The sequence below is a fragment of the Acidocella aquatica genome (assembly GCF_030160635.1).
GTDB lineage: Bacteria > Pseudomonadota > Alphaproteobacteria > Acetobacterales > Acetobacteraceae > Acidocella > Acidocella aquatica.
Genome location: NZ_BSOS01000090.1, coordinates 1 through 204,395, shown reverse-complemented (window position 1 = coordinate 204,395; position 204,395 = coordinate 1). Strand labels below are relative to the sequence as shown.

Below are 204,395 nucleotides of genomic sequence, written 5' to 3'. Positions count from 1 at the left end.
TCTTACATCAAATCAACGGTTTACGCTATGCTCGCCAGCAGTCCTGCATAATCCGGGCTAGCTTGATCCAGGTGGATGTGATGAGGCCACCGGCAATTTCCAGCCCCGATAGAGCGCCATCAAACGCAGGAACACACATAATGCAATTCCTACTAACGCGCAAAATATCGGCTGTAACCCAGCCGAACTCCCAACAACCACCACTAATGCACCTGCAAGTGCAGCCACGGCATAAATATCTGCGCGCAATACTGTGGGAACCTGTGCTGTTAATATGTCACGTACCATACCCCCGCCAATCCCACTGATCATCCCGAGGACGGCTGCCATTGGCCAGTTGATGCCATAATCTAAAGCTTTTTGGGTTCCAGCTACAGCAAAGACGCCAAGCCCGGCGGCATCGAAAAACTGAACGGGGTGCTGAAGGCGATAGAATAGCCGAGAGAAACGAAAAACCAGCAGTCCGGCGGCAACGGCTAGTGCCAGATTATGCCAACTCGCTATTGATTCAGGCGGAATGGCCCCGATGAGTTCGTCTCGAGCGAGACCACCGGCGACAGCCGTCACAAAAGCCAGGACAAGAACTCCGAATAAATCCATGTCACGCTCGACACCTAGCGCAGCACCGCTGATCGCGAAGACAAACGTGCCGATGAGATCAAGAATCTTGACTAATAGAACAGCCGACCCCATCCCACTTATGCCTTTAATGCATCTGGTGCCAGCCAAGCGCTTGCGGCGGCAAGCATCGCTTCAATACCGGTACGCAGCGTTGGATGTATCACGGGCGCGAAATCCGGCGCATGGTTCGCAGGAAGCGCGTCTACTTTACCAGTTACTTCAGCGGCTGCGAAGGTAGCAGGATCGATGCCACCGACGACCCAGAATACGACCGGCACACCCCATGCCGATCCGAACAGACCAAAATCTTCGCTGGCTGTCGCGGGCTGTACCTCATGCACGCGCTCGGTGCCGAAATGCCGTTCTAACGCTGCGACCACGGTCTGCGTTGCTGCCTCGTCGTTACGTGTCACAGGATACTCACTAAGAACGGAAAACGCGGGTCCTTTCGGCGCTCCAGATGCTGCTGCTTCTGCCTCCAATATCCGTTTAACCGCTGCAAGCACGCGACCGCGCACCTGTTCCTTGAAGGTTCGGATATTAAGCCTCAGCATGGCATGGTCCGGTATGACGTTATCGCTTGATCCCGCTCTTAGGGTGCCCACCGTGACCACGGCGCTGTCCGTCATCGCCACTTCCCGCGACACCACCCCCTGAAGCCGCATGACGGCTGCAGCCGCCATGACAACAGGATCAATACTTTTCTGCGGCATTGAACCGTGCGCACCGCGCCCATACATCGTTACCTCCCAACTGTCTCCGGCAGAGAGGATGGTCCCGGCACGCCAGCCTATCTCCCCCGCGCTAAGCGGCATTACATGCTGCGCGAGCATTATGTCAGGCTTAGGAAATCGCTTAACCATACCATCTGCGATCATAGCGCGTGCCCCCTGGGCGGTTTCTTCTCCAGGTTGGAATATTGCCATTACAGCGCCACGCCAGGCACTACGATTTTCGGCTAGAATCCGAGTCACTCCCATCAGCCATGCCACGTGCATGTCGTGGCCACAGGAATGTGCAATAGCAGTCGGTTGACCAAAGCGATCAGTGCCGGTCGCTTGGCTGGCATAAGGCAGGCCGGTGATTTCCTGAATTGGTAGCGCATCCATGTCAGCACGCAGCATCACCGTCGGGCCATCCCCGTTGTGGAGCAGCCCGACTACGCCAGTTCCCCCCACCTTCTCAGTAACCTCAAAGCCATGCCGTTTCAGCCAAGAAGCGGCGATGCTGGCTGTTCGATGCTCCTGCATGGATAATTCAGGATTGGCATGTATGTCCTTATAGATTTCTTCCAGTTCGAATAACAGTTTATCGGAAAGGCTTGACAATAGAACTGACATAAGTGGGCTTTTTTTTGAGCTGATGACCATTATGGTTCTCCCTGAGCGAACTTATTCAGATGCTGGTCCGAAGGAACCGCAAGATCACAGACGAGCCCCGAACGCTTTGATTGAGTCAGCGTGAGAATTTCTTGGGAAAGGCGAAGCGCGGCCTCCATTGGAAGGGCGCCGGCGTCCTCTACCAAGGCCAAAAGCTGAAGTATGTAGGCACGTCGAAAACTATCTTGACCCACTGCTTCGACAGCACATAGCACGCACATTTCGGCCTCTATGAGATATGAGCGTGAAGTTTGAGATAAGCGTAAGTCGATAAATTTATTTTGTCCATGGTGGATTGTTATCCCCGCGGTGTAGGCTGAAAAGATTTATTTAACACTTATGGCATTGATCTTGAAATTGATCTTGAAATAGGAGAGCGCGACAATGCTGAATTAGGGGGGCGGGAGGTTGCAACCTGGAAAGAAAGGTTGAAATCGGCCAAATTCAAAAGTATATACTTTTGAAGCTTTCATGTTGGCGCGCACCTCATTGTTTCTTTCCAACTGCTCGCAAGCTGTGCGGTTGTCAAAGGCTGCCGCCTTCTCCGATGATGTCCACGAGGTGGCCATTGTTTCCGTTGGACCCCGCAAGTTGGACCCCGCAAGATCATGGCGCAGGCCGAGGCGGCTTGGGATGGTTTGTTTGCCGCTCCGGGAGTTGGTCTGGGAGAGCGTATGCAGCCGATGACCCAGAAGCGTGAGCGTTTTTAATGCTGCGCTATATGTTGGATACCAGTCTCTGCATTCGCGTATCCGCCGCCAAGTCGAGCATTTTTCGGCCAGATTGGCGGTGTTGCCATTCGACAGCGACGCTGCCGCACACACGGCTGAGGTGAGAGGGGATCTTGAGCGCCGGGGATGAGTGATTGGTCCTTATGATCTGATGATCGCCGGCCATGCCCGCAGTCGGGGATTGGTAGTGGTTGCGGGTACCCGCCGTGAAGCGTAGCGCGAAATCTTCCAGGTCTGGTTGCCGGCTCATTGGTTGTATTGGCGCCTCGGCCTTATGGCGCGCTGCGGAACACTCATAAACTTCTATCCGGCAACGCAATTTCCCGGGTGCGGGGCAAGCTGTGCGCCGGCTTACGTTATTTGTCCCCTTGACGGGCTGTCAGTCCCGCCGCCAGTATCGGGGATGAATTTTGTGCCCGCCCGGCAAGATGCGATCGCGGCGCCGCAACGTGCGCGCGGCCGTCTCGATCTCGGCTTCACGCATGACGGCACAGACACGCGCCTTGATCGCTTCTACCAGGAAGGCTGCCTGAAAGCCCGTCTGCCGCGTGGTCCCGGCGTCGAGGCCGTCGCCCTCAACATTTCCGGCGGCATAGCCGGTGGCGATGCGCTGGATATCGCCCTGGCGCTGACACCCCGCGCCGTGGTCACGTTCACCACCCAGGCGGCCGAGCGTGTCTACCGCGTGCTTGAGGCCCCCGCCCGCATTCGCACACGCCTGACTGCAGGCGCCGGGGCGAGGCTACACTATTTGCCGCAGGAAACCATATTATTCGACGGTTTCAGCCTCGACCGTGCCCTCGATATCGACCTTTGCGCGGGAGCGGAATTCCTCGGCGTTGAATCCCTCATCTTCGGCCGCCTCGCCATGGGCGAAATTTTGCGCGAGGGCTATTTGCGCGACCGCATCTCGCTCAGCCGTGATGGCGCCTTGCTGTGGCAGGATTCCACTCGCCTCGAAGGTGATATCGCAGCCGGCCTTGACCGCCCCGGCGTGGCAGCGGGGGCGCGCGCCGTCGCCAGTGTTTTTGCGGTGGGCCCAGGAATGGCGGAGCGGCTTGGCGCCGTGCGCGCGGCATTGACGAGTGCTCATGCCAGTGCCAGCTGGACCGGCGATGTGCTGCTCGCCCGTATTTTGGCACCGGATGCAGCAGCGTTGCGGCATGTGGTTGCGCGAGCGCTCGCGGTTTTGCGGCCCGGTCCGCTGCCGCGCGTATGGCAAGGCTAGCGAAGGAACCAACCGAATGAATTTGACGCCGCGCGAGAAAGATAAATTGCTCATCGCGATGGCCGCGATGGTGGCGCGCAAGCGGCTCGAGCGCGGCGTCAAGCTCAACCACCCTGAGGCGGTGGCACTGATCACCGATTTCGTGGTTGAGGGCGCGCGCGACGGCAAACGCGTGGCTGAGCTGATGGAGGCGGGAGCGCATGTGCTCACTCGCGCCCAGGTTATGGAAGGGGTGGCGGAAATGATTCATGACGTGCAGGTCGAAGCGACCTTTCCCGATGGCACGAAACTCGTCACCGTGCACGAGCCCATCCGATGATACCGGGCGAGATTTTTACGCCGGACGGCGAGTTGGAGCTGAACGCGGGCCTCGAGAAAACCGTTCTCAGTGTCGCCAATAAAGGCGACCGCCCGATCCAGGTCGGGAGCCATTATCATTTCGCCGAAACCAACGCGGCCCTCTCATTCGACCGCGCCGCCGCCCACGGAAAGCGCCTCGATATCGCCGCCGGCACCGCCATCCGCTTCGAGCCCGGACAAAGCCGCGAGATTACCCTGGTCCCCTATCGCGGCCGGCGCGAGATTTATGGCTTCAGAGGTTTGACGATGGGGAGAGCAGAATAATGGCCCGCATCACCCGCGCTGCCTATGCCGATATGTTCGGCCCCACAGTGGGCGACCGCGTCCGGCTGGCCGACACGGAACTCTTCGCCGAAGTCGAAAGGGACTTTTGCATCTACGGTGAAGAAGTGAAATTCGGCGGCGGCAAGGTTATCCGCGATGGCATGGGCCAGTCGCAGATCACCAACGCGCAAGGCGCGGCCGATACCGTCATCACCAACGCCCTCATTATCGACCATTGGGGCATCGTCAAAGCCGATGTCGCCATCAGGGCCGGCCGTATCGCGAAAATCGGCAAGGCCGGCAACCCGGATGTGCAACCCGGTGTGGACATCATCATTGGCCCCGGCACGGAGATCATCGCCGGCGAGGGCAAGATCCTCACCGCCGGCGGCATCGATTCCCATATCCATTTCATCTGCCCGCAGCAGATCGAAGAGGCGCTGGCATCGGGCATCACCACCATGGTCGGCGGCGGTACCGGCCCGGCCACAGGCACGGCCGCCACCACCTGCACGCCCGGTCCCTTCCACCTCGCCCGCATGCTGCAGGCCGCGGAAGCCTTCCCCATGAACCTCGCCTTTACGGCCAAGGGCAATGCCAGCCAACCCGCGGCGCTCGAGGAAATGATCCGTGCCGGCGCGTCATCTCTCAAATTGCACGAAGATTGGGGCACAACGCCCGCCGCCATCGACAACTGCCTGTCCGTTGCCGATGAATTCGACGTGCAGGTGATGATCCATAGCGATACGCTGAATGAATCCGGCTTCGTCGAAGATACGATCGCCGCCTTCAAGGGCCGCACCATCCATGCCTTCCACACGGAAGGTGCCGGCGGCGGCCACGCCCCGGACATCATCCGTGTCGCCGGCCTGCCCAACGTGCTACCCAGTTCGACCAACCCCACGCGCCCCTATACGGTTAATACGCTCGATGAGCATCTCGACATGCTCATGGTCTGCCATCATCTTGACGCCTCCATCCCCGAAGACATCGCCTTTGCCGAATCCCGTATCCGCAAGGAAACCATCGCCGCGGAAGACATTTTGCACGATCTCGGCGCCCTCTCGATGTTCTCCTCCGACAGCCAGGCCATGGGCCGCGTTGGCGAGGTCATAATCCGCACCTGGCAGACAGCGCACAAAATGAAATTACAACGCGGCGGCCTGCCTGGTGATGGCGCTGGCGATAACGCCCGGATAAAACGCTACATCGCCAAATACACCATCAACCCCGCCATCGCCCAGGGCATGTCCGCCCATGTCGGCTCCATCGCTGCCGGCAAGCTCGCCGACCTCGTGCTCTGGTCGCCGGCCTTCTTCGGCATTAAGCCGGACATGGTGCTCAAGGCCGGCTCGATTGCCATGGCGCAAATGGGCGACGCCAATGCGTCCATCCCCACGCCGCAGCCGGTGCATTACCGCCCCATGTTCGGCGCCTATGGCCGCGCCCTGATCGAATCCTCACTGCTGTTCGTCTCGCAAGCTGCACTCGATGCTGATATCGGCAAGCGTCTCGGCCTCTCCCGGCCTCTGGTGGCCGTGCAAAATACCCGTGGCGGCATCGGCAAGAGATCCATGATCCATAACGACGCCACACCCGACATCGAAGTGAATCCCGAGACCTACGAGGTCCGCGCCGACGGCGAATTGCTAATCTGCGAGCCTGCCGAAGTGCTCCCCATGGCCCAGCGGTACTTCCTCTTTTGATGCGCGCCGTTCGCATCCTGCCGGCGGATCAGTGGCATACCGCCATCCATAGCGTCACGCTCGATTACGACCGCCGCTACCGCCGCCGTCTGCGTTTCGTTACGGACCAGGGTACGGAAATCCTCCTCGATCTGCCCGAAGCCGTCCATATCCGCGGCGGCGATGCGCTGGCGCTCGAAGACGGCTCTTACGTCGAAGTGCGGGCCGCGGACGAGGCATTGCTGGAAATCACGGCCCCAACGGCAGACGCTCTTATCCGCCTCGCCTGGCATCTCGGCAACCGCCATCTCGCCGTACAATTTCTGCCTAGCTGCCTGCGCATTCTGGAGGATCATGTCATCGCGGATATGGTGCGAAAGCTTGGCGGCAGCGCGGCGCAGATGACCGCTCCGTTCGACCCCGAGGGAGGCGCCTATCACAGCCATGGCTAATGCTTTGCTCAACCTCCTCACCTGGTTCTCGCCCGCCTTCCCCACGGGCGGCTTCGCCTATTCCGCCGGGCTGGAATGGGTCGTGGAGCAAGGCGGGGTTAACAATGAAACCACCCTTGCCCTGTGGCTCGAAGATAGCCTCGCGCTCGGATCACTCTGGACGGACGCGGTATTATTCCGCCGTGCCTATGCCGGCGAGGATGTCGCGGATCTCGCCCTCGCTTTATGCCCCGGCGCCGAACGCCGTCTGGAAACCAGTGCCCAGGGTGAAGCGTTTTGCGCCGCTGCGCTACCCTGGGGCGGCGCGCCAGCGGCCCCATATCCGGTTGCGGGTGCAAAACTCGCCTCCGTCCACGGCATCCCCGTGGACGACGCCTTGCTGGCTTATCTCCACGCTGCGGTTGCGGGCCAGATATCCGCCGCCGTGCGCCTCATCCCCCTCGGCCAATCAGCCGGTCTGCGGGCACAAAAAGCACTGGAGCCTGCCATCCGGGCAACAGTACATCAAAGCCAATCCCTCGAACTCGGCAGTGCTTCCTGGGCCGCCGATATCGCAGGGCAGAAGCACGAAACCCAATATACAAGGCTATTTCGCACATGAACACGAACGGACCATTACGCGTCGGCATTGGCGGCCCGGTGGGCAGCGGCAAAACCGCGCTGATGGATGCGCTCTGCCGCGCCTTCCGCGACAAGATCGACATCGCCGCCATCACCAACGATATCTACACAAAGGAAGACGCCGAGTTTCTCACCCGCGCGGGGTCTCTCGTCCCGGAACGAATCCTCGGCATCGAGACCGGAGGCTGCCCCCACACCGCCATACGCGAGGATGCCTCCATAAACCTCGCTGGCGTGGCGCAAATGGTGGCCCGCTTCCCACGCCTCGAACTCCTGCTCATCGAAAGCGGGGGCGATAACCTCGCTGCCACCTTTTCGCCAGAGCTTGCCGACTTGACCATCTATGTCATCGACGTCTCGGCCGGCGACAAGATCCCCCGAAAAGGCGGCCCCGGCATTACGAAAAGCGATTTGCTCGTTATCAACAAAACCGACCTCGCACCCCTGGTCGGCGCCAGCCTCGACGTTATGGACCGCGACGCCAGGCGCATGCGCGGATCAAGGCCTTTCGTGTTCGCGCAGGTGAAGAGCGGGCTGGGTGTGCAAGAGATAGCGGATTTTATTTCTATATCTGGCGGTTTGAAGTCGATGCCGGGGACACAAACCGAGAGCAGTTGAGCATTTTGTGCTATCGCAATCTAGCGAAACCAGCTGTACTCGGCAGATTTTCGTTGAGCGCTTCTCTGAGGACGTCGCGTTGGCTTACTGTCGCCGAACTGGTCGGTTTGAGAAGGTCGTGCATCACCTTGGATTGGCATTGGGTGGCCGACCATCTGCCGGACTGGCTCGCCGTCGGCAGATGCCGGTCAGCCGGGATACATTGCTCAGGACGGTTCGCAGGTATGCGGTGAAAGTGCCGAGCACTCCGGCCATCATCGGAATTGACGACTGGGTTTGGAAGCGGGGGCAACGATACGGCACGGTGATTTGTGATCTTGAGCGCCGGCAGATCATAGATATGCTGCCAGACCGGGAGGCAGCCACTGTTGAAGTCTGGCTCATTGATCCGCATTCAAATAGCCTTGCTGCACCAAATATGAGTCAGAGCCACGGTTGGAAGCGATTTGAAACAAACCCCTTTTAATCAACCCGACGGACACATTTTTCGCCGCCGTCGACAGTTTGCATTGATCGGGTGGCAGATTTTCGTAAGCGGAGTTCGAGATTTTGGCCGTGGGTATTGCGCCTTGATGCGTCGCCTCTGGTATTCAAGAGAGCAATTTAAATCATCAGATACGAACCTGCCGGTTCAGTTCAGATGATTATTCTAGCCGGCTCGGATGTTCATAGGCATAGCGCGTATAGACAGCACCTGCAACGAGCATGTGTGCACGCATTAGCTTTGCTGCTGTGTCGCTGTCTTTTGCGAAAATGCTGTTGAGAATGGCTGCATGTTCTTCATAGGAAATGAGAAGCCGCTGGATGCCGCGAAACTGCGCTCGGCGGAACGGGGCAATTCTTTGCCGCAGATTGGAGGCCAGCTCGATTAGAAACGAACTGTGGGTTCCGTTGTATATAGTTGTATGAAACTGCTTGTTGGTTGCGTCATATTCATCGATATTTTCATCCAGAACATGTTTGTGCGAGATATTGTGAAGGTGGTGTAGCTGGTATCGTTCCAAAGTCGTCATCCGCTCGGTGGCGATGCGGACGCACATTGCTTCAATCTCTGCCATGACCTCGAACATTTCGCCAATCCGGTCAAGCGTCAATTCGACGACGCGTGCGCCCCGGCGGGGCTCGATGGTTACCAGACCCGAGGACGCGAGTTCCCGCAAAGCCTCACGGACCGGGGTGCGTGAAGCACCGAAGCGTTCGGCCACCTCCTGCTCGTCGATCTGGGTGCCGGGAGCGATGGCGCCGGATGTGATGTCATCGGCCAGGCAATTGCGGATCTGGCTTGCAAGGGTTTCATTCGCAACGCGGATAGGTTCCATTTTTTCGGTCACGGTCATGCGGGCAAGTCCAAAAAAAATATCGTGAATAACAATTTTAACCAATTCAGAGGGCGACTTTATTTTCGTTCGGTCCCCGGGGAAAGCCCTTCCTCGACTAAATCCGGGATGTAATCGAATAACATATTGAAATTACTAAGTATACAAATATTTCTTCATTAAAAAATACAAAAGACCTTTTACAATAGCATTTTGTATAATATAAAAACAGAAAGTCGGGGGTACGAAATGTCCAATCAGTCAAAATCTGCGCCTCTCAGGTCGATTCTGCATCCCAGGTCGGCGCGGGCATGGCTGGAGCGTCTTTGGCCGGCGATCGCTGAGCGAGGGCGGAAGTTCGCACCCATTCCCGCAACAGACATCAACCCTCTTGAGCGCGCGAGGCAGTTGGCAGTCTCTTTGCTTTCTGAACGTGGTGAGGCGGCTGGCGCGGCGATCGCGCGCGAATTGCTCGAGGTTCTGGGGGGGTTGGCGCACGAACAGCGCGGTGCATTTTATGCTTATCTCGCGGAAGCGTTTGAACCTGACCAGGAAGCGTTAAAAGCTGCGGCGAATTCATATTTAACGGCACCTTCAGCTGATACGGCGGCCGTTCTTGCGGAACGTGCTGAACCGCCACGCCAGGAGCTGATGCGGCGGATCAACATGGCGCAGGGCGGTACAGCGGCACTGGTGCGGATGCGCAAGGAGCTTCCCGAGCACATGGCAGGGCACCCTGAGTTAAAGCGGGTTGACGCTGATCTGAAGCATCTCTTTGCGTCCTGGTTTAATCGCGGGTTTTTGGAAATGCGGCAGATAGATTGGCAAACACCAGCCGCAATTCTGGAAAAACTCATTGCCTATGAGGCTGTGCATGAAATCCAAGGCTGGGACGATTTGCGGCGCAGGCTGGCGGCGGACCGGCGGTGTTTTGCGTTCTTTCATCCGGCACTTCCAGGAGATCCTCTGATATTTGTTGAAGTGGCGTTGGTTAAGGGGCTTGCGGAATCTGTGCGCGCGCTATTGGAGCGTGATACGGATGAAGCTGCGCAATTGCGCAGGGCAAACGAAGCCGATACGGCGATTTTCTATTCGATATCAAACTGTCAGGATGGTTTGCGCGGAATTTCATTCGGGAATTTCTTGATCAAACAGGTGGTCGAGGAATTGCGGATTGGTTTGCCATGGATACAGCAATTTTCAACACTTTCTCCGATTCCTGGATTTCGGCGTTGGCTGGGGGTGAGGCTGAAGGCAAATGATCTGAGCGGCTTCACACTATCTGAGGCCGAAGGAAGCGCGCTGTTTTCCGCCACTGGAATGCCATACGAGGCAGAGCGCCCGTTGGCTTGTGTTCGCGCGGCAATCAGCAATGAGTCCTGGGTAAATATGTCCGCTTTCGCGCAGGCTTTGCGCCCGGCCCTGGTTCGGCTTTGTGCGATGTATCTTACCGAGAGCGGGACAGGTGGGTGGCGGCCTGATTCGGTTGCAAAATTTCATCTAGGCAATGGCGCCAGGCTGGAGCGTATAAATTGGATGGGTAATCCTGGTAAGCGCGGTATAGATGAATCTTACGGTCTCATGGTCAACTACCTATACGATCCGGCAACAATAGAGGCTAATCACGAGGCTTTTACCAAGGAGGGGGTTGTAGCCTGCTCTGCCGCGGTGACGGCGTTGCTGACGCCGGCAGCGGCGGTGCTAGCGGTACCCAAGTTGGCGCTTACCACGCGCAGGGGTAAGAAAGGCTAAGGCGGGAGCTACTAAGTAAAACAAGAAGAATAAAATTTTTGCCGGCGTTAGTTATAATAATCAAACATAATCGAGGAATGTACAATGAATTCAGCAATGGATCGGACGGTATCAAGCGCTGGCTCGACTTCGGGCAGGCTTACACGAACAAAGCTTAACCGGCAGCAGATTACCGGATTTTGGGGAGCGTGGTTCGGCTGGATGCTTGATGGCATGGATAGTGTCATCTATGCTCTTGTGTTGGCGCCTGCACTAACGGAATTGCTGCCACGGTCGGGAATTGAAGCGAAGCCTGCATCGGTCGCTTTTATTGGATCGATCCTGTTTGGTATGTTTTTGATCGGCTGGGGATTCTCCTTCATTTGGGGGCCGATTGCAGATCGCTTTGGACGCAAGAATACTCTGGCAGCCACTATTATGATCTACGCAATTTTTACTGGTGCTGCGGCACTTTCGCAAAATGTGTGGGAACTTGGTTTGTTCCGTCTGCTGGCCGGTATAGGCATTGGTGGCGAGTGGGCGCTGGCGGGCACTTATGTCGCGGAGAGCTGGCCCGAGGACCGGCGCAAGATGGGGGCAGGATATTTACAGACAGGATATTATGCCGGATTTTTCGTTGCGGCGGCGCTTAACTATACGGTTGGTGTGCATTTCGGCTGGCGTGCGATGTTTCTCTGCGGGTTTGCTCCGGTTATCATTTCGATTTTTGTTCTTACCGGCGTGAAAGAGTCGGCGAAATGGGAGCGTAAACATACAACCGGTGCAAATCGTCCGTTAGCGAAAATATTCCAGCGTCCTTATCGGTCTCAGACCATGGTGATGACTGCGTTGCTGACAATTGCAGTTATCGGACTTTGGGCCGCTGCGGTGTATGAGCCGACGGCCTTGATACAGCTTTCGCTAAAAGCAGGCATGGCTAAACCTGCGGCGATTCACATGGCTTCCATCGGTACAGGGATTCTCTCCATAGGTACGATTCTTGGTTGTATCACGTTGCCAGCAATTGCCGAACGGATTGGCCGGCGCCGGACGCTTGCAATTTATTTCACGATCATGCTCGTTATGATTGTCGCATCTTTTGGGTGGGCATTTTATCTTCCAAGCGGCACCGCATTGCCGGTATTCCTCGTCACGTTGTTTTTTCTTGGCATTGGCGGCGCTAATTTTGCGATGTTCAGCCTGTGGTTGCCTGAGTTATTTCCAACTGAAATCCGCGCGACGGCCTTTGCTTTCTGCACGTCATTTGGCCGGTTTATCGGCGCTGGTGTTAACTTTGCGCTGGCTGCAGCGGTGGCGCATGCGGGAACTGTGGGGGTACCGGTGGCATGTACGGCGATTGCATTTGCCGTGGGACTTTTAATTATACCATTCGGCCGCGAGACCGTTGGACAGATTCTGCCGGAGTAGCTTGTAACATGACCAATACATCAACAAAAAATGGCATCGCCGACAGCACCGGCGATGCCAAGATAGAGAATACAGGACCGTTGGCGGGCCTTAAAGTTTTTGATCTGACGCGGGTTCTTGCCGGGCCGACTTGTGTACAAATGTTGGCCGATCTGGGAGCGGACGTGATTAAGATCGAAAAGCCTGGTGCGGGAGACGACACCCGTAGTTTTGCCCCACCTTTTATGCCAGGCACAAAGGAAAGCGCTTATTTTGTTGGCGTTAATCGTAACAAACGTTCCGTTACGCTTGACATAAGTAAGCCGGAAGGGCAGTCGCTAGCGCGGGAGTTGATCGGAAAGTGCGACATTCTCGTTGAAAATTTCAAAGTTGGCGCGCTGACGAAATATGGTCTTGGCTATGAGCAATTGCATGCACTATTTCCGGGACTGATTTATTGTTCAATCACAGGGTTTGGACAGACAGGCCCCTACGCGCCGCGGCCTGGATACGATAGTCTCATGCAAGCCATGGGCGGAATTATGAGTTTGACCGGTGAGCCGGATGGACTACCGCAAAAAGTCGGTGTGCCGGTCGCCGATATTTTTGCGGGGCTTTACGGTTGCATTGGCGTTCTTGCTGCGCTGCGCTACAAGGAGCGAACCGGCAGGGGGCAGCAGATTGATATCGGCATGCTTGATGCAAATGTCGCATGGCTTGCAAACCAGGGAATGAATTTTCTCGCAACTGGAGAGAATCCGCCACGTCTTGGTAATCAGCATCCTAATATTGTGCCATATCAGGTTTTTCCGACGGCGGATGGATATATGGTACTGTCTATCGGTAATGACCCGACTTTCGTAAGGTTTTGTAAAAATTTTGGTCTCGATGATATGCCCGAGGATGTGCGGTTCTCGACAAATGCCGCACGTGTCGCGAATCGTGATTTGGTAACAAAGACCCTTGCTCCGGTTCTTAAGTCTCAGACGACAGATTGGTGGGTTGAGAGGCTTGAGGTGTTGAAGATTGGCTGCGGCCCGATCAATACTTTGTCGCAAGTCTTTGCGGACCCACAAGTTATTGCTCGAAATATGGTCGTGGAAATGAAACATTCCTCCGGCCCTGAGGTTCAAGTTATTGCTAATCCGGTTCGGCTTTCGGATACGCCGGTTTCGTACCGAGCTGCACCGCCGGTTCTAGGGCAACATACCAGTGAAGTCATGGAATCGTGGCTGGGGCTTAGTGAAGTCGCTTGTGCAGAGCTTCATGCCAAGGGGGTTATTTAGAAATTCAACTTTTTGGGGGGTTGAATTGGCGGTTTCGCGTGTCAGTTCAAACGGGTGAAGGGTTTTTAGAACAATATATTGAAAGCCAGATGCTTGTGATGAATTAAATAATACAGAATGCAAAAAATTACCGCAAAAAGTATTATTCAAAGTTGACAAACGTCTAGTTTGTATTATTGTTTCGAAAAAAGCTTGGCTGCGCATAATAAGAAAGGCGAGACTAAAGGGGGGGGCCACCAAAGTGATTGGGTATTTCTCGGTATTTTCCTCAATGGGATGTAAGGCGAAAATTTCTCAAGTCGCTCTCTGGATATCATTCTAAATTTTACAGTTCTGCAAAAAAATAAATCAACATTGGGAGCTAATAATGAAACTAAGAAATCGGACGTTACTACTTTGTGGTGTTGGAGCCGCTTGCCTGGCTTTGATGCCTCACGAGGGTTACGCCCTGGGTGGCGGAGGTACTGGCTTTGGCACCATCGGCTCAACTAACTACAACGTCTCTGGGCTCGGGCCGCTGTCTGGCACTTATAACGTCTCGGGCGGCATTGATGGTTGGGCGAGCGCACTCAACAATCCTTCGCCCAACGCTGTCGGTCATGGCGTTTCCACTCTCGCCAGCGAAGGCGAAGTGTTCCTGCACATCACCAAATCCGCCGGCCCGCTGCAGTTGGTTTGGGCTGGTGGTCAGTACCAGACGCCGGCCATGGGGCTTACCAGCAATGCGGGCAACTTCAACAGCGTTGCGCCTTACGGCAGCGCCAGCAACCCGCGCTCGAATGAAACATTCTATTCCTGGGTGACGTATCAGCCCTCGCAGTATTACAGCGTTTCAGTTGGCCGTATGGCGTCGGTTGAAGGCGTTGAGTTCGGTATCGACTTCCTGAACCCATCGTTCTTCGTCTCTGAGCTGAACAATCTGGAAGCGACGCCTGGATATGCGTCCACAGCTTAACTTGTTCTATGGCAATTCGACCATCAACATCCAATACTCGGATACCTACCTGACCGGCCGCCACAACATGCTCTCCGCGGCCTGGACCTATAATCTAAACCCGTCTGGTTCGGACTATCTTATCGGTTTTGCTCACACCAATCTTGGCCATACCGGCAATCCGGGTCCCAATTTTGCTGTACGCAATTCAACGCTGGTCGGTCTTGGTGGTCAGTGGCTCGTGGGCAACTGGAGCTTCGTGCCAGAAATCGAGTATCAGTACCTCCCGCGCGGCTCGGTCACCCGCGCCAGCGGTGATCCGCGGCCGATGACGACGTATTATAACATTGCCGCGATGACGGACATCACCTATCAGTTTAACAAGAACTGGTCGGTTAACTTTCAGCCGCAATATGTCTACCAGAACAACGACAAGAAAGACCCCAACGCCAACATCTTTGGTAACTGGCTGCAGTTTGGTGTCGGCTCATCGCTGGGAGGCTACAACACCGGTGCGCCGGGAACATTCAGCGCTGGCACCAGCATGATGGGCCTGCAGATAACCCCCACCTGGCAGCAGAAGAACTTCTTCGTGCGCGGCACGGCGGCTTACACGCATGTTTCCGGATTTGCCAAAGGCACCGGTTACGGCCTGACCGGGAACGCTGCAGATCAGGTTGTGGGCGTGCTCGAGGTTGGATTCCTGATTGGCCAATACTAAGGCGTTATCAAAAACTACATATCGTAACAATAAATTTAGTGAGGATAAACATGCTTAACGTCAAGAAACTAGCGACCGCTGCCATGGTGACCGGACTTATGTCCGGCACCGCTCTGGCCGCGCCCTATCACTTCAATCTGGTCGACCAAATTCAATTGCCCGGTCACGGTGGGCACGGGGATTGGGTGGAGTATGATCCGGGTAACGGCTATGTTTATGTCTCGCTTGCTGACAAAGGTGTGGCAGTTGTTGATACGGCTACCGATAAGGTTGTGCAGTATCTTCCCACGCTGGATCATCCCGAAGGCGAAGCCGCTGACGCAAATTATGTCTACTGGGCTCTTGGAGCGGGTGCGGGGGCTGGAAAGGTTAACCAGCTTGCGGTTATTTCGAAGGCGACGTGGCAGGTTGTAAGCACGGTCAACACGGCGGGCACTTCACCGGATGGTGTGCAGATTGATGCCAAGGGGGGCAAGGTTTTCGTCGAATCCGACGATGCCAACACGGTTGAAGTTTATAATGAGGGGCCAAATCCCAAGTTGCAGGCTAACTGGTCGCTGATACCGGCGACCGGCAGCGGTCCGGATGTTGGGATGTTCGTGCCTTCTAAGAACGAGCTCTTTGTTCCCGATGACTCGTTGGAAGAAGTTCTCGATGCCAATACGGGTAAAATTCTGCGGTCGGTTGATACGCAGGTTGAGATCACCGCTTTTGGCGGTACCAAGGGGCAGATCTATGACCCGGTAACGAATGATATCTGGGTTGGCACGACCTCGGGCGGTGTGTTCATCTATAACGCGGATACCCTGAAGCCGGTTGGGCATCTGCCAGCCCATGGTTCGGTCGATCAGATGGATTATGATCCCAAGCTGCGCATCGCCTATGCTTTCCAGGGTGCGGCGAAGGGCTTCGATGCTTACAACATGAATACCATGAAGCCGATCGCCTTCACCACAACCGGCGTGCCGCTGACGCATACCGGAGCGGTCGATCTCGCGAACCATAAAATTTATGCTTTCGCAGGAAAAACCAACGTTCTCTATGTTTATCAGCCCATCGAAGGGGCAGCGCAGTAAGAACTGCAGTTGGTTCTAAAGCGCGGGGCGGTCCTCTCCAGTTGAGTGGGCCGCCCCATGCGGACCAGATTTTTACCTCAGTATATTTTTAAACCGTTGCGGTATTCGCGAGGGATTCTGCCGGCTGAATAATGGTTGCGAGCTGAACGTAACCATTTCGAGACCAGGCAATAAATACTTGAAATGGTTCCAACGGAAAAGATGAAGCGGCTATCCGCATTATCGGGAACGTCTGTGAAAGCGATGTCAGTGAAATATTTTTCCGCCATACAGCCGCGGTTCCAGCGGACGGCGCGCGTGCAGGACGGCGTTACATGCCGAAGCTGATGAAGCCTCGCGCTGTCTGGTTGTTGCCGTTGGCGCTCGCCGGCTGCACCATGTACCATGCGGCTCCGCTCAGCCTTAAACCGCCGCTGCAGACTTCGGTGGCGGGACTCAACCGAAACCTGCCCGATGGCACGGCCGTACAGCTTGGAATGCCGCTGAGCGCGCGCAACGTGGCGGCGCTGGCGGTATTGAACGACCCTGATCTGGTCGCGGCGCGGGCGGCGCACGGTGTTGCGCAGGCGGATTTGTTGAGTGCCGGTCTATTGCCTGACCCGGTTATCAGCGGCGGCTTTGCGGCACTTATCAGCGGGCCGGGCAGCGCACCATCAATCACCGGTAGCCTGATGCAAGATGTTTCAGCACTTATCACCTATTCGGCGAATGTGCGCGCCGCCAAGGCTGGTGTGGCGCAGGTGGATGCTGATATTCTGTGGCAGGAGTGGCAAGTCGCAAGCGCGGCGGAGCAGCTCTGCATTCTCATCCAAGGCGATAACGAGACGTTGGATAGCCTGCGTGCGGACCAGAACGCCCTGACCGCGGTCAATACAAGCACCAGCAATGCGACGGCAAGCGGCAATCTGACGATTGCCCAATCTTCATCCAGCCTGGCGGCGCTTGCAACGACGGCGACCGCCCTCAATAATGCGCGACAGACATTGGCGCAGGATCAGGACGCGTTGGACGCGTTGCTCGACCTGCAGCCGGGCGTTGTGATTGATATCAAAGCCGGTCCGGTCGATCAGATTGATCCGGCTCTTGCCAATGAGGCGATCGCCACGCTGGCGTCGCGCCGGCCGGACCTGATTGCGTTGCGTTACGGCTATCAGCAGGCGGATGCGCGGCTGCGAGCCGCTATTCTGACGCAGTTTCTGCCGGTGACGGTGGGGGCCGCTGGCGGTAGCGATACCAGCAAGGTGGTGAGCATCGGTCCACAGGTTTCGCTGACGCTTCCGTTGTTCAACCGTAACCGTGGTGGCATTGCCAGCGCCACCGCGACCAGGGCGCAGCTGGCGGCGCAGTTTAATGCCAGCCTCGCCAGTGCGCAAGGAAGCGCCGCGGCGTTACTCATGGAGATTGGCTTGCTGCAAAGCCAGAGTACCGCCGCCGCCCAGGCCGCGGATGTGGCCAGCGGTATCGCCGCGAATGCCCACACGGCATTTGTGAATGGAAATCTTGATGCGCTGAGTGCCGTGTCGCTGCAGACCGCTTCTGCGGATCGGCGGCGCGAGGCGATTGCGCTTCGCGTTCAACTGCTTACCGCCCGGTTGTCCCTGGCGACCCTGCTTGGCATCGGCTTGCCGCCGGTTGCCACAACTGATCTGGAGCCTGCCCAATGAAGAAGAGTCTGCTCTGGTTGAGCCTCGCGCTCCTAGCCGTGGGGGGAGGCGTTGTTTATGAAATGTCTGGGGGTAGCGGCAGCGATACCACGCCGACGCCCAGCGTGCTGGTAAACGTGATCCGGCTGGTGCCGGGTGCCTTGCCTGCCGTGGTGAGTGGCGATGGCAGTGTTATGGCGGGCCCGGGCGCCAGTGTGACGCTTAGTGCGCTGGCCAGCGGGGTGGTGAATACGCTCGATGTTGTGCCTGGACAGGCCGTTAGCGCGGGGCAGTTGTTGCTGAGCGTGGGGCCGGATGCGCAATCCATTGCGGATTATGCCAAGGCCAAAAGCGCGCTGGCTGCCGCGCAGGCAAACCAGGAGCACGTGAGTGCGTTGTTGGCCGGGCATCTGGCGACGACCACTGACCTAGCACTTGCCAATCAGGGTGTTCAGGATGCCGGCAGCACGCTGGCGGCGCTGAATGCGACCGGCTCTGGCCGTGTGCGGCGAATATTGGCTCCGGTAGGCGGCATTGTGGCGGCGGTGCAGGTTGCGCCTGGTACCGTGTTGACGCCTGGCGTGGCGTTGTTACAGATTGCCAAAGCGGATGGGCTGGTGGCGGGTGTAGGGATCGCGCCGGCGCAGGCGACGGATATAGCCGTTGGCGATCAGGTAAGTATGCAGCTTCTGGAAACGGGCGCCACTGTTACCGGCTCGGTTGTGCAAGTTGGCAGGATGATGGATGCCCAGACCGGGCTGGTTGATGTCACGGTGAGCTTTGCCGGAGGCACCACGCCGCAACTTGGCGATCCCGTGCAGGCCGCGATTACCACCGGTATGTTGAATGGCTATGTTGTGCCGCGCGATTGCGTGCAGTCCGACGAGCAGGGAACCTATGTCTTTCAGGTAGACAGCAAAAATGTTGCACACCGGGAGACTGTGAATGTGCTCGGAAATTTGGGCGATAAGACCATAATTGCCCCCAGCATCTCACCGGAAATGCCACTGGTTACCACGGGCGCGTATCAACTTGACGATGGCGTGCCGGTACGTTTGGCCAATAACGGAGCAGGCAATTGAATTTTCCGAGTTGGTTAAGCCGGCATCGCCGCTCTGTTCTCATGATGGCTGGCGCGCTGGCGCTGGCTGGTATTGCCGCCGCCGTGTCGTTGCCGATTGGTCTGTTTCCCAATATCTCGTTCCCTCGGGTGCGCGTCAACATCAGCACGGGTGACCAGCCGGCCGGGCAGATGATGCTGCAGGTGACGCAGCCGATGGAGCAGGCTGTGCGGGTGGTTCCCGGCGTTACAGATATCACATCCACAACCTCGCGCGGGGCGGCGCAGATTATTATCGATTTCGCCTGGGGTACGGATATGACGACCGCCACGCTGGCGGTTAACGCCGCGGTGACCCAGTTGTTGCCGAGCCTGCCCACGAATACGAATTACACTGTACTGCGAATGGATCCTACGGTGTTTCCATTCATGGCGTATTCACTTACGTCTAAAACCGTAAGCCAGGTGAAGCTGCAAAATCTGGCGCAATATCAGATTGTGCCGTTGCTCTCGGCGGTGGAGGGGATTTCGCAGGTACAGGTGCAGGGCGGCAATACGGCTGAGATCGAGGTGAATGTCGACCCGCAAAGGCTGGCTGCGTTTCATTTGACGCTGGCTAATGTGACACAAGCGATCACCGCGGCCAACGCTCTGCAATCGGTGGGCCGGGTCGAGGATCACGATCTGCTGTATTTGCTGTTGGAGAACAATGCGCCCAAGGGGTTGCAGGATATTAAGGACGTGGTGCTGCGGGGCGGGCCGCAGGGGGTTGTGCGCTTATCTGATGTTGCCGCGGTTTATGACGGTGTGCAGCCGAAATTCTATGATGTTCTGGCCGATGGCAAGAGTGCGGTGACGGTGCTGCTGTTCCAGCAGCGCGGCAGCAACTCCGTGGCGATCGCCAAGGCGGTGCAGGCAGCGCTGGATGGCTTTAAAGGGCAGATTCCGCCCGGTGTTAAGGTAAGCAAATGGTACGACCAGAGCACGCTGGTTGTGGCGGCGGCGAGCTCGGTACGCGATGCTATTTTGATTGGCGTCGTGCTGGCGGCCTTTGTATTGATGTTCTTTTTGCGTAGCTGGCGCATAACGTTGTTGGCGTTATTTATCGTGCCGGCTTCGATGGCCTCTGCCATTTTGGTGCTCAGTATGCTGGGCATGAGTTTCAATATCATGACGCTTGGCGGGTTGGCGGCTTCCGTCGGGCTGGTGATTGACGACGTCATTGTGATGATTGAGCATATTGCACGGCGCGCAAGCGGGGAGCTTTCCGCCGAGCATGTCAGCGATGGTGCGATCTGGACCCAGGATACACGTATTTTACATGCTGGCACGGAGTTTTTAACGCCACTTACCGGATCATCCGCGGCGACGCTGATTGTGTTCGCGCCGCTTGGGTTTTTAACAGGTGTTACCGGGGCGTTTTTTAAAGCGCTGTCGCTGACCATGGCTGCGACGTTGTTTGCGTCGTGGCTGCTGACGGCCTTTGCGGTGCCGCTGTTGGCGGGCAAGTTGATTGATTTTCAAAAATGGCACGATCCTGAGGCAGAACATCCAAGCTGGCTGACGCGTACGCATGGCAGCCTACTGGTGCGGGTGTTCAAGCAGCCGTTGGTTCTGGTTGTAGTGGTTGCGCTGCTGCTTGGCGTTGGCGCATTTTCCTTCACCCATGTGCAGACCGGCTTCATGCCTAATCTGGATGAAGGCGGGTTTGTTATGGATTATCAGTCGAACCCGGGCACGTCGCTGGCTGAAACGCGGCGCGAGATTGCGCAGGTTGAGGATATTCTGCGGGCCGACCCCGCGGTCGATAGTTTCTCGACACGTATCGGCGCGGGGTTTGGCGGAGATTTGAATGAGCCTAATCAGGGCGATATCGTGGTCCGTTTGACACCTGTTGGCACCCGGCCGGCAATCGATGAGGTGATGCAGCGCCTCGGTGACCAGATCACAGCCCAGGTTCCGGGGGTCGATACAGATTTGCATCAGCTCATGGGCGATGAAATTGGCGACCTTACCGGTGTGCCACAGCCGATTGAGATAAAGCTGGCTGGCTCGGACACCGGCCAGCTTGATGCCGCGGCGCAGCGCGTCTCCGATGCGATCACGAGTATTGCTGGAGTTAACTCGGTTGTTAACGGTATTGTGCCAGCAGGCGATGCCTATGATATTCATGTCGACCAAGTGCGTGCAGCGATGCTTGGCCTGGACCCAGCGACGGTTGCGGCAAGCTTGAATACGGAACTGGCAGGCAGCGTGGTGACGATGCTGCAACTTGCCAACCAGCAGATCGGCGTGCGCGTACAATTAAGTCCGCGGGCGCGCCATAATACCGATGATCTGGCTGGGGTTCTAATTGCGACACCGGCGGGTAGACTCGTACCGCTTGGCCAGATTGCAACATTTTCTATAGAGGCGGGGCAGCCGGAAATCACACGGGAAAATCTCCAGCAGATTGTCGCGGTGACCGCACGGATCGATGGCCGGGGGCTTGGCAGCACGATTGCCGATGTAAAAATCGCACTTGGCAAACCGGGCGTCCTGGGGGCGGGTGTGACATACACCCTGGGGGGGCTCTACCAACAGCAGCAGATTGCTTTTGCGGGGCTCGTGCGTGTCTTTATTGCCGCGTTGTTGGCTGAGTTTGTTCTCCTGCTGTTTTTGTATGAGCGTTTCGCGCTGGTGTTTTCGATTATGGGGACGGCGCTGCTCTCCACGACAGCGGTGTTCACGGGGCTCTTTCTCACGGGAATTGAGCTTAACATCACAGCGTTGATGGGTATGACGATGATTGTCGGCATCGCGACGGAAATGGCGATATTTTATATTTCTGAATATACTCTCCTGCTAAAGACCATGCCTGTCCGCGAAGCTCTGATTACCGCGAGTGCCAACCGGTTGCGGCCGATCGCCATGACGACGTTGGCTGCGATATTGACTCTGCTACCGCTGGCGCTTGATCTTGGTCAGGGGGCAGGAATGCAGCAACCTTTGGCGATTGCGATTATTTCCGGCTTGCTGGTGCAGTTTCCGCTGGTGCTACTGGCTCTGCCGGTATTGTTGTGGGTGACGCGGCCGGGTGACCAAGAGAATGACTTAAACGCATTATAATGAATGATATGGAATGACGAAAATGGATGCCAGTCCGCCGGTATTGAGAATTAAGGATAGAGTGGCGTACATTACACTGAACCGGCCGCATCATATAAATCGGTTGGAACATGGCGATCTGGTTGAATTAACAAAAATATTTTCGGGCATCTCGATGGACCGCGAAGTTAGGGTCGTTGTTCTGACAGGCACGGGGGATGTTTTCAGTGCGGGATTTGACTTGAATGCGATTGCCGCGGGAGATGTTGGCGACCCGGTAAGCGGGCCTGGAGGTTTTGGTCTCGTGGCCGATGCGCTTGAATGTTTGCCGCAGGCAACCATTGCGCGGCTTAACGGCGGTGTTTACGGGGGGGCGACAGATCTGGCACTCGCCTGCGATTTCAGGATCGGCGTGATGGAAATGGAGGCGGCGATGCCTGCCGCGCGGCTTGGGCTGCATTATTATAAAGGTGGGATAAAACGCTACGCAAGCCGCCTGGGGCTCGACAATGCCAAGCGGATGTTTCTTACAGCGGAACGTATTGGTGCACGCGCGTTGTTGGAGATGGGATATCTAACGCAACTTGTGACAGCTGATAGGCTGGATGAGGCAGTTGCACATCTGGCGCAGACTCTGGCGGCTAACGCGCCGCTTGCTGTTCAAGGCATGAAGTTATCGTTGAATGAATTCGCGCGCCAGGAGTGGGACGATGATGTATTTTTCTCGCGCGCCGAGATTGCTTTGAAGAGTGATGATTTGCGCAAGGGGGTTTCTGCGCTGCTGCAGAAACGAAAGCCGGGTTTTTGATTGTTGGTGCTACGGAATAAGCAGCAATGAACCGGATGTGCGGCGGGACTCAAGATCACGGTGTGCCTGGGGGGCATCTTTTAGAGCGTAGTTGGTTACGGGCCCGGACTTGATTATTCCGCCGGCAATCATACTGAATAGATCGGCGGCGCCTGCTTCTAATTGCGTGCGGCTGGCCATGTAGTGAGCAATTGTGCAGCGTGTGAAATAAAGAGACCCTTTGGCGCCGAGGATACTAAGATCAATAGGTGGAATTTTTCCCGAGGACATCCCGAAGCTTACCATCATGCCGCGGATGCGCAGACTGTCGAGTGAGGCGGTGAAGGTTGCCTTACCGACGGAATCATAAACGACATCGACGCCTTGCGGTACAATCTCTCGGACTTTTCCGGAAAAGTTACCTTCTTTATCGATAATGACATGGCTGGCGCCATAAGCACGAGCCAGCTCGGCTTTTTCCTCCGTGCTGACAATACCGATGACGTTTGCGCCGATGTGTTTAAGCCACTGCAGAGCAACAATGCCGACGCCGCCGGCGGCAGCGTGTAGCAGTACCCATTCCCCGGCCTTCACCTGATAGGCTGATTTTATGAGATACTGGGCGGTGAGGCCTTTAAAAAATAGTGCAGCGGCGGTTTGTGACGTGATTTCTTCCGGCAGGCGTACCGCGCGGTCAGCCTGTATGAGTCTTACATTGGCATAGGCGCCGGGCTGCCCGCCGGCATAGACGACGCGGTCGCCGATGCTGAGATGAGTAACATCGCTGCCCACAGCTTCAACGAAACCTGCGCCTTCAACGCCTATGCCGGTTGGCAAAGGTAATGGATAGAGGCCCATGCGATGGTAAATGTCAATGTAGTTAACACCGATTGCGTCATGTCGGAGACGTATCTGGCCAGGTCCTGGCTGACCGACGGCGGATGCGACCCACTCCAGGCGCTCTGCGCCACCAGGTTGCGTTACCACGTATCCGCCTTGTGCCATGAGCGATTCCTCGAAAATATCAATGCTTATAAGTATGGCAATAATTATTTAAAACTTCCAGCCCCGGATGAAACAATTATAAATTTTAAAGTATATTTTGCCGTGTAGTATAATCTTTAAAAGTGAGTGACCGAATATGGCTGTTCCTTCAATTTACTGTAATATCGGAAAGTTATGTTTTCCGCCATGGATATCACATCAGATGAGTGGCGCATGCTTCATTCAGGTGAGGGTTCAAGTTCTCAACGGACGGGGGTTTTTGAGCTGCTGCCGGTTTGGTGGACACGAGGATAAGATCGTAACGCAGGAACCGGAGAGAGGACATGACGAGACGGAAGTCTGGTGGTGAATTTAAAATTGAAGCTTTGAAGCTGGTTACGGAGCTGGGCGTATCGGTTGCCCAGGTGGCGCATGACCTGGATCTGGCGGAGAGCGTTTTGCGGGGAATATCGGCCTGACACAGGCACGGCCTGTCCTCCTGCTTTGACAATGCCCCCGGCAGCCATGCTATGGATATGCAAAGTGGGCGACATGAAATCACCAGAAACAGCTCATGCGGAGGCGGCGGACAGCGCCACATTGGTCAGGCCGGGAGAGGCCACGCAGTTCACGCGCCTGGCGTTGGTCCCGATGACATTTCTTCATCAACGGGGGCACGCGGCCATTCGCGCCGGCGGAGAATACCATCGTTTCGGGGAGGTTTCCTTGACCCATATGTGGTCGCGTGGCCAATATGAGGCGCGTGCGGCAGACCTGCCGCTTCGGAGTGATCAGTACCTGATAACATTGTGCCTGAGCGGCGGTTGCGAATTGCAAAAGCGAAGCCATTTCGCGCTTCATGCCAATCAGGCCATGATCATGCCGTGCGACGGTGTTCACGGGTTCTCGACAACAGGTGATCTTGAGACGCTTTCGCTGCGCACATCCGCTGCCTCGCTCCTGCGCGCCATCGGTGGTGGCACGCTCGCGCCGTTGCTTTACACGCCAATCGAAACCGCCCAGGGCCTTCCGCGCGTCCTTGCCGATACGATGAGTTCCTTCTGGAAAAGCCGCAATACGCTGATGGCGGGCGACGCCATGAACATACTGATGCCGATCGGCAGCTTCCTGCGCGGAATCTTTGAGGAGAAATTCAAATACACCGCAAGCGCCGCCGCTGCCAGCCAATCGCTGCACTGGCGCATCAGGGAAGACATTCTCTCCCATATGGGCCAGCCGGATATCTGCTCGGCGGCCTGCGCCGCCAAGCGCCTTGGTAGATCGCCGCGCGCCGTGCACGCGGCCCTGCGCGAGATGGGCACCAGTTTCAGCAATCTTGCCATGGACATACGCCTGTCCCAGGCGGCCCGCCTGCTGCGCTCGCCATTGTCCGGTCATCAGAGCATCACGGCGCTGGCATTGGCCGTGGGGTTTGAGGATATGTCACATTTCAGCCGGCGCTTCCGTCAGCGCTTCGGGCAAAGCCCTCGTGCGTATCGTGACGCGGGCCGGCCGGACTGAACGCCACAGACAAGTTTTCAGCACCCCCAGGCAAGTAGCGCGCCGAGCGGCGTGGTATTCCATAACTCTGAACAACATCTCAGAGGGATAAATGGACGATCGCATAACGCTAGCTCGGGAGTGGACGCTATCTGACGATCCGCGAGCCTCAATCTGCCCGTTCCGCGCCGCCGCCAGGCTGCATGATGGGCCGGACATCTTCTTTAAAACGGGTGAGGTCCATGTGCGAGACGCTGGCCTGGGCGGCAACTGGGTTGTCACGCGCCATGCCTTGCAGGAAGAAATCCTGCTCGATCCAGCACGTTTTTCGAGTCACCTGGCCATCGGTTTCTCAAAGCTGGCCGGCGATAGCTGGCCTCTGGTGCCGCTGGAGCTAGACCCGCCGGAGCACACATTATATCGCAAGGTAATCGCCCCCTGGTTCACACCCGCCAAGGCCCGGGAATTGAGCGGCGAAATCCGCGCACTCGCGGCGCGGCTGATTGAAGGGTTCCGCCGCCATGGCGCGGTGGAGTTTGTGACGGCGTTCGGCCAGCCCTACCCGATTACCGTCTTTCTGCTCATGATGGGCCTGGCGGTAGAGCAAATGCCCATCTTTCTGAACTGGGAGGAGGAACTACTGCGCGGCGAGACCATGGAAATACGCGGCGCGGCAGCAATTGGCATCAAATCCTACCTGCTGGATCTGATCGCTCAGCGCCGTCGCGCGCCGGGTGAGGATATTATCTCATATCTCTTGGCCTACAGGCTGGACGGCGCACCAATCCCCGACGACCGGCTCATGGGCCTGTGCTTCATGCTTTTCGCCGGCGGTCTGGATACGGTTGCCTCATCTCTGGGCTTCATCTTTCGCGAACTCGCGCTCCGGCCGGATCTCCAGGACGCTCTGCGCAATGACCTTGGAATCATTCCTGCCGCAACTGATGAATTTCTTCGCGCCTTCAGCGTCGTCAATACTTTCAGGTACGCCACATGCGATATGGTGTTTCATGGTGTGCAGCTCAATAAAGGCGACCTGATACAGCTGCCGCTGGGCCTGGCCTCGCGCGATGGGAAAATGCATGCCGCTCCTCACACAATTGACTTTTCCCGTGCGTCGAAGCGCTCCCTTGCATTCTCAACAGGCCCCCACACCTGCGCAGGAATGCACCTGGCGCGGACGGAGATCCGCATCGCGCTGGAAGAATGGATCAAACATGTCCCTTCCTGGCGGATCAGCGATCCAACGCAGATCACCACCGCAACGGAAAGTGTCTGGGCGCTGCACAGCCTACCCCTGGTCTGGCCGCCGGCGTCTTAAATCGCGGCCCGCGCCGGCCTCATACCATCTGACTTAGCCTTTGACACACGCCCAGGTTCTTGTTCCGATTGAAGCGATGCGGGCTGGATCGTTGACGAGGAACAACCAAGCCTGTTTGCAAGCTTCGAGCATGTGCTGCTCACAGGCTTCACGCTTGCCGCCGGCGTCGTCACCTGGGTGTTTGCGCCGATCAAGTTCCAGGCGGACATGGGACTCCTGCTGTCGTTCATGTTCATATGGAACATGCTCGGCGCGATGATCCTCGTGCCCTCGCTGGCATATTTCCTGCTGCCGCCATCGCTGTTCTCCAGGGCGGGATCATCAGCATGAGCCAGCGGGTCAGCCCCGGCGTCGGCACGACCCCCCACAGCTCGCCTGTTTCGCGGCAGCCAGCAAAGCGTGTGGGACGGTGTGATCGCACATGTGAGCACTGCCCTGGTATAGGGCAGCACGACGAACAGAGCCGAAGTCAGTCGTTGGGCGTTTGGGTTCCGAGGTGTCGGCCGGCGATGTAGCCGAAGGTCATGCCTGGGCCCAGTGTCCCGCCGGCGCCGCCATAGGCTTCGCCCAGCACCGCGGCCATGGCGTTACCCGCCGCGTAGAGACCGGGAATCGGGTTGCCGCTCCAATCCAACACCTGTGCGTCGCCGTTGGTCTTTGGCCCCCCGCAAGTGCCCAAAGCGCCGGACTCCATCTTGACGGCGTAATAGGGGGCCTGGTCGATCACGCCCAGGGTACGATACGGGGGTTCGAAGGCGGGATCGCCCCACATATAGAAATTGTCATAAGTGTTGTCGCCACGGTTGAAGTCGTCGTCATGGCCCTTGCGGACCAGGCCGTTGAACCGCGCCACGGTGGCCTTCAGGCCTTCGCCGTCGATCCCCGCCTTCGCGGCCAGCTCCTCCAGCGTATCGGCCTGCATCATGTAGGAGGGGATGGGAGACCCCGGCGGGGAAGTGAAGGCTGGATATTTGTTCTTGTAGCGCTGATCGATGATCAGCCAGTAGGGCAGGTTGGCGTAGGTATGACGCCCAGCGTCGAAGGCGTGCAGCGCCTTGCCCATGGCGTTGTAGTTGGCCGCCTCGTTCACGAACCGCTTGCCCGCGCGGTTGACCAGAATGGCACCGGGGCGGGCCCGTTCGTCCGAGCCCAGCATGTAGTTGGGTTTGGCATTGCGGTGCTGGGGTTTGAATTCGAGCACGCTCTGCTGCCAGAAGGCATTTTGCATATTGCCTAGTTGAGCGCCGGCCTCGATCGCCATCAGCAGGCCGTCGCCCTCGTTCTCCGGCACGCTCACCGGTCCGGTCAACGGGCCGCGCAGGAAGGCCTTGACCAGGGCTTCGTTCCACTCGAAGCCGCCGGTGGCGATGACGACGCCGCGGCGGGCACGCACGCGCAGATCGCGGCCGTTGGCATCTTCGGCGATGACGCCGATGACCCGCTCACCGTCCTTCACCAGCTTGCGCGCGCGTTTTTCGAATTCAACCGGGATGTTGCGATCCAGCACGGCCTTGAGCAGGGAGCCGATCAGCGCCTGTCCCAAACCTCGGTAATCGTGTTTTTCGCGCTCGGCGAGGGAGGCTTCATCCAGCGTGCCGTTGATCGCCTCCATCAGGCTGCCGCGCAGCGGGTAGGCCATTTTGGAGGGGTTCACCCGGGAGGCCCATTTTCCGAGCAGCTCGAAGGAGAAGGCTTCGTTGTCCAGCGAACGCCCGCCATCGGCCTTGGCGCCCGGCAGGTAGGGTTGATAGTCGGGAAAGTCGGCGTAGGCATGAAAGCGAACGGGGGTTTTGTCCGTGAAATAGCGGATCATCTCCGGGCCGCTCTCCATGAACGCGCCCAGGGTTTCGGGGTCCAGCCCGTCCGGCGCAAGGGCTTCGAGGTAGGCGACGATGTCGTCGTCGGACTCCTCAATTCCGGCTTCGCGCTGATAATGGTTGTTGGGGATCCAGAGCATGCCGCCGGACATCGCGGTTGTCCCGCCGACCATCCCGGATTTTTCAAGAATGACGACATCCTTGGCGCCGAAATCATGCGCGGAGATCGCCGCTGTCAGGGCTGCCCCGCCGGAGCCCAGAACGACGACGTCAGCCTCCAGGTCCCATTTGAACTCCTCAGTCATCGTCCATCTCCCTGGTAATCCGTTCTTGCTGGAGCACGCGCGGTCACCATCGCCGCGTGTCCATTTGGTTAGGGTCACTATAGTTTTCAGCCGCGATAGGCAGCTACTCGCACATCTCATAGGTGGAGCCGCCCGATCGGGCGCTTCTCAGCGGCGTGTTAATATTCAAGCTCCCGCTTTTTCCGTCACGTCCTGAGTATACAGAACCTTGAAGGTGCGCCGGTGGATGTACCAGCGCCCCTCCTGCTTCACGTATTCATCCTCATACCGGCCGGAAACCCGCTGGGTTGTGCCGTCCTTGGTCCGGGCCACCTCGCTCGTATAAAACCGGCCGGTCGCGTGGTTTCCCTCCACCTGGATCGCGCCAGGGGAGGAGCTCATGAGGACAAATTCATAACCTGCCATGGCCTGGACCCAGAGTTCGACGATGGCCTTGCGCCCTTCCACCTTCTCCAGCCCGGGGAGGTTGAGCGTCCACACCGCATCTTCCGTCCAGTTCTGCTCCCATGCCTGCTTGTCGGCGCGCGTCACGGCGTCGCCGTAGGCCTCGACCAGCTCACGAATGGCCAGCCGATCCTCAATTGGTCCCGTAAACATCACGTTTGCTCCATTCTTGAAATATTCTGCGCGGATAACGTTTTTTGTTCAGTCGTGAATGCCGCACACATCATTGAGCCGCTCATGGAAAATCTGGATACGCTTTTCCTGATTGGCGAGGATGCCGCCCCGGAAGCCGCGCGAATGCAGCCCGAGCTGCTGACCGATGGCGACCGAGAGATCCTGATCCGCGACCTCACCCAGAGTCTTCTCGCCAAAGACGATATGTTCGCGGTCCACCGCCTGTAACGAGGTGGGGCCGTTGGGGCCGATGACCACATCGCTGCCGCCGATCTGGTGGGCCATGAACCAATGGTCGAAGATGCAGCGTTCCGGGTCGCTTGGGTGTGGTTCCGAGCGCAGAATCTGCACGCCATCCGGCCACATGGTGAAGGTGGTGTTGGGCCAGAGGGTGAAGTGGAAATAATCCACGATCTCCTCATCGCCCATCGCCGCATAATGCGCATAGCCCATTTGCGCGCCCACCGCGCGCTTGCGGGCGATGATCGCCTCGCGGGTCGCCATGGCGTTGCCGGCGAAGGGCGCGGGGTCCAGCCCCCAGTATTCCAGCGCCTGCGCCAGAGGAACATCGAGCTGGTTGCAGGTCTCGTAACGCGCCGAGGGTTGCAGCCCCTTCATGCGCATCATGTTATGGCCGACATCCGCGTAGATGCGGAAAACGCAGTCTGTATGGTCATCGTTGATCACGGTCGAGATCTGCGGATGCAGCGTCGGCAGGTGGTAGCTTTCGTTGAAGTTGTCGCGGACGATCTTCCAGTTGCACGGCACGTTCGAGGACACCGCGTAGACCCGCGTCATTTTGTCCATTTGCCATTGTTCCATATGGCGCGCCACATTTTCGCCGAGCCATTCGCGCAGGCTCGGGCCGCCCCGGTCCATGTTGAACCAGACGAGCCCGCCCCAGACGTCACAGGCGATTTCCGTGAGCCGGTGCTTGCCGCAGGGCGAGCCGCCGGGGAAATCATCCGGGTCCTGCACATGGGCCAGCATGCCGTCAGGATTGTAGCGCCAGCCGTGATAGCCGCATACAAGCTGCGGCGCGCCGCCAACCTCGGTCCAGGCCAGCCGGTAGCCGCGATGCAGACAGGCATTATAAAACGCCCGCACCGAGCCATCCGCCTGGCGCAGCATGACAACCGATTCCCGCCCGATGTTGTGGGTCAGAAAATCACCGGTATCGAGCAGGTCGGCGGCCATGCCGCCAACATGCCACACGCGGGTCCAGAGCTTGTTCCATTCCGCTTCAGCCCAGCGCGCTGCATAATAGCGCTCACCCGTGATCGGATCGCCGCGTACCGGCGGATCAACCGGGATGCTATCGGAGTCTTTCACCGAAAGTGCCATCGTAACTCTCTCTTGGTTTACTTTGTTGTATTTTCTTGAACGACCGACTAAATAGTTGCGTGAGGTTGGTGGAATGTCAAGGTCTACCTGAAAACAAGGCGAGCTGATGAGTGGCAACCTATTAAAACTGGCAGGTTCGGAGACCGGGATGGCGCCGCGGGTCGACCGCCGCCGCGCGCCGGAAACTGCCGCGCGGATTCTTGATTCCGCCGAAACCCTGTTCGCCCGCCGCGGCTTTTATGGCGTCAGCCTGCGCGACATTGCGGCCGAGGCCGGCGTGCCGCTGGCCCTGTCGCATTATCATTTCGGGTCCAAGGAAAATTTGTTCAGCGCGATCATCGATCGGCGCGCGGGCGAACATGCGGATAGCATCGCGGCGGCGCTTGCCGGGGCGATGCTGGTGGAGGGCAGCCGCGGCATGCGGCGCGCGGCGATCATCCGGGCGCTGATCAGCCCGATTGCCGAGCGGTTTGTGCATGGCGGCCCGGGGTGGAAGAATTACATCCGCCTGCTGGCCTTTGTTGCCAACCATCCGCAGGAGGAGGATTACGTCTCCCCCTTCAAGCGTCATTATGACAGCCTTATCCAGTCATTCGTGAAGGCGCTGGCGGCCATTCACCCGGAAATCGCCCCGCTGGATGTGCAATGGGGGTTTTTCTTCTATCAGGCGGCGATCACGCATATTCTGGTGGAAAGCGGCATGCTGGAGCGCCAGTCAGGCGGGGCGCTCGGATCGGGCGATTTCGCCGCCATGGTCGAGCGCATCGTCCCTTTCTTCAGTGCGGGCTTCCTGGGGCTAGGCGCCGTGGACTGACCGCTCGGCGCCTACAAGCCGAGTACGGTCTTTGCGATGATCGTGCGCTGGATCTCATTTGTGCCGCCGAAAATGGTCCAGGCGAGGCTGTTGAGGTAACGCGGGGCGGCAAGCTGGGCGGCCTTGTGGTAAAGCGGGGCGGGGGCGCTCTCGCCATAAAGCGGGCGCTGGCGTTCCAGGGCCAACCCGGCATAGCCGTAAAGCCGCGCGGCCATCGCGTCGATCTGCTGGCGCAATCGCGAGGCGGTGAGTTTGGCGAGCGAGGTTTGCGGCCCAGGCGGGCGGCCCTGCGCCAGATCGGCCAGGACGCGCAGCTCCGTCATCTCCAGGGCTTGCGCGGTCAGCTCCAGCCGCGCCAGATCGGTCATGAAGGCGGCATCATCGGCCATGGTGGCGCCTTCGCCATTTGGTTCATGGGCGGCGCAGAGGCGCAGCTTCTGGATGCCCGAGAGCAGCTTTGGCGCGTAGCACGCGCCGCCGCGCTCATTCTCGAGGAGGAATTTAGCGATGGTCCATCCCATGCCTTCCGCGCCCACCAGGTTTTCAACCGGGGCCGCCACATCGTCGAGAAACACCTCGTTAACCTCATGGTCGCCAGCCAGACCCTTGATCGGACGGACCTCGACGCCCGGCTGGTTCATGTCAACCAGGAGAAAGCTGATTCCCTTCTGGGGCTTGGCTTTCGGGTCGGTGCGAACGAGGCAGAAAATTTTGTTCGCATGGTGAGCATGGGTGGTCCATAGCTTGCGGCCGTTGATGACATAAACATCGCCGCGCCGCTCAGCCCGCGTTTTCAGGCTGGCGAGATCCGACCCCGCGCCCGGCTCCGAGAAGCCCTGGCACCAGTAGTCGCTGCCATCGAGGATACGGGGGAGAATCTCCGCCTTCTGCCTGGGGGTGCCAAATTTGCAGATCACCGGCCCCAATAGCTTGAGGCTTAGCAGCGGCAGGCTTGGCGCGTCGGCGAGGGCGCACTCCTTCTCGAAGATATAACGCTGCACTGGCGTCCATCCCGTGCCGCCGCACTCGGCCGGCCAGCTGGAGGCCAGCCAGCCTTTTTCATGGAGGATACGCTGCCATTCGCGGCCGATGTCGGGTTCCACGAAAACGCCGGGTGTTGCCACCGCGCCCGCGCGCAGGTGCGGCGCCAGATGCGTTGCCAGAAACGCGCGCACGTTTTGCTGGAAGGCTTCCTCCTCATGCGTGAACTGCAGATCCATTTTTCCTCAAACCCCCGTCATAACAAAACAATTGCCCAACGCCGCGCGCTGTGGCCGATTATGGAAACCCTCCACCGCGCTGGCTTCTATGAATTTAGCTAGGTTGCCCGCAGATACGCGCTTATCAGCTGTGCGGCTGCGCCTGCGAGGCGGATATCGCCGCGACGCTGCCCAAATAGCCGAGCTGCGTTGCCTTGAAGACGGTCTGGCTGCGGTTCACGGCTTCCAGCTTGGTTGCGGCATTATGGATGTGAAACCGCACGGTGGCGCAGCTCCGGCCGAGAATCATCGCAATTTCGGCGTCGGTCTTGCCCAGCGCGGCCCAGCGCAGGCATTCCACTTCGCGTTTTGAAAGCCGGCAGTTGCGCGCGATCCATGGGCGCTGGCTGGTTACGCGCGAATAGCCATTGATGAAGCGCCGGCCGTGATATTCCAGTATGTCGGCGTAAAGCGCGAATTCCCGCGAGAGGTCTTCGCGCCCCGTCTCCATGGGCGAGTAGCTGATCGCGCCGATCTGGCCAAACGGCAGATGCACGGGCACCACGATGAAGGATTCGGCGTTCACCGACTCCCGGAAATGCGACAAATCGACCTGATCGAGCAGCGGATTGGGCGCGCGGGTATGGATGCCGCGCGCGTTGGCCCAGAAAGGCTCGCTTTCATAGCGGCAGACGAAGGTAAGGGGCGAAATGAGCGCCAGCAGCGGCTTCTTCCACCATTGATCTTTTGAGCATGGCCAGCCGAAGACGGTCTCGGCCAGCGCGTTGCCTTCGGCGTCGGTCATGGGGAGTTTCGAGGCGATGTTGGGGCACACGGCCACCCGGAAGTTGCTGAGTTCACGGGCCATATCCCGCAAGGCTTCGGCGGCGGGGCGAATGTCCTGGACTGAGGATATTACAATGCCACGCCGCCCGAAAGGCAGCGAATCGGCTGGGTCGATGTGATCCGTACTGGCGGACACAGGCTCGCGCGTTCCCTCCATGATGTTTACGCTATCCCTCCCAACTTCTTTAGACAAGCGTTCAAAACCTATGACTACTTACAGGTAGGAAAGCCTAACCTATCCGGTCAGATTTAGCATAACGTCGCAGACAATAGGGCCCTCACACGGCGGCTGCCGGATGAGGAAGCGTTAGGGGGGAACCAACGTGAACTTCGATCTGAACCAAGAACAGATGATGCTGAGAGATTTGGTGGAGCGGTTTGTTGCCGATCATTATGATCCGATCCGCCGCCTGGCCTACATTGATGAGCCGTGCGGTTTCTCGCGAGAGAATTGGCGCATTCTGGCTGAGACGGGTCTGCTGGCCTTGCCCTTCGCGGAGGCCAACGGCGGCATCGGCGGCGGTGCGGCCGAGCTGATCACGGTTGCCGAGGCGCTGGGCAAGGGGGTGGCCGTGGAGCCGTTTCTGCCTGTCGTCCTCATCGCCGCCTCGCTGATCGAGCGTGGCGGGTCCGCCGCCATGAAGGCGGAGCTGCTGCCCCTTATCAGTGCCGGCGATTGCCTGCCGGCGCTTGCGCATCTTGAACGTGCCGGCCGGTTTCTGCCGGCACAGCCGCAAACGCGGGCGGTGGGGCTACGCGGCGATGTCCGCCTCGACGGAGAGAAAATTTGCGTGATCGGCGGCGGCTTTGCGGATCTGTTGCTGGTCACAGCCTGCGATGAGACGGGTGCCACCGGCCTCTACCGGGTGGATGCGCAGGCCGAAGGGGTGACGCGCACCGACTACCGCCTGGTTGACGGCGCGGTTGCGAGCGACATCATCTTCCGCGGTACACCGGCGCAATATCTGCCCGATGGGGCTGCGTGTTTCGAGGAAGTGCTGGATCAGGCCCGTCTCGCGATTTGCGCCGAGCTGGTCGGGCTGATGACGCATATGTTTGACGCCACGCTGGACTATGTAAAGACACGTCAGCAATTCGGCCAGCCGATCGGCCGGTTTCAGGCGGTGCAACACCGCCTGGCCGATGGTTATGTGCTGCTTGAACTCAGCCGCTCCCAGCTCTACCGCGCCGCCGCCCAGACGCCCGGCACAGCCGAAGCCCACCGCGCGATCATCGGTGCAAAAGCCTTGATCAGCGGCTTTGCGCGCGATATCGCCGAGGAGGCCGTGCAGCTTCATGGCGGCATCGGCACGACCGAGGAGCTGATGGTCGGTCAGGCCTTCAAGCGCACGCTGCTGCTCGCCTCGCTGCTGGGCGATAGTGAGTGGGATCTGCGCCATTATGTACAGCTGACGAAGGCGGCCTGAGGCGGTGTTCACGCGCATCACCCTGCTCAAACGCAGGCCGGGAATGACGGTTGAAGCGTTCCGCGACTATTATGAGACCCACCACCGGCTGATCGGCGAGCGCGTGCTGGCCGGGTTCGCGCAGCGTTATCTGCGCCGCTATGTTGCGCCGGCTGGCCAGGGTTTGGAGTTGCCCGATTTCGATGTGATGACCGAAATCAGCTTCCCCGACCGCGCCACGCATGACCGCTGCATCGCCGCGCTCTCCGAACCTTCGGTGGCAGAGTGGGTCATGGCCGATGAGGACCGTCTTTTTGATCGTGCGGCGATGCGGGTCTTCACGGTCGAAGAAGCAGAGAGTGCGCTGGAGCCGTTATCCATTGCATGAAGGCAGCCCCCTTTTCTGAGGGCGAGCAGTTTTTATGCGATTGGCCTGGACCTTTGGGTTCAATCCAATCGCATACTGATTTAGAGACGTGATCTGTCCTGAATCTGTCACGCCGGAGTGTAACATCAGAATGTCTCATAGCTTTCACCGGGTCATCAAGGCCGCCGACATCGCCGAGCGGTCCTTGCAGGCTTTTATCGTCAACCGCTGGCCGGTGCTGGTGGTGCGCGATGAGGGCAGGCTCCATGCCCTCATCAACCGCTGTACGCATCAGGCCGCGAGTCTTGCGCCCGATGGGCGGGTGCGGCGTGGCGCGATCATGTGCCCGTTGCATGGGGCGCGTTTCAAGCTTGAGGATGGCAGCTGCATGGGGGCGGTGGACTACAAGCCGCTGATGCGCTTCGATCTGCGCGAGGACGCGGAAGGCTGGATCGAGGTCGCGGTGCCCGATGAGGCGCCGAGGCCTGAGCATCTGCCCGTCACCCCGCTGGGTTGACGGCGGCGGGGCCGGGGGTTTCCAGGCCCTTTTTTGTCATCCGGCACTAGTGTCCTGCCCCTGAAGTCCGCTGCATCTCGCAGCGGACGGAAGGGATAAGCAGGCCACTGAAAACAAAGCACTCGTGTCCCGCGAGGGAAGATATTTTGATGTTACGAATTTTAGAATAGGGACACTAGGAAAGTTTGAGATCGGCCAGGGTCGAGATGTCCTCTCGTAACCGCACGATGGTTTTGCCCTTGGTCTGGCCCGCCATCAGGCGGATGAAGGCCTCCGGCGCGCGCTCAAGCCCGGTGGCGACATTCTCGGTGGCCTTGAGCTGGCCCGATTTGATCCAGCCGGCCATCGTCGATTCTGCTTCGGCCAGCATGTCCAGATGCTCATAGGCCAGGAAGCCGCGCATGGTGACACGGTGGACCAGCACCTGCCACAAATTGCGGAAGGCGTAGACATCCTTGCCCTGGTTGTAATCAGCAACCATGCCGCACACCACGATGCGCCCGAACGCCGCCATCAGCGGCAGCATGGTATCGAGGATTTTGCCGCCGACATTGTCGAAGAAGACATCGGCACCTTTGCCGCCGCAGGCCTCGCGGATGGCGGCGGCGAGATCGGGGGCGGTTTTATAGTCAACGGCGGCGTGCATGCCGAGCAGGCCGGTGACATCAGCCACTTTATCGGTGCTGGTGATGCCCACGGCGCGGCAGCCGCTCAGCCGCGCGATCTGGCCGGCGACGCTGCCCACCGCACCAGCCGCGGCGCTGACGACAACGACATCGCCGGGCTTCATCTCGCCGATACGCTTGAGCCCGACATAGGCGGTGATGCCCGACCAGCCGAGCGCGCCCATATAGGCGGTCAGCGGCACCGAGGGGTCGACATGGACATTCTCGGTGGCGAAATTATCGGCGGGGATGATGCTGTGTTCCTCCCAGCCGATGAAGCCGCGGGCATAGTCGCCAACCTTGAAGCCGGGATTGCGGGACTCGATAACCCGGCCGAGCACCATGGTCGGGATCAGCCCATCCAGCGGCACGGATGGCAGATAGCTGTCCTCTTTTTCATCGAGCATGCCGCGCACGGCGGGGTCGATGGCGAACACGAGGTTTTCGGTCAGCACCTCGCCTTCCTTGAGCGGGGGGATTTCCTGCTCGGCCATTTTGAAATTGCGGGCAACCGGAACGCCTGATGGGCGCGAGGCAAGCACGATGCGGCGGGTTTTCATGGGGGTCCTCTCTACTCTGTTATTTTGGTCAGGGATTACTATATAAAATTGTGATTTTAATATATACAAAAAATCATTCATTATATATCATTCTGCGGCATATCATAAAGTTAAAAAATCCTGGGAGGAGGTGTCATGGAAACGCCCATCAAGCTGTTGCTTATCGCTGGCGGTAAATATCATGATTTTGATTTCGCCCGGCTCGAGCTGTTGAAGCTGCTGGCCGAGCATGAACGTTTGCGCGTGCAGGTGGCCGATGATTATGAAAATCACGAGGCGATCGAGAACGCGGATGTGCTGGTGAGTTATACATGCGATGTGCAGCCAAGCCCGCGCGGCGTCGCGGCGCTTAAAACCTTTCTGGGCAAGGGCCGCCGCTGGCTAGCACTGCATGGCACCAATTCCGTTCTGGTCCAGCGTGGTGATGGCCGGTTCGACGCGCCGGACACCCACCCGGACTTCATGGAAGTGCTGGGCAGCCAGTTCAAGGCGCATCCGCCGATTTGTAAATTCCAGGTTCGCGTTTGCGATGATGGCCACGAGCTGAGCCGCGGCATCGCTGATTTCTGGGTCGAGGATGAGCTTTATCTCGCTGATTGCCACCCCGGCAACCATGTGTTGATGACCACGCGTTTTGGCGGCAATGCCGATCCGTTCGTGCGCAACGAGTGGCCGGAGGGCGAGCATCCGGTGCTTTATCATCGCGTTCATTCGGGGGGCGAGATCGTCTACTGCACGCTCGGCCATTGCCGTGGCAAGTTCGATGTGCCGGAGCTGACGCCGGTTTATCCCTATATCGAGCGCGGTGCCTGGAACACCCCGACCTATTACGAAATTCTCCGTCGTGGCCTGCGTTGGGCTGCCAAGCTTTAAGGCGATAGACTATGGACCTTCTTCCGGCCGAAGAGCAACTCCTGCTGAAGGAAAGCGCACGGCGGTTTCTTGCCGAGCAATACCCGAAATTTCGTGAGGCGCCCGCGGCGCGGCCTGGCTTTTCGCCGGCCGCCTGGGCGGGATTCGCGGATATGGGGTGGCTGGCCCTGGCGCTCCCCGAATCGGTGGGCGGTTTTGGCGGCAAGATGGAAGATGTAGTGTTGATATCGGAACAGTTTGGCGCGGCTCTGGTCGTCGAGCCATATCTTCCGGTCATCATCAGCGCGCAGCTGATCGCCAAACTGGGCGATGATGAACAGCATGCGATCCTCGATGCGGTGCTGGCCGGCACGCATTTGCTGGCGTTGGCCGTTGGCGAGACGCCGCGCCGCGCGGCGCTGGAGGGAATTGCGACGCGCGCGGCCCACAGCCAGGGAACCTGGGTTCTCAATGGCGCCAAGACGGCCGTGCGCGGCGGGGGGTTGGCTGATACGCTGCTGGTACTCGCACGGCTCGACGGGATGGGCGGGTTTGGCCTTTTCATGATCGATCCCGATGCGCCCGGCGTGACGCGAAGGGCCTGGCAGGGGGCGGATGGGGCGGATTTCGCGGATATGGAGTTTCGCAATGTCACCATGCCGCCTTCGGCGCTGTTGGGCGCAAGGCGCGATATTCTGCCCCATGTGGAGGCGGCGCTCGACCGCACGGCCATTGCCCTTTGCGCCGATGCGGTGGGGGCGATGAAAGTTCTGCTGGCGGCAACCGTTGAATACGCCAAGACGCGCGTGCAGTTCGGCAAGCCCATCGGCAGTTTCCAGGCGCTGACACATCGCATGGCGGATATGGCGGTGAAACAGGCGGAGGCCGAAGCGATTTTGCTGCTGGGCGCGCTCAAGGCCGAGGCGCCGAGCCATGAGCGCGTGCGCGCGGTTTCAGCCGCGCGGGTCAAGATCGCTGAATGTGCCCGTTTCATCGGCCAGCAGGCCGTGCAGCTTCACGGCGGCATGGGGGTGACCGAAGAATTACCGGTCGGGGCCTATTTCAAGCGGCTGACCGTGTTCGAGCTTGTGCTGGGCGATATAAATTTTCATCTTCGCCGCTACGCCTGGGTGGGGCGGACTGGTGTTTTGCGTGAAGGGTTGCTCTCTGTTCCCGAGATGCGCCCGGAGTATGCATTATGAACAAAATGAATCTGACGCTCGATGAGGACGCGGCCGCGTTTCGCGAGGAGGTGCGGGCCTTCCTGGACGCGAAGCTGCCGCCTGCGATGGCACGCGCGCAGCGGCTGACGACGACGGTTTTCTCCGAATATGAGCTGTCGCACCCGTGGCACGAGATTCTGGCGCGCAAGGGCTGGGCGGCGCCGGACTGGCCGGTTGAACACGGCGGCACCGGCTGGGATGCGACCCGCCGGTATATATTCGCCTCCGAAATGGAACGCGCGGCGACACCTTATATTTCGCCGATCGGCCTGCATATGGTCGGCCCCGTGCTGATCAAATTTGGAACCGCCGAACAGAAGAAACAGTTTTTGCCGCGCATTCTTGAAGCCAAGGATTATTGGTGCCAGGGTTTCTCGGAGCCTGGCGCGGGGTCTGATCTGGCATCTCTCAAGCTGCGCGCGGTGCGGCAGGGTGACGACTATGTGCTGAACGGCTCGAAGATATGGACAACGCACGCCCATGTGGCCAATTGGATGATCGCGCTTGTGCGCACATCAGACGGGCCAAAGCCACAGGCGGGAATCTCATGCCTGCTGGTGCCCATGACGGCGGCGGGCGTGCAGGTTCGCCCAATCCGCACCATTGGCGGGGACCATGAGGTGAACGAGGTATTTTTCGAGGACACGCGCGTGCCCGTGGAGAATCTCGTGGCCGCCGAGGGCCAGGGATGGGCGATTGCGAAATATCTTCTGGAATTCGAGCGCGGCAGTGTCATGGCGGCGGCGTCGTTGCGGCGCTCGCTCAATGAATTGCTCGATCGGGCGCTCGCGATTGATATTGACGATCCGGATATTGAATATTCGCTCTCACGGCTTGGAATAGATATCGATACGCTTGAGATGATGGAATTGACGATGCTCTCCAGCCTGTCGCGGGGGGAAGCGCCAGGCGCGGAATCCTCCATTCTCAAATTGCGCGTGAGCCAGTTGCAGCAGCAGGTGACGGAAATGGCATTGCAGCTTGCCGGTGAATCCGCCCTGCGCTGGGAAACACACCGCGCCTTTCATGAAATTTGTTCAACGCCGGATGAGGACGCGAACAAGCCGGCGTTGTCGCGTTATTTGAACACCAGGGCCAATACGATTTTCGGCGGATCCTCCGAAATTCAGAGAACCATTATCGCGAAGCAATTGTTGAAACTTTAGAAAAAAACAGAAGGGAAGAAAAATGGGACGGGTATCAGGAAAAGTTGCCATTGTCACGGGCGCGGCGCGTGGTCTGGGCGAGGCCGACGCGCGTTTGCTCGCGAAGGAGGGGGCGCGCGTCATTCTCACCGACATCAGCCCGAAAGTCATGGAAACCGCCGCGCAAATTGAAGGGGCGATCGGGGTTGTGCAGGATGTCACTTCGCCGGAGGGCTGGGCAGAGGTGATCGCGCTGGCGGAGGCGAAATTTGGCCGGCTGGATGTGCTGGTCAATAATGCCGGTATTGTTGATTTCACGACCATCGAGGAATCGACACTGGAAAATTTCAGAAGGGTCTATGCCATCTCGGCCGAGGGGACGTTCCTGGGTTGCCAGGCGGCGATTCCTCTGATGAAAAAATCGGGCGGCGGATCGATTATCAACATGTCGTCCGTTGCCTCGCTGACAGCCTATCCAATCGTTTGTTCCTATGCGGCGGCGAAGGGGGCCGTGCGCTCGATGTCGCGCAATATAGCGGTATATTGCCAGGAGCAGGGCTACAACATCCGTGTGAATGCGATATTGCCCGGCATCATCGCCAGTGACATGACCGCAGCGGCCGCCGAGGAAGTGAAGCGCCGCGGGCTGGATGTGCCGGTGGCCGACCCCGCCAAGGCGCCTAAGGTCGGCCAGCCCGAGGACATTGCGAATCTGGTGCTTTACCTGGCCTCTGATGAAAGCCGCATGGTCAACGCCACAGAGATCATCATCGATGACGCCGTGACGGCAAAGTAGGTTTCTCCCAGCCAAACTGGAGCGCCGCTGGAAACTGGCCCGGCGGCGCCTTTTTGTTTTTTATCGTTCGAGTGTTCCAGCTGCATTATTGTATGGCGCGCCCGGCAATTGAAATATGCGAAATGACAATAAAAGCATAAATGGAAGTGGACGGATGCGCGGGAATTTAATGGCAGATACCGGCGGTGACATGCGGCTCGCCTTTGTCCCCGGTGATGCCGGCGGGAGGCGTTAGGCGTGGCGGCGATTTTGGTGCCGGTCAAAGGCCATCCTTATGACCGCAACGCATTTTCGCAGATGCTGGAGGCGCTGCCCGGCGGACATGAGTTCACGCTGGTTGAGCATCCGGCGGTTGAGGCAGCCTTGGCGCCGGATTTCGTGACCCGTTTCGATGCGGTGCTGTTTTATGATATGCCCGGAATTGGCTTCAGGGTTCCCGAGCCGCCGGTCTTTGAGCCGCCGAGTGAGGCCTATCAGGCGCATATCGAGGCGCTGCTCGCAGCGGGCAAACCGCTGCTCTTTCTTCATCATGCCATCGCCGGCTGGCCGGCCTGGCCGCGCTACGGTGAGATTATCGGCGGGCGGTTTCTCTACCAGCCGGGTGATGTCCGGGGGCGGTTACGCCCTGATTCCGGCTATCGGCATGAGGTGACGCACCGTGTGCGCCCGCTCACGCGCCACCCCGTGCTGGAGGGGGTGGAACAGGGGTTTGAGATTACCGACGAACTTTATTTGTTCGAGGTGTTTGATGACAGTATTGTCCCATTGCTGGCCAGCGGCCACGTGTTTGCCGAGGAGAATTTCTGGTCGGCCGCGGCGGCCATGCGCGGCGCGTTCCATAGCCGCGAGGGCTGGAGGCATCCGCCGGGGAGTAATCTGATCGCCTGGACGCGGCGGGAGCGCAACAGCCCGATCCTCTACATACAATGCGGCGATTCAGCCGAGGCCTACGCCAATGAGGGGCTGCGGCGTCTGATCGGCAACGGGCTGGCCTGGTTGCTGGGGGGTGAGGCTTTTGCTTGACAGGTTTTGCATCGCGCGGCAAAGTTTATACAAGTTTTGTTTATAAATATAAAAAAGGGACGTGAAATGTTTCGCCACCCCGGCTCACAGGATGCGCCATGACGGATCCGGTTCTGCTGACGCGTGAGGGCGCGGTGGCGAGGCTCACGCTGAACCGCCCCGAGGCTGGAAATGCCATAGACCCCGCCATGGCCAAGGCCCTGCGCGAGGCCGCCATTTCATGCGCTGAAGACCCTGGCATACGATGTGTGGTGCTGCGCGCCAGCGGGCGGGTTTTTTGCGCGGGCGGGGATATCGGCGCGTTCTCGTCGCGGCTTGAGAGCTTGGGCGCGCTCACGCGCACGCTGACCGCCGATCTGCACGCCGCGATGGCGATATTCGCGCGGATGGAGAAACCGCTGGTCACGGCGGTGAACGGCCCGGCGGCAGGGGCGGGATTCAGCCTGGCGCTGGCGGGCGATCTGGTGCTGGCGGGGCAAAGTGCCGTGTTCGCGCCGGCCTATGGCGGCATTGGCCTCTCGCCCGATGGCGGTGCGAGCTGGCTGTTGCCCAGGTTGGTGGGGCTGCGCCGCGCGCAGGAGATGTTGCTGCTGGGGCTGCGCCTGAGTGCTGAGCAGGCGCTTGCCGAGCGTATGATCACCCGGCTTTGCCCCGATGAGACATTGCAGGCCGAGGCGGACGCGATGGCCGCGCGCGTGGCGGGCGGGGCGGTGCGCGCCTGGGGGCGCACGCGCGCCCTGTTGCTTGAGAGTTTTGCGGCCACACTGCCCGCCCAGCTGGAGGCCGAGGCCCGCGCCATCGCGCAAAGCGGCAATGATGCCGAGGCGCGCGAGGGGATCGCCGCGTTTCTGGCCAAGCGCAAGCCTGATTTTCTGGCGTGTGGCTGAGCCGCGGCGCGGGGATTTGCATGTTTTTGAAAGGGTGTGATGTGACCTACGAGACTTTGCTTGCCGAGACGCATGGCGCGGTAACCCTGTTGCGGTTGAACCGCCCCAACGCGTTGAACGCATTGAACAGCCAGGTGCTGCGCGACCTGATCGCGGCCTTTGCCGCCTATGATGCCGATGAGAGCCAGCGCTGCCTTGTGCTCACCGGCTCCGAGAAGGCCTTTGCCGCCGGGGCGGATATTAAGGAGATGCAGCCCAAGGGTTTTTCGGCCATGTATGGCGAGAATTTTTTTGCCGGTTTCGAGCGGGTGAGCGCCGCGCGTAAACCCTGGATCGCGGCGGTGGCCGGGTTCGCGCTGGGCGGTGGCTGCGAGCTGGCGATGATGGCCGATTACATTATTGCCGCTGACACCGCGCAGTTCGGCCAGCCGGAGATCAAGCTCGGGATTGCGCCGGGCATGGGCGGCTCGCAACGTTTGACGCGGGCGGTGGGCAAGGCGAAGGCGATGCAGATGTGCCTCACCGGGCGCATGATGAAGGCCGAGGAGGCGGAGCGGGCCTCGCTGGTGGCGCAGGTCGTGCCGGCGGCGCGGCTGCTGGAGGAGGCGCTGGCGCAGGCGCAGGCGATTGCCGCGATGGCGCCGCTGGCCGCGATGGCCAACAAGGAAATGGTGAATGCCGCGTTTGAGACCGGGCTGGCGCACGGGCTGCTGTTTGAGCGCCGGTTGTTCAACGGGCTTTGCGCCACGCAGGACAAGGTTGAAGGCATGGCTGCCTTTGCGGAGAAGCGCGCCCCGCAATGGCACGGCGCGTGAGCGCGCGGCGGCGCCCGGCCCGGCGATGGGGCGCGCCCGCCAGGCGGCCAAGCTTATGATAGGCTACAATGAGGCGCCATGATGATCGAGGCTGGCCAACTCGTCTGTAATGATCTGGAGCTGGCGCGCGGGCGGCCAGAGTGCGGGGGAGAACAGTGCCTGCACGGCGACGCCGAGCAATGCCGAGAGAATCCGGCTGGCCAGGTGCTCGACCAGGGGTTCACCGGCGGTGCGCAGGCGGGGCCAGTCGCGGCGCAGCAGCGTGGCGATGAAGCCGATGGTGTTGGCCACGCGCGCGCGCTGGCGCATGCCGAGCTCCGGGTCGGCCACCGCCTCGCCCCAGAAGCAGAACCAGACGTTCCAGTCATCCGCGCGCGCCGCATCAAGCGGCAGCAACACGGCGAGGCAGCCCGCCAGATCGGCCTGGCTGTCACGCGCGGCGAAAAACCGCGATGCGGCGCGGTCGGCGCTCAGCTCGTAGGTCTGGATCAGGAGTTGGCGCTTGTTCTCGAAATAATGGCTGACCACGGCGGTCGAGCAGCCGACCTCATCGGCGACGGCGCGCACGGTGAGTGCCGCCAGGCCGCTTTTGGCCACCAGCCGGAAGGCGGCCTCGGTCACCTCACGGCGGCGCTCATCATGGTCGACAATGGCGGGCATCTATGTCTCCGGGCCTGATGGTTTCGGGCTGCTCACGCCGGGGCGGGGCTTTGCCTGATTTGTAATCGCGTAACAATCAACTGGAAAGGATAAGACGATCATGCGTGGTGTCATCGTGACGGGGGCAGGCGGCGGTATGGGCCGGGCCATTGCCGAGGCTTTTGCAAAAGCCGGGGATAAGGTTCTGGTAGCGGATTTGAACGAGGCCGGGCTGGCGCAGACCGTGGCCGCGATTGAGGCGGCGGGCGGGAGCGCCATCGCGCAGCGCGCCAATGTCTCGCAGGAGGCTGATGTGGCCGCGCTGGTGGAAACCGCGAAACAGCGTTTTGGCCGGCTGGATGTCATGGTCAACAATGCCGCCATCCTCGGGCCGTGGGTGCCGATCCATGAGCAGAGCGCCGAGGCGCTGGATGCCGTGCTGGGGGTGAATGTGAAAGGCGTGGTGTTTGGCATGAAGCACGCGCTGCTGGCGATGCGCGCGGCGGGCCGGGGGGCGATTGTCAACATCGCCTCGGTGCAGGGGGTGCGGGTCGTCTATCCGGGGGCGGCGTTTTATGCCGCCAGCAAATCGGCCGTGGTCGCGCTGACGCGCGCGGCCGCGCTGGAGAATGGTTCCAGCAATATCCGCGTGAACGCGATCGCGCCGGGGCCGATCGACACGCCGATGCTGCGCGCGGCGGCGGGGGATGCGTGGCCGCCGGCGATCGTGGGCGATGTGCCGCTGGGCCGGCTGGGCATGCCCGAGGATATCGCCAAGGCGGTGTTCTGGCTGGCGGGGGATGAGGCCGCCTATGTCAGCGGCGCGCTGCTGGCGGTCGATGGCGGGTTTCTGGCGCCGTGAGGCAGGCGGGGCAGGCGGCTCAGGCCGCCTGCGCCCAGGCCAGGGCCATGAGCTCGGGCAACACCTGCACCCGCTCCAGCGCCTGCGCTGAGGCCGCCGTGCCGCGCAGCACGCGCCCCTTCACCCCGTGGAAAATCGCCGCGATGCGAAAGAACGAGAACGCCGCGTAGAATTTGTAATCCGGGATGCCCGCGCGCCCGGTATTGGCGCAATAGGCAGCGATGTAGTCTTCCTCGGAGGGAATGTTGAGCGCGGCGAGATCAGCACCCTTCAGCCCCGCCACGATATGCGGCGGCATGCGGTACATCATGGCGTGATAAGCGAAATCAGCCAGCGGGTGGCCGAGGGTTGAGAGCTCCCAGTCCAGCACGGCGAGCACGCGAGGCTCGGTGGGGTGGAAGATCATGTTGTCGCACCGGAAATCGCCATGCACCAGGCTGGTGGTGTCGTCAGCGGGGATATGGGCGCGCAGCCAGCTGATCAGCCGGTCCATGTTGGCGTCGCGCCCGGCCTCATGGTCTGCCTCATACTGCCCGGCCCAGCGTTCAATCTGGCGGGAGAAATAATTCCCGGTGCGGCCGAAATCGCCCAGCCCGAGCGCCATGTAATCGGCCTTGTGGAGTGCTGCGATGGCGCCGTTCATCGCGGCGAAATAGGCGGGGCGGGATGCGCGCGAAACATCGGGGAAGGTCGCGTCCCAGAAGATACGCCCTTCCACCATCTCCATGATGAAAAACCAGGTGCCGATCACGCTCTCATCGGTGCAGAGGCCAAAGACGCGGGGCACCGGCAGGCCGGAGCCAGATAGCGCGCTCAGCACCCGCGCCTCGCGCTCCACCGCGTGGGCGCCCTTGAGCAACTGCCCCGGCGGCTTGCGGCGCAGCACATAGCGCCGCCCGGGGGTGACGAGCTGGTAGGTGGGGTTGGACTGCCCGCCCTTGAACTGGCGCACGCTGAGCGGCCCGGAAAATCCCTCGACATGCGCTTCCATCCACCCGGCCAGACGGGCTTCATCGAAGCCGAAGCCGGGGCGGACCGCGGTGGTGCCCTCGTTTTCGGTCCCGCTCATGGCCGCTTCGCGTGGTCGCGCCGGATTTTGCGCGCGAGAGACCATTTATGCACCTCGGTCGGGCCGTCATAAATCCGGAAGGCGCGGATTTCACGGAATACCTGCTCGACGATCGTATCCCCGGTGACGCCGGTGCCGCCCATCACCTGGACGCAGCGATCGGCGATGGCAAAGAGTAGTTCCGAGACCGCAACCTTGGTCATGGAACTTTCCACCGTGCCGGATTCGCCGGTATCGAGCACATCGGCGCACCAATCGATCATCAGCTCCGCCTGTTTCAGCGCGATGAGGTTCTCCGCCAGCATGAAGCCCACGCCCTCATGCTCGATGAGCTTCTTACCGAACGCCTCGCGCGTGCAGGCGTATTGGCTGGCGATCTCCTGCGCGCGCGCGGCGGCGCCCCACCAGCGCATGCAATGCGAAAGCCGCGCGGGCGAGAGGCGGACCTGGGCGTATTTGAAGCCCTCGTCCACCTCGCCCAGAACATTGGCGGCCGGGACGCGCAGATTCTCGATGTTGAGCACCGCATGGCCGCCGGGCATGGAGCTGTCGATGGTGTCCAGAATGCGCTCGATGCTGATGGCCGGGTGCGGGAGCCTGACGAGGAACATGGTCGCGGCCGGGCGCTCGCCATCGCGCGTGCGGGCCATGACGATGCCGGTATGCGCGCCATCAAACCCGGTGATGAAGGCCTTGCGGCCGTTGATGACCCATTCATCGCCCGCGCGCACCGCGTGGGTTTTGAGCATCGAGGGGTCGGAGCCGGCGCCGCCCTCGGCAGCGGGTTCGGTCATCAGGAAGGCTGAGCGCGCCCGCCCCTCAACGACGGGCTGCAGAAACTCCGCTTTTTGCGCGGCGCTGGCCACGCGGCCCATGAGGAACATGTTGCCTTCATCGGGGGCCGCGGTGTTGCAGGCCAGCGGGCCGAGCGGCGAGAGGCCGGATTTTTTGAGGATGGCGGCGGTTTCACGCTGGGTGAGATGCGCGCCGCCGGGGCGGATATGCGGGGTGAGCACCCCGGCCGCGCGGGCTTTCTCGCGCAGCTCCATCACCAGTGAATCGAGCGGGCCGTGCGGGCCGCGGCGCGGGTCTGTCTCATAGGGGATCACCACCTCGCGCACGAAGCGCTCGACATCGCGCGTCAGCCTTGCGGTCAGTTCGGGGTCTGGGTTGGACATCCGATTAACTCCTTACAACGTGTTGACGAGGTGTCCGCCATCGACGGCGAGCACCGCGCCGCTCATATAGGCCGACGCCTCGGAAGCCAGCAGCAGCAGCGGCCCGTCAAGCTCCGCGGGCTGGCCGAGGCGGCGGGCGGGAATGCGCCGGATCAGCGCCTGGCCGGTCTCGGTTTCCCAGAATTCGCGATTGAGCGCGGTGTCCAGATAGCCCGGCGCCAGGGCGTTCACGCGGATATTGTAGCGCGCCAGCTCCAGGGCGAGGGTTTTGGTCATCTGCACCACGCCCGCCTTCGAGATGGCATAGGGCGCCACACCGCCCGCCTGGCGCAGCCCCAGGATGGAGGCGATGTTGACGATGGCCCCGCCGCGCCCATGCGCCTTCATCGCCCGTGCCGCTGCCTGCGCGACGAGGAACATGCCTTTGAGGTTGGTGTCGATCACCGTGTCCCAGTCCTCTTCGGTCTGGGCCAGTGCGGGGGCGCTGCGCACGATGCCGGCGTTGTTGATCAGCACGTCCACCTGCGCGATGGCCGGGGCGAGTGCCGCCACCGAGGCTGAGGAGGTGACATCCACCGGTACGGCGGTGACCGTGGCGCCAAGGCGGCGCGCGGCTTCGGCGGTCTCCTCCAGCGCGCCCTGGCGCCGCGCCGCGAGGATGAGGTTGGCCCCCGCCTTGGCCAGAACGGTGGCGAAATGCGCGCCAAGCCCCGAGGAGGCGCCGGTTACCAGCACCGTTTTGCCGGAGAGGCCGAAGAGCGTGTTCACGCTATTGAGCCGAGTAGCCGCCGTCGGCGGTGTAATAGGCGCCGGTGACGAAGCTCGCCTTGTCGGAGGCGAGCCACAGCGCCACTTCGGCGATCTCTTGCGCGGTCCCCCAACGCCCGAGGGCGTGCTTGGCGGCGATAGCGTCAATGCTCGCCTGATCGAGCTTGGCGGCCATGGGGGTGGCGATGAAACCCGGCCCGACGGCATTCACCCGCACCTTCTGCCCGGCGGCTTCCAGCGCCGCGGCGCGGGTGAGCCCGACGCAGCCATGCTTGGAGGCGACATAAGGGGCGGAATTGGGGATGGCGACGCTGCCGAGGACGCTGGCGATATTGACGATGGCCCCGCCCCCGGCGGCCGCGATGGCGGGGATTTGCGCCCGCATGCCGAGGAACACGCCGGTGAGGTTGACCGCGATCACGCGGCCCCAGTCTTCATCGGTGGTCTCGGTAAGCGCGCGCCCGCCCCCGGCGATGCCGGCGTTGTTGCAGGCAATGTGCAGCGCGCCGAAATGCTGATGCGCCGCGGCAACCAGCGCCACATGCCCCGCTGCCTCGGCGACGTCGGCCTTCACGAAAACGGCCTGTCCGCCCAGCGCCTCAATCGTGGCCACGGTCTCGGCACCCAGCGCCGCATTCACATCCGAGATCACCAGCCGGGCGCCCTCGCGCGCGTAGCTCTCGGCGATGGCCCGGCCAATTCCCGCGCCAGCGCCGGTCACCAGCGCCACTTTTCCTGTCAGCATCATCATTTCACCCTCATCTGAATTTTATGTTGGGCCGTTCAGGCCATCGACATGCCGCCGTCGCAGACAAACTCCGAGCCGGTTGAATAGCTGCTGTCGTCCGAGGCGAGGAACAGCGCCATGGCGGCCACATCCTCGGCCGTGGCGAGGCGGCCGAGCGGGGTGCCGGCGGCAACGCCGGCCAGCGCCGCGCCCTGGAACTGGGCGGTGAGCATTGGCGTATCCACGCCGCCGGGATGGATGGAGTTGACCCGCACCTTGAAGGGCGCCAACTCGGTGGCGGCGCATTTGGTCATGCCGCGCACCGCCCATTTTGTGCCGGAATAGGCGATGTTGTTGGGTGAGCCGACCAGCCCGCCGACCGATGAGACATTGATGATGCTGCCAGCGCCTTGCGCCTTCATCACCGGCGCGGCCGCGCGCATGCCGAGAAACACGCCAAGCTGGTTGATGCGCACGGTCTGCTCGAACATGGCGACGCTGGTTTCCTCCAACGGCGCCATTTTAAAGATTCCGGCGTTGTTCATCAGCACATCCAGCCGTCCGAAACGCTTGACGGCTTGGTCTATCGCCGCGGTCCAGCCGGCTTCATCGGTGACGTCCAGATGGAGCGTCAACAGATCAGGCGCGGCGGGGAGCGGCGCCACATCGGCCAGGACGAGATGCGCGCCCTGGCTGGCGAACAATTTCGCTGTGGCGGCGCCGATGCCGCCCGCTGAGCCGGTAATGAGCACGACTTTGCCGTCGAGTTTCCCCATTATAAAAATTCCTGTTATTTGTATAATTTAATATGCTGGATGTCGCGCCTCCACGCAACCCCGTTCGCGCACCGGCGCGACCGCCTCCGGCCCTGCGCGCGCCGGAGGCGGGAGGCGCGGCGGCTTACGGGTTGGGCCGCGGGGCGGTGGGGTCGTTACGCAGGTAATAATCGACCCATTTATGAAACACCTGGTTGCCGCGCTCGTTGCGCCCGAACACGACATGGTCGAGCGCGCCGGAGGCCAGCCCCTCCTGCACCTTCAAGCCCAGCATGTAATCCTCCTCGTTCACCACATCGCGGATGAACTGGCTGAAACTCTGCAGCCGCGCCTCTTCTTCCTCGTTCACGGGCGCGACTTTGGCGAGATAATGCAGAACCGTGCGATTTTCGGCCGCGGTGGGGCCGGGCAGAAGCTGGGCGATTTGTGTCAGCTCCGGGGCCACGAAAATCGAGACATTGGGGAAGAGCGTGCGCACGAAATCATAACCGTCGTTTTCATGCTGCCCCCATTCCTCGCGCGGCAAATCCTTCAGCTTGCCGATACTGAAGGTTGGGTAGCCGACGCGCATATGCGGGCCGAAAATATCAAAATGCATGATGTTGGTGTAGGAGCGGGGGGCAATGGTCTTGGGGTGAGCGGCGGAGAAATGATATCCCTCAAGATAGCCGTCGTAGGCGATCTTCCAGTTGGCGCCCTCGATTTCCTTCGAGCCGACATAATACCAGTCCTTGAATTTCTGCCCCTCGAGATCTTCGAGCATGCCGCCCAGGAAGGCTGGCATATCCATCTCTACCCCAGGGGTGAGGGTCACGAAGATCAGCCCGGCCACTTCCTGGCAGGGCAGGGCGGTAAGATTGAGGGTGCTGGTATCGACCTCGCCGAATTTGGCGCGCTCGGCAATGCCGAGCAGCCGCCCGTCGTTTGAGTAGGTCCACGCATGATAGGCGCAGGAGAAACGGCTGCAGTTGCCGGTTTTCTCCATGGCCAGCTTGTTGCCGCGATGGGTGCAAACATTCAGGAACGCGCGCGCCACGCCATCCTTGCCACGGGTGAGGAGAACGGGCTTGCCGACCATCGAGAGCGTCTTGAAATCGCCGGGCTTGGGCATCTCAATGGTAAGCGCCGCGAGCAGTGGCAGGCGCTTGAAGATGAGGTCGAGCTCCCGCTCGAAAATCTCGGGATCGGTGTAGTTTTTCACCGGCACGGGCATCACGCTGCCGGCAAGGTCGGTGGTGTGGTTGTCAACGTAGGAGATCATCGCCTCCGCCGCGTTCCCATAAGCTTGGATAAGGCTCATCTTGGACGGTGTTCCTTCCTTTGTGCGCCAGTGGCTGGCGTATTTTTTGTATACAAAAGACTTTTAGTATTATATTTAACTGCGTGTAAATCGTCAAATAAAAATGCCGGGCGGCGCCGGCGCAAGAACGGAAGAAACATCTTGATTCATACTGATGAGAATTGCGAATCCCCGCCAGGCGGGGCGCGGTGTCCGGGCCTGTCTTATGTGGATTTGCTGGGCAGGGACACGCGCCCGGTGCCGGCGTTTTTGCGTGCGGACCGTTATCGCTATCTCGGCTCCGAGCCGCTGGATGTTGACCGCTACGTCAACCCTGATGTTTTCCGGGCCGAGTGTGAAAAGATGTGGCCGCGGGTGTGGCAGTTCGCGGCGCGCGAGGAGGAACTGCCTGATCCTGGTGATTATGTGGTGTATGAAAACGCAGGCCGCTCCTACCTGGTGACGCGCCAGCCAGATGGCAGCGTGCGGGCGTTTTATAATGTATGCCTGCACCGGGGCCGCAAGTTGCGCACCGAGGACGGGTGTGCGGTCGATTTCAAATGCCCCTTCCATGCCTTCACCTGGGAGATTGATGGCAGCCTCAAGGATATTCCCTGCCGCTGGGATTTTGGGCATCTGACGGCTGAAAAAATGCAGCTGCCCCAGGCTACGGTGGCGCGCTGGGGTGGGTATATCTTTTTGCGCGAGGCCGAGGAGGGGCCAGGCATTGAGGAATATCTCGACCCGCTGCCACGCGAGTTCGCGCGTTGGGACCATGCGGGTTGCGCGACGACGCTGTGGGTGGGCAAGGTGATTGCCGCCAACTGGAAGGCGGTGTTGGAGGCCTTTATCGAAGCCTGGCATTCGCTTGAGACGCACAAGCAGCTTCTGCCGTTCACCGGCGATGCCAACAGCGCCTACCATGTGTTGGGAGAGCACGTGAACCTCGCCATCACGCCTTTCGCCACGCCCTCGCCGCATCTTGATCAGGGCGTTGCCTCCGACCGCTGGCTGGCGGAGCGTCTGGCGGAATATAACGCGCGGCCGGGTGACCCGGTGGTGCCGATTGAACTGGCCGATGGGCAGAGCGCGCGCGAGGCGGTGGCCGAACTGAACCGCCGCATGTTCCAGCAGCAATGCGGCTACGATTATACGGAGGCCTCCGACGCGGAAATGTTGGATGCATTCGTCTACAACGTCTTTCCTAATTTCTCTCCCTGGGGCGGGCATATGCCCAACATCGTCTATCGTTTCCGGCCCTGGCCGGATCATCGCGCCACGCTCATGGAGGTGCGGTTTCTGCGCAAAATCCCCGCCGGCGAGGCGCATCCACGTTGCCCGCCCATGCGTCTGCTCGGGCCGGGCGAGGGCTTCGCGGCGGTTGAGGCGCTGGGGCAGCTTGGGGGCGTGTTTGACCAGGATATGTGGAATTTGCCGCAGGTGCAGGCCGGGTGCGAGGCCAGCAAGACCGGCAAGATAGAGTTGGGAAATTACCAGGAAGTCCGCATCCGGCATTTCGCCCAGACGATGGACCACTATCTCGCCGGATAATTTGAAAAATTATATACAAAACGTCCTTATATATGTAATATAAGGCCATATAAAAAATACCGAAAGGAACGCCCGTGCCTGATGATACCGCTTCTCCGCCGCCCGCCATGGCCCGTTGCCCGGGTACTTCCTGGGATGATTTGATGGCCAGCGACACGCGCGGCGCCCCTGAATTCCTGAAACGCGACGATTATGTCGATCTCGGCTCCGAACCGCTGGATGTTGACCGCTACATCAACCCTGATGTTTTCCGCGCCGAGTGTGAGAAGATGTGGCCGCGGGTCTGGCAGTTCGCGGCGCGCGAGGAGGAGCTGCCTGATCCTGGTGATTATGTGGTGTATGAAAACGCTGGGCGCTCCTACCTGGTGACGCGCCAGCCAGATGGCAGCGTGCGGGCGTTTTATAATGTATGCCTGCACCGGGGCCGCAAGTTGCGCACCGAGGACGGGTGTGCGGTCGATTTCAAATGCCCCTTCCATGCCTTCACCTGGGAGATTGATGGCAGCCTCAAGGATATTCCCTGCCGCTGGGATTTTCCGCATCTGACGGATGAAAAAATGCAGTTGCCCGAGGCCACGGTGGCGCGCTGGCAGGGCTTTATTTTCATCCGCGAAGCCGAGGAGGGGCCGAGCATCGAGGAATATCTCGCCCCGCTGCCCGAGCATTTCAAGGATTGGCATCTGGAGCAATGCTGGACGTCTATTTGGGTCGCCAAAGTCGTCGATGCCAACTGGAAGACGACGGCGGAAGCCTTCATGGAAGCCTGGCACACGATAGAGACGCATCCGCAGCTCATGGATTACCTGGGGGATGCCAACACGAAATATAATCTCTATGGCGATCATGTGAATGTCGCGCTGACGCCCTACATCACCAATTCGCCCCATATTCCCGCGGGGAAGCTCACCGAGCAGGAGATCGCCGATATCGCCGCCGAGCGCACCGGGCTCGATAAGATGCCGGGTTATGAGCGCGTGATCGTTAAACCTGGCCAGACCGCCCGCCAGGCCATGGCGGAATTTAACCGCCAGCAATACGGGACTGATCTTGGGTATGATGTCTCGGGCGTCTCAGATACGGAGATGGTGGATCTTTTCACCTATAATGTTTTCCCTAATTTTTCGCCGTGGGGTGGACGGTCGCTCAATATCGTCTATCGCTGGCGGCCTTGGCCTGGCCATGAGCGTTGCCTGATGGAGGTGCGAATCCTTAGCCGCGCGCCGGCCGGCGAGACGCCGCCGCGTGCCGTGCCCATGCATTTGCTGGGTGAGCATGAGGCCTGGGCCGATGCGCCTGAGCTTGGCACGCTTGGATTCATTTTCGACCAGGATATGTTCAATCTCCCCTTCGTGCAGGAAGGCATGAAGGCCTCCAAGAACCGTAAGTTGGAGTTGGGCAATTATCAGGAAAGCCGCGTGCGGCATTTCGCCCGGACCCTTGATAAATATCTCGCTTAGGCGGATGAAATATATCAGAAGTTATATATAAACCCGAAAAAATCGGGTGTGTGTGTATTTTTTGGAGAGTGTAAAATAAACCGATGACAAGCGGGGGCGCTCGGTGTAGCCAGATTGTGAACCGAGCGATCAACCCAGGAGTGACAACCAGCCGTGAGCCGTAAGACCCAAGCCCAGCGAGTCCGCGAGATACTAGAGAATGAGATGGCCAGCGGAAAGCTGCCGCCTGGTTCGCGTGTTGATGAGGATAGCGTGGCCACGCGGCTTGAAGTCTCACGCACGCCGGTGCGTGAGGCGGTTTTGCAGATGGTGCAGGATGGGCTTCTCGAAAAACGGCCGCGCCAGGGCGCGTTCGTGCCCAACCTCGGCCTGCGCGAGATGGTGCAGATGTTTGAATTCACCGCTGAATTGTCGGGGATTTGCGGGAAATACGCGGCGCGCCGCATGACGCCGGATAATCTGCGTGAACTGCGCGCCATCCATAAAAAGATGGAGTCGCTCCTGGGCAAGGGCGACATCCACGCTTATGCCGATATGAACACTGATTTTCATGTCTACATAATGCGTCTCGCGCGCAATAATTATATGTTTGATACAACCCATAATTACGGCCTGCGTTTGCTTGGCTATTTTCGCACGCATTTGTTCTATCCCGGCAAAGCGGAGCAGGATTATCACGACCATTGCACGCTGATGGGCGCATTTGAGCGCCAGGACGGTGATCTCGCCTACGAATTGCTGCGCCAGCATGCGACCATTCATGGCGATGTATTGGCTGAATATCTCTTGCGCTCCGAGCCGTCGCCTGTTCCCGCGGCGAGACCGGAGCCGGAACCTGTTCGTATTTCCAAGCCGGCGCCTTCCCGTGTGTCCAAGCCGGCGGCGTGAATTTTTCAGCCTGGCGGGTATTCCTCGCCTAAAAAAATCGCGCCATTTTCTTCCAGCACACGCCACCGCCTCAACTGGGGGCAGCGCATCGCCCCCAGGCAACGCCCGCTCGCCAAATCGAATCGGGCGCCGTGCGCAAGGCAGAGCAGAAAACCGCTCCTGACGCGCCCTGATTCAGAAAAAGCGGCCTCGCCATGTGTGCAGCGGTCCTCAACCGCATGGGCAAAGCCCTGCGAGCGGCACAAATAAATCCGGTCGTGCCCTCTTTGCACCTGCAACCCTTGCCCCTCGGCCAAATCGGTGCTTGCCGCGGCTTCATGCCACTCCCCCAGGGCTGATTTTTTTGTGCCGTCGAACAAAATTTTTGCTACCATACAAACCTTGGCCATTTTTATATATATACAACGGCATTTTTGTATATTAAAACCGGCCTCATAGATACAGTGCCGCTTGCGCCAGAACAAATATACAGGCGCGTGGGAGGGAGCGAATAGAATGAAAACTAAAATTGAGCAGCTGGGTGTGGCCAGCGGGGCGAGATGCGCATGCAACTGAGCCGTGAACAATTGCTCCAGGCTTTTCGCAGCATGGTGAAAATCAGGGAGTTCGAGGAGCGTCTGCATATTGAAAATCCCAAAGGTGAAATCCCGGGATTTTTACATCTTTATGCCGGCCAGGAAGCGGTGGCGGTGGGGTTGTGTGAACAGCTGACAGAGCGGGACTATATCATCAGTACCCATCGCGGCCATGGTCATTGCATTGCCAAGGGCTGCGACATTCCCGCCATGATGCTGGAAATTTATGGCCGTGCCGACGGGCTTTGCAATGGCAAGGGCGGTTCGATGCATATTGCCGATGTTACCAAGGGCATGCTTGGCGCGAACGGCATTGTCGGCGGCGGGCAGCCCATTGCCGTAGGTGCCGCGATTGCTTGCAAGATGCGTGGCGATGGCTCTGTGGCCGCCTCTTTCACCGGAGATGGCGCGGCCAATCAGGGCACGGTGTTCGAGGCCATGAATCTCGCGGTCGTTTTGCAAGTGCCAAAAGTGTTTATGTTCGAAATGAACGGCTATTCGGAGCACACGGGGGGCAGTTACTCTACCGGCGCGAAGGATCCTGTGCAGCGCATACGCGGTTTTGGCATTCCCGTGTTTGAAGCGGATGGATTCGATCTTTTCTCGGTTTATGACGCGGTGCGCCAGGCGCTGGAAATTTCGCGCAATGGCGGTGGCCCCACGGCCGTTTATGCGCAAACGACGCGTTATTATGGACATTTCGAGGGTGACCCGATGCTCTACCGCGCGCCGGGCGAAGTAGAGAGGCTGCGCGCCGAAAATGACTGCCTGCAGAACTTCCGCCGGCGCGTGACGGAAGCCGGTCTTCTCACCGCGGGTGATCTTGATGGAATCGAGGTGGAAATCAGGGCGCTGGTCGACCATTCAGTGGTGGCTGCGAAAGCTGGGCGCGGGCATACGCCGGCCGAGCTTCTGACCAACGTTTACGCCAGTTACTGAGGAGATCGTCGATGTCGATCAAGACAATGCGAGAGGCTATCAACGAAGCCCTGCATCAGGAAATGGCGCGCGATTCCAGGGTGATTGTTCTGGGTGAGGATGTCTCGGGCGGGGCTGGCGGAACGTCTGGCCAGCGCGAGGCGGCGGGTGGTGTGTTTGGCCTCACCAAAGGCCTGTTGCCGCGTTTTGGCGAGGCGCGGGTGATCGATACGCCCATTTCGGAAGCCGCCATTATTGGTGCAGCCAACGGTGCGGCACTGGCGGGGCTGCGTCCCGTGGCCGAGATCATGTTTGCCGATTTTGTCGGCGTCTGCTTTGACCAGATACTCAATCAGGCGGCAAAATTCCGTTACATGTTCGGGCCTAACGCGAAGGCTCCGCTGGTCATCCGCATGACTATGGGAGCCGGCATGGGCGCGGCCGCGCAGCATTCGCAGACGCTCTATCCGCTCTTCACCGCCATTCCCGGAATCAAGGTGGTGACCCCCTCCAACGCCTATGACGCGAAGGGGCTGATGATCGCCGCGATCCGCGACGACGATCCAGTGATCTTCCTTGAGCATAAGATGCTCTATGGCGAATCCTGTGAAGTTCCCGATGAGCCCTATGCGTTGCCGTTCGGCGAGGCGGCGCTGGTGCGTTCGGGCGACGACGTGACCATCGTCGCCTTCGCGCGCATGGTGAACTTCGCGCGCGCGGCGGCGGACAAGTTGGCGGCTCAGGGCATCCATTGCGATGTGATAGATCCGCGCACGACCTCGCCGCTGGATGAGGATATGATCCTGGAGAGCGTGCGCGCCACGGGCCGGCTGGTGGTGGTCGATGAATCGCCGCCGCGCTGCTCGCTTGCCGCGGATGTTGCCGCGATGGTGGCCGAGCGCGCCTTTGGCTATCTCAAGGCGCCGGTGCGCCAGGTTACGGCGCCACACACGCCGGTGCCCTTCGCGAACGATCTTGAGAGTCTTTATATTCCGTCACCGGAAAAAATCATCCAGGCAGCGCTCGCCACCATGGCCAGCCGCTAGGAGAGGGAAGATATGTCGGAAATATTTGCCGTGACCATGCCCAAATGGGGATTGGAAATGACCGAGGGGCAGCTTGCCGCATGGCATGTGGCCGAAGGCGATGCCGTTGCCAAGGGCGCCGAGCTTGCGGATATTGAGACCGCCAAGATCGTCAACACGCTTGAGTGCGAGGACGATGGCGTGGTGGCCCGGCTGATTGGCAGGACGGGCGAGGTTTACCCCGTTGGGGCCTTGCTGGCAGTGGTTGCGCCGGCAGGTACGAGCGCCGCCGGAATTGATGCCTTCATAGCCCAGAAAACCGGCGCCGCGATGTCTGAGCCGGTGATTGCGCCGCAGGTGCCGCCAGCCGCGCCCAAGGCGACGCCGCTTGCCAAGCGCGCGGCGGTTGAGCTTGGCGTTGACCTGGCCAGCCTCACGCCGGATGGCGCGCGGATACGCCAGGCTGATGTGCAGGCCGCGGCGGTGACGCCCCTTGCGACGCCAAGAGCCTTGAAGCGTGCCGCCGAACTGGGTATCTCGCTGGCGGGCATCACCGGCACCGGCCGTCAGGGCCGCATTACCTGGGAGGACATCGAGCCCGGCGCTAGCGCGATCGCGCCCGTATCCCCCAAGATTGGTGTTGCGGCCCAGCGCGATGAGCTGTTGCCCCTGAGCGGCATGCGCCGCGCCATCGCCAACACGTTGCAGGCGGCAAAGCAAACCATCCCGCATTTCTACCTGACGATGGATGTGGAGATGGACCGGTTGCTGGCATTGCGCGCGGAGGTGAATACGCCAGCCAGCGCAACGAAACTCTCGGTCAATGATTTCCTGCTCTGCGCGGCGGCAAAGAGTCTTACCGCTTGCCCGGATATGAATGTGCATTTCACGCCCGAGGGCATCCGCCGTTTCGCGCGGGTGGATCTGGGCGTCGCCGTTTCCATTGAGGGTGGCCTGCTTGTGCCGGTCATCCGCGATGCCGCCAATCTTTCCCTGTCCGTCCTCTCCGCCGCGGCGCGCGATCTGGCGCTAAAGGCCCGGGGGCGGGGCCTGCAGAGCGATGACATGCAAGGTGGCACCTTCACTGTTTCAAATCTCGGCATGTTCGGCGTGCGGCAGTTCGAGGCGATCATCAACCCGCCGCAGGGTGGCATCCTCGCGGTGGGCGCGACCCGGCGCGAGGCGCGTGAGACCAAGGATGGCGGCGTTGGCTTTGTGACGGTGCTCTCAGTCACGCTCTCCTGCGACCACCGCGCGATCGACGGCGCGCTTGGCGCCCAGTTCCTGGCTGATTTCAAGGCGCGTGTCGAAGCGCCGCTCTCCCTTCTGGTCTGAGGTTTCATTTGAACGCGATGTCCCACAAGCTTAGTCCGCTCTTCGATGCCAAGACTCTCGTCATCGTAGGGGCCAGCCAGAATTATGAGCGCACCGGCGGGATTCCGGTTAATACCGCGCTGCGCCTGGGGTTTGGCCCTGACCGCCTGGCCCTCGTCAATCCGCGCTATCGGGAGATCGAGGGGTTTCCCTGCCATCCTGATATCGCCTCGCTGCCCTTCACGCCGGATCTCGCGGTGCTGGCGGTGCGCGCGAGCGAGACCCTGCAGACCCTGCGCGCTGCCCATGCCAAGGGCATACCCGCTGCCGTGCTGTTTGCTTCGGGTTTCGCCGAGGAACATACCGAGCAGGGCGAGGCGTTGCAGCGCGAGGTGGTTGAATTCGCGCGCGAGACCGGCATGGTCATCTCGGGGCCGAATTGTCTTGGCCATGCCAATTTCAGCACGCAGCTTTTCGCCACCTTCCTGAAGGGTTTTGAGACGCCGCAGCCGGCCGGGCCGGTTGGGGTGATCGCGCAAAGTGGCAACATGGCCGCCATTTTCATGGTGATGGGCGCGCGCGCCGGGCTTGGCTATTCCTGCTTTGCCAACACCGGCAACGAGGCGTGCGTCGAGTTTTCGGAATATCTTGAGTATCTTGCTGATGATCCGGGAACAAAAGCGGTGCTCGGCTATGTTGAGCAGCTGCGCGACGGCCCGCGTTTTCTGGCGACCGCCGCGCGGATGCGCGAACAGGCCAAGCCGTTGTTTCTGCTCAAAGTAGGCGATTCCGAAAAAGCGGCCGAGGCGGCGGCCTCGCACACGGCGGCGATGGCCGGCAACGCCATTGTCTACAAGGCAGCACTTCGCCAGGCCGGGGCAGCGGTGGGTGGCGATCCGGGACAGATCATCGACCTCGCCCGCCTTTGGCGCACAGGCCGGCGGCCCGCCGGGCTGCGTACCTGCATCGTCTCCGTCTCGGGGGCCGGGTGCGCCATTCTCTCTGACCGTTTCGCCGAAGCGGGGCTGGAAATTCCCACGCTCCCCGCTGAAGTGCAGACGAAGCTCGCGGCGCTGCTGCCGAGTTACGGCATGTGGACCAACCCGGTTGATCTGACCGGGCAGGTGACCAATGATCTCAGCTTTTTCACCGCCGCGTTGAACGCGCTGCTCGAGACCGATGCGCTGGATTGCATCGTGTTCTACATCATGGGCTATCTGCTTGATCTGGTGGCCCCGGCACTTATCGAGGCGGCCGGAAGGACGGGCAAGCTGTTGGTGGCGATTGACCCGACCGGCGCGGAACGCGTGGCCGAGCTGGAGGCCGCAGGTGTGGCCGTGCTGCCTGAAATTGGCCAGACGGCGCGCGCGCTCGGCGGCTATCTCGACTGGGCGGCCCGCTCACACAAGCCCGCCTGGGTCCCCGTGCCGCACGCGCCGCTCTCCACCGCCCCTTATAGGACACTGAACGAGGCGGAGGCAAAATCATTCCTCAAACGCTACGGTCTGCCTGTGGTGGAAGAGCGCATCGCCACCACGGCCGATGAAGCGGCGGCGATGGCGGCGGAGCTGGGCTGCCCGGTCGTGGTGAAGATATTGAGCGCCGATATTCTGCATAAGACCGAGGTTGGCGGCGTGCGGCTGGATTTGAAAACGCCTGAGGCCGCACGCGAAGCTTTCGTGATCGTTACGGAATCGGCGCGCAAGGCGCTGCCCGCGGCGCGCATTGAAGGTGTGACGGTTCAGCAGCAGGTTAGCGAAGGTGTCGGCATGCTGCTTGGCGTCACACGTGACCCGGTTTTCGGCCCGGTGCTGACCGCGGGCCTCGGCGGCGTGCTGACCGAGTTGTACCAGGATATTTCGCTGCGCCTGTTGCCCATCAATCGCGATATCGCGTGCGAGATGTTGCTGGAGTTGAAGGCGCACCCGCTGCTCACCGGCTTCCGCGGCGCCAAGCCTGCTGATGAGGAGGCGTTGATCGATGTGATGTTGAAGCTCTCCGATATGGTGATGCAAGCGGGGTCTGCCCTGCGCGATGTTGAAATCAACCCGGTTCTCGTGCGCCCGAACGGGCAGGGGGCGGTAATTGTCGATGCGCTGATCAGCGCGCAAATCTGACGGCCAAGGGGAATTGTGATGCCTGCAACCAATAAGCAATGGACTTTAATCCGCCGCCCGGTTGGCGATGACGTTGATGCGTGCCTGCGTTTTGAGGAAAAGCCGAAACCGGTGCCTGGGCCTGGGCAGATGCTGGTCCGCACCGCCTATCTTTCGCTCGATCCCGCCAACCGTCTATGGATGAAGGATGAGCCAAGCTATATGCCGCCCGTGCCGCTTGGGGGGCCGATGTATGGCGGCATCATCGGCACAGTCGAGGCCTCGGCGGCCGAGGGGTTTGTGCCGGGCGATCTGGTGGCGGGGCTTGGCGGCTGGGCGGAATATCATCTCTTCACCCCAGGCGAGGTAGGGCGCGTGACGCCGGTGGAGGGCGTGCCGCTGAGCGCGTGGATGAGCGTGCTGGGTGCCACCGGGATTACCGCTTATTTCGGCCTTCTTGAAGTTGGCAAACCCAAGGCTGGTGAAACCCTGGTGGTCTCGGCGGCGGCGGGGGCCGTGGGCTCGATCGTCGGGCAGATTGGCAAAATTATGGGTTGCCGCGTGATCGGCATTGCCGGTGGCGCGCAAAAATGCCGGCATCTCAAAACCCGCTTTGGCTTCGATGAAACCATCGATTACAAGAGCGAGAACGTCGCCGCGCGCCTGGCGGAGCTGGCGCCGCCGCGTGCGGATGGCGGGGGCGGCGTGGATATGTATTTTGAGAATGTCGGCGGTGAGATCGGCAATGCCGTCATCGAGAATATCGCCATGCGCGGGCGGGTCATGCTTTGCGGGATGATATCGCAGTATAATGCCAAAGAGCGGCCGCTGGGTGTTGATCTGACCAAAATTCTCATGTGCCGCGCGACGATCGAGGGCTTCCTGGTGCTCGATTATTTTCCGCGCGCCGCCGAGGCTGTTAACGCCCTGTCCGCTTGGATTCGCTCCGGTCAGCTGGTCTATGATGTTGATGTGCGCGAAGGGATCGAGAACACGTTGAGCGCCTTCCACAGCCTGTTTGCGCCCGGTGGCGGGCATACCGGCAAGCTGATGGTCAGGATCGATCCTGACATCTCCTAGGCTTGGGCGGTGCCGCGCAGAAAAAACGCCGAATATTATATAAATCCATTGCAATATTATTTTTAGTGTAGCATTATTTATATAAAACGAATGAGGCGAATTTGCCTTCGGGCGGTTCAGCATCGAGGGAGCGGGAGGCTGTAGCGGTGGTCCCGGTTTCATTTGGCTTCCGCCTCTTTTGGGGGCGGTGGAGTGCGAACGTAAGATAAAACAAAAACTCAAGGGAAGCGAGGAGTTCAAGGATGAAGACCAAATTATATCCCGGGAAAAATCTACGGCCGTTGCTGTTGGGCGGCACGGCTTTGCTGGGCGGCTTGTTGATGCCGGGCGCGCCGGCTCGCGCGTTCAGCGTCTATAGTAACGGCAGCGGAACGGAAATAAGCCTCGACACGACGGCCGAATGGTCGGCCATCTATCGTGTTAATAGTCCGTCGGCAATTCTCACCAACAACGTGAACGGCAATGATGGCGATCTCAATTTCCGCCATGGCATCGTTGACAACACATTTGACTTACTGCCCGTGCTTGACATCAAAGATGGCAATTACGGCGCGCATGTCAGCGGTGAGTTTTATCTAGACACGCCTTATCTTGGTACGACGCAGAACAACTCGCCGTCGACCTATAACCCATACTCGACGCCGAGCAACAAGGATTTCACCAGAGCCACGCGCAACATCAACGGCCAGAATGCCGTTCTGCTTGACGCCTTCGTCTATGGCTCGACCTCGTTTGGCCAGAACAACGGGCAGACCGTAACGGTGAAAATTGGCCGCCAGACGCTGCTTTGGGGCCAGAGTCTGTTCTTCGCGACAAACGGTATCTCCGCCGGTCAGGCGCCGATTGACGTCATCAAGGCTGAGAGCCTGCCCAACGCCCAGGCCCAGCAGATTTTTCTGCCCGTTGGCCAGGCGGTGGTCACCTATCAGCCGAACATGACCTATACGATCCAGGGCTTCTATCAGTTCGAGTGGCAGCCTGACACGTTCCAGGGCGTCGGCGCCTATTTCTCCAGTGCAGACGTTCTCGACAAAGGCGGGCAACGCCTGATCGCGGGCAGCAATGCCTATCTGTATCGCACGAAGGATATTCGTCCGCCGATCAATAACGGCGAATTCGGTCTCTCGGTCCAGGCCACCTACGGCAATTACGACGTTGGTCTCTATGCCGAACGGTTCGATGCCAAGGCGCCTTCGCTTTATCTGACCGCCGCGCAAGCTGGCCAGCCCAGCAACTCCGTTGGCAGTTATTATCTGGTTTATCCGCGTGATATTCAGCTCTTCGGCGCGGCGTTGTCCACGACGGTTGGGGCGGTGAATGTCGCCGGCGAAGTTTCAGGCCGCCGCAACATGCCGCTGGTCAGCGGTGCGGCCTTTACCTCAACTCCCGTTGGTCCGGCCAACTCTGGTGCTCTCTATGCCAAGGGTAGCACAATGGCGGCCCAGGCTTCGTTTATTTATGTCTCGCCGGGCCTTCCGCTCGACCCGGGCGGCATGACGATTGATGGGGAAGTTGCCATGAACCATGTGCTTTCGGTTGACTCCGGCGCCGCCGAGCTGACACCGCATCGCGATGCGACCGGTGGTGCTTTCGACGTTGTGTTCTCCCCGACCTATTACGAGGTTCTGCCCAACCTCACGGTTTCCTTCCCGATCGGCTTCAAGTATAATTTCCTTGGCCGCTCACAGATCGACGCAACCATGAATCACGGAACAGGGACAATCAACTTTGGCGTAACGGGCACTTACCGTTCTGTTTGGATTGCGGGCATAACCTATCAGGATTATCTGGGCCGGCCTGATCCCAGCCTCAACCCGCTGGCGGATCGCGGCTATGTGGCATTCAATATCCAGCGCACATTCTAACCAAAATATAAATGGCGAGGAACGACGTATGAAGAGAAGAACCTTTAACACCCTGATGACCAGCAGTGCCGGCGCGCTTGCCGCTGGTATGGCGGCGCCGAAGGCAGCCCGCGCGGTAGTGACGCCGGATCTGGCGGCGCAACTCAAAACAACGCTCACGCCCTTTGGCGCGGAGCGTGCCGGCAATGCCGATGGCTCGATCCCCGCCTGGACGGGCGGACTGACCACCACGCCCGACGGCTGGACTCCGGCCCAGCCGATGCCGGACATGTTCAAGTCCGATGCCAAGGTCGTCTCGATCAACGCCAGCAACATGGCCCAGTATGAGGACAAGCTGTGCGAGAGCGTGAAGTTCATGATGAAGAAGTGGCCCGACTTCCGCATCGATGTGTATCCCACACATCGTACGGCTGCCGCGCCACAATGGGTTTACGATAACACCTATCAGAATGCGCTGCGCACCACGCCGGTTGCCGGTGGCTCCCGCCTAGGGTTCGCCAACGCATATGGCGGAATTCCATTCCCCATCCCCGACCCGAATGACCCCTTGGAAGCGGGGGCTCAGATTATGTGGAACCACAATACCCGTTGGGAGTCCTGCAATTATAACCGGATGATCTCAGCGTGGGTGGTCAGCCAGGGGCAGTTGACGCTTGCCTTGGGCTACCGCAACACTGAAACCAGCCCTTATTATCAGCCCGACGGAACGCTCGAGACCTATAACGGTTACATTCGCCAGTATCACGAGCATTTCTACTCCCCGGCGAATTTCAATGGGCAGGAACTGATTGAGTGGCAGCCGACAAACACCACCAATCAACCGATGCAGGTTTGGCAGTATCTGGCCGGGCAAGGGCGCGTGCGCAAGGCGCCCGAACTGACCTATGACACACCAGCCTCCACGCTTGATGGCATCGGCGGTTACGACGAATATTATGTGTTCTACGGTGCGCTTGATCGCTATGACTGGAAGCTGCTTGGCAAGCGTGAGGTGTATATTCCCTACAACAATAACGCTCTGTTCCTGGCCACGCCGGAAAATGCTCATCAGCCGCATTTCATGAATCCCGATCTGGTGCGCTGGGAGTTGCATCGTGTCTGGGTTGTTGAAGCCACCCTGCACCAGGGCGCGCGCAACGTGCTGCCGCGGCGTGTGTTCTATGTTGACGAAGATACCTGGCATGCGGTGCTTGGCGATGCTTACGACGCCCAGGGCAATCTGTATCATCATCAGATCATGTTCATGGAGACACGGCCTGATGTGCCCTCGACAGCCTACGGCAACTCCCTGGTCTATAACCTGCAGGCCGATGAGTACGTGTCGGGCGGCGGTGCCTGGGATATGCCGGCACCCTACAACGAGCCTGTGAGCTTCGCGCCGCTGACGCCCAACACGTTCAATCCGCAGACACTGGGCGCTCAGGACTCTTTCTGAGGCGTTCTTATCTCCCCGCGGCGGCCAGTTGGAACTTGGTTGCCGCGGGTTCGATTTTCTGAAGATTGCAAAAGGAAGCCTGGCGTTGGTTCTCAAGATTTTCCTGCGTGTGTTATTTAGCCTGCTGTTGGCGGCACCGCCCGGCATCGGCTTGGCGGCGACGGGAATCCGCAATCTTGATAGTCCGGCGATCAAGCTTAAGGCCCCCGATAAGATTGTTTTAATCGCCATTACCAGGGCGGGTAACCGGCTGGTCGCGGTAGGGGAACATGGAGGAATCGCTTATTCCGATGATAATGGAATAGGCTGGACTCAAGCTGCGGTGCCGGTTGATGTGACCCTGACCAGTGTCGCCTTTGTTGATGCGCAACACGGGTGGGCGGCTGGGCATTACGGCGTTATCTTGCACACGAATGACGGAGGGTTGACCTGGCAGGAGCAGCTTAACGGCCTGCAGGCGAATCAATTAACCATGGACGCCGCGCAGCAGGCGGTGAAGGATGGCGACCAAAGCCTTGGCGCGCCGCTTGCCGTGCGCCGCGCGCAATTTTTTTTAGAGGGTGGGCCGGATAAACCATTTTTCAGCATTTTGGCGACAAGTCCGCAGGATGCGATGGTCTTCGGCGCGTACAGGATGGTTATGCGCACCCAGGATGGCGGTAAGACCTGGCAGGACTGGTCTTTGCATATCGGCGATCGGCTTAGTCATAATCTCTACGATGTCGCGACCGATGGAAATTCGATCTTCATTGCCGCTGAGACGGGATTAACATTTGTGTCAACCGATGGTGGGCAAAGTTTCCCGGAAACGACCCAGCCCACGGACGCCAGCCTGTTCGCCGTATCACCAACAGGCGATGGAGGAATATTCGTTTGCGGCGTCGCCGGCAGAGCCGCGCTCAGCGAGGATGGCGGGCAGAGTTGGACATCTGTTTTCGTGGGGTCAAGCAGCAATCTGACAAGCGCGCATTTGCTGCCCTCCGGTATTCTGGTGGTGGCGGCTGAATCAGGGCGGATCTTCGTCAGCCGCGATCATGGCCGCAGCTTTACGGTGTTATCGGATGTCCCGCCAATGTCGGTGTATGATTTCACACAGGCCCAAGACGATGATCTCGTCGCTGTGGGGAGCGGTGGTGTTTTCGTTGTTCCATCTAAAAATCTAAATAAATCGAATTAAGGAAACTTGGTTTTGGCTTCTCACTCTTCCAGTCCAGCGCCAATTATCGCCGATATCGCCGATTTTGATCGTCATTCCGGCTCAATACTCGAGCGTCTGTTATTTAATAATCGGCCCGTGGTGCTGCTCTTGTGCCTTATGACCACATTGGTCCTGGGGTTTCAAATTCATAAGCTAAAGCTGAATGCCAGTTTCGAGAACATGATTCCGACGCATCAGCCTTTCATCGTTAATTTTTTGAAGCATTATAACGAACTGCAATCCCAGGGCGATGCCATCGAAATTGCGGTAACGGCGGATCACGGCACGATCATATCCAAGAATTATCTCGCGACGCTGGAGCACATAAGCGACGAAGTATATCTTCTTCCTGGAGTCGACAGGCCCTTCATGACCTCGCTCTGGACACCATCGACCCGCTGGCTGGCGGTCACGCCGGATGGGTTGGAGGGCGGGCCAGTCATTGACGAGACATACGACGGATCGCCGCAAGCGCTCGACACGGTCCGTCAGAACATACAAAAGACTGGAAAAATTGGCGAATTAGTCTCGAACGATTTCACATCGAGCATGGTCTACGTGCCGTTGATGGAAACCAACAACCTCACCGGAAAGCCGCTTGACTATGGTCAACTTGCCCGGAATTTGAATGCCATTCGCGCGAAATATGACGCGCAGGGCGTGAGCTTGCACATTGTTGGTTTTGCCATGGTCATGGGCGACATGATCAATGCGATCAACAAAGTGCTGGTCTTCTTTTTGATCTCAATCTTCATCGCGACGGTCGTTCTCTTTTGGTATACGCGCTGTGTGCGTTCGACTGCGCTGGTTGTCACCGCTTCTCTGGTCGCGGTAACCTGGCAGATGGGGCTTGTGCCGTTGATGGGCTTCGATCTCAATCCATATTCCGTCCTTGTGCCGTTTTTGATTTTCGCCATCGGCATGAGTCATGGCGCGCAGAAAATGAATGGTGTGATGCAGGATATCGGGCGGGGCACGCATCCGCTTATCGCGGCACGCTATACCTTCAGGCGGCTCTTTCTTGCGGGTCTCGCCGCACTTGTCTGCGACGCGGCAAGCTTTGCGGTTCTGATGACCATCCGTATTGAAGCTATCCGGGAGCTGGCGTTGATCGCCTCGGTTGGTGTCGCAATCCTGATTTTTACCAATCTTATCATGCTGCCCATGCTGTTGAGTTATACAGGTGTCAGCAAGGCCGCCGCACTTCGCAGCCTGCGCAGCGAGACGGCCCAAGGCGGCGTTAAACATCCGCTCTGGAATTTCCTCGATCATTTCACGCGTCGCCGTTATGCCACGGCTGCCCTGCTTTGTGGTATCGTATTGGGTGGCCTTGGCTGGACAATCGGCCGCCATGTGCAGGTTGGCGATCTTGATCAGGGCGCGCCGGAGCTTCGCGCGAATTCACAATATAATTTGGATAACGCGTACATACTTTCGCATTACTCGACGGGCTCGGACACGCTTGTCGTGATGGTTGATACCCAGCCCTATCAGTGCGGCAACTTCAAGACTGTGAACACAGTCAATGCACTCGAATGGCGTCTGGATCAGCTGCCGCAGGTGCAGTCAACCAGTTCAATCGGCTCGTTCGCGCAGATGGCGACGATGCTGATGACCGAGAACTCACCAAAATGGTACGCCGTGGTTCGCAACCAAGCGTCGATTGATGATTTCGCTCAATTCGTCCCGCGTTCGCTGGAAAATTTCGGCTGCTCGTTCCTGCCCTTGTATGTGAATCTGAACGATCACAAGGCGGCGACGCTTACGAACGTGATCGATGCGGTGCAGACGTTTGTTAAAAATCCGGAGAACCAGAGCCCCAATTTCAAGATTTTGCTCGCCGGCGGAAATGCCGGCATTGCAGCTGCCACGAACATTGTTATCGAAGAAGCAAATAGCCAGATGCTCTATCTGGTCTACGCAACGGTGATTTTGTTCTGCTTCATTGCTTTCCGCTCCTGGCGTGCTGTGCTCTGCGCGGTGCTGCCCTTGATGCTCACGTCCACGCTGGCGCAGGCGCTGATGGTGACGCTGCATATTGGCATCAAGGTTGCAACGCTGCCGGTTATTGCATTGGGTGTCGGCATCGGCGTTGATTATGCGCTCTATGTTCTCTCCATTGTCCTTAAACAATTGCGTGATGGCGCGACTTTGTCGGATGCCTATCATCAGACCCTGCTTTTCACCGGTAAAGTCGTGCTGCTGACAGGCTTCACACTGGCCGCGGGCGTTGTCACCTGGGTTTTCGCGCCGATCAAATTTCAGGCTGACATGGGGCTTCTGCTGGCCTTCATGTTCCTCTGGAACATGCTGGGGGCGATGATCCTTCTACCCGCGCTCGCCTATTTCCTTTTGCCGCCAAGGCTTTTCGCCGCCCGGGGTGACAAGAAAAATCAACATGCCGCATCTGATCCAACGCCCTCCAACCCCGTATTGATGAGCCAGTAAAACTGATGTCCCCACAAGAAATCATTTTTCGTTTTTATGAACTCGTCGGCCAAGGTGATATGGCCGGGGCGGAAGCGATGATTCACCCTGAGTTCGCCGGTGAGGAGGCGGTCAGCCTTCCCTATGGCGGCACCTATAAAGGCCTGGAGGGGTGGCACCGCCTGCTTGCCAGCGTCGGTTCGGTCTTTACTGAATTCGTACCCACCGTCAAATATGCCCTCACCGATGATACCGGGACACGCGTGATTGTCATGGTCGATTTGACCGGCCGTTCGATTAAAACAGGCGAGCGCTTCGAGACAAGCTTGTTGGAGTTGTGGGAGCTGCGCGATGGCCTGATCAGCCTTGTGCGGCCTTATTACTGGGATACGCATTTACTGCGGCGCGTTTCTGGAATGGAGAATTGATTATGGAAAGCAATAAGCAAATCCTACAAAAATTCATCGAAGCCGCACAGAGACTGGATGATGAAACTGTAGGCGCCCTGATGCATCCCGCGTTTGTCGTTCATGAGGCCGCGGGGTTGCCCTATGCGGGTGAGTATCACGGCCTGGCGGGGTGGCAGAAACTCTTCTCAACTGTCATCGGCATATGGAGAGATGTCGCCATCAAGACCGAGATGTATATTGGCGCTGACGATGCTGAGGATTTTGCCGTTCTGATGGCCTTCTCGGGAAAATCCCCTGACGGTCAGGAGGGTTTCCAGACCCGTATCCTGGAGCATTGGCGGATGAAGGATGGAAAGGTGATCGAGGTTTGGCCCCATTACTGGGACACGCACGCCATGCGGGCTCTTTATGAACGGGGACAAAAGAAAGGCTGAGGTGGATCGGCGCCGGAACCCGGCGCCGATTTTATTTTACGAACCAGAGGCCATGAAAGCCTCGGAAATTTCATAGGCCCGCGGATTGCGCCGAAGTGTCAGCCCGCCATTCACCTGCAAATTTTGTCCGGTCATAAAGCAGCCGTCCTGGGAGAGCCAGATAGCGGCGTTCGCGATATCTTCCTTCGTGCCGACGCGGCCCAGCGGGTATTCCCGGGCGAAGCAGGCAACGACTTCAGGTTTTGCAAATGCGCCTTCCGTCATGGGTGTATCGGTCAACCCCGGGGAGATGGAATTGGCGCGAATGCCCTTTTCGCCGAACTCATTCGCGATGCATCTTATGACATGGTCGGTGCCTGCTTTCGTTCCCATATAGGCAGCGTGATTGTCGAGCATGATCGTAGCGGTGGCCGATGAAATTTGAATGATCGAGCCGCCCTTGGTCATGTGCGGAATCACCGCCTGGTAGAAATAATAGGGGCCGACGAATTGAAGCGCGGTCATTTTGGCGAGGTCATCCTCGGATGTTTCGAGGAATGGCACCAGCAATCCCCAGCCGGTGGAGTTGATGGCAATATCGATGCGGCCATATTTGTCCTGGGCGAAGGAGGCCAGCGCCTCGCAGTCAGACTTCTTGGTGATGTCGCATGGTTTATAGGCGCAGTTGTTTTCTTTCGAAAATTCGGCAAGTTCTTCCTCGCGCCGGCCTGAGACGATAACATTCGCCCCCTCGGAGAGAAAGCGTTTTGCCAGTGTCTGGCCAAGATTACCTTTGGCGCTTGCCCCTAGGATGATCGCGGTTTTGCCGTCGAGCTGTTTCATGGTGTTTCCTTTCATTATGCGGCGTGCTGTAACTCTATGAAATAACGGTATTAATATATCTAAAAGTCATGATTTTAAGCAGAAGGCGATGTTGATACATATCGGCATGCCGCTCATCGCCAATGGAAAATATCAAGGTTTAGACAGGCTTGTCTGCAACGGGTCATGAAAACCGGGGCCAAATTTGGTCCCGGAATACTTTGGTGCCCTGAACGAACGCCCGCCTGGCAGAGCATCAGAATCTCCGGCGCGCCTATTTCCCGATGATGGTGACCGCTGCCAACCCTGGCGCGCCATAAACCTGGCTGTAGCCTATCCCCGGGTTGCCCGGCACCTGGCGCCCGCCGCCCTGGCCGCGCAGCTGGATGACGTTCTCGTAGACCTGGCGCAGCCCCGAGGCGCCAATCGGCTCGCCGCAGGCCAGGCAACCGCCATCCGTGTTCACCGGCATCGGTCCTCCGATACGTGTGGCGCCCGATTGGATCAACTTCTCCTGCGCGCCATGCTCACAGAATCCGTTCTCCGCCATATGCATGATTTCAGCGCCCGATTCTGTATCCTGAAGCTGCAACACATTCATATCCTTGGGCCCAAGCCCGGCCATCTGGAAGGCAGCTTTGGCGGCCATCTCCGCTGGCGAGGGGCCGCGCTCAATGTCCAGGCTTGGCGAGAACACCTCGAACGAACCTTTTACCCTGGTCCGCATGGCGGCGCCGCGCAGCCTTATCTGGTCGCGCCCCAGCTGGCGCGCGCGCGCCGGGCTGGCCAGGATCAACGCCGCCCCACCCTCGGAGGGTGAGCAGAACATGAATTTGGTTAGCGGATCATTCACCATCTGCGCGTTAAGAATGTCATCCAGCGCCACCGGGGCACGCCGCCAGGCATGCGGCGCATGCACCGCATTGGCGAACGCCTTTTCCGCGACCAGCCCCAGCGTGCGCCGGCTGATGCCGTAGAGTGCCATGTAACGTTGGATCTTGTTGGCGAAAAACTGCGTGGTGAGCATCATGCCCAGCTCGCCGTACCAATCAGGCAGCCCCATATCGGCCGGCGCTGGGTTGAAGGAGCCGCGCGGATGCTTATCAAACCCCAGCACGAGCGCCAGATCGAACTCGCCGGACTTGATTGCCCAATAGGCTGAAAGCAGCGCCGAGCCGCCCGTGGCGCAGCCATTGGCGACGTTGATAAACTGCACGCCCGTGAGCCCCAGCCGCGGCAGCGCCGCATCGGCATCGCCGGCCGCGAAGGAGCCGCCAAAGGCGCATTGCACATCGCGCCACTCCACACCTGCATCGGCCAGCGCCGCCCGTGCCGCGAACACGCCCTGGTCAAGCCCGGAAAGCTCATGCCGCCCGAAGGGATGAATCCCCGCCCCGACAATAAAAACCTCGCTCATGCCCCCTCCGCCCGGAAGATGTAACAACTTTGTAAATCGCCATCGGCCCCATGGTTAAAGGGCACAATCTCCAACCGCATCGAAAGCCCCAGGCGCGGCTCAACCTCGCCGAACTCCAGGCGGGATTCCACAATCACCTCACCCGGCAACTCGACATAGCCGACCGCATAAGGCTGAAAGCCGCGTTCATCCTCATCACCAGCATAAGGCGGCGATTTCGGACGGAAGCGCTGCACCGTCCAGCTCCACAGCAGGCCGTGCGGCGAGAGTTCCACGGGCTCATAAAAAGCCCGCTCGCCGCCTTGCGGCAACGGAAACACAACATCTCCGCCCTCACGCCGCCGCCCACCCAGCAGACGCGGGCCCTCGGGCGTTTCGATGAACAAATCAGGCGCGATCGCGCGCATCAGCCAAGCCTCCGCACGGGGTCAGCTCCGTCCCAGCCCACCGAGAGGCTTTTGATGTGGGCAAACGCATCCAGTATCGCCTGGTTTGGCTGCAATACCTCAACCATGGTCCCCGGTCCGCCGCCGGTCTCAGCATAAAATGCCTCCACGCCGCCGGGGAGAAACGCCTCCTGCACCACGGTGCCGCCGGCATCCTGAATGATGCGCCGCGCCTTGGCCATGTCGCTGGTGATCAGGCAGACATGGTGCAGCCCTTCGCACCCCTCATCGCGCCAGGATTTATAGATCGAGGGCGTATCGTCGTGCTGCGCGATGATCTCGATCTGCAAATCGCCCCAATACCCGATGTAGACACTGAAATCGATCGCCACCGGCGCGCCTTTATAGGTAGCGGCGTCCATTTGCACATGGTCCAGCGCCACGAAGGGGCCAGCACCCATGGTCTGCGTCCAGTATTTCAGCGCCGCATCCACATCCGCGGGAACAAAGGCGAGCTGCATGACATTGCCAATACCGGCAATCAGATTCCTGGGCATCCGTCCGATTCCTTTTATACTTTTGTTGTAATTTTGTATAATCATAATTCATAAAACCGGGCAAGATACTTTGCGCCCGTCGCATTGACTACTATATTATTTATGGTCAAATTGTATATATGTAGAAATCCGGGATGCACCGGACGCACGGGGGAATCAGGATGGAATTCCAGAATGTAGCGGCAGTCGTAACGGGCGGCGCCTCCGGGCTTGGTGCGGCCACGGCCAGGCGGCTGGCGGCGCGCGGCTGTAAGGTTGCATTGTTTGATATGAACGAAGCCCTGGGCACTGCGCTCGCAGGCGAGATCGGCGGCATGTTCTGCGCCGTGGACATCACCAGCGACGAGGGTGTCGCCGCCGCGCTGGACGAGGCGGCCGCCCGGCACGGCACGGCGCGCATTCTGGTCAATTGCGCCGGCATCAGCCGCCCCGCCAAAACCGTGGGCCGTGAATTCGCGCCCGCGCCGCTGGCCGGGTTCCGCCAGCTTATCGAGATCAATCTCGTCGGCACCTTCAACGTCATCTCCAAATTCGCGGCGCGGCTGGCGGCTGCGGACCCGCACGGCGATGAACGCGGCGTGATCATCAATACCGCCTCCGTCGCCGCCTTTGAGGGGCAGGTGGGGCAGGCTTCGTACGCCGCCTCCAAAGGGGGTGTCGCGGCCATGACCCTGCCGATCTCCCGCGATCTCGCCCCCCATGGTATCCGGGTGATGACCATCGCCCCAGGATTGTTTCTCACCCCCATGCTGCTCGGCCTCCCGCAGGATGTGCGGGACTCACTCGGCCGGCAGGTGCCTTTCCCCAGCCGCCTCGGCAAGCCCGAAGAATACGCGATGCTGGTGGAAAGCATCATCACCAACCCGATGCTCAATGGCGAAACGATCCGGCTGGACGGCGCCATTCGCATGGGCCCCAAATAAAACCACCCCTCAGCCAACGCGCGCCGCGGCGCGCACAACAACCGGGAGAAACGCCATGGATCTAGGATTAGCGGGCAAAAAAGTCATTATTTCGGGCGGCAGCCGCGGCATTGGCCGCGCCATCGCCGAACTTTTCGCGGCGGAGGGGGCCGATGTCGCCTTTTTCTCCCGCAACGCCGCGCAGGTTGAGGACACCCGCACCGCCCTGGCCGCGTACGGCCATAAAGTGGTGGGCGATGTGCTGGATATGCAGGATATGGACGCCTACAAGGCGTGGCTGGTGAAGGCCGCGCAGGCCATGGGCGGCTGCGACATCTTCATCCACAACGCCAGCGCCTCCGGTTCGCAGGCCGCCACCGACTGGCAGAAATGCCTGGATGTGGACATTCTCGGCGGGGTCGCGGGATGCGAGACGCTGGAGCCCTACCTTGAGGCCTCCGGCGCCGGTTCGGTGATCCTGCTTTCGAGCACCGCCGCGGTTGAGACATTTTTCATGCCGCAGGCGTTTAATGCGATGAAAGCCGCTCTGCTCACCTATTCCAAGCAGCTCTCGCAGCATTGGGCGGGCAAGGGAATTCGCGTGAACGCGGTATCGCCCGGGCCGGTCTCTTTTCCCACCGGCAACTGGCAGGCGCTGAAGGGCGTGATGCCGGAAGTTTACGAGGCAACGGAAAAAGCGATCCCGCTCGGCCGCATGGGTAAACCTGAAGAGGTCGCGCGCGCGGTGGTGTTTCTCGCCAGTCCCGCGGCGAATTACATCACGGGCACCAACCTCATCATCGATGGTGGTTATACCAAGCGCGTCCAGTTCTGACGCGAAAGCCGATCGCATGACGCGCATGCGATCGGCTCAGTGTACCTCCAGGGCCGCAAGTACCCCGGAACAACGCTGGCTTTGCCCGCTTCTTTTCCGCCGCATCCATCACGGCTTGTAGCGCAGCGCGTTAACCAGCAGCGTGAACGCGGCCGGTAACTGCCGGCGGTCGGGGTAGTAGAGATGATAGCCGGGGAAATACGGGCACCAATCCTCCAAAACCCGTACAAGCCGCCCGCTCACCAGATGGGGCATCGCCTGATCCTCAAGAACATAGGCCAGCGCCAGCCCGTCTTGCGCGGCCTGCAGCATCATCTCCACATCGTTAACAATCAGTGGCCCATCGACCCTGACGTTGACCGCCCGCCCATTCTTCTCAAACTCCCAGGCATAGAGCCCGCCCGCCGTCGGCAGGCGGAGATTGATGCAGCGGTGGCGGGTCAGCTCATGCGGCGTGGCGGGGCTGCCAAAACGCTCCAGATAGGCAGGTGCCGCGACCACCGCCATGCGCAGATCCGGCCCGATCCGCACCGCGATCATATCCTTCGCCACCTGCTCGCCCAAACGCACGCCAGCGTCGAACCGTTCGGCGACGATGTCGATCAGACGCCCATCCAGCGATAATTCCACGCTGATATCGGGATAATCCTGCATCATCCGCTTGAGCACCGGCCACAGCACCGTCTGCGCGGCATGTTTGTGGGTGGTGATGCGCAACTCGCCCGAAGGTTTTTCCGCCAGGGCGGTGAGTGCGCTCAGCCGCGCGTCGATATCATCGAAAGCCGGGCGCAAGGTTGAGGCCAGTTGCTCCCCCGCCACCGTGAGAGCAACGGCCCGGGTGGTGCGGGTCAGCAGCTTCACCCCCATCGCTGCCTCCAGCCTGCGCACGATCTGGCTGATGGCAGATTGCGAGGTGCCGAGTGCCGCCGCCGCCCGGGTGAAGCTGCGTTCCTCTGCCACGCTGAGGAACACGGCCAGATCAGCCAAAGTGTCGCGCCTCATTTATAAGCTCCAGATATCACTTTATGCTTATTTTAGCATCTAATCGTCGTAATGGGCAGAGGCTATATACCCTCCGTATCATCGGTGGCTTCACCGCTCCCGCTTGCGTTCAGTGACATAACCATCCCCAACCCATGAGGCTATATTCATGAAAACCCGCCATCTTGGCTCTCTCGCCGTCTCGGAAATCGGCTTCGGCACGATGAGCTTCGCCTCCGCCTATGGTCCATCGCCCGAAAAAGCCGAGGCCATCCGCGTCATCCGCGGCGCCTATGAGCGCGGCGTGACCCTTTTCGACACCGCCGAAGTTTACGGCCCCTGGACCAATGAGGTGCTGGTGGGCGAGGCGCTGGCGCCGGTGCGTGATCGGGTGGTGGTCGCCACCAAATTCGGCTTCAATGTCGACCCCAAAACCGGCGTCCGCGGGGCGGGGGTCAACAGCCGGCCGGAGCATATCCGCCAAGTGGTTGATGCCAGCCTGGCCCGGCTGAATTTCGAGACGATCGACCTGCTCTACCAGCACCGCGTGGACCCAAACGTACCCATCGAGGACGTGGCCGGAACGGTGAAAGAGCTGATCCAGGCTGGCAAGGTGAAGCATTTCGGCCTGTCGGAGGCCGCCGCCAGCACCATTGCCCGCGCCCATGCGGTGCAACCCGTCACCGCCGTGCAGAGCGAATATTCGCTCTGGACCCGCGAGCCCGAGCCCGAGGTGCTACCGTTATGCGAAGAACTAGGCATCGGCTTCGTTCCCTGGGCGCCTCTGGGAGCGGGGTTTCTCACCGGCGCCATCGATGCCCGCACCGATTTCGCGCCCACCGATTTCCGCGCCATTTCTCCACGCTTTACTGAGACGGCGCGCGACGCGAACCAGGCCGTGGTGGATCTGCTGCGCCGGATCGCGGCGGCAAAAAATGCCACCCCGGCGCAGATCGCCCTGGCATGGCTGCTCGCGCGCAAGCCGTTCATCGTCCCCATTTTCGGCACCCGCCGGCTGGACCGGGTAGAGGAAAATCTCGGCGGCGCGGCGATTACGCTCAGCCAAGCTGACATGACCGAGATCGAGACCGCGATCAACGCCATCACGGTAACGGGCGCGCGCCTACCGGAAGCGGTGCTGGCGCTTTCATATCGATAATACAGACATAATAAGGAATTATCATGAACAAACGTGAATTGGGCGAAAGCGGCCTGACCGTCTCGGCCATTGGCTATGGTTGCATGGGGCTGAACTTTGGCTACGGCACGGCACTGCCGCGCGAAGACGCCGTGGCGCTGATCCGCGCGGCGCATGAGCGCGGCGTCACCTTTTTCGACACGGCCGAGGTTTACGGCCCCTACACCAATGAGGAGCTGGTGGGCGAGGCGCTGCAAGCCGTGCGCGACGAGGCCGTGATCGCCACCAAATTCGGCTTCAACATCGTGGATGGCAAAATGACCGGGCTGAACTCCCGCCCCGCGCAAATCCGCGCCGTGTGCGAAGCCTCGCTCAAGCGCCTGCGCACCGACCGCATCGATCTGTTCTATCAGCACCGCGTTGACCCGGATGTGCCCATCGAGGAGGTCGCCGGGGCGGTGAAAGAACTCATCGCCGAAGGCAAGGTGAAGCATTTCGGCCTCTCGGAGCCGGGCGCCGCCACGGTGCGCCGCGCTCATGCCGTGCAGAAAGTGAGCGCCTTGCAAAACGAATATTCGCTCTGGACACGCGGGCCGGAGACCAATGGCATTCTGGCGGCCTGCGCCGAGCTGGGCATTGGGCTGGTGCCCTACAGCCCGCTGGGAAAAGGTTTTCTCACCGGGGCCATGAACAAGGACACGGCGCTGAACGAGAATGATTTCCGCCGCACCCTGCCGCGCTTCACCCCTGAAGCCATGGCGGCCAACATGGCGCTGGTGGAATTGCTCAAATCCATCGCCGCACGGCACAATGCCACGCCGGCCCAGGTGGCGCTGGCTTGGCTGCTGGCGCAAAAACCGTGGATCGCGCCCATTCCCGGCACCACCAAGCTGCACCGGCTGGAGGAAAATCTCGGCGCGGCAAATCTGCTTCTTACACCCGCCGACCTGGCAGAGATCGAAACCGCGTCGGCCAAAATCCAGATCGAGGGTGAGCGCTACCCCGCACATCTCATGGCCACGGTGGGGCGCTGAGCGCGGCTGGAATCACCGCGGCACGGGCGAACAGCCGCATGGCAGACTGAAGCATGATTGCTTTAGAATCGGATCGTTTGAGGCTGACGCGCTGGCGCGTCAGCCTCAAACGTGAATCAGCCTTTCGAATCTATCGCACTAAGTGCGATCACTCTGGCCGGCTAATCGGGCAAAAGAATGTGGCTACATGGCGTGGGCGCCATGCGGGCGCACGCCGAAAAAGCGAAAGGCCACCCTGCGGCGGCCTTTTCGTAACGCTCTCACTTCCTTGAAGAAATTTGGAGCGGGCGATGGGATTCGAACCCACGACCCCAACCTTGGCAAGGTTGTGCTCTACCCCTGAGCTACGCCCGCTCATGGCGTGAGCGGCTCTTTAAGGCCCCTCGGAGAGGATTGCAAGCCTCCAACCGTGAGTTACTTTGCGTGGGGTGTGAGCGCGCGGATTGATACTATATACTGCCTCAAGGAAACCCATACGGATTAAGAGTGATGAGCAGCCTATTCAGTACCGAGACCGATGCGACTCCGGCGCCCCCGCCGGCCAACATGATTATCGACAGCGACCAGACCAGTTTTATGGCCGATGTGGTCGATGCCTCGCGTGAAATCCCCGTGCTGGTGGATTTTTGGGCGACATGGTGCGGCCCGTGCAAAACCCTGACACCGGCGCTGGAGAAAGTGGTGCGCGCGCAGGGCGGGCGGGTGCGGCTGGTGAAGATCGATATCGACAAGAACCAGGCCCTGGTGGCGCAGCTCACCCGCATGGGGTTGCCGTTGCAATCAGTGCCGACCGTTGTGGCGTTCTGGCAGGGGCAGGTGGCCGATACGTTCTCCGGCGCGCTGCCGGAGAGCGAGGTGAGGCGATTCGTCGAGGGCTTGCTGAAAATGGCGGGTTCGGCGGCGCCAGGGGCGGAGCTGATCGCGCAGGGCAAGGAATATTTGGAACAGGGCGATGCCGAATCGGCGGCGCAGCATTTTGCCGCCGCGGTGCAGGCTGACCGTGAGAAGCCGGAGGCGTGGTCCGGCCTGGCGCGGGCGCTGATCGCGCTGGGCGATGAGGAGCAGGCCGCCGAGGTGCTGGCCGGGGTGCCTGAGAAGCTGGCGGAGCATGGCGAGATCGCGGGCGCGCGCTCAGCGCTGGCGCTGGCTGCCGAGGGGCGCAAGGCGCAGGGCGCGCGGGCCGGGCTGGAGGCGCGGCTGGCCGCCAATCCTGATGATTTCGAGGCGCGTTATGAGCTGGCAACGGCGCTGAACGCCTCTGGCGAGCGTGATGCGGCGGCGGATGCGTTGCTGGAGATCGTGCGCCGCAACCGGGCCTGGAACGAGGATGCCGCGCGGCTGCAACTGCTGAAGTTTTTCGAGGCCTGGGGGTTTGACGATGAGGCCACCATGGCGGCGCGGCGCAAGCTTTCAGCGCTGTTATTTCGCTAGCGCATGGCGGCCTTGCCCCCCGCGTTGGAAGATCTACCAGAGGAGTTTCCGGTGTTTCCGCTCGCGGGGGCGCTGCTCCTGCCTGGCGGCAAGCTGCCGCTCAATATCTTCGAGCCGCGCTATCTCGCTTTGGTGGAGGATGCGTTGGCGGCAGGGCGGATGTTGGGCATGGTGCAGCCCGATAAACGGCTGGCGCGGGGGAATAATGGGCCTGGTCTGTATCGCATTGGCTGCCTGGGGCGGATTTCGGCTTTCGAGGAGAGCGGCGACGGACGCTATCTCATCACACTGAGCGGAGTCGCGCGGTTCACCATTGTCGAAGAAGTGGAGGCGCGGCGGGGTTATCGGCGGGTGCGTGGGGCGTTCAGCGGCTTTGCCGCGGATTTGCAGGAGCCGCAGGCCTGCTTGCCCTTTGAGCGTGGGATATTGGTGGCGGCGCTGCGCCGTTATTTTGCCCGGGCCGGGGTGGAGGCGAACTGGGACACCATCGCCGATATGCCCGATGCGGCGCTGGTTGTCTCGCTGGCCATGGCCTGCCCGTTTGACGTTGAGGAGAAACAGGCTTTGCTGGAGGCGCGCGACGAGGCCGAACGCGCCCGCGCGCTGCTGGCGCTGCTGGAGATAAATGCCTTCGAGGGTGGGCATGATGACGATGATGATGAACCGAAAGCGAGTTGAGCATGGATAACGAACCGCCGATCGACCCGAGGCTGCTGGAGATACTGGTCTGCCCGCTGACCCGCGGACCGTTGACCTATGATCGGGAGCACGGCGAATTGATCAGCGTTAAGGCCGGGCTGGCATATCCGATCCGCAACGGCATACCGATCATGCTGGCGGAAGAAGCGCGCGTTCTCACGCCGTGAGTGTGCCAGTACAGATTAAATTGAGGCGCGCGGAGAACCTGCTCGAACTCAGCTATGAGGATGGCAGCATGCTGCGCCTGCCGGCGGAGTATCTGCGCGTGGAAAGCCCCAGCGCCGAGGTGCAGGGCCACGGGCCGGGGCAGGCGGCTCTGGTGACGGGCAAGCAGCATGTGGGGATCACCGGCGTTGAGCCCACCGGCAATTACGCGCTGCGGCTGAGTTTTTCCGACGGGCATGATACCGGGATATTCACCTGGGACTATCTTGAGGAACTGGGGCGGGAACACGCCACCCGCTGGCAGCGCTACCTGCACCGGCTGGAGAGTGCTGGCGCCAGCCGCGCGTGATGGCGGAGAGCGAAACCGAACCGGTTATTTCCGTGGGCCGGATGCGGCTGATGGCGGTGATCATCGCGACCGCTTTGTTCATGCAAAATCTTGACTCCACCGTCATCGCCACGGCGCTGCCCGCGATGGCGCGGAGTTTTCATGCGCCGCCGCTGCATATGAGCGTGGCGCTGACCTCCTATCTGATCAGCCTTTCGGTGTTCATCCCGGCCAGCGGCTGGGTGGCGGACCATTTTGGCGCGCGGCAGGTGTTCCGCATCGCGATTGTGATTTTCACCCTCGCCTCGGTGGCCTGCGGGATGGCGCCGGGCCTGGGGTTTCTGGTTGCCGCGCGCGTGGTGCAGGGGCTGGGCGGGGCGATGATGCTGCCCGTTGGGCGGCTGGTGCTGCTGCGCTCGGTCAGCCGGGCGCAGATGGTGGCGGCGATGTCGTGGCTGACCATGCCGGCCCTCGTCGGCCCGATTCTGGGGCCACCGCTGGGCGGGTTCATCGTGACGTATTTTTCCTGGCGCTGGGTGTTCGATATCAATGTGCCGATCGGCATCATCGGGGTGATCGCGGTGAGCTTGTTCATCCCCGACAGCCGCGAGGCCGGGCGTGGCGGCAGGCTGGATGTCTGGGGGCTGATCCTGACCGGCTTTGCCATGGCGGCGATGATGGCCGGCTTTGAGACCGCGGGGCGCGGCCTTGTGCCGCTCTCCTGGACACTGGGCGCGCTGGCGGCCGGTGCGGGCGCGGTTGGGGTTTATCTGCTGCATATGCGCCGCCACCCGCAGCCGGTGCTGGATTTTGCGCTGCTGCGAATCCCCACCTTTGCCAGTTCGGTGGTGGCGGGCAGCCTGTTCCGCATTGCCGTGGGCGCGTTGCCGTTTCTGCTGCCGCTGATGCTGCAACTGGGGTTCGGCAAGTCGCCGATGCAGAGCGGGTTGATCACCTTTGCCTCGGCCGCCGGCGCGCTGGCGATGAAGCCCGCCGCGCAGCCGCTGTTGCGGCGGTTTGGATTTCGCACCGTGCTGATGCTCAACGGCTTTATCGCGGCGTTGTTCATCATGGTCTGCGCGAGTTTTCAGCCAGGCTGGCCGCCGCTGGTGTTGGATGGAATTTTGCTGCTGGGCGGGTTTTTCCGCTCGCTGCAGTTCACCGCCTTCAACACCATTGCCTATGGCGATATTCCGCGCGCGCAGATGTCAGCCGCCACCTCGCTGTATTCCACAATTCAGCAGCTCACGCTGACTTTGGGGATTGTGGTGGGAGCCACCACGCTGGAGCTATCGGCTCAGTGGCATCACCACGCGGTGGCGATGCAGTCGGATTATGCGATGGGGTTCATCGTGGTCGGGCTGTTCTCACTGATGGCGGTACCGTTTTGCGCGCGGCTGCACCCTAGTGCCGGAGAGGCGCTGAGCGGGCATCACGGGTAGTTCAGATTTCCCAGGCGGTGGCGGCCAGGCGGGCGGTGTGGATGCCGCACTCGGTCTTTTTCTGCCCGGCCCAGCGGCCGGAGCGTTTGTCCTGGCCGGGTAGCGGGCGCAGGGTGCAGGTGGCGCAGCCGATGGAGGTGTAGCCCTGGGCCTGCAGCGGGTGGCGCGGCAGGTTGTGGGTCACGAAATAGGCGTCCAGCTCGTCATCGTTCCAGAAGGCCAGCGGGTTGACCGTGATGCGGCCGTCGGCGCCCGGCTCCACCAGTTGCAGGTTGGCCCGCCCGCCGCCCTGCACACGCTTGCGCCCGGTGATCCAGGCGGTGAAGCCTTCCAGGGCTTCGTCCAGCGGGTTGGTTTTGCGGATGGCGCAGCAGAGTTCGGTGTCGCGCTCCCAGAGTGTGCCTTCAGGGTCCCAGGTGGTGAGCTGCGCCGGGCTGGGGCGGATGTTGCGCACGCCGGTGAGGCCGAGGCGCGCGATCAGCGCGTCGCGGTAGGCCAGGGTTTCGGGGAAGAGCTTGCCGGTTTCGAGGAAGATGACCGGCGTTGCCTTGTCGATCTGCGCGACCATGTGCAGCAGGATCGCCGATTCGGTGCCGAAGGATGACACCAGGGCGATTTTGCCGGCGAAGCGGGAGGTGATGGCATCAGCCAGCACAGCCTGCCCGGCGGCGGGGTCTACCGTATCGAGCATCACGCGGCGTCCTTATGGTTTTGCCGGGTCAGGGGCGGGAGGGGAGGGTTGGTCATGGCGAATACCTAAAAGCAAAAAAGAAGGGCTTACTGGGGTTTGGGGCAGGAGAGCCAACAGCGTTCCGCCATCAGGGCTTCAATGCGGCGGCTGATCTCGGGCATGCTCAAACCCTCGGCGCGCCAGCCGTGGCGCAGGGCCGCGATTTCCTCCACCCGCGCGTCCCATTCCGGGCCGAAACAGGCTTCCAGTCCGCGCCGGACGCCCCGCGCGAGGCCGGGGGCGGCGCCGTTGGTGGAAACGGTGATGAGCAGGTCGCCGCGCCGGACCTCGGCGACAGAATGGAAGTCACAGCCGGAGGGGACATCTTCCACATTCACCAGCACGCGCGCCTGCCGGGTGGCCTGCGCCAGCCCGGCGGCGATGTGTTCGGGCAGATCGGTGATCCAGAGCAGGTGCAATTCGGCCAGGGCGGCTGCATCGGGCAGGAAGGGGCGAAGAAATTCACCGGCCTGCGCCGCCAGCTCCGGTTCGGGCGCATCGGCGAAGACCAGGACGGCCTCGGCCCCCGCGCGGCGCAACGCCAGCAGCCGGCGCAGAGCAAGCGCGCCGTTGCCGGCGATGGCCAGCTGGAGGTGTTTCGGGTCGAGTGCCAAGGGAATCATGAACTCTTAGAAAATGATTTTTTCTCCAAGATCAATGACACAAGAAAAATAAGCATATTCTTCTTTTGGCCGGTGGGCAGACAAAAACTTTTAGCGTTTCAACCGGGCTTGCCGCAAAGTGAAACTTAGAAAAACTCCATTGGTCCGGTAGACTTATAGGGGGTTTGCGGAAGCGGCAGGGCGGGAGCGGGCATATCGCTGCCTGATAGTTCCAGAACAAACACCGTGCCGAGCGGGCCGGTTTGCGCCAGCGTGAGCTCGCCGCCATGGGCGCGCATAAGGTCGCGGGAGATGACAAGGCCCAGGCCCGAGCTGCCCTGGCGCCCCGAGCCGGCGAAGGGCTTGAACAGATTTTGCAGCACGCGCGGGGGCAGGCCGGGGCCGTAATCGGTTACGATGATTTTAGGGGCGTCGGTTTCGGTTTCCGCGGTGACGACCACGGCCTTTGCGCCGGCCTCGGCCGCGTTGCGCAGCAGGTTAAGCAGCACACGGTAGATCTGCATGCGGTCCAGCGGCAGGACCAGCTCGGCGGGAACATGGTTCTCGATGGTGATGACGGCGCCGTCCGGCCGGACGGCCAATATTGCTTCGTCCAACACGTCGCGCAGGCAAACCGGCGTGCGGATGATGGCGGGGGGGCCCTCGCGCGCGAAATCCACCGTGCGGCTCACCAGTTGGACAGCGCGTTCCACCGCGCCGCCCAGCGTGTGGGCGGCGCGCTGGGCGGAGGGGTCGGTGCTGTCCTGCAAATGGCTGGCGACGAGCAGTGCCGAGCTTAGGATGTTGCGCAGATCGTGGCTGATTTTTGCCACCGAGGTGCCGAGCGCGGCGAGGCGGGCGTTGCGCCAGAGTGCGGTGCGCATTGTCTCCAGCATCTCTTTAAGCTCTTGCGCGGCCTGGGCGATTTCATCATCTCCCCGGGCGGCCAGCGAGGTCAGCTCGCTCTGCCCGGCATGTTCCGGGTCGTTGCGGAAGCCGGAAATGCTCTCGGTCATGATCCGCATCGGCCGCACCAGCAGCCGGTTCAGCGCCGCGAACAGCAGCAAGCCGGTCACCAATGCGACAATGAGCGAAATCACCGCCAGATGTGAGGCGTAGCCGCGCAGATCCTTGTTCAGCGGGGCGGCATTGGCGATGATATCAACGGTGGCGCCGGCCTGGAGCGGGCTTGGGGCGATCACTTCGATCCGGGCGGCGCCGAGCCCGGCGATGCGCTGCAGGGCGCGCCAGCTGCTATAGAGAACGGTTTCGTGGGCCAGATAAATAAGGCGCGCCGGTTGCGCGATTCGGCCGCTCGCCACTTGCCGCACGGTCGAATCGGGCAGGGTCAGCTTGATCGCTTCCACGTCTGGGAGCTGCGGCAGGAATTGGGCCGGAGGCGGGGCCAGGTTGTTGTTTTGCGGGATGGCCGCGGAGAGTGCCGCGATATGGGCCAGGCTGATATGGTCCCACAGCCAGTGCTGGCGTTCATTGCCCAGCATGGGGGTCAGCAGCACCAGCTCAACGCCCAGGATGATGGCGACGGTCAACCAGAGCACGCGGCCCGAGAGGCTGGTGCCGAACAATTCGAGTTCGAGGTGCCGCATGAAGGTTTTGCGCTGGGGCCGCTTCATGCGGGAAGGACGATTCCGGCAGCCTCCCGCCCGGCGGCGAACAGGTTGTCCAAAAAGTTTTTCTCGGTGTTCATCTTGGAGGTCAGTGGATGACGGGCCAGCGCGGCGTCGGCGGAAATATCGAGCAGCCGGACCTGTTTGGGCAGCAGGGCGACTTCGGCATCCAGCGGCGCCTGGAAGGCGATTTCATGCAGGCGGTGGACGATGTCGGCGGTGCTGTTGGGCACGCCCTTACGCACGCGCGGCTGCGCGCGGATCAACACCAGCCGCTCCGGCCGGGGCGAGAGCACGGGGGCGAGCGCCGGGTTGCAGGAATAACCGCCGTCCCAATAGTGCCGCCCGCCGATGTTCACGGCGGGGAACATCATCGGGATGCAGGCGGAGGCCAGCAGCACGTCAACGCTCATTTCGCCGTTGCTGAATATCTTCGCGGCGCCGGATTCGACATCGGTCGCGGCGACGTAGAGGCGCGGCGCATCGGCGCTGCGGATGGCGTCCAGGTCCAGCAGCTCGGCGAGCAGGGGGCCGAGTGGATTTTGCCCGAAAGGATTGAGCTGGCCGGGGTTGAACAGGCGCAAGGCGCTGGTGATGCCGGCCCAGGCCATCTCGTTGCCCAGCTCCATCCCCTTGTCCCAGCCCCAGAGCCAGTCCATCGAGGCGTTCATGGGGCCAAAAATATGCGCCTCCGCGACCCGGTGCCATAGCTTGCTGACCGAGGCGCGCGCGCCTTTTGGCCCGTTATGGACATAGCCCTGAACCGCCATGGCGGCGATCATGGCGCCGGAGGAGACGCCGGTGACGGCTGAAAAGGTCAGCCCGTCCTCCAATAGGCGGTCCAGCGCGCCCCAGGTAAAGGCGCCATGCGCCCCGCCCCCTTGCAGGGCCAGAACGGTGCGCGGCCGAGTCGCTGAGGATATATGCATGGGAGCAAGCTGCACTTTGTAGCGGGCCAGGGCAAGCGCCGCGGCCTTTGCATTGACGGCACTGCGCGCGCCGCCTATATCCCGGCCTCGTTGCGCTGGACCGGGGACGGTTCGGCCGAAACCTGTTTTATCAGCTTATATTAGCTATCGCCGGAGTGAATCACGTGAAACGGACCTATCAACCTTCCAAACTTGTCCGCAAGCGCCGGCATGGTTTCCGCGCCCGCATGGCAACCGTTGGCGGCCGCAAGGTTATCGCCAACCGCCGTGCCAAAGGCCGCGCCAAACTTTCTGCCTGATTTTCCCCTCCCGCGCGCCTTTAAGGGCCTGACAATGCCCGCATTGTCTCCACCGGAAACTTTTAAGCGCCGCGCGGAGTTTCTGCGCATGGCCTCGCGCGGGCGGAAAATCGCCAAGCCTGGCTTCGTGATGCAGTTTTGCAGCAGTGAAAGCCAGGCCCCTTTGCGGACCGGTTACACCGCCACCAAAAAAATCGGCAACGCCGTGGCGCGCAATCGCGCGCGGCGGCGGCTGAAAGAGGCGGCCCGGCTGACATTGGCCGGGCGTGATCTCGCCGGTGTTGAGCTGGTGCTGATCTGCCGGCAGGAAACAGGGCGCATGCCGTTTGAAAGACTATGCGGCGGCATCGAAGCCGCTCTCGCGGAGGCGCTCAAGTGAGCCCGGCGGCCTATATGCTCTCGGGTGCCATCCGCGTTTATGAACTGACATTGCGCCCGGTGATCGGCGCCAATTGCCGTTTTTACCCCTCCTGCAGCGCCTATGCGCGGGAGGCGATCTGCACGCATGGCGCCGGGCGCGGCAGTTTGCTCGCCGGGCGCCGGATTTTGCGTTGCCATCCCTGGCATCCGGGCGGCTTCGACCCGGTTCCACCACTCAAGGACTCGTAAAGCCCCATGGACCAGAAGCGCCTGATGGTTGCCATCGCCCTGTCACTCGGCATCATGCTGGTGTTTCAGTATGCGTTCCAAAAATATCTGCCGCACCCAGCACCTGTGCCCGTGCAGAGCACTGCCCAGGTGCAGGCCGCCAGCGGCGCGCCCGCCAACGCGGCCAGCCCAGCGGCGTTGGCCGCCGCCAACGGGCCGCGCCTGGCCATAGACGCGCCAAAACTCTCCGGCAGCGTGGTGCTCACCGGCGCGGTGTTTGATGATGTGGTGCTGAAAAATTACCACGAGACCATCGCCCCGGATTCGCCGCTGGTGCAGATCCTCGGGCATCGCGGCGGAGACAAACCCTCCTACGCGCAGTTTGGCTGGACCGCGGTTGGCGATGTGAAGGTGCCCGATGACACGGCGCTATGGACGGCTTCGGCCGGCAAGCTGACGCCGCAGACGCCGGTTACCCTCTCCTGGGACAACGGGCAGGGGCTGACCTTCCAATTGCTGCTCTCAGTCGATGACAATTATATGTTCACAGTGAATCAGCAGGTGGTGAACCACACGGGCGCGGCGGTGAAGCTCTTCCCCTGGTCGCGCGTGGTGCGCGACTACAAGCCGGTTGAGCAGACAACCTATATTCTCTTCGATGGTCCGCTTGGTGTGTTCAACAACACGCTGAAGCAGGAATCCTATAAATCGCTGAAGGCCGACGGCGCGCAGGCGCCCGGCGGCGTGGCCTATAGCGAGACCAGCCCCGGCGGCTGGATCGGCATTACCGATAAATATTGGTTGACCGCCGTGGCGCCGGACCAGTCGGTGAACCTCACCGGCTCCATGAGCTATGGCACGGTGAGCGATGGCGACGGCAGCGCGTATCAGACCTCGTTCATCACCGCGGCCCCGCAGACCGTGGCGGCGGGGGGGACGGCAAACCTGACCAGCCATCTCTTCACCGGCGCCAAGGTGGTGAAAATTCTCGATGCGTATCAGAGCGAATACGGCATCCCCAATTTCTACAAGGCGGTGGATTTCGGGCATCTCTACATCATCACCAAGCCGATCTTCTTCGCGCTCGATTGGCTGAACTCGCTGCTGGGCAATTTCGGCCTGGCGATCATCGTGTTCACCGTTGGCATCAAGCTGCTGTTCTTCCCGCTGGCGAGCTACTCTTATCGCTCGATGGGCAAGATGAAACTGGTGCAGCCGAAGATCAAGGCGCTGCGCGAGCAGTATAAGGACGACAACACGAAGATCCAGCAAGAGACGATGGCGCTCTATAAGGCGGAGAAGATCAACCCCGCTTCCGGCTGTTTGCCGATGCTGGTGCAGATCCCCGTGTTCTTCTCGCTTTATAAAGTCATCTTCATCACCATCGAAATGCGCCAGGCGCCGTTCTTTGGCTGGATTCACGATCTCTCGGTGCCGGACCCGACCAATTTGTTCAACCTGTTCGGGCTGATCCCCTTCGATCCCACGCTCATCAGCCCGGTGCTGCATATCGGCGCCTTGCCGATTATCATGGGCTTTACCATGTTCATGCAGCAACGGCTTAACCCGGCGCCGGCGGACCCGGTGCAGGCGCGCATGTTTCAGTTCATGCCGCTTATTTTCACCTTCATGCTGGCGCGCTCCCCTTCCGGCCTTGTGCTATACTGGGCCTGGAACAATCTTCTTTCGGTAGGACAACAATGGCTGATCATGCGCCAGGCGGGCAACCCACGGGTGAGAGTGCCGGCGAAAATCTAGTTTTCGCGGCCGGGACTTTCAGCCCGGAGCAACTGGAGGCGGGGAGGAAACTCTTCGCCTCACATTGCGAATTTTTTTATGCGGCGCAGGCGCTCGACCATTTGCCGGAGCCGAACGGGATTGAAGTGGCCTTCGCGGGGCGCTCCAATGTCGGCAAATCCTCGCTGTTGAACGCGCTGACCGGGCGCAAGGCGCTGGCGCGCGTGTCGCACCAGCCGGGGCGCACGCGGCAGTTGAACTTCTTCCAGATGGAAGCCGCACCGATCGTGCTGGTGGACATGCCGGGCTACGGCTATGCCGAGGCGCCGAAAGCCATCAAGCGTGACTGGCAGGGGCTGATGCTCGATTATTTGCGCGGGCGGCCGAACCTGCGCCGGGTGTTTCTGCTGCTGGACGCGCGCATCGAGCTGAAACCGGCGGATGAGGTGGTGATGGAACTGCTCGACCAGTCGGCGGTGGCGTATCAACTGGTGTTGACCAAGGCCGATGACGTGAAGCCCGCGGCGCTGCGGCGCAAGCAGGAGGAGATCGCCGCGCTGACCAAGGAGCACCCGGCCGCGCTGCCGTTCGTGATTACCACCTCCAGCACCACGGGGCTTGGCATGGATGATTTGCGCGCCACCATCGCGGGCTTTATCTAGCAGCAGAGTTTTTCCAGGAGCCGAGATGAATACCGAGGAGCTGAAATCCGCCGCCGCCCAGGCGCATATCGTCGCCAGCGCGCTGCCGTTTCTGCGCCGTTACGCGGGCGCGACCATCGTGGTGAAATACGGCGGGCACGCGATGGGCGAGGATGTTCTGGCGGGCGAATTCGGCCGTGACATCGCGCTGCTCAAGCAGGTCGGCATCAATCCGGTGATCGTGCATGGCGGCGGGCCACAGATTAACGCCATGCTGGACCGGCTGGCGATCAAATCCAGCTTTATCGACGGGCTGCGCGTGACCGATGCCGCGATGGTCGAGGTGGTGGAAATGGTGCTGGCGGGCAGTGTGAACAAGCAGGTGGCCGGGCTGATCAACCGCGCCGGCGCGCTGGCGGTGGGCATCTCGGGCAAGGATGGCGGGCTGATCCGCGCGCGCAAGCTGCACCGCACCAAGAAGGACCCGGATTCGCATATTGAGAGCGTGCTGGACCTGGGGTTTGTCGGGGAACCCGCGTTCATTGATACGCGCGTGATCCATGCGCTGACCGGCGCCGGGCTGATCCCCGTGATCGCGCCCGTTGGCACAGGCGAGAACGGCGAGACTTATAATATCAATGCCGATACCGCGGCGGGCGCCATTGCAGGCGCGCTGAACGCCAACCGGCTGCTGATGCTCACCGATGTGCCCGGTGTGTTAGATAAGAACAAGAAGCTGATGCCGGATTTGTCGCTGGCGCAGATCCAGGCGCTGATCGCCGATGGCACCATCTCGGGCGGGATGATCCCGAAAGTGGAGACCTGCATGGAGGCCGTCACGCTTGGGGTCAAAGGGGCGACCATCCTGGATGGAAGGGTGCCGCATGCGCTATTGCTGGAGCTTTTCACCGATGGCGGCATCGGGACGATGATCCACAAATAGGCGTGGGGCGTGGCCACCCGGTGTTACCGGCGGTCAATCTCGCGTTCGACGCGGCGGTCGGGAATGAGCCATAAAATGGCGACGGCGGCGTAAATGCCATCGGCGCCCGTTGTGCTGAAAAACGCCAGGATAATTCCGGCCGTGTAGAGAATCGGGGAAATCTTGCCCTTGATGTCACGGCCGACGGCTTTTGAGAGAGCGGAGTTTTGGCCCTGGCTGCGGATGATCGTGCTTTGCAGGATATACCAGGCGATGGCCGCCATCAGCAGGCTGACGCCATACAGCGCGGTTGGGAGCGCGGCGGCATGGTGTTCGCCGAGCCAGGCGGTGGAGAAGGGGACCAGCGATAGCCAGAAAAGCAGATGCAGGTTGGCCCAGAGGATGCCGCCGGTGACGCGCGGGACAAGCTGGAAGAAATGATGGTGGTTGTTCCAGTAGATCGCGACATAAACGAAGCTGAGGATGTAGCTGACGAAGGTGGGGGCGGCGCCCAGCAGGGCGCTAAAACCAGTGCCCTGCGGGGCTTTCAGCTCCAGCACCATGATGGTGATGATGACGGCGATAACGCCGTCGCTGAATGCCGCCAAACGATCGTTTTCCATGGCGTTTAAGTTATCCCCGGTTGAAGCCGGCCATGAAAGCCCCCTGGCTTCGCTAACCGAAATTTACATCCCGCCCGGATAGTTGGGACCGCCAGCGCCTTCCGGCACCACCCAGTTGATGTTCTGGGTGGGGTCCTTGATGTCGCAGGTTTTGCAGTGGACGCAGTTTTGCGCGTTGATTTGCAGCTGCGGGTTGCCTGCCTCCTCGCCGACGATTTCATACACGCCGGCCGGGCAGTAGCGGGTCTCCGGGCTGGCGTATTCATTATAGTTGACGCTGATGGCCTTGCTGGCATCAAGCAGGGTGAGGTGAACCGGCTGGTTTTCCTCGTGGTTGGTGTTGGAGAGGAAGACGGAGGACAGGCGGTCAAAGGTGAGTTTGCCGTCGGGTTTGGGGTAGTCGATCGGCTGGCAGTCCTTGGCTTTTTTGAGCTGCAGGTGGTCGTAGTGGTTTTTCAGGGTCCAGGGGGCCTTGCCGCGGAAGATGTAGGTGTCGATGGCGGCGTTGATCATGCCGCCGTAAAAACCCCATTTGGCGAAGCCGGGGCGCACATTGCGCACGCTGTGCAGCTCGGGCCAGACCCAGCTGGCTTCCAGCTTGGTGGCGTAGGCGGTGACTTCATCCGGGCGCTCACCGGCCAGCGCCTCGGCGATGGCCTCGGCGGCGACCATGCCGGATTTCATCGCGGTATGGCTGCCTTTGATCTTGGGCACGTTGAGGGTGCCCGCCGCGCAGCCGATGAGCATGCCGCCGGGGAAGGTGAGTTTGGGCAGGGACTGGAAGCCGCCCTCATTGAGCGCGCGCGCACCGTAGGAGATACGCTTGGCCCCCTCGAAGAACGGCGCGATGGCCGGATGGGTTTTGTAGCGCTGCATTTCCTGGAAGGGCGAGAGATAGGGATTTTTGTAGTCCAGCCCAACGACGAAGCAGTAGGCCATGAGGTTTTCGCCGAAGAAGTAGATAGCCGAACCGCCATAGGTGTCGGATTTGAGGGGCCAGCCGACGCTGTGGATGGTGAGGCCCTTTTTGAAGTGCTCGGGTTTGACCTCCCAGAGTTCCTTGATGCCGATGCCGTAGGTCTGCGGGTCGTTTTTGGCGTTGAGGTCGAATTTGGCCATCAACTGCTTGGAGAGCGAGCCGCGGCAGCCTTCGGCGAATATGGTATAGGTGGCGCGCAGCTCCATGCCGCGCTGGAAGTTGCCCGTGGGCTTGGCGTCCTTGCCGATGCCCATATCCCCGGTGGCCACGCCCGCGACACGTTCGCCATCGAAGAGCACCTCAGCCGCGGCGAAGCCCGGATAGATTTCCACGCCGAGTTCTTCCGCCTGCTGGCCGAGCCAGCGCACCACGTTGCCCAGTGAGACGATGTAGTTGCCGTGGTTGTGCATGGTCGCCGGGGTGACCGGCGAGGTGAACGCCTTGGTCTCGGTGAGGTACATGAAGCGATCCTCGGACACCGGGGTGGCCAGCGGGATCAGCGCCGGGTCGCATTCGGGGAAGAGTTCGAGCAGGGCGCGCGGCTCGAGCACGGCGCCGGAGAGGGTGTGGGCGCCGACTTCGCCGCCTTTTTCCACCACGCAGACCGAAAGCTCCGGGTTGAGCTGCTTGAGCTTGATGGCTGCGGACAGGCCGCCAGGGCCAGCGCCTACCACCAGCACATCGAACTCCATCGCCTCGCGCGGTTCCATCTGGTCTGACATCTTGTTCACTCCTGTTCTGCTGGCAGTCGTATAAGGAAACTTGTTAGCTTGCGTAAAGTCTCGGCCGCTGGGTTGCCGGCTGGGAAAGGGTTAAAATCATATTGGCGGTTATTTCAATCGCTGAAGGTATGGTTAAGTATGGATTTATGGATTTGATCGAGGCGCTGCGCCTGCAAGTGGAGTGGGGAGCCGACGAGGCGCTGCTGGATGCGGTGCAGGACAGGCGCGCGGCGCAGGCTGCGCCCGTGGCTGTTACTGTGCAAGCGGCGGCTCCGGCCAAGCGGGTTCATACGCTCCGCCCCGCCGCCGCTTTGCCGGGGGGGGCGGCGCAGGCGGAGATGTTGGCGGAGGGTTGCGAGAGCCTGGAGGCGCTGGAAAAGGCGATCGCGGGGTTTAGCGGCTGCGCATTGCGCGACACGGCGACACAGCTCGTGTTTGCCGATGGCGCGGCGGATGCGCGGCTGGTCGTGGTGGGCGAGGCGCCCGGAGCGGAGGAAGACCGGGCGGGCCGGCCGTTTGTGGGGCCGGCCGGGCAGTTGCTGGATAAAATGCTGGGTAGCATCGGGCTGGACCGGAGCAAGGTGCGGATCATCAACACCGTGTTGTGGCGGCCGCCTGGCGACCGTTCGCCAACCGATGCCGAGGTGGCGGTGTGCCTGCCGTTTTTGTTGCGCCATATTGCCCTGGTGCGGCCGCGCGGCCTGCTGCTGCTGGGCGCGGTGGCGGCCAAGGCGGTGCTGCCCGAGCCAGAGCGCGGGCAGGGGATCAGGCGGCTGCGCGGCGTGTGGCGGCAGGTGAAAATACCGGGGCTGGCGGAGGCGATGCCATGCCTGCCAAGCTATCATCCGGCGTATCTGCTGCGCATGCCTTCAGCCAAGGCGGAGGCGTGGCGGGATTTATTGCAGCTGCGAGAATTTTTAGAGTCGAAGCCTGAGTAGCCTTAAATTGTGCTAATATCACGAAATCGTGATCGCAAGGACGGGCCGTAAGTCCAGGAAACTGCTGAAAACGTCTCATTCTATGAGATTCGTCTCTCATGTAGGTCTTGCGTCGCAGGGGCTGAATGTGTAGGGAAAATTCCTATGCGAGGAGCCCTCAACATGCTCTCCCGCCTGAACGTCACCCGGCTCGCTTTGGCCACGGTGTCAGTTTTTGCCCTCGGGCTCGTGGTCCCCACGAGTGCGGCGGCGAAGTCCCCGGTTTGGGGACAAGGTACGGGACCGATGCCGCCCCCCTCAGCGCCCGCTAGCGCAACAGGCGGGGACACCGTAGCCTATGCGGTACCGCGTAATGCCCCCTCTCCAGATGTTGAAATCGTGCTGCCGGAGCCGCTGCCGCCGAGTGCCGTGGCGATGTATCAGCGCATTCTCGCCGCGCAATCCGCCGGGGCGTTTACCGAGGCGGACCGGCTGATCGCCCGGCTGGACGATACCACGCTGGTGGGGCCGATTTTGGCGCAGCGGTATTTGAGCAATAATTACATCACAAAACCGGCCGAGCTGCTGGCTTGGTACGCGCAATACAGCAGCCAGCCGGAGGCGGCGGATGTGTATGCGCTGATGCAGCATAAGCTGCGCGCGAGCCAGATGCCGGCGGCACCGGTGGTCTCGCTGTTGCCCGAGACCACGATTACCGCGGGCGCCGCGGCACGCCCCGTGGCCGCGCCTGACAGCTACGTCTGGCACCGGCGGTTCATGGCCGGTATCCAGGCCTGGGAAAAAGGTGACCTGACCTCTGCCGCCGCCGCTTTTGATGCCACGGCCGGGATGGCGGGCATTTCCGATGATGACCGCGCCGCCAGCCAGTTCTGGGCGGCCCGCGCGGCGTTGCGCATGCAGCAGCCGGAGGCCTATCTGAACTGGCTGCACCAAGCCGCCTGGGCGGGTGATTCCTTCTATGGCATGCTGGCCGGACGGCTGCTTGGCCAGGGCTTTGGCCCAAGCGGCATCGCGGCGACGCTGACGGAAGCCGATATTACCGCCGTGGACGCAACGCCCGATGGGCATCTGGCCTTCGCGCTGTTGCAGGTGGGCGCCACTGACCAGGCCGAGACGGCGTTACGCGCCTTATGGCCGGCGATTCAGGCCAACCCTGACCTTGGCCGGGCCGTGATGGCGGTGGCCGCCCGTGCCGGGCTGGTGGATGTGACGATTTCCGTCGCCAGCGAGCTGCCAAGCCCGGTGGACGAAATCGCAGGCGCTCACCTGCCGCTCCCGGCGCTGCATCCCTCGGGCGGTTTTACCATTGATCCGGCGCTGGTCTACGCATTGGCGCGCACCGAATCCGGCTTTGATGTTCATGCCGTTTCGCGCTGCGGTGCGCGCGGGTTGATGCAGCTGATGCCGGTTACAGCTTCCTATGTCAGCCGGCAGGAGGGGGTGAGCGGTTCGCTGAGCGACCCTTCGGCGAACCTCGCCCTGGGGCAGGGATATATCCGTTACCTGGGCGGGCAGCCGGGGATCAATAATAACCTGTTGGCGATTTTGGCGAGCTATAACGCCGGGCCGAATGCCGCCGCTGGCTGGACATCGCAGGATGACAGCGACCCGCTGCTGTTCATCGAGACGATACCCAATGACGAGACCCGGCGTTTCGTGCGGCAGGTGATGGCCGATAGCTGGTTGTATGCCGAGGAGATCGGGCTGAAGCCGGAAAGCCTGGACCAGCTGGCGCAGGGGAATTTCCCTCAGCTTGGCGCGAATTTTTATACCGCCTCGGCGAACTGAGCCTGATGCACCGGATTGACGAGGCGAGGGTTTTTCTCCCGGTGCACATCGCGGTGGCGACGATCTCGGACACGCGCAACGCTGAAAACGACACCTCGGGCGACACGCTGGCGGCTCGCATTGCCGCGGCCGGGCATGTGGTTGCCGCCCGGGCGATTATTCGTGATGAGGCTGATGCGATCGAGGCGAGGCTGCGCGGTTGGATCGCCGATCCGCATATAGACGTGGTGATTACCACGGGGGGCACCGGCATAACCGGGCGGGATGTGACGCCCGAGGCGTTTGCGCGGGTGCTGGAGAAGACCATCGAGGGGTTCGGCGAGCTGTTCCGGATGCTTTCCTACCAGAAAATCGGCACCTCGACGATGCAGTCGCGGGCGCTGGGCGGGGTGGCCAATGGCACTTATCTGTTCGCGTTGCCGGGCAGCACGGGGGCCGTGAAGGATGGCTGGGACGATATTTTGCGCTACCAGCTCGATTCGCGCCACCGGCCTTGCAATCTGGTTGAGCTGATGCCGCGGCTCAAGGAACATCTGACCGGCTGAAAAGGCTGATGTTCTTATTTTGTTCTTGACTTGCCGGGGGTGGAATGACTTAATGCCACCAGAACGGAGCAGGAACATGGTGGCAGTTTCCCGGCTACAGATCAATCAGGATATTAAGCACGGCGTTTGGAAAGGCCGGGGCACGGCGCGCAATCCGCCGAACCGGTTTGAGCGCGCGCGGGTGGAGGCTTTTGATGACGGCTGGGATTTACCCGAGGAGGTGAGCCGGCCGCGGACCACGCTGATCCGCGATGCGGCGAAAAGCATCATCGCGCGCAATGACAGTCCGGATTTGAACTTCGAGCGCAGCGTCAATCCGTATCGAGGCTGCGAGCACGGGTGCATCTATTGTTTCGCCCGGCCGAGCCATGCGTATCTGGGATACTCCGCCGGGCTGGATTTCGAGACGCAGATTGTCTTCAAGCCGGAGGCGGCGCGGCTGCTGGAGAAGGAACTCTCAAAGCCGGGATATAAAGTGGGGACGATTGTGCTGGGGTCGAACACCGACCCGTATCAGCCGGTGGAGCGCACGCTCAGTATCACGCGCAGCCTGCTGGAGGTGCTGGAGCGGTTCAACCACCCGGTAAGCATCGTTACCAAATCAGCGGGCGTGTTGCGGGATGTGGATATTCTAAGCCGTATGGCGGCGAAAAATCTGGCGCAGGTGCATGTTTCCATCACCACGCTGGACCCAGTGCTGGCGCGCGCCATGGAACCGCGCGCGGCCTCGCCCGCGCGGCGGCTGGCGGTGATCGCCGGGCTGGCGGAGGCGGGGATTGCGGTGGGTGTGCTGGCTTCGCCGATGATCCCGGGGCTGAACGATGCGGAGTTGGAGAGCATCGTGGAAGCGGCGGCGAAGGCCGGGGCGCTGAGCGCGCATACGATTTTATTGCGGCTGCCGCATGAGTTGGGGGATTTGTTCTCAGACTGGCTGAACAAACATCTGCCCGAGCGGGCGGGGCATGTGCTGAGCCTTATCCGTCAGAGCCGGGCCGGAGCGTTGAATGACCCGAATTTTCACACGCGTTTTCAGGGGAGCGGACCGTATGCGGCGCTGCTGGGGCAGAGGATGGAGCGGGTGGTGCGGCAACTGCAACTGAACCAGGAGCGCGCGCCGCTGGATTGTGGGCAGTTCGCGGCGCCTGCGGCAAGGGCGGCGGTGGCGCAGATGAGTCTGTTTTAGAAAATAAAAAGGGGAGATGGATATGAATATCGTGATCGGATTGGCGTCGATGGTGGGCTGCGCTTGTATGTTTCTGGTTTGCGTGGCGCAGGTGTGCGAGATTGTGAGTGCCGCCCGGCAAATGGCCATGAGCAGCCGGACCATGGCGCCGCCGCGGGCCACGGCAGGGGGGCGGTTTTTATATGACCGGCGGTACGCCAGTGCTTCGGGGTTTTGATGAGGCGTTAACCCTTGGACCGGCAGAAGCACGCCGCCGCGTGGTCGTTGACCAGGCCGGCGGCCTGCATCCAGGCGTAGACGATAACGGGGCCAACGAATTTGAAGCCGCGTTGTTTGAGGGCCTTGGAAATTTGTTCGGAGAGGGGTGTGCTGACGGGCATTGTTTTGCCGTCGCCTTGCAGGGGGATGCCGCCGGTGAAACTCCAGGCGAAGGACGCGAAATCTTCACCTGCGTCGCGCATGGTGAGATAGGCTTGCGCGCCGCCGATGGTGGCGAGGATTTTGGCGCGGGCGCGGATGATGCCGGGGTCGGCCATCAGGCGCTCGACATCAGCCGGGGTGAAGCGAGCGACGATCTCGGGGTCGAAATGGGCGAAGGCGGTGCGGAAAGTGTCGCGGCGGTGCAGGATGGTGCGCCAGGAGAGGCCGGCCTGGAAGCCTTCGAGCATGAGGAGTTCCCAGAGGGCGCGGCTGTCACGCAGGGGGTTGCCCCATTCGTGGTCGTGGTAGGCGCGCATAATGGGGTCGCTCTCGGCCCAGGCGCAACGGGTTTTTGCGGTCATGTCCGCTCATACCATCCGCGCGAACGGCGGACGAGGGAGACGACGGTGAGCATGACAGGCACTTCGACCAGCACGCCGACCACGGTGGCCAGGGCGGCGCCGGACTGGAAGCCGAAGAGGACGATGGCGGTGGCGACGGCGAGTTCGAAAAAGTTGCTGGCGCCGATGAGGGCGGAGGGGCCTGCGACACACCAGGCGACTCCAAGCTGGCGGTTGAGCCAGTAGGCCAGGCCAGCGTTGAAGTAGACCTGGATGATGATCGGCACCGCCAACAGCGCGATAATTGTTGGCTGACGGACAATTTCCTGGCCTTGCAAACCGAAAAGTAACACCAAAGTGAGCAGGAGAGCAGAGAGCGAGAGCGGGGCGAGGCGGTGCAGGGTGCGGGCAAGCGCATCCTCGCCGCCTCGCAGGATCAGGCTGCGGCGCCAGAGCTGCGCAATGGCTACCGGCACCACGATATAGAGCACGACCGAGAGCAGCAGCGTGCTCCATGGCACGGTGATGGAGGAGATGCCAAGCAGCAGCGCCACGATCGGGGCGAAGGCGATGACCATGATGGCGTCGTTGAGCGCCACCTGCGAAAGGGTGAAATGCGGCTCACCCTCGACCAGATTGGACCAGACGAAGACCATGGCGGTGCAGGGTGCGGCGGCGAGCAGGATCAGCCCGGCGATGTAGGAGTTGATCTGGTCGGCCGGGAGCCATGGGCGGAAAAGATGGCCGATGAAAATCGCGGCGAGCAGCGCCATGGAGAAAGGTTTCACCAGCCAGTTGATGCCAAGGGTGGTGGCAATGCCGCGCCAGTGTTTGCCGACCTCGCCGAGCGCGGCGAAGTCGATTTTCAGCAGCATGGGGATGACCATGAGCCAGACCAGCAGAGCAACGGGCAGGTTCACATGCGCCAGGGTGGCGGCGCCGAGACTCTCGAAAACGCCGGAGAACAACTGGCCGAGAATGATGCCCGCGACGATGCACAGGCCGACCCAGAGGGTGAGGTAGCGTTCGAAAAAGCCCATGATTTCAGCCCTTCACGATGCGGTGGCCGGCGGCGTCGACCACGGCCTCGCCGTCTTCCTTGGTGAAGGCGCCGCGCTGCGGTTCGGGCAGCAGATCCAGCACGGCCTCTGAGGGGCGGCAGCTTTTGGTGCCTTTGGGCGTCACCACCACGGGGCGGTTGAGCAGGAGTGGGTGGGCGGCGATGGCGTCGAGAATGGTCTCGTCCGGCACATCGGCGTTGAGGCCGAGTTCGGCGGCGAGCTTTTCCTTCTCGCGCAGCAGCGCGCGCGCACCACCCGCCTGTTTGGCCAGCACCGTCAGTTCGGCGCGGCTGGGCGGGGTCTTGAGATATTCGATCACGACGGGTTCGATCCCGGCGTTGCGGATCATCGCCAGCGTGTTGCGTGAGGTGCCGCAGGCGGGGTTATGATAGATGGTGACGCTCTGTTCAGACATTATTTAGCTCCGGGAGAATGGGATGAAGCGCCAGGGGTTTGGCCGATTTCATGCAGCCTGGTGCCCAGCGCCATCTTGTCGACGCTGGCCAGCGGCAGGCTCAGGAACAAGCCGATGCGGTTTTTCAGGTATTTGAAGGCCTCCACGAAGGCTTTTTCGATCTGAATGTCATTGCCGGTGACGGCGGCTGGGTCGTCGATCCCCCAATGCGCGGTTATCGGGTGGCCGGGCCAGATCGGGCAAAGCTCGCCGGCGGCGTTGTCGCAGACGGTGAAGATGAAATCCATTGCAGGGGCACCGGGGGCGGAGAATTCGTCCCAGCTTTTTGAACGCAGGCCGGTGGTGGGGTAGCCGAAGCTTTCCAGCACTTTAAGCGCAAAGGGATTGACTGTGCCCTTGGGGTGGCTGCCGGCTGAATACGCATGGAAATGCCCGGCGCCCTCCTTGCGCAGGATTGATTCCGCGAGGATCGAACGGGCGGTGTTGCCGGTGCAGAGGAACATCACGTTGTAGGCGCGTTCAGTCATGGTTCATTTCCTTGGGCGGGAGGCACGCGCCAGGATTGCCCTGGCAACAGTTTTCCGTGAGGTAGGCGAGCAGGGCGTTCATGGCACTGTATTCAGCGGCGTATATCAATGAACGGCTTTCGCGCCGGAAGCTGATCAGCCCGGCATGACGCAATTGGTTGAGGTGGAAGGAGAGTGTGTTGGCGGGCAGGCCGAGGCGCCCGGCGATCTGCCCGGCAGGCAGGCCATCACTGCCGGCCTGGACGAGCAGGCGGAAAATGTCGAGCCGCGCGCCTTGTGCCAATGCGCCAAGGGCGGCAAGTGCCGTGTCTTTTTCCATGATTCCACAATAATGGAATTATAGAATCAGTCAATTCCGCCCGCTAGAGTGCGATCGTTTGAGGTTCGCTCAGGTGAGCGAACCTCAAACGATCGCACTAATACAGCCCGCCGAGGGATTTATCGATGGCCGATGGCGTTGGTGGCGGAGGGGTCGTCCCCGGCGCTGGGGACGCATCAGTTGTTCCAGGAGTCCCCGGCGTTCCGGGCGCGGGAGGTGTCGCGCCAGGGCTGCCGCCGAGCAGGCTGTCGTTCGCCTGGGCGCCAGGGGTCTGCCCGGGTTTGAAGGCTTCGGTCACCATGGTGCCGTCAGGTTCGGGCACCTGCTGTAGAGTCATGCCGGCGGGGGCGGGGAAGTCCATGTCCGGTTGGTTGGCCAGGGCCACTTTCATGTATTCGTTCCAGATCGGGCCACAGACATTGCCGCCGGTCTGGTCCTTGCCGAGGCTTGCGGGGGTGTCGAAGCCGATCCAGCAGCCGGTGAGCACGCCTGGGGTGAAGCCGATGAACCAGGCGTCGTTGAAATTATTGGTGGTGCCGGTTTTGCCCGCCACCGGCTGGCTGATCCCGGCCACGGCGGGGGTGCCGGTGCCGCGCAGCACAACGCCTTTCATCATGGTGAGCATCTGAAACACCGAATCAGGGTCAGCCAGCTGTGCGCCGGAATAGTCGATGATGGGCGGCTGCGTGGGGTCGCCGTTCATGCAGTTGTCGCAGTTCTGGTTCTGCGCCTGATAAAGCACCTTGCCGTCCGGGCCGGTGACACTGTCGATCAGCGTGGGTTGCACCTGCCGGCCGTATTCGTCGAGCGTGGCGTAGGCGGTGGCCATTTTCCACAGGGTGGTGTCAATCGCGCCGATCGCGGAGGGGTAATAAGGTGGCATCTGGTCGATGATGCCGAAGCTCTGGAAGGTGTTGGCGATGTTATCCAGGCCGATCTGGCGCGCCAGATGCAGGGTGGCGAGGTTGAGCGATTGTTCCAGCGCGTGGAAAACCGGCACCGGCCCCTGGAAACTGTCTTCATAATTGCCGGGGCGGTAGGTGGTGCCGTCGGACATCTGCTGCACGAAGGGGGCGTCCAGGACCGGCGCGTCGGGCTGCACGCCTTGTTCCATGGCGGTGAGATAGACCAGCGGTTTGACCGAGGAGCCGGGCTGGCGCTGCGCCTGGGTTACCCGGTTGAAGGGGCTGATGTCATGGCTCCAGCCGCCGACCATGGCGAGGACGCGCCCGGTGCGCGGGTCCATGGAGATCAGCGCGCCCTGGATTTTGGGGATTTGCTCCAGCGACAGGGTATTACCGCCGGAGATCATTATGATATCGCCGGGGTGCAGAATGCCGGCGACCGCGCCGGCGTGGGTCCAACGCATGTTCTGCAAGGGCAGAGTGCCGGTTTTGGCGGCGTTGCTGAGTGGGTCAATAAAGCCGATGCGGGCCGCGCTGTCGCCCGCATCGAGCACGATGCCAAGCCGCCAGTTGTGGCGCATGCCTGGCGGGGTTGCCTGCTTGGCCAGGTCAGCCTGCCAGTCAGCCGCCAGGGAGGCGTCGTCAATATGCGCGACCAGCCCATGCCAGCCGCCATAGATGCGGTCATAACGCTCCAGCCCGTTGCGCACCGCCTCGGTGGCGGCGCTCTGCAGAGTCTGGTCCAGGCTGGTATGCACAATCAGCCCGCCCTGGCCCACGGCATCGGCGCCAAAACGCTGCGTGAGGTCGGACTTCACGGCATCGGCGAAATAGCCGTCGCCGCTGGTGGTGGCGGGGGATGTGGCGCCCGCGTGCGGCAGCAGCGGCTCCGCGGTGGCGGCATCCGCCTGGGCCTGGCTGATGGCGCCATCGGCCAGCATGCGCCCGATGATGAAATTGCGCCGGGTCAGCGCGTCCTGCGGGTGGAGGAACGGATCGTAATTGGTCGGCGCCTTGGGCAGTGCCGCCAGCGTTGCGGCCTGCGCGATGTCCAGCTGGCTCAGGGGTTTGTTGAAATAGGTTTGCGCCGCGGCGGCGATGCCAAACGTGTTGTGGCCGAGGTCAACCTCGTTGAGGTAGAGCGTGATGACCTGCTGCTTGCTCATCGCCTGGCTCACGCGCATAGCCAGCAGCACTTCCTTGATCTTGGTGCCGAAGGTGATGTGGTTGTCGAGGAGCATGTTCTTCACCACCTGCTCGGTGATGGTGGAGGCCCCCTGCGGACGGCGCCCGCTGCCCATGCGCGCAATGTCGGTCAGCCCGGCGCGCATCATGGCCAGGGGGTTTATCCCCGGTTCCACCCAGAACAGCCTATCCTCGGCGGAAATGAATGCCTGCGCCACCAGCGGCGGGATCTGGTCGTAGGGCACATAGACGCAATGCTGGCCGCCGAGTTCGGAGACGAGGTGGAAATCATCCGAATAGACGCGGCTTTCCAGCGGCGGGGTGTAGGTTTTCAGGGCCTCGATGCTGGGTAGCCCGGCGCTGAAGACGAGGAAGGCGCCCGCGCCGATGATAATGGCGGCAACAGCGCCCAGGAATACCACACGGTACAGGCTGGTGACGAAGAAGCGGATGATCCGGCTGAAAAGACTGGGTTTTTGCGGGCCGCGCCCGGTTCCGCGCGGGGCGGAGGGCTTGCGTGGCGGCTGGCGTGGCGGATCTCGGCGGGTGGGGCTTAAACGTTCACCGGCGCTGAAGGAATCTCTTGAGTCGGGCATAGGCGGCTCCTTAGCACTCCATTTTCACGCCTGCGAGGATGGATTGAATAAAATTGCCGCAACAATTTAGGTGGGATTATGCGGGGAAGGCGCTAGCCGGCCATTCGCCCGCCGGCGAAATGCTCGAAATAGAGGTCGATGGCGGCGGTGATTTGTTTTGTCAGCACCGCGCGCTGCCTGGGGTTGCGCAGGCGGGCTTCGTCCAGCGGGTTGGTCAGGCAGCCCATTTCCAGCAGGGTGCTGGGGGTGGAAGGGTCGCGCAGCACCGCGAAATTGGCGCTGCGCCGCGGGTCTGGCAGCAGCGGGATCATGCCCTTGAAGGAATTTTTCAAATCCTGCGCCAGCGTGGCCGAGCCGAGCTTGGTCGCCCGCGTCTCCAGGCTGGCCAGGATTCCCGCCACCTGGGGAGACACACCGGTCATCGGCGCGCGCGCCGCGCCGGCATTGTTTTCGTCATCGGCGATGCTGGCGGCCAGTTTGTCGGAGGCGGTGTTTGAGAGGGTGAAAATTGAGGCGCCGCGCAACGCGGAGTCGGGCAGGTGGTCGCAATGCAGCGACAGGAACAAATCCGCCTTGGCCGCCACCGCGTCGGCGACACGCGTTTCCAGCGGGATGAACACATCGCGCATACGGGTCATGCGGACACGGTAACGCCTGGTGGCGAGCAGGCTTTGGCGCAGGGTCAGCCCAGTGGCGAGGGTGATATGTTTCTCGAACATGCCGTCCGGGGCAATGGCGCCGGGGTCGTGCCCGCCGTGGCCGGGGTCCAGCATCACCAGCGGCAGCGAGGGCGGCATGCGGGTTTTTGCGCGTGCGGGCGCGGCGCCGGTCAGGCCCGCGGCGGCGAGGCCAAGGGTGATTTGGGCGAAACGGCGGCGGCTGAGACAGTTTACGCACATGATACGGGATGCTGCCCACAAGGTTTGCGTGCGCACTTAGCGTAATATCTACGGTTTTGTCCACGACTTATTGAAAACATGGACTTTTATACAGAATGCCGAGGGTGGAACTCTTCTTTGGACAGCATCTTGCGGTATGGGGGCGGGTTCAGCTATAGGGTCTCGCAACGGAGTGTAGCTCAGCCTGGTTAGAGTACTGTGTTCGGAACGCAGGGGCCGGAGGTTCGAATCCTCTCACTCCGACCATTTTATGGTCTCATAAATTCTGGAACGGCGGGCTGTTTCAGGGCCATTGTGCTGAATTAAATTTCCCTTCAGATTATCCATCAGGCAGCGTTCCGCGAAACAGAAGCAGATGATGGGGGGAAGCAATGTCCGCAACCGTGCAAGAGGATTTCCGGCGCGCCCGTAATGTCGTGTTGGCGGCGTATCTGGGGTGGACGCTCGATGCGTTCGATTTTTTCATTCTCATTTTCACTTTTGATGATGTGGCCAAGACTTTTGGCGTTTCCGTCACCTCCATCACGCTGGCGATCACGCTCACCCTAGCCACCCGCGCGGTAGGCGCCTTTATCTTCGGCCGTCTGGCCGATAAATATGGCCGCAAGCCGGTGTTGATGCTGGTCATCTTCCTCTACTCGCTCTTTGAGGCGGCCAGCGGCTTTGCCTGGTCGTTTGCCTCGTTCCTCGCGATTCGCACGCTGTTTGGCGTGGCCATGGGCGGCGAATGGGGCGTGGGCAGCTCGCTGGCGATGGAGACGATCCCCGAGCGCTGGCGCGGCTGGGTCTCGGGGCTGCTCCAGGCGGGGTATCCCTCGGGCTATTTCCTCGCCACGCTGCTGTTTGGCTTTGCGTATCATTCCCTTGGCTGGCGCGGGATGTTTTTTGTGGGCGCGGCACCGGCGTTGCTTATTTTCTTCATCAACAGCCAGATCGAGGAAAGCCCGGCCTTCCAAAAAATCAAGGTCGGGCCTCGGATCTCCATCTGGGAGGTGCTGCGCAAGAATGCCAGGCTAGCGGTCTACGGCGTGGTGATGATGACGGCGTTCAACTTCTTTTCGCACGGCACGCAGGATATTTATCCCAAACTGTTCCTGGCCAAGCAGATGCACTTCAGCCACGCCACGCTCACTGATATTGTGCTGCTCTATAATCTCGGCGCCATTTTTGGCGGTATCGCGTTCGGCTGGCTGAGCCAGCGCATCGGCCGGCGCTACGCGATCATCGGCGCGTGCGTGCTCTCGCTGCTGGTGCTCTATTTCTGGGCGCATGGCACGAGCGCGGTGGAGATCGGCCTTGCCGCGTTCCTCATGCAGTTTGCGGTGCAGGGGGCCTGGGGGGTGGTGCCGGTGCATCTCAACGAGCTGTCGCCGGCGGAAATCCGCGGTACGTTTCCTGGTGTCATCTATCAGCTCGGCAATTTCATCGCTTCCGTGAATGCGCCGTTGCAGGTGGGCATCGCGGTGCAGCATGGCGGGGATTATGGCTACGCGCTGACCCTGGTGGCGGGTAGCGTGGCCGTGTTGTTGATTGTGCTGATGATCTTCGGCCCCGAGGCGCGCAATGTCTCGATGGCCGCCACGACCCATGCCTGAGGCGGAGTCTGAAGCGCCAGAATGAGGCTGCGGGGCTGGCTGAATGCGGCGCGGGTGAAGGCTGGCTGGCGCGCGGCGATTTTTGTGGCCCTGGGCGTGGTGCAGCTCGGCGTGGTGATGGCACTGCTCGCCATTGCCATCCGCCATACCGGGGATTCGGGGCTGATTGTTGGCGGCCGCTATACGCCGCTGTTCATCGGCCTGAACGAGCTGGCGCTGTTGCTGCCGGCCCTGGGCGCGACCGGGGCGATGGCGTTTCTGGAGGATGTGCCGTTCACCGCTTATGGCCTGGGCGGGGCAGGGCGGGGGCGGCTTGTCGCGCTGGGGCTTGCCTGCGGGGTGGCAGCGCTCGGGCTGCTGGCGCTGGCGCTGCTGGCGAGTGGCCATGGCGTTGCCGTATCAGGGGGAATCGGCTGGGTTGCGGGGATTGGCTACGGCGCCGCCTGGCTGGCGGTCAGCCTGCTCACCGGCGTTGCCGAGGAACTCGCCTTTCGTGGCTATTTGCTCACGGCGTTGGCGCGGGGCACAGGTTTTTGGCCGGCGGCCGGGCTGACCAGCCTGTTGTTTTGCGTATTGCATGGGTTGAATGCGGGAGAGAGCGCGATCGGCATGGCCGATATCTTCGGCGCCGGGCTGGTGCTCGCTCTGGGCATCCGGCTGACCGGCTCGCTGTGGTGGTCCATCGGGTTCCATGGCGGGTGGGATTATGCCGAAAACTACCTGTTCGGCACGCATGACAGCGGTGCAAGTTGCCTGGGCACACTCCTGGATTTTACCCCGCGCGGCGCCGCGTATCTTTCCGGCGGCGCCACCGGACCCGAGGGTAGCCTTTTCAGCCTGGGCGTGCTGGCCCTGGCCGGCGCGGGACTGTGGTTCAGCCGGGGGCGGCTGGCGCGGTGAGCTGCAATCCCCGGCTGCAAATTGGATGGGACGATTTTCCTTTTGATATGGATCAAAGCCGCATTCCTTGTTAATGATTGACCATGGCAACCTTACATGAGCTTTCGGAGTTCCGGCGCCCGCTTCCGATCAATCTCGCAAATCGGCCAACAGCCTCGAATTGTGATGATTGTGGCGCGCGCCATAGCGGGTTGTGCAATGCCCTGACCGATGACGAACTCGAATTTTTAACCCGCGCGGCGCAGCGCGTGAGCCTCGCCCCCGGCACCGTGTTTGTCGAAGAGGGGGAGAAGGCCTCGTATTTCTATAATATCAACCAGGGCAATGTGCGGCTGTTCAAATCCCTGCCGGACGGCCGCCGCCAGATCACCGGGTTTGCTGGGCCGGGATATTTCCTGGGTCTCGCCGCGGGTGAGAACAACGCCTTCTCCGCCGAGGCGATGGACCATGTGAAGCTCTGCCGCTTCAGCCGCGCCAGCCTCATGGCGGTGTTCGAGGAATTGCCGGTGCTGGAGCGCAAGCTGCTCGATGTCGCGATGCATGAACTCGTGCTTGCGCAGCAGCAGATGTTGTTGCTGGGCCGCAAAACCGCGATCGAACGGATCGCCAGCTTTCTGCTCGCCTGGGCGGAGCGGCTGGAAATCTGCCCGGCGGGCCGCTTGCCCGCACCCAATGCCGTAATGAAACTGCCGCTCTCGCGCACCGACCTTGCAGACTACCTGGGGCTGACGATCGAGACCGTGTCGCGCTCGCTCAGCCAGCTTAAACGCGATGGAATAATCGACATTCCCAACATCCACGAGATCATCCTGACCCGTCCGCGCGCGCTCTCGGAAATCGCTGAAGCCGCGGTTTGATCTGCGTCATGGCGCGGGGCCGGCCGGCCTGGGATGATCCGAACATATAATATGGAGGATATCATGAAGGTTGCCGAGCTGATGAACAAAAATATCGTTTCCGTGCAGCCCTCCACCGCCGTCGCGGACGCTGCGCGGATCATGCTTGCGAATCGGCTCACCGGCCTGCCCGTGCTCGATGACACGGGCAAACTGGTCGGCATTGTCAGCGAGGGGGATCTGTTGCGCCGCGCCGAGATCGGCACCGACGGCAAGCAGGCCGGGTGGCTGAAGACATTTCTGCTGCCCTCAACCGTCGCGGCTGATTATGTGGCCACGCATGCCCGCCATGTCAGCGGCGTGATGACGCATAACCCGGTGTTCGTGACCTCGGACACGGAACTGGCCGAAGCCGCGGATCTGATGCTGCGCAAGCACATCAAGCGCCTGCCGGTGCTCGATGACGGCAAGCTGGCCGGCATGATCAGCCGGACGGACCTGCTGCGCATCCTGGCCCGCAAGCTGATCGAAACGCCGGAAAACACCAGCGACGAGGCGATCAGCAATTATATCAAGGCTGAGCTGGAGCATGCCCGCTGGGCGCCCAAATCGGGGATCCGGATCAAGGTGGACGGCAAGAAGGTGACGCTGGAAGGCACGATCTTCAGCGACGAGGAGCGCCAGGCGGTGGTGGTGATCGCCGAGAACGCGCCGGGGGTTAAAGAGGTCACTGACAAGCTGCTGTTCGTTGATCCGGCCTCGGGCATGGCATTTCCCGCGCCCTGAAAATTTCGCCTGCGGGTGGGGTTGCAAGAAATTCGGCGCGCGTTGCTTGTGAGCGCCGGACTTAGTTGCTACAGCCTCCCGCACGGTCGGAGCGTAGCGCAGCCTGGTAGCGCATCAGTCTGGGGGACTGGGGGTCGTGGGTTCGAATCCCGCCGCTCCGACCATAACATTTCCATTCATTTCAGCGCGGGCGGGTTTGCATGAGCGAGGCTTTGTGCGTTCGCGGGTTGAGCAAATCCTTTGGCCGGCCGGTCATTGCGGGGCTCGACCTCAGTATTGCGCCGGGCGAGTTTTATGCTTTGCTGGGGCCTAACGGGGCGGGCAAAACCACCACATTGCGGATGATCGCCGGGCTGATGCGCCCCGATGCGGGCAGTGTTTCGGTGTTTGGCCGCGACGTGCTGGCCAACCCGTTGGGGGCCAAGGCGATTATGGCGTGGCTGCCTGATGAGCCGCTGCTCTATGACCGGCTGAGCCCGATGGAATATCTCGAATTCGTCGCCGGGCTGTGGCGGGTGGAGCCCGCGCTGGCCAAAAGCCGGGCCGAGGAGCTGCTGGAGACGCTGGGGCTGTGGGCGCACCGGTTTGAGCGTTGCGAGGGGTTCTCGCGCGGTATGAAGCAGAAGACCGTGCTGGCGGGGGCGCTGATCCATGAGCCGCGTTTTTTGCTGCTGGACGAGCCGTTCACCGGGCTGGATGCCGCCTCCGCCCGGCTGGTGAAGGAGATTCTCCAGGCGCGCGCGCAGGCAGGGGCGGCGGTTATACTCACCACGCATATCCTCGATGTCGCCGAGCGGCTGGCGACGCGCATCGGGATTATCTCCGGCGGGCGGCTGCTGGCGGAAGGCGATCTGGCGGCGCTGCAACGCCAGGCCGGGGTGGCGCATGGCTCGCTGGAGGACGTATTTTTGCAGCTGACCGCCGCCTGATGTTCAAACCGGCTGGTTTCCCCTGGCTGTTTCTCAATGAGGCGCGTGTGTTGTGGCGCGGTTCCATTTTGGTGCGCACGCATAAATATGTGCTGGCGCCGGTGATCATTGTCGGGCTCATGTTCCAGGGCATCGCGCTTGCCCTGGCGGCGCAGATCGTGCGCCATCCTCTCCCGCTGGGGCAGATGGTGCTGGTCGCCGATCTCAACCTATTTTTCTTTTTCTGGCTGATGCTCTCGCGCGCCATGACCGCGGCGATTGACGTGCTGTACGGGCGCGGGGATGTGGATTTTCTGCTGGCCTCGCCGATTCCGCCGGGGCGGGTGCTGGCGGTGCGCATGCTGGGCGTGGCGGGCAGCGTGGCCGCGCCCTGGGTGCTGTTGGGCGGGGTGCTGGCCAATGCGCTGGCGGTGTTCGGCCAGGCCTGGGCGCTGGCGATCTACCCGATGCTGCTGGCCGAGGCGGTGGTGGTGGCGGCGCTGGCCTTCGCGCTGGTGGTGTTGCTGGTCGGCTGGACGGGACCGAAACTGGCGCGCCGGGCCGGGCATATGCTGGCTCTGGTGATGGGGGTGTTTATTTTCGCGCTGGGGCAGGCGCCGCGCTTTTTGCCGCCCGCGGCACTGGGGCATTTCTGGTTGGCGTTGTTGCCGGCGGGGGATGCGCCAGGGTTGCAATATGTGTTCGCCAAGGGGCTGCTCGGGCAGCCCTGGCCGCTGGCCTTCAGCCTGGTGTTCAGCGGCACGGTGTTTTTGTTCGCCTGGGTGATGCTCGATGCGCGCTTTGCCTCGGGCACCATAACCGCGGCGGCCTACCGCCCCGGCGGCAGCGCGGCGCGCCAGGGCGGGGCGTTCCGCGCCGGTCCGTTTGCCGCTGTGCTGATGAAGAACCTGCGGCTGCTGACGCGATTTCCCGGTGTGGTGACGCAGACGGTGTATCGCTCGCTCACGCTGGTGCCGGTGGTGATGATCCTGACCGGCAGGCTGCGAACCGGCAGCGGGGTGGAGATAGTGGCGCCGCTGCTGGTGTTTCTGACCGGGCAGCTGGCGTTGTTCTTCATCTCGGTGATGGTGGGCTCCGACGAATCGCCGGAGCTGGCGGCCAGCGCGCCCGTGGCGCCCGGTTTTTTGCGGCGCGCTGCGCTGGTGGCGGCGGGTTATGCCACGCTGGTGCTGATGGCGCTGCCGGTTACCGGTGTGCTGGCGCGCGATGGCGTGTTGTTGCCAAGCCTGCTGCTGGGCATGGCGGGGGTGCTGGTGAGCAATCTGGCGCTTGGCCTGCGCCTGCCGATCCCGCTGGTGCGGGCTGATTTTGGCAAGGCGCAGACGGGCACGGTGCTGGGGTTGATCCTGGGCGTGGGCGTAAGCAGCGTGTGGTCGCTCGCGGTGTGGCTGTTGGTGACGCCCCGCGCGCTCTGGTGGCTGTTGCCGGGGTAGGGTTACGCGACCGGCACGTTGTCAAGCAGGCGGACATGGCCGAGCTTGGCGGCGGCGATCAGCCGGGCCGGTTGCGCCAGCGCGGCCAGCGGCTCCAGCGAATGCGCATGCACCAGCGCGACGTAGTCAGGCACCATTCCGGCCACGGCCAGATCATGCCGGGCGTTGTGAAGTGTCGCCGCGACTTCCTTACCGGCCGCGATATGTTTTGCCGCCTTGGTCAGCGCCGCGTAGAGCGCTGGGGCTGCCGCGCGCTCGGGCGGGAGCAGGAAACGGTTGCGCGAGGAGAGGGCGAGGCCGTCGGCATCGCGGGCGATCGGCACGGGGACAATCTTCACCGGCAGCAGCAGGTCCTCCACCATGCGCGAGATCACCTGCACCTGCTGCCAGTCCTTCTCGCCGAAATAGGCGGCGGCCGGGCGTATCTGGCCAAACAGCTTGGCGACCACCGTGGCGACCCCGGCGAAATGGGTCGGGCGGGCCGCACCCTCCCAGCGCGTGGCCGGGCCTGAAACGTGGATGGTGGTGGCGGTGTGCGCCGGATACATGGTGGGGACATCAGGCAGCCAGACCAGATCGCAGCCGGAGGCTTCCAGCTGGGCGAGATCGCCGGCCTCGTCGCGCGGGTAGCGGTTATAGTCCTCGTTCGGGCCAAACTGCGCCGGGTTGACGAAGATGCTGGCCACCACCGGCCGCCCGCCGGCCTTGGCCGCCGCCAGCAACGATAAATGCCCGCTGTGCAACGCGCCCATGGTCGGCACGAAGGCGGTGTCTCCCATGGTTTTGGTGGCCGCTTGCAGCTCTGTCAGGGTCCGGGCGATTTTCATAGCCTGCGGTTTTGACGATTTTGCGCCCCGCGTCCAGTGCGGCGTGTGACCGTTTGCGGAACGCCCTTTGCAGCATCGCCCGCAGCGGCTATCTCGAAGACATGAGTGCTGAGACAAAAGCGTGGGTGCGGGCGGAGCAGAAGCGCGGCCAGAGTGCGGCGCGGCTGCCGGTTTTATTGGGAGCGGCGCAGGTGGGGCTTGGCATCGCCCAGGCCTGGTGCGCGGCATATCTGCTAACCGCCGTGTTGCATCTGGCGCCGCGCGGACTGCCGGTTGTGCTCTATGCCATTGGCTTTATTGCTTTCGCGGCCCTGCGCGCGGCGGCCGGCATGCAGGCGGAGCGGCTGGGATTCGAGCGCGGGGCGGCGGCGCGGCGGCGGTTGCGCAACACGGTGCTGTCCACAATTCTGGCGCTGGGGCCGGTGGGGCTGCGCGGCAAGCATTCAGGCGAACTCGCCGCCACGGCGGTGGACCGGGTGGAGGCCATGGAAGGTTTGCACGCGCGCTGGATACCGGCGACCGCGCTGGCGATAATCGGCCCGGCGCTGGTGGGGCTGGTGGTGTTGTGGGTGGACTGGCGCGCGGGCGTGGTGTTGCTCACCGCCGGGCTGCTGGTGCCTTTTGCCATGGCGGTGGCGGGGATTGGCGCGGGCGTGGCGGCCAAGCGGCAGTTTATTGCCCTCACACGCCTGCAGACGCGGTTTTTGGACCGGATACGTGGTATTTCCACCATTGTTCTGGCCGGGCGGGCGGCGGATGAGGCCCGCGCCCTGGCGGCGGCGGCGCGCGAGTTGCGCCAGCGCACCATGCGGGTGCTGCGCGTGGCGTTTCTCTCCTCCACGGCGCTGGACCTGGCGGCGGCGGCGGCGCTGGTTGTCATTGTGTTGCGTTTCGCCGGGCCGCTGCGCCATGACCATGCCCTGGCGCCCACGGCCTTGTTCATTTTGCTGCTGGTGCCCGAGTTCTTCGCGCCGCTGCGGGCATTCTCCGCCGTGTATGCCGACCGCATGGCGGCCGAGGCCGTGGCCGATGCGTTTTGCGCGCTGCCGGAACCACCCGCCCCGGTGCCCGCCGCCGACATCCGCAGCGTCGCCGCGCATGGGCTGACCCTGGCGTTCGAGGATGTTTCCTTCACCTGGGATGCCGCCCGCGGCCCGGTGCTGGAGCATCTCTCCTTCCGCGCGGTCAGCGGGGAGATATTGCTGCTCACCGGCGCGTCCGGCGCGGGCAAATCCACGATCATGGATCTGATTCTCGGCTTCATCACGCCCGATTCCGGCCGCGTGACGATCAACAGCGTCGACCTGCCGGTACTGATCCCCGCCGCGCGGACCAAGATGATCGGCTGGATCGGCCAGAAGCCGATGATTTTCGCGGGCACCATTGAGGAGAACATCCGTTTCGCCCGGCCAGAGGCGGCGGATGAGGATGTTGCCGAGGCGATCCGCAACGCGCAGCTCTCCGCGCTGGTCGACTCTCTGCCCGAGGGGGTTAAAACGCCGCTGGGCGAGGGGGGCTTTGGCCTCTCGGGCGGGCAGGCGCAGCGCATCGCCATTGCCCGCGCGTTTCTGAAGGACGCGCCGCTGCTGCTGCTCGATGAGCCGACCGCGCATCTCGACCCCGCGGTGGAGCGCGAGGTGCTGGAGAGCATCAAGCGTCTGGCCACCGGGCGCACCGTTATTATGGCGACTCATTCAGCCATCGCGGTGGAGTTCGCGCGCAACTCCGGGGCGAAGCGGCTGGATCTGGACTCGCTGCGCCATGCGCGCAGGCGCGAGGTGCTGGCATGAGCCCGGTATCGCGGATTTTCCTGTTGTGGTGGCGCCAGGCGGGCTGGATGATATTTGGCGCCGCGCTGTTCCTGGCGGCGCTGGCGGCGGGGCTGGCGCTCATGGGGGCTTCCGGCCGCTATATCGCGCTCTCGCTGCTGGGCGGCGGCGTGCTGGTGCCGGCGATGCTGCAATATATCGGCGCTGCGCGGGTGGTGCTGCGCTATCTGGAGCGCGTGTTCACGCATGAGGCGATGTTCCGCGCCTTGGCGGGTCTGCGCATCTGGCTGTTCACCGGCTTGGCGCGCAGTGCCGCCGGCGGGCTTGGCTACCGCCGCGCGGGCGATGCGCTGGCGCGGCTGGTCAATGATGTCGATGCGTTGGATGGCCTGTTCCTGCGGATTTTCCTGCCTCTGCTGGGCGCGGTGCTGCTCACCCCCGTGCTGGCGGTGCTGCTCTGGCATGAGCATCCCTGGGCGCTGGCGGTGTTGCTGCCGTTTGGCTTTGTCGCTTTTTATCTGCCCGCGCTGGCGGCGCGCGCGGCGGGGCAAAACGGCGCCCGCGCCGGGCTTGCGATGTCTGGCCTGCGCAGCGCCGCGCTGGATGCGCTCTCGGGCCTGCGCGAGGTGAAGATATACGCAGCCGAGGGGCGGATGCTCGCCGCCGTGCAGGCGCGCGAGGCGGCGTATCTGGCGGCGCAGCGCGAGCTGGCCGGGCAGACCAGCGCGTTGAATGCAATCGCGTTTATCGCGGCGCAGGCGGGGCTGCTGCTGGCGATGCTGATCGGCCTGGCCGGGGCGCCAGTGTTTACCGTAATAACTGTTTTCGTGCTGATCACCGCGTTTGAGACGGTGCTCGGCCTGCCCCGCGCCGGGTTGCTCTACGGCCAGGCGCGCGCCGCCGCCGCCCGGGTGGTGGAAGCCGCAACCGCGCCGCCTGCGGTGGCCGAACCGCTAGCCCCCGTGCCGATGCCCGCGGGCAATTCGGTCGCCTTCGAGCATGTCAGCTTCCGCTACGCCGATAATTTGCCGTTTGTGTTTGAGAACCTCTCGCTGCAGCTCCCCGCCGGGTCGCGCACCGCCATCCTCGGGCCGTCGGGGGCGGGTAAATCCACCATCGCGGCACTGCTGCTCAAGCTCGTGGTGCCCCAGCGCGGGCAGATACGCCTGGGCGCTGCCGACCTTGCCGCGTTGCCGTCCGAGGCGGTGCGCCACCGTATCGCCTATCTCGGCCAGACCACGCATTTGTTCGCCGATACCATCCGCAACAATTTGCGCCTGGGCGACCCCACGGCGAGCGAGGAAAAACTATGGGCGGCGCTGGAGGCGGCGCAGTTGGCGCAGACCATCATGGGCCTGCCTGAAGGGTTGGACACCTGGCTGGGCGAGGGCGGGCAGAATCTTTCCGGCGGCCAGGGGCGGCGCCTGGCGCTGGCGCGCACATTGCTCTCCGAAGCGCCGATTCTGCTGCTCGACGAACCCTGCGCCGGGTTGGATGCCGATACCGAGACCGAGTTCATGAAGGTGCTCAATACCGCCACGCAGGGGCGCACGGTGGTGCTGATCGCCCACCGCCTCACCGGGGCGGAACAGCTAGACCGCATCTGGCGCCTGACCGGCGGCGCGCTGATGGCGGCGGCGGGCTGAGACAGGCGCCATCGCGCTCGAAGAAAAAATCTTGAAGCGCGTAAAAAATTTCCTATAATACAAATCGCCTGAATGCCTCACCGAGGGTTCGGGCGTTCGCCTGGCCGGCTTGCCAGATGGGAGCCGGATATATCTTTAACCTTGCTTGTTTCAGGAGGTTTCCTCATGACTTATGATTTCACGCCCTTATTCCGCACCGCGATCGGCTTTGACCGTCTGGCGCGTCTGGCGGACACCATCCCGCAGGATGCCGCGAGCTATCCCCCTTACAACATCGAGAAAACCGGCGACGAATCCTACCGCCTTACCCTCGCGGTGGCGGGTTTTTCGGCCGAGGATATCGAACTTACGGTGAAGGATAACGCTCTCATCGTCGCCGGCCGCGTGGCCGAAACCGCGGCGAAAGGCGAGTTCCTGCATCGTGGCATCGCGGCGCGGGCGTTTACCCGGCGTTTTGTGCTGGCTGACCACATGGTTGTCGAAGGTGCTGATATCGCCAACGGACTTTTACATGTGTCAATCAAGCGCGTGGTGCCGGAATCGGCGAAGCCGCGCCGTATCGCGGTTGTCGATGCGACCAAGGCGGGCAGTGCCACGGTGGAGCTGCCACACGCGGCGTAATCAGCAAGGAGGGGGCGAAAGCCCCCTCTATTGTGGAGCCGAGAGCAGATCCGTGCCAGTAAAAGTCGGGATCGCCAACAGGAGCTGGCCGTGGTCCATCACGGTAAGCGTTGGCCCTGGCTGCAAAGTCTTAAAATAAGGCGCGTAGAGCGCGCCGATTTTGGCCGCATTGCCGGGCATGGCGATAAGCAGAATGTTTTTACCCAGTAACGAGGACGGCGGCGCGGCATTGCCAAATTCGTGCGGCTCCGGCCCGAAGACCGTGACAACGGTTGCGGTGCCGCGCAGGGCGTAGCCGATTTTCCCCGCGTCGTACCAGCGCAATGCCGCCACCGCATCGATGCCGGGGGGAATTTCGGGGGCGAGCGAATCCCAGTTCACCACCTGCAGCAAGGGCGATTTTCCAGGTTTGGCGGGTATCGCTGAATTGGGGATAATGCCGTAGGTCACCTCGGCCGCGATCAACAGAGCGGCGCTGGTCAGCAATAAAGCCGAGAACACAGCAACCGCGTTGCGCCAGCGCGGGTGCCAGCCCGCGGCCCAATGGCCGAGCATCGGCAACAGCAGCAGATACCCCGGCGTTGCCCAATGGTAGAGAATACGGGTGGATGACCAGATACCGACCAGCGAGAACAGCACCACAGGCAAAATCGCCAGGCAGCTCAGCATCCAGCCGCGCCGCTCCCGCGGTCCGCGGCGCAGCGCGCCCAGCAGCAGGCCCATCATCGGCACCCATAGCCAGGGCAGCACGAACAGCGCCTCGCCGCCCCAGATGCTCAAAGGCGCCAGCGGATGCAGCCGCAGCCCTAGCGCCCGCCCGCTCTGGTAGCCGAAGGACTGCCAGCCGTGCCGCGCGTTCCAATAAAGCACCGGCGTGAACATCAACACCGCCAGAACCCCCGCACCCCAGGGGGCGAGGCGGCGCAACTGGGTGCGCGCCAGAGGGTCTGTGAGGAGCACGAACACCGCCCCCAGCAGCACCAGCGCGGCGCTGTATTTGCTCAACATCGCCAGCCCGGCGAAAAACCCCGCCGCCGCCCACCAGCGCGCTTCCGGCTCGGCCTCGCCATCGGCCACGCCAAGCGCGCGGCTCAGCGCATAGGCGGCGGCGAGCAGGGAGGCGTCGAGCGGGCCGTCGGGCAGGACCCAGCAGCCAAAGGCGAGCGAGAACACGGGTGAGATGTTATAGGCCACCACCGCCCAGAACCCCGCGCGCGCGCCATAAAGCCTGGTTGTGAGCAGATAAAGCAGCCAGGAAGAAACAGCCGAGAGGATGATGAACGGCAGGCGCACCACAATCGGGTCGGCACTGCCGAACACCCAGCGGCTGCCCAGCTCCAGCCACCAGGAGGCCAGGGGATGGTCGAAATACGAGGCGGCGAACTGGTGGCTGGCCGCCACCATGTAGCTCTCATCAATTCCCAGCCCGGTGTAGCGGGCGAATATCAGGCGCAGGGTCGTGGCCAGCAGCACGGTGATGAGGGCATTCTTCATGCCCGTTTGCATGGCGCGGTGTGGCGGGCTTGGCAAGCCGGTGGCAGAGCATGACCGCTTTAACTGCGATCATGCTCTGCCTCTTTTTCCGAGGGCGATCAATGTTTTCGGCTCGCTCATCCGAGCGACCCTCAAACGATCGCAACCTAGTTCGTGCCCGCCCCGAGGATCGCGCCGTTGTTGGCCTGCAGCAGCACCGCCATGTGCTGACCCGCGGGGCGGGACATGCTCATGGCCATCTGTTGTCCGCTCCACGGGCCGAGGCTGGTGATGCTGCGCACCACATTCACCTCGGTGACCACCGCGCCGCTGTTTTCACCGCCGCCGATATGCGTGATGTGTCTGGCATCGAAGCCGAGCAGCAGAATATTGCCGCTGCCGCTGCCCATGCCGATGACGAGGCGCACCATGGCGCCATCCTTCACGCTCACCGGCACATCCCCCGCCGGGGCGGCTTGCGCGGCGGCGATGGCGGCGGCGAGTTTGGTGGCGTCGGAGCCAACCAGCTGCACGGTGCCGTCCACGATGGCCTGCGGCGTGTATACGCTCTGGCTGTTGGCGAGGCCGGCGTACCAAGCCTGGCGGGCGGTGGCGGCTTTCAGGGAGTCCGGGTCTGACCATACCGGGCTGTTCCAGTAGGTGACGTTAAAGCTGAGCGGCAGCACGCCGGGGTTTTTCGCGTAGGTGGCGAGCAGTGCATCAGCGGGCGGGCAGGAGGCGCATGCCTGCGAGGTGAACAGCTCCACCACCACCGGGCGCGCCTGGGCGGCCGGGGCAAGGGCCAGGGAGGCCAGCAGCAGGGCGGCGCGCGCAGGCCTCAAGAGCCGCTGAACCAGTTGTAGCCCTGATCCTCCCAATAGCCGCCGGGGTAGATGTTGGTGACGGCCAGTTGCATGATGGATTTCGGGTTTTTAAAGCCGAGCTTGGTGGGGATGCGCAGGCGCACGGGCGCGCCAAAGGGCGGGGTAAGCGGCGCGCCCAGGAATTTCAACGCCAGTATGGTTTGCGGGTGCAGAGCGGAGGGCATGTCGATGCTCGAATAATATCCGTCCGCGCATTTGAAGGAAACATAGCGGCAGGTGGTGTCGGCGCCGATGCGGCGCAAGAAATCGCCCAGCGGCACCCCCTCCCATTCGCCGATCACGCGCCAGCCTTCGACGCAGGTGAGCCGGGTGATCTGCGAAGTCTGCGCCAGCGCGTTCAGCGCCGCCAGGGTCCAGGGGGATTTGTCCTGTATCTGGCCGCCAAGCTCGAGCTGATAGGTTGCCGGGTCCACCACCGGGACCTGGGAGATGTCGTAGAAGGCGTTGAAGCGCGGCGGGTTGGTGATCTGGTCCGCCCGGAAGGTCGGCGCCAGCGTGTGCGGGTCGAACAGCGCCTCCTGCACGCGGTCGTTCCAGGCGGACATGGCATGCAGGAATTTATCGGCAATGTCCGGGTGGGCCGGGTCTTCGTAGTCACAGCCGGGCAAGGTGCTCACGGCCCCCAGCGCCATGGCGCGAAAGAGCATGGAACGGCGGTTGACGTTTTTCATGGCTCGATCCTCCCGCCGGTGATCATCGGGGGTAGCACCTTGGGCACCATGGCGACCAGCAGCAGATGCACCACGAAAAAGCCCGCGATGGCCGTCATCGCGAAAAAATGAACATAGCGGGCGATGACATAGCCGCCGCACAGATCAGTAAAAAACCAGAGCTGCACCGGCTTCCATATCGCCAGGCCGGAGATGACGATAACCACGCCCGCGAACAGCACACCCAGATAGAGGAGTTTTTGCACGGCGTTATAAACGCCGGTTTCGTGCGGCAATTTGAAGCTGAGGGCGGCGGTGAAATCGCGCCACACCGCGCGCGGGCTGAGCGGAAAAAATTTCGCGAAATGCCCGCTGGCGGCACTCCAGATGAAATAGACCAGACCGTTGACGGCCAGCAGCCACATGAACGCCAGATGCCACGCAATGGCGGCGCCCAGCCATTGGCCGATGGTGATGAGCGGCGGGAAGGTGAAGGCGAACAGCGGCGAGGCGTCATAAATCTGCCAGCCGCTGCCGATCATCATCACAATGGCCAGCGCGTTCAGCCAATGGGTGAGCCGCAGCGGCCAGGGATGGATAACCCGGCGTTTTGGTTTTTTCTCAGCCATGACACTTCCCCTTGTTTCATCTCCGGCACAGGCTGCACCCGGGGCGGGGTTGCGTCCAGGCATGGAATTGATGCCCAAAGAGCATTGGCCCGTGTTGCCCATGGCGGGGCATACAGCTCTCGCCGGAGCTTGTCCGGCCATATAATCAGGAGATTTTCCCATGAAGTCACGCATTTTTTCCGCGGCAGTCTGCGCCTTGCTGCTCAGCTCGGGCGCCGCGCTGGCGCAGAGCACCAGCTCCATGAGCAGCAACGCCATGGGCGGCAATACGATGACGCCCGGCAGCATGAGCAGCAGCATGTCGCATGACACCATGGCGCCGGCGGCGAAAAAGACCGATGCGATGAAGCCGGACGCGATGAAGGCGAAGCCGATGGCGCCGGGCGGCATGTCCAGCAATGGCATGCAGCAATAATCCATTGTCATCGCGCCGGCACGGCGCGATAACGTTGTCAAAGGCGGGAGGGAGGGTCTGAACATCGAAACGCTGACATCCCGCCTCGATGCGCTGCTTGCCAGCCGCCGCCAGAGCGCGGAATGGGACGCAGCGTATCAGGAAATCCTGGCCAGGTTGAACCGGGAGGGGTTTCTCTCCGGCATTGCGCAAACCGGCGCGATGTTTCCGGATTTTGTGCTGCCCAGCGCTGAAGGCAGGCTGGTGGCGCTGGCGGAACAGTTGGCGCGGGGGCCGGTGGTGCTCTCGTTTTTTCGTGGTGAGTGGTGCCCGTTCTGTAAACTCACGCTCGACGCGCTGACGGAGGCGCTGCCACGTATCGAGGCGGCCGGGGCAAGCCTGCTGGCGCTGACACCCGAGACCGGCGGGCTGCCGCTGAGCATGAAAACCCGCCATGGCGCGGTGTTCGAGGTGCTGGCGGATGTGGATTTCGGGGTAGGTCTTTCCGCCGGCGTGGTTTTCAAGATTCCAAAACTCTACCGTGCGCGGCTCGATGCCGCGGGGTTAAACTTTCCGCAGCGCCACGGCAACGCCGCCTGGTGTCTGCCGGTGCCGGCCACCTTCATCATCGCGCCGGATGGTTGCATCGCCTGGCGGTTTGTCGATGTTGATTTCACCCACCGCGCGGAGCCGGATGATATATTGGCCGCGCTGAGGCGGATGTAGCGGATGGAACTCGCACAGGTCCGCTATTTCATCACTTTGTGCCGCGCGCTTAATTTTTCGCGCGCGGCGGAACAATGCAATGTCACCCAACCGGCGTTCTCGCGCGCCATTCAGCGGCTGGAGGACGAACTCGGCGGCGCGCTTTTGTTCCGTGAACGTAATTTAACCCAGCTCACCGAGCTGGGCCGCGTCATGCGCCCGCATCTGGAAACGATGCTGGAAGCGGCCGATGCCGCGACCGCGCTGGCGCAAGCAAAACGCGGGAGTTTTCAGGCAAGCCTGAAAATTGGCCTTGGCCCCGGCGTGGGCGCGGCCAGCATTGTTGGCGCGGTGCGCGAGGTCACGAAAATGCTGCCGGGCTGCGCGCTGCATTTTGATGAATCCAGCCCTGCGGCGCTGATTGACGCCATGTTGACCGACCGGCTGGACTGCGCGCTGCTGCCCGATGATTGTGATCTGCCCGAGCGGTTGAACCGCTGGCCGCTGTATACCGAAACCGCCGTCGCCGTTCTGCCGGTGGACCACCCGTTGGCGGCACGCAATGCGCTGTGTGGACAGGATGTGCTGGAGGAGACCATTCTGGTCGGTGACGCTTGTGGCGGCTTCGCGCAAAGTCTTGCGCGGATCAGCGGATTTTCGCTGCGCCTGCAACGCTGCAACGGTGCTGTGGGGCAACTGCTGGACCTTGTGGGCGCGGGTCTCGGCATCGCGTTGCTCTCCGGCCGGCTGGGCATTGCGCCGCCGCTGGTGGCGCGGCGTTTCACGGATCCGGAACTCTCGCGGCGAATTTTGCTTACCGCGGTCGCAGGGCGCCCGCTCAACCCGGCGGCGGCGAGTTTCGTGAAACTCTGCCGCGCTCAGGCGTTTTTATAACCCCGGCGCAGCATACGTTGCAGCGGCCGGTCCACGTTGAACGCCAGCCAGATCGCCACGGCGTAGATCAACACCAGCAACACGCCTTCCACCAGAATATTCGCACGCAGATGCGCGGGCAACAGCGTATCCACCGCCAGCAGCAGCGGCGAATGTGAAATATACAGCGGATAAGAGATGGCACCCGCCCAGGCCGCCCATTTGCCCAGATGGAAGACGCCGCAGCGCTCCAGCATGGCGAGGCCGAACATCACCCCGGCATAGCCCAGCGATAATACAGCGAGATCAATCGGCCCCGGATACACATATCCCCATTGCGTGACCCTGAGCTTCATGAACATCAGCGCGCCGCCGGTGAGCAGCCCGGCCAGCGCCAATATGATGCTGGGGCGCGACTTTATCAGCAGCCAGCCGCCAAGCAGCCCGGCGAAGAAATAGAGTTCAAAAACCGAAATGAAATGGTTGTTGAGCCCGACCGCGCGCAGGAACATGATGTTGTAGCGGTGGATATGGAAAAACCGGAACACATGGATCGGCACCAGCAGCCACAGCACGCTGAGCACCCAACCGGCAAGAATAACCCGGCCCACATGTGGCAGCAGGCACAGGCCGAACATGATATAAAACGCGACCTCGAAACGCAGCGTCCACGCCGGGGGGATCAGGTCGTTCACCACGCGCGGCGTCAGCGAAAACAGCGCCCAGTTGGTGCCAGCCGGGGCCAGGCCGTGGTAATAGTAGAACATCACCGGCAGCAGCATCAGCCAGTAGAGCGGGTAGATCCGGCAGATCCGCCGCCACCAGAATTTGAGCGGCCCGCGCCAGCGGCCAAAATCGCCGTGATGCGCGGTGATCATCACGAAGCCGCTGAGCACGAAGAAATATTGCACGCCGAGCGGGCCGGGGGCGGCATCCAGGCTGACCAGATGCGAGACCATGACCAGGCTGGCGGCAATCAACCGGCCAAGCTCCAGCGAGCCCAGCCGGTGCGCCGGCGCGCTCGATACGGATTTTTTCAAGTCCCGAGCAGGCCTTCCGCGCAGGCGTCCAGAATTGCCGCCGCGTCGATCTCGTATTCGCGGTAGAGATCGGTGATGTCGCCTGACTGGCCAAAACGGTCCGGCCCCAGCGCCATGATCCGGTTGCCGCGCACGCCGCCGAGCCAGGCATGGGCCGCCGGATGGCCGTCCAGCACGCTCACCAGCGCGGCGCCGGGCGCGAGCGGGGCCAGCAGGTCTTCGATGTGCGAACTGGCATGAACCCCCTGGCGGCGCTGGCGCTGGGCCTCGCGCCATCCGGCATACAGCCGGTCGGGGCTGGTGATGGCGAGCAGCCCGGCCTCGGGCACATCCTCGCGCAGCACGGCGAAGGCTTTTTCCGCCTCGCCCGCCACGGCGCCCTGGGTGGCGATGGCGATGCCCGCACCGGGTGCGGGCGGCACCACCCAATGCCCGCCTGCGATAACATGCGCGGCGTTCAGCTTGCGCTCGGGCTGCGTGAGCACCTGGGTGGAGAGCCGCAGCCACACGGCCGAGCCGTCGGGCTTTTGCATGTGCTCAAAGGCATGGCGCAGCAAAATCGCCAGCTCGTCGCAATAGGCGGGCTCGAAGCTCGCCAGCCGGTCCTGCACGATCGCCAGCAGTGGCGTGTTGGTGGCCTGGTGCTGCCCGCCCTCGGGCGCCAGGGTTATGCCGCTGGGGGTGGAGATGAGCAGAAACCGCGCATCCTGGTAGCAGGCATAGAACAACGCATCATGGCCGCGATTCACGAACGGGTCATACACCGTGCCGACGGGGAGCAGCCGCGCGCCGTTGAGATCGTGCGACAACCCGGCCGCGCCGAGCAGCAGGAAGAGGTTCTGCTCGGCGATGCCAAGCTCGATATGCTGCCCCTGCGGATTGGTGCCCCAGCGTTGCGCGCTGGCCAGCTTGCCGTCGCGGAACACATCCTCGCGGGTATGCCGGTCAAACACGCCGCGCCGGTTGATCCAGGGGCCGAGGTTGGTGGAAACCGCGACATCCGGGCTCATGGTGACGATATGGCGCGACATCTCGGCCGATTCGCCCTGCGCGCGGCCGATCTCGGAGAGGATTTCGCCAAACCCGGCCTGCGTGCTCATGCGCCGGCCAATAATGCGCGGCTGCGGCAGCATGGCGGGCACCGGCACGGTGGCGGCGGGCAGGCGGCGGCCGTTTGGGGTCAGCGGCGTGGCATAGGGCACGCTGTTGATAAAATTCTCCACCGCCCGGGGCTCGGCCAACCCCTCAAAACGGTCCCATTCATGGCCGGGGCGGATGTGCATGGCGGCGCGGAACGCGTCCATCTGCTCCACCGTCATCATGCCGGCGTGGTTGTCCTTATGCCCGGCAAAGGGCAGGCCCATGCCCTTAATGGTATAGGCGAGGAAGACGGTCGGCTGGCTGGACTGGGCAGCGGCGCGGAAGGCCTGGGTCAGGCTGCCCAGGTCGTGCCCGGCGAGGTTGGTCATCAGCGCGCCGAGTTCGGCGTCGTTCAACGGGTCGATAATGCCGCGCACGCCGCGGTTTTTGGCCAGATCCGCGAGGATCGCCTCCCGCCATGCCGCGCCGCCCTGAAAGGTGAGCGCCGAATAGGTCGAGTTCGGGCACGCATCCACCCAGTTGCGCAGCGCGCCACCGCCTGGCCGCGCGAACGCCGCCTCCAGCCGCTTGCCATATTTCAACATCACCACGCGCCAGCCCATGTCGCGGAACAACCCCTCGAACCGGCCGAACAGCCGGTCGGGCATCACAGAGTCGAGGCTTTGGCGGTTGTAGTCCACCACCCACCACACATCGCGGACATCGTGCTTCCAGCCTTCCAACAGGGCCTCGTAGATATTGCCCTCGTCCAGCTCCGCATCGCCCGCGATGGCGATTTGCCGCCCGCGCGGGGTGGCGGGGTCCACCATCGCGTGCGCGCGCACATAATCCTGCATCAACGAGGTGAAGCTGGTCATCGCCACGCCGAGGCCGACCGAGCCGGTGGAAAAATCGATCTCCGGGCCGTCCTTGGTGCGCGATGGATACGCCTGGGCGCCGCCAAACTGGCGCAGCCCCGCCATCTGTTCCACGCTCTGGCGGCCAAAAAGGTAGTTGACGGCATGCAGCACCGGCCCGGCATGCGGCTTCACGGCCACGCGGTCCTGCGGGCGCAGGCTGTCAAAATACAGCGCCGCCATGATGGAGGTGACCGAGGCGCAGGAGGCCTGATGCCCGCCGACCTTCAGGCCATCGCGATTCGGCCGCAAATGGTTGGCATTATGGATCATCCACGAGGACAGCCAGAGCAGCTTCTGCTCAACGGCTGCCAGCGTTTCCAATCCATCGAGTTCCGGTTCTATCGGCCGCATTTCATTCATAGGGCGGAGTCTAGAACAAACCTGGGGCCATGGGAATCACTTGTAATCACGCCCTGGATGTAACCGGCCGTAAAAAATTGCTGCATTGCAGCGGGGAGATTGGCGCGGTGTGATAATCCCCGCTTGCATCATCGCCTGGCCCCTTTGGCGGGGCGCTCGCCAGGGGGGTATAAAAAATTCACTTATGAAACGAAAATTGCGTCTGTAGTGCTGAGGCGCCGGCGCGGCGGCATCATCGGCTGCAAAACGGATGAATGTTGCATGACGAATAAATAATCCGGGTTCAGGGTAAAATTTTCTAACCGGCTGTCAAAATGCCGCGAATGTCATGGTCTTTCGGCACGGCTTATGCTCTGCTGGCACCGCCGTGCGGAAAGCTACATGGCGGTCAAACGCAGGGGAATATTCCAAATGGATTCGATCACGTTCAACACCGACGACACAGCCGCCGTTCCGCCGCCCGGAACCGTGGCGAATATCGATGCCCGGCGTGTAAAGATTCATCCCGATCATTGGTATCCGGTTGCGTGGTCGCGCGAGTTGAAGGCAGGGAAAACGCTGGCCGTGCGTTTCGCGGGGGACCCGGTGGTGTTGGTCCGCCCCAAGGAGGGCGCGGTGTTCGCGCTGGAAAATCGTTGCGCGCATCGGCAGGTGCCGCTCGATGCCGGCGTGGTTTCGGGTTGCGCCATCCGTTGCAGTTACCATGGCTGGACCTATGATGCCGCTGGCAACTGCATTGACGTGCCGTATCTCGGCAAAGGCAAATTGCCGAACGGCGTTAAGGCCTATCCCTGCCGCGAGGAAGCTGGATTGATTTTCATTTTTCCGGGCGACGCTGAAAAATCCGACAACTTTCCAAATCTCGCAGCCGCCGCCAACCCCGATTACAAAGTCCGCCGCTTTGGCCGGATGGTCGCGTGTCACTACTCCTTCATGCATGAAAACCTGATGGACATGAACCACCAGTTTTTGCATCGCAAACAGATGGGCCAGATACGGCCGCGCTATCTCGGCCGCAAACTGGGTGAGGATTGGCTGGAGGTGCAATACACATTTGCCCGCACGGCCGGTAAGCAGCCTTTGGGCGAGGCGGCGGTGTTTGGCGGGCGGCGCACGGCGGATGTGAATGACCGCGATGTGATGACCATCCGCACCGAATATCCATACCAGACCCTGCGCATCGTCGCGGCGGGCGGCGGGGAGCCGGTGATGGATTTGTGGATTTCCTATGTGCCGCAGGACAAAGCGCAGAAGACGATCCGCACCTTTGGTCTCCTCTCCATCCATAAGCCGGGCGGCATGCTCGGCCGCGCGGCGCTGAGCATCGGCTGGCCGTTTCTGGTTATGTTCACCGAGCGGATTTTTAAGGAGGACCGTTGGATCGTGGAGGCCGAACAAGCCGCGCATGACGCGCAGGACGGCAACTGGAACCAGGAGGTGTTTCCCGTGATCCGCGAACTGACGGCATTGCTGGCAAGCTGCGGGCTGCCGCTGGAGGGGGCGGTTGAGCCGATGGTTTTATAATCAATAATCGGCCGGATTGAACGGGGGACGCAAGCGCGCCATCAACGGCCCCAATACGGCGGGGATATCCTCCGCGAGCAACCCCGGCCCCACTTTCAGGGCCGCCGCGCCGTGCAGCCATACGGCGGCGCAGGCGGCCTCGAATGCGGGCATCTCCTGTGCCAGCAGGGCCGCGATGATCCCGGCCAGAACATCGCCGGTGCCGCCGCTGGCCAGATAAGGCGGCGCGTTGGCGTTGATCGCGGCGCGGCCGTCGGGCGCGGCGATGATAGTGTCAGCGCCTTTCAACACAGCCACCGCGCCCGTGGCTCGCGCGGCGGCGCGCGCGGCGCTCAGCCGGTCATGCCGCAGCGACCCGAATACGCGGCTGAACTCGCCCTCATGCGGGGTGATGACTGCGGCCCCGCGCAGTTTTTCCGGCGCGCCGGCGCAGGCGGTCAGCGCATCGGCATCGGCGACGATGATCCGGCCCGCGGCGATGAGCCGGGCCAGCTTGTGCCCGGCCAATGGCCCAAGCCCCGGCCCGCAGACCCATATCTTGCGCCGTGCATCCTGGAGCAGCACCTCAAGCGGCTCAGCCCGCACGATCAACCCGGCCTCGGGCGGCAAAAACGGCGCATCGGCGGCCAACGTGACCATTCCGGCGCCCGCGCGCCGCGCGCCCGCGCAGGCCAGCCGCGCGGCGCCCGGCATGTTGCCACAGAGCACGCTCACATCTCCGGCGCTATATTTGTGTCCGGTGGGCGCGCGTGCGGGCAAATGCCACAGCGCCGGGCCGTTCACCCAGGTTTGCGGGTTGATTTGCGCCAGCACCGAACCGGGCAAGCCGATGTCGCGGAGCACCAGCTCGCCGCACAGGCCCCGGCCGGGGTAGAGATAATGCCCGGGTTTGGCGCGGAAAAATGTCACAGTGAGTTCGGCCTGCGGCGCATAGCCGCGCACCGCGCCGGTGGCGCCGTCCAGGCCGGAGGGAACGTCGATCGCCACCAGCCGCTTTGCCGCGCGCAGCAGCGCCGCCACCTCCGGGGAGACATCGCGCGCCAGCCCAGCGCCGAAAATCGCGTCGATCACCAGCCCCGCGCGGGCCACCTCGGCCACGCTGGCCTTGTTCCAGGCGCGCACGGTTACCGCCCATCCGGCCTGGCGCAGATAATCCGCCGCGACATGGCCATCGCCGCCATTATTGCCGGGGCCGGCCAGCACCAGGGTAGAGCAGGGGGCGTATCGCTGCATTATGGCGCGCGCCACCGCGCGGCCCGCGGCATCCATCAGCGCCTGCGCGTTCCCAGCCAGGGCGTCGGCCCGCCCCATCTCGGCCGGTGTCAGCAGCTCGTTCATAAATATCCTTGGCCTTTCGCAAGAAACTGCGGTTAATTCATGTTCATGAAGGAGACTTATATATGGGCAAAGTAATTGCGGTTGCACAGCAAAAAGGGGGTGCGGGCAAGACCATGCTGGCAGCACAACTGGCCGTGGCCCTGGCGGAAACCGCAAGCGTGGCCGTGTTGGATATTGACCCGCAGGGCAGTCTGACCATCTGGGGCAAGCTGCGCGCCAACGCGCCCAAGGCGGCGCAGGCCCTCACGCTGGCCACGATTTCGGGCTGGCGCCTGGCAAATGAGGTGGAAAAACTAAAAGCCTCGCATGATTTCGTGCTCATCGACACGCCGCCGGTCATCGACTCGGACGCGCGGCGCGCCATCCGTGGGGCCGATCTGGTGCTGATACCGCTAAATCCGGCCCCGCCAGATCTTTGGGCGGCTGAGGGCACGTTGAAACTGGCGGCTGAGGAGAAACGCAAAACCGCGCTGATATTCAACCGGGCTCCCGCGGCCTCGCGGCTGCGCAAGCGGCTGGAGGCGGAGATCGCGGCGCGGGGATTGATCCTGCTGGATAGTGCACTGGCGAATCGGGCTGGCTACGCAAATGCCTTCGCCGATGGGTTGGGCGTGACCGAGGCAGGCCCCTCCACCCAGGCGGCGGCCGAGATTCGCGCCGCTGTTTTGGCCCTTAAAGCGGCGATTGGTTCATAAAATATGAAAAAAACTTCATAGCCACCCCTTCTCCAGGCAAGAAGCCGCATGAAAGGGCTTGCATGGTTGCCTTTTTTCCGCCACATACCTGCTCGTGACGCGAAGGGCAAAAAACCCGGAAGTGTCAGCCGCCAAGTTTAGGGAGCTACGCAATTCGTACCGAAAAGGTACAGGCCGGTCGCAACAGACCGGCCTTTTTTATGCGCGAAATTAATTTGACCCATGAATTATGTTGCACTGCAATATAGTGTAGCGGCTAACCCTTGCGGCGGTGGAACCGCGTGATGATCACCTCGCCCCACACACCCGCCAGCGTGAACGGGTCAGCGGCAACAAAAGCCTCAACCGCCGCGCGGTCCGCGGCCTCAATGAGAAAGAGCGATCCGATCATCGTCTCGCCGTCATCGCTTTGCAGGGGGCCGGATAATGCGATGGTAATGCCATAGTCTGCGTCTGTTTCCACAAAGGCGCGATGCGCGGCATAATGTTCCAACCGGAGCGCGAGCGCGCCGGGCCGGTCGAGCGCATGGAGGGCAAATAACGGCATCGTATTTAACTCTCTCTCATTAAGAGGCTATAGTTAGAATCAATTTGCCTGTTTTACATTGCTTATCAACGCCACCCAGCTTTGAGTTTTGCGCTAAACCTGTGATTGTAAGGAATATCAGGATGAAGCTTCTCCGTTACGGCGATCCACACCAGGAAAAATGGGGCATTCTCGATGCGGGGGGGCATGTCCGCACGCTGGACGATGCGCTCGTCGGCGTGACCGGCGATCCGCTCAGCCCGGAATGGCTGGCGCAGCTGGAGGCATTGGACCCGGCGAAGCTCTCGATTCTCAAAACCGGCCGCCGCATCGGCCCGGCGATTCCCCGGCCGCTGAATTTTGTCTGCATCGGCCTCAATTACGCCGACCATGCGGCCGAAACCGGGGCCAAAATCCCCAAGGAGCCGATTCTCTTCCTCAAATCCCTCTCCGCTTTTTCAGGACCCTATGATGACATCGTCATCCCGCCTGGTTCACAGAAGACCGACTGGGAGGTGGAGCTTGGCGTTGTCATCGGCACCAAGGCCGCGCATGTGGCCGAGGCGGACGCGATGGACCACGTCGCGGGCTATTGCACCGTGAACGATGTCTCCGAGCGCGCCTACCAGACCGAGCGCGGCGGCACCTGGGACAAAGGCAAAGGCTGCGACAGTTTTGGCCCCGTCGGCCCTTATCTCGTCACCAAGGATGAAGTGCCCGATCCGCAAAACCTGAAGCTCTGGGCCGAGGTGGATGGCGTGCGCATGCAGGATGGCAGCACCAGCAACATGATCTTTGGCGTGCGGTTTCTGGTCAGCTATGTCAGCCAGTTCATCACCCTGCACCCCGGCGACATCATCGCGACGGGCACCCCCGCCGGCGTGGGGCTGGGCAAAAAACCAGAGCCCATCTTCCTGCGCCCCGGTCAGCAGATGAAAATCGGCGTGCAAGGGCTGGGCGAGCAAAGTTATAAGACGATCGGAGGTTAAGTTCATGGTTACAGAGTTCGCCGAAATCGAGGTCATCCCCGGAACCGAAGCGCAGTTCATCGCCGGGGTGGCGGCGAGCCGCGAAGCCTTTCTCCGTTCGCCCGGTTGCCATGGCCTGGAGCTGCACCAGAGCATCGAGAGCCCGCAGCATTTTGTGTTGCAGGTTAAGTGGGCAACCGTGGCCGACCATATGGAAAAATTCCGCGGCGCCGCCGAATTTCAGATCTGGCGCGGCAATGTCGGCCAGTTTTTCGCGGTGGCGCCAAAAGTCTGGCACAGCAACACCGTAGCCTGAGACTCCGGGCCGGTGGCGCGGGGCGGAGAATTTTGGTAGGGCGTGCCGATGGACCAGGCCCTACCCATTTCCGAAACCGGCGCGAAGATCCCGCCCCGGCGCACTTTCGCCATCATCTCCCATCCGGACGCCGGTAAAACCACGCTGACGGAGAAGCTGCTGCTCTTCGGCGGCGCCATCCGCGAGGCCGGCATGGTCAAGGCCCGCCAGGACCGCCGGCAGACCCGCTCGGACTGGATGAAGATCGAGCGCCAGCGCGGCATTTCGGTTACCTCCTCGGTGATGACCTTCGAGTTCGGCGGCGCCGTGTTCAACCTGCTCGACACGCCAGGCCACGAGGATTTCTCCGAGGACACCTACCGCACCCTCACAGCCGTGGATTCGGCGGTGATGGTGATCGACGCGGCCAAGGGCATCGAGCTGCAAACGAAAAAGCTCTTCGAGGTCTGCCGCCTACGCAACATCCCGATCACCACCTTCATCAACAAGGTGGACCGCGAGGGCCAGAATCCGTTCGAGCTGCTGGATGAGATCGCCAACACCCTGGCGCTGGACATCACGCCGATGGTCTGGCCCATCGGCACCGGCGGGCTGTTCCGCGGCTGCTATGATCTGCGCTCAAACCGTCTGGTCTCGGCGGTGAAACCCGGCCAGGACCCCGCGGGCGTGAAATTTGACATTCCGGCCAACCAGCAGGCGCAGCTGGAGGAGGATGTGGAGCTGATCCGCGCCGCCTACCCGGAGTTTGACCAGCAGGCCTTCTCCGAGGGGCACCTGACCCCGGTGTATTTTGGCTCGGCCCTCAAGGATTATTCGGTGCGCGAGCTGCTGGAAGGCTTGGTCGCCAACGCCCCCGCGCCGCAACCTCGCGCGGCCGATACGCGCGTGGTGGAACCAACTGAGATCCCCGTCACCGGCTTTGTCTTCAAGGTGCAGGCCAATATGGACCCCCAGCACCGCGACCGCATCGCCTTCACCCGCATCTGCTCAGGCAAATTCGTGCGCGGCATGAAGCTGATCCACTCGCGCACGCTCAAGCCCATGGCCATCCAGGCGCCGATCTTCTTCTTCGCGCAGGACCGCTCATTGGCCGAGGAAGCCTATCCGGGCGACATCATCGGCATCCCCAACCACGGCACGCTGCGCGTGGGCGACACGCTGACCGAGGGCGAGAAGCTGCGCTTCACCGGCATCCCGGATTTCGCCCCGGAAATCCTGCGCCGCGTGCGCCTGGCAGACCCGATGAAGGCCAAGCAGATGCGCAAGGCGCTGGAGGATCTGGCGGAGGAGGGCGTCACCCAGGTGTTCCGCCCGATGACCGGCGCGGAATGGATTGTCGGCGTTGTCGGCGCGTTGCAGCTCGATGTGCTCTCCAGCCGCATCGAGCAGGAATATTCCGTGCCCGTGGCTTTTGAGGCCGCCCCGTATGACACCGCCCGCTGGATATTCTCCGAGGATCAGGCGCGCCTGAAAACCTTCATCGAGCAGAACAAATCCGCCATGAGCGAAGACCGCGAAGGTGCGCCGGTCTACCTGGTGCGCAACAGCTGGGAGCTTAACCGCATGAAGGACAATTTCCCCGAAATCACCTTTTCCGCAACACGCGAGAGGCGCTGAGCGCACGCGGTTTTATAACGGTATGTTGCGGAATCTTACGGCCGGGTGTTCTCTACGCAAGACCTGGCCGATGAGGCCCTTACGCAACCATGGATTTTTGATTCACAATTCCATCAAGCGCCAGCAAACGGTTTACCAAAAGGGTAGATCGTTGCAACATCGCCGTTTCCATTTGTCTGGCACGTATCGCATCTGTGCGGCGCGCATTCACCGCGGCGATCGAGGTGTCGTGAAAAGCTTCGTGATGCTGGCCGATTTCGGTCCATAAAGCCGTTGCCTCGGGCACATCCATGTCACGGATCAGTTCGTTTCCGTCATTTTCATACCATTGTCCGAACTGGCAACTGCTATGGTCGCAACAATGAGGCTCCTCGGAGTTTTTTGCCAGGCAACTGCGGACCATTTTAACGTAGTTCACATGCTGCGTCACAGCACGTAATATCTGAATCGCCACATTCCCCTCCAGAACTGAGTTACAACCTTTCATACCATTTTTAAAAAATTAAATCTATCTAAAATAGCAAAAAACTCACGATTCCGTGAGTTTTTGAATAAACCTATTTTCCCGGAGGTTATCAAGCCGCCGGGCAAATTGGGCGGGCCTTAATATCCGGGGAGGGCTTTCCATTCGCGGCGGGGTTTGCTAGAGGGTGCGCGCGGCGGGTGCTTAGCTCAGTTGGTAGAGCAGCTGACTCTTAATCAGCTTGTCGTAGGTTCGATCCCTACAGCACCCACCATTCCCAATTGTTTACCTGTTTTCAGTAGAATATTCGCGGGTTCCTCAGCGGCAAACAGTTTCAACTGTTCAACGAACCAGCGCCCGGCAGGCCCTGGCGGCGTGTCGGCGCGGTAGGCGGCCGACATCGGCATAATTTCCCGCCCGTCGGGCTCATCCTCCACCCGTATTTCGCTCAGCGCGCCCTCGGCGATGTCGCGCGCCACCATGGCCAGCGGCATCCCGCCCCAGCCGAGTCCGGCCAGCAGAAACGCATGTTTGGCGCCCAGATCCGCCAGGCGCCAGTTGCGCGGCGACATCACGCGGAACTCCCGCCCGTGGGAAAGCTCGGTGCGGTCGGTCAGCACCAGTTGCACATGCCGGGCCAACTCGCATTCGGGCACCGGCCCCGCAATCTGCGCCAGCGGGTGGGTGGGAGCCGCGACGAACACAATCTTCACCCCCAGCAGGCGCTCACTCACAAGCTCCGGCACACTCAACGGCAGCGTGCCGATCACCCCCAGCTGGCACTGCCCATCCAGCACCGCCTTGGCCACACCGCCCAGCGCTTCCACATAGATGCGCAGCGGCGTCGCGGGGAAGCGCTCGCCGAAGGAAGCCGCCGCCCGCGTCAGCACCGCCATCGGGAACATCACGTCAATTGCCACGGAAAGTTCAGGCTCCACGCCCGAGGACATGCTCTTGGCGCGGGCCTTCAAGGCGTTGAGCGTGTTCGCCACCGCCCTTGCATCCGCCAGCAGCAGCCGCCCCGCCTCGGTCAGTACCGGGTAGCGCCCGGAGCGCTCAAACAACGCGACGCCAAGATGCGCCTCCAGGCCGGCGATGGTCTGGCTGATGACCGACTGTGCCCGGTTCAGGCGCCGCGCGGCGGCGGAAAAACTACCTTCCTCGGCGGCGGTGATAAAGCAGCGCAGCTGGTCGAAGGAAACGCCGTCGAGCATGGGGTTCGTCCTATATATCGGAATATACGATACTATCCATTAAAATCTATAGTCTTTTAAGAGTAGTTTGAAAAGCCTATATCGGCGCCATCGAACCACTTTGAAAGATTTCACCATGAAGCTTTTACATATCGACTCCAGCGTGCTCGGCGGCAACTCCGTTTCGCGCGGCCTCACCGCCGGTATCGTTGCGCAGCAAAAATCCCTGCACCCAGCACTGGAAGTCACCTATCTCGACCTGGCGCAGCAGCCGTTGCAACACCTCTCGCCCGCCCATATCGGCGCCATGTTCGGCCACCCGCCCGCTGATGCCGCTGTGCAGGCCGATATCGCCACCGGTGCCGCGTATCTGGACGCGTTGTTCGCCGCCGATATCATCGTCATCGGCGCGCCGATGTATAATTTCACGCTGCCGACGCAGCTGAAGAGCTGGATTGACCGTATGCTGGTGGCGGGCAAGTCCTTCAAATACACCGAGGCCGGTGTTCCGGTCGGGCTGCTGCCGGCTGGCAAGAAGGTATACATCGCCTCCTCGCGCGGTGGCGTGCATAGCGCCGGTTCGCCGACCGCCTTCCTCGACCATCAGGAAACCCTGCTGAAAGCCACGCTTGGCTTCATCGGCCTTACCGATGTCACCGTCATCCGCGCCGAGGGCGTGGCCGTGCCGGATCTGAAACCCGCCGCCATCGCCGCCGCGCAGGCGCAGATCGCCGCGCTCGCCGCTTAATTCAAGGAAAGACTTTTGCCATGAAATTCAACGTAAAAACTCTGACTCTCGGGGCCACGCTGCTTGCCGCCGCCCCCGCTCTTGCCCCCGCTTTCGCACAGGCGCAGAGCATCCCGCCGCTCAACACCAACCCCGCCGCCATTCCCGCGGCGGCCTATAGCGTTGAGCCCACCCACACGCGCGTGCTGTTCGCGGTCTCGCACATGGGCTTCACCACCTGGTACGGCCAGTTCACCAATGTTTCGGGCACGCTGAACCTTGACCCGAAGGCGCTGTCCTCCAGCTCGTTTGACATCACCATTCCCGCCAACACCATCTCCACCACCAACACCAAGCTGGATGGCGAGCTGAACAGCCCGGAATGGTTCGACACGGCGAAATACCCGGTCATCGAGTTCAAATCGGAGAAGATTGTCCGCACCGGGCGCGATACGGCCAAGGTGACGGGCGAGCTGACCTTCCATGGTGTCACCCGGCCCGAAACCCTGGATGTCACCTTCAACGCCTCCGGCGTGAACATGCTGAGCAAGCAATACACCGTGGGCTTCAACGCCAGCGGCCATATCAAGCGCAGCGACTTCAACCAGAAAACCTATGTCCCGCTGATCGGCGATGATGTCACGCTCATCATCAGCGCGGCCTTCGTCAAGTAAGCCCGTGGCCCCGGCACGCTACAACACGGTCGCGATCATCCTGCATTGGGTGATCGCGCTGGGTATCCTGGTGCAGATCGTCATGGGCCTCGCCATGACGCATCTCGCCATCCCCATCGGGCTGAAATTCCAGCTCTACCAGTTGCATAAATCCATCGGCATCACGGTGCTGCTGGCGGTTTTTGTGCGTGTCGCGTGGCGGCTGGCGAATCGTCCGCCCGCCTTGCCGGCCACCATGCCCGCGCTGGAGCGCTTCGCCGCCGAGGCGACGCATTGGGGGCTTTATGCGCTGATGTTCGCCCTCCCGCTCACCGGCTGGGCGGAGGTTACCGTCTCGCCGTATCATATTCCCACCGTGCTCTTCCGCCTGGTTCCCTGGCCGGATTTTCCCGGTCTCGCCGGGTTCGCTGGCGGCAAGCTGGCTGATGCCATCGCCACCTTCGTGCATACGCGGCTCGCATTTCTGATCATCGCGCTGCTCGGCCTGCATGCCGCCGCCGCCTTGCGCCACCATTTCCTCCTGCGCGACGGTATTCTGCGCCGGATGCTTCCCTTTCTTTAAAGGATTTCTCCGATGAAACGTCTTGCCTCCGGCCTCACCCTGCTCGCGCTTGCCTCCTCCCCGGCACTGGCCGCCAACTGGACCATGGTACCCGCGCAAAGCACGCTGGGTTTCTCCGGCGTGCAGACCGGCTCGCCCTTTCAGGGAACATTCGGGCAATGGAGCGCGCAGATCAGTTTTGATCCCGCCACCCCCCAGGCCGCGCATATAAAAATCACCATCGCCACATCGAGCGCCAAAACCGGCGATACCCAGCGCGACGAGGCGATGCCCGGCGCCGACTGGTTCGATGCATCAGCCTTCCCGCAGGCGGTGTTTGAGGCCACGGGCTTCACGCCCGAGGGCGGGGCGAACTACCAGACCACCGGCACGCTGACGATTCGCGGCATCAGCCAGAAGCTGACCCTGCCGTTCTCACTGGTTGTCACCGGCAATCAGGCCGTGGCCAAGGGGCAGGTCGCGCTCAAGCGCACTGATTACGGCGTCGGCCAGGGTAATTGGGCCACCGGCGACTGGGTCTCGTTCACCGCCGGTGTCAACTTCACCCTGGTGGCGAACAAAAACTAAGCCGCCGGCCGCACTTCCACCGTGATATGCGAGAGCGCGCGGAAACGTTGCAGGCGGGTGCGGTAATATTCCGCATCGCGGCCCTGGCTGGTGGTCACCGACACAATGGCGCCCAAATGCCCCGGCCCCAGGCGCCAGAGGTGCAGATCAGCCAGCTCGTCGCCACCCTCCTCGATGGTCTCGCGCATGGTTTGCGCCATATCCTGGTCCGGGTTCATATCGAGCAGGATGCCCCCGGTGTCGCGCACCAGGCCCACCGCCCAGCTCGCGATAACACAGGCGCCGACGATGCCGGCCAGCGGATCCATCCACATCAGACCAAAGAGTTTTGCGGTGAACAGGCCGATGATGACCAGCACGGAGACGGCGGCATCAGCCATCACATGCACCAGCGCCGCGCGCATATTGTTGTCACGCCCGGTTTTCTCGTGCGCGTGCTGGTGTTCGGCGTACACAACCGTATGGCTCTCACCGTTGATATACGTGGTGGCGCTGAATTCATGCGGCTCGGGAATCTCCTCGGCCGACTCCAGATAGCCGCCGCGCGAGAGCATGGTGAAGGTTTCGGCGCGGCCATCGGGGCGGGAAATCTCGATCCGCGCGGTGGCGGGCAGGGGGGCCGTCCCGGCATACAGCCGGAAGCAAGGCGGGACGCCCTCCTCGAAAATCTCCAGGCTCAGCGAGCCATTTTGCGTTTCCAGGCGGCGCACCTCATCATGCGGGTGGTCATGCGCGTGATCATGCCCATGGCTATGCCCATGGTCGTGCCCGCCGCTCAGCAGCCAGGCGCTGACCACGTTCACAACCAACCCCAGCACGGCAATCGGGATCGCCTGATTAAAATGAATTGGCACCGGCGCAAAAAACCGGCGCACCGCCTCAAAGCCGATCAACAGCGCGATCATGCCGAGGATGATCGCGGAGGTGAACCCCGCGAGGTCGCCAAGCTTGCCGGTGCCAAACGAGAAGCGCGGGTCATGCGCGTGCCTGCGGGCAAAGGTGTAGGCCAATGCCGCCAGCAACAAGGCGCCCGCATGGGTGCTCATGTGCAGCCCATCGGCCACCAGCGCGATCGAGCCGAACCACCACCCGCCAACAATCTCCAGCACCATCATGGCGGCGCAGAGCCAGATCACGATCCATGTGCGGCGCTCGTTCTGCGCATGGGTGCCGCCCAGAAACACATGATCATGGGCGGTAGCGGCCGGTCTGGTCTCGGTCATGGCAATCTCATTTCAAATAGGTTCTGATCACGCCGAGCAATTGCTCAGCACCTTCGGTGTTCAGCGCGCCGGGGTATTTTTCAGGGTCCACCAGATGCGTCATCACATGCTCCTCCACCACCTCGGCCATCAGCCCGGCGATGGCCCCGCGCACGGCCGCGATCAGATGCATCACCTGCTCGCAGCCCGCCTCCGCCTCCAGCGTGCGCTCAATGGCGTCAATCTGGCCTTTGATCCGGCGCACGCGCGCCAGGAGCTTTTGTTTGCCGCGGACGGTATGGGTCATGCCGCCTGATAACATACCCCCCCACCCTATAAAAGGGTGCGGTCCACGGTAAATTTACAAGCGCGATGGTTGCCGGGCGGTTGCGCCGGCCACGCCAAGATTGAACGTGCGGGCAAAGGCGGCGGCATTCATGGGGCGGCCAAAATAATAACCCTGGCCCTCATCGCAGCCTTCCCGCACCAGGGCGAGGGCCTGTGCCTTGGACTCAATTCCCTCCGCCGTTACCTTCAGGTGCAACGAGCGGGCCAGCGCGAGCACGGCATGAATCACGGCGGCTTCCGCCTGGTTGTCGCAGATGGAGTGCGTAAAACTGCGGTCGATCTTCAGCCGCGACACGGGAAAGCGCGTGAGCATGCTGAGCGAGGCGAAGCCCGTGCCGTAATCATCAAACGCAACGCCCACCCCCAGCTCGCGCAACTCCTGCAATGGAGCGATGATATCATCCTCATGCCGCAGGATGATGTTTTCGGTAATTTCGAGTTCCAGCGCCTCCGGAGGCAGTCCGGCGGCCGCGCAGGTGCGCACCACCCATTCCACCAGATTGCCGGAGCGAAACTGCGCGCCAAAAATATTCACCCCGATCCGGAAATCAGCCTTTCCCTGCGCCCGCCAGAGTGCCGCCTGGCGGCAGGCGGTCTCGATCACCCAGGCGCCGACGCGGGCCGAGAGCAGCCCGCCCTCCAGCGCGCTCAGGAAATGCTCCGGGGTGAGCAGGCCCTGCTCGGGATGGCGCCAGCGCAGCAGCGCTTCCGCCCCCGTCAATGCGCCATCGGCCAGGCGAACCTGCGGCTGGTAGAACATCTCAAACTCGCCGCGTTCCAGCGCCAGGCGCAGCTCTGTGTCGCGCAGCACCTTGCCTTGAGCCTGGGCGCGTAAGCCCGCGTGGTAGATGCGCGCGCAATGCCGGCCTTCCGCCTTGGCCTGGTAAAGTGCCAGATCGGCATTGGCGAAGAGTTGTTCGGGGTCTTTGCCATGCAGCGGGTGGATGGCGATGCCGATGCTCGCGCCGATGTTGATCGGGTGGCCATCCAGCATGACCGGCTGCGAAATCTCCGTAATCAGCAGATCAGCCCTGGCCATGACCGCGACCGGGCCGGTCACGCCGGGCAGCAGTAACGCGAATTCATCCCCGCCGAGCCGCGCCGCGGTGTCCGGTGGCTGTGCGGCGCGCTGAATCCGCTCGGAAATCTCGCCCAAAACCCGGTCCCCGGCGGAATGGCCCAGCGTATCGTTGACATATTTGAAACCGTCCAGGTCGATCAGCAGAAGCGCCCCGGCGCTACGGATATTGCGGGCGAGTTGCGCCCGCAGCGCGTTGCGGTTCAATAGCCCGGTCAGCGCGTCCTGCTGCGAGAGCAGCAGCAGCCGTTCCTCATTGGCGTCGCGTTCGGCGACATAGCGCCGCACGGCCAAAATTTCAGCCGCTTTATTACGACTCCATCGCTGCCAGATCTGCCCGACGCTTGTAACCAGAAACAGGCCGGAGGCGAGCAGGCTCAGAAGAACCGGCAGGGACGGGCCTTCATGCCGTGACAGGGTGTTGAACGGCAGCAAGCAGAAATAGACAAGATAAGGAAAAACCATGGCTTGAAACGCCGCCAGGCAGCCAATGGTGATCAAAACGGAGTTCAGAATCGTGCCGCAGAGCAAAAAAGCAGCGGTCACATCGCCCCAGCTTCCCAGTTTTTGGCCAAGCAGCATGGTCGCAGCCCCGAACAAGACCGAACTCAGGGCGATGATCGTCAGGGCGATGACATGTTCGCGGCCTTCATGGGGTGGGATATCGCGTTTCACGGCCGAGAAATAGAAGACCTCCACCCCCTGGAGGCTGATATATGCCGTCATCAGGGGAATGCTCCAGGTCCAGCCAAGCAGCAGACCGCCACAGACCATTTGGGTAAGCCCCGCGGCCAGCCGGGTGCTGAGTTGCCTGCGCCGGTCACGCATCACCTCGGCAAGCGAAATTTGCGCTGTATTCAGCATTGCACCGGCGCCCGGCATCCGCGCGTGACGCCGCGGGTTAAAGGCGAACCTAACCAGCCGGTTAAATTGCGGCGCAATTCAACCGGGCACGATCTGCTACGGACGGCATTTTTTTGCGGTTTCAAAAATCCCCACGGTTTTTCTATCGAAACAGTTACACAGTTCACCCGCCTTCGCAATATAAACGGGGTTTTGGTTAACTATTCATAACTCCCTGCGGGGCCAGAGGTTGGGACAAACCCCGCGGGAAGTTGAACCTTTCCGGGCCGCGTGCTTATCGGGGGGTAAATTGGCCGCTCATTTTGGTGCAGGGACAAGTATGAACATCGCGATCATCGTTGCCGCCGGCCGCGGCTACCGTCTGGGCGGGCCGCTGCCCAAGCAATATCTGCCGTTGGCCGGGCAGCCGATTCTGCGCCACACCATCCAGGCCCTGGCCTCGCATCCGCGCATCGGCGCCGTGCAGGTGCTCATCCACCCCGATGACAGCGCTCTCTACGCCGCCGCCACCGCCGGGCTGAGCATCCTCCCGCCGCTGTTGGGCGGCGCCGCGCGGCAGGATTCGGTGCGTCTCGGGCTGGAGGGGGTCGCCGGGCTGAACCCCGCCAAAGTGCTGATCCATGACGCGGTGCGGCCCTTTATCACCCACACCACCATTTCCGCCGTGCTGGAGGCGCTGGAGCGCTCCCCTTGCGCGCTCGCCGGCGTGCCCCTGGCCGATACGCTCAAGCGCGTGGAAAACGGCCGCGTCACCGCCACGGTGGACCGCGCCAATCTCTACCGCGCGCAAACCCCGCAGGGCTTCGGCTACGCCGCCATTTTGGCCGCGCACCGCCAGGTGCAAGGGCTGGGGATTGAGTTCACCGACGATTGCATGATCGCCGAGCATCTGGGCATGCCGGTGGAAATGGTCCTGGGCTCGGAAGACAATTTCAAGATCACCACCGCGCAGGACCTGCAACGCGCCGAGATTTTTCTAAAAACCAAGCTTCAGGAAGGAGCCACACCATGAGTTATGAGACCATTATCGTCGAACAGAAAGGCCGCGTCGGCCAGATCACCCTCAACCGCCCGCAGGCGCTGAACGCGCTGAACAGCCAGCTGATGAACGAGCTGGTCACCGCCGCCGAGGCGTTTGACCGCTCGAACGAGACCGGCGCCATCCTCATCACCGGCTCGGCCAAGGCCTTTGCCGCCGGGGCGGACATCAAGGAGATGCAGAGCAAGACCTATATGGAAGCCTATCTGAGCGATTTCTTCTCCACCTGGGACCGGCTGACCGCGCTGCGCACCCCGCTCATCGCGGCGGTCGCGGGCTTCGCGCTGGGCGGCGGCTGCGAGCTGGCGATGATGTGCGACATTTTGCTGGCAGCCGATACCGCGAAGTTTGGCCAGCCGGAGATCAAGCTTGGCGTGATGCCCGGCATGGGCGGCTCGCAGCGGCTCACCCGCGCCGTCGGCAAGGCGAAGGCGATGGAAATGTGCCTCACCGGCCGCATGATGGGCGCCGAGGAAGCCGAACGCGCCGGGCTCGTGGCACGCATCTTCCCCGCCACCGAGCTCGTGGAAGAAGCCCTGAAGATCGCCACCACCATCGCTTCCATGTCCAAGCCGATTGCGATGATGACCAAGGAGACCGTCTCGCGCGCCTTTGAATCCTCGTTGCGCGAAGGTATTTTCTTCGAGCGCCGGTTGTTCCATTCGCAATTCGCCACCAACGACCAGAAGGAAGGCATGGCCGCCTTCGTTGAGAAGCGCCCCGCGAATTTCACTCATTCTTAGTTCATTCATTTTTAGAGAGTGCGATGACCCCGGCTTGCCCCGCTCAGCGGCAAAAGCCGGGGTCTGAATCGCCCTCTGGACTGAGTGCGATGACCCCGGCATGACTGCTTAACATCAGTTATGGCCGCGCCGCCTGCTTTCGGGTCACTGCCCAAAACCGGCTGATATTTCGCGGAAAAGTTTAGCTGGCTGGGACGGGAGGATTCGAACCTCCGAATGGCGGAATCAAAATCCGCTGCCTTACCACTTGGCGACGTCCCAATGCGCCCTGCTCATATGTCGGCAAGGGCAGGGTCGTAAAGCCCCCCACCCCAACACCACCAGCCCGGCTGGTTTATCCCCCCCGCCGCCGCCGCCGCTTGCGCCGGCGTGGCAAACAACGCGAAGCATGTCGCGCCGGAGCCGCTCATGCGCGCCAGCAGCGCGCCGGGCAGCTCCGCCAGCGCGTTCAGCACCTCGCCGATCACCGGCTCAATCCCGATTGCCGCCGCCTGCAGATCATTCGTGCACCGCGCCAGATCAGCCGCCATGCCAGCCGCATCCGCCCAGCGGTCCGCCAGTTCCGCCGGTGGCGTAAATCCCCCCCGCCGCGCGCGAAACACCGCCGGCGTGGGCACCGCCACCCCCGGATTCACCAGCACCATGCCAAATTGGGGCAGCGCCGGCGCCGGGGATAAAACCTCGCCAATTCCGCCCATCCGCGCCGGTTTCGAGTCCAGACAAACCGGCACATCCGCCCCCAGCCCAAGGGCAATCTCCTCCAGAGGCGCCTTTATGCCCCAGTAGCGCGCCAGCAACCGCAACGCCGCCGCGGCATCGGCCGAGCCGCCGCCAATGCCTGACGCCACCGGCAGGTTTTTCTCGAGCGAAAGCGCCGCATGCCCATCGGGCCGCAACGCCCGCGCCGCGCGCAACAAAAGATTATCCGGCTCCGCCCGCAACACCCCGCCAAACCGCCCAGAGAGGCTAAGCGTCAGCGCCTCGCCGGGTGCCACGCCCACCACATCCCCCACGGCGGGAAACACCGCCAGACTGTCGAGCAAATGATACCCATCCGCCCGTTTACCGGTGACATGCAGGAACAAATTCACCTTCGCCGGTGCAAAACGCCGCAGCATCATGAAACCGGCGGAAAATTCTGCTGGATCTTCGCCTTCAGCTCGGCTTCCAGCTTCGCATCCGGCCCCAGCGAAAGGGCGCGCTGCCACTGATACGCCGCCTGCAGTTTCTCGCCCGCCTGCCAGAATGCATCACCCAGATGCCCATTCACTTCGGCATCGTCGGGCGAGAGCTGCACCGCCTGCGTCAACAGACTTAGCGCGGTCTGGATATTGCCCCGCTTCATGTTCACATAGCCCAGCGAGTCGATCACCGCGCCGTCATTGGGGTCAAGCGCCATTGCGCGCTCCAGCATCGCCTGCGCCTCGTCCAGTTTTTCACCCTTCATGGCCCAGGTGTAACCTATATAGTTCAGCACATACGGCTGGTTCGGCCCCAGCGCCAACGCCTGCAGCATGTCAGGTTCCGCCGCCGCCCAGTCCTTCACCGTATCTTCGCAAATGCCGCGGTCAAAGAACAATGACCACGCGGCCGGCGGCGGCGGGTCACCCATGGCCGCAATCGCCTTGCTGTAATAGGGAATTGCCGCCTCCATCTCATTGGCGGCGCGCAACGTGTCTCCGGCGGTCGCCAGCAGGCCCGGGTCCTGCGGGCTTATCGCGATCAACTTGTCGAGCAGTGTGACGGCGTCGGCGGAGCGTCCCAGGCTTGCGAGCAAATTGGCTTCCTGCATGGCCACCGGGGCGAACAGAGGATCATGTGGCGTTACGGGTGCCAGGGCATCCAGGGCGTTTTGCAACATAACAGGGGAGGGGGTCGCCGCCGGATTATCCGCGCCGGAGAGCGTATTGGCCAGCAGCAGCCGCGCGGCGGTTAAATCCGGCCGTAATTGCAGGGCAAAACGCAGAAACACCTGCTGCAGAAATGCCGATGAAGACTGGTTCAATGATCCCGCCAGGGTGAGATACGCTTCCGCCAGTCCTTGTGATGCCGTCGCCACCACGGGCTGCGCGATCTGCGCCTGCAACCCCGGCAGCGCAATCTGCAAATCGGGATGCGCCTGCGCCAGTGAATCCAGCTCCTGCTGCGCCAGCGCCTGCGCCCCCTGGCGCGCCTGCCAGCTCGCCAGAATCTGCGCCAACCGCAGATTTGGCTGCTCATTGCTCACGGCGTTGTAATATTGCGCCGCATCGCTGATATCGTGCCCCGCATCGGCGATCATCGCCGCGTTCAGCACATAAACCGGCGCGAACGCCCCGGCGCTGAAATACGGCTGCAACACCTTCAGCGCCGCCTGTGTATTGCCCTGGCCAAACCTGGACCACGCCAGCAGAACCGGCTTTATCAACCCCAGCAGATCATCCTGGGGCAGAGCGCCATACACCGCCGCCGCCTGCGCGTAGTCGCCAGCCATCGCGGCCTGATTGCCCAGCAGCAGCGCCGCCAGCGTATTGCCCGGCAGCTGCGGCGCCAGCGCCAGCGCCTGGGGGGCGCCCGCCTGCACCGAGGCCAGAAATCCTTCCCCGATCATCGCCGGATTGCCCGGCGCGGCCGCCAGCCCCCGGGTAAAATATTTCACCGCTGCCGCTGGGTCGTTCCGCGCGGCGGCATAATGGGCCGCCAGATACGCACCGTAGGCGGCATTTGGCGGCGGGTAGCTTGCCGCCCCGCTAGGCCCCGCCGCCGCGCAGGCCGAAAGCATTACGCAGGCGGCAACGGCAAAACGGCGGCGAACCAGGGAGAACTTATCCATCGCCCCGGTGTAGCAGCGCCGCCCGATCAGGCAAAGCGCGTGTTTACATTCCTGGCTTGTGAGCCTCTCCCGGCTGCGTTACGCTTCCATGACGCTGGCGCCAGAGCAACATTTGATCAGATGGAATCATCTGATCGGGTAAAATTGCTCGCCAAAACCAAAATGCTCTATGGCCAAGACCTAACCTGCTGCTAGGAAAATACCGCGCATGAACCCAGGCTTTCAGGCAACCACCGCCGGCATCACCGTCACGGTGCGGGTTTTTTATCTGGCCGACCAGTCAGACCCCGAGGCCGCGCGTTTCGCCTGGGCCTACCGTGTCACCATCACCAACGCCAGCCCGCTCACCGTGCAGCTGCTCCGCCGCACCTGGCACATCACCGATGCCCACGGCCGCAGCCAGCATGTGCATGGCGAGGGCGTCATCGGTGAAACCCCGGTGCTGGAGCCTGGCGAGACCTTTGAATACACTTCCGGCACGCCGCTCTCCACGCCCTCCGGCTTCATGACCGGCCAATACCACATGCTCGCGGTGGACGAGGACCGCCAGTTTGACATTGAAATCCCGGCTTTCAGCTTGGATAGCCCGCACCAAAACACAAGGGTTCATTAATCGTTTTGGCGCAAAACTGCGGCCACATGCGCTGTCATGGGTTGCGGGTTTTTTGTCATTGCCCATATGGCCGTTTAGGGCTTCACATAGCGGCGTGATTTCTCGCGGCGCGAAATTGATCCACCTTCGGGGGCTAATCGTATAACTCAACACCCTGATCGCTCAGGTACTTAATAACATCGCAGACGGAGACCCGCCTTGAACGTCGTGACATCCAAAGCAAAGCTCACCAAGGCGCCGCGCGCCGCCAAAAAGCCCAGCCGCGCGGAAGCTGAATCCGCCGTCCGCACCCTGCTCCTCTGGGCCGGGGAAGACCCTGAGCGCGAGGGCCTGCTCGATACGCCCGGCCGTGTCGTGCGCTCATATGAAGAATTTTTCCGTGGCTACGGTGAAGACCCGGTCGCCCTGCTCGCCCGTACCTTTGAGGAAATCGAGGGTTACGACGAGATGGTCGTGTTGCGCGATATCCGCGTCGAGAGCCATTGCGAGCATCACATGGTCCCCATCATCGGCAAGGCGCATGTCGCCTACCTGCCGGGCACCCGCGTCGTCGGCATCTCCAAGCTTGCCCGCGTGGTTGATGCCTATGCCCACCGCTTTCAGATCCAGGAAAAACTAACCGCGCAGATCGCCAATACCATCAATGACGTGCTGCAGCCGCGCGGCGTCGCGGTGGTCATCGAGGCGGGGCATCAGTGCATGTCCACCCGTGGCGTCCACAAACCGGGTGCCAGCATGGTCACCAGCCGCATGCTCGGCGCCTTCCGCGATGACCCCTCAACCCGCCGCGAGTTTTTGGCGATGATCTCGCCGCGCAGCTGCACGGCGGTGGAGGCCTAAAACCGCTCCCAAGTTGCCCGAAGCCGTATTCACCGTTAAGCAACGGCCGGACCATATCCGGCCGCTTTAACCTGATGCTTTAACCTGGGGGCGAACCATTTTGCGTAGCCAGACTCTTTCCCGCGCCAGCGCGTCCCGTGCAATCGCCCTCGCGGCACTCACCCTGCTGCCGGGTTGCGGCCATTTATTAGGCGGCGGCGCCAGCGCCAGCCTCGGCCAGACCGCCGCCGCCCCCACCGTGTTTGGCTACGCCACGGCGGACGAACCCCAGGCCGCCTTGGCCGCCCGCCAGATCCTCAACCAGGGCGGCAATGCCGCTGACGCCGCCGCCGCCGCTGGCTTTGTGCTCAGCGTCACCCTGCCTTCGCGCGCCGGTCTTGGCGGCGGCGGCGCCTGCATCGTTAAAATGCCGGATTCCCAGGGCAATGCCCAACCGCCCGTCGCCTTGCTGTTCCCGGCCGGCGCCCCCGCGAGCCTCTCCGGCAACCGCCCCGCCGCTGTCCCCAGTCTCGCGCGCGGCCTGCTGGCCTTGCAGGCCCGCTACGGTGTGCTCCCCGCCGCCAGCGTTATCGTTCCCGCTGAGCGTCTCGCAGGTGGCGTGCCTGTCTCCCCGGCCCTCGAGTCCGACCTCCAGGTGGTCGGCGGCGCCCTTGCGTCAGACCCCGCCGCCGCTGCCGTCTTCGCCCCCAATGGCGCGCTGTTGCCCACCGGCGCCAATCTGGTGCAGCCAGACCTCGCCGCCACGCTGGAATCGCTGCGCGTCCTCGGCGTCCAGGGGCTCTACGCCGGCAGCTACGCGCAGAATTTCGCCGCCGCGGCTGATCAGGCCGGCGCCGGGCTCCTGGCGTCAGACCTCGCCACCAACCTTCCGCATTTCACCGCGCCCAATATCAGCAGCAACGGCGCTCTCACCACCGCGTCCCTGCCGGCCGCCACACCAGGCCCCATACAGCCCGCCACCGCCAGCTTCTCCGCGCTGGACAAAAACGGCGGCGTGGTAAGCTGTGCCGTCACCATGAACAACCTGTTCGGCACCGGCCGCATCGCACCTGGCACCGGCATCCTCCTCGCCGCCGCCCCGCGCCCCGGCCAGCCCGCGCCGCTGGCCGCCACAGTCACCTACACTGCCAACGGCACCTTCCGCGCCACCACCACCGGCACCGGCCAGGGCGCCATCTCGCGCGCCAACGCCATCTCCTGCCCTGGCGGCGTTCCCGGCGGGGAGGCAACCTGCACCGCCACCGCCGACCCATCCGGCCAGGGTCTCGCGATCGGTGGGCGTTAGGCGCACAAAGCTCCCTGGCCTGAACGTGCCGAACGCGGCCCGCCGATGAAAATCGGCATAGGCCGGGCGGTTCCGCCCTTCCGGGTGATGGATGTCATCGCCGAGGCCAACGCCCGCGCGCAACGCCGCCAACCGGGCGATGCAAGGATTTTGCGCCTGGAAGTTGGCCAGCCCGGCACCGGCCTGCCGCTGGGCGCGCGTCTGGCGGCCGAGGCCGCGCTGCGCACCGGCGCCACATTGGGCTACACCGAGGCTCTGGGCATGTTGCCCCTGCGTGAGCGCATCGCCGCGCATATTCAGGACTGGTACGGTACAACCATCGCCCCGGCCCGCATCGCGGTGACATTCGGCGCTTCGGGGGCGTTTCCGCTGGCCTTTCTGGCCGCGTTCGACCCCGGCGATACCATCGCCCTGGCCGCCCCCTATTACCCGCCATATGTTAATATCGCCACCGCGCTGGGCCTGAAACCGCTGATCCTCCCCTGCGGCATCGAAACCGGCTTTCAGCCCACGGTTGCCATGCTGGAGGCGTTGGAGCGCAAGCCCGACGGGCTGATCGTGGCCAGCCCGGCCAACCCCACCGGCTCCATGCTCTCCCCTGATGAGCTTAAAGCCCTGGCGCGCTACTGCCACGCCAACGGTATCCGTTTGATCTCGGATGAGATCTACCACGGCCTGACCTACGGCAAACCCATCGCCTCTGCCGCCCAGTTTTCTGAAAGCGCGATCGTCATCAACTCCTTTTCCAAGTATTTCTCCATGACCGGCTGGCGCGTCGGCTGGATGGTGTGCCCTGAGGAGCTGGTGCGCCCGGTGGAGCGGCTGGCGGCGAATTTTTTCGTCTCACCCTCCTATATCTCACAGGTCGCCGCCCAGGCCGCCTTCGCCTGCACGCAGGAGCTGGAAGCCAACCGCGCCCGCTACGCCACCGCGCGCCAGATGCTGCTCACCGGCCTTGAAACCGCTGGTTTTACGAAAATTTCGCCGCCAGACGGCGCCTTTTACCTCTATGCCGACAGCTCAAGCCGCGCCGCCGACAGCGGCGCCTTCTGTGCCCGGCTGCTTGACGAAGCCGATATTGCCGTTACACCCGGCTACGATTTCGACGCACAAAGGGGCAAGAATTTCTTCAGGATGAGCTATTGCGCCGCGCTACCGGACATAGAGGAAGCCATTTTCCGCCTGTGTCGCCTCAAACCCTAGACTAAAGATTGTGTGCTAGAGTACTTTTCACGAGCAACGACATACAATATCAGTGACGCGCCCACCAAGGGTGCCATAACCGAGGTAGAGAATAGAACCATGAAACTGCTGGTCGCCGTAAAACGAGTGGTCGATTACAACGTCAAGGTCCGGGTCAAATCGGACCATACAGCCGTTGAGACCGCCGGCGTTAAAATGTCGATGAACCCGTTTGATGAAATCGCCGTCGAGGAAGCCGTCCGCCTGAAGGAAAAGGGCATCGCCACGGAAATCATCGCCGTCTCGCTGGGCGTTACGCAGTGCCAGGAGACCATCCGCACCGCGCTCGCCATGGGCGCTGACCGCGGTATTCTGGTGGAGACCGACGTTGCGCTTGAACCTCTGGCCGTCGCCAAAATGCTCAAGGCCATCGCCATCAAGGAAGGTGCGGAGCTGGTCCTCCTCGGCAAGCAGGCGATCGATGATGACATGAACGCCACCGGCCAGATGCTCGCCGCTTTGCTCGGCTGGCCCCAGGGCACCTTCGCCAGCAAGGTCGAAATCGCCGATGGCACCGCCACCGTCACCCGCGAGGTTGATGGCGGGCTGGAAACCGTCGCCCTGACCATGCCCGCCGTTATCACCGCCGACCTGCGGTTGAACGAGCCGCGCTACGCCTCGCTGCCCAACATCATGAAGGCCCGCAAGAAGACCATCGACGTGATGAAGCCGGAAGACCTGGGCGTTGACCCGGCGCCGCGCCTGAGCATCCTCAGCGTCAACGAGCCGCCGGTGCGCAAGGCTGGCATCAAGGTGGCCGATGTTGCCGCCCTTATCGACAAACTCCGTAATGAAGCGAAGGTGATCTGATCATGACCTCACTTGTTGTTCTCGACTTTGATGCCCATGGCATCAAGCAGCCCTCCCGTTCGGCCATCGCCGCGGCAGCGCTGCTGGGTGAAGTTCATGTGCTGATCGCAGGTTCGGGCGTCGGCAACGCGCCCGCCGAGGCCGCGAAAATCGCCGGTGTCGCCAAGGTGCTGGTGGCCGACGATGCCTCGTTGACGCATGGCCTGGCCGAACCGCTCTCAGCCCTCATCGTCTCGCTCGCGGGCAGCTACGCGCACATCATGTGGGCCGCCACCGCCGCTGGCAAAAACGTGCTGCCGCGCGTCGCCGCCCTGCTCGATGTTCAGCCGCTCAGCGACATCTCCGGCGTGGTCGATGCCGATACCTTCATCCGCCCGATCTATGCCGGCAACGCGCTCGCCACGGTCAAATCCTCCGACTCCAAAAAAGTCATCACCGTGCGCGCCTCCAGCTTCGACCCCGTCGCGGCCGAAGGCGGCTCCGCCAGCATTGAAACCCTGACCGTCGCGGCCGTTGCCCCGCAGTCCAAATATCTCTCCTCGGAGCTTTCCAAGAGCGAGCGTCCCGAACTCACCGCGGCGAAAATCATCGTCTCCGGCGGGCGCGGCATGCAGAACGGCGAGAACTTCACCAAGCTGCTCGACCCCATAGCCGACAAGCTCGGCGCCGCCGTCGGCGCCTCGCGCGCGGCGGTGGATGCAGGCTTCGTCCCCAACGACTATCAGGTCGGCCAGACCGGCAAGATCGTCGCCCCGGACCTCTACATCGCCGTCGGCATCTCGGGCGCCATCCAGCACCTGGCCGGCATGAAGGACTCCAAGGTCATCGTCGCCATCAACAAGGACGAAGACGCACCAATCTTCCAGGTGGCCGATTACGGCCTCGTCGGCGACCTCTTCACCATCCTGCCGGAGCTTGAAAAAGCACTATGAAAATCACGCACGTTGGCGTCATCGGCGCCGGTCTCATGGGCAATGGCATTGCCCATGCCTCCCTGCTCGCGGGCTTCAACGTGATACATGTGGACTCGTTTGAAGCGGCGCTCCCCAAGGCCCTGGCAACCATGACCAAAAACATGGACCGCCAAGTCGCCAAGGGCAGCCTCACCGCCCAGGCGAAGGACGAGGCGCTGAGCCGCCTCGTCACCTCCACCAGCTACACCGCTCTCGCCAACGCCCAGGTCATCATCGAGGCAGCGCCCGAGCGCGAGGAGATCAAGGAGGCCATCTACAAGGCGCTCACCCCCCTCATCGGGGCTGACACCATCATCGCCTCCAACACCTCCTCCATCTCCATCACCAAGCTGGCCAGCATCACCGGCCGGGCCGACAGATTCATCGGCATGCACTTCTTCAACCCGGTGCCGGTGATGAAACTGGTGGAAATCATCCGTGGCATGGCCACCTCGGACGAGACCTACAACACCATTTACGCGCTGGCCGAAAAACTCGGCAAAACCATCGCCACGGCGGCCGATGCCCCCGGCTTCATCGTCAATCGCATCCTCTGCCCCATGCTCAACGAGGCGATTTTCGCCCTGGCTGAGGGCGTGGGCACTGTCACCTCGATCGACTCCGGCATGAAACTCGGCGCCAACCACCCGATGGGCCCGCTCGAACTGGCGGATTTCGTCGGCCTGGATACGCTGCTGGAAGTCATGCGCGTGCTCCACAACGGCCTCGGCGAAGACAAATACCGCCCCGCGCCGCTGCTGATAAAATACGTGGAAGCGGGCTGGTACGGCCGCAAATCCGGGCGTGGTTTTTACGATTATTCAGTGACGCCGCCAAAGCCTGCGCGCTAAACCAATATCTGGCGCGCGATAGCTTGGCGTTTAGGCTCGCTCGCCCGAGCAAGCCTAAATGGTTATCCCAGAGCCTGATCGCTTTAAATGCGATCGGGCTCTGGCCATTTTTATGAGGGTGATTCACGTTTGAGGTTCGCTCGGTTGAGCGAACCTCAAACGATCGCGCTAATCCTTTGACGGACTCTCAATTTCAGGCGTTTCAACGTCCGGCGCTTCAATGTCGGGCGTTTCAACCTCTGGCACGGTGTGCTCTGGGCCGGTTTCCGGCGCCCTGTTCACATCGGAAGCATCTGGTTTCTGTGACGCTGGCTTAACACCCGTCTCCGGCTTTTGCAGGTCTTCGGCGGGTTCCTCGCCGCGCTGTGGTGTGGCAACCGCCGGTCCCGCGCGGCTTGCCGGCGCGCCGGTCCAATCCTCCGCATCGAGCATTTCAGTATCGATCAGGTCGATGCTGATCGAATCGGCGGCGGTCAGCTCGCCCTGAATTTCGACCAGATTCTGGCCGTTCAGATGCAGCCCGGCCGGCGCGCCGGAGGCGAGCAGACCATCGGCGGTGACCAGCTGCCCCTTTGCATTGGTCTGGAAATAACCGCGCACCTCGACCACGCCTCCCGGCTGGCCCAGCGCAACCGGGGCGGGCAGGGCGGTATCGGCCCGCAGGCCCTGCGCGCTCAAGCTTCCGCTAACGATAACCCGCTCACCGGCGGAGAGCCGTGCCGTGAGGCTGGGCTGCGCCAGAATACTGGTGCCGGCGACCGCCAGCCGCCCAGGCGCCAGCGATGTGACGACCGCCGCAAGCTGGAAATGATTGCCGGGCGGCAGCCGGGTTATCCGTTGCGCCACCCAGTCGCCCGAGGGCCTGGGCAGCGCGGAGACCGCAACCAGGGCGCCGGGGGTGATCCCGGCAAAGGGCGTCTGGCCGGGTGGCGCGACCACATGCTGCCCGAGCACGGTGGCGCTGGCGCCATCCGGGGCGATATCCGTCACCTGGCCGATGATCGGGTGCACAATGGCGATTTCCCTGGCGTAGCCGCCGCGCGCCGTGGTGATGACGCCCCTTACATTGGCGATATCACCCACGCGCAACGCCGATACCGTGGCCGGAGCGCCATCAATCATCACCAGCGTCCGGCCGTCGATGGCATATTCACGGCCGTTCACGAACACGCTGCCAAAGGCCTGGATCGGCCCATACCCGGTGACCGGCATGCCGGAGCGCGCAATGCCGGTGCCGCCAATGCCGCCCGTTCCGGCGCTGATCCCGGTGCCGCCGATGCCGCCGGTCCCCGCGCTGATCCCGGTGCCGCCAATGCCGCCGGTTTCACTGGTTTGCGCCCGCGCCGGCGCGGGGAGTACCACCGCGCATGCCCATAACAGGGCGAGCGCCAGCCCAAGCGGGAACATCCCGGCGCAGCGCGAAGCCTTGATGCGGGTTTGCGGGAGAACATTCATGTCAGGGTTGGTCTTCGGCGCTGGTTTCGTAATAATACACGCCCAGCCGCAGCCGTTTCAGCGGCAACCCGGCATCGGCGGCCGGCGAATCGGCACTGCTTTCCAGCAGTTTCTCGTTGGCCCGCCGGAGCATCCTGTCAGCCATCGTGGAGAGCGCGGGGCGCACCGCCTCTAGCTGGCGCGCGCTGATCCCGTTATGAAAGAGTGCGCGCTCGATGAACGGCGGCTCATCAGGGGCCAGGTTATGCAGCGCACTGCGCAGATGATCGCTGACATTGGCGGCAAGAAACAGCATTTTGTCCTTCGGCGTCCCCGGCGTGAACGCCGCCCGCAGCAGATACAAATGGTCCTCATCGTCACGCTCGACGATACCGGCCCGGTTCAGCTCCTCGATCACCGTGCGGGCGCGCACATCAACCTTGGCGGCCCGCAGCAACGAGTCGAAATTGGGCTCCGCGTCACTGCCGCGCGTGCCGAGATGGCGGGGTTCGCCGTGCGCATCAAGAAACACCGGGGCCGAAACCCAGGTTGCCACAACCCGCGCCGCCATGTTGACGCCTGCCATCGGGTCGCGGACCTCGCTTTTGCGCGCCTGCAGCGCATCATCGCGCAGGCGCTTCACCTCGCGGCGGTTAATTCCAGTGACCAGGCTGATAGTGCTGTCCGTCGGCGCTTCCTCAGCGGTGTGGCGGCCGAGCGCCTCCTCGACATAAATTTTTTTCAGCAGATCGCGCAGCGCGATATAACCCACCCCGCGCCGCATCAGATAAACGATGAGCGGGCTGAGCAAGCGGCGCACCATGGTTTCAACGTCTGCTTCCATTAACTCCTAAACTCTTCCTTCCCGGCGGGTCCGGCAATAAGCTCCGCGTGCCCGCATTATTTTCCCTGCTTAATCCTGCCGCCGCAAATTTGTGGGCATTTGTTCCACATAGCTTGCTGTCACCGTTTTGCAAGCCCCGCGGCGCGAAATCCGCCGGGTTATTGCGGAAAATGACCTGACGGTCATTGGCATGTTTGCAGGCTATTTCAATCTAAAATTGAAACACCCGCCATTAAGCCCCAACGCCGGGCGTGGCCCCCGTGCCGGAGCGCAACATCGCCGCCTGGCTGCGAAAATTGCTTTTTACCCGGATGAGAACCTTAACCGGTATCAGCATGAGCAAAAATGCACAGAGCGGAAAAGCGACAGCCAGAAAATCTCCCACAACCGAAATATCCCGGTTGATGAACCGGCATGCCGACAAGGCAAAGGCCGTGACGATTCCAAATAAAATATGATCAAGCGCAGACATGGATTTGAATATGACGATGAAAGGTGACAATGCCGCGTGTCCTTCGTGTTTGATGAAGATGGTTGGTGTTTGGGTGAGTCCGTCAGCGAAAAAAAGCCCGTTTTTTCATTCCCGCCATACCGCAAGCGCAATTCACGGAAATCTCCTGCTGCGCTACGATTCAGCCGGTCCACAATCGGTGGGCGAAGCATGTCTTATTAAAAAACCATTAATATATCTCAATCGGGATGGTTGGTTTCAAAATCGCGATGAAATTATCATCCGTGGGAAGTGAAAGCATGAAGGGAAAAGAAGCCTCCAATCCAAAATGCGATGCCAGGGCGGAAATATCACGCTTTCTGAAATAATTGAGGTATTCAGGAAAATTGAATTTATACCACCGCTTTCCCATGAAACGCCGGTTAAGTGAGCCGTAGTTGGCAAGTTTCAATACCGCGAGGCCATCAAATCTGAGCTTTTGGCCGAGCAGTTCAACCACGCTGCGCGCATCGGGATCGCGCTCCAGATGCGAATGCAGCACCACCCCGGCCAGCGAACGGTCAGGAAACCGCGATAACCCTTCGGCCGCCGTGGTGCTTAAAACCGTCGCGCCTGATTGCGTGGCCTCCGTGCGGGTACGCACCGAAAATGCCGGGAATGCCTCCAGGCCATAGATGGAAAACCGCCGGGAAATGAGCCGGAGATTATCCCGGTGACAGCCGACATCAACCACATTTCCGGAATCCGGGCCAAGTTTGTTCAATATCTCATAAGGCTCCAGCGGAGAAAACATAAACCTCCGCCAACAGGTCGCGCGGTCCAGCCAGTTCAGAAGCCGATCACCCAGGAGCAACCGGCCATCGCGCGCGGCATGCGTTTGCGCCGCGGCGCCGGGCGCTACCGGAACATAAGTAAATCCGCAGTTCACGCATTCAACAAGGTGCCTGCCCACCTTCGCATAGGCCAGCGCCCGTGCGGCCCTGCCGCCATTTTCACAAACGGCGCAGGCCCGCATGCGCATGCCCGGTGAATTCGCCAGGCCGCCTTGTTCAGCCGGCTGGTGATCGCGGCCCGATGAGTCAGCGCTACGACGGTTCACCGAAAATGCTCCAAACGGGTTGCAGGACAAACCACCAGCCTGCGCGCGCTAAACGCGCTTCAGCCTGGCAGGTATGAAGGCTTGGCTCGATTATCGTGGAAGAAAGTCCCACGGTCAAGTGCGTGTGGCAATCACCGCCTGATTATGCGTTCCGGTGCATAATCAGTGGTAAACCCGGGCTCAGAATTTCTCGGTCAGCCCCATTCCCGCACCGAACGCAGGGCTGTTGGGTGTCAGGCCGCGGGTGAGATAGGTCTGAAACTCAAGCGCCGCTGTAAGCCGGACGGTATACGCCCCAATCAACTGTTCGGCCGGTCCGGCCCCGCGCTGGAGTGTTCCGCTATCAAGGAACAAGGCTGTCACATAGCCATGGTGGGGTACAACCACGCTGGCCCCGGCCTCGAACGTAAAGGCGTTCCGCAGCTTCAGCCCGGGCGCCTGCCCAACCACCCTGTAGCCGGCCCGCGCGTAGGGCAGAATCCTGCCATCCAAATTCCATTCAAAATGGCTGCCAAACTCAATATCGGGCCGTCCGGTGCCAAGCCCCTGGGCGCGCGAGGCGGTCGGTATCTTAACTTTCACATAGGGTCTGACGGAAGGCCGGTACCCGGCGGTATCAAGCACGCGGTAATCGCCGCCAACCCAGATATCCCCAAGCCCGGTGCGCCATACAGGGTGGCCACTTGTCTGGATAACCGAACCGCCGCTCAGAAGCCCCGCCCCCGTCAACGCGATATAGGGAATCTCCAGGCGCATGCGCAGCCGCGCGCCATGATACTCAAAAGTCACCGGCACTTCGTAAACGCTAACGGTGTTCGATGTTCCGAACGTCCCGCCGAAATACGACGGCTCGACATTGATGCTGAACGGCCTCGCCGGGTCCGCCCGCGCCGCCGCCGGCAGCGCCAGCCCCAACAACAGGCAGCTCCCGATGCGCCGGGCCGCCATGGGGGTACGGCACCTCTTGCGAGGTTCAAGGCCGGCTCCAAAATTGGCACGATGCGAAACGGTCATGAGATAATGACGAATTGTCCTGAATAACTGAATATATGCAAGCGTTTGAGTTCCAGAGCCGGATGACATCTCATGCCTGAATCCGCCTCTCGATTATTAGGATAGAGGGCGATTCAGACTTCAAATTGGCCCGCAAAGCGGGTAAATTTGAAGTCATTGCACTCTAGAGCGTGATTGCCTCACGTCAATCACGCTCAACCTTATGTTTTACGATCAATTTCATTGGTTTAGCTTGAATCGGGTGATTCAAGCTAAACCAATATTGATCTAGGGGATGCATTTCCGGCGGCAAGCCGTCTCGCCGGACTTTACCCTGACAAACGTAAATGTGACGGGTTTTTTATAAATCATCACCCCCGCCAGCCTCAGCCTGCGTGCAGAAACAGACCGATGGTGAGCAGGATGCCAATGGCGGTGATGCCGATGCGCAGCACCGTCTCGTTGATGCGCCGGAGCATATAAACGCCAACCTGGCCGCCGCCGATGGCGGCGATCGCCACCAGCAGCACAAGCCGCCAATGGATGCTGGTTTGCACAATGAATATGACAACAGCGGCAACATTGATGACACCGGCGAGCATGTTCTTGGTCGCCCCGGCGTGGCGCACGGAGAGCCCGGCCGCGGTGAGCGCCGCCAGCATCAGAATACCGATGCCGCCGCCAAAATAGCCACCGTAGATCGCGATGAGCAACTGCGCCACCATGGCGCCGCGCGGGGTGATGTGCGCGGGCTCATCCTCGGCGCGCTTTTTCGCGGCAAAACTGCCCCAGGCGAAAACCGCGGTGGCGAACAGAACCAGATAAGGCACGAGATGGGTGAAAATGCTCACCGGCGTGGCCAGCAGCAAAACCGCGCCAATCCCCCCGCCAACCAGGCTGATGCCAACCAGCATGCGGATGGAAAGCCCAGCCGCCCCCTCCACCAGGCTGCGCCCGGCGAGCGAGGTTGTCACCTGGCCGGGGAACAGCGCGATGGTGGAGGTGATGTTGGCGGCGAGCGGGTTAAGCCCGGCGAACAGCAGCGCCGGGAAGACCAGAAACGAACCGCCGCCCGCCAGCGCATTTTGCGCGCCGGCGATGAACGAGGCCAGCGCCAGGAGAATGAGGGCCGGGATCATGTGGATTACGCCAGGGCTTTCAGCTCATTGGCCGGTGGGCGCGCGCCGATCCGGCTGATCGCCAGTGCCGCCGCGCTGGCGCCCAGCGTACCGGCGGCGTGCAGGCTCCCGCCCTTGGTGTAGGCGGTGAGGAAGCCCGCGGCATAGGCATCGCCCGCGCCTGTGGTGTCGACCACCTGGGTTGGCGCCGCGGCGACATGGGTTTGCGTGCCCTCGTGCAGGATGATGCTGCCAGCCTCGCTGCGGGTGAGCACCGCGAGTTTGATATCGCGCGCGGCCTCGGCGGCCGCCTCGGCAAAATCATTGCGCTGATACAGGCTGCAGATTTCCGCTTCGTTGGCGAAGATGATGTCGATACCCTCGGCGATGAGGCGGCGGAAGCCATCGCGGTGGCGGTCCACGCAGAACGCATCGGAGAGCGAGAGTGCCGTTTTCTGCCCCGCCGCGCGCGCGGTTCTGGCGGCTTCGGCGAAGGCGGCCTGGGCCGCCGGCGGGTCGAACAGATAGCCCTCCAGATAGGTCACGGCGGAGGCGGCGATCACGGTCTCGTCCAGGTCGGCCAGCGAGAATTCGCCGCCCGCGCCCAGGTAGGTGTTCATGGTGCGCTGGCCGTCCGGCGTAACCAGAATGAGGCACCGCGCGGTGGGGATATGCGCCTGCAGCGGCGCGGTGGGGAAGTGCACGCCGTGCGCGGTGATCTCGCGGCGGAACGTCTCGCCCATCTCATCCGCCGCAACCTTGCCAAGGAAGGCGACGCGCGCGCCAAGTGCCGCGGCCACCGCGCAGGTGTTGGCAACCGAGCCGCCCGAGGCCGTCAACCCGCCCTGCATGGCGGCGGTGAGTCTGGTGGCGGTGTCGGCATCAATCAGCGACATGCTGCCCTTGGGCATGTCATGCCGGTTTAAAAATGCGTCATCAGTTGGTAACAAGAGATCAACGATGGCATTGCCGATGCCGGTGATATCGTAACGGGTGACGGCCATGCTGCTCTCTCCAAGGGTTTTGCGCCCGGCGATACCACTGCTGCTGGCGCGCGGGCAAATGTTTGCGCCGCATGGCTGAGGTTGTCCCGGTACAGCGGCCCGTGCTAGCCCATTGGTACCATTTTTGTGCCACGGAGGATTCGTGTTCAACAAACGCAAGCCTGAAGAGCCGAAACCCGCCGCCCCGCTGCCGCCGGTTGCCGAGACCCCCGTGCCGGAAGCCGCCGCCGCGGCCGCCGAACCCGATGCCGCCCCGGCTCAATACAATTTCAAGGAGACCACGATGGCCCGTTCCCCCTTCACGCCGCATATGCCAGCCCCCGCCGCCCCCGCCGTGCCGGCCCGCTCCACCGTGAGCAGCACCGCCGCCGGCCCGCGCGATGACGGCCAGCGCCGCACCCTCGTGGTCGGCCGCGGCATCAGCGTCCAGGGCACCGTGCAGGACGCCGAACGCCTGGTGGTTGAAGGCACCGTGGAAGCCGCCATGATCAATGGTCTGGTCGAACTCTCCATCGCCCAGGGCGGCTTGTTCAAGGGCGAAGTCGAGGTTGACGAAGCCGAAGTCGCCGGCACCATCGACGGCACGCTCGTCGCTCGCCACGCGCTCATCGTCCGCTCCTCAGGCCGCGTGCTGGGCACCGCGCGCTGCCGCCGCCTGCAGGTGGAGGACGGCGGCCAGATCACCGGCCGGATCGAAATGCTGACCGACACCGGCCTCCCCGCCCACGAGGATTAAGCCGCTCCCCCGCCACCCCACCAAACCTGTCACCCCGGCGACCAACCCCGTCACCCCAGCGAAAGCTGGGGTCTCCACCAACCCCGTCACCCCAGCGAAAGCTGGGGTCCCCGCCTCCCAGCGCCCTACCGCCGCGAGAAATCCACCACCCCGGCAAAACCGGTTTCGGTGCCGAAGGCGAGGTGCGAGCCTGACGGGTTCCACGCAAGCGCGCTGATGGCGCCGCGGCCCGGCCCGCAGACCGGCAGGATATGTTCCTGGGCGATATCGGCGATGAGCAGCAGGCCAGTGTCAAAACCGGCGGCCAGCACCTCGGTCTCCGGATGGCAGGCGATGCGCTTGGCGATGCCGTCGCCCATCCCAAGCTCCAGCGGAGCCTTGCCCATCGGCCCGCCGCCGAAGAAGGGCCACAGCACAATGGTATCCGCCCCGGCGGTGGCCAGCCAGCGCCCGGAACGGGTGAAGCCGAAGGATTCGCACTTGGCCGGGTAGCCCGCCATGCGCATGTGCTTGCCTTCCGGCAGGGTCCAGCCGTGCAGGGCATTTTCCTGCATCGAGGTCACCACGGCCTCGCCCTGCGGGTGGATGGCGACTCCGGTATGGCTGCCCTTCCACTCCAGTTTGCGCGGCGTCTCAGAGGTGGAGGCGGTGAACCAAAGCGAGGCGCCGTTATAATGTGACGCGGCGATGCGCTTGCCCTTGCTGTCAAAAGCGATGCCGGTGACGGTGCTGGGGTGGGGCAGGGCGCGCAGCACCTCGCCCTTGCCGTTGAACAGATGCAGGTTCTTGCCGGCGGCGGCGGCGAGCAGCGGCACTTTGCCGGCGTAACTCGCCACATGATCCACCCATTTGGAGCCGAATCGGGCAATTTCGGTGATGCCGCCCTCCAGGCTCACCGCGAGCAGCCTGCCGTCATCACCGCCGGTGATAAACCCCGGCGCCACCGGGTGGCGCGCTAGGGAGAGCACGGCGCCCTTATGCGCCGTAACACTGGACCAAAGCCCCGCCGTGGCCAGGCGCAGGCTGCCATCCCCCATGGCGAAGGCGCAGGTCTGGCCCGTAGCGTCGAAACAGGCGGCAATGGCATGGGCGCCGAGTTCGGCGGTGTTGCCGCGGGCGTTCAAAAGCTGATCAAGATCTGACATGCGCCGATTTGTGCCGAACTCGGGCGCGCGGGGCAAGGCCGGTACATTCTGCCGCCTCCAAGTGTGGCAAATTTGCCGCGTCAATTGAGAAATATTTTTTTAGCGGAACTGTTTTTAATGCGGCGCGGCGTTCTTGAGATAGATCAAGGTAGCCGATCGTTCTGGCTGTCAGATCACAGCCATCATTCAGTAGGAGTGCGCGATGAAGCGGAATAAATTGAACTGGGCGAGTGCGATGGGCGCATTGGCCGGCGTTGTGGCGATAACGGCGATGCCAAGGGAGGCTCGAGCGATTCCGGCCTTCGCCGCGCAGACCGGCATGCCCTGTTCGGCCTGTCACATCGGCTTCCCACAACTCACCCCATTTGGCCGTGCCTTTAAAATGGACGGCTATGTGCAGGGCGGCACTTTCCCTGACATAAAAAACTTCGCGGCGATGGTCGAAGGCGGCTTCACCCAGTTGCACGATAAAGTGCCGGGCGGCTTGGCGCCGGATTTCCGCAGCAACAATGCATGGTCGATCCAGCAGACCAGCCTGTTCTATGGTGGCGCGCTGGATGGCAACATCGGCCTGGGTGGCTTTGTCCAGGGCACGTTTGACGGCATCGGCCATCAGTTCCACTGGGACAACCTGGACATCCGCCTGGCGCAGATGACAACACTCGCCAACAAGCGGCTGGTCTATGGCTTCACCTTCAACAACGCGCCGGGTCTCACTGATTTGTGGAACACGCTGCCGGCCTGGGGCTATCCCTTTATTCCGGCCGGGCTGGGTGTCGGGCAGACAGCCGGGCTGCAGACCACCGGCCTGGCGCAGGCGGTGGCCGGCGTAGGCGGCTACGCCGCGCTCAACGTCACACCGTCGGACCTGCTCTACGCCGAAGCCGACCTCTACAAGGCGCTGCCGAATCACGCCGCCTTCACCCTGGGCGTAGGGCCTGAAGCGCCGATCCCTGGGCCGATTCCCTACTGGCGCCTGGCCTTGCAGCACAGCTCCTGGAAGCAGTCGATCGAACTTGGCACCTCCGGGCTGATCGATCATCCCTATCCCTCCGGCTTCACCCATGGGCCGACGGATACGCTGGCCGATGTCGGCGTGGACGCGCAATACCAGTATATCACCGTGAAACATGCGTTCTCCGTGCAGGCCGCATATTTCCATGAGTTCCAGCACTGGGCTGCGTCTTACCCACAAGGCGGCACCGCCAACCTGAACGATTCGCTCGATAGCGAATCACTGAACGCCTCCTATCTATGGCACCAGATGTTCGGCGTGACGGAAGCATTCGATAACATCACCGGCAATGCGGATTCCGGGCTCTACAACACCGGCACCGCCAACGCCAATGGCAAACCCAATACCCAGAGCTACACCACCGAGCTGGATTACTATCCCTTCAACACCGATGGCCCCAAATTCTTCCCCTGGGTGAATGCCAAGTTCTTCATCGAGGATACGTTCTACACCCAGTTCAACGGATTGGCGCATAACTACGACGGCAACGGCCGTTCCGCCCAAGCCAACGACGTGTTGTTCACCGGTATCTGGCTGGTGTTCTGAGCGCCGCATAAAACCTTAAGTTACGAAAAAAAGCGGCTGGGGTCATTCCCAGCCGCTTTTTTATTCATGATATTATAATTGTCTTGAACTTGCACGGCGGCCATGCAAAGCTTGCGCATGTTTTTGGTAACCGCTCCTGTCGGGCTTAGCTTCAAGGAAGAACTTCTTCTTCTTTGCGCACGCATAGGCTTCAGCCCCCCCCGCGCCTGAGATTTTTTCTTGCCCGCGTCAATTGCGCGGGCGCGATCATTAAATCTTTAGGGAGAAGCAGTTATGTTGGATAAAGCTGGCGATGCCGTTAACTGGCAGAGCGTTGATAACGCACATCATTTACACCCGTTTACAGACCATAAGGCGCTGCACGAAGGCCGTGTGCGCGTCATCACCGAGGGTGACGGGGTATTTCTGAAAGACTCAGACGGCAACCGCATTCTGGACGGCATGGCCGGCCTGTGGTGCGTCAACGCCGGTTACAGCCGCCCCGAGCTGGTGCAGGCTGCCGCCGCGCAGATGACCAAACTGCCTTACTACAACACGTTCTTTAAAACCACGAACCCGCCGGCCGCCGCTCTCGCGCAGCGTCTGGCCAAGCTCGCCCCCGAGGGCATCAACCACGTCTTCTTCGCCTGCTCCGGCTCCGAGGCGGTAGACACCGCCCTGCGCACCGCGCGTGTTTACTGGCAGACCCTGGGCAAGCCGGAAAAGAAATTCGTCATCGGCCGTGAATATGGCTACCACGGTTCCACCACCCTCGGCGCCTCCGCCGGCGGGATGGTGGACATGCACCGCCAGGCTGGCGACATGCCAAACTTCGTGCAGGTCATGCCGCCTTATTGGTATGGCTACGGCGGCCAGATGAGCCCGGCTGAATTCGGGATTTATGCCGCCAAACAGGTGGAAGATAAAATCAAGGAACTCGGCGCTGATAACGTCGCCGCCTTCATCGGCGAGCCGCTGCAAGGCTCCGGCGGCGTCATCATCCCGCCCGAAACCTACTGGCCCGAGATCAACCGCATCTGCAAGGAACACGACATCCTGCTGATCGCCGATGAAGTGATCTGCGGATTTGGCCGCACCGGCAAAATGTTCGGCTCCGATTATTTCGGTATCAAGCCGGATATGATGACGGTCGCCAAGGGCATCACCTCAGGCTACATCCCGCTCTCCGCGGTGCTGATGCATGACCGTGTGGCCAATGTGCTCATCAACCAGACCGGCGAATATTATCACGGCTTCACCTATTCGGGGCATCCGGTTGCTTGCGCCGTGGCGCTGAAGAATCTTGATATCATCGAAGGCGAGGGGCTGGTTGAGCGCTCTGTGGTGATGGGCGAGGTGCTGCGCCAGAAATTCCACGAAGTGTTCGACGATCACCCGCTCGTGGGCGACGTGCGCGGCATCGGGCTGATCGGCGGCATCGAGCTGAGCGCCGATAAGCGCACCCGCCGGTTCTTCGAGAAAAACGGCCGCGTCGGCCAGATGTGCCGTGACTTCTGCATCAACAACGGGCTGATCATGCGTGCCGTGCGCGATACAATGGTGTTCGCCCCGCCGCTGATCATCTCGCATGAGGAAATCGACCTCATGGTCGCGCTGGCGAAGAAATCCTTCGACCAGACCTATGAGAAAGTGAAGCATGAGGTGGCATTGTGAGCGCGCCGGCGATTGCCGGCAACACCGATAAACTGGAGTTGATGGCTCAGGCTGAATATATTGAAGCCTTCATCATCGACGTGAACGGTGTGCCGCGCGGCAAGTGGCTGCAGCCGGACAAGGCGAAAGCCTTGCTCGGCGTCGGCATCGCTATGCCGCGCTCGGCCTTCCTGCTGGATATCTGGGGCCGCGACGTGGTGGAGGGCGGCATCGCCCTTGACACCGGCGACCCCGACGGCCTCTGCACCGCCGTCCCGCATTCCATCACCCATATGGGCTGGGCGGACGGCACGGCCTGCCAGGCCATGCTGACCATGCGCGAGGCTGACGGCAGCCATTTCTACCTCGATCCGCGCGGTGTCCTCTCGCGCGTGCTGGAGCGCTACACCGCCGCCGGCCTCACCCCCGCGCTGGGGGTGGAGCTGGAGTTCTACCTGGTGGACCAGGGCCAGACCGGCGGTTTGAAAATCGCCCCGCGCGGCGCCGATTATTCCGGCTGGCGCGGCTGGCATATCGATGCGGTGGGCCTGGGCGAAATCCATGACTATCAGCCGATCCTGCGCGAGATGATGTCCAACGCAAAATCGCAGGGCATCACGCTGGAAACGCTGATCAGCGAGAACGGCCCAGGGCAGTTTGAGGTGACGCTGAAATACTCGACCGACGCTCTGCGCGTCGCCGACTCAGCGACATTGTTCAAGCGCACCATCAAGCAGGTGGCGCGCAAACACGGGCTAACCGCGACCTTCATGGCCAAGCCCTATGGGCAATGGGCGGGCAGCGGCATGCATGTGCATATGTCGATGCTTGATCGCAACGGCAGCAACGTCTTCATGGGCACGCCCGAGCGCGCCGCGCCGATGCTCTACAACGCACTGGGCGGAATCATCAAGGCGCTGCCTGACACGATGCTGACTCTGGCGCCGCACGCCAACTCCTACCGGCGCTTTGCCCCCGGCGTCCACGCGCCCACCTTCGGCGACTGGGGCCACGACAACCGCATGGCGGCGATGCGCGTCATCACCGCTGACCCGCAGGCCTCACGCATCGAGCACCGCGTCGCCGGCGCTGACTGCAACCCCTATCTCGCCTTCGCCTCGCTGCTCGGCTCGGCGCTGAACGGGATCGAGACCAAAGCCGACCCCGGACCGGAAACTTTTGGCGAGCGGCGCAGCCCCAGCGCGCCATCACTGCCGATCGCCTGGTCCGCTGCTCTCGATAAATTCTCAGACTCTCCGCACATCGCCAGCATTTTCGGCGCCGACTTCCAGCGTGTCTTCACAGCCTGCAAGCGTCAGGAGGTGAATGAGATGCGGCGGCGGATCTCCGATGTCGAATACGATGCGTATCTGGAGACAGCATGAGAAACGTCACAGTCGCGGCCACGCAAATGGCCTGCGGAGCCAACGCTCCGGAAAACATCGCGCGGGCCGAGAAACTGGTCCGCGCGGCGGCGGCGCAGGGTGCGCAGATCATTCTGATCCAGGAATTGTTTGAAACACCTTATTTCTGCCAGGACCAGATCCACGCCTATTTCGGGCTGGCGAAATCCCTGGAGGAAAACGCGGCGGTCAAACATTTCGCGCCCATCGCCAAGGAGCTTGGCGTCGTGCTGCCGATCTCGGTGTTCGAGCGCGCCGGCCAGAGTTTCTTCAACACCATCGTCATCCTTGATGCCGATGGTGCCAATCTCGGCTACTACCGCAAATCCCACATCCCCGATGGCCCCGGCTATTCCGAGAAATTCTATTTCTCTCCCGGCGATACCGGCTTCAAGGTGTGGGATACCAAATACGCCCGCATCGGCGTCGGCATCTGCTGGGACCAGTGGTTTCCCGAAACCGCGCGCGCCATGGCGCTGATGGGCGCGGAGCTGCTCTTCTTCCCCACCGCCATCGGTTCCGAGCCGCAGGACTCCACGCTGGACTCCAGCGGCCATTGGCAGCGCACCATGCAGGGCCACGCCGCCGCCAATCTCACCCCGCTGGTCGCCTCCAACCGTGTCGGCACCGAGCAGGGGGCGCATGGCACCGCGCTCACCTTCTATGGCTCGTCGTTCATCGCCGATAACACGGGCGCCAAAGTCGCCGAGGCTGACCGTGTTGCGGAAACCTTCCTCACCGCCACGTTCGACCTTGAAGCCCTGGCCCACATCCGCGCCTCCTGGGGCGTTTTCCGTGACCGCCGCCCCGAACTCTACACCCCGCTGCTCACGCTTGATGGCAGGCATATTCATGGTGCCCGCTAACCAGGCGGCCGCCTGCGCGCCAGTGCCACGTGAACTTGGCTTTGCGATGCCGGCGGAGTGGGCGCCCCATGCGGGCTGCTGGATGATCTGGCCCGAGCGGCCGGATAACTGGCGCTTAGGCGCCAAGCCCGCGCAGGCGGCCTTCACGGCGGTGGCCTCGGCCATCGCCCGCTTCGAGCCGGTAACAATGCTGGTCAGCGCCCGGCAATTCGCGCACGCCCGCGCGATGTTGCCCGAAGCGGTGCGCGTGGTTGAGCTCAGCACCAACGATTCCTGGGCGCGCGATGTGGGCGCGTCCTTTCTGCTCAACCCGGCGGGGGAGCGCGCCGGGGTGGACTGGCCCTTCAACGCCTGGGGCGGTCTGCAGGGCGGCTTATATTTTCCGTGGGATCTGGACGACCAGGTAGCCGCCAAAATGCTCGAGATGGAGCGCGCACGGCGCTTCCGCGCGCCAAAAATCATCGAGGGCGGGGCGATTCACGTCGATGGCGAAGGCAGCGTGCTCGTTACAGAGGCATGTTTGCTCAACGAAAACCGCAACCCGGGCGCGACCCGCCAGGAGATGGAGCGGGTGTTGAAAGATTATCTCGGCGCCTCGCATGTCATCTGGCTGGGCGAGGGCGTGCCCGGCGACGAGACCGGCGGACATATCGATAATCTGGCCTGCTTCGTGCGCCCCGGCGTCGTGCTGCTCACCTGGTGCGACGATCCGGCCGACCCGCATTATGAAATCTCCCGCGCGGCGCATGAGCGTCTGCAAGGCGCGCGCGATGCAAAGGGCCGCCCGATCACGGTCGAGCATATCCCGATGCCCACGCCGATGTTCATCTCCGAGGAAGAAGCCGCCGGAATCGACCATGCCGAAAACGGCATGAACCGCGCGGCTGGCGAACGCCTCGCGGCCTCTTACGTGAATTTTTATATTGCGAACGGCGCGATAATTGCACCATGCTTCGGTGTCGCAACGGATGCCGCCGCCCGGGCCGTATTGGCCCGGCTTTTCCCAGAGCGGGAGATTGTCATGGTGGCGGCCCGCGAAATTCTCCTGGGTGGGGGCAATATTCATTGCATCACCCAGCAACTGCCAAGGACTTAAAGTTAAATATCAAGGGGGCTAGAATGAGTACAAAACTAAAATCAAATTCTCTATCGTTCTTCGAATCTATCATCATGGGAATCGCCGGTTCCGCACCGGGGTTCTCCATCGCCGTGGCCATCGCGGGCCTGCTGGCAACTGCCGGGGCGGTGTCGCCGAATGCGCTGCTGGTTTTCGCGGTGCCGATGCTGGGTATCGCGGTCGCCTACAAGGGCCTCAATGTTAAAATGACAAATGCCGGCGCCGCCTATGAGTGGACCAAATCGGTGTTCGGCGGATTTTTTGGCTATTTCTCGGGCTGGGCCCTGCTCATCGCCGCCATGGTGTTCATGGTCACCGGCAGCGTGCCGCTCGGCACCGCAACCATTGACCTTTTTGATCCCTCGCTGGCGAGCAACGTGGTGTTGACCACCTTCATCGGCGCGCTCTGGTTTGTGGGCATTGGCGCCGTGCTTATCGCCGGCATCGAGCTTACCAGCAAAATCCAGGTGGTGATGAGCTCGATCGAGCTGCTGATCCTCTTCGGCATCTCCATAGCGGCCTTCCTTCACACCAGCGCCTCCGGCGCGGTGACGCATTTCTCCTGGTCCTGGTTCGGCTTCAACTACGCGCCGGGCACCTTCATTTCTTCCTCGCTGGTGGTGGTGTTCCTCTACTGGGGCTGGGATGTTACCTGCAACCTCGCCGAAGAAACCAAGATTGACACCCCCAACGCGGCTGGCCAGGGCGGGTTCCTGAGCATCTTCGTCACCATCGCCTCCTTCGTCGCCTTCACGGTGGCGGCGCTGATGATGTTCACCCTCGCCGAATCCTCCGGCTATTCCGATAACCTGATCTACCACGTCGCGGTTGCCGCGGGCCTGGGCAAGGCGGGCGGCTATGCGGCCTCCCTGGCGCTTATTCTCTCCTCGGTCGCCACGCTCGAGACCACCATGCTGCAATTCTCCCGCACCCTCTTCGCCATGGGCCGGGACCGTGCGCTCCCCACCTTCTTCGCACTTGTTCACGCCAAGACGGTGACGCCGGTGCGCACCATGTACCTGCTGCTGGCCGTCGGCCTGGTGATGATCTTCATCTCCAGCTTCATGCCCTCCATCGCCACCATCCTGGGTGATTCGGTGAGCGCCATCGCGGTGCAGGTCTGCTACTATTACGGTCTGGCCGGGCTGGTCTGCGCCTGGGTCTATCGCGACAGCTACAAAACCTCGCTCTGGACCTTCATCCACTACGCCGTGTACCCGCTCCTCAGCGCCCTGGCCCTCATCGGCCTCGGCCTCTACGCGCTCTCGACCTTCAATATGACCGTGAAGATCGTCGGTGTCGGCGGGTTGCTCATCGGCATCATCTTCTACCGCCCCTCCGGCTACGGCACGCTGGTTGCCGACATCGTGGCGGAAGAATAAGCAGCCCTACCCTGGCCGGGGCGGCAACGCCCCGGTTTTTGAAACCATGTGAGCGGGCCAGAACCAAAACGGTGCTGGCCCGCAAGCCGTCTATAACGCCTTGCGGAACGTCAGGTTGATCCGCCGCCGGCCCAGCAACGGGTGCACCCCCTCGCGCAGCGGCAGCACGCCATGAAAATTCAGCCGCGCGGCCCCGCCCCAGGCCACCACATCGCCGCTGTGCAGCTCGATGCGCGCCGCCTTGTCAGCGCGGGCCGCGCCGCCCCATAAAAACACCGCCGGCAGCCCGAGCGAGAGCGAGACGATGGGCGCTGAAAAATCCACCTCATCGCGGTCCTGGTGCAGGGCCATGCGTGCGCCAGGCTCATAGAGGTTGATCAGGCAGGCATCGGGCGCAAACCCCGCAAACCCGGCCGCCGCCGCGGCACGCGCCGCCAGCCGGGCAAAACACCCCGGCATCGCGGGCCAGCTCCTCTCGCTCAGCGGGTCCACCGCGCTGTAGCGATAGCCCCGCCGGTCAGAGACCCAGCCCGCCGCGCCGCAATTGCTCATATGCACCGACATCGGCTTGCCCCCCGGCGTCACCACCTGGCGCCACGGCGCCATGGCGATCACCGCCTCCACCGCCGCCAACAGGGCTTCCTCCTCGCCGCGCGCGAACCCCGGCAGCTGCGTCAGCCCCGGGGTGCTTACCGGAAACAGCTCCGCCGTCATGCCTCGGGCAGCATCAGCTCCCGCACGCGCCCGCCGGCCTGGATATGCCGCTCCAGCACCTGCTCAACCGCCGCGAAGGAATCCAATTTATACCACACACCCTCGGGATAGAGCACGGCGCAGGGGCCAAGCTCGCAGCGGTCCAGGCAGCCCGCCTGGTTCACCCGCACATTTTGTATCTTCAGCTCCTTCACCCGCGCCTTCATATAGTCGCGGATTTTCTCCGAACCCTTTGAGGCGCAGCAACCGCGCTCATGGCCCTCCGGCCTGCGGTTGCCGCACACGAACACATGCGTCTCAAAATACGGCGCGGGGTCGTCTGGCAGTCTGGTACCCAAAATCCTGCTCCTGCAAATCCGGCGTCATTCGCCGTGCAGCTTCAAAAACCCTGCGCGGCGTTTGCGCAAGGCCTCAACCCGCTCCGCCGGGGTCATTTTTACGGTCCCTGCCGGCAGCACGCTTGTCAGCTCGGCGAATTTCACCTTCCGGGTCGAGGGCACCGGCTCGCGGGTCGCGCGGTAGTTGCGAAACACCACGGTGCCCTGCAGATGGCCTGTGGTGTCGATCCAGTTGGCAACGCCCGGGTCCTTATGCGCCACCACGGCCCTGAAGCCGCCATCGGCATCCACCGCCGCGTGGCGCATGCTGATCGAGGTTTGGCGATAGGTGAAGTTGAGCGAGCGCGACCACACATCCCCGGCCTGGAGCGACCAGTACACACCATCGGGCAGCCGATCGAGCTCGATCACCAGCGCCTCGTCCGGCGCCAGGTCGAACACCGCCATCGCGTAGTTGGAGGATGGGCTGCCAACCTGGCTCGTCACCGTGCCGGGCAGGAACGCCATGTGATTGAAGCCGCCGCCGTTCTTTGTGTAGAATTCATAAAGGTTGATGTTGAAGTCGCGGATCATATACCGCAAAAATTCAGTCGCGCGGTCGATGCGCGCCGCCATCGCGGTCTCATCGAATTCATCGGCGTCATAATAATCATCCGCGATTTCGCTGATCCGGTCGAGCTGCATCGTGCAGGGCTTGTCGTTCCAGTCGCCCATGAAACGGCGGAACAGCAGGAAGTGATAAGGGCTTTCGCGGTCAAGCTTAATCCAGTTTCCCTTGTGCTCGTCGGCGCTGAGAATAAATTCGAACGAGCCGTCGGCGCCAATCTCAAACGTTGAAAAATCGTAATTGCCAATGGCCCTTGAGTCCGGGTGGCCTGACAGATGATTGAGCACCTGCGCCAAAATCAGCACGCAGTCACCATAATTTCCCGTCAGCCGGTAGGTCTGGCGCCCATCCAGAAAGGTGACGGCATAATGCAGGTCCGGCCCGTTCTGGCCCAGCGTATACATTTCCGTCTGCCAGCCGGTGTTCACAAACAGACGCGGATTGTGCATGCGCGGCGCCACCGCGAAATTGTAGCACATCGCCAGCGCCTCCATCATGGTATGATAGGCCTTCGCGCGATGCTGCGGGATGTCCTTGAACCGGCTGCTGTCTTCCATCCAGCCCAGCACCTCCTGCTGCGCGGCGTGGAAACGCTCCCAGGCTTCCTTCAGGATGGGGGCGGCGGTGGTGCTGATCTCGCTCATGCTGGATTCCTCTTCGTTTTGGACATTCTTGCGTGGTTGCCCCGTGCTGTCAATGTGGTACGCTTGTTGACAATGTGTTGTATGCCTATAAATATAAGACACAAAAATATGGAGGAAGGTTACTCTGCCATGGAACTCTCAAATCAGCGCCGCGTTAGCTGGACCCCGCCGGGCCGCCCCGATTGGGTCGCGAAAATCAATGCCGAGGGCAAGCATCTCGACATTAAAAGCATCGTCCCGCTGGATGCGCGCTCGCTCATCGCCTCGGCCGCCGCCAACACCGGCCTGAGCGATTTCGGCAGCGATGACTGGCGCGAACCCTTCGAGCTGGTCTGCCGTGGTCTCGATGACGAGGCCGAGCTGAACCTGATGGGCCGGATCATGACCCGCTCCGACATGCTGATGCTGCTCGAAGGCCGCCTGCAGGTCGAGGAGGCCTACCGCCGCCACCCGGAAATCGAGGACGAGGAAATCATCGCCCCCATCCTCATCACCGGCCAGGGCCGCACCGGCACCTCGGCGATGATCAACCTGCTGGCCGCCGACCCTGACAACGCGGTCATGCGCACCTGGCAGGCGATGTTCCCCGGCCTGCCGCCAGCGCATGAGGGCGAAGACCCGCGCATCGCCATCGCCGACGCGCGCATGCGCATGTGGAGCCGCGTGACCCCGGAAATGGACGCGATCCATGAATGGACCGCCGAGGTGCCGACTGAAAGCATCCATGTCTATTGCCTGAGCTTCCAGATGCCTTCATGGCAGAACATCTACGGCCAATCGCCCAGCCACACCGCCTATATGGCGTCGCGTTCAAAAGTTAACGCCGTGGCCTATGAAAAGCGGGTGCTCAAGCTTCAGCAATGGCGCCAGCCCAAACGCCAATGGGTGCTCAAATCGCCTGATGCGCTGAACTATATGCCCGATGTGCTGCAGGTCTACCCTGACATTCAGCTGGTCTGGATGCACCGCGACCCGATCGTCGCTCTCGCCTCGGCGGTCAACATGGTCGGCACCCTGGCCTGGGCGCGCAGCGACCGGATTATCCCCGCGGGAACTTTTGGCGCGGTGGCGGACCCCGTTTCCAGCTCACAGATGCTGGCCAGGCCGATCGACTGGATCGAGGCCGGGATCATCCCAAAAAACCGCCTGCACAGCACGCAGTATGACGATTTCATCAACGACCCGCTGAGCGTGGTGCGCGGCATCTACCAATTCGCCGGGCGCGAGATCAGCGCGGCGGGCCTCCAGGGCATGCAGGCCTATATCGGCCGCCACCCGCGCACCAGCCGCCCCGCGCACCGCTACGCAACGGGCGAGGCGGATATGATCGCGGCCGAGCGCAAGGCGTTTCAACGCTATCAGGACTATTTCAACGTCCCCAGCGAAATCTGAAATTGTTAGAGCCTGATCGCTTTAAGTGCGATCAGGCTCTGGCCATTTTTCTGAGGACGATTCACGCTTTCGGCTCGCTCAGGCGAGCGAACCTCAAACGATCGCGTTCTAAAGCGGCGCCAGCAACCTTGGCGCCGCACCGCTTACTCCAGCAGTGCTGCGCGCACGCTCTCCAGCTCGGCCTTGGTCAGGCCGATGGCTTCACACAAAAAATTCTCGACCGAGCCGTGTCTGGCCTCGATGGTGGAGAACATTGATTCAATATACGCCCGCTCGGCATGCATCATCGGCGCCCAGATGGATTGCTCGACATCCTTCAGCGCATTGGTGTCAAAATCCGTCAGCACGATCGCAAGATTATGCTCGAAAAAATGCTCGGTGAGCAGATAATCCTCGATCACGGCCTCGCGCGGCACACCCAGAACATCCAGCAGCAGCGCGGCGGCCACGCCGGTGCGGTCCTTGCCGGCGGCGCAATGGAACAACAGCGGCACATCGCCTCTGGCAATGCGGCGGAACAGTTCGGTATAGGATTCCGCCTGCTCATAGGCCAGGTGCTTGTAGATATCGACCATCTTCTGGCGCGAGGTCTCCGCCGTGGCGCCGGGGGCGGACAAGGCCGAGATCAAATCCGCCGTGCTGCCGGTGTGGTCGCGCGCCCAAACCTCATACCCGGCATCCGGTGCGTGGCGCGAGGGGCGGCGCTTGCGCTCGCGGTTGTCGCGCAGATCGAAGATCAGGCGGATGTTCAAATTCGCGATGAGATCATGGTCTTCATCGGTGAGGCGCGCCAGATTTGCCGAGCGATACACCCGGCCCATCGCCACGCGCTTGCCGCCGGCCGTGATGTAGCCGCCAATATCGCGGAAGTTATGCCCCCCGGCGAGGTGCAGGATGCGTGGGTCGTTCAGGGCCGATGTCAGTGAATTGCTCATGTTGCCTCCATATAGGGAACATGCCGTTTGGTTGCCACGACATAGCCCGGAGTTGTATGATATTTTTATGTCGCGGCATCCGGCTCAAGCCGCCGGCGGCCTTGCATCAAGGCCGCCGGCGTTTGCGGGTCAAACCAGCGTGGCGCTGCAGCGGTCCAACACAACGCTATCGCGTTCCACCGCAATGGCGCGGAAGCGCAGCCGGTCCGGCTCCTCGAAAAACTCGAAGCGGATCGTCTCGCCGGGCATCACCGGCTTGCTGAAGCGCACGAACATGCCGCCGAAGCGGGCGGGGTCATTGCCGCAATAGCTGGAGAGAACAGCCCGGCAGGCGATGCCGTTGGTACACAGCCCGTGCAAAATCGGCTTGTCGAACCCCGCCTTGCGCGCAATCGCCGGGTCCGCGTGCAGCGGGTTCCAGTCGCCGCTCAGGCGATAAATGAGCGCCTGGCGGGGCAGGGTGGGGATTATCACCACGCGGTCGGGCGCGCGCTCGGGCACCGGCTCGGCCGCCGCCGGTACCGTGCCGAACCCGCCCTCGCCGCCGTTGCCGCGCAAAAACAGCGTGGAGCGCACGGTGGCGATCTTCTCGCCGCTGGCGGCGTCGAACAGCTCTTTCTCCTGGTGCAGCAGCGCGCCGCGCCCAGGGCCTTTATCCTCAACCCCGGCAACGCGGTATTCGCCGCGCAGCGTGCCGGTGGCGGGCATCGGCCGGTGCATCTTAAATTCCTGCTCGGCGTGCAGCAGCTTCACCCAGTCGATGCCGTATTCCGCGTCCTGCGCCCAAAAGCCAGGATGGCAGAGCACATTCACATATGACGGCACACAGAGCAGATTGCCTTCATACACAAACGGCAGCTCGGCCTCATCCATCGGGTCGGCGCCAAAACCCAGGCCGAGCGCGTAGAGAATGGTGTCACGCTTGTCATAGCTCTGCTCGATCGAGCCGAGCTGCATGTTCCTGATTTTTTCAATATCCACGTGGGCGCCTTTCCTGATTCGTCGAAATAATATTGCTTTGGTTTTGCCTTTCGCGGCGGTTAACCGCAATGGCATGTGGCCGCTTCTGGTTCGCACGCACATTATATGCCTGGTCATGAAACGGCAAGCGCGGCCTCGCGCCCGCGTGCATTGACCGGGCGCGACCCCGGCCCATATTAGCCCCAGAATTGCGATCCGCTGGCGGGAAAGATTGAAATGAAACAGATTATTGCGGCCGGGCTGCTCACATGCCTGGCGGGTGGCCTTGCCTGCGCGCAGAGCGCGCCGCCCCCTGTTGTCGGGGTCATCACCGCCGCCAGCCAGCCGGTTTATGCCCAGCAGAGTTATGTCGGGCACATCCAGTCGCCCCAGACCGTTAACATCCAGGCGCGGGTCACCGGCTATCTGGAGTCGCAAAACTTCACCGATGGTCAGGCCGTGAAACAGGGCGACCTGCTCTATGTCATCGAGCCGCCGCCCTATCAGGCGCTGGTGGCCCAGGCGCAGGCGGCGCTGGCCCAGGCCCAGGCGCAGGCGCATGCCGCCCAGCTTACCCTAGGCCGGGCGCAGGCCTTGCTGCACACCGCCGCCGGCCAGCAATCCACGGTGGACCTCGCCCAGGCAACCTACCTCTCCGGCGAGGCGGCTGTGCAAAGCGCCCAGGCGCAGCTGCAAACCGCGCAGATCAACCTCGGCTACACCCAAATCCGCGCGCCGCTCGCGGGCATCATCGGCGCCACCACGGTGAACGTGGGCAATGTCGTCGGGCCGCAGAGCGGCGTGCTGGCCACCATCGTCGCCGAAGACCCGATGTATGTGGACTTCTCCCTGCCCATGGCTGACGCGCTGAAATACCGCGCCCGGGCCGCCCATATGGACGTGCTGCTGCAACTGCCGGACGGCTCCACCTACGCCCAGACCGGCACGGTCGATTTCATCAACAATCAGGTGACGCAAAACACCGACACCCTGGCCTGGCGCGCCAGCATCGCCAATCCTGACCATGCGTTGACCGATGGCGAGTTCGTCACGGTCACCTTGCGCGCCCGCCAGCCGCAATCGCGCATCGTCATCCCGCTTGCCGCCGTCATCGCCGATCAGCTCGGTGATTATGTGCTCGAGGTTGGGCCGGGGAACATCGTGAAGCGCCAGAACGTGACGCTGGGGCCGCTGACCACCACCGACGCGCCGGTGCTCTCCGGTGTCGCGCCGGGCGATAAAATCATCACCGAGGGCATCCAGTCGGTGCATCCGGGCATGCAGGTAAATCCCCAGCCCGCGGCCCAGAACTGATGCTCTCCGCCTTCTTCATTGATCGCCCGCGCTTTGCCATCGTCAACGCGCTCATCATCATCCTGGCCGGCGCCATCGCGCTCACGCGCATTCCGGTGGCGCAATTCCCCAACATCGTGCCGCCGCAGGTCATGGTCACGGTCAACTACCCCGGCGCCTCGGCGAAGGTGGTGGAGCAGACGGTGGCCGAGCCGATCGAGGAGGCCATCAACGGCCTCAACGATGAAATCTACATGTCCTCCACCAGCGCCAACGATGGCAGCTACACCCTGATGGTGAGCTTCCGCGTGGGGTCAGACCCCAACATCGACACGGTGAACGTCACCAACGCGGTGCAGCAGGCGACCTCGCAACTCCCGGCACTGGTGCAGCAGGAGGGCATTTCGGTCATCAAGCGCTCCTCCGCCATTCTGGATTATCTCTTCATCTCCAGCCCCGGCAACCAGCTCAGCCAGTTGCAGGTCTCCAACTACGTCACCCTCAACCTGCTGGACCCTCTGGCCCGCGTGCCCGGCGTCGGCCAGGCCTTCCTGTTCGGGCCGCAGAACTACTCTATGCGCGTCTACTACAACACCAACCGCCTCACCCAGCTCGGGCTCACCCCGCAGGACATCATAACAGCGCTGAAGGCGCAGAACGTGCAGGCGCCGGTCGGCGCCATCGGCGCCCCGCCCAACGCCGCCACGCAGCAGTTGCAGATGACGGTCGAGACACAAGGCCGCCTGACCACGGCGGAACAGTTCGGCGACGTCGTGCTGCGCGCCAACCCCGATGGCTCGCTGCTGCGCCTCAAGGACGTGGCGCAGGTGGTGCTGGGCGCGCAGACCCAGACGCGCATCAACAAAATCGACAACAGCGACGGCCAGGCCATCGGCATATTTCTGGCCCCCGGCGCCAATGCCATCGCCACCTCCGCCGCCGTGGCCAAGGAGCTGGCGGCGCTGCAACAGCATTTCCCGCCCTCGCTGAAGGCCAACATCGTCTTCGACACCTCAAGCTTCGTGCGCGAGACCATCCATGAGGTCGAGAGCACCTTGGCCGCCGCCTTCTTCCTGGTGGTGCTGGTGGTGTTTCTCTTTTTGGGCGACTGGCGCGCGGCGGTGGTGCCGATGGTGGTGCTGCCCATCGCCCTCACCGGCAGCTTCGCAGCGTTGCTGGCCTTTGGTTTTTCGGCCAACACGGTCACACTGCTGGCCCTGGTTGTCGCCACCGGCATCGTGGTGGATGACGCCATCGTGGTGGTGGAAAACGTCGAGCGGGTGATGACCGAGCGCCCCGATTTATCCCCCCGCGACGCCGCCAAGCTGGCAATGCGCCAGATCACCGCGCCGATCATCGCCATCTCCCTCGTCCTGCTTTCGGTGTTCGTGCCGATCGCCTTCATCCCCGGCCTCTCCGGCCTGCTGTTCCAGCAATTCGCCGTCACCGTCAGCGTGGCGATGCTGATCTCCGCCTTCAACGCGCTCACCCTCTCCCCGGCGCTCTGCGTGCTTCTGCTCCGCCCCGGCCACCGGGCGCATGGCGTGCTGGAGCACGTCCTGCGCGGGATCGACCGCGCCCGCGACGGCTACACCAGCATCGTCACCCGGGGGTTGCGCAAGGCATGGCTCGGCCTGGCGGTCATCGCCGCCTTCGCGCTGGCCGCCGGCGCCATGGCGATGTTCACCCCCGGCGGGTTTCTGCCCAATGAGGATCAGGGCGCCTTCTTCGCGCAGATAACCCTGCCGCCCGGCGCCTCGGTCAACCGCACTGAGGTTGCGGCCGACGCGCTGGTGAAAAAATTGGAGAAACTGCCCCAGGTCAGCCATGTCATGTCGGTCATGGGCTTTTCGATCCTCGATGCCGCCTCGGAGTCCAATTCCGCCTTTTTCCTGGTCCGCCTGAAACCTTTTGCCGAGCGCCCCGGTGTTGCCAACAACGCCGATACCGCGATCAAGCATGTGTTCGGCATCGGCAGCCAGCTGCGTGACGCCCGGCTGGTCGCCTTCAATTTCCCGGCGATCTCGGGCCTCTCGATCAACGGCGGGCTGCAATACGAGCTGGAGAACACCGAGGGCGCATCCCCGGCGCGGATGCAGGCGGTGCTCAACGGGCTGCTGATCTCGGCTGGCCAGGACAAGCGGCTCGGCAAGGTCTTCTCCACCTACAACGCGCAAACCCCCACGCTGTTCCTCAACATAGACCGCGACAAGGCCGGCGCGCTCGGCGTGAACATGAGCGACATCTACACCACCCTGCAGGCCACGCTGGGCGGCTATTTCGTCAACCAGTTCAACCTGTATGGCCGCGTCTGGCAGGTGAATATCCAGGGCATCGCGCCCGACCGCGCAACGCCGGACGCCATTTACCAAAGCTATGTGCGCTCCAGCACCGGGGCGATGGTGCCGCTGCGCGCCCTGGCCACCACCAGCACCATTCTGGAGCCGCCCATCATCTCGCGCTACGACGACACCGAGGCGGTCCCCGTCGTCGCCAACCCGGCGCCCGGAGTCTCCTCGGCCACGGCCATCAAGGCGATGACGGAGATTTCCAACCGCACCCTGCCGCCGGGCTACAGCTTCGAGTGGACCGGCACCGCCTATCTCGAAAACGCCGCCGCCGGCCAAACCGGCCCGATTCTGCTGCTCTCGGTGCTGTTCGCCTATCTCTTCCTGGTGGCGCTCTATGAGAGCTGGGTGATCCCGGTGCCGGTGCTGCTCTCAGTCGTCATCGGCGTGTTCGGCGCGCTGTTCGGCGTCTGGGCGTGCGGGCTCAACATCAATCTCTATGTGCAGATCGGCATGGTCACCCTCATCGCCATGGCGGCGAAAAACGGCATCCTGATCGTCGAATTCGCCAAGGAGCGCCGCGCCGAGGGCCTGCCCATCATCGAGGCCGCCGTGCTGGGCGCGCGCATGCGCTTTCGCGCGGTGATGATGACCTCCATCGCCTTCATCGCCGGGCTGATCCCCCTGGTCATCGCCACCGGCGCCGCGCAAATCAGCCGCCGCTCGCTCGGCACCCCGGTTTTCGCCGGGATGATCGCGGCCTCCCTGGTGGGAATTTTCATCATTCCGCTGCTTTATGCCGTGTTTCAGCGCCTGCGCGAGAAAACGGCGGCGGCGCGGGCGCGGCGCAAGATGGGGCATTGAGAGCGGCTTACCGCGGATAATTACGAAATCACCGTCCTTTTCGTAATATCATTGCGCAAATCGGGGTTCTGTCATGCTTTTTCGCACCGCGCGGCAAAGGTGACAGTGCGCGCAAAAAGTAATAGGTGACGCGCCAGTTTGAGAAGCAAAACAGGGATACCAGTATCATGCGCGTTTATTATGACCAGGATGCCGACGTTAACCTCATCAAGGGCAAGAAAGTCGCCATCGTCGGCTACGGCAGCCAGGGCCACGCCCATGCGCTGAACCTCAAGGACAGCGGCGTGAAAGAGCTCGCCGTGGCCCTGCGCCCCGGCTCCACCGCCATCGCCAAGGCCGAGGGCGCGGGCCTGAAGGTCATGGACCCCTCCGCCGCCGCCAAATGGGCCGATGTGGTGATGGTGCTGACCCCCGATGAAGGCCAGGGCGACCTCTACCGCGAACACCTCGCCCCCAACATGCGCCCCGGCACCGCGCTGGCCTTCGCGCATGGCCTGAACATCCATTTCAACCTCATCGAGCCGCGCGCCGACATTGACGTGTTCATGATCGCGCCCAAAGGCCCCGGCCACACCGTGCGCAGCGAATATCAGCGCGGCGGCGGCGTGCCGAGCCTGGTCGCCGTGGCGCAGAACGCCACCGGCAACGCGCTGGACATCGCCCTTTCCTACGCCTCGGCCAATGGCGGCGGCCGCGCCGGCATCATCGAGACCACCTTCAAGGAAGAATGCGAGACCGATCTGTTCGGCGAGCAGGCCGTGCTGTGCGGCGGCGTGGTGGAGCTCATTAAGGCCGGTTTCGAAACCCTGGTTGAAGCCGGCTACGCGCCGGAGATGGCCTATTTCGAGTGCCTGCATGAGGTGAAGCTGATCGTCGACCTCATCTTCGAGGGCGGCATCGCCAACATGAACTACTCCATCTCCAACACCGCTGAATATGGCGAATACGTCACCGGCCCGCGCATCATCACGGCCGAGACCAAGAAGGAGATGAAGAAGGTGCTGGAAGACATCCAGATGGGCCGCTTCACCCGCGACTGGATGCTGGAGAACAAGGTCAGCCAGACCAACTTCAAGGCCATGCGCCGCGCCACCGCCGCCCACCCGATCGAGGAAGTCGGCGGCAAGCTGCGCGCCATGATGCCGTGGATCTCCAAGAACGCCCTGGTGGACAAAGCCAAGAACTAATGGCCATGCATCGCGCGCGGCCTCTCCGCGAGTTCCGCGCGCGATGATCCACCTCATCAAACTGGCCGTCGGGGTGCGTGATTTCGCGCACCTCGCCGCCCTCCAGGCCAGCCGCGCCACCGCCGGCCAGCCGTTGCGCTACCAAACCCGCAACCTCCCCAAACGCGCCGATGAACTTTGTGACGGCGGCTCCCTCTATTGGGTGATCGGCGGCATCGTGCAGGCCCGCCAAAAAATCCTCGGCGTCGAATCGGCCACGCGCGAAGACGGTTCGCGCTGCGCCGTGCTCCTGCTTGCCCCTGTGCCGGTGCAGGTCGCGGGCTTTGCCAAAAAGGCATTTCAGGGCTGGCGCTACCTGGAACCCGCCGAGGCCCCGCCCGACCTCGCGGCTTCGGGCGCTCAGGCCGATGAAATGCCCGAGGACATGCGCCGCGCGCTGGCCGGGCTTGGTCTTTTGTAACCGGACCTATCGAAAATTTTGACGAACCGGCGGCTCATGCTAGGTGCGCCGCAGTTAGTAGGAGACCCAGGACATGGCGGTTCACGCCTTTATATTCCCCGGACAAGGGAGCCAGACCGTCGGCATGGGCCGCGACCTGGCAGCGGCTTTCGCCCCCGCGCGCGCGGTTTTCGAGGAAGTCGACGAAGTTTTGAAGCAGAAGCTCTCGAAGCTGATGTTCGAGGGCCCGATCGAGGAGCTGACCCTCACCGAGAACGCGCAGCCCGCGCTGATGGCCGTCTCCCTCGCCGTGCTGCGGGTGCTCCAGGCCGAGGGCGGGTTGGTGCTCAAGGAAAAAGTGGCGCTGGTCGCCGGCCACAGCCTGGGCGAATACAGCGCCCTCGCCGCCGTGGAGTCGTTCTCCATCGCCGACACCGCCCGCCTGCTGAAGCTGCGCGGCCAGGCCATGCAGCGCGCCGTCCCGGCGGGGCAGGGGGCCATGGCCGCCCTGCTCGGTGTTGAGCTTGAAGTGGCGCGTGAAATCTGCGCCGAGGCCGAAATGGGCCCGAACGGGCGCGAAATCGTCGCCTGCGCCAATGACAACGGCGGCGGCCAGGTGGTCATCTCCGGCCACAAGGGCGCGGTCGAGCGTGCCATCGAAATCGCCAAAACCAAGGGCGTGAAGCGCGCCATGCTGCTGCCTGTCTCGGCACCTTTCCATTGCGCGTTGATGGCCCCGGCGGCCGACGCCATGGCCGAGGCCTTCGCCAACACCCCGCCGCGCGCGCCGCTGCTCCCGCTGGTCGCCAATGTCAGCGCCGCCAAGGCCACCGACCCCAACCTGATCCGCGATCTTCTGGTGCAACAGGTGACCGCCACCGTGCGCTGGCGCGAGAGCGTGCAGACAATGGCCGCCCTGGGCGTTGACAGCTTCATCGAGCTTGGCACCGGCAAGGTGCTCGCTGGGCTGGTCAGGCGCATCGCGCCAGACGCCGCCACCGCCTCCGCCGGTTCCCCGGCTGATATTGAAGCCCTGCTGAAAGTTCTCTGAATGTTTGACCTGACAGGAAAAACCGCGCTGGTCACCGGCGCCTCCGGCGGCATCGGCGCGCAAATCGCCCGCGCCCTGCACAAACAAGGCGCCACCGTCGCCCTCTCGGGCACGCGGCGCGAGGCGCTGGATGCGCTGGCGGCTGAATTTTCGGAGCGGGTGCATGTCATCCCCGCCGACCTCTCGCAGCCCGAGGCCGCGCTTGAGCTGATCAACGCCGCTGAGGCCGCGATGGGCAAAGTCGACATCCTGGTCAACAACGCCGGCCTGACCAAGGACGGTCTGGCCATGCGCATGTCCGACGCCGACTGGGACAAGGTGCTCAACGTTGATCTGGCCGCTCCCTTCCGCCTGATCCGCGCGGCGCTCAAGTTCATGCTGCGCCGCAAGGCCGGGCGGATCATCAACATCGGCTCCGTGGTCGGCTCCACCGGCAACCCCGGCCAGGCCAACTATGCCGCCGCCAAGGCCGGGCTCATCGGCATGACCAAGGCGCTGGCGCAGGAAGTTGCCTCGCGCGGCATCACCGTCAACCTCGTCGCCCCGGGCTTCATCGCCACCCCGATGACCGATGTGCTGAGCGACTCGCAGCGCGCCGACCTCGCCACCAAAATCCCGCTCGGCCGCCTGGGCTCCCCGGCTGACATCGCCGCCGCCGTGGTCTATCTGGCCGCCGAGGAGGCCGGATGGGTCACCGGAGCCACCCTGCACATCAACGGCGGAATGGCGATGCTCTAGCGCCTGCTTGGCGCGGCACAATAAACCGTGCTAAGCGCGCGGCGTCTGAAGATTAACCAAATTGTCTCCTGCGGTGCCCCCGGCACCAAGGGTCTCCACCACATCAGTTCTAGGAAAGTGAATTTTATGAGCGAAATCGCCGACAAGGTTAAGAAAATTGTTGTCGAGCATCTCGGCGTTGACGAGGGCAAGGTCACCACGGAAGCCTCTTTCATCGACGACCTGGGTGCTGACTCGCTGGACACCGTGGAACTGGTGATGGCGTTCGAGGAAGCTTTCGGCGTTGAAATCCCCGAAGATGCCGCCGAAAAGATCACCACGGTCAAAGACGCGATCGAATACATCGAGAAGCAGAAAGCCGAATAATCAGGCTGACTGAACGATACCCGTTCGAGGAGTTCGCATGCGCCGTGTTGTCGTAACAGGGATGGGAATCGCCAGCCCGCTTGGGGTTGGTGTTGAGCATGTCTGGAAGAGGCTGATCAACGGAGACTCCGGGATCACCGCCATTGAGTCATTCGACACCACGGAGCTGACGGCGAAAATCGCCGGTCAGGTCCCGGCCGGCAAAGCCGCCGATGGCGGTCTCGACCTCTCCGAGTGGATTGCCGTCAAAGAGCTGAAGAAGATGGATCGCTTTATCCATCTCGGCATCGCCGCGGCGAGCATGGCCATCGAGGACTCCGGCTGGATTCCGCAGACCGAGGAAGAGAAATACGTCAGCGGCGTGATGATCGGCTCGGGAATCGGCGGCCTGCAGACCATTTATGACGCCTCGATCACCGTGCATGAGGGGCGCGCCAAGCGGCTCTCGCCGTTCTTCATCCCTGCCGCCCTCATCAATCTGGTCTCGGGGCAGGTCTCCATCAAATACGGGCTGAAAGGCCCCAACCACTCCGCCGTCACGGCCTGCGCCACCGGCGTGCATGCCATTGGCGACGCGGCGCGGCTCATTGGCTTCGGCGATGCCGATGTCATGGTCGCCGGCGGCGCCGAGGCTGCGGTCAACCCGCTCGGCATTGCCGGGTTCTGCGCAGCCCGCGCGCTTTCCACCGGCTTTAACGACCGCCCGGCCGAAGCCTCCCGCGCCTGGGACAAAGACCGTGACGGCTTCGTCATGGGCGAAGGCTCCGGCGTGGTGGTGCTTGAGGAATACGAGCACGCCAAAAAGCGCGGCGCCAAAATCTACGCCGAAATCGGCGGCTACGGCATGTCCGGCGACGCGCACCACATCACCGCCCCGGCCGAACATCATGACGGCGCCTTCCGCGCGATGAAGGCGGCGTTCAAAAACGGCGGCCTCTCCCCCGCGGATGTGCAATACGTCAACGCGCACGGCACCTCGACCCCCATGGGCGACGATCTGGAGCTTGAGGCGGTGGAGAACATGTTCGGCGATGCCGCCAAGGGCCTCGCCATGTCCTCGACCAAATCCGCCACCGGCCACCTGCTCGGCGCCGCCGGGGCGATCGAGGCTATCTTCAGCATCCTCGCCATCCGCGATGGCATTGTGCCGCCCACGCTCAACCTGCATGAGCCAAGCCGCGCCAGCGTGATCGATCGCGTGGCCCTGAAGGCGCAGGAGCGCAAGGTCAACGTCGCCCTCTCCAACAGCTTCGGCTTTGGCGGCACCAACGCCTCGATCCTGTTCAAAAGGGCGCCCTGAGGCAGCGGTTGCGCGCTAACCCCCCGGCCGGCCTGGCATGAGCACAAAATTGCCGCGCCTGCGGGGGCGGATCATCATTTTTCTGGTCACCTTGCTGGTCCTGCTCCGCCTTGAGCGCATGGCGGTGGAGCAAAGCTTCAACGGCCCCGGCCCGCTGCAGGCCAGCACCGATCTGGTGATCCCGCCGGGCGGCATTGCCGCCACCGGCGCCGTGCTCGCGCGCGCTGGCGCCATCGGCAATCCGCTTATCTTCCGCATCGCGGTGTTCCTCACCCGGGCGGATGGTCCACTGCATGCTGGTGAATTTCTCATTCCCGCGCGCTCCAGCCTCGCCGATATTCTGCGCATCCTACGCCAAGGCGCCCCGGTGCAGCACCAGGTCACCATCCCCGAGGGGCTGACAGGCGCGGAAATCGCCAAAATCCTCAACGCCGCCAGCCCTGCCAGCGGCAGCGTCGCCACCCCGCCCGAAGGCTCGGTGCTGCCGCAAACCTACGACTTCACTCTGGGCACCAAACGCGAGGCCATCCTGGCGCGGGCGCAAAAAGCGATGCAGCGCAGCCTGGACGCAGCCTGGGCCCAGCGCGACCCGGCACTGCCGCTGCAATCGCCACAACAGGCCCTCACCCTCGCCTCCATCGTGCAGGCGGAAACCCCGGTGGCCGCCGAACTGCCGAAAGTCGCCGCCGTTTATGAAAACCGGCTGGCCATGGGCATGAAGCTCCAGGCCGACCCCACCGTCATCTACGCCGCGAGCGGCGGGCAAACCTCGGGTGGCATGCCGATCAGCCGCGCCGACCTCGCCAACCCGTCACCCTACAACACTTACGCCCATCCAGGCCTGCCCCCGGGGCCGATCTGCGCGCCGGGGCTGGCCGCCATCCAGGCCGTGCTGCACCCAGCCTCAACGCAGGCGCTGTATTTCGTCGCCACCGGCACTGGCGGCCATGTGTTCGCTGATAATTTCAAGACGCAACTGCGCAACATCGAGACCTATCGTGCCACCCTGGCGGCGCAGGCCGCCCCTTAACAGTGATATGGCGCCAGGCCGCCCCTTAACAGTGATATGGCGCAGGCCGCCCCTTAAACTACACGCCGCCGCTAACCTGGCGGGTCCAGTCCGGCAGGTTGTAATAGTTGCAGATGCGGGCAATCTTGCCGTCCCGGATGGTGAAAAACGCACCAGCGGGCAGAATGTAGCGCTGCCCCCGCGCCTCGGGCAGCCCCTCATCGGTATTCAAATAAGTGCCATGCACCATGAATTCCGCCGCCGCCCGGCTGCCGTCATGGTTGACCATCACCACCACATCGCGGATCTCCTCACGGTAGCAATGGTCCATGCGGGCCAGAAACACGCGGAACAGGCCGCGCCCGCGCTGCTCCTCCCCCTGGTTGATGCCGTGGATGACATCCTCGGTAAGCAGCGCCAGAAACGCCTCCCGATCACCCGCATTGAAGGTTTGATAATAGGTTTCGACCAGTTGGCTTGTTGCGGCGGTGGACATGATATTCCTCTCGGGCTTTGGGCATAAAAAAACCCACGGCAAAGGGCGTGGGTTTTTTAAGGTCCGGTTGCGGCCGGTTAGCCTTTGCGGGTGCCGATGCTGGCGAAGCGCTTGTTGAACTTGGCGACCTGGCCGCCGGTGTCCATCACGCGCTGCACGCCGGTCCACGCCGGGTGAGACTTCGGATCGATATCCAGGCGCAGCGTGTCGCCGGCCTTGCCCATGCAGGACATGGTCTTGAATTCCGTACCATCGGTCATGATGATGTTGATCTCGTGATAGTCCGGATGAATATTGGCTTTCACCGTGTGCGCTCCTGGATATTGCACCACCGATCCCGACCGGCGGCATTGAATTGAAGCGCCGCCTTTACGCGCCAGCGGCCCCGGATGCAAGGGCAGCCTTGCCAAAAGGCGCGGCGGGGTTGGTGCGGGGGCATGCCAGCTGTGCCGGGGCGCCGGTTGCGAGGCCCGGGTAAATATTTGATAGGCCAGTATGGCGCATCCCGCGTGCCATTGCGGACCGGGAAACAGGGCGGCGGGGGAGGGCACGATGCTGATTCGGGGATTGCTCATATTACTGCTCTGCCAGCTGGCGGGCACCGTGATCGCGACGGCAACCTACCTGCCGGTGCCAGGCCCGGTGCTCGGGCTGGTGATGCTGCTGGCCTATCTGCTCAAAACCGGCGGCCCCTCGGCGCATCTGCGCGATGTCTCGCAAGGGTTGCTGAAATATCTCGGCCTGCTCTTCGTGCCCGCCGGCGTGGGCGTGGTGAACGAACTGCCGGTGCTGCGCCAGAACGCCCTGGCCATCGCCATCGCGATTCCCGTGTCCACGCTGCTCGGGCTGGTGGTTACGGGCATGCTGATGCAGTGGTTCGTCAACCGCGCGGCAGCGGCCGATGCATAATCTCCTGCCGCTGCCGCTTTTTCATGTCTGGGTCTATCTGCAGACCCAGCCGCTGCTCGGCCTCACCGCCACGCTCTGCGTCTGGGAGGCCGCCAGCTTCATCGACCGCAAGGCCGGCCGCTCGGCCCTGAGCAACCCGACGGTGCTCTCCATCGTCATCATGGCGGCGCTGCTGCTGCTCACCCATACCAGCTACCAGACCTATTTCGCGGGCGCGGTGTATATCCACTTCCTGCTTGGCCCGGCCACCGTTGCCCTGGCCGTCCCGATGTTTGCCAACTGGCCGGCGATCCGGGCGAATTTCCTCGCTATTTTCGTCTCGCTCAGCGCCGGTTCCTTCGTGGCCGCCGGCTCGGCCATGGTCATCGCCCATGCGCTGGGCGCCCCGCGCGACGTGGTGATCTCCCTTGGCCCCAAATCGGTGACAACCCCCATCGCCATGGGAATTTCACAAAACCTCGGCGGCATCCCCTCGCTCACGGCGGTGTTCGTCATGGTCACGGCGATGTTCGGCACATTGGTTTGTTCGGGCATGTTCCGCTTCACCCGCGTGGCGGACTGGCGCGCGCGCGGGCTGGCGGCGGGCACCGTCGCGCACGGGCTGGCCACCGCGCGCATGCTCACCCTCAACGAGACGGCGGGCGCCTTCGGCGGGCTGGCGATCGGGCTGAACGGCATCATCACCTCGCTGGCGCTGCCGCTGCTGGTCTCCATCTTCGGGTTCTGAAACGCTTCACCAGACCCCGATATTAGCCGTCCTGGCGCGGCGGCGCACATAAAACGTCCAGCCGATCTGCACCGCCAGCGGCAGCAGCAGAAACGGCGGCTTCCAGGCCGGGGGCAGGTTGAGGAACACCAGCGCGCACACCCCGCCGAGCAAGGTGAACCCCCAGTGCAGCAGGGCCACCACCCGCGCGTCCATCCCCGCGCGGCGCACCACTTGGTAGAGATGCCCGTTATGCGCGCGGGCGATGTTCTCCCCCGCCAGCAGCCGGCGGATCAGCGTGAAGCCGACATCGTACAAAACGCCCGAGAGCAGCAGCGGCACCAGCAGGAAGGAGAGCGGCGCGCCCTCGAAGCGCGTGGCGGCGATGCCGAACAGCGCCAGCATGAAGCCGCAGAACTGGCTGCCGACATCGCCCATGAAAATCCGCCCCTGTGGAAAGTTGAACGGCAGAAACCCCAACACCCCGCCCGCCAGCAGCAGCGAGGCGGTATAGACAAAAAAACCGCCATATATCCCGGCGATTCCGGCCAGGAACAGGCAGGCGAACAGCGTCACCCCGGCGGCCAGCCCGTTCAGCCCGTCGATGAAGTTCATCGCATTGGTGACAAACAGCAAAAAAAACACGGTGAGCGGCATGCCCGCCCAGCCGAGGTTGAGCACCCCGTAATAGGGCAGCGCCAGCGTGGGCATCCAAAGCCCGGCGGCCACGGCGGCCACCGCCGCGGCGAGCTGGGTGGCCAGTTTGATCACAAATGAGAGATCGAGCAGATCATCGAGAAAGGAGATCCCCGCCATCAGAAACGCGGCGCCGATCACGCCCAGGAAATACCCCTCCGCGATGCGCGAGACCTGCCCATAGCGGTGCAGCAGCAGCACGCCGAGCATGAAGGCGGCGACAATGCCAACCCCGCCTGATTTCGGCGTGGTCCGGCTGTGCGCCTTGCGGGCGTCCGGGCGGTCGGGCACGCCGAGCATGATCATCCCGCGCACGATAATGGCCGAGAAAATGGCCAGCCCGGCCATGAGGGCGATATGCCGGGGCAGGGCGAGCAGGCCGAGGGAGATGGCGGGATTCATATGTAACCGACCATGGCTGAAAGCCGCGCAAATTTGAAGATGCCGCGAATTGATGACAACCCCTGGTGGCGGGGGCTTGCCTGCGGCACACGGCCAAGCCAGAACCGCATTCAGGCGAATTGGGGGTATGGATATGAGGATTGCGATCATCGGTGGCGGCTATGTTGGCCTGGTCTCGGGCGCCTGTTTCGCCGAGTTCGGCGTCTCGGTCGCGGTGGTGGAGGCTGATGCCGCCAAGCGCGCCATGCTGCTGGAGGGAAAAATCCCCATCTACGAGCCGGGGCTGGACCGGCTGGTGGCCGAAAACACCGCCGCCGGGCGCCTGAGCTTCCCCGCCACGCTGGAGGAGGGCATCGCCCAGGCCGAGGCCGTGTTCATCGCGGTCGGCACCCCCACCCGCCGTGGCGATGGCCATGCCGACCTTACCTATGTCTTCGCCGCGGTGGAGCAGGTGCTGCGCGCGTTGGACCATCCGGCGGTGATCGTCACCAAATCCACCGTGCCGGTGGGCACCGGGCGCAAAATCGCGGAGCTGGCGCAAAAGCTGCGGCCCGATCTGGCGATCGAGGTCGCGGCCAACCCGGAGTTTCTGCGCGAGGGCAGCGCGATCACCGATTTCATGCGGCCGGACCGCGTGGTGGTGGGCGCCGAGAGCGAGCGCGCCCGCGAGGTGTTGCAACGGCTCTACCGCCCGCTTTATCTGCGCGAGGCGCCGATCGTCTTCACCGGGCTGGAGAGCGCCGAGCTGACCAAATACGCAGCCAACGGGTTCCTGGCGATGAAGATCACCTTCATCAACGAAATGGCCGATCTGTGCGAGAAACTGGGCGCGGATGTGAACGACGTGGCGCGCGGCATCGGGCTGGATGGCCGCATCGGCCGCAAGTTCCTGCATGCCGGGCCGGGGTTCGGCGGCTCCTGCTTCCCCAAGGACACGCTGGCGCTGATGCGCATCGCCGAAGAGGCGGGCGCGCCGAGCCGGTTGATCGAGGCGGTCGTGGCGGTGAACGATGCGCGCAAGGAGGCGATGGCGGGGCGCGTGGTGGCGGCCTGCGGCGGGAGCGTGCAGGGCCTGCGCATCGCCGTGCTGGGCCTGGCCTTCAAGCCCGAGACCGATGACATGCGCGAGGCACCCTCGCTGCCGCTCATCCAGGGGCTGGCGGCCGCCGGCGCGCAGGTCGTGGCGTTCGACCCCGAGGCGATGGCTGGCGCAAGGCCGCTGCTGCCCGGTGGCGTTATCTTCGCAACCGGCGTGAACGACGCCCTGGCCGGCGCCGACGCGCTGGTATTGGTGACCGAATGGAATGAATTCCGCGCCCTGGCCCCGGTTATGCTGCGCCAGTTGATGCGCGGCAGCGTCGTGGTGGACCTGCGCAATGTATTCGACCCGCAGGCCCTGCGCGACGCGGGATTTGCCTATCACGGCATTGGCCGGGCATAAAACCCCGCCATGCCGCCCTGCCATCACCCGATTTTTAAGGATAGCGCCCATTGACCGCCGTTCACACGCATTATCCGGATTTCGCCAACCCCGAACTGCTTGAAAAAATCCCGCTTTCGGCCCGCACGATTCTTGATGTCGGCTGTGCCCAGGGGGCGCTGGGCGCCGATTATCTGCGCCGCAACCCCAGGGCGCGGGTGCTCGGCATCGACCTCGACGAGGACGCCGCAGCCCACGCCAGGGAGCGGATTTCCGAAGTGTTCTGCGGCGATGTTGAAAAAAACCCGATGCCCTTCAATGTGCCCGAAGGGATCGACTGCATCATCTATGGCGATGTGCTTGAACATCTGGTCGACCCCTGGGCGCTGTTGGCCGAACACGCGAAATATCTCTCGCCCGAGGGCACGGTGCTGGTCTGCATGCCCAATGTCGAGCATTGGTCCTTTGCCGCCCGGCTGCTGACCGGCAGTTTTGACTATGAGGAGCAGGGGCTGTTCGACCATACGCATCTGCGCTGGTTCACCCCGCGCATGATGGGCCAGGCCCTGGCCAATGCCGGGCTGCAACTCTCCGATGTCGCCCCGCGGCCGATCGCGCGCGAGCAGGCGGAGCAGTTCGTCACCGCGATTGCGCCCGGCCTGCAGGCGCTCGGCGTCAACCCGGCGGAATATCTCAACCGCGCGGTGCCGCTGCAATTCATCTGGCGCGCCCGTAAATCGGCGCAGGCGCGCATCGAGCTGAGCGCCACCATGCTGACGCCCCAGGGCGGGGTGAGCGATGTGCGCGTCATCGAGCCGATCCGCGCCATGCGGACCGACAGCGCGTTGCTGGGCACCATCGCCAGCGAGGCGGATTTTGACCCCCGCCTGGCCGATTCGCCGCGCATCGCCGTGCTGCACCGGCCGTTGCTGCTGGGTGAATCCGGCATCGCGCGGCTGCGCGCGCTGCTGGAGAAGGATTATGTGATCGTCAGCGAGTTCGACGACCACCCGCAGTTCATGGAAGACCGCGGCATCAATCTGGGCGAGCTGCTGACCTTCCGCGGCGTCCACGCGATCCAGACCAGCACGGCGGCGCTGGCCGAGACGCTGGCGCCGCAGAACCCGGAAATCCAGGTGTTCCGCAACGGCATTTTCGCGCTGCCGCCGGTGAATAATTTCAACGACCCCGACCATCTGACGCTGTTTTTCGGCGCGCTCAACCGCGAGGCCGACTGGGCGCCGCTGATGCCAGTGCTCAACGAGGTGGCGCGCGCCGTTGGCGATCGGCTGCGCTTCCATGTCCTGCGCGACGAGGGTTTTTACAACGCCCTGGAGACGCCGCATAAACGCTTCGACCCGATGGCCGATTACGCGACCTATATGAGCATGCTGGGCGCCGCGGATATCGCCTTCATGCCGCTGGCCGATACGCCCTTCAACCGCGCCAAGTCCGACCTCAAGTTCATCGAGGCCGGGGCGGCGCGCGTGGCGGCGATCGCCAGCAACGTGGTTTATGCGGGCAGCATCCAGAACGGCAAAACCGGCATGCTCTTCAACGACCCGGGGGAGCTGCGCGCGAGCCTGCTGCGGCTGCTCGCCTACCCCGAGGCCACGCGCAAAATGGCCGACCAGGCGCGCGCCTATGTCGCGGGAGAGCGCATGCTCGCCTATCAGGTCGCCGCGCGCACGCAATGGTATCGCAGCCTGTGGGATCGCCGGGCGGAGCTGAACGAGGCCCTCAAGGCGCGGGTGCCGGAACTCTTCGCCTGATGGCGGCAGCCCGCAAAATACGGATCGCCGCGCATATCGAGGTAGACTGGCTGGAGCGGCGCACGGCCTCCGCGCTCTGCCCCAATTGCGGCGCCGCGGTCGAGGCTGAGCAGTTTCTTGAAATCGACTACCGCCCGCCCGATGCGGTGCATCGCTTCGTGCTGCAAATCTGCCCGGCCTGTACGGCGCGTTTCGTCGATAACACGCACACGATGGACTATGGCACCGATGAGCTGATCGAGATCGGTTGGAACATCTATCAGGTGCAGCTGGGGGCGGGCGTGTGGCCCATCTCGGCGCCGCTGACGCGGGTGCAAAAACCAGCCGGGGCGCGGGTGCTGGAAATTGGCGGGGCCTACGGCTTCGGGCTGGATTTCTCCATCCGCGCGCGCGGCTGGCAGGGCGTGGGGTATGACCCTTCGCCCCTGGCCGCCTTTGGCGCGCGCGAGCTGGGGCTGGACATCCGCCAGCGCTATTTCACGAAGGCCGAGGTGCCGGACGGCCCGTGGGACGTGGCGATCGCCACCGAGGTGCTGGAGCATCTGGAACATCCGCCGGAATTTCTGGCCCTGATGCGCGCGGCGCTGGGGGCGCAAGGCCTTCTGGTGCTCACCACGCCGGATGGCGGCTACATCACCCCGGCGCTGGAGGCAGGCGCGCTGATGCCGCTGCTCTCGCCGGGCGCGCATCTGGTGCTGCAGACCAAGGCCAGCCTGGAGCACGCGCTGCGCGCCGCCGGGTTCGCGCATGTCACCGTGCTGCGCGAGGGAATGTCGCTCACCGCCTATGCCAGCGCGGCGCTGTTTGAAATCTCTGGGGATGGCGCCGCCGGGCGGGTGATGTACCGGCATTATCTGGTGGAGCGCAGCCAGATCACCGCGCCGGGGAGCGATCTGTGTTTCGGCTTTGCCGGGCGCGGGTTGTTCGAGGCCGCGAATGATGGCGACGTGGCGGCGGTGGAAGCCGCGTGGAACGTGCTGCTGCCCGCGGCGCGGGCGCGCTTCGGGCTGGACCTGGCCGGTATGCGCGCCCTGCCCGAAGGTGCGGCGGATGCCAGCCTGGCCGGGCTGGCGCGGCTGATGCCGCTGGGGTTGGGGATGATTCTGTTCGGCCGGGCGATGCATCTGCTGAGCCTGGATACGGACCGCGCCGAACTGCTGGCGCTGCTGCGCCTCGCCGGGGCGGCGGTGGAAGCGTTGCAGGGCGCGCTGGCCAAGCGCTCGCTCACCGATGGCCTCTCGGCCAGCATCGGCCGCATCATCGAGACCGAGATATTGCTCTGCCAGGCCGAGGCGGGCGATGCCGCCAGCGCCGCCGGGCTAATCGTGCGCGGCGATGTGGTGGATGGCTGGCGCGGCTTCATCGCGCTGGTCAATGCCGAGGCGCTGGAGGCGGCGGGCGCGCTGAAGGCGGCGCTGCTGGCCGATATGCCGGACCCGGCGCTGCCCGATGACCTGCGCCGCAACGCGCTGCTCAGCCTGGCCAATTTCGTGCTGGCGCCGGGCGGGGAGACAATGCGCGCGTTTGAATATGCCCAGGCGCTGGGCGAGCTTGGCGAGGATGCTGATGCGGTTGTGCTGCAGGCGTTCACCCGGCTGGTGAATGCCTCGCGCTATGCCGAGGCGCAGGCGGCGGCGGCTTGCTATGGCATAGACGCCCTGGCAGCGCGCGCGGCGGGCACCAAAACCGGCCAGGACACGCGGCTGGCGCAGATGGTGCTCGACCTCGCGGCGGGCGACCCGGCGGAAATTCCGGGCCGGCTGGCGGGGCTGCAGATCGACCCGGCGCGGCGCGATATTCTGTTGCTGGAGGCGTTCATCCGGCTGGTGAACGCCTCGCGTTATGACGAGGCGCTGGGCTTCATCGCCGCGCATGAGGTCCCCGCCCTGGCGGCGCGGACCGGCGGCGAGGTGGCGCGCAACGCCGCCCTGGCGCGCATGGTGCTTGACCTTGCCGTGGGCGACCCGGCGGAGATACCGGCGCGGCTGGAGGGGCTGGAGATCGGCCCGGCGCGGCGCGATGTTTTGCTGCTGGAAGCCTTCATCCGGCTGGCCAATGCCTCGCGCCTCGCCGAGGCGCAGGCGTTCGCCGCGCGGCATGATGTGGCGGCGCTGGCCGCGCGCCAGGGCGGGGCGGCGGGGAGCAATGCCGCCATCGCGCTCGCGGTGGTGGACCTTGCGGTGGGCGACCCCGCGCTGGTGCCGGGGCGTTTCGCCGGGGTTGAGGTGGCGCCCGCGCGCCAGGTGGCGTTGCTGCTGGGTGCCTATACCGGGCTGGTCAACGCCGCGCGTTATGATGAAGCCGGGGCGCTGGCGGCGGCGGCGCCTTGTTTTGCCGAATTGGACAGCTTGCCGGGCGCCGCCGCCGATGACGCGCGGCTGGCCAGCGTGATGCTGGACCTGCATTTTGCCCGCACGCAGGCGGCGCTGGCGCGGATTTTCCGGCTGGAACAGCAAGGCGGCGACCCGGCGGTGCTCGGTCCGCTGCTGGTGGATGGTTTCGTGCGGCTGGTGAACGAAGGAGAATTCACCGAGGCGCTGGCGCATGGCCGCGCGGTGGAGCGCAGGCTGGCCGCCTGCAAGCCCAGCTTGCGCCATGACGCGCTGGCGGCGCTGCTAATGCTGGAGCTGCGCCAGGGCGATGGCACGCGCATCGTGCAGCGGCTGGAGGAAGCCCTGCGCGGCGGGCTGGAGGAGGCGCGTATGGAGGGCCTGGCGCTCGCCGCCTTCGTGACCCTGGTGAACGCCGGGGATTTTGCCAGCGCACGGCTGCTGCTGCATCTGGTTGAGCCGCTGCTGCTGAAACTGCGCCCGCCCCACGACGAAGCCGCCTGCAACGCGCTGTTCGCGGCGGGGATGCTGTTTTTGCAGCAGCGCGACGACTGGCGCCGCGCCGCCGCGGTGTTCGCCCGGCTGCGCGATGCGCTGGTGAAGCGCCACCCCCCTGGCGCGGCCGCGGCCCCGCTGTTCTGGCCGGCGTTTCGCGGTGAGATCGTGGTGCTCAACCATTTGCAGCGCGGCGAAGAGGCGATGGCCCTGTTGCGGAGTTTCACCGGGGTTTATCCAGATGCGCCGGACGACCTGCGCCAACAACTTGAGGGCTCCCCGGCATGATCGGTTATCTGAAAAAGCAGGTTCGCGCGTTTTTCGTGGGCTGCAAATGGTATGTGCTGGTCCCCTTGGCCCGCGCCATCGGCCAGTTGCGCAGCCCGCGCCAGATTTTGCGGGTCTGGCCGGAGGGTGAGGTCACGCTCGGGCCGAAAATCGCGATCTTCATGCATTTTGACGGGCGCGGCGTGGTGCGTGCGCAATTGCTCGACTATATGCGCGAACTGCGCGATGCCGGCCGCACGGTGGTCTTCGTCAGCAATGCCGGCAAGCTTTTGCCCGCCTCCCTGCAGGCGGTGCGCGAGATATGCGCGGTGGTGATCCTGCGGCGCAACATCGGCTACGATTTCGGCGCCTGGCGCGATGCGGTGGATTATCTCGGGCTGCCGCGCGCGGGCACTGAAGAGGTGATCCTCGTCAACGACAGCGTGTTCGGCCCGCTGGTGCCGCTGGGCGATGTGCTGCGCCGCCTCAACTACGAGAAGGCCGATATATGGGGCCTGACGGAGAGCTGGCAGGTGCGCTACCATCTGCAATCGTTCTTCCTGGCGTTCGGCCCGGCGGCGCTGCGCGCTGAGGCCTGGGGGAAATTCTGGCGCAGCGTGCGCCCGGTGCCGATGAAATTCTATATCGTGAACGCCTATGAGGTGGGCGTGACCCAGGCGATGGTGAAGGGCGGGCTGCGCTGCGCTGCGCTATGGCCTTATGAGAAGCTGATCAAGCTGGTCAACCGCGACGAGCTGGAAAAGCTGATCCTGGCCGAGGAGAGCGAGCTGGGCAAGGCCGACCCGATCCAGATCACCCGTAAGCTCCAGGTGCTGCGCATCCGCGACGGCGTGGCCCGGCGCGTGGCGCTCAACCCGACCTCGGATTTATGGCGCCAGCTGCTGCTCTCGGGCTTTCCCTTCATCAAGCGCGAGCTGCTGCGCGACAACCCGACCAAGGTCGAGGACGTGGGCGACTGGGTGGAGGTGGTGCGCGACAGCCTGGCCGCCGACCCGGAGCCGATTTTGCAGGACCTCCGCACCATGCTGAAGGGCGGTGCGCCCTGATCCGTATGCTGCTGCGGGTGGTGGCGATCCTGCTGTGGACGCTGTTTTGCATGCCCATTCAGGCGCTGCTGCTGGTGCTGCCGGGGCGTGGCAAGGTGGGCTTCGCCCAGGTTTACTGGCGCGGCGTGGCGCGCGTGCTGGGGCTGCGGCTGCGGGTCGTGGGGGAGATCTCGGCGCACCGGCCGAGCCTCTTCATCGCCAACCATTGCTCCTGGCTGGATATCGTGGCGCTGGGCAGCGTGCTGCCGGGTTGTTTTGTCGCCAAGGGGGAGATCGGGCGCTGGCCTTTCATCAGCTGGATCGCGCGGCTGGGGCGCACCGTGTTCGTCTCGCGCAACCGCACCAATGTGGCGCGCGAACAGGGCGCGCTGGCGGCGCGGCTGAACGCGGGGGACGGCATTATTCTGTTTCCTGAGGGCACCACCTCCGACGGCAACCGGATTTTGCCGTTCGCCTCGTCGTTTTTTGTGCTGGCGGACGCGGCCGCCAAACCCTATGTGCAGCCGGTGACATTGGTTTACGACGGGCTGGATGGGATGCCGGTTTTGCGCGCCGACCGGCCGGAGATCGCCTGGTATGGCGATATGGAGCTGGCCCCGCATTTCAACCGGATCGGCCGGCGGCGCAGTGTCCATGCGACGATTTTGCTGGATGCGCCGATCGCCCCCGGAACCTTCCCCAATCGCAAGGCATTTGCCGCGGCGCTGGAAGCGCGTATCGCGCATAATGCCGCGGCCCTCAGACAAGGACGTATCGAAGCATGATGAACAAGGTGGCCGCATTGTATCAGTTTTTGCGGCTGGAACAGCCCGGGGCGGTGCGCGAGGAGTTTCAGGCCGCCTGCGCGGAGCTGGGAATTTTTGGCACCATTCTGGTCAGCCCGGAGGGGATCAACGGCACCATCGCCGGGGCGCCGGCGGCGATTGATGCGTTTGTGGAACGCCTGCGCGCGCCCACCGCCGCGCGTCCGGCATTCGAGCGGCTGGAGGTGAAGTTTTCCCACGCCGGGGCCGCCCATTTTGACCGGCTGAAGATCAAGCTGAAACGCGAGATCATCACCTTTGGCCAGAGCGTGGATGAGGCCACGCGGCTTGGCCAGTATGTGGCGCCGCTTGCGTGGAACGCGCTGCTGGAGGACCCCGATGTGGTGCTGGTGGATACCCGCAACGGATTCGAGGTTGAATTCGGCACGTTCGAAGGGGCGATCGACCCGGGGCTGACCAGTTTCACCGGGTTCAAGGATTTTGTGAACGAGCGGCTGGCGGATGCGAAACATAAAAAAATCGCGATGTTCTGCACCGGCGGCATACGCTGCGAGAAGGCCAGCGCCTTTATGCTGGAGGCGGGGTTTGAGCAGGTTTTCCAGCTTCAGGGCGGGATTTTGCGGTATCTGGAAGAGATGCCGCAGGCGCAGAGCAAGTGGCGCGGGGCGTGTTTTGTGTTCGACCAGCGGGTGGCGCTGGGGCATGGGCTTGAGATTAAGTCACGGGATAATCATCTAAATTTTCTTGACACGGCGCCATGAAACAGAGCTTCGTGGGGATACGCTCAGGAGGATTCCCATGGAATTGACCTTGACCTGCCGGGGTTACACGCGCTTTTCCGTCCGGGAAAACCGGATGGAATTCTGCAAATGAACGTGACGGATCGCAACACCCGTAGACTGCATATTGTGACGCATGGCTGCCAGATGAACGTGTACGATAGTGCGCGCATGGCCGATGTTCTGGCGCCCCTGGGCTACTCAACCGTGGACAGCCCCGAAGGGGCGGATATGGTGATTATGAACACCTGCCACATCCGCGAGCGGGCGGCGGAGAAGGTATTCTCCGCGCTGGGCCGGCTGCGGGACCTCAAGGAGGCCACCGGCAACCGGATGATGATCGCCGTGACCGGCTGTGTGGCGCAGGCGGAGGGGGATATCCTGCTCAAACGCGCGCCCTATGTGGATATGGTGGTTGGGCCGCAGGCGTATCACCGGCTGCCGGAGCTGATCGCGCAGGTGCACCGCGGCAAGGGGGCGGTGATCGACACTGATTTTCCGGTCGAGAAAAAATTTGATTTTCTGCCAGATGCGGCGGCGCCGCAGGGGGTGATCGCGAACCTGACCATCCAGGAAGGCTGCGACAAATTCTGCTCGTTCTGTGTGGTGCCCTATACGCGGGGCGCCGAGGCCTCGCGCCCGGTGGCCGGCATAGTGGCCGAGGCGCGGCGGATGGTGGCGCAGGGGACGCGCGAAATTGCGCTGCTCGGGCAGAATGTGAACGCCTATCACGGCGAAGGGCCGGATGGGCGGATTTGGAGCCTGGCGCGGCTGCTGAGCGAATTGGCGGAGATCCCGGGGTTGAGCCGGTTGCGCTATACGACCTCGCATCCCTCCGACATGACCGAGGAGCTGATTCTGGCGCACCGGGATAATCCGGCGCTGATGCCGTTTTTGCATCTGCCGGTGCAGTCCGGCTCGGATAAAATTCTGGCGGCGATGAACCGCAAGCATAAGGCCGATGACTTCAGGCGGATCGTGGCGCGGTTGCGCGAGGTGCGGCCGGATATGGCGTTCACCTCGGACTTTATCATCGGGCATCCGGGCGAGAGCGATGCGGACTTTGCCGCCACCATGGCGCTGGTGCGCGAGACCGGGTTCGCCTTGGCTTACAGTTTCAATTATTCCCCGCGCCCCGGCACCCCGGCGGCGGGGCTGGCGCAGATTGCCGATGAGGTGAAGAACGCGCGGCTGTATGAGTTGCAGGCGGAGCTGCGGCGCCAGCAGGATGCGTTCAACGCCGCGACCGTGGGGCTGAACACCCCGGTGCTCTTTACCGGGCTTGGCCGCCACCCGGGCCAGATTGCCGGGCGATCGCTTTATGCGCAGCCGGTTGTTGTGGACTCTCCGGTGGAGCTGACCGGCGAAATTCACGCGGTGAAAATTACCCAGGCTAATCCCAACTCCCTTTTAGGCACGCTATTGGACAAGGAGAAAATCGCAGCTTGAGCCAGATCATCGCATCCACTTCTACCCAACCCGCCCCGCCCCCGCGGTCCCTCACCCTTACCTTTGGCGACAACGCGCTGCTCTCGTTGTTGCTGGGGGACCATGACCGGCATCTGGCCAGGATCGAGCAGCGGCTCGGTGTGCGGCTGGCGTGCCGGGGGAACCGTGTTTCCATCACCGGCTCGCTTGAGCAGGTTGCCGCGGCGGAAGCGACGCTGGCGGCGCTCTACCGGCAGTTGGAACGTGGCGAGATGATCGATGGGCCAAAGGTGGATGCGGCGATGCGGATGAGCGACCCGGCGGTGGAGCCGCGGCTGCCGCTCTCGGATCTGCCCGCGATCCGCACGCGCAAGGGGGCGGTTGGCCCGCGCAGCGCGGCGCAGGCGGCGTATATTGACCAGCTGGCGCGCCATGAGATGGTGTTTGCGCTCGGGCCCGCGGGCACTGGCAAGACCTATTTGGCGGTGGCGCAGGCGGTGGCGATGCTGACCTCGGGCCGGGTGGACCGCATTGTGCTCTCCCGCCCGGCGGTGGAGGCGGGCGAGCGGCTTGGGTTTTTGCCTGGTGATATGAAAGAGAAAGTAGATCCGTATCTGCGCCCGCTCTATGACGCGCTGAACGACATGCTGCCCGGCGACCAACTGACCAAGCGGATGACGACGGGGGAGATCGAGATCGCGCCGCTGGCGTTCATGCGCGGGCGGACACTGGCGCATGCGTTCGTGATTTTGGACGAGGCGCAGAACACTACCGCCGTGCAGATGAAAATGTTTTTGACCCGCATGGGCGAGGGCACGCGCATGGTGATTACCGGCGATTTGACGCAGGTGGATTTGCCCACCGGCACACGCTCGGGGCTGGCGGATGCGCTGGACACGCTGGAGGGGATTTCGGGCATTGGCGTGGCGCGGTTCAATAATGCCGATGTGGTGCGCCATCCGCTGGTCGGGCGGATTGTGGAGGCCTATGACCAGCGCCATGCCGCCGCCCGGGAAGTCTCGCGCGAGCGGCACGGATAAAACGGATAAATGGAACCTGGAAGTCGTTACCCCTTCGGGGGCGAAGTGGTTGTGGCAGACCGGCGCTGGAATTTTTATGTGCGTGATGTGGGGCGCGTGGTGGCGCGCGCATTGCGGGCGGCGGGGTGCGAGGCGGATGTGGTGCTCACCGATGACCGCACGGTGCGGCGGCTGAATTATCGCGACCGGGGCAAGAACAAGCCGACCAATGTTTTGACCTATGAGCGGCCGCCGGAAATTTTACTGGCGCTGGGCGTGGTGCGGCGCGAGGCGGAACGGGAAGGCAAGACGGTGATGGCGCATCTGGTGCATCTGCTGGTGCATGGCGCGCTGCATTTGCAGGGCTATGACCATCATCACGTGGGCGAGGCGCGGGAGATGGAAAGCGAGGAGGCGAAAATTCTGGCGCGGTTGAAGGTGGCGAATCCATGGAAAAACCGATGAGCTCGGCATTTGGACGGATTTTGAACCGGTTGCGCAGCAATGAGCAGTCGGTGCGCGATTCCATCGCGGAATTGGTGCTGGAGGCCGGGGCGGAAGGCGCGCTGAGCGAAGGCGGCGAGGGGGTGGGGCTGAATTTGCAGGAGCGCGCGCTGATCGCCAATGTGTTGCGGTTGCGCGAGATGAGCGCCGATGACGTGATGGTGCCGCGGCCCGATATCATCGCGATGCGCGCCGATGTTAGTCTGGAGCAGGCGATAGAGTTGTTGCGCCAGGAAGGGCATTCGCGGTTGCCGGTGTATCGGGAGCATCTCGATGACCTGCTGGGGATGGTGCATATCAAGGATGTTTTTGCCTTCAGCGGAACGCCGGCGGAGTTTTCGGTGGAGAAAATCCTGCGCAAGCCGTTGCTGGTGGCGCCGCAGGTGGGGGTTTTGGATTTGTTGTTGCAGATGCGCCAGACGCGCACGCATCTGGCGCTGGTGGTCGATGAGTATGGCGGGATCGACGGGCTGGTGACGATCGAGGATTTGGTTGAGACGATTGTTGGCGATATTTCCGACGAACATGATGAGATTGAAGGCCCGATGGTGGTGGAGCGGGCGGATGGCTCGCTGGATTTGAACGCGCTGCTGCCGGTGGAGGCGTTTGAGGAGAAGATGGGGCAGGTGCTCTCAAGCGATGAGCGCGATGCGGATATCGAGACCGTGGGCGGGCTGGTGTTTAACATGGCGGGGCGGGTGCCGGCGAAGGGGGAGATTATCGCGCATCCCTCGGGGGTGGAGTTTTTGGTTTTGGAGGCGGATGCCAGGCGGATACGCAGGCTGCGGGCGCGCCGGACGCTGACGCCGGAGGCCGAGGAGAGCGCGGCGAAGGATGAGAGCTGAGGGGGTGCTTCACGTGAAGCAGTTGTGAGGAAGTTTAAATAACGCACTGTTAGTGCGGTTTAATTTTTTGCTTGCACCCCAATTTGTGCGGTTTTGTAACGAAAAAACAATGAAATTGATGGTGATCTTTACGGCAAGCGCCTGATTCACGCTTTCGGCTCGCTCATCCGAGCGAACCTCAAACGATCGCACTCTAGAGCTTGATCGCTTTAAGTGCGATCATGCTCTAACCTGTTTTTCTGAGGGCGATTCACGCTTTCGGCTCGCTCATCCGAGCGAACCTCAAACGATCGCACTCTAGCTGTTCAGTTTTCGTGGCTGCAGGGTTTTGGTGGCCTCCGGCGGGATCGCCCCGGCGGCAAGCCGGCGGTAGAGGGTATTGCGGCTGATGCCGAGCTTGCGCGCGGCGGCGGCGACGTTGCCGCCGGTCTCCGCCACGGCGTTGCCGATCAGCGCGTCGGCGCGTGCGCGCAGGGTGACGGGGCGGGCCGTGGGCGGCGGAGCGGTGTGTTTGCGGTTGAGTTCGGCCTGTGCCTCCTCGCTCAGATGTTCCAGGCGCAGCTCGGTGTCTCCCGTATCGAGCATCAGGCATGCGGTCCGCAGCATGCCGGCGAGCTGGCGCAGATTGCCGGGCCAGGGGTAGCGGGCAAATGCGCCGGCCAGTTCGGGGGCAAGTTGCAATTGTGTGCCATCGCCGCGCTCGAGGGCCTCGCGGGCCAGGATACGCTCGATCAGTTCCGGGAGATCGGTGCGTTCGCGCGCGGGGGGCAGGGCGATCGTCAGCCCGTTCAGGCGGTAGTATAAATCCGCGCGGAATTCCTGCGTGCCGATGCGCGCCTTCAGGTCGCAATGCGTGGCGCTGATGAGCAGAAAATCGACCGGCACCGGCTTGCCGCCGATGGGGGTCACGTAGCCATCCTCCAGCACGCGCAGCAGACGGGTTTGCATGTGCAGCGGCATGTCGCCGATTTCGTCGAGAAACAGCGTGCCCCCATGGGCCTCGCGGATGCGCCCGAGCGCACCCTCGCGCCGCGCGCCGGTGAAGGAGCCGGGGGCGTGGCCGAAGAGTTCGGATTCGATGAGGCTTTCCGGCAGCGCCGCGCAGTTAACCGCGACAAACGGCTTTTGCGCGCGCCCGCTGGAGGCGTGGATGGCGCGGGCGAAGACGTCCTTTCCGGCGCCGGTTTCGCCTTGCAGCAGAATGGGCACCTTGCGGCCCAGCACGCGGCGTGCCTGCGCAATCGCGGTATGCACGCGCGCGTCTCCGGTATCGAGCGCGCCCAGGGCATCCTCCGTGGTGGTTTTCGGCGCCACCGCGGGCAGGTTTCCCGGCAGGAATTGTGGCGGACGCACATGCTCGACCATGATAAACATGCTCTCGCTCCCGCGCCGGTGCAGTGCCACGGGGCGGCCCTGGGCGTGGCGGTTCAGGTCCAGCAGTTCGCGCAGGCCGATACCCAGCGCCGAGGCAATGTCGCGCTCGCCGATATCGGCCGGGGTCAGGCCCAGCAGGTGAAAGCCGGTGCGGTTGGCGCCGATGATGCGGCCGTCCTCGCTCAGGGCAAGGGTGCCTTCCATGACGCTGCCGAGGCAGGCGCTGCTCAGGTGGAAGCGCAGCTTCATCTGGTTGACGAAGGTGAGTTCGAAAATACGGTTTTCGATCATCTGCGCGGCGGCGCGCACGAGGCCGAACGTATGGGGATGGTAGCGCCGCGCGTCACAGGAAATATCGATGACGCCGAGCATCCGCCCGCCCGGCTCGACCAGCGGCGCCGCGGCGCAGGCAAGGAAATTGTTGTGGCGCAGATAATGTTCGGTGCCGTTCACCACGATCGGCCGGCCCTCGATCAGCGCCGTGCCGACGGCGTTGGTGCCGCGCGTGTTCTCTGCCCAGCAGGCGCCGGGCTGCAGGGCAACCTGCGCGGCGCGGGTGCAGAAATCAGTGTCGCCGGCGGATTCCAGGAGATAGCCGTTCTCGTCGGAAAGCAGCATGACACAGCCGGAATCGCGGATCTGGCTATAGATGTAGTCTATGACCGGGCGTGCCTGGGCGATGAGCGTGGCGCGGCGGTCTGTGGCGGCGCGCAATTGTGTCTGGCCCATGTGCGGGCCGTCGACACGGGCGAGTTCGGGCATCAGCCCCGCTTGCCGGCAACGCTGCCAGGAGCGGCTGATATCGGCTGGATCAGTCGCGAGCCTCGCGGGCTGGCGAAGCATTAGTCCTGCGCTGGCAGTTTCGGCAAATGGCTCCATGGACCGGCATTTCCCTCACCCTGATGAATTATTGAAACTCTTTATCGGGTCTTTCCTGGATCTTTTGGTTAGGCGGCGTGAATGTCTGTGGCAAGTTATTACCACTGATGTTCCATTTTGGTACAGTGTCCTGCTTTGGCGCGGTCAGGTGTTCCGGCGGATGGGACATGCTGCGCAGCAGCATTGGCGGAATGCCTCGCGGATAAGCATTTGTGTGGTTTTGGCATGCTCTTTGCTATAATGTTTTCAAGGCTCCCAACGTGGCGCCGATACGTGTCCGAAAACCAAAAACGAGGAAACCCACATGCTTGATGCAGCCATTGCTCCCCTGCCCGGAAGCGCCGTGAGCGGATTTGCCTTTAAACCACGCTACGACAATTTCATCGGCGGCAAGTTCACCGCTCCCCTTGCGGGCCAGTATTTTGATAATGTCTCCCCCATCACCGGCCAGGTGTTCACCCAGGCCGCCCGCTCGACCGAGGCCGATATTAATCTGGCGCTCGATGCGGCGCATGCCGCCGCCGAGGCCTGGGGCAAAACCTCGCCGGCCGCGCGCGCGCTCATTCTCAACCGCATGGCTGATAAAATGGAGCAGAACCTCGACCTGCTCGCCTATGCGGAGACCGTGGACAACGGCAAGCCGATCCGCGAGACCACCTTTGCCGATATTCCGCTCGCGATTGACCATATGCGCTATTTCGCCGCCTGCGTGCGCGCGCAGGAAGGTGCGCTGAGCCAGATTGACGATGACACCGTTGCCTACCATTTTCATGAGCCGCTTGGCGTGGTTGGCCAGATCATCCCCTGGAACTTCCCGATCCTGATGGCGATCTGGAAACTCGCCCCGGCGCTCGCCGCGGGCAATTGCGTGGTGTTGAAACCGGCCGAGCAGACGCCTGTTTCCATCATGGTGCTGGCTGAGCTGGTGGGCGACATGCTGCCGCCCGGCGTGTTGAATATTGTGAATGGCTTTGGCCTGGAAGCGGGCAAGCCGCTCGCCTCCTCCAGCCGGATCGCCAAAATCGCCTTTACCGGCGAGACCACGACCGGCCGGTTGATCATGCAATATGCCAGCCACAATCTCATCCCCGTCACGCTGGAACTCGGTGGCAAATCGCCCAACATCTTCTTCGAGGATGTGATGGCGCAGGATGATGACTTTTTGGACAAGGCGATTGAAGGCCTGGTGATGTTCGCCTTCAACCAGGGTGAGGTTTGCACCTGCCCGTCGCGCGCGCTGATCCAGGAGAGCATTTACGACCGGTTCATGGAAAAAGTGCTGAAGCGGGTGCATGCCATCAAGCAGGGCAACCCGCTGGATATGAGCACCATGCTGGGCGCGCAGGCTTCCTCCGAACAGGTGCAGAAAATTCTCTCCTATATCGACATCGGCAAGCAGGAAGGTGCCAAGCTGCTGACCGGCGGTGTCCGCCCGGCGATGGAGGGTGGTATCTCCGGTGGTTTTTATATCGAACCGACAATGTTTCTGGGCAACAACAAGATGCGGCTGTTCCAGGAAGAGATTTTTGGGCCGGTGCTCGCGGTTACCACTTTCAAGGACGAGGCCGAGGCGCTGGAACTCGCCAATGATACGCTCTACGGCCTGGGTGCCGGCGTGTGGTCGCGCGATGGCAACCGTGCCTACCGCATGGGCCGCGGCATAAAGGCCGGGCGCGTGTGGACCAATTGCTACCATGCCTATCCGGCGCATGCGGCGTTCGGCGGGTATAAGCAATCGGGCATTGGCCGCGAGAACCATAAGATGATGCTCGACCATTATCAGCAGACCAAGAACCTGCTGGTGAGCTACAGCCCCAAGGCGCTTGGATTTTTCTGAGCAGGGCACGGCGATGAGCAATAAACCAGCGCGCGTGCTCGCCACCCCGGCGGCACGCGGGCTGATCGCGAAGCTGACGGCGGAACATGGCCCTATCATGTTCCACCAGTCCGGCGGCTGCTGCGACGGCTCATCGCCGATGTGCTTTAAACAGGGCGACTATCTGCTCAGCCCGGACGATGTGGAGCTGGGCGAAATCGGCGGGGCGAAATTCCATATGAGCCCCTCGCAGTTTGAATACTGGAAATACACGCAACTCATCATCGACGTGGTGCCCGGCATGGGCGGCATGTTCTCGTTGGAGAACGGGTCGGGGCAGCGATTTTTGACCCGCTCGCGCGTGTTCACCGAAGCGGAGCTGGCGGCCCTGGCCTGACACAAGGCCGCCGGACTCCGCGCCGGGTTTCATAACATCAGGATTGTATTTGCCAGATACCGCGGCCGCGCGCGCGGTTGTGCGGACGGCGTGATGCCGCTCGCGGGATTTTTGCGCGGAAAAATGTTGAAAATATAAACAAACAGGGACCGATAAAATGACAAAAACAAAATCTGATCCGCGCCTGCTGGTTGGCGCGGCGGCGGTGGTGCTTGGCTTCGTGGTCTGCGCTCCGGCCAATGCCAGTGAGCTTTGGAATCCTTATCTGCGTGGCGTGAACGAAGGGCTGGCCGCCGGCGCCACCCCGCCGCCCGGCGTTTACGGCGTGTTGGATAATTACTGGACGGACACCACGGTTAAAGACAACACAGGCCATAATATTCCTGGTGCTACCGCGAATATTCTGGTCGAGGTGCCGATTGTTTTGTGGGTTCCGGGCATTAATGTGCTGGGCGCCAGCTATTCGCTCGCCATTGCCCAGCCGTTTGACTACACGTCAGCATCCGGCATCACCGGCCACACCGGCAGCGGCAACTGGGGCACGTTCAACACGATTCTCATCCCCGGCCAGCTGGCCTGGACCCTGCCCCATGATTATTTTGTGAAGACCGGACTGGAACTCTATTTGCCCGATGCCAGCTCCACCATGCCCGATCTGATCAACGGCAAGCTGAACAATGGCGGCCTGCCCTCGGGCAATGGGTATTTCGCGGTGCAGGAAGATCTCGGGTTGAGCTGGCTGAGCAATGGCTGGAATATCAGCGCCGACATGCATCTGGCTGAACCTGTTACCGCCGATAAAACCACTGGCTATAACTACATGTCCGGCGATCAGTTCTCGGTTGATTATACGCTCGCGAAGACCATCGGCGCCTGGACTTTTGGCATCGGCGCGCATCAGATGAACCAGATCACGGCTGATACGTTGAATGGCGTGCGTCTGACGAACCACATGGAAGAAAGCTATGGCGCCGGGCCGATGGTGGGCTATCAGTTTGGCGGCATCAATGTTCTCGCCAGCTGGGACCAGAACATCTATACCAAGAACGACGTGGCGGGCACGATTGTTAATGTTCGCCTGATTACCAAGTTCTAGAGCAATATGCGTTTCGATTGACGCGGAGCGTTCAAGCTAAACGCATGGAATCACTCGTTCAAAAATAAGGCTGGAGGATTCAGCTATTCGCTGAATTCTCCAGCGTGTGATCGGTTTAGGTTCGTTCATCCTGAGCGGCCTAGCATTACAGTTGTGATTTAGATTTGATGTACGCTTTCTGTGCGGCGGCTTGGTGAGCTCGGC

General features: G+C 62.2%; 200 protein-coding genes, 5 tRNA genes and 3 pseudogenes. 136 read left to right on the top strand and 72 right to left on the bottom strand.

Annotated elements, in window-relative coordinates:
• Nucleotides 1–57: 57 nt before the first annotated feature.
• The gene (locus QQJ84_RS16820) at nucleotides 58–693 is read right to left on the bottom strand and encodes a trimeric intracellular cation channel family protein (protein ID WP_284259465.1); all 636 of its coding nucleotides are present in this window, start codon (nucleotides 691–693) and stop codon (nucleotides 58–60) included.
• 5 nt (nucleotides 694–698) lie between these two features.
• Nucleotides 699–1,991, bottom strand: coding sequence for an amidohydrolase (locus tag QQJ84_RS16815; protein WP_284259464.1), 1,293 nt, complete (start codon nucleotides 1,989–1,991; stop codon nucleotides 699–701).
• 756 nt (nucleotides 1,992–2,747) lie between these two features.
• Between QQJ84_RS16815 and QQJ84_RS19370 the strand changes: the two are divergent.
• From QQJ84_RS19370 to QQJ84_RS16775, 9 genes and pseudogenes are all read left to right on the top strand, one after another.
• Nucleotides 2,748–2,948, top strand: a pseudogene (locus QQJ84_RS19370) (PIN domain-containing protein); the annotation flags it as partial.
• A gap of 195 nt (nucleotides 2,949–3,143) precedes the next feature.
• Nucleotides 3,144–3,959 carry an urease accessory protein UreD gene (locus tag QQJ84_RS16810; protein ID WP_284259463.1) on the top strand — a complete coding sequence of 272 codons (816 nt, stop codon included), beginning with the start codon at nucleotides 3,144–3,146 and terminating at the stop codon, nucleotides 3,957–3,959.
• Between the two features lie 16 nt (nucleotides 3,960–3,975).
• Nucleotides 3,976–4,278: an urease subunit gamma gene (locus tag QQJ84_RS16805; RefSeq protein WP_284259462.1), complete on the top strand. Its 303-nt coding sequence runs from the start codon at nucleotides 3,976–3,978 to the stop codon at nucleotides 4,276–4,278.
• The gene (locus QQJ84_RS16800; RefSeq protein WP_284259461.1) at nucleotides 4,275–4,583 is read left to right on the top strand and encodes an urease subunit beta; all 309 of its coding nucleotides are present in this window, start codon (nucleotides 4,275–4,277) and stop codon (nucleotides 4,581–4,583) included. The genes QQJ84_RS16805 and QQJ84_RS16800 overlap by 4 nt, the downstream gene beginning before the upstream one ends.
• The gene (ureC, locus tag QQJ84_RS16795) at nucleotides 4,583–6,289 is read left to right on the top strand and encodes an urease subunit alpha (RefSeq protein WP_284259460.1); all 1,707 of its coding nucleotides are present in this window, start codon (nucleotides 4,583–4,585) and stop codon (nucleotides 6,287–6,289) included. The genes QQJ84_RS16800 and ureC overlap by 1 nt, the downstream gene beginning before the upstream one ends.
• A complete protein-coding gene (locus QQJ84_RS16790) occupies nucleotides 6,289–6,720 on the top strand; it encodes an urease accessory protein UreE (protein ID WP_284259459.1) in 432 nt (143 codons plus the stop codon). The genes ureC and QQJ84_RS16790 overlap by 1 nt, the downstream gene beginning before the upstream one ends.
• Nucleotides 6,713–7,321 (top strand): urease accessory protein UreF, encoded by a 609-nt coding sequence (locus tag QQJ84_RS16785; RefSeq protein ID WP_284259458.1) that lies wholly within the window; start codon nucleotides 6,713–6,715, stop codon nucleotides 7,319–7,321. The genes QQJ84_RS16790 and QQJ84_RS16785 overlap by 8 nt, the downstream gene beginning before the upstream one ends.
• Nucleotides 7,318–7,959, top strand: coding sequence for an urease accessory protein UreG (ureG, locus tag QQJ84_RS16780; RefSeq protein WP_284259457.1), 642 nt, complete (start codon nucleotides 7,318–7,320; stop codon nucleotides 7,957–7,959). Before QQJ84_RS16785 ends, ureG begins: the two co-directional genes overlap by 4 nt.
• 28 nt (nucleotides 7,960–7,987) lie before the next feature.
• Nucleotides 7,988–8,341 (top strand): annotated as a pseudogene (locus QQJ84_RS16775) (transposase); the annotation flags it as partial.
• A 262-nt stretch (nucleotides 8,342–8,603) separates the two neighbouring features.
• Here QQJ84_RS16775 and QQJ84_RS16770 read toward each other — a convergent pair.
• Entirely contained in the window at nucleotides 8,604–9,296 is a 693-nt protein-coding gene (locus QQJ84_RS16770) for a GntR family transcriptional regulator (protein WP_284259456.1), read from the bottom strand.
• A gap of 228 nt (nucleotides 9,297–9,524) precedes the next feature.
• Here QQJ84_RS16770 and QQJ84_RS16765 point away from each other — a divergent pair, with 228 nt between their 5' ends.
• From QQJ84_RS16765 to QQJ84_RS16720, 10 genes are all read left to right on the top strand, one after another.
• Entirely contained in the window at nucleotides 9,525–11,027 is a 1,503-nt protein-coding gene (locus QQJ84_RS16765) for a malonyl-CoA decarboxylase (protein ID WP_284259455.1), read from the top strand.
• Nucleotides 11,028–11,111: 84 nt separating this feature from the next.
• The gene (locus QQJ84_RS16760; RefSeq protein ID WP_284259454.1) at nucleotides 11,112–12,434 is read left to right on the top strand and encodes an MFS transporter; all 1,323 of its coding nucleotides are present in this window, start codon (nucleotides 11,112–11,114) and stop codon (nucleotides 12,432–12,434) included.
• 8 nt (nucleotides 12,435–12,442) lie between these two features.
• Nucleotides 12,443–13,699 carry a CaiB/BaiF CoA transferase family protein gene (locus QQJ84_RS16755; RefSeq protein ID WP_284259453.1) on the top strand — a complete coding sequence of 419 codons (1,257 nt, stop codon included), beginning with the start codon at nucleotides 12,443–12,445 and terminating at the stop codon, nucleotides 13,697–13,699.
• 367 nt (nucleotides 13,700–14,066) lie between these two features.
• The gene (locus tag QQJ84_RS16750) at nucleotides 14,067–14,654 is read left to right on the top strand and encodes a hypothetical protein (protein ID WP_284259452.1); all 588 of its coding nucleotides are present in this window, start codon (nucleotides 14,067–14,069) and stop codon (nucleotides 14,652–14,654) included.
• A complete protein-coding gene (locus tag QQJ84_RS16745) occupies nucleotides 14,638–15,354 on the top strand; it encodes a hypothetical protein (RefSeq protein WP_284259451.1) in 717 nt (238 codons plus the stop codon). The genes QQJ84_RS16750 and QQJ84_RS16745 overlap by 17 nt, the downstream gene beginning before the upstream one ends.
• A gap of 50 nt (nucleotides 15,355–15,404) precedes the next feature.
• Nucleotides 15,405–16,430, top strand: coding sequence for a beta-propeller fold lactonase family protein (locus tag QQJ84_RS16740; RefSeq protein WP_284259450.1), 1,026 nt, complete (start codon nucleotides 15,405–15,407; stop codon nucleotides 16,428–16,430).
• A gap of 326 nt (nucleotides 16,431–16,756) precedes the next feature.
• Nucleotides 16,757–18,094: a TolC family protein gene (locus QQJ84_RS16735; RefSeq protein ID WP_284259449.1), complete on the top strand. Its 1,338-nt coding sequence runs from the start codon at nucleotides 16,757–16,759 to the stop codon at nucleotides 18,092–18,094.
• Entirely contained in the window at nucleotides 18,091–19,155 is a 1,065-nt protein-coding gene (locus tag QQJ84_RS16730) for an efflux RND transporter periplasmic adaptor subunit (protein WP_284259448.1), read from the top strand. Before QQJ84_RS16735 ends, QQJ84_RS16730 begins: the two co-directional genes overlap by 4 nt.
• Entirely contained in the window at nucleotides 19,152–22,241 is a 3,090-nt protein-coding gene (locus QQJ84_RS16725) for an efflux RND transporter permease subunit (protein WP_284259447.1), read from the top strand. Before QQJ84_RS16730 ends, QQJ84_RS16725 begins: the two co-directional genes overlap by 4 nt.
• 13 nt (nucleotides 22,242–22,254) lie before the next feature.
• Entirely contained in the window at nucleotides 22,255–23,028 is a 774-nt protein-coding gene (locus tag QQJ84_RS16720; protein WP_284259446.1) for an enoyl-CoA hydratase/isomerase family protein, read from the top strand.
• A 9-nt stretch (nucleotides 23,029–23,037) separates the two neighbouring features.
• Here QQJ84_RS16720 and QQJ84_RS16715 read toward each other — a convergent pair whose 3' ends face one another.
• Nucleotides 23,038–24,012 carry a quinone oxidoreductase family protein gene (locus tag QQJ84_RS16715; protein ID WP_284259445.1) on the bottom strand — a complete coding sequence of 325 codons (975 nt, stop codon included), beginning with the start codon at nucleotides 24,010–24,012 and terminating at the stop codon, nucleotides 23,038–23,040.
• A 323-nt stretch (nucleotides 24,013–24,335) separates the two neighbouring features.
• Between QQJ84_RS16715 and QQJ84_RS16710 the strand changes: the two genes are divergently transcribed.
• The 4 genes from QQJ84_RS16710 (at nucleotide 24,336) to QQJ84_RS16695 (ending at nucleotide 27,142) form a co-directional block, all read left to right on the top strand.
• Complete coding sequence (locus QQJ84_RS16710) at nucleotides 24,336–24,470, top strand: transposase (RefSeq protein WP_408862236.1); 135 nt, start codon at nucleotides 24,336–24,338, stop codon at nucleotides 24,468–24,470.
• A gap of 73 nt (nucleotides 24,471–24,543) precedes the next feature.
• A complete protein-coding gene (locus tag QQJ84_RS16705; protein WP_284259472.1) occupies nucleotides 24,544–25,512 on the top strand; it encodes a helix-turn-helix transcriptional regulator in 969 nt (322 codons plus the stop codon).
• Between the two features lie 91 nt (nucleotides 25,513–25,603).
• Nucleotides 25,604–26,812 carry a cytochrome P450 gene (locus QQJ84_RS16700; protein WP_284259444.1) on the top strand — a complete coding sequence of 403 codons (1,209 nt, stop codon included), beginning with the start codon at nucleotides 25,604–25,606 and terminating at the stop codon, nucleotides 26,810–26,812.
• 132 nt (nucleotides 26,813–26,944) lie between these two features.
• Nucleotides 26,945–27,142: a hypothetical protein gene (locus QQJ84_RS16695; RefSeq protein ID WP_284259443.1), complete on the top strand. Its 198-nt coding sequence runs from the start codon at nucleotides 26,945–26,947 to the stop codon at nucleotides 27,140–27,142.
• Nucleotides 27,143–27,281: 139 nt separating this feature from the next.
• Here the strand turns inward: QQJ84_RS16695 and QQJ84_RS16690 are convergent, their stop codons facing one another.
• The 3 genes from QQJ84_RS16690 to QQJ84_RS16680 all read right to left on the bottom strand — a co-directional run bounded on the left by QQJ84_RS16690 (nucleotide 27,282) and on the right by QQJ84_RS16680 (nucleotide 30,896).
• Entirely contained in the window at nucleotides 27,282–28,934 is a 1,653-nt protein-coding gene (locus QQJ84_RS16690; RefSeq protein WP_284259442.1) for an FAD-binding protein, read from the bottom strand.
• A 165-nt stretch (nucleotides 28,935–29,099) separates the two neighbouring features.
• A complete protein-coding gene (locus QQJ84_RS16685) occupies nucleotides 29,100–29,531 on the bottom strand; it encodes a nuclear transport factor 2 family protein (protein WP_284259441.1) in 432 nt (143 codons plus the stop codon).
• A gap of 48 nt (nucleotides 29,532–29,579) precedes the next feature.
• The gene (locus tag QQJ84_RS16680) at nucleotides 29,580–30,896 is read right to left on the bottom strand and encodes an aromatic ring-hydroxylating oxygenase subunit alpha (RefSeq protein ID WP_284259440.1); all 1,317 of its coding nucleotides are present in this window, start codon (nucleotides 30,894–30,896) and stop codon (nucleotides 29,580–29,582) included.
• A gap of 106 nt (nucleotides 30,897–31,002) precedes the next feature.
• Between QQJ84_RS16680 and QQJ84_RS16675 the strand changes: the two genes are divergently transcribed.
• Entirely contained in the window at nucleotides 31,003–31,710 is a 708-nt protein-coding gene (locus QQJ84_RS16675; RefSeq protein ID WP_284259439.1) for a TetR/AcrR family transcriptional regulator, read from the top strand.
• An 11-nt stretch (nucleotides 31,711–31,721) separates the two neighbouring features.
• Here the strand turns inward: QQJ84_RS16675 and QQJ84_RS16670 are convergent, their stop codons facing one another.
• Both QQJ84_RS16670 and QQJ84_RS16665 read right to left on the bottom strand, forming a co-directional pair.
• On the bottom strand, nucleotides 31,722–32,930 hold the full coding sequence (locus QQJ84_RS16670; RefSeq protein ID WP_284259438.1) for an acyl-CoA dehydrogenase family protein: 1,209 nt from the start codon (nucleotides 32,928–32,930) through the stop codon (nucleotides 31,722–31,724).
• A 124-nt stretch (nucleotides 32,931–33,054) separates the two neighbouring features.
• A complete protein-coding gene (locus QQJ84_RS16665) occupies nucleotides 33,055–33,891 on the bottom strand; it encodes a helix-turn-helix transcriptional regulator (protein WP_284259437.1) in 837 nt (278 codons plus the stop codon).
• A gap of 187 nt (nucleotides 33,892–34,078) precedes the next feature.
• Here QQJ84_RS16665 and QQJ84_RS16660 point away from each other — a divergent pair, with 187 nt between their 5' ends.
• The 3 genes from QQJ84_RS16660 to QQJ84_RS16650 all read left to right on the top strand — a co-directional run bounded on the left by QQJ84_RS16660 (nucleotide 34,079) and on the right by QQJ84_RS16650 (nucleotide 36,045).
• Complete coding sequence (locus QQJ84_RS16660; protein ID WP_284259436.1) at nucleotides 34,079–35,182, top strand: acyl-CoA dehydrogenase family protein; 1,104 nt, start codon at nucleotides 34,079–34,081, stop codon at nucleotides 35,180–35,182.
• Nucleotides 35,183–35,186: 4 nt separating this feature from the next.
• Entirely contained in the window at nucleotides 35,187–35,549 is a 363-nt protein-coding gene (locus tag QQJ84_RS16655) for an EthD domain-containing protein (RefSeq protein ID WP_284259435.1), read from the top strand.
• 130 nt (nucleotides 35,550–35,679) lie between these two features.
• Nucleotides 35,680–36,045, top strand: a complete 366-nt coding sequence (locus QQJ84_RS16650; RefSeq protein WP_284259434.1) for a Rieske (2Fe-2S) protein — start codon at nucleotides 35,680–35,682, stop codon at nucleotides 36,043–36,045.
• A gap of 175 nt (nucleotides 36,046–36,220) precedes the next feature.
• Here the strand turns inward: QQJ84_RS16650 and QQJ84_RS16645 are convergent, their stop codons facing one another.
• Nucleotides 36,221–37,270, bottom strand: a complete 1,050-nt coding sequence (locus tag QQJ84_RS16645) for an NADP-dependent oxidoreductase (protein ID WP_284259433.1) — start codon at nucleotides 37,268–37,270, stop codon at nucleotides 36,221–36,223.
• Between the two features lie 135 nt (nucleotides 37,271–37,405).
• Between QQJ84_RS16645 and QQJ84_RS16640 the strand changes: the two genes are divergently transcribed.
• The 7 genes from QQJ84_RS16640 (at nucleotide 37,406) to QQJ84_RS16610 (ending at nucleotide 44,011) form a co-directional block, all read left to right on the top strand.
• Complete coding sequence (locus QQJ84_RS16640; protein ID WP_284259432.1) at nucleotides 37,406–38,143, top strand: ThuA domain-containing protein; 738 nt, start codon at nucleotides 37,406–37,408, stop codon at nucleotides 38,141–38,143.
• 11 nt (nucleotides 38,144–38,154) lie between these two features.
• Entirely contained in the window at nucleotides 38,155–39,324 is a 1,170-nt protein-coding gene (locus tag QQJ84_RS16635) for an acyl-CoA dehydrogenase family protein (RefSeq protein ID WP_284259431.1), read from the top strand.
• Nucleotides 39,321–40,511 carry an acyl-CoA dehydrogenase family protein gene (locus QQJ84_RS16630; RefSeq protein ID WP_284259430.1) on the top strand — a complete coding sequence of 397 codons (1,191 nt, stop codon included), beginning with the start codon at nucleotides 39,321–39,323 and terminating at the stop codon, nucleotides 40,509–40,511. The genes QQJ84_RS16635 and QQJ84_RS16630 overlap by 4 nt, the downstream gene beginning before the upstream one ends.
• A 22-nt stretch (nucleotides 40,512–40,533) precedes the next feature.
• Nucleotides 40,534–41,286 carry an SDR family oxidoreductase gene (locus QQJ84_RS16625; protein WP_284259429.1) on the top strand — a complete coding sequence of 251 codons (753 nt, stop codon included), beginning with the start codon at nucleotides 40,534–40,536 and terminating at the stop codon, nucleotides 41,284–41,286.
• 237 nt (nucleotides 41,287–41,523) lie between these two features.
• A complete protein-coding gene (locus QQJ84_RS16620; protein ID WP_284259428.1) occupies nucleotides 41,524–42,309 on the top strand; it encodes a ThuA domain-containing protein in 786 nt (261 codons plus the stop codon).
• Between the two features lie 98 nt (nucleotides 42,310–42,407).
• Entirely contained in the window at nucleotides 42,408–43,196 is a 789-nt protein-coding gene (locus QQJ84_RS16615) for an enoyl-CoA hydratase/isomerase family protein (RefSeq protein WP_284259427.1), read from the top strand.
• 41 nt (nucleotides 43,197–43,237) lie between these two features.
• Entirely contained in the window at nucleotides 43,238–44,011 is a 774-nt protein-coding gene (locus QQJ84_RS16610) for an enoyl-CoA hydratase-related protein (protein WP_284259426.1), read from the top strand.
• Nucleotides 44,012–44,074: 63 nt separating this feature from the next.
• Here the strand turns inward: QQJ84_RS16610 and QQJ84_RS16605 are convergent, their stop codons facing one another.
• Complete coding sequence (locus tag QQJ84_RS16605) at nucleotides 44,075–44,671, bottom strand: TetR/AcrR family transcriptional regulator (RefSeq protein ID WP_284259425.1); 597 nt, start codon at nucleotides 44,669–44,671, stop codon at nucleotides 44,075–44,077.
• Between the two features lie 100 nt (nucleotides 44,672–44,771).
• Between QQJ84_RS16605 and QQJ84_RS16600 the strand changes: the two genes are divergently transcribed.
• A complete protein-coding gene (locus QQJ84_RS16600) occupies nucleotides 44,772–45,512 on the top strand; it encodes an SDR family NAD(P)-dependent oxidoreductase (protein WP_284259424.1) in 741 nt (246 codons plus the stop codon).
• Nucleotides 45,513–45,531: 19 nt separating this feature from the next.
• Here QQJ84_RS16600 and QQJ84_RS16595 read toward each other — a convergent pair whose 3' ends face one another.
• From QQJ84_RS16595 to QQJ84_RS16570, 6 genes are all read right to left on the bottom strand, one after another.
• A complete protein-coding gene (locus tag QQJ84_RS16595; RefSeq protein WP_284259423.1) occupies nucleotides 45,532–46,581 on the bottom strand; it encodes a phosphotransferase in 1,050 nt (349 codons plus the stop codon).
• Entirely contained in the window at nucleotides 46,578–47,759 is a 1,182-nt protein-coding gene (locus QQJ84_RS16590) for an acyl-CoA dehydrogenase family protein (protein ID WP_284259422.1), read from the bottom strand. The genes QQJ84_RS16595 and QQJ84_RS16590 overlap by 4 nt, the downstream gene beginning before the upstream one ends.
• A gap of 12 nt (nucleotides 47,760–47,771) precedes the next feature.
• Nucleotides 47,772–48,527, bottom strand: coding sequence for an SDR family NAD(P)-dependent oxidoreductase (locus QQJ84_RS16585; RefSeq protein WP_284259421.1), 756 nt, complete (start codon nucleotides 48,525–48,527; stop codon nucleotides 47,772–47,774).
• A 1-nt stretch (nucleotide 48,528) separates the two neighbouring features.
• Nucleotides 48,529–49,278, bottom strand: a complete 750-nt coding sequence (locus tag QQJ84_RS16580; RefSeq protein WP_284259420.1) for an SDR family NAD(P)-dependent oxidoreductase — start codon at nucleotides 49,276–49,278, stop codon at nucleotides 48,529–48,531.
• 32 nt (nucleotides 49,279–49,310) lie between these two features.
• On the bottom strand, nucleotides 49,311–50,030 hold the full coding sequence (locus QQJ84_RS16575) for an SDR family NAD(P)-dependent oxidoreductase (RefSeq protein WP_284259419.1): 720 nt from the start codon (nucleotides 50,028–50,030) through the stop codon (nucleotides 49,311–49,313).
• A 124-nt stretch (nucleotides 50,031–50,154) separates the two neighbouring features.
• Complete coding sequence (locus QQJ84_RS16570; protein ID WP_284259418.1) at nucleotides 50,155–51,330, bottom strand: aromatic ring-hydroxylating oxygenase subunit alpha; 1,176 nt, start codon at nucleotides 51,328–51,330, stop codon at nucleotides 50,155–50,157.
• A gap of 141 nt (nucleotides 51,331–51,471) precedes the next feature.
• Between QQJ84_RS16570 and QQJ84_RS16565 the strand changes: the two genes are divergently transcribed.
• The 3 genes from QQJ84_RS16565 (at nucleotide 51,472) to QQJ84_RS16555 (ending at nucleotide 55,205) form a co-directional block, all read left to right on the top strand.
• On the top strand, nucleotides 51,472–52,860 hold the full coding sequence (locus QQJ84_RS16565; protein ID WP_284259417.1) for an aromatic ring-hydroxylating oxygenase subunit alpha: 1,389 nt from the start codon (nucleotides 51,472–51,474) through the stop codon (nucleotides 52,858–52,860).
• 74 nt (nucleotides 52,861–52,934) lie between these two features.
• Entirely contained in the window at nucleotides 52,935–54,317 is a 1,383-nt protein-coding gene (locus QQJ84_RS16560; RefSeq protein WP_284259416.1) for an aromatic ring-hydroxylating oxygenase subunit alpha, read from the top strand.
• A 153-nt stretch (nucleotides 54,318–54,470) separates the two neighbouring features.
• Nucleotides 54,471–55,205: a GntR family transcriptional regulator gene (locus QQJ84_RS16555; RefSeq protein WP_284259415.1), complete on the top strand. Its 735-nt coding sequence runs from the start codon at nucleotides 54,471–54,473 to the stop codon at nucleotides 55,203–55,205.
• A 5-nt stretch (nucleotides 55,206–55,210) separates the two neighbouring features.
• Here the strand turns inward: QQJ84_RS16555 and QQJ84_RS16550 are convergent, their stop codons facing one another.
• The gene (locus QQJ84_RS16550) at nucleotides 55,211–55,579 is read right to left on the bottom strand and encodes a Rieske (2Fe-2S) protein (protein ID WP_284259414.1); all 369 of its coding nucleotides are present in this window, start codon (nucleotides 55,577–55,579) and stop codon (nucleotides 55,211–55,213) included.
• A gap of 171 nt (nucleotides 55,580–55,750) precedes the next feature.
• On the opposite strand from QQJ84_RS16550, the gene QQJ84_RS16545 reads away from it, so the two are divergent.
• The 11 genes from QQJ84_RS16545 to QQJ84_RS16495 all read left to right on the top strand — a co-directional run bounded on the left by QQJ84_RS16545 (nucleotide 55,751) and on the right by QQJ84_RS16495 (nucleotide 69,982).
• Nucleotides 55,751–56,719: a thiamine pyrophosphate-dependent dehydrogenase E1 component subunit alpha gene (locus tag QQJ84_RS16545; protein WP_284259413.1), complete on the top strand. Its 969-nt coding sequence runs from the start codon at nucleotides 55,751–55,753 to the stop codon at nucleotides 56,717–56,719.
• Between the two features lie 11 nt (nucleotides 56,720–56,730).
• Nucleotides 56,731–57,744, top strand: a complete 1,014-nt coding sequence (locus tag QQJ84_RS16540) for an alpha-ketoacid dehydrogenase subunit beta (RefSeq protein WP_284259412.1) — start codon at nucleotides 56,731–56,733, stop codon at nucleotides 57,742–57,744.
• Between the two features lie 12 nt (nucleotides 57,745–57,756).
• Nucleotides 57,757–59,058, top strand: coding sequence for a dihydrolipoamide acetyltransferase family protein (locus tag QQJ84_RS16535; protein WP_284259411.1), 1,302 nt, complete (start codon nucleotides 57,757–57,759; stop codon nucleotides 59,056–59,058).
• A 17-nt stretch (nucleotides 59,059–59,075) separates the two neighbouring features.
• Nucleotides 59,076–61,154: an acetate--CoA ligase family protein gene (locus tag QQJ84_RS16530; RefSeq protein ID WP_284259471.1), complete on the top strand. Its 2,079-nt coding sequence runs from the start codon at nucleotides 59,076–59,078 to the stop codon at nucleotides 61,152–61,154.
• An 18-nt stretch (nucleotides 61,155–61,172) separates the two neighbouring features.
• On the top strand, nucleotides 61,173–62,213 hold the full coding sequence (locus QQJ84_RS16525) for an NADP-dependent oxidoreductase (protein ID WP_284259410.1): 1,041 nt from the start codon (nucleotides 61,173–61,175) through the stop codon (nucleotides 62,211–62,213).
• Nucleotides 62,214–62,455: 242 nt separating this feature from the next.
• Nucleotides 62,456–64,078 carry a DUF1302 domain-containing protein gene (locus QQJ84_RS16520; protein WP_284259409.1) on the top strand — a complete coding sequence of 541 codons (1,623 nt, stop codon included), beginning with the start codon at nucleotides 62,456–62,458 and terminating at the stop codon, nucleotides 64,076–64,078.
• A gap of 28 nt (nucleotides 64,079–64,106) precedes the next feature.
• Complete coding sequence (locus tag QQJ84_RS16515; protein ID WP_284259408.1) at nucleotides 64,107–65,513, top strand: DUF1329 domain-containing protein; 1,407 nt, start codon at nucleotides 64,107–64,109, stop codon at nucleotides 65,511–65,513.
• Nucleotides 65,514–65,541: 28 nt separating this feature from the next.
• Nucleotides 65,542–66,690: a WD40/YVTN/BNR-like repeat-containing protein gene (locus QQJ84_RS16510; RefSeq protein ID WP_284259407.1), complete on the top strand. Its 1,149-nt coding sequence runs from the start codon at nucleotides 65,542–65,544 to the stop codon at nucleotides 66,688–66,690.
• 12 nt (nucleotides 66,691–66,702) lie between these two features.
• A complete protein-coding gene (locus QQJ84_RS16505; protein ID WP_284259406.1) occupies nucleotides 66,703–69,159 on the top strand; it encodes an efflux RND transporter permease subunit in 2,457 nt (818 codons plus the stop codon).
• A gap of 5 nt (nucleotides 69,160–69,164) precedes the next feature.
• Nucleotides 69,165–69,566, top strand: a complete 402-nt coding sequence (locus tag QQJ84_RS16500; RefSeq protein ID WP_284259405.1) for a nuclear transport factor 2 family protein — start codon at nucleotides 69,165–69,167, stop codon at nucleotides 69,564–69,566.
• 2 nt (nucleotides 69,567–69,568) lie between these two features.
• Nucleotides 69,569–69,982 (top strand): nuclear transport factor 2 family protein, encoded by a 414-nt coding sequence (locus QQJ84_RS16495; protein WP_284259404.1) that lies wholly within the window; start codon nucleotides 69,569–69,571, stop codon nucleotides 69,980–69,982.
• Between the two features lie 36 nt (nucleotides 69,983–70,018).
• On the opposite strand, the gene QQJ84_RS16490 is transcribed toward QQJ84_RS16495, so the two are convergent.
• The 4 genes from QQJ84_RS16490 to QQJ84_RS16475 form a co-directional block, all read right to left on the bottom strand.
• The gene (locus tag QQJ84_RS16490; RefSeq protein WP_284259403.1) at nucleotides 70,019–70,804 is read right to left on the bottom strand and encodes an SDR family NAD(P)-dependent oxidoreductase; all 786 of its coding nucleotides are present in this window, start codon (nucleotides 70,802–70,804) and stop codon (nucleotides 70,019–70,021) included.
• 253 nt (nucleotides 70,805–71,057) lie between these two features.
• Complete coding sequence (locus QQJ84_RS16485; protein ID WP_284259402.1) at nucleotides 71,058–72,200, bottom strand: thiolase family protein; 1,143 nt, start codon at nucleotides 72,198–72,200, stop codon at nucleotides 71,058–71,060.
• Nucleotides 72,197–72,607 (bottom strand): Zn-ribbon domain-containing OB-fold protein, encoded by a 411-nt coding sequence (locus QQJ84_RS16480; protein WP_284259401.1) that lies wholly within the window; start codon nucleotides 72,605–72,607, stop codon nucleotides 72,197–72,199. Before QQJ84_RS16480 ends, QQJ84_RS16485 begins: the two co-directional genes overlap by 4 nt.
• Nucleotides 72,607–73,143, bottom strand: coding sequence for a VOC family protein (locus QQJ84_RS16475; RefSeq protein WP_284259400.1), 537 nt, complete (start codon nucleotides 73,141–73,143; stop codon nucleotides 72,607–72,609). The genes QQJ84_RS16480 and QQJ84_RS16475 overlap by 1 nt, the downstream gene beginning before the upstream one ends.
• 161 nt (nucleotides 73,144–73,304) lie before the next feature.
• Here QQJ84_RS16475 and QQJ84_RS16470 point away from each other — a divergent pair, with 161 nt between their 5' ends.
• Both QQJ84_RS16470 and QQJ84_RS16465 read left to right on the top strand, forming a co-directional pair.
• Nucleotides 73,305–74,066, top strand: coding sequence for an SDR family NAD(P)-dependent oxidoreductase (locus QQJ84_RS16470; RefSeq protein WP_284259399.1), 762 nt, complete (start codon nucleotides 73,305–73,307; stop codon nucleotides 74,064–74,066).
• A 55-nt stretch (nucleotides 74,067–74,121) separates the two neighbouring features.
• The gene (locus QQJ84_RS16465) at nucleotides 74,122–74,880 is read left to right on the top strand and encodes an SDR family NAD(P)-dependent oxidoreductase (RefSeq protein WP_284259398.1); all 759 of its coding nucleotides are present in this window, start codon (nucleotides 74,122–74,124) and stop codon (nucleotides 74,878–74,880) included.
• 108 nt (nucleotides 74,881–74,988) lie between these two features.
• On the opposite strand, the gene QQJ84_RS16460 is transcribed toward QQJ84_RS16465, so the two are convergent.
• Entirely contained in the window at nucleotides 74,989–75,882 is an 894-nt protein-coding gene (locus QQJ84_RS16460; protein WP_284259397.1) for a LysR family transcriptional regulator, read from the bottom strand.
• Between the two features lie 148 nt (nucleotides 75,883–76,030).
• Between QQJ84_RS16460 and QQJ84_RS16455 the strand changes: the two genes are divergently transcribed.
• Nucleotides 76,031–77,020, top strand: a complete 990-nt coding sequence (locus QQJ84_RS16455; protein WP_284259396.1) for an aldo/keto reductase — start codon at nucleotides 76,031–76,033, stop codon at nucleotides 77,018–77,020.
• Between the two features lie 23 nt (nucleotides 77,021–77,043).
• A complete protein-coding gene (locus tag QQJ84_RS16450; RefSeq protein ID WP_284259395.1) occupies nucleotides 77,044–78,033 on the top strand; it encodes an aldo/keto reductase in 990 nt (329 codons plus the stop codon).
• A gap of 279 nt (nucleotides 78,034–78,312) precedes the next feature.
• Here QQJ84_RS16450 and QQJ84_RS16445 read toward each other — a convergent pair.
• A tRNA-Gly gene (locus QQJ84_RS16445) sits at nucleotides 78,313–78,387 on the bottom strand.
• Nucleotides 78,388–78,522: 135 nt separating this feature from the next.
• Between QQJ84_RS16445 and QQJ84_RS16440 the strand changes: the two genes are divergently transcribed.
• From QQJ84_RS16440 to QQJ84_RS16420, 5 genes are read left to right on the top strand one after another with little or no spacing between them, the layout of a single operon-like run.
• Nucleotides 78,523–79,464, top strand: coding sequence for a thioredoxin family protein (locus tag QQJ84_RS16440; protein WP_284259394.1), 942 nt, complete (start codon nucleotides 78,523–78,525; stop codon nucleotides 79,462–79,464).
• A 51-nt stretch (nucleotides 79,465–79,515) separates the two neighbouring features.
• Nucleotides 79,516–80,142 carry an LON peptidase substrate-binding domain-containing protein gene (locus QQJ84_RS16435; protein WP_348522689.1) on the top strand — a complete coding sequence of 209 codons (627 nt, stop codon included), beginning with the start codon at nucleotides 79,516–79,518 and terminating at the stop codon, nucleotides 80,140–80,142.
• 2 nt (nucleotides 80,143–80,144) lie between these two features.
• Nucleotides 80,145–80,330: a Trm112 family protein gene (locus QQJ84_RS16430; RefSeq protein WP_284259392.1), complete on the top strand. Its 186-nt coding sequence runs from the start codon at nucleotides 80,145–80,147 to the stop codon at nucleotides 80,328–80,330.
• Nucleotides 80,331–80,350: 20 nt separating this feature from the next.
• Nucleotides 80,351–80,677 (top strand): DUF971 domain-containing protein, encoded by a 327-nt coding sequence (locus QQJ84_RS16425; RefSeq protein ID WP_348522688.1) that lies wholly within the window; start codon nucleotides 80,351–80,353, stop codon nucleotides 80,675–80,677.
• Nucleotides 80,677–82,098, top strand: a complete 1,422-nt coding sequence (locus QQJ84_RS16420) for an MFS transporter (protein WP_284259390.1) — start codon at nucleotides 80,677–80,679, stop codon at nucleotides 82,096–82,098. The genes QQJ84_RS16425 and QQJ84_RS16420 overlap by 1 nt, the downstream gene beginning before the upstream one ends.
• A 1-nt stretch (nucleotide 82,099) precedes the next feature.
• On the opposite strand, the gene QQJ84_RS16415 is transcribed toward QQJ84_RS16420, so the two are convergent.
• From QQJ84_RS16415 to QQJ84_RS16400, 4 genes are all read right to left on the bottom strand, one after another.
• Entirely contained in the window at nucleotides 82,100–82,789 is a 690-nt protein-coding gene (locus QQJ84_RS16415; protein ID WP_284259389.1) for a phosphoadenylyl-sulfate reductase, read from the bottom strand.
• 86 nt (nucleotides 82,790–82,875) lie between these two features.
• Nucleotides 82,876–83,451 carry a precorrin-2 dehydrogenase/sirohydrochlorin ferrochelatase family protein gene (locus QQJ84_RS16410; RefSeq protein WP_284259388.1) on the bottom strand — a complete coding sequence of 192 codons (576 nt, stop codon included), beginning with the start codon at nucleotides 83,449–83,451 and terminating at the stop codon, nucleotides 82,876–82,878.
• A 125-nt stretch (nucleotides 83,452–83,576) separates the two neighbouring features.
• Nucleotides 83,577–85,064 (bottom strand): sensor histidine kinase, encoded by a 1,488-nt coding sequence (locus QQJ84_RS16405; RefSeq protein WP_284259387.1) that lies wholly within the window; start codon nucleotides 85,062–85,064, stop codon nucleotides 83,577–83,579.
• Nucleotides 85,061–85,987 (bottom strand): patatin-like phospholipase family protein, encoded by a 927-nt coding sequence (locus tag QQJ84_RS16400; RefSeq protein WP_284259386.1) that lies wholly within the window; start codon nucleotides 85,985–85,987, stop codon nucleotides 85,061–85,063. The genes QQJ84_RS16405 and QQJ84_RS16400 overlap by 4 nt, the downstream gene beginning before the upstream one ends.
• Before the next feature lie 164 nt (nucleotides 85,988–86,151).
• Here QQJ84_RS16400 and rpmH point away from each other — a divergent pair, with 164 nt between their 5' ends.
• Genes rpmH through argB form a run of 6 tightly spaced genes read left to right on the top strand, consistent with a single transcriptional unit; the run spans nucleotide 86,152 to nucleotide 90,195 of the window.
• Entirely contained in the window at nucleotides 86,152–86,286 is a 135-nt protein-coding gene (gene rpmH / locus QQJ84_RS16395; RefSeq protein ID WP_284259385.1) for a 50S ribosomal protein L34, read from the top strand.
• A gap of 34 nt (nucleotides 86,287–86,320) precedes the next feature.
• Nucleotides 86,321–86,665, top strand: coding sequence for a ribonuclease P protein component (rnpA, locus tag QQJ84_RS16390; protein ID WP_284259384.1), 345 nt, complete (start codon nucleotides 86,321–86,323; stop codon nucleotides 86,663–86,665).
• 14 nt (nucleotides 86,666–86,679) lie between these two features.
• Nucleotides 86,680–86,895: a membrane protein insertion efficiency factor YidD gene (gene yidD / locus QQJ84_RS16385; protein ID WP_408820918.1), complete on the top strand. Its 216-nt coding sequence runs from the start codon at nucleotides 86,680–86,682 to the stop codon at nucleotides 86,893–86,895.
• A 6-nt stretch (nucleotides 86,896–86,901) separates the two neighbouring features.
• Nucleotides 86,902–88,632: a membrane protein insertase YidC gene (gene yidC, locus QQJ84_RS16380; protein ID WP_284259382.1), complete on the top strand. Its 1,731-nt coding sequence runs from the start codon at nucleotides 86,902–86,904 to the stop codon at nucleotides 88,630–88,632.
• On the top strand, nucleotides 88,575–89,273 hold the full coding sequence (gene yihA / locus QQJ84_RS16375) for a ribosome biogenesis GTP-binding protein YihA/YsxC (RefSeq protein WP_284259381.1): 699 nt from the start codon (nucleotides 88,575–88,577) through the stop codon (nucleotides 89,271–89,273). The genes yidC and yihA overlap by 58 nt, the downstream gene beginning before the upstream one ends.
• A 25-nt stretch (nucleotides 89,274–89,298) precedes the next feature.
• Nucleotides 89,299–90,195 (top strand): acetylglutamate kinase, encoded by an 897-nt coding sequence (argB, locus tag QQJ84_RS16370; protein WP_284259380.1) that lies wholly within the window; start codon nucleotides 89,299–89,301, stop codon nucleotides 90,193–90,195.
• Nucleotides 90,196–90,218: 23 nt separating this feature from the next.
• Here argB and QQJ84_RS16365 read toward each other — a convergent pair whose 3' ends face one another.
• On the bottom strand, nucleotides 90,219–90,797 hold the full coding sequence (locus QQJ84_RS16365; RefSeq protein ID WP_284259379.1) for a TMEM175 family protein: 579 nt from the start codon (nucleotides 90,795–90,797) through the stop codon (nucleotides 90,219–90,221).
• A gap of 63 nt (nucleotides 90,798–90,860) precedes the next feature.
• On the bottom strand, nucleotides 90,861–92,498 hold the full coding sequence (locus QQJ84_RS16360; protein ID WP_284259378.1) for an electron transfer flavoprotein-ubiquinone oxidoreductase: 1,638 nt from the start codon (nucleotides 92,496–92,498) through the stop codon (nucleotides 90,861–90,863).
• A 146-nt stretch (nucleotides 92,499–92,644) separates the two neighbouring features.
• Here QQJ84_RS16360 and QQJ84_RS16355 point away from each other — a divergent pair, with 146 nt between their 5' ends.
• The 5 genes from QQJ84_RS16355 (at nucleotide 92,645) to QQJ84_RS16335 (ending at nucleotide 97,169) form a co-directional block, all read left to right on the top strand.
• On the top strand, nucleotides 92,645–93,436 hold the full coding sequence (locus tag QQJ84_RS16355; RefSeq protein WP_284259377.1) for a uracil-DNA glycosylase: 792 nt from the start codon (nucleotides 92,645–92,647) through the stop codon (nucleotides 93,434–93,436).
• A 144-nt stretch (nucleotides 93,437–93,580) separates the two neighbouring features.
• Nucleotides 93,581–95,224: a lytic transglycosylase domain-containing protein gene (locus QQJ84_RS16350; RefSeq protein WP_284259376.1), complete on the top strand. Its 1,644-nt coding sequence runs from the start codon at nucleotides 93,581–93,583 to the stop codon at nucleotides 95,222–95,224.
• 5 nt (nucleotides 95,225–95,229) lie between these two features.
• Nucleotides 95,230–95,769, top strand: coding sequence for a molybdenum cofactor biosynthesis protein B (moaB, locus tag QQJ84_RS16345; protein ID WP_284259375.1), 540 nt, complete (start codon nucleotides 95,230–95,232; stop codon nucleotides 95,767–95,769).
• A gap of 76 nt (nucleotides 95,770–95,845) precedes the next feature.
• Nucleotides 95,846–96,952 carry a PA0069 family radical SAM protein gene (locus QQJ84_RS16340; RefSeq protein ID WP_284259374.1) on the top strand — a complete coding sequence of 369 codons (1,107 nt, stop codon included), beginning with the start codon at nucleotides 95,846–95,848 and terminating at the stop codon, nucleotides 96,950–96,952.
• A gap of 22 nt (nucleotides 96,953–96,974) precedes the next feature.
• Nucleotides 96,975–97,169, top strand: coding sequence for a hypothetical protein (locus QQJ84_RS16335; protein WP_284259373.1), 195 nt, complete (start codon nucleotides 96,975–96,977; stop codon nucleotides 97,167–97,169).
• A gap of 7 nt (nucleotides 97,170–97,176) precedes the next feature.
• Here the strand turns inward: QQJ84_RS16335 and QQJ84_RS16330 are convergent, their stop codons facing one another.
• The 7 genes from QQJ84_RS16330 to QQJ84_RS16300 form a co-directional block, all read right to left on the bottom strand.
• A complete protein-coding gene (locus QQJ84_RS16330; RefSeq protein ID WP_284259372.1) occupies nucleotides 97,177–97,734 on the bottom strand; it encodes a DNA-3-methyladenine glycosylase I in 558 nt (185 codons plus the stop codon).
• Nucleotides 97,731–98,753 carry an ACR3 family arsenite efflux transporter gene (gene arsB, locus QQJ84_RS16325; RefSeq protein ID WP_284259371.1) on the bottom strand — a complete coding sequence of 341 codons (1,023 nt, stop codon included), beginning with the start codon at nucleotides 98,751–98,753 and terminating at the stop codon, nucleotides 97,731–97,733. Before arsB ends, QQJ84_RS16330 begins: the two co-directional genes overlap by 4 nt.
• Before the next feature lie 4 nt (nucleotides 98,754–98,757).
• Nucleotides 98,758–99,189, bottom strand: a complete 432-nt coding sequence (gene arsC / locus QQJ84_RS16320; RefSeq protein ID WP_284259370.1) for an arsenate reductase (glutaredoxin) — start codon at nucleotides 99,187–99,189, stop codon at nucleotides 98,758–98,760.
• Nucleotides 99,189–99,716: an arsenate reductase ArsC gene (locus QQJ84_RS16315; RefSeq protein WP_284259369.1), complete on the bottom strand. Its 528-nt coding sequence runs from the start codon at nucleotides 99,714–99,716 to the stop codon at nucleotides 99,189–99,191. The genes arsC and QQJ84_RS16315 overlap by 1 nt, the downstream gene beginning before the upstream one ends.
• Nucleotides 99,709–100,035 (bottom strand): ArsR/SmtB family transcription factor, encoded by a 327-nt coding sequence (locus QQJ84_RS16310; protein ID WP_284259368.1) that lies wholly within the window; start codon nucleotides 100,033–100,035, stop codon nucleotides 99,709–99,711. Before QQJ84_RS16310 ends, QQJ84_RS16315 begins: the two co-directional genes overlap by 8 nt.
• A gap of 97 nt (nucleotides 100,036–100,132) precedes the next feature.
• Entirely contained in the window at nucleotides 100,133–102,721 is a 2,589-nt protein-coding gene (locus QQJ84_RS16305) for a penicillin-binding protein 1A (protein WP_284259367.1), read from the bottom strand.
• 92 nt (nucleotides 102,722–102,813) lie between these two features.
• Entirely contained in the window at nucleotides 102,814–103,620 is an 807-nt protein-coding gene (locus tag QQJ84_RS16300; RefSeq protein WP_284259366.1) for an N-acetylmuramoyl-L-alanine amidase family protein, read from the bottom strand.
• A gap of 168 nt (nucleotides 103,621–103,788) precedes the next feature.
• On the opposite strand from QQJ84_RS16300, the gene QQJ84_RS16295 reads away from it, so the two are divergent.
• The 8 genes from QQJ84_RS16295 to QQJ84_RS16260 all read left to right on the top strand — a co-directional run bounded on the left by QQJ84_RS16295 (nucleotide 103,789) and on the right by QQJ84_RS16260 (nucleotide 110,099).
• Nucleotides 103,789–103,866, top strand: a tRNA-Pro gene (locus QQJ84_RS16295).
• A 125-nt stretch (nucleotides 103,867–103,991) separates the two neighbouring features.
• On the top strand, nucleotides 103,992–105,215 hold the full coding sequence (locus QQJ84_RS16290; RefSeq protein WP_284259365.1) for an MFS transporter: 1,224 nt from the start codon (nucleotides 103,992–103,994) through the stop codon (nucleotides 105,213–105,215).
• A gap of 21 nt (nucleotides 105,216–105,236) precedes the next feature.
• The gene (locus QQJ84_RS16285; protein WP_284259364.1) at nucleotides 105,237–106,115 is read left to right on the top strand and encodes a CPBP family intramembrane glutamic endopeptidase; all 879 of its coding nucleotides are present in this window, start codon (nucleotides 105,237–105,239) and stop codon (nucleotides 106,113–106,115) included.
• An 83-nt stretch (nucleotides 106,116–106,198) separates the two neighbouring features.
• On the top strand, nucleotides 106,199–106,972 hold the full coding sequence (locus QQJ84_RS16280) for a helix-turn-helix domain-containing protein (protein ID WP_284259363.1): 774 nt from the start codon (nucleotides 106,199–106,201) through the stop codon (nucleotides 106,970–106,972).
• A gap of 63 nt (nucleotides 106,973–107,035) precedes the next feature.
• Nucleotides 107,036–107,737 carry a CBS domain-containing protein gene (locus QQJ84_RS16275; RefSeq protein ID WP_284259362.1) on the top strand — a complete coding sequence of 234 codons (702 nt, stop codon included), beginning with the start codon at nucleotides 107,036–107,038 and terminating at the stop codon, nucleotides 107,735–107,737.
• Nucleotides 107,738–107,824: 87 nt separating this feature from the next.
• A tRNA-Pro gene (locus QQJ84_RS16270) sits at nucleotides 107,825–107,901 on the top strand.
• 36 nt (nucleotides 107,902–107,937) lie between these two features.
• A complete protein-coding gene (locus tag QQJ84_RS16265; RefSeq protein ID WP_284259361.1) occupies nucleotides 107,938–108,666 on the top strand; it encodes an ABC transporter ATP-binding protein in 729 nt (242 codons plus the stop codon).
• The gene (locus tag QQJ84_RS16260) at nucleotides 108,666–110,099 is read left to right on the top strand and encodes a hypothetical protein (protein ID WP_284259360.1); all 1,434 of its coding nucleotides are present in this window, start codon (nucleotides 108,666–108,668) and stop codon (nucleotides 110,097–110,099) included. The genes QQJ84_RS16265 and QQJ84_RS16260 overlap by 1 nt, the downstream gene beginning before the upstream one ends.
• A 2-nt stretch (nucleotides 110,100–110,101) precedes the next feature.
• On the opposite strand, the gene panC is transcribed toward QQJ84_RS16260, so the two are convergent.
• Nucleotides 110,102–110,926, bottom strand: coding sequence for a pantoate--beta-alanine ligase (gene panC, locus QQJ84_RS16255; RefSeq protein WP_284259359.1), 825 nt, complete (start codon nucleotides 110,924–110,926; stop codon nucleotides 110,102–110,104).
• Nucleotides 110,927–111,027: 101 nt separating this feature from the next.
• On the opposite strand from panC, the gene cydD reads away from it, so the two are divergent.
• The 3 genes from cydD to QQJ84_RS16240 all read left to right on the top strand — a co-directional run bounded on the left by cydD (nucleotide 111,028) and on the right by QQJ84_RS16240 (nucleotide 114,962).
• A complete protein-coding gene (cydD, locus tag QQJ84_RS16250) occupies nucleotides 111,028–112,716 on the top strand; it encodes a thiol reductant ABC exporter subunit CydD (RefSeq protein ID WP_408862238.1) in 1,689 nt (562 codons plus the stop codon).
• Nucleotides 112,713–114,341: a thiol reductant ABC exporter subunit CydC gene (gene cydC, locus QQJ84_RS16245; protein WP_284259357.1), complete on the top strand. Its 1,629-nt coding sequence runs from the start codon at nucleotides 112,713–112,715 to the stop codon at nucleotides 114,339–114,341. Before cydD ends, cydC begins: the two co-directional genes overlap by 4 nt.
• A 165-nt stretch (nucleotides 114,342–114,506) precedes the next feature.
• Nucleotides 114,507–114,962 carry an Hsp20 family protein gene (locus tag QQJ84_RS16240; protein WP_284259356.1) on the top strand — a complete coding sequence of 152 codons (456 nt, stop codon included), beginning with the start codon at nucleotides 114,507–114,509 and terminating at the stop codon, nucleotides 114,960–114,962.
• Between the two features lie 27 nt (nucleotides 114,963–114,989).
• Here the strand turns inward: QQJ84_RS16240 and QQJ84_RS16235 are convergent, their stop codons facing one another.
• From QQJ84_RS16235 to QQJ84_RS16220, 4 genes are all read right to left on the bottom strand, one after another.
• Nucleotides 114,990–116,456, bottom strand: a complete 1,467-nt coding sequence (locus QQJ84_RS16235; RefSeq protein ID WP_284259355.1) for an ArnT family glycosyltransferase — start codon at nucleotides 116,454–116,456, stop codon at nucleotides 114,990–114,992.
• 146 nt (nucleotides 116,457–116,602) lie between these two features.
• Nucleotides 116,603–117,277 carry a DUF1223 domain-containing protein gene (locus tag QQJ84_RS16230; RefSeq protein WP_284259354.1) on the bottom strand — a complete coding sequence of 225 codons (675 nt, stop codon included), beginning with the start codon at nucleotides 117,275–117,277 and terminating at the stop codon, nucleotides 116,603–116,605.
• Nucleotides 117,274–117,990, bottom strand: a complete 717-nt coding sequence (locus QQJ84_RS16225; RefSeq protein WP_284259353.1) for a molybdopterin-dependent oxidoreductase — start codon at nucleotides 117,988–117,990, stop codon at nucleotides 117,274–117,276. Before QQJ84_RS16225 ends, QQJ84_RS16230 begins: the two co-directional genes overlap by 4 nt.
• The gene (locus QQJ84_RS16220) at nucleotides 117,987–118,598 is read right to left on the bottom strand and encodes a cytochrome b/b6 domain-containing protein (protein WP_284259352.1); all 612 of its coding nucleotides are present in this window, start codon (nucleotides 118,596–118,598) and stop codon (nucleotides 117,987–117,989) included. The genes QQJ84_RS16225 and QQJ84_RS16220 overlap by 4 nt, the downstream gene beginning before the upstream one ends.
• Before the next feature lie 160 nt (nucleotides 118,599–118,758).
• Here QQJ84_RS16220 and QQJ84_RS16215 point away from each other — a divergent pair, with 160 nt between their 5' ends.
• From QQJ84_RS16215 to QQJ84_RS16205, 3 genes are all read left to right on the top strand, one after another.
• Complete coding sequence (locus QQJ84_RS16215) at nucleotides 118,759–119,013, top strand: hypothetical protein (protein WP_284259351.1); 255 nt, start codon at nucleotides 118,759–118,761, stop codon at nucleotides 119,011–119,013.
• A gap of 156 nt (nucleotides 119,014–119,169) precedes the next feature.
• A complete protein-coding gene (locus tag QQJ84_RS16210) occupies nucleotides 119,170–119,718 on the top strand; it encodes a peroxiredoxin-like family protein (RefSeq protein ID WP_284259350.1) in 549 nt (182 codons plus the stop codon).
• A gap of 3 nt (nucleotides 119,719–119,721) precedes the next feature.
• Nucleotides 119,722–120,591: a LysR family transcriptional regulator gene (locus QQJ84_RS16205; protein WP_284259349.1), complete on the top strand. Its 870-nt coding sequence runs from the start codon at nucleotides 119,722–119,724 to the stop codon at nucleotides 120,589–120,591.
• On the opposite strand, the gene QQJ84_RS16200 is transcribed toward QQJ84_RS16205, so the two are convergent.
• Nucleotides 120,576–121,610: an acyltransferase family protein gene (locus tag QQJ84_RS16200; RefSeq protein WP_284259348.1), complete on the bottom strand. Its 1,035-nt coding sequence runs from the start codon at nucleotides 121,608–121,610 to the stop codon at nucleotides 120,576–120,578. The two genes, QQJ84_RS16205 and QQJ84_RS16200, sit on opposite strands and share 16 nt — an antisense overlap.
• Nucleotides 121,607–123,961 carry a transketolase gene (locus tag QQJ84_RS16195; RefSeq protein ID WP_456304816.1) on the bottom strand — a complete coding sequence of 785 codons (2,355 nt, stop codon included), beginning with the start codon at nucleotides 123,959–123,961 and terminating at the stop codon, nucleotides 121,607–121,609. Before QQJ84_RS16195 ends, QQJ84_RS16200 begins: the two co-directional genes overlap by 4 nt.
• A gap of 420 nt (nucleotides 123,962–124,381) precedes the next feature.
• Between QQJ84_RS16195 and QQJ84_RS16190 the strand changes: the two genes are divergently transcribed.
• Nucleotides 124,382–125,494 carry an aromatic ring-hydroxylating oxygenase subunit alpha gene (locus tag QQJ84_RS16190; RefSeq protein ID WP_284259346.1) on the top strand — a complete coding sequence of 371 codons (1,113 nt, stop codon included), beginning with the start codon at nucleotides 124,382–124,384 and terminating at the stop codon, nucleotides 125,492–125,494.
• On the opposite strand, the gene QQJ84_RS16185 is transcribed toward QQJ84_RS16190, so the two are convergent.
• The gene (locus QQJ84_RS16185) at nucleotides 125,495–126,832 is read right to left on the bottom strand and encodes an NAD(P)H-hydrate dehydratase (protein ID WP_284259345.1); all 1,338 of its coding nucleotides are present in this window, start codon (nucleotides 126,830–126,832) and stop codon (nucleotides 125,495–125,497) included.
• Between the two features lie 62 nt (nucleotides 126,833–126,894).
• Between QQJ84_RS16185 and parA the strand changes: the two genes are divergently transcribed.
• Nucleotides 126,895–127,527 carry a ParA family partition ATPase gene (parA, locus tag QQJ84_RS16180; RefSeq protein ID WP_284259344.1) on the top strand — a complete coding sequence of 211 codons (633 nt, stop codon included), beginning with the start codon at nucleotides 126,895–126,897 and terminating at the stop codon, nucleotides 127,525–127,527.
• A 256-nt stretch (nucleotides 127,528–127,783) separates the two neighbouring features.
• On the opposite strand, the gene QQJ84_RS16175 is transcribed toward parA, so the two are convergent.
• The gene (locus tag QQJ84_RS16175; RefSeq protein WP_284259343.1) at nucleotides 127,784–128,074 is read right to left on the bottom strand and encodes a YciI family protein; all 291 of its coding nucleotides are present in this window, start codon (nucleotides 128,072–128,074) and stop codon (nucleotides 127,784–127,786) included.
• A gap of 122 nt (nucleotides 128,075–128,196) precedes the next feature.
• On the opposite strand from QQJ84_RS16175, the gene QQJ84_RS16170 reads away from it, so the two are divergent.
• The 3 genes from QQJ84_RS16170 to QQJ84_RS16160 are packed head-to-tail and all read left to right on the top strand — an operon-like array spanning nucleotide 128,197 to nucleotide 130,954.
• Nucleotides 128,197–129,042, top strand: coding sequence for a fumarylacetoacetate hydrolase family protein (locus tag QQJ84_RS16170; protein ID WP_284259342.1), 846 nt, complete (start codon nucleotides 128,197–128,199; stop codon nucleotides 129,040–129,042).
• Between the two features lie 4 nt (nucleotides 129,043–129,046).
• Complete coding sequence (locus QQJ84_RS16165) at nucleotides 129,047–129,337, top strand: antibiotic biosynthesis monooxygenase family protein (RefSeq protein WP_284259341.1); 291 nt, start codon at nucleotides 129,047–129,049, stop codon at nucleotides 129,335–129,337.
• 48 nt (nucleotides 129,338–129,385) lie between these two features.
• A complete protein-coding gene (locus QQJ84_RS16160) occupies nucleotides 129,386–130,954 on the top strand; it encodes a peptide chain release factor 3 (protein WP_284259340.1) in 1,569 nt (522 codons plus the stop codon).
• A gap of 79 nt (nucleotides 130,955–131,033) precedes the next feature.
• On the opposite strand, the gene QQJ84_RS16155 is transcribed toward QQJ84_RS16160, so the two are convergent.
• Nucleotides 131,034–131,408 carry a CZB domain-containing protein gene (locus QQJ84_RS16155; protein ID WP_284259339.1) on the bottom strand — a complete coding sequence of 125 codons (375 nt, stop codon included), beginning with the start codon at nucleotides 131,406–131,408 and terminating at the stop codon, nucleotides 131,034–131,036.
• A 207-nt stretch (nucleotides 131,409–131,615) separates the two neighbouring features.
• On the opposite strand from QQJ84_RS16155, the gene QQJ84_RS16150 reads away from it, so the two are divergent.
• Nucleotides 131,616–131,691: transfer RNA gene (locus tag QQJ84_RS16150), tRNA-Lys, on the top strand.
• Here QQJ84_RS16150 and QQJ84_RS16145 read toward each other — a convergent pair.
• Nucleotides 131,654–132,313 (bottom strand): substrate-binding domain-containing protein, encoded by a 660-nt coding sequence (locus tag QQJ84_RS16145; RefSeq protein WP_284259470.1) that lies wholly within the window; start codon nucleotides 132,311–132,313, stop codon nucleotides 131,654–131,656. The genes QQJ84_RS16150 and QQJ84_RS16145 overlap by 38 nt on opposite strands.
• Here QQJ84_RS16145 and QQJ84_RS16140 point away from each other — a divergent pair.
• Nucleotides 132,249–132,461, top strand: coding sequence for a hypothetical protein (locus QQJ84_RS16140; protein ID WP_284259338.1), 213 nt, complete (start codon nucleotides 132,249–132,251; stop codon nucleotides 132,459–132,461). The two genes, QQJ84_RS16145 and QQJ84_RS16140, sit on opposite strands and share 65 nt — an antisense overlap.
• A gap of 32 nt (nucleotides 132,462–132,493) precedes the next feature.
• Here QQJ84_RS16140 and QQJ84_RS16135 read toward each other — a convergent pair.
• Nucleotides 132,494–132,631 (bottom strand): annotated as a pseudogene (locus QQJ84_RS16135) (helix-turn-helix domain-containing protein); the annotation flags it as partial.
• A 115-nt stretch (nucleotides 132,632–132,746) separates the two neighbouring features.
• Here QQJ84_RS16135 and QQJ84_RS16130 point away from each other — a divergent pair.
• The 4 genes from QQJ84_RS16130 to QQJ84_RS16115 are packed head-to-tail and all read left to right on the top strand — an operon-like array spanning nucleotide 132,747 to nucleotide 135,140.
• Entirely contained in the window at nucleotides 132,747–133,358 is a 612-nt protein-coding gene (locus tag QQJ84_RS16130) for an FMN-dependent NADH-azoreductase (protein ID WP_284259337.1), read from the top strand.
• Nucleotides 133,359–133,378: 20 nt separating this feature from the next.
• Nucleotides 133,379–134,011: a YceI family protein gene (locus tag QQJ84_RS16125; RefSeq protein WP_284259336.1), complete on the top strand. Its 633-nt coding sequence runs from the start codon at nucleotides 133,379–133,381 to the stop codon at nucleotides 134,009–134,011.
• A 4-nt stretch (nucleotides 134,012–134,015) separates the two neighbouring features.
• On the top strand, nucleotides 134,016–134,573 hold the full coding sequence (locus QQJ84_RS16120; RefSeq protein ID WP_284259335.1) for a cytochrome b: 558 nt from the start codon (nucleotides 134,016–134,018) through the stop codon (nucleotides 134,571–134,573).
• 12 nt (nucleotides 134,574–134,585) lie between these two features.
• Entirely contained in the window at nucleotides 134,586–135,140 is a 555-nt protein-coding gene (locus tag QQJ84_RS16115) for a YceI family protein (protein ID WP_284259334.1), read from the top strand.
• Here QQJ84_RS16115 and dmeF read toward each other — a convergent pair.
• The 3 genes from dmeF to QQJ84_RS16100 are packed head-to-tail and all read right to left on the bottom strand — an operon-like array spanning nucleotide 135,137 to nucleotide 138,632.
• Nucleotides 135,137–136,363, bottom strand: a complete 1,227-nt coding sequence (gene dmeF / locus QQJ84_RS16110; protein WP_284259333.1) for a CDF family Co(II)/Ni(II) efflux transporter DmeF — start codon at nucleotides 136,361–136,363, stop codon at nucleotides 135,137–135,139. The two genes, QQJ84_RS16115 and dmeF, sit on opposite strands and share 4 nt — an antisense overlap.
• A 7-nt stretch (nucleotides 136,364–136,370) precedes the next feature.
• The gene (locus tag QQJ84_RS16105; protein WP_284259332.1) at nucleotides 136,371–136,649 is read right to left on the bottom strand and encodes a metal/formaldehyde-sensitive transcriptional repressor; all 279 of its coding nucleotides are present in this window, start codon (nucleotides 136,647–136,649) and stop codon (nucleotides 136,371–136,373) included.
• A 54-nt stretch (nucleotides 136,650–136,703) separates the two neighbouring features.
• Nucleotides 136,704–138,632 (bottom strand): putative bifunctional diguanylate cyclase/phosphodiesterase, encoded by a 1,929-nt coding sequence (locus tag QQJ84_RS16100; protein ID WP_284259331.1) that lies wholly within the window; start codon nucleotides 138,630–138,632, stop codon nucleotides 136,704–136,706.
• 319 nt (nucleotides 138,633–138,951) lie between these two features.
• On the opposite strand from QQJ84_RS16100, the gene ispD reads away from it, so the two are divergent.
• Together ispD and QQJ84_RS16090 are read left to right on the top strand one after the other, a co-directional pair.
• Entirely contained in the window at nucleotides 138,952–139,644 is a 693-nt protein-coding gene (gene ispD / locus QQJ84_RS16095; protein ID WP_284259330.1) for a 2-C-methyl-D-erythritol 4-phosphate cytidylyltransferase, read from the top strand.
• Nucleotides 139,641–140,414, top strand: a complete 774-nt coding sequence (locus QQJ84_RS16090; protein ID WP_284259329.1) for an enoyl-CoA hydratase — start codon at nucleotides 139,641–139,643, stop codon at nucleotides 140,412–140,414. Before ispD ends, QQJ84_RS16090 begins: the two co-directional genes overlap by 4 nt.
• A 186-nt stretch (nucleotides 140,415–140,600) precedes the next feature.
• On the opposite strand, the gene QQJ84_RS16085 is transcribed toward QQJ84_RS16090, so the two are convergent.
• The 3 genes from QQJ84_RS16085 to QQJ84_RS16075 all read right to left on the bottom strand — a co-directional run bounded on the left by QQJ84_RS16085 (nucleotide 140,601) and on the right by QQJ84_RS16075 (nucleotide 143,226).
• Nucleotides 140,601–140,675, bottom strand: a tRNA-Gln gene (locus QQJ84_RS16085).
• An 11-nt stretch (nucleotides 140,676–140,686) separates the two neighbouring features.
• Nucleotides 140,687–141,535 (bottom strand): 4-(cytidine 5'-diphospho)-2-C-methyl-D-erythritol kinase, encoded by an 849-nt coding sequence (locus tag QQJ84_RS16080; RefSeq protein ID WP_284259328.1) that lies wholly within the window; start codon nucleotides 141,533–141,535, stop codon nucleotides 140,687–140,689.
• Complete coding sequence (locus QQJ84_RS16075) at nucleotides 141,532–143,226, bottom strand: tetratricopeptide repeat protein (protein WP_284259327.1); 1,695 nt, start codon at nucleotides 143,224–143,226, stop codon at nucleotides 141,532–141,534. The genes QQJ84_RS16080 and QQJ84_RS16075 overlap by 4 nt, the downstream gene beginning before the upstream one ends.
• A 208-nt stretch (nucleotides 143,227–143,434) precedes the next feature.
• On the opposite strand from QQJ84_RS16075, the gene apaG reads away from it, so the two are divergent.
• The 7 genes from apaG (at nucleotide 143,435) to QQJ84_RS16040 (ending at nucleotide 149,820) form a co-directional block, all read left to right on the top strand.
• Nucleotides 143,435–143,839: a Co2+/Mg2+ efflux protein ApaG gene (apaG, locus tag QQJ84_RS16070; protein WP_284259326.1), complete on the top strand. Its 405-nt coding sequence runs from the start codon at nucleotides 143,435–143,437 to the stop codon at nucleotides 143,837–143,839.
• 207 nt (nucleotides 143,840–144,046) lie between these two features.
• Nucleotides 144,047–144,679 carry a GTP cyclohydrolase I FolE gene (gene folE / locus QQJ84_RS16065; RefSeq protein WP_408862237.1) on the top strand — a complete coding sequence of 211 codons (633 nt, stop codon included), beginning with the start codon at nucleotides 144,047–144,049 and terminating at the stop codon, nucleotides 144,677–144,679.
• A 100-nt stretch (nucleotides 144,680–144,779) separates the two neighbouring features.
• Nucleotides 144,780–145,964, top strand: a complete 1,185-nt coding sequence (locus tag QQJ84_RS16060; RefSeq protein ID WP_284259324.1) for a gamma-glutamyltransferase — start codon at nucleotides 144,780–144,782, stop codon at nucleotides 145,962–145,964.
• Between the two features lie 45 nt (nucleotides 145,965–146,009).
• A complete protein-coding gene (locus tag QQJ84_RS16055; RefSeq protein ID WP_284259323.1) occupies nucleotides 146,010–147,167 on the top strand; it encodes a pyridoxal phosphate-dependent aminotransferase in 1,158 nt (385 codons plus the stop codon).
• Nucleotides 147,168–147,266: 99 nt separating this feature from the next.
• Nucleotides 147,267–148,016 (top strand): electron transfer flavoprotein subunit beta/FixA family protein, encoded by a 750-nt coding sequence (locus QQJ84_RS16050; RefSeq protein WP_284259322.1) that lies wholly within the window; start codon nucleotides 147,267–147,269, stop codon nucleotides 148,014–148,016.
• Nucleotides 148,017–148,018: 2 nt separating this feature from the next.
• Nucleotides 148,019–148,948: an electron transfer flavoprotein subunit alpha/FixB family protein gene (locus tag QQJ84_RS16045; protein ID WP_284259321.1), complete on the top strand. Its 930-nt coding sequence runs from the start codon at nucleotides 148,019–148,021 to the stop codon at nucleotides 148,946–148,948.
• Entirely contained in the window at nucleotides 148,945–149,820 is an 876-nt protein-coding gene (locus QQJ84_RS16040) for a 3-hydroxybutyryl-CoA dehydrogenase (protein ID WP_284259320.1), read from the top strand. Before QQJ84_RS16045 ends, QQJ84_RS16040 begins: the two co-directional genes overlap by 4 nt.
• A gap of 168 nt (nucleotides 149,821–149,988) precedes the next feature.
• On the opposite strand, the gene QQJ84_RS16035 is transcribed toward QQJ84_RS16040, so the two are convergent.
• Both QQJ84_RS16035 and QQJ84_RS16030 read right to left on the bottom strand, forming a co-directional pair.
• Entirely contained in the window at nucleotides 149,989–151,275 is a 1,287-nt protein-coding gene (locus tag QQJ84_RS16035; RefSeq protein WP_284259319.1) for a DUF5666 domain-containing protein, read from the bottom strand.
• Nucleotide 151,276: 1 nt separating this feature from the next.
• On the bottom strand, nucleotides 151,277–152,098 hold the full coding sequence (locus QQJ84_RS16030; RefSeq protein ID WP_284259318.1) for a DUF6502 family protein: 822 nt from the start codon (nucleotides 152,096–152,098) through the stop codon (nucleotides 151,277–151,279).
• A gap of 260 nt (nucleotides 152,099–152,358) precedes the next feature.
• Between QQJ84_RS16030 and QQJ84_RS16025 the strand changes: the two genes are divergently transcribed.
• Nucleotides 152,359–152,556 (top strand): hypothetical protein, encoded by a 198-nt coding sequence (locus tag QQJ84_RS16025; RefSeq protein WP_284259317.1) that lies wholly within the window; start codon nucleotides 152,359–152,361, stop codon nucleotides 152,554–152,556.
• A gap of 222 nt (nucleotides 152,557–152,778) precedes the next feature.
• Here the strand turns inward: QQJ84_RS16025 and QQJ84_RS16020 are convergent, their stop codons facing one another.
• The 4 genes from QQJ84_RS16020 to QQJ84_RS16005 all read right to left on the bottom strand — a co-directional run bounded on the left by QQJ84_RS16020 (nucleotide 152,779) and on the right by QQJ84_RS16005 (nucleotide 156,763).
• Entirely contained in the window at nucleotides 152,779–153,648 is an 870-nt protein-coding gene (locus tag QQJ84_RS16020; RefSeq protein WP_284259316.1) for a methyltransferase domain-containing protein, read from the bottom strand.
• A 180-nt stretch (nucleotides 153,649–153,828) separates the two neighbouring features.
• A complete protein-coding gene (locus tag QQJ84_RS16015) occupies nucleotides 153,829–154,596 on the bottom strand; it encodes a hypothetical protein (RefSeq protein ID WP_284259315.1) in 768 nt (255 codons plus the stop codon).
• Between the two features lie 431 nt (nucleotides 154,597–155,027).
• Nucleotides 155,028–155,780 carry a sulfite exporter TauE/SafE family protein gene (locus QQJ84_RS16010; RefSeq protein WP_284259314.1) on the bottom strand — a complete coding sequence of 251 codons (753 nt, stop codon included), beginning with the start codon at nucleotides 155,778–155,780 and terminating at the stop codon, nucleotides 155,028–155,030.
• A 5-nt stretch (nucleotides 155,781–155,785) separates the two neighbouring features.
• Complete coding sequence (locus QQJ84_RS16005) at nucleotides 155,786–156,763, bottom strand: adenosine kinase (protein WP_284259313.1); 978 nt, start codon at nucleotides 156,761–156,763, stop codon at nucleotides 155,786–155,788.
• A gap of 142 nt (nucleotides 156,764–156,905) precedes the next feature.
• Between QQJ84_RS16005 and QQJ84_RS16000 the strand changes: the two genes are divergently transcribed.
• Nucleotides 156,906–157,499 (top strand): bactofilin family protein, encoded by a 594-nt coding sequence (locus QQJ84_RS16000; RefSeq protein WP_284259312.1) that lies wholly within the window; start codon nucleotides 156,906–156,908, stop codon nucleotides 157,497–157,499.
• A gap of 125 nt (nucleotides 157,500–157,624) precedes the next feature.
• Here QQJ84_RS16000 and QQJ84_RS15995 read toward each other — a convergent pair whose 3' ends face one another.
• Nucleotides 157,625–158,644: a WD40 repeat domain-containing protein gene (locus QQJ84_RS15995; protein ID WP_284259311.1), complete on the bottom strand. Its 1,020-nt coding sequence runs from the start codon at nucleotides 158,642–158,644 to the stop codon at nucleotides 157,625–157,627.
• A gap of 202 nt (nucleotides 158,645–158,846) precedes the next feature.
• On the opposite strand from QQJ84_RS15995, the gene QQJ84_RS15990 reads away from it, so the two are divergent.
• The 6 genes from QQJ84_RS15990 (at nucleotide 158,847) to QQJ84_RS15965 (ending at nucleotide 166,605) form a co-directional block, all read left to right on the top strand.
• Nucleotides 158,847–160,205: a hypothetical protein gene (locus QQJ84_RS15990; RefSeq protein ID WP_284259310.1), complete on the top strand. Its 1,359-nt coding sequence runs from the start codon at nucleotides 158,847–158,849 to the stop codon at nucleotides 160,203–160,205.
• Nucleotides 160,206–160,478: 273 nt separating this feature from the next.
• Nucleotides 160,479–161,858 carry an aspartate aminotransferase family protein gene (locus QQJ84_RS15985; RefSeq protein WP_284259309.1) on the top strand — a complete coding sequence of 460 codons (1,380 nt, stop codon included), beginning with the start codon at nucleotides 160,479–160,481 and terminating at the stop codon, nucleotides 161,856–161,858.
• Nucleotides 161,855–163,222: a glutamine synthetase family protein gene (locus QQJ84_RS15980; protein ID WP_284259308.1), complete on the top strand. Its 1,368-nt coding sequence runs from the start codon at nucleotides 161,855–161,857 to the stop codon at nucleotides 163,220–163,222. Before QQJ84_RS15985 ends, QQJ84_RS15980 begins: the two co-directional genes overlap by 4 nt.
• Nucleotides 163,219–164,106: an N-carbamoylputrescine amidase gene (gene aguB / locus QQJ84_RS15975; protein WP_284259307.1), complete on the top strand. Its 888-nt coding sequence runs from the start codon at nucleotides 163,219–163,221 to the stop codon at nucleotides 164,104–164,106. Before QQJ84_RS15980 ends, aguB begins: the two co-directional genes overlap by 4 nt.
• Nucleotides 164,093–165,202: an agmatine deiminase gene (gene aguA, locus QQJ84_RS15970; protein ID WP_284259306.1), complete on the top strand. Its 1,110-nt coding sequence runs from the start codon at nucleotides 164,093–164,095 to the stop codon at nucleotides 165,200–165,202. Before aguB ends, aguA begins: the two co-directional genes overlap by 14 nt.
• Before the next feature lie 23 nt (nucleotides 165,203–165,225).
• The gene (locus tag QQJ84_RS15965) at nucleotides 165,226–166,605 is read left to right on the top strand and encodes an APC family permease (protein WP_284259305.1); all 1,380 of its coding nucleotides are present in this window, start codon (nucleotides 165,226–165,228) and stop codon (nucleotides 166,603–166,605) included.
• 90 nt (nucleotides 166,606–166,695) lie between these two features.
• Here QQJ84_RS15965 and alkB read toward each other — a convergent pair whose 3' ends face one another.
• From alkB to QQJ84_RS15950, 3 genes are read right to left on the bottom strand one after another with little or no spacing between them, the layout of a single operon-like run.
• The gene (alkB, locus tag QQJ84_RS15960) at nucleotides 166,696–167,319 is read right to left on the bottom strand and encodes a DNA oxidative demethylase AlkB (protein WP_284259304.1); all 624 of its coding nucleotides are present in this window, start codon (nucleotides 167,317–167,319) and stop codon (nucleotides 166,696–166,698) included.
• Complete coding sequence (locus QQJ84_RS15955) at nucleotides 167,316–167,657, bottom strand: (2Fe-2S) ferredoxin domain-containing protein (RefSeq protein ID WP_348522687.1); 342 nt, start codon at nucleotides 167,655–167,657, stop codon at nucleotides 167,316–167,318. The genes alkB and QQJ84_RS15955 overlap by 4 nt, the downstream gene beginning before the upstream one ends.
• 24 nt (nucleotides 167,658–167,681) lie before the next feature.
• Nucleotides 167,682–168,908 carry a DUF1214 domain-containing protein gene (locus tag QQJ84_RS15950; RefSeq protein ID WP_284259303.1) on the bottom strand — a complete coding sequence of 409 codons (1,227 nt, stop codon included), beginning with the start codon at nucleotides 168,906–168,908 and terminating at the stop codon, nucleotides 167,682–167,684.
• 129 nt (nucleotides 168,909–169,037) lie between these two features.
• Here QQJ84_RS15950 and QQJ84_RS15945 point away from each other — a divergent pair, with 129 nt between their 5' ends.
• Complete coding sequence (locus QQJ84_RS15945; protein ID WP_284259302.1) at nucleotides 169,038–170,300, top strand: sulfotransferase family protein; 1,263 nt, start codon at nucleotides 169,038–169,040, stop codon at nucleotides 170,298–170,300.
• A 143-nt stretch (nucleotides 170,301–170,443) separates the two neighbouring features.
• On the opposite strand, the gene QQJ84_RS15940 is transcribed toward QQJ84_RS15945, so the two are convergent.
• Both QQJ84_RS15940 and QQJ84_RS15935 read right to left on the bottom strand, forming a co-directional pair.
• Nucleotides 170,444–171,235 (bottom strand): tyrosine-protein phosphatase, encoded by a 792-nt coding sequence (locus QQJ84_RS15940; protein ID WP_284259301.1) that lies wholly within the window; start codon nucleotides 171,233–171,235, stop codon nucleotides 170,444–170,446.
• Nucleotides 171,236–171,364: 129 nt separating this feature from the next.
• Complete coding sequence (locus QQJ84_RS15935) at nucleotides 171,365–172,216, bottom strand: MaoC family dehydratase (protein ID WP_284259300.1); 852 nt, start codon at nucleotides 172,214–172,216, stop codon at nucleotides 171,365–171,367.
• Between the two features lie 216 nt (nucleotides 172,217–172,432).
• Here QQJ84_RS15935 and QQJ84_RS15930 point away from each other — a divergent pair, with 216 nt between their 5' ends.
• The 9 genes from QQJ84_RS15930 to mltG all read left to right on the top strand — a co-directional run bounded on the left by QQJ84_RS15930 (nucleotide 172,433) and on the right by mltG (nucleotide 182,751).
• Nucleotides 172,433–173,509 (top strand): efflux RND transporter periplasmic adaptor subunit, encoded by a 1,077-nt coding sequence (locus tag QQJ84_RS15930; RefSeq protein ID WP_284259299.1) that lies wholly within the window; start codon nucleotides 172,433–172,435, stop codon nucleotides 173,507–173,509.
• On the top strand, nucleotides 173,509–176,640 hold the full coding sequence (locus QQJ84_RS15925; RefSeq protein ID WP_284259298.1) for an efflux RND transporter permease subunit: 3,132 nt from the start codon (nucleotides 173,509–173,511) through the stop codon (nucleotides 176,638–176,640). The genes QQJ84_RS15930 and QQJ84_RS15925 overlap by 1 nt, the downstream gene beginning before the upstream one ends.
• Nucleotides 176,641–176,765: 125 nt before the next feature.
• Nucleotides 176,766–177,827, top strand: coding sequence for a ketol-acid reductoisomerase (gene ilvC / locus QQJ84_RS15920; RefSeq protein WP_348522686.1), 1,062 nt, complete (start codon nucleotides 176,766–176,768; stop codon nucleotides 177,825–177,827).
• A gap of 43 nt (nucleotides 177,828–177,870) precedes the next feature.
• A complete protein-coding gene (locus QQJ84_RS15915) occupies nucleotides 177,871–178,287 on the top strand; it encodes a DUF1489 family protein (protein ID WP_284259297.1) in 417 nt (138 codons plus the stop codon).
• Between the two features lie 73 nt (nucleotides 178,288–178,360).
• Entirely contained in the window at nucleotides 178,361–179,317 is a 957-nt protein-coding gene (gene fabD, locus QQJ84_RS15910; RefSeq protein WP_284259296.1) for an ACP S-malonyltransferase, read from the top strand.
• Entirely contained in the window at nucleotides 179,318–180,055 is a 738-nt protein-coding gene (gene fabG / locus QQJ84_RS15905) for a 3-oxoacyl-[acyl-carrier-protein] reductase (protein ID WP_284259295.1), read from the top strand.
• A gap of 126 nt (nucleotides 180,056–180,181) precedes the next feature.
• Nucleotides 180,182–180,421 (top strand): acyl carrier protein, encoded by a 240-nt coding sequence (locus tag QQJ84_RS15900; protein ID WP_284259294.1) that lies wholly within the window; start codon nucleotides 180,182–180,184, stop codon nucleotides 180,419–180,421.
• 37 nt (nucleotides 180,422–180,458) lie between these two features.
• Entirely contained in the window at nucleotides 180,459–181,721 is a 1,263-nt protein-coding gene (fabF, locus tag QQJ84_RS15895) for a beta-ketoacyl-ACP synthase II (protein ID WP_284259293.1), read from the top strand.
• Nucleotides 181,722–181,758: 37 nt separating this feature from the next.
• Entirely contained in the window at nucleotides 181,759–182,751 is a 993-nt protein-coding gene (gene mltG / locus QQJ84_RS15890) for an endolytic transglycosylase MltG (protein ID WP_284259292.1), read from the top strand.
• Nucleotides 182,752–182,809: 58 nt separating this feature from the next.
• Here mltG and QQJ84_RS15885 read toward each other — a convergent pair whose 3' ends face one another.
• Complete coding sequence (locus QQJ84_RS15885) at nucleotides 182,810–183,226, bottom strand: ketosteroid isomerase-related protein (protein WP_284259291.1); 417 nt, start codon at nucleotides 183,224–183,226, stop codon at nucleotides 182,810–182,812.
• A 77-nt stretch (nucleotides 183,227–183,303) separates the two neighbouring features.
• A complete protein-coding gene (rpmE, locus tag QQJ84_RS15880) occupies nucleotides 183,304–183,531 on the bottom strand; it encodes a 50S ribosomal protein L31 (protein ID WP_284259290.1) in 228 nt (75 codons plus the stop codon).
• 247 nt (nucleotides 183,532–183,778) lie between these two features.
• Between rpmE and QQJ84_RS15875 the strand changes: the two genes are divergently transcribed.
• Together QQJ84_RS15875 and QQJ84_RS15870 are read left to right on the top strand one after the other, a co-directional pair.
• Nucleotides 183,779–184,135 (top strand): CidA/LrgA family protein, encoded by a 357-nt coding sequence (locus tag QQJ84_RS15875; protein ID WP_284259289.1) that lies wholly within the window; start codon nucleotides 183,779–183,781, stop codon nucleotides 184,133–184,135.
• Complete coding sequence (locus tag QQJ84_RS15870) at nucleotides 184,128–184,862, top strand: LrgB family protein (RefSeq protein WP_284259288.1); 735 nt, start codon at nucleotides 184,128–184,130, stop codon at nucleotides 184,860–184,862. Before QQJ84_RS15875 ends, QQJ84_RS15870 begins: the two co-directional genes overlap by 8 nt.
• Nucleotides 184,863–184,868: 6 nt before the next feature.
• On the opposite strand, the gene QQJ84_RS15865 is transcribed toward QQJ84_RS15870, so the two are convergent.
• A complete protein-coding gene (locus tag QQJ84_RS15865; protein ID WP_284259287.1) occupies nucleotides 184,869–185,939 on the bottom strand; it encodes a glycosyltransferase family 4 protein in 1,071 nt (356 codons plus the stop codon).
• Between the two features lie 133 nt (nucleotides 185,940–186,072).
• On the opposite strand from QQJ84_RS15865, the gene QQJ84_RS15860 reads away from it, so the two are divergent.
• From QQJ84_RS15860 to QQJ84_RS15815, 10 genes are all read left to right on the top strand, one after another.
• Nucleotides 186,073–187,380, top strand: coding sequence for a UDP-glucose dehydrogenase family protein (locus QQJ84_RS15860; RefSeq protein ID WP_284259467.1), 1,308 nt, complete (start codon nucleotides 186,073–186,075; stop codon nucleotides 187,378–187,380).
• Between the two features lie 50 nt (nucleotides 187,381–187,430).
• Complete coding sequence (locus QQJ84_RS15855) at nucleotides 187,431–189,131, top strand: methyltransferase domain-containing protein (RefSeq protein WP_284259286.1); 1,701 nt, start codon at nucleotides 187,431–187,433, stop codon at nucleotides 189,129–189,131.
• Entirely contained in the window at nucleotides 189,131–192,244 is a 3,114-nt protein-coding gene (locus tag QQJ84_RS15850; RefSeq protein ID WP_284259285.1) for a class I SAM-dependent methyltransferase, read from the top strand. The genes QQJ84_RS15855 and QQJ84_RS15850 overlap by 1 nt, the downstream gene beginning before the upstream one ends.
• On the top strand, nucleotides 192,241–193,290 hold the full coding sequence (locus tag QQJ84_RS15845; RefSeq protein WP_284259284.1) for a rhamnan synthesis F family protein: 1,050 nt from the start codon (nucleotides 192,241–192,243) through the stop codon (nucleotides 193,288–193,290). The genes QQJ84_RS15850 and QQJ84_RS15845 overlap by 4 nt, the downstream gene beginning before the upstream one ends.
• A 5-nt stretch (nucleotides 193,291–193,295) precedes the next feature.
• A complete protein-coding gene (locus QQJ84_RS15840) occupies nucleotides 193,296–194,054 on the top strand; it encodes a lysophospholipid acyltransferase family protein (protein WP_284259283.1) in 759 nt (252 codons plus the stop codon).
• Complete coding sequence (gene trhO, locus QQJ84_RS15835; protein ID WP_284259282.1) at nucleotides 194,051–194,815, top strand: oxygen-dependent tRNA uridine(34) hydroxylase TrhO; 765 nt, start codon at nucleotides 194,051–194,053, stop codon at nucleotides 194,813–194,815. Before QQJ84_RS15840 ends, trhO begins: the two co-directional genes overlap by 4 nt.
• A gap of 114 nt (nucleotides 194,816–194,929) precedes the next feature.
• A complete protein-coding gene (miaB, locus tag QQJ84_RS15830) occupies nucleotides 194,930–196,282 on the top strand; it encodes a tRNA (N6-isopentenyl adenosine(37)-C2)-methylthiotransferase MiaB (RefSeq protein ID WP_284259466.1) in 1,353 nt (450 codons plus the stop codon).
• Nucleotides 196,279–197,301 (top strand): PhoH family protein, encoded by a 1,023-nt coding sequence (locus QQJ84_RS15825; RefSeq protein ID WP_284259281.1) that lies wholly within the window; start codon nucleotides 196,279–196,281, stop codon nucleotides 197,299–197,301. The genes miaB and QQJ84_RS15825 overlap by 4 nt, the downstream gene beginning before the upstream one ends.
• A gap of 9 nt (nucleotides 197,302–197,310) precedes the next feature.
• Nucleotides 197,311–197,745: an rRNA maturation RNase YbeY gene (gene ybeY, locus QQJ84_RS15820; protein ID WP_284259280.1), complete on the top strand. Its 435-nt coding sequence runs from the start codon at nucleotides 197,311–197,313 to the stop codon at nucleotides 197,743–197,745.
• Nucleotides 197,742–198,629 (top strand): hemolysin family protein, encoded by an 888-nt coding sequence (locus tag QQJ84_RS15815; RefSeq protein ID WP_284259279.1) that lies wholly within the window; start codon nucleotides 197,742–197,744, stop codon nucleotides 198,627–198,629. Before ybeY ends, QQJ84_RS15815 begins: the two co-directional genes overlap by 4 nt.
• A 297-nt stretch (nucleotides 198,630–198,926) precedes the next feature.
• Here QQJ84_RS15815 and QQJ84_RS15810 read toward each other — a convergent pair whose 3' ends face one another.
• Nucleotides 198,927–200,846, bottom strand: coding sequence for a sigma-54-dependent Fis family transcriptional regulator (locus QQJ84_RS15810; RefSeq protein WP_284259278.1), 1,920 nt, complete (start codon nucleotides 200,844–200,846; stop codon nucleotides 198,927–198,929).
• 64 nt (nucleotides 200,847–200,910) lie between these two features.
• Complete coding sequence (locus QQJ84_RS15805; RefSeq protein ID WP_284259277.1) at nucleotides 200,911–201,066, bottom strand: hypothetical protein; 156 nt, start codon at nucleotides 201,064–201,066, stop codon at nucleotides 200,911–200,913.
• A 120-nt stretch (nucleotides 201,067–201,186) separates the two neighbouring features.
• Here QQJ84_RS15805 and adh point away from each other — a divergent pair, with 120 nt between their 5' ends.
• The 3 genes from adh (at nucleotide 201,187) to QQJ84_RS15790 (ending at nucleotide 204,191) form a co-directional block, all read left to right on the top strand.
• A complete protein-coding gene (gene adh, locus QQJ84_RS15800) occupies nucleotides 201,187–202,719 on the top strand; it encodes an aldehyde dehydrogenase (protein ID WP_284259276.1) in 1,533 nt (510 codons plus the stop codon).
• Nucleotides 202,720–202,732: 13 nt separating this feature from the next.
• Nucleotides 202,733–203,095, top strand: coding sequence for a DUF779 domain-containing protein (locus tag QQJ84_RS15795; protein WP_284259275.1), 363 nt, complete (start codon nucleotides 202,733–202,735; stop codon nucleotides 203,093–203,095).
• Nucleotides 203,096–203,252: 157 nt separating this feature from the next.
• Nucleotides 203,253–204,191 (top strand): SphA family protein, encoded by a 939-nt coding sequence (locus QQJ84_RS15790; protein ID WP_284259274.1) that lies wholly within the window; start codon nucleotides 203,253–203,255, stop codon nucleotides 204,189–204,191.
• Nucleotides 204,192–204,395: the final 204 nt, after the last annotated feature.

Bases quoted from the DNA above. Each gene is read 5' to 3' on its own strand.
- parA (WP_284259344.1), top strand. From the start codon at position 126,895: ATGGGCAAAGTAATTGCGGTTGCACAGCAAAAAGGGGGTGCGGGCAAG.
- QQJ84_RS15995 (WP_284259311.1), bottom strand. From the start codon at position 158,644: ATGTCAGATCTTGATCAGCTTTTGAACGCCCGCGGCAACACCGCCGAA.
- QQJ84_RS16045 (WP_284259321.1), top strand. From the start codon at position 148,019: ATGACCTCACTTGTTGTTCTCGACTTTGATGCCCATGGCATCAAGCAG.
- QQJ84_RS16140 (WP_284259338.1), top strand. From the start codon at position 132,249: ATGCGCAGCGGCGTCGCGGGGAAGCGCTCGCCGAAGGAAGCCGCCGCC.
- fabG (WP_284259295.1), top strand. From the start codon at position 179,318: ATGTTTGACCTGACAGGAAAAACCGCGCTGGTCACCGGCGCCTCCGGC.
- apaG (WP_284259326.1), top strand. From the start codon at position 143,435: ATGAACCCAGGCTTTCAGGCAACCACCGCCGGCATCACCGTCACGGTG.
- QQJ84_RS16040 (WP_284259320.1), top strand. From the start codon at position 148,945: ATGAAAATCACGCACGTTGGCGTCATCGGCGCCGGTCTCATGGGCAAT.
- yidC (WP_284259382.1), top strand. From the start codon at position 86,902: ATGGACCAGAAGCGCCTGATGGTTGCCATCGCCCTGTCACTCGGCATC.
- QQJ84_RS16575 (WP_284259419.1), bottom strand. From the start codon at position 50,030: ATGGGGAAACTCGACGGCAAAGTCGTGCTCATTACCGGCTCAGCGGGC.
- QQJ84_RS16820 (WP_284259465.1), bottom strand. From the start codon at position 693: ATGGGGTCGGCTGTTCTATTAGTCAAGATTCTTGATCTCATCGGCACG.
- QQJ84_RS16490 (WP_284259403.1), bottom strand. From the start codon at position 70,804: ATGAAACAGCTCGACGGCAAAACCGCGATCATCCTAGGGGCAAGCGCC.
- QQJ84_RS15805 (WP_284259277.1), bottom strand. From the start codon at position 201,066: ATGCTGCTGCGCAGCATGTCCCATCCGCCGGAACACCTGACCGCGCCA.
- alkB (WP_284259304.1), bottom strand. From the start codon at position 167,319: ATGACGGCGGAGCTGTTTCCGGTAAGCACCCCGGGGCTGACGCAGCTG.
- QQJ84_RS16690 (WP_284259442.1), bottom strand. From the start codon at position 28,934: ATGACTGAGGAGTTCAAATGGGACCTGGAGGCTGACGTCGTCGTTCTG.
- QQJ84_RS16730 (WP_284259448.1), top strand. From the start codon at position 18,091: ATGAAGAAGAGTCTGCTCTGGTTGAGCCTCGCGCTCCTAGCCGTGGGG.
- QQJ84_RS16055 (WP_284259323.1), top strand. From the start codon at position 146,010: ATGAAAATCGGCATAGGCCGGGCGGTTCCGCCCTTCCGGGTGATGGAT.
- argB (WP_284259380.1), top strand. From the start codon at position 89,299: ATGAATACCGAGGAGCTGAAATCCGCCGCCGCCCAGGCGCATATCGTC.
- panC (WP_284259359.1), bottom strand. From the start codon at position 110,926: ATGAAAATCGCCCGGACCCTGACAGAGCTGCAAGCGGCCACCAAAACC.
- QQJ84_RS16475 (WP_284259400.1), bottom strand. From the start codon at position 73,143: ATGCCCAGGAATCTGATTGCCGGTATTGGCAATGTCATGCAGCTCGCC.
- QQJ84_RS16710 (WP_408862236.1), top strand. From the start codon at position 24,336: ATGACGAGACGGAAGTCTGGTGGTGAATTTAAAATTGAAGCTTTGAAG.
- QQJ84_RS15810 (WP_284259278.1), bottom strand. From the start codon at position 200,846: ATGCTTCGCCAGCCCGCGAGGCTCGCGACTGATCCAGCCGATATCAGC.
- QQJ84_RS16550 (WP_284259414.1), bottom strand. From the start codon at position 55,579: ATGGTAGCAAAAATTTTGTTCGACGGCACAAAAAAATCAGCCCTGGGG.
- QQJ84_RS15965 (WP_284259305.1), top strand. From the start codon at position 165,226: ATGAGTACAAAACTAAAATCAAATTCTCTATCGTTCTTCGAATCTATC.
- QQJ84_RS15870 (WP_284259288.1), top strand. From the start codon at position 184,128: ATGCATAATCTCCTGCCGCTGCCGCTTTTTCATGTCTGGGTCTATCTG.
- QQJ84_RS16700 (WP_284259444.1), top strand. From the start codon at position 25,604: ATGGACGATCGCATAACGCTAGCTCGGGAGTGGACGCTATCTGACGAT.
- QQJ84_RS16630 (WP_284259430.1), top strand. From the start codon at position 39,321: ATGAACAAAATGAATCTGACGCTCGATGAGGACGCGGCCGCGTTTCGC.
- QQJ84_RS16285 (WP_284259364.1), top strand. From the start codon at position 105,237: ATGAGGCTGCGGGGCTGGCTGAATGCGGCGCGGGTGAAGGCTGGCTGG.
- QQJ84_RS16310 (WP_284259368.1), bottom strand. From the start codon at position 100,035: ATGGAAAAAGACACGGCACTTGCCGCCCTTGGCGCATTGGCACAAGGC.
- QQJ84_RS16760 (WP_284259454.1), top strand. From the start codon at position 11,112: ATGAATTCAGCAATGGATCGGACGGTATCAAGCGCTGGCTCGACTTCG.
- QQJ84_RS16740 (WP_284259450.1), top strand. From the start codon at position 15,405: ATGCTTAACGTCAAGAAACTAGCGACCGCTGCCATGGTGACCGGACTT.
- QQJ84_RS16010 (WP_284259314.1), bottom strand. From the start codon at position 155,780: ATGATCCCGGCCCTCATTCTCCTGGCGCTGGCCTCGTTCATCGCCGGC.
- QQJ84_RS16090 (WP_284259329.1), top strand. From the start codon at position 139,641: ATGAGTTATGAGACCATTATCGTCGAACAGAAAGGCCGCGTCGGCCAG.
- QQJ84_RS16005 (WP_284259313.1), bottom strand. From the start codon at position 156,763: ATGGCCGTCACCCGTTACGATATCACCGGCATCGGCAATGCCATCGTT.
- QQJ84_RS16535 (WP_284259411.1), top strand. From the start codon at position 57,757: ATGTCGGAAATATTTGCCGTGACCATGCCCAAATGGGGATTGGAAATG.
- QQJ84_RS16530 (WP_284259471.1), top strand. From the start codon at position 59,076: ATGTCCCACAAGCTTAGTCCGCTCTTCGATGCCAAGACTCTCGTCATC.
- QQJ84_RS16735 (WP_284259449.1), top strand. From the start codon at position 16,757: ATGAAGCCTCGCGCTGTCTGGTTGTTGCCGTTGGCGCTCGCCGGCTGC.
- QQJ84_RS15850 (WP_284259285.1), top strand. From the start codon at position 189,131: ATGGCGGCAGCCCGCAAAATACGGATCGCCGCGCATATCGAGGTAGAC.
- QQJ84_RS16415 (WP_284259389.1), bottom strand. From the start codon at position 82,789: ATGCTCGATACGGTAGACCCCGCCGCCGGGCAGGCTGTGCTGGCTGAT.
- QQJ84_RS16030 (WP_284259318.1), bottom strand. From the start codon at position 152,098: ATGGAAGCAGACGTTGAAACCATGGTGCGCCGCTTGCTCAGCCCGCTC.
- QQJ84_RS16220 (WP_284259352.1), bottom strand. From the start codon at position 118,598: ATGGCTGAGAAAAAACCAAAACGCCGGGTTATCCATCCCTGGCCGCTG.
- rnpA (WP_284259384.1), top strand. From the start codon at position 86,321: ATGCCCGCATTGTCTCCACCGGAAACTTTTAAGCGCCGCGCGGAGTTT.
- QQJ84_RS16355 (WP_284259377.1), top strand. From the start codon at position 92,645: ATGGATTTGATCGAGGCGCTGCGCCTGCAAGTGGAGTGGGGAGCCGAC.
- QQJ84_RS16360 (WP_284259378.1), bottom strand. From the start codon at position 92,498: ATGTCAGACCAGATGGAACCGCGCGAGGCGATGGAGTTCGATGTGCTG.
- QQJ84_RS15985 (WP_284259309.1), top strand. From the start codon at position 160,479: ATGTTGGATAAAGCTGGCGATGCCGTTAACTGGCAGAGCGTTGATAAC.
- QQJ84_RS15950 (WP_284259303.1), bottom strand. From the start codon at position 168,908: ATGAGCGAGATCAGCACCACCGCCGCCCCCATCCTGAAGGAAGCCTGG.
- QQJ84_RS16545 (WP_284259413.1), top strand. From the start codon at position 55,751: ATGCAACTGAGCCGTGAACAATTGCTCCAGGCTTTTCGCAGCATGGTG.
- QQJ84_RS16590 (WP_284259422.1), bottom strand. From the start codon at position 47,759: ATGTCCAACCCAGACCCCGAACTGACCGCAAGGCTGACGCGCGATGTC.
- QQJ84_RS16640 (WP_284259432.1), top strand. From the start codon at position 37,406: ATGGAAACGCCCATCAAGCTGTTGCTTATCGCTGGCGGTAAATATCAT.
- QQJ84_RS16485 (WP_284259402.1), bottom strand. From the start codon at position 72,200: ATGAGCGAGGTTTTTATTGTCGGGGCGGGGATTCATCCCTTCGGGCGG.
- QQJ84_RS16410 (WP_284259388.1), bottom strand. From the start codon at position 83,451: ATGATTCCCTTGGCACTCGACCCGAAACACCTCCAGCTGGCCATCGCC.
- QQJ84_RS16365 (WP_284259379.1), bottom strand. From the start codon at position 90,797: ATGGAAAACGATCGTTTGGCGGCATTCAGCGACGGCGTTATCGCCGTC.
- QQJ84_RS15795 (WP_284259275.1), top strand. From the start codon at position 202,733: ATGAGCAATAAACCAGCGCGCGTGCTCGCCACCCCGGCGGCACGCGGG.
- QQJ84_RS16635 (WP_284259431.1), top strand. From the start codon at position 38,155: ATGGACCTTCTTCCGGCCGAAGAGCAACTCCTGCTGAAGGAAAGCGCA.
- QQJ84_RS16450 (WP_284259395.1), top strand. From the start codon at position 77,044: ATGAACAAACGTGAATTGGGCGAAAGCGGCCTGACCGTCTCGGCCATT.
- QQJ84_RS15930 (WP_284259299.1), top strand. From the start codon at position 172,433: ATGAAACAGATTATTGCGGCCGGGCTGCTCACATGCCTGGCGGGTGGC.
- QQJ84_RS16330 (WP_284259372.1), bottom strand. From the start codon at position 97,734: ATGACCGCAAAAACCCGTTGCGCCTGGGCCGAGAGCGACCCCATTATG.
- QQJ84_RS16570 (WP_284259418.1), bottom strand. From the start codon at position 51,330: ATGAGCCTTATCCAAGCTTATGGGAACGCGGCGGAGGCGATGATCTCC.
- QQJ84_RS16600 (WP_284259424.1), top strand. From the start codon at position 44,772: ATGCGTGGTGTCATCGTGACGGGGGCAGGCGGCGGTATGGGCCGGGCC.
- QQJ84_RS15865 (WP_284259287.1), bottom strand. From the start codon at position 185,939: ATGAATCCCGCCATCTCCCTCGGCCTGCTCGCCCTGCCCCGGCATATC.
- QQJ84_RS15815 (WP_284259279.1), top strand. From the start codon at position 197,742: ATGAGCTCGGCATTTGGACGGATTTTGAACCGGTTGCGCAGCAATGAG.
- QQJ84_RS16470 (WP_284259399.1), top strand. From the start codon at position 73,305: ATGGAATTCCAGAATGTAGCGGCAGTCGTAACGGGCGGCGCCTCCGGG.
- QQJ84_RS16680 (WP_284259440.1), bottom strand. From the start codon at position 30,896: ATGGCACTTTCGGTGAAAGACTCCGATAGCATCCCGGTTGATCCGCCG.
- QQJ84_RS16145 (WP_284259470.1), bottom strand. From the start codon at position 132,313: ATGGCGGTGCTGACGCGGGCGGCGGCTTCCTTCGGCGAGCGCTTCCCC.
- QQJ84_RS16790 (WP_284259459.1), top strand. From the start codon at position 6,289: ATGCGCGCCGTTCGCATCCTGCCGGCGGATCAGTGGCATACCGCCATC.
- QQJ84_RS16480 (WP_284259401.1), bottom strand. From the start codon at position 72,607: ATGCGCGCGATCGCGCCTGATTTGTTCATCGAAACGCCCGAGGGCCCG.
- QQJ84_RS16125 (WP_284259336.1), top strand. From the start codon at position 133,379: ATGAAATTCAACGTAAAAACTCTGACTCTCGGGGCCACGCTGCTTGCC.
- QQJ84_RS16540 (WP_284259412.1), top strand. From the start codon at position 56,731: ATGTCGATCAAGACAATGCGAGAGGCTATCAACGAAGCCCTGCATCAG.
- QQJ84_RS16785 (WP_284259458.1), top strand. From the start codon at position 6,713: ATGGCTAATGCTTTGCTCAACCTCCTCACCTGGTTCTCGCCCGCCTTC.
- QQJ84_RS16595 (WP_284259423.1), bottom strand. From the start codon at position 46,581: ATGAGCGGGACCGAAAACGAGGGCACCACCGCGGTCCGCCCCGGCTTC.
- QQJ84_RS16225 (WP_284259353.1), bottom strand. From the start codon at position 117,990: ATGAAAAACGTCAACCGCCGTTCCATGCTCTTTCGCGCCATGGCGCTG.
- QQJ84_RS16580 (WP_284259420.1), bottom strand. From the start codon at position 49,278: ATGATGATGCTGACAGGAAAAGTGGCGCTGGTGACCGGCGCTGGCGCG.
- QQJ84_RS16500 (WP_284259405.1), top strand. From the start codon at position 69,165: ATGTCCCCACAAGAAATCATTTTTCGTTTTTATGAACTCGTCGGCCAA.
- QQJ84_RS16080 (WP_284259328.1), bottom strand. From the start codon at position 141,535: ATGATGCTGCGGCGTTTTGCACCGGCGAAGGTGAATTTGTTCCTGCAT.
- dmeF (WP_284259333.1), bottom strand. From the start codon at position 136,363: ATGACCGAGACCAGACCGGCCGCTACCGCCCATGATCATGTGTTTCTG.
- QQJ84_RS16035 (WP_284259319.1), bottom strand. From the start codon at position 151,275: ATGAATGTTCTCCCGCAAACCCGCATCAAGGCTTCGCGCTGCGCCGGG.
- arsC (WP_284259370.1), bottom strand. From the start codon at position 99,189: ATGTCTGAACAGAGCGTCACCATCTATCATAACCCCGCCTGCGGCACC.
- QQJ84_RS16805 (WP_284259462.1), top strand. From the start codon at position 3,976: ATGAATTTGACGCCGCGCGAGAAAGATAAATTGCTCATCGCGATGGCC.
- QQJ84_RS16685 (WP_284259441.1), bottom strand. From the start codon at position 29,531: ATGTTTACGGGACCAATTGAGGATCGGCTGGCCATTCGTGAGCTGGTC.
- QQJ84_RS16800 (WP_284259461.1), top strand. From the start codon at position 4,275: ATGATACCGGGCGAGATTTTTACGCCGGACGGCGAGTTGGAGCTGAAC.
- QQJ84_RS16280 (WP_284259363.1), top strand. From the start codon at position 106,199: ATGGCAACCTTACATGAGCTTTCGGAGTTCCGGCGCCCGCTTCCGATC.
- QQJ84_RS16520 (WP_284259409.1), top strand. From the start codon at position 62,456: ATGAAGACCAAATTATATCCCGGGAAAAATCTACGGCCGTTGCTGTTG.
- cydD (WP_408862238.1), top strand. From the start codon at position 111,028: ATGAGTGCTGAGACAAAAGCGTGGGTGCGGGCGGAGCAGAAGCGCGGC.
- QQJ84_RS16720 (WP_284259446.1), top strand. From the start codon at position 22,255: ATGACGAAAATGGATGCCAGTCCGCCGGTATTGAGAATTAAGGATAGA.
- QQJ84_RS16625 (WP_284259429.1), top strand. From the start codon at position 40,534: ATGGGACGGGTATCAGGAAAAGTTGCCATTGTCACGGGCGCGGCGCGT.
- aguB (WP_284259307.1), top strand. From the start codon at position 163,219: ATGAGAAACGTCACAGTCGCGGCCACGCAAATGGCCTGCGGAGCCAAC.
- QQJ84_RS16430 (WP_284259392.1), top strand. From the start codon at position 80,145: ATGGATAACGAACCGCCGATCGACCCGAGGCTGCTGGAGATACTGGTC.
- trhO (WP_284259282.1), top strand. From the start codon at position 194,051: ATGATGAACAAGGTGGCCGCATTGTATCAGTTTTTGCGGCTGGAACAG.
- QQJ84_RS16105 (WP_284259332.1), bottom strand. From the start codon at position 136,649: ATGACCCATACCGTCCGCGGCAAACAAAAGCTCCTGGCGCGCGTGCGC.
- ybeY (WP_284259280.1), top strand. From the start codon at position 197,311: ATGGAACCTGGAAGTCGTTACCCCTTCGGGGGCGAAGTGGTTGTGGCA.
- QQJ84_RS15885 (WP_284259291.1), bottom strand. From the start codon at position 183,226: ATGTCCACCGCCGCAACAAGCCAACTGGTCGAAACCTATTATCAAACC.
- QQJ84_RS16645 (WP_284259433.1), bottom strand. From the start codon at position 37,270: ATGAAAACCCGCCGCATCGTGCTTGCCTCGCGCCCATCAGGCGTTCCG.
- QQJ84_RS15840 (WP_284259283.1), top strand. From the start codon at position 193,296: ATGCTGCTGCGGGTGGTGGCGATCCTGCTGTGGACGCTGTTTTGCATG.
- aguA (WP_284259306.1), top strand. From the start codon at position 164,093: ATGGTGCCCGCTAACCAGGCGGCCGCCTGCGCGCCAGTGCCACGTGAA.
- QQJ84_RS16015 (WP_284259315.1), bottom strand. From the start codon at position 154,596: ATGGCGGCCCGGCGCATCGGGAGCTGCCTGTTGTTGGGGCTGGCGCTG.
- QQJ84_RS16495 (WP_284259404.1), top strand. From the start codon at position 69,569: ATGGAAAGCAATAAGCAAATCCTACAAAAATTCATCGAAGCCGCACAG.
- QQJ84_RS15925 (WP_284259298.1), top strand. From the start codon at position 173,509: ATGCTCTCCGCCTTCTTCATTGATCGCCCGCGCTTTGCCATCGTCAAC.
- QQJ84_RS15990 (WP_284259310.1), top strand. From the start codon at position 158,847: ATGAAGCGGAATAAATTGAACTGGGCGAGTGCGATGGGCGCATTGGCC.
- QQJ84_RS16705 (WP_284259472.1), top strand. From the start codon at position 24,544: ATGAAATCACCAGAAACAGCTCATGCGGAGGCGGCGGACAGCGCCACA.
- QQJ84_RS16170 (WP_284259342.1), top strand. From the start codon at position 128,197: ATGAAGCTTCTCCGTTACGGCGATCCACACCAGGAAAAATGGGGCATT.
- QQJ84_RS16165 (WP_284259341.1), top strand. From the start codon at position 129,047: ATGGTTACAGAGTTCGCCGAAATCGAGGTCATCCCCGGAACCGAAGCG.
- QQJ84_RS16175 (WP_284259343.1), bottom strand. From the start codon at position 128,074: ATGCCGTTATTTGCCCTCCATGCGCTCGACCGGCCCGGCGCGCTCGCG.
- QQJ84_RS16715 (WP_284259445.1), bottom strand. From the start codon at position 24,012: ATGGCACAAGGCGGATACGTGGTAACGCAACCTGGTGGCGCAGAGCGC.
- QQJ84_RS16525 (WP_284259410.1), top strand. From the start codon at position 61,173: ATGCCTGCAACCAATAAGCAATGGACTTTAATCCGCCGCCCGGTTGGC.
- cydC (WP_284259357.1), top strand. From the start codon at position 112,713: ATGAGCCCGGTATCGCGGATTTTCCTGTTGTGGTGGCGCCAGGCGGGC.
- QQJ84_RS16335 (WP_284259373.1), top strand. From the start codon at position 96,975: ATGAATATCGTGATCGGATTGGCGTCGATGGTGGGCTGCGCTTGTATG.
- fabD (WP_284259296.1), top strand. From the start codon at position 178,361: ATGGCGGTTCACGCCTTTATATTCCCCGGACAAGGGAGCCAGACCGTC.
- QQJ84_RS16420 (WP_284259390.1), top strand. From the start codon at position 80,677: ATGGCGGAGAGCGAAACCGAACCGGTTATTTCCGTGGGCCGGATGCGG.
- QQJ84_RS16350 (WP_284259376.1), top strand. From the start codon at position 93,581: ATGCGAGGAGCCCTCAACATGCTCTCCCGCCTGAACGTCACCCGGCTC.
- QQJ84_RS15945 (WP_284259302.1), top strand. From the start codon at position 169,038: ATGGAACTCTCAAATCAGCGCCGCGTTAGCTGGACCCCGCCGGGCCGC.
- ureG (WP_284259457.1), top strand. From the start codon at position 7,318: ATGAACACGAACGGACCATTACGCGTCGGCATTGGCGGCCCGGTGGGC.
- arsB (WP_284259371.1), bottom strand. From the start codon at position 98,753: ATGGGCTTTTTCGAACGCTACCTCACCCTCTGGGTCGGCCTGTGCATC.
- QQJ84_RS16770 (WP_284259456.1), bottom strand. From the start codon at position 9,296: ATGACCGTGACCGAAAAAATGGAACCTATCCGCGTTGCGAATGAAACC.
- QQJ84_RS16340 (WP_284259374.1), top strand. From the start codon at position 95,846: ATGGTGGCAGTTTCCCGGCTACAGATCAATCAGGATATTAAGCACGGC.
- fabF (WP_284259293.1), top strand. From the start codon at position 180,459: ATGCGCCGTGTTGTCGTAACAGGGATGGGAATCGCCAGCCCGCTTGGG.
- QQJ84_RS16075 (WP_284259327.1), bottom strand. From the start codon at position 143,226: ATGGATAAGTTCTCCCTGGTTCGCCGCCGTTTTGCCGTTGCCGCCTGC.
- QQJ84_RS16100 (WP_284259331.1), bottom strand. From the start codon at position 138,632: ATGCTGAATACAGCGCAAATTTCGCTTGCCGAGGTGATGCGTGACCGG.
- QQJ84_RS15875 (WP_284259289.1), top strand. From the start codon at position 183,779: ATGCTGATTCGGGGATTGCTCATATTACTGCTCTGCCAGCTGGCGGGC.
- QQJ84_RS16465 (WP_284259398.1), top strand. From the start codon at position 74,122: ATGGATCTAGGATTAGCGGGCAAAAAAGTCATTATTTCGGGCGGCAGC.
- QQJ84_RS16260 (WP_284259360.1), top strand. From the start codon at position 108,666: ATGTTCAAACCGGCTGGTTTCCCCTGGCTGTTTCTCAATGAGGCGCGT.
- QQJ84_RS16265 (WP_284259361.1), top strand. From the start codon at position 107,938: ATGAGCGAGGCTTTGTGCGTTCGCGGGTTGAGCAAATCCTTTGGCCGG.
- QQJ84_RS16190 (WP_284259346.1), top strand. From the start codon at position 124,382: ATGGATTCGATCACGTTCAACACCGACGACACAGCCGCCGTTCCGCCG.
- QQJ84_RS15900 (WP_284259294.1), top strand. From the start codon at position 180,182: ATGAGCGAAATCGCCGACAAGGTTAAGAAAATTGTTGTCGAGCATCTC.
- QQJ84_RS16750 (WP_284259452.1), top strand. From the start codon at position 14,067: ATGAAACTAAGAAATCGGACGTTACTACTTTGTGGTGTTGGAGCCGCT.
- QQJ84_RS16305 (WP_284259367.1), bottom strand. From the start codon at position 102,721: ATGCCCGACTCAAGAGATTCCTTCAGCGCCGGTGAACGTTTAAGCCCC.
- QQJ84_RS16615 (WP_284259427.1), top strand. From the start codon at position 42,408: ATGACGGATCCGGTTCTGCTGACGCGTGAGGGCGCGGTGGCGAGGCTC.
- QQJ84_RS16670 (WP_284259438.1), bottom strand. From the start codon at position 32,930: ATGGATCTGCAGTTCACGCATGAGGAGGAAGCCTTCCAGCAAAACGTG.
- QQJ84_RS16755 (WP_284259453.1), top strand. From the start codon at position 12,443: ATGACCAATACATCAACAAAAAATGGCATCGCCGACAGCACCGGCGAT.
- QQJ84_RS16440 (WP_284259394.1), top strand. From the start codon at position 78,523: ATGAGCAGCCTATTCAGTACCGAGACCGATGCGACTCCGGCGCCCCCG.
- QQJ84_RS16605 (WP_284259425.1), bottom strand. From the start codon at position 44,671: ATGCCCGCCATTGTCGACCATGATGAGCGCCGCCGTGAGGTGACCGAG.
- QQJ84_RS16275 (WP_284259362.1), top strand. From the start codon at position 107,036: ATGAAGGTTGCCGAGCTGATGAACAAAAATATCGTTTCCGTGCAGCCC.
- mltG (WP_284259292.1), top strand. From the start codon at position 181,759: ATGAGCACAAAATTGCCGCGCCTGCGGGGGCGGATCATCATTTTTCTG.
- QQJ84_RS16290 (WP_284259365.1), top strand. From the start codon at position 103,992: ATGTCCGCAACCGTGCAAGAGGATTTCCGGCGCGCCCGTAATGTCGTG.
- yidD (WP_408820918.1), top strand. From the start codon at position 86,680: ATGCTCTCGGGTGCCATCCGCGTTTATGAACTGACATTGCGCCCGGTG.
- QQJ84_RS16745 (WP_284259451.1), top strand. From the start codon at position 14,638: ATGCGTCCACAGCTTAACTTGTTCTATGGCAATTCGACCATCAACATC.
- ureC (WP_284259460.1), top strand. From the start codon at position 4,583: ATGGCCCGCATCACCCGCGCTGCCTATGCCGATATGTTCGGCCCCACA.
- QQJ84_RS15940 (WP_284259301.1), bottom strand. From the start codon at position 171,235: ATGAGCAATTCACTGACATCGGCCCTGAACGACCCACGCATCCTGCAC.
- QQJ84_RS15860 (WP_284259467.1), top strand. From the start codon at position 186,073: ATGAGGATTGCGATCATCGGTGGCGGCTATGTTGGCCTGGTCTCGGGC.
- moaB (WP_284259375.1), top strand. From the start codon at position 95,230: ATGCACCGGATTGACGAGGCGAGGGTTTTTCTCCCGGTGCACATCGCG.
- QQJ84_RS15790 (WP_284259274.1), top strand. From the start codon at position 203,253: ATGACAAAAACAAAATCTGATCCGCGCCTGCTGGTTGGCGCGGCGGCG.
- QQJ84_RS16185 (WP_284259345.1), bottom strand. From the start codon at position 126,832: ATGAACGAGCTGCTGACACCGGCCGAGATGGGGCGGGCCGACGCCCTG.
- QQJ84_RS16815 (WP_284259464.1), bottom strand. From the start codon at position 1,991: ATGGTCATCAGCTCAAAAAAAAGCCCACTTATGTCAGTTCTATTGTCA.
- QQJ84_RS16650 (WP_284259434.1), top strand. From the start codon at position 35,680: ATGTCTCATAGCTTTCACCGGGTCATCAAGGCCGCCGACATCGCCGAG.
- QQJ84_RS16215 (WP_284259351.1), top strand. From the start codon at position 118,759: ATGAAGTCACGCATTTTTTCCGCGGCAGTCTGCGCCTTGCTGCTCAGC.
- QQJ84_RS16405 (WP_284259387.1), bottom strand. From the start codon at position 85,064: ATGAAGCGGCCCCAGCGCAAAACCTTCATGCGGCACCTCGAACTCGAA.
- QQJ84_RS16315 (WP_284259369.1), bottom strand. From the start codon at position 99,716: ATGACTGAACGCGCCTACAACGTGATGTTCCTCTGCACCGGCAACACC.
- QQJ84_RS16765 (WP_284259455.1), top strand. From the start codon at position 9,525: ATGTCCAATCAGTCAAAATCTGCGCCTCTCAGGTCGATTCTGCATCCC.
- QQJ84_RS16130 (WP_284259337.1), top strand. From the start codon at position 132,747: ATGAAGCTTTTACATATCGACTCCAGCGTGCTCGGCGGCAACTCCGTT.
- QQJ84_RS16240 (WP_284259356.1), top strand. From the start codon at position 114,507: ATGACTTATGATTTCACGCCCTTATTCCGCACCGCGATCGGCTTTGAC.
- QQJ84_RS16455 (WP_284259396.1), top strand. From the start codon at position 76,031: ATGAAAACCCGCCATCTTGGCTCTCTCGCCGTCTCGGAAATCGGCTTC.
- QQJ84_RS16160 (WP_284259340.1), top strand. From the start codon at position 129,386: ATGGACCAGGCCCTACCCATTTCCGAAACCGGCGCGAAGATCCCGCCC.
- QQJ84_RS16460 (WP_284259397.1), bottom strand. From the start codon at position 75,882: ATGAGGCGCGACACTTTGGCTGATCTGGCCGTGTTCCTCAGCGTGGCA.
- QQJ84_RS15915 (WP_284259297.1), top strand. From the start codon at position 177,871: ATGATCCACCTCATCAAACTGGCCGTCGGGGTGCGTGATTTCGCGCAC.
- ispD (WP_284259330.1), top strand. From the start codon at position 138,952: ATGAACATCGCGATCATCGTTGCCGCCGGCCGCGGCTACCGTCTGGGC.
- QQJ84_RS16675 (WP_284259439.1), top strand. From the start codon at position 31,003: ATGAGTGGCAACCTATTAAAACTGGCAGGTTCGGAGACCGGGATGGCG.
- QQJ84_RS15845 (WP_284259284.1), top strand. From the start codon at position 192,241: ATGATCGGTTATCTGAAAAAGCAGGTTCGCGCGTTTTTCGTGGGCTGC.
- QQJ84_RS16515 (WP_284259408.1), top strand. From the start codon at position 64,107: ATGAAGAGAAGAACCTTTAACACCCTGATGACCAGCAGTGCCGGCGCG.
- QQJ84_RS16300 (WP_284259366.1), bottom strand. From the start codon at position 103,620: ATGTGCGTAAACTGTCTCAGCCGCCGCCGTTTCGCCCAAATCACCCTT.
- adh (WP_284259276.1), top strand. From the start codon at position 201,187: ATGCTTGATGCAGCCATTGCTCCCCTGCCCGGAAGCGCCGTGAGCGGA.
- QQJ84_RS16235 (WP_284259355.1), bottom strand. From the start codon at position 116,456: ATGAAGAATGCCCTCATCACCGTGCTGCTGGCCACGACCCTGCGCCTG.
- QQJ84_RS16115 (WP_284259334.1), top strand. From the start codon at position 134,586: ATGAAACGTCTTGCCTCCGGCCTCACCCTGCTCGCGCTTGCCTCCTCC.
- QQJ84_RS16205 (WP_284259349.1), top strand. From the start codon at position 119,722: ATGGAACTCGCACAGGTCCGCTATTTCATCACTTTGTGCCGCGCGCTT.
- QQJ84_RS16050 (WP_284259322.1), top strand. From the start codon at position 147,267: ATGAAACTGCTGGTCGCCGTAAAACGAGTGGTCGATTACAACGTCAAG.
- QQJ84_RS16195 (WP_456304816.1), bottom strand. From the start codon at position 123,961: ATGCGGCCGATAGAACCGGAACTCGATGGATTGGAAACGCTGGCAGCC.
- QQJ84_RS16400 (WP_284259386.1), bottom strand. From the start codon at position 85,987: ATGCATATATCCTCAGCGACTCGGCCGCGCACCGTTCTGGCCCTGCAA.
- yihA (WP_284259381.1), top strand. From the start codon at position 88,575: ATGGCTGATCATGCGCCAGGCGGGCAACCCACGGGTGAGAGTGCCGGC.